This is a genomic window from Streptomyces sp. NPDC047315 (assembly GCF_040643215.1).
Classification (GTDB): Bacteria; Actinomycetota; Actinomycetes; order Streptomycetales; family Streptomycetaceae; genus Streptomyces.
Window position 1 is genome coordinate 55,610 of the sequence record NZ_JBEYTZ010000010.1, and the last position, 210,330, is coordinate 265,939.

A 210,330-nucleotide genomic window follows, 5' to 3' on the forward strand; every position below is an offset into this window, starting at 1 on the left:
GCGGGCCCGACCGCCGTACGCTGGAGTCATGTACGCACGGCGGCGTCGTGCCTATTTCCTGCTCATGGGCGGGTGCATCTTCCTCTTCGTCTCCGCCTGGGCGTTCGTGCGCCTGTGGTCCGTGCCGGCCGCGATCGCCATGTGCGTGGTCGCCATGGTCATCCCGCCGATCGCCGCGATCGTGGCGAACCGACGGGGACCGGACGACCGCTGGTGGGACGACCCCTCCGGCGATCCCGAGTCCGACGAGTGGTGGGACGAACTCGACGGCAAGCGCCGCCATTGAGCCGGCGGTAACGGTACGGGTCAGTACACGAGCGCCTTCGCGCCGTCGGCCATGACCTCGCTGACGAAGACCTGCGCCCCCGCGATCCGTACGCCCGCGAGCACGTCCCGCTCCGTGATGTCGCGGCGTGCCGCGCACTGGGTGCACAAGGTGATCTGTCCCGCCGCCTGGATCGACGCGATGAGGTCGGGCAGCGGTGCGGCGTGCGGCAGGTCGAACTCGGCGGCCCGCCCCGGCAGCGCGAACCACGCGGATTCGCCGGTCAGCCACAGGGACACCTCGACGCCGCTGGCGGCGGCGACGGCGGCCACCGTGAACGCCTGCGAGCAGCGCTCCGGCGCATCGGCTCCGGCAGTTACCTTGATCACGAGCTTTTCGGCCATTCCCGAACTGTAATCCCCGTGCGCACAACCCCCGCCCTCCGGTAGAAGTCTGCTCGGAGCAGGCGTCCACGGCCACGGCCACACGGCCGCGACCGTGTTGAACCGCCGCCGCATTCCTTTTCGTATTCCGTACGTACCGGTCTCATTGGGGGGACTTCGGGCATTGGAGCACCAGAACAAATCTGAACTTGAACCACCGGCAGCACCTGAGCCACCAGAGGCGGAGGCGGAGGCAGACGCGGGGGAGTCGGCCGGGCGTCCGGCCGTACGACGTCGGCCGCGCGGCGCCACCGCCGTCCTGCTCGCGGTCGCGTCCGTCGTCGGCGTGGTCGGCGGCACGGCCGTCGGCTACGGCGTCCAGGCCGAGCGCGAACCGACGCCGCTGCCCGCCCTGAGCCAGCCCGGCCTGGCGTACCCGGCGAAGCCGCTGCCCGCGAACCAGCGTCCGAAGCCCCTCACCGCCGCCGAGGACAACCGGGTCAAGACGGAGGGCGACCTGCGCAAGCTTCTGCTGCCGAAGCCTGCGGGGGCGCGGAGCATCGACGCCGAGTGGCTCGACGACGGCGAGATGGACCTCCGGCTGTACACCCGCTGGTTCGAGGACCCGCAGAACATCCTCCAGTCGCTGACGGCGCAGGACATGCGGCGCGGCGCCGGCGCCCGCTGGACCAAGGGCGACCGTACGTGGGCGGTCAACCTCGTCCAGTTCCCGGACTACGAGCGCGGGGCGGCGTTCGTCAGCGACCACGTCTACTACATGCCCGAATACACCGGGGGCGACAAGGGCGAGCCGCTGCCGAACACCGAGCGGGGCCTGACGTTCGTCTACAAGGTCCAGAAGAAGGCCGGCTACAAGCCGCTGTACGAAACCCGGGCGCTCTTCCAGCGCGGCACGATCATGGCCGACATCCAGTTGTACGACTCCAAGCCGATCAGCCGGCAAGAGATCCGCACCCTGGCCCAGCAGCAGTGGGAGCGCCTGTGAAGCCCCTGATGAGCCGGGTCGTCCTGCCGGCGGCGCTGGCGCTCGCGGTCACGGCCGCCGGCGCGACGTACGTCAAGAACGCGGCGTCCGGTGCCGACCGGTCCCCGGCGACGAAGACCTGGGCGCAGGGCCCGGTGGACCCCGTCGACGACCCGGCCGGCGACCCCGCCCGGGGGCGCGCCGCCACGCCCCTCAGCAAGCAGCTCCTGCCGGTGCCCAACCTCTACAAGCTCGGCCCGGACCAACGGAATCACGGCAGCAACGACGGCGAACTCAGCGGTGCGCGCGCCACCGAACGGTTGAAGAGGGCGGGCGCCGAGGGCATGACCCGAAGCGAACGCCGGAAATCCGACAGGGCCGTGGACGGGCTGGAGGTGGAGGGCATCGCCTGGCGCACGTACGCCAGCTCGCAGTTCACCCACGTCGTCGAGGTCGACCTGCTGCGGCTGAAGGACCCGGAGAAGGCCCGGCTCATGTTCCTCATCCAGGCCGGGGTCTTCGCGAAGCTGAAGAACCCGGAGGGGCCGAAGGTCGAGGGCCACGAGCGCAGCTCGATCTGCTTCGCCGACAAGCCCGAGAAGAAGAACGACCTGCGGGAGTACTTCTGCACGGGGTACGCGGCCGGGACCAACATGACCGTGCGGGTGTACGGGAGCGCGAAGCTGTCCGCGTCCGACGTCGGCGACTTCGTCAAGCAGCAGATGGACCGCATCACGTCGCCGGAGGAGGCCGTATGACCGGGCCCCAGCCCGCACCGGGGGCTCCGCATCCGATTCCCCCGCAGCCGACCGAACCTCCTGCCGCCCCGGCGCCGCCCGCCGCCCCGCGGGACCGTGCGGCGCTGCGGGCCGCCGGCCGCTGGAGCGCCGCCGTGCTGCTCTGCCTGGGCCTCGGCGCCGGCACGGCGTACGGCATCGGCTCGATGGAGCGCGAGGACGTCCCCGGGCTCGCCACCGAGGACGACGGCCGCTGGACGTATCCGAAGCTGTCGCTGCCCGCGCTCCCCGAGGGCAGCCCGCGCCCCTTCAGCCAGCAGAGCGAGGCCGGCATCCACCACGCCGACCTGCGCCGACTGCTGCTGCCGGCGCCCGAGGGCGCACGCCAGGACCCGAAGCTGAACGGCGGCTGGACGACCCAGGACCGGTACGTCTCCGAGTACGCCGAGGAGGCCCACCCCAAGATCAGGCTCACGCTCGGCGAGTACGCCGTACGGCACGTGGCGGCCCGCGGCTGGACCATGCCGGACGGCACGTCCACACGGATCTACCTGCTCCGGTTCGGCAGCGCGGACGAGGCGGGCCGGTTCGCCTCCACCGGGCTGAACGCCCTGGAGAACTCGATCCCCGGCCAGCCCCTGAAGAGCGCGCCGACCGTCGAGGAGGACACGGCGTGGGACACCAGGGGCGGCATGCCCGGGGTCTCCGCGTACCCCTTCCTGGAGCCCGGGGACGGCGGCGCCACGCACACCCGGCAGGCGTACGTCCACGCGGGCGACACGCTCGCGCTGGTCGTGCAGGAGAAGAAGGGCGGGGCCGCGGCCGTGCCCTTCCACCAGACGCTCGCGCTCCAGAGCCAGCTCCTGAGCTGATGCGCGTACGCCCCGCGCCACCCCCTGCGCACCGCTGACGCGCCCCCGCAGGGGCGACCGGGCCCCAACCCATTAGGCTGGGGCCCGGTCCGCATTCCGTCCGGACGTTGTTCCGTCCGAACCCGTACGAGGAGCACTCCGTGCTTATTGCCTTCTTCGAGGCCCTGCTGGTGCTGGTCTGCATCGGTGTCGTCGCGTTCTCCGTGCTGGCCGTGAAGAAGCTGTACCAGGGTCAGCGCTGACCCTCCGGACCGCACCCGCAAGCCCGTCCGTCGCGCCGGCACCACGACCGGCACCCACTGACAGAAGCTGCTCATGATCGAGATCCCGTCCGACCTGAACCCGGACCTCGTCCCCCTCGCCTTCCTCCTCGGCACTTGGGAGGGCGCCGGCGTCTCCGACTTCCCCGGCGCCGAGAAGTGCAACTTCGGTCAGTCGGTCACCTTCAGCCACGACGGCCGGGACTTCATCGAGTACTCCTCCCACTCCTGGGTCCTGGACGCCGAAGGCAAGCAGGTCAAGCCGCTGGAGAGCGAGCACGGCTACTGGCGCATCGACAAGGACCGCCAGATCGAGGTCGTGATGGTGCGCGACCAGGGCATCGTCGAGGTCTGGTACGGCCAGCTCGCGGACCAGAAGCCGCAGATCGACCTGGCGACGGACGCCGTCGCGCGCACCGCCGCTTCCGGGCCGTACAGCGGCGGCAAGCGGCTGTACGGATACGTGAAGGGCGACCTGATGTGGGTGGGCGAGAAGGCCACCCCGGAGGTGCCCCTGCGGCCGTACATGTCGGCGCAGCTCAGAAAGACCGTCACGCCCGAGCAGGTCGCGGACTGGGCGAAGAACCTCGGCGACCTCCCGGACGACGGCATCGCCTTCTTCAAGTAGGCGCTCGTCCGGTGGGCAGCCGGCCGCGCCTCCCTACACTGGGAGGCGTGGTGACCACCGACTGGCAGAGCGACCTGCGCAAGCGCGGCTACCGACTGACCCCGCAGCGTCAGCTGGTGCTGGAGGCCGTCGACGCCCTGGAGCACGCGACGCCCGACGACATCCTCTGCGAGGTCCGCAAGACGGCGTCGGGCGTGAACATCTCCACCGTGTACCGCACGCTGGAGCTGTTGGAGGAGCTGGGACTGGTCTCCCACGCCCACCTCGGGCACGGCGCGCCCACCTACCACCTGGCCGACCGGCACCACCACATCCACCTGGTGTGCCGGGACTGCACGGCCGTCATCGAGGCGGACGTCGAGATCGCCGCGCCTTTCATCGAGACGCTGCGGCAGACGTTCGGCTTCGACACCGACATGAAGCACTTCGCCATCTTCGGGCGCTGCGAGCGGTGCGCGGCGCAGCAGGACTCCGCGCAGCGGGATTCTGCCCAGCGGGATTCCTCGCAGCAGGAGTCCGCCCAGCAGTAGTCCGTGCGGCAGCCGTAGGCTTTCTCCATGGCCACTGTGAAGAGCCCGAAGCGTCCGCTGAGCCCGCTGCTGTCCCGTCCCGGTGCCGTCCCGGCCGAAGGCGTCGACGAAGGCGTGGCCGCGCACTACGGCGACATCTTCCGGGAACAGAGCGCGCTGGCCGACGGCTCCGGCCTCGTCGACCTCTCGCACCGCGGCGTCGTCGCCGTCACCGGATCCGACCGGCTGAGCTGGCTGCACCTGCTGGTCACCCAGCACGTCAGCGACCTGCCCGTCGGGCAGGCGACGGAGGCGCTGATCCTCACCGCGAACGGGCACATCGAGCACGCGCTCTCGCTCGTCGACGACGGCGAGACGGTCTGGGCGCACGTCGAGCCCGGCACCCAGGACGAACTCGTCGCCTATCTGGAGTCGATGAAGTTCTTCTACCGGGTGGAGGTCGCGGACCGCACCGACGACTTCGCCGTGGTGCACCTGCCGGCCGGGTCGATCGCGCCCGTGCCCGAGGGCGTGGCGGTGCGCGAGGTGCCGTACGGCCGGGACCTCTTCCTGCCGCGCGCCGAACTGGAGCCGTACGCGGAGCAGCACGGGCCGCTCGCCGGGATCCTGGCGTACGAGGCGCTGCGCGTCGAGGCGCACCGGCCCCGGCTGGGCTTCGAGACCGACCACCGGACGATCCCGCACGAGCTGGGCCTCATCGGCTCCGCGGTCCACCTCCAGAAGGGCTGCTACCGGGGTCAGGAGACGGTGGCCCGGGTGCAGAACCTGGGCAAGCCGCCGCGTCGGCTGGTCTTCCTGCACCTCGACGGCAGTGAGGTGCACCTGCCGGGTCCCGGCACGCCGATCCGACTCGCGGCGGACGGCGAGGAGGGGCGGCAGCTGGGCTTCGTGACGAGTTCGGCGCGCCACTACGAGCTGGGGCCGATCGCGCTGGCGCTGGTGAAGCGGAACGTTCCGCTGGACGCGGAGCTGTTGGCCGGCACGACGGCGGCGGCGCAGGAGCCGGTGGTCGAGCCGTAGCCCGCGAGCCGCGCTCCGCGCGCCGGCACCTGACGTACCCGCCGTGTCCCTGCGGGCGCGCGGTGGTTGTTCGCGCAGTTCCTCCCCCAGCGCCCCTGTCATCCCGCCGTGTCCCTGCGGGAGCCTTTGTCCCGAGCAACCCGCCACGGGCCGCACGTGGCGACGGGCTCGGGGGGCTCACACCTCCAGCAGCACCGTGAACGGGCCCTGGTTCGTGAGGGAGACGCGCATGGTCGCGCCGAAGCGGCCCGTTTCCACCCGTGCGCCCAGCGCCCGCAGGCGGGTCACCACCTCGTCGACCAACGGCTCCGCCACCTCGCCCGGCGCCGCCGCGTTCCACGTGGGGCGCCGGCCCTTGCGGGCGTCTCCGTACAGGGTGAACTGGGAGATCACCAGCAGCGGCGCACCCACGTCCGAGCAGGACTTCTCGCCCTCAAGGACCCGCAGTGACCACAGCTTGCGGGCGAGCCGCTCCGCCTGCTCCGCGGTGTCCTCGTGGGTCACCCCGACCAGGACGCACAGCCCCTCGCCGACGATCTCCCCGACCGTGTGCGCCCCGGACTCGTCCGTCACGGTGACGCTCGCACCGTCCACCCTCTGCACCACTGCACGCATACCGCCCAACCTATCGAGGCTGAACGGGTGCAGAGCGCCTGCGTCGAATGGTTCCGGAATGGCACCATTCACCAAGGCGGTGCGGCCCCCGGCCCAGCCCCCCGGTTTCCGGGGGCCCGGGGAGTCCCCCGCGCCGGTCGAGGGGACGGACACACGGACATGAGCACTTCGGGCACCAGGCAGACGACGGTCAACCCCGCCCGTCCGCCGCACCAGCGCACGGGGCAGGCGCCGTCCCGGGCCGTCGACCACCTCGCCGACCACTTCGCCGACCTCCCGCAGTACGAGCTGCCCGCCCTGCGCCTGCCCGAGCTGCGGGCCCTGCGCCGCCAGTCGCAGCAGGACGAGGCCGACCTCAGCTACGTGCGCCGGCTGCTCCAGGGCCGCATCGACATCCTCCGGGCCGACCTGGCCCGGCGCACGGACCCCGACCCCGACCCCGGCCCCGAAGCGGACGCGGCGTCCGCAGCGCCCGGCGGGCCGGAGGCCGCGCCCGGGGAGCGGGAGGCGGCGGCCTTCGTCGAACGGCTGTCGGGGATCCTGGCCGACACGCCCTCCAGCCACCGGACGTCCGCCCGGCACGTGACGGTGTCCACGCCGCACAGCGAGGAGTACCGACTGCTGGCCGCGAAGATGCTCGCCGACGTGGAGCTGTCGGACCCGGCCGCCCGTACGGACGACGAGCTGCACGCGGCGATGGGCCGGCTGGTCCGCTACGAGCAGCAGGTCTCCCGCCGCCGGCACGTGTTGCAGCGCACGGCCGACGATTGCAGCGCGGAGATCGCCCGCAGGTACCGTGAAGGAGAAGCACAAGTAGACGACCTGCTGACCTGAAGATCCTTCCGGAGGCGGGTTCCCGCGCTGGAGGGCCTCCCCCACATGACCGCCGCCGAGTCGAGCAGCAGCACCACCAACCCCGCGATATCCCCCCGCCCCCCGAGGCCGGTGGCGCCGATCGCCTCGATGGAGGCCGGGGCCGTGTCCCCGGTGCTCGCCGAAGTCGTACGGTCCGGTTTCGTCGAGGGCCGGCACCGCGGGTCCCTGGTCCTGCTGGCCGCCGACGGCGGGGTGGAGCTGGCCCTCGGCGACGTGACCGCCCCCGTCTTCCCGCGCTCCAGCAACAAGCCGATGCAGGCCGTGGCGGTGCTGCGGGCCGGGCTCGACCTGGCGGGGGAGCGGCTGGCCCTGACCGCAGCCAGCCACTCCGGCGAGGACTTCCACCTGGAGCTGGTGCGCACCCTGCTCGCCGAGCACGGCATCCGGCCCGACGAGCTCCAGACCCCGCCCGACCTGCCGCTGGACCCGACGGAGGCGGAGGCGTACCTGGCCGCCGGCCGCACCCGCGATCCGATCACCATGAACTGCTCCGGCAAGCACGCGGCGATGCTCGCGGCCTGTGCGCTCAACGGCTGGGACCGTACGACGTACCTCGCCCCGGACCACCCCCTCCAGCAGCTCGTCCACGAGGCCGTCGAAGAGGCGTCGGGCGAGCGGGTCGCGGCCGTCGGCACCGACGGCTGCGGCGCCCCGCTGATGGCGATCGGCCTCACCGGTCTGGCGCGCGCCTTCCGCTCTCTCGTCCTCGCCGACGCCGGCACGCCCGGGCGGCGGGTCGCGGACGCGATGCGCGCCCACCCCGAGTACGTGGCCGGCACCCGCCGCCCCGACACCTGGCTGATGCGCGAGGTGCCCGGCGCTCTCTCCAAGATGGGCGCCGAAGCGGTGCAGGCGGTGGCGCTGCCCGACGGCCGCGCCCTCGCCTTCAAGATCGACGACGGCGCGGGCCGGGCGCTCGGCCCGGTGCTCGGCCGGGCGCTTGAGCTGCTGGGAGTGCACGGGCCCGTCGTGGACCGCATCCGCCGGGCGCCGCTGCTGGGCGGCGGCGTCGAGGTCGGCGAAATTGGTGCGACTTTCTGACCGACAACTGCCTAGCGTGGGTGGTATGACCTCCTCCACCCTCCCCTCCCCCCGCCCCGGTGACCTCGACGTCCGCAAGATCGACCCCGCCTCCGAGTACCCCGACTGGCTGCGCGCCGTCGGCGTCGGCTTCCAGCACTCCCCTTCGCTGGCGGACGGGGAGGTGGAGGGGCGCACCGAGGGGGTGGACCTGTCGCGCGCGGTGGGCGCCTTCGACCGCGGCCGGATCGTGGCCACGTACCGCACCTTCGAGCAGTACCTGACGGTCGTCGGCGGCGCCGCGGTGCGGTCGAACGCGGTCACCAACGTCACCGTCACATCCACCCACCGCCGCCGCGGCCTCCTCAGCCGGATGATGGGCGAGGACCTGGCGGCGGCGAAGGAGCGCGGCGACGCCCTGTCGACGCTGATCTCCGCCGAGTACCCGATCTACGGCCGGTTCGGGTACGGGCCCGCCACCTGGGTCACCGAGTGGGCCGTGAACGTGGCGCGCGCCGGTGTCGACCGCCGCTGGTCGGGCCCGACCGACGGCGGCCGGATCGACCTGGTGCCCGTGGAGGAGGTCCGCAAGATCGGCCCCGAGCTGCACGCCCGGTTCGCCGCCGGCCAGCCGGGCGCGGTCAGCCGCAACGAGCGCTGGTGGCGGATGAACACCGGCGAGATCCGGGTCCCGAGCCAGCCGTGGACCGAGCCCTACTACGTCGTGTACCGGTCGGCGTCCGGCGAGGTCGAGGGGCTGGCTTCGTACGCCAACGACCGCAAGTGGGACGAGGGCAAGCAGCCCGACAACACGGTGACGGTGGAGGACCTGATCGCGGTCACCCCGGCGGCGGAGCGCGCCCTGTGGCAGTACCTCTGCTCGTTGGACTGGGTCACCACGCTGCGCACCGGCCGGCGCGCCCCCGACGACCTGCTGCCGCTGCTGCTGGCGGACCCGCGCGCGGCCCGGACGGTGGCGCACGCGGACTTCCTGTGGGTGCGGCTGCTGGACGTCGCGCGGGCGCTTGAGGCCCGGACGTACGACACCTCCGCGACCCTGGTCCTGGACGTGCGGGACGCCGCGGGCCTGGCGAACGGCCGCTTCCGGCTGGAGGTCGCCCCGGACGGGGCGAGCTGCGTCCCGAGCACCGGCTCGCCGGACCTCACCTTGGACGTACGGGAGCTGGGCGCGTGCTACCTCGGTGACGCCTCCGTGGTGCAGCGGGCCGCGCTCGGCACGGTCCAGGAGGAGCGCGCGGGGGCGGCGGCCCTGGCGGACCGGGTGTTCCGCACGGCCCGGCGCCCGTGGTGCCCGGACGTGTTCTGACGCCTGGCGGGCTCGCCCCCGTGGTCCAGCGGGCCGAGTGCCCTATTTCGTACGGGCGCGGAAGAGCGCTCCGGACGCCGCCACCGCCACCGCCAGGATTCCCGCGCACCACGCCAGCGCCGTCCAGGGCGCGCTGCCGGCGGGCTCGGCGAGGAGCAGCGCGCGCAGCGACTCGATGAGCGGGGTGATCGGCTGGTGGTCGGCGAAGCCGTGGAGCCAGTCGGGCATCGAGTCGATCGGGACGAAGGCGCTGCTCGGGTAGGGCAGGAAGGTCATGAAGAAGGTGAAGCCGCTGGCCGCCTCCGGGGTGCGGGCGAGCAGGCCGATCGCGGCGGAGAACCACGAGATGGCGATCAGGAAGGTCACCAGTAGGCCGAGGGCGGCGAGCCAGCCGGTGGCCGAGGCGTCGGGGCGGAAGCCGATGAGCAGGGCGACGCCGAGGACGACCGCGGTGGCGGCGAGGTTGCGCAGCACGCTGGCGGCGACGTGGCCGGCGAGCACGGCGCCGCCGCCGATGTCGAGCGAGCGGAAGCGGTCCATGATGCCGCCCTGCATGTCGTCGGAGACGGCGACGGCGGTGTTGGCGGCGCCGAAGCAGGCGCAGACGACGAGGACGCCGGGGACGACGTAGGTGACGTACTCCGGGGCGTCGGTCTGGATCGCGCCGCCGAAGAAGTAGACGAAGACGATCATCAGCATCACCGGCAGGGCGATGGCGGTGATGACGGCGTCGACGTTGCGCCGGCTGATGCGGATGGCGCGGCCGGCCATGGTCGTGGCGCGGACGAGGGCGTCAGACATGCGAGGGCTCCTTGCCCGGGGCGTTGTTCGGGCGGGCGCTCTTGTTGGTGCCGGTGTTGGTGTCGGTGCGGGCTTCGGTGCCGGTGAGGGCGAAGAAGACGTCGTCGAGGGTGGCTTCGTGCAGGGCGAAGCGGATGACGTCGGTGCGGTCCGGGTCCGCCAGGTCGAGCAGGGCGCGGACGGATTCCGCGGTGCCGTCGGTCGGCAGGGACATCGTGAGGTCCTGCGGCGACTGGTGGGCCGGCGCGCCCTCGTGGGCCGGCAGCCGGTGCGCGGTGCGCACGAAGGCGGCGGCGTCGGCGAGGACCAGTTCGAGGCGGTGGCCGCCGACCCGGGCCTTCAACTGCTGCGCGGTGCCGTCGGCCACGATCCGGCCGCCGTCGACCAGGGCGATGCGGTGCGCGAGGCGGTCGGCCTCCTCCAGGTACTGGGTGGTGAGGAAGACCGTCGTACCGCCCGCGGACAACTCCCGCACCACCGTCCACAGCTCCGCGCGGCTGCGCGGGTCGAGCCCGGTCGTCGGCTCGTCGAGGAAGACCACCTCGGGGTCGCCGACGAGGGAGGCGGCGAGGTCGAGCCGGCGGCGCATCCCTCCGGAGTAGGTGTCGGTGAGGCGGCCGGCCGCACGGGTGAGGTCGAAGCGTTCGAGGAGCGCGGCGGTGCTGCGGGCGGCTGCAGGGCGCGACAGGCCGCGCAACCGGGCCATCATCCGCAGGTTCTCCGCGCCGGTCTGCTTCTGGTCGACCGCGGCGAACTGGCCGGTGAGGCTGATGGCGCGGCGGACCTTCGAGCGCTCGGTGGCCACGTCGTGGCCGGCGACCCGGGCGGTCCCGGCGTCCGCGGCGGTGAGCGTGGTGAGGATGCGCACGGTCGTCGTCTTGCCCGCGCCGTTGGGGCCGAGCAGGGCGAAGACCGTGCCCCGGGCGACCTCCAGGTCCACTCCGTCGAGGACGGTGAGGTCTCCGTACCTCTTGGCCAGACCGGTGGCTGCGATGGCCGGTGATGTCTCCATGGCGCACTCCCTTCTGCGTATGGCATACGCGCTACTGCGTAAGGGTTACGCATTACTAGGATGGGCGTCAAGCGGGGCCGGGCGGCGCAGCGCCGACGGGCCGACCGGGCGGCACGAGAGGGCGGACGGTGAGGGCGAGTGACGAACGACGGTGAGGGCGAGTGACGGGCGACGGCGCGGGTGCGGGTACGGGTACGGGTCGCGACGGTGCGGGTGCGGGTCGCGACGGTGCGGGTCGCGGCGACGGCACCGCGCTGCCCGCCAGCGTCGAGGCCGCGTGGGGCCTGCGCGAACGCCCCTCCAAGGGCCCCAAGCCCGGCATCGGCGTGGACCGGATCGTCTCCGCGGCCGTCGACGTCGCGGCGGCGGAGGGGCTCGGCGCGGTCTCCATGGGGCGGGTGGCCAAGGAGTTGGGCGTCTCGACGATGTCGCTCTACCGGTACGTGGCGGCCAAGAGCGATCTGTATCTGCTGATGCAGGAGGTGGCGGTGGGGCCGCCGCCCCCGCCGCCCCCGCCCGGCGCCGAATGGCGCGGGGCGATCACCGCCTGGGCCGTCGCGCAGCGCGAACGCCTCCGGGGCAACCCGTGGGTCCTCCAGATCCCGATCTCGGGGCCGCCGGCCACGCCGCACTCGGTCGCCTGGTGGGAGCGCGGTCTGGTGGCGCTGGAGTCGACCGGGCTCGACGACGGGGACCGGCTCTCGGTGATCATGCTGATCAACGGCTTCGTCCGGCACGAGGCGATGGTCGCGGTCGACCTGGGGCTGGCGGTCGCGAACTCCGGCGGGGACCCGGAGGCGTTCATGCGGCGGTACGTCGCGACGCTGGAGCGACTGGCCGATCCGGAGCGGCACCCGTCGGTGACGCGGCTGTTGAGGTCCGGGATGTTCCTGGAGGACGACGATCCGGACTACGACTTCAAGTTCGGCCTGGGGCGGATCCTGGACGGGGTCGAGGAGCTGATGCGCCAGCGGGGCGTGACGGCGGCGGACCAGCGGCCGAAGGGCGAGCGGGAGCAGGGCGAGCGGGAGAAGGAGGGGCGGGCGTGAACGAGCAGGCTTCTGCCGGCGACGTCGAGCGTGACGCGGCTTCCGCCGGGCACGGGCGCTCCGGCGGGCTGCGCGAGCGCAAGAAGGAACGTACCCGCCGCGCCCTCTCCGACGCCGCGATCGCGCTCTTCCTCGCGAAGGGGTTCGACGCCGTCTCCGTCGCCGAGGTCGCCGCCGCCGCCGACGTGTCGAAGCCGACCCTGTTCCGGTACTTCCCGACGAAGGAGGACCTGGCGCTGCACCGGTTCGCCGACCACGAGGGCGAGGCGGCGCGCGTGGTGGCCGACCGGCCGCCGGGCGTCGTGCCGCTGGACGCGCTGCGCCGGCACGTCCTCGACGGGCTGGACCGCTTCGACCCGGTCACCGGCGTCAGCGACGCGCCGCAGGTGCTGGCGTATCTGCGACTGCTGTACGGGACGCCGAGCCTGGTCGCCCGAATGTACGCCTACCAGGCCCGCGACGAGGAGGCGCTGGCCGGAGCGCTGGGCGGCGGGACGGCGGGGCGGCTGGCCGCGGGGCAGATCGTGGCCGTGTTGCGGATCCTCGCCGAGGAGAACTGGCGGCGGATCGAGGCAGGGGAGAGCGCCGCCGATGTGCGTCCGGGCGCACGGGCCTCCGTTGACCTGGCCTTCGATCAACTCGCCGTCGGGTTGGGCGCGCTCGTGGCTGGCGCGGAGGTTTCCTGAATCCCCCCGAGGGGATTTCGTTACTGGGGCAAAAAAGAGACTGGGTTGCATTATGCTGGATGGCATGACGCAGCCCGACGACGTACTCAACCGAGCGCTGGAGCGCGAGCGCGCCCATCACGACGCCTGCCGCGCCGCCCTGCGCGCCATGGTCGACGACGCGGCGCAGCAGGTCGTCATCGGGGAGCACGCCTTCGCCTCCGGCGCCGACGCTGAGGTGCTGGGCCGTCAGTTGCGCAGCCGCGCAAAGGAGATGCGCGAGGAGCCGGCGGGCCCGCTCTTCTTCGGCCGTCTCGACTTCACCTCCGACGCCAGCGCGGGGGAGCACCGGGCGCAGCGCTATCACGTCGGCCGCCGCCGCATCACCGGGCGGACGCGCCCGGTCGCCGGACCGACCGCGGGCTCCGACCCCGGTGCGCTGCCGCCGCCGCTGGTCATCGACTGGCGCGCGCCCGTCTCCCGCGCCTTCTACCAGGCCACCGCCCGGGACCCGCAGGGCGTCGCGGTGCGCCGCCGCTTCGGCTGGGCGCCCTTCAGCGAGGGCGAATCCGACGATCTGACCGGCTTCGAGGACGAGCACCTGCACGCCGCGCCGACGTCGAAGCCGATGCACACGACAGACGCGCCCGGCGCACCTGGCACCCCTGGTGCGGCCCGTGCGGCGGGCACGACCAGCGCGATCGTGGCGGACGAGATCGAGCGGCCCCGTGTCGGCCCGATGCGCGACATCGCCGCCACCATCCAGCCCGACCAGGACGACCTGGTCCGCTCCCCGCTCGCCGACTCCCTGTGCGTCCAGGGCGCCCCCGGCACCGGGAAGACCGCGGTCGGCCTGCACCGCGCCGCCTACCTCCTCTACACCCACCCCCAGCGCGTCAGCCGCGGCGGGCTGCTGGTCCTCGGACCCAACCGCGCCTTCCTCTCGTACATCGCACAGGTGCTGCCCGCGCTCGGGGAGAGCGGGGTGCGCCAGTCGACCGTGGAGGAGGAGGTCGCGCGCCACGAGGTCCGGGCCGACGACGCCCCGGCCGCAGCAGCCGTGAAGCACGACGCCCGCATGGCGGACGTGCTGCGCCGCGCGCTGTACGCCCGGGTCGCCGTCCCCGCAGACGCCGGTGCCGACACGGACGCCGACGCTGACGCCCCGCTCACGGTGCCCGAAGGCTCGTACCGCTGGCGGGTGCCCGCTGCCGACCTGGCGCGGATCGTGGCCGAGGTGCGGGCCGAAGCGCCGCCGTACGCCGTCGGGCGCGAGCGGGTCCGCGCCCGCGTCGTACGCCACCTCCAGATCCAGGCGGAGCGCCGCGCCGACCCCAAGAGCGCGTCGTGGACGCAGCGGATCGGGCGGTCCAGGCCGGTGGCCGCCTTCCTGGACGCGGTCTGGCCGAAGGTCACGCCGGAGGAGGTGTTGGCCGCATTCCTGGCCGACCCGGTGGACCCCGCGCTGACCGCCGCCGAGCAGGACGCCGTCCGCTGGCACAGACCGCCGCGCTCGTACCGCACCGCCCGCTGGAGCCGGGCCGACCTCGTCCTCCTCGACGAGATCGCCGGACTCGTCGAACGCCCCGCGGGATACGGCCACATCGTCGTTGACGAAGCCCAGGACCTCTCGCCGATGCAGTGCCGCGCCGTCGCCCGCCGCGCGGACTTCGGCTCGCTGACCGTCCTCGGCGACCTCGCCCAGGGCACCACCCCCTGGGCGGCCCGCACCTGGCCCGAACAGCTCGCCCACCTCGGCAAGGCGGACGCCGCCGTCGTCCCGCTGACGACCGGCTTCCGGGTGCCGGCGGCGGTGGTCGAGCTGGCGAACGGGCTCCTCGCCTCCCTCGACGTCGACGTGCCCGCGGGCCGTTCGCTGCGCGCCGACGGCGAGTTGACGGTCCGGCGCGTCGATGACCTGGCGGCGGCGACGGTCGACGCGGTGCGGACCGCGCTCGGCCGCGAGGGCTCGATCGGCGTCATCGCTGACGGGCCCACCACCCCGCTGCTGCGGGCCGCGCTCACGGCCGCGGGCATCGAAGCCGCCGACCTCGCCGATGCCTCCGAGGGGGCGGCGCTCGCCGCGCGGGTGACCGTCCTGCCCGCGGCCCTGGCCAAGGGCCTGGAGTACGACCACGTCGTCGTCGCCGAGCCCGCGGCCATCGCGGCGGCGGAGGAGCGCGGACTGCACCGGCTGTACGTGGTGTTGACCCGTGCCGTCGCCCGGCTGGCCGTGCTGCACGTCCAGCCGCTGCCGCCCGCGCTGACGAGTCCTCCGCTCCCTGCCTCCCGCGCGCCCCTTCCTTCGGCGCGTCCTACGTGACGGGCACGGACGCGTTCACCCGGTGCAGGTGCACGATGACGTCGAAGCTCCGCCCCAGCGAGACGTCCTGCGTCGCCGGTCCGTTCGACCCCGGGACGACGAACGTCTGCCGGGCGCCTTGGAGCCACGGCCCGGCCGCGGGGTCGGGCGCCACCCGCCGCAGATCGACGTAGTAGTCCCGCAGCCCCACCGTGTCGAGGGTGTGCTCGTTGCTGCCGGGCGTGGCGGGCCCGGTGTCGAACACCTCGTACTTCTGTGTGGCCAGGTTCATCGCGCGGTACTCGCCGCTGTGGATCGTCGTGCCGCCCGCCAGGTACCGGTCCCCGATCAACTCCCGGAAGACCGCGCGCCCTCCATCACCGGGTACGACGCCGGGTCGGACGACTCGTAGCCGAGGTGCGCGTTGTGCGCGGAGACCAGGATCCGGTCGCCGGTCTGCCGCTGCCACCACACCGTTTTCTCGGCCATCGCGCGGTCGCGGTGCCGGTGGTGCTCCGCCACCTGCTTCGGGTCGTCGAAGTCGTACGAGAAGAGCGCCGTCATCTGGGCGATCACCCGGGCCTCCTGGAGCACCCAGGGGTCGACGCCGCCCGCCTGTTCCAGCGCCCGGTACGCAGCCCGCGCGTCCCGGTCGTACGCCTTGCGCTCGGCGATCGGCGCCTCCGACAGGTGCTTCATCCGCTCGCCCGTCGAGGCGGGCAGCGCGAGCAGCCCGGCGTAGCGCTGACGCAACTCGGGCGCGAGGGCCGGCCGGTGCTCCTCCGCCCAGCGCAGGACCCGGTCGTACTGGGAGCGGTTCACGTCGGCGATGTCGTTGCCCATGACGCGGACCCGCTCGCCGGGCGCGGCCGTGCGGTTGTGCTCCCGCATCCAGGTGAAGAGCGCAAGGAACTCCTCGTTGTTCCAGTCCTCGAAGGAGAATTGGAACTCCTCGCGCATGATCTGCCGCAGGTCGCCCTCGCCCCGGGTGACGTACGCGTCGAGCCGCGCCCCCGCGGACCAGGACGTCTCCAGCGAGAAGACCCGGAAGCCGTCCCGCTGCACCAGGTGCCGGAACACCCGCTCCTTGAGCCGGAACAGCTCCTTCGACCTGTGGGTGGCCTCGCCGAGGCCGACGACGGTGGCGCCCTTCGCCATCCGGGACAGGGCGGCGAGGTCGGCGGACGCGCCGCCCGGCTCCGTCGTGCGCAGCGGATGGGCGCGCCGCTCGATCCCGGCGACCACGGCCCGCTCGGAGGCGTCGGCGACGCCGGCGGCAGGCGCGGGCGCGGGGGCGGCGAGCGCCGGGGCCGCCGTGCCGATCGGGGCGAGCAGTGCGAGACCGATCGACCGGCGCGCTGCTGCCGTCCTCCGCGTCGCCCGTACCCACAAAAAGGAGGCACCTTTGCCACCGTGCGCTAAATCCTGCGCATGCCGGTGGTGGCGGTTCTGGTGGCGGACGGGGTCCCCGGCCGCGGCGCCTACCGCGATCCGCTGCCGCCGGCCGTACGGACGTCGGCCCCACCGTGGAGTGGCTGGAGGCCAACCTCCACCGGCCGCTCACCCTCCACGACGTCGCCGCGCACGCCCGGGTCAGCGTCAGCAGCCTGACGCGCCGCTTCCGCGCGCAGACCGGGCAACCGCCGCTCCAGTACCTGCTCGGCGCGCGGCTGCACCAGGCGTTGGCTGCTGCTGGAGAACACCGAGACCGCGAACGAGCAGATCGCGGCCCGCACGGGCTTCGGCTCGCCGGCCGACCTCCGCCACCACTTCCAGCGCCGCACGGGGGTCAGCCCGCGCGCCTACCGGGCCGCGAGCCGCTCCATGACCGGCCTGTTCGCCAAGCCGACCGAGGAGGCCCCGTAAGCCACTGCTAGGTCCAGCGGCACACGCGCGTGGAGCTCTACCGCGGCTGGGTGAATCGGAGCAGGTTGCCCGCCGGGTCGCGGAAAGCGCAGTCCCGAACGCCGTACGGCTGGTCGATCGGCTCCTGCACCACCTCGCCGCCCGCCGCGCGGATCTGCTCGAACGTCGCGTCGCAGTCGGGCGTCCGGAAGATCACGCCGCGCAGCAGCCCCTTCGCCATCAGCTCGGCCACGGCCTGCCGGTCGTCCGGGGAGGCGTTCGGGTCCGCGAGCGGCGGCTCCAGGACGATCTCCACGTCCGGCTGGGAGGGCGAGCCGAGGGTCACCCAGCGCATCCCCTCGAACCCCACGTCGTTGCGGACCTCCAGCCCGAGGGCGTCCCGGTAGAAGCCGAGGGCCTTGTCGTGGTCGTCGACGGCGATGAAGCACTGTCCAATCTTGATGTCCATGTCCGTCACGCTACGGACCGGCGGAAGGTTTCGCTTCTCCGTTCCTGACCGGTCGGGTGTAGATCTTGGCGAGGCATGCGGGGATGTCCGCGCCGTCCCCGTGGTCCCGGGCCCGGTAGGCGCTCGGGCTCTCCCCGACCAGCTCGGTGAAGCGCGAGCTGAACGACCCCAGCGACGTACACCCCACCTCCATGCAGACCTCCGTCACCGACAGGTCACCGCGCCGCAGCAGCGCCTTGGCCCGCTCGATGCGACGGGTCATGAGGTAGTTGTACGGAGTGTCGCCGAAGGCGGCGCGGAAGCTGCGCGAGAAGTGCCCGGGCGACATCAGGGCGCCGCGCGCCAGCGCGGGCACGTCCAGCGGTTTCGCGTAGTCGCGGTCCATCCGGTCGCGGGCCTTGCGCAGCCGGACGAGGTCGGGGATGGGCACTCGGGACACACCCAGCACGTTACCCACTGCTCAGCCGGTGTGCAGAACCCGGAAGCGGTCCGGTGCCGTCGGGTCGCGGTCGACGACCTGGAGCGGGGGCCGGTCCCACTGCCACACGCCCGTGCCCGGCCGGCGGGAGAACGCGATCCGCCCGCGGGTGCCGTCGACGGCGACGTCCGGCCAGGGCGCCCCGGTGCGCAGCGCCTCCGCGAGCACGGCGATCGTGTCGTACCCCTCGAAGGCGACGAACGAGGGCGCCGCGGCCAGCCGCTCGCGCAGCGCCGCCTCGACGCGTGCGCCGAGCGGGCCGTGGCGTTCGGGCAGGTAGCGCAGGAACGGGACCGCGGCGCCTTCGGCGCCCAGCAGCGCCGCCCACTCGGCGAACTCCGGCTGTCCGGCCGGGGCGCCGATCAGCACCCCGGTCAGGCGCGCGTCGCGGCGGACGGCCCGCACGAGCGGCACCGCCGGCTCCGGGTGGCCGACGAGGAGGAGCACGGCCGTCGCACGGCTCTCGACGAGCGCGTCGCACACCGCCGCGGGGGAGAGCGCACCGGCGTCGAGTTCGACGACGCCGCCGCCGCGCGGCGCGAGGCGATCTCGCAGGATGCGCGTTCCGGCGGCCCAGTAGACGCTGGACTGGGCCGCCACGGCGATGCGGCGGTGGCCCGCGTCGAGGAGGAAGTCCGCGTAGGTCCGCCAGCCGCGGGACTGCGCCGGGGCCAGGCGCGCGACCCACTCCGTCGGCCCGTCGGTGAGCGCGTCGAGCACCGCCGACGAGCAGAGGAACGGCAACCCGAGGGCGTCGGCCCTGGCGGCGGCGGCGCGCGCGACGACGCTGTGGTACTCACCCGAGACGGCGGCCACGCCCAGCCCGGCCAGTTCGTCCACGGCCGCCGCGGCCCGCTGCGGATCGGCGGCGGTGTCGCGTACGACCAGTTCGAGCGGCCGTCCACCGACCCCGCCGACCCCACCTACCCCGCCGGCGTCGTTGACGTCCCGTACGCCCAGTTCGAGCCCGGCGAGCAGGTGCCGCCCCGCCTCGACCCAGCCGGGCCGGGTCAGCGGCACGAGAGCGCCGATCCGTACGGACGCGTCCAACTCGTCCCGCTGCGGCGGGCGCACCTTGGTGACCATGCGGGTCATTGCACCCACCGCGATCGCAGCCGGCAACCGAATATCCCCCGCCGTCCTTCCCCCGCCGCTGAGGTCCGCACGGAGCCGTGCCACCGTCAACGCCGGCACGTCCCACGTGGCTTGCGTTTCCCCACCCCGTCGAGCGGGGTTGGATACGGTGACCGGGTGTCTGCCACCAACGAACATGCCCAGCGGATCATCGCGGACCGCTACCTGCTGGGTGCCCGTGTCGGCAAGGGTGGCATGGGCACCGTGTGGCGCGGAACGGACCGGCTCCTGCAACGCACCGTCGCGGTCAAGGAGGTCCCCCTTCAGGCCACGGGCGAGGAAGGCGCGGTACGGCAGCGGCGGGCCGTGCGGGAGGCGCGGGCCATCGCGCAGATCTCCCACCACAACGTGGTGGACATCCACGACCTCGTCCACGAGGACGACCGCCTGTGGCTGGTGATGGAGCTCGTCGACGGCCCCTCCCTGGCCGACCACGTCGCAGCCGCCGGCCCGCTGACGCCGACCCGGGCCGCCGAGATCGGACTCCAGGTGCTCTCCGCGCTGGACGCGGTGCACGCCGTCGGCGTACTGCACCGCGACGTCAAGCCGGCCAACGTCCTGCTGCGCGCCGACGGCAGCGCCGTCCTCTGCGACTTCGGGATCGCCGCGCTGGCGGGCACGGAGTCCCTCACCGCATCCGGCCGAGTGATCGGTTCGCTGCCGTTCCTGGCTCCGGAGCGGCTCAAGGACGGGCCCGTCGGGCCGGCCAGCGACCTGTTCTCCCTGGGCTGCACCCTGTCCGCGCTGCTGACGGGCCGATCGCCGTTCACCCGCCCGGAAGCCGTCGGCGTGCTGCATGCCGTGGCGCACGAGCGGCCGGAGATCCCGCCGAACGCGGGGCCGCTGCGGAGCCTGCTCGACGCCCTGCTGCGCAAGGACCCCGCCCAACGGCCGTCCTCCGCCGAAGCCGCCCGGGCGCTCCGGGCCGTGGCGGCCGACGGCCCGGGCCGGACGGCCTTGCTGCCCCTTCGCCGCCGCCCCGCGCTCCGCCGCGGGGCCCTGTCGGCCGCGCTCCTCCTCGTCGCCGCGGTCGTCACGGGAGCCCTGGTGGACCGCCTCGGCGACGACGACTCGTCGTCCGGGGCCTCCGCGGGGGACGCGAAGCCGTCCGCCGGGGCGCGGGAGTCCGAGTCCGCACCGGTCTCCTCGGGGCCCCCGACCCGGGTGGACGCGGCGCTGACCTACCCGTCCAACCCGGCCACCGGCGGTGCCGTGATCCGGTGGCTGTTCTCCGACGACGACCACGTCGAGGTCGACGCCCCCGGCAAGGAGGGCCCCTTCCACGGGAAACTGACCGCGGCATCCCCGACACGGGATTACTGGCCCGCCTTCGACGGCCTGCCGGGCTTCCACGACCGCATCGACGCGGTGTTCCCCGTCCCGAAGCTCGGGGACGAGTACTGGGTGTTCTCCGGTGCCCAGTACGTCCGGATCCGCATCGACGAAGAGCTCAACGACGAACTGGTGGAGGGGCCGAAGCCGCTCAAGGACTGGTCGGAAGCCTTCGGCAACCAGGCCGACTTCCTCGACGGCATCGACGCCGTGATGCCCACCCCCGACGACCCCGCCCAGTTCTGGGTGTTCGCCGGGGACCGCTACATCCGTGCCGAGCTGAACAAGAGCACGGCGGGCGGCGAACTGATCCAGGGTCCGTCATCGCTCGACTCCTGGGGCACCTTCGCCGAGCACAAGGACTTCTCCGACCAGATCAACGCGGTGGTCGAAGTCCCGGACCAGACGAACGAGTACTGGGTGCTGTCCGAGGCCCGCTACATGAAGATCCGCGTGGCCAACGACAACGACAGCTACGCCGACTCGGTCGTGGAGCCGCCCAAATCGCTTCCCAACTGGGACGACCTCGGCAGCTGAGGAGGCGCCGGCCGCGAAGGCCCATGGGCGTCCCTACACCCGCAGTTCCACGACGTCGGCGACCACGCAGCTGATGTTGTCGGGGCCGCCGGAGCCGTTGGCGAGCGCGACGAGTTCGCGGACCGCGCGTGCGGGTGCGTCGACGTCGGAGAGCACCCCGTGGATCTCGTCGTCCGGCACGACGGTCGACAGGCCGTCGGAGCAGAGCAGGTAGCGGTCCTGCCGCCGGGCGTCGTGCAGACGCACGTCGGTGGTGCCGTCGGCCCCTCGGCCCAGCGCCCGGGCCAGCAGGGACCGCTGCGGGTGGGACTCGGCCTCCGCCGCGGTGATGCGGCCCTCGTCGACCATCGACTGCACCACGGTGTGGTCGTGGGTGATCTGGAACAGCTCACCGTCGCGCAGGAGGTAGCCGCGGGAGTCGCCGATGTGGACGAGCGCCAGTTGCGAGCCGGTCCAGAGCATCGCGGTGAGCGTGGTGCCGGCCTCGTCGGCGACTCCCGGGGCTTCCACGACGGCCTGCCGCGCCTCTTCGACGGCGTCCGCGAGGAGGTTGAGGAGATCGCCCGTCGGGACGCCGTCGGTTTCGAGGCGCTTGAGCGCGTCGACGGCGGCGGCGCTCGCCGGCGCTCCTGCGCTGCCGTAGCCGTCGGCGACCGCGAGCAGACGGGACCCCGCGTAGGCGGTGTCCTGGTTCTGCTCGCGGACCAGACCGGCGTCGGAGAGCGCCGCGTAACGGATGCCCAGGGGATGGGGGGTCTGCGGGGTCTGCGGGGTCTGCGGGGTCTTCGGGTTCGAAGGCATGGTCGGTTCCTTCCCTGACAGATGTCCGACGAGGAAGGAGGCGAGGTCCCGCCGCGCGGCGGTGTCGGCCTCGACCCGGTCCCAGTACGCGCGCACCTCGCGCGCCGCCTCGCCCGCCTCCAGCGCGCAGACGTGCTGGACGCGGGCCAGCGGCATCCCCAGGTGCCGGAGCCACCGGACCAGCCGGGCCCCCTCCAACTGCTCCGGGTCGTACAGGCGGTAGCCCGTCACCGGGTCGACGCGGGCGGGTGTCAGCAGACCGAGTTCGTCGTAGAGCCGCAGCGCCTTCGGCGACAGCCGGGACGCCTTCGCGAACGCCCCGATGGTCAACAACCCCATGCCCGTCCCTCCTCGTACCGAGCAAGCCGCCCGGCCCTGTCGATGCTGTGGGCTCCCCCAGGGTGAAGGTCAACTGTCCGTTCCCAAAAGATCTGAATCGAGGAGGTGTCTCTGACCTGGGCCTTGTCAGTTCTGCTGGGACGGGTTGGAAGCCGGGCGGCCCAGTGGCGTCACCAGCAACAGTGATCGTCCCAGGGAGTCGGTCCAGCGAAAGAGGGGGTCGTTGGAGAAGGCGTGGGAACGGAGCTTCTCGCGGAGAGTGGGGACGTTCAGCCGGTGCTCGGCCGCTGTGTAGACGGAGTCGATGGTGCGCCGGTGCTGGCTGAGGCTCGTCCATCGGCCAGGTTGCCGTAGTGCCCGCCAGGCAGGATCGGCCAGCATGCCCAGCAGCGTGACGAACTCTGGATAGGTGGCGATGTACTCCCGCTCATCGACGCGTCGCCTGATGGTGTTCCCGTAGATGGCTTCCTTTGAAGGAAGCTGGGCGAGGCGGTCGTTCCAGCGTGAGAGCAGATGAAGTTGCTTCTTGTTCAGGAGCCGTGAGCGGACCAAGTGCTGCGCTTCCTTCGTCGCTGCTTCCAGGGTGTCGGGGAAGCGACGGGCGATCCGTCGGTGTCGGTGCTCAGCGGTACCGAGCTCTGGGAGGTGACCGACGCGGTAGTGGCGGTTGCCGTCTACCCAGATGCCGTGTCGGCGGCAGAGCTGGAGATCTGCGGGGCGATGGGCGAGGACTGGCCCGGTGATCCCACGGCGGTGCATGCAGTGTGAGCAGGCGATGTAGAGATGCCGACGATAACGGACCACATGACCTGTGGTGCGCGCCTCAACCCGGGCGATCGCTGGTAGCAGCATCCGGAGGGTCTCGGGCGTAAGGCCCGTCAGGATGGCCAGCCGTGGCAGAACCATCGGCGTCCAGCGCCAAAGCGTGTCCGTCCGCTCACCACGCCCCCGCCCGCGACACCAGCGTCGTGTCCGTCAGTGGCTTGGCCAGGTCCGCTCGGAGCCGCCCCGCCCAGAGCAGGTGGAACACCGCTGGTAGCACCGCAATCGGGTCACCCAACAGTGACGCCTGGCCCACCAGCGGTGAGGGCACCGAGAACACCGCCATCAGCCGCTCGGCCATCCCCGCGGTGGTCGCATGCCGAGGGTGTCGATACCCCGCCAGCCAGCGGACATTGGCCATCCGGACCGGGTCCACCATCCCGACCACCCGGTAGCCCCAGCCCACCGCTTCACATGCCAGCCGCGTCACGGCGAACTTGGCGGCCGACCGCTCTGAGGTTCCCCCGGTGTGTGGGAGGTGTTGACTAGCTGGTCAGGGCGGGTTGGGGTGGTTTCAGGTTCACTGGTTCGGTGGCTGACTGGTGGAGGTTTCCCAGGCCACGACCCGGCGGGAGAACGCGTCGCGGATCGCGGACAGCCACAGCGGGCCCTCCTCGGTCGCGATCATGGTCAGGTCGGTGACCCGCAGCCGGTTCGGCCCGTTCGCGGTGAAGTCGCGTCTGACCAGGTTCAGTGCCTGGTGGGTCGCCCTCGGGAGCTCTGGAACGACGACTGGCCGGAGTGGGAGTCTCTCGACTACGTCGCCATGGAGGCGTACGGACTACTCACCCGCGCGGATGACGACTGCGGCGACGCATTCCATGAAGCCGTCGAAGCCGAGCAGGGCGCTGTAGGCGGCAATCCAGGGCCGCGCGGCGAGCAGTGGGACGTGCGATGCGAAGACGAGGCGATGCGCAGACTGCCTAGGCTGAGCGCGATGTTTCCCCTCCGGCCACTGGCTCGGTAGGCGTGAAAGCTCAAGGGATCAGGCCGAGGCTTCGGGGGTGTCGACAGACAGGCGATGCCACGCGTGGCCGCAACCGTCGGAGCAGAAGCGCACTCGTCGGCGTTCGTCGGCGACGGCCAGCACCGCGATCAGTAGCCGGAATGACTTGAGGCGCTCGTCGTGCGGGGTGAGACTGGCGATCTTCCCGAGTTGCTGGTCGATCCGCCCTCGTGCGATCAGAACTGCCGGTGTGTGCGTGGCGCGAAGTCCGGCGCGTCGGATACTTTCCGGGCCGTCCTCGGCGGTGGCGCGGGCCTGAATGCAGAAATGTGACAGGAGACGCAGGGTGTTGGACTGCTCTTCAGTGGAGAGGCTCTCGAACCACTCGATGCCCTGTGACATCGGCCGAAGCTCTTGTGCGAGCTCGTTCAGAATGATGTACGGATCAGCCATTCGCACACCCCCGTTGCGCTCAGATCGCCGTTGTCCATGGTGCTGCGATGTGGAAAGCCCCGAACCCGCCCTCACCGCTTCGGATCTGCACGTGGTGATGTGCTGTGCGATGTGCACCTTTACCTGTACGCCATGCTGAGCTGCACTGTTGATGGGGAGTCGAACCCCCGCGTTGCTCTTCACGCGCCAGGAGTGGGCTGGAAGACCGCCAGCCCTCGGTGTGTGCACGCCTCCGAAGCGGCTACCTGCTCCACATCGTCTCCGCCTGCTGGACTACTCAGTCCAGCAGATCCACCTCCCAGTTCGTGCGCTGGATCCGCACATCGACCTCGCGGATCTCCCGCGCGAGGACATCTGCCTGACCGCGCAGTTCCGCGACCGGAAGCGCGGAAAGCATCATCAGCTCGGACCGGAGTTGCCGGCCGTATCCCCGTTCGCTGCTACCCGCCGCCGCGTCCGCCGCCGCGGTGACCATGGAGTGACGCAACCGCAGGACATCCCGGTGTGCGAGGGCATCGGTGAGCGTGCCGTCGGGACCCATCTCCACGGTGGCGTTGGTCCGGTTGATCCGCCGGATCAACGTTTCCAGGGCGCTCAGCACCTCACCGGCCTCAGCCAACAACTGGGCGGCATCCTCGGCGGGTGTCTCCCCCTCCTGGTACCGCGCACTGCTGACGACGCGCGCTCGCAACTGTTCTACGCGGCGCGTCGCCTCCGCACGTTCTGCCAGTGCCTCGGCAAGCTTCACCGTCTCCACTTCCCCCTCCGTGAACTCGCACGAGTATACGAGTGAGAACCAGCTCACATGCACTTGGATTTTGACGCACAGGAGCCCTGACCAGGCACTGGAGCGAGAGCGGGCGGTCGCTCAGGGCGCTACGTAAGAGAATCCGACAGCACGAACGAGAACGAGTGGGAATGCGCGAGTTTCAGAGAGGCAGGGCAACAGGACGGCTGGCTTCGCCGGGACTCCGCCAAGTCGTTCGCCAGAAGCGCTGGCACTCGCCACGTCTACTGAGAACGGACATCAACCAAGAGCACCGGCCGGTGTGCGGCGAGTGGCGTGGCACACTATTGCAAGCACTTGCTTGCAATAGTTAGCACCCGGGTGCACGATCGAGGCATGGCATCGCTCAACGTCGGCAACCTCGGGGAGTACCTGCGCGAGCAGCGGCGCAACGCCCAGCTCTCGTTGCGGCAGCTCGCCGATGCCGCCGGGGTGTCCAATCCGTATCTGAGTCAGATCGAGCGCGGGCTGCGCAAGCCGAGCGCGGAGGTGTTGCAGCAGGTCGCGAAGGCGCTGCGGATCTCCGCCGAGACGCTGTACGTGCGCGCCGGGATCCTGGACGAGCGGGACCGGGACGAGCTGGAGACCAGGGCGGTCATCACGGCCGACCCCTCCATAAACGAGCGGCAGAAGGCCGTACTGCTCCAGATCTACGAGTCCTTCCGCAAGGAGAACGGGTTCGAGGTCCCGGAGGGCCCGCATGCCGCCGACCCAGCCGCGACGGACACCACCACCGACTGAACGCGTCCGGGAGGACCACCACATGTCCATCACCGATGACCTGCGCGAACTGCGCAAGAACCTCAGCGACCCCACGCCCCTCTACTTCGCCGCCGGCACCGCCGACCTCGCCGTGCAGCAGGCCCGCAAGGTGCCCGCGCTGCTGGAGCAGATCGCCGCCGACGCGCCGGGGCGCTTCGAGGGGCTGCGCAACGACCTGAACGACCTGCGCAACACCGACCCCAAGGTCGTCCAGGACAAGGTCGCCGACCAGGCCAAGGAGGCCCAGGCCACCGTCCAGGCGAAGTTCACCGACGTGATCGGCGGGTTCGACACCGATCTGAAGAAGCTCGGGGAGACCGCGCAGGACCTGGCGCTGCGCGGGGTCGGCGTCGCCGCCGAGTACGCGGTGAAGGCCCGCGAGACCTACGAGCGGGTCGCCGAGCACGGCGAGCAGACCGTACGGACCTGGCGCGGCGAGGCCGCGGAGGAGATCACCGAGATCGCGGTCGCCGTCGAGCCCGAGCCGGTCGCCCGGCCGAAGGCGCAGCCGCGGACCCAGCAGGCCAGGGCCACCGCGCCGAAGGCCGACGCGAAGGCGGACGCGAGGGTCGACGCGAAGGCCGCGCCGAAGACCGCGACCAAGGCGGAGCCGAAGGCCGAGGCCAAGGTCCAGGCCAAGGTCCAGACGGAGCCCAAGGCCGCGCCCAAGCCGGCAGCGCGGAAGACCACCCCGGCGCCGCGCCGGGCGCCCGCCGCGCGCAAGCCCGCGGCGCCGAAGAAGACCACCCCGCCCGCGAAGGAGAAGTAGGAGCGCGGAGCGACAGGGGTGTAGTCAGGGGTGTAGTCAAGAGCGGGCCGGGCACCTTTGAGGCGTCCGGTTCGTTCTCCGTTCGCGCCAGGTAACGTTGCTGGCGAGGGCGCTCCCATCCACAGACCTAGGCGGTGCCACCAGCATGTTGCGCGAAAGCTTTGAGACCTCTCTTTCGTATTTCCTCTTCCTGCTCTTCACGGGTACGTCGGTGGTCGCGCTCATCATGGCCGCCCTGGCCCGCGAGGACGCCTACCGGGCGGCCGACAAGAAGACCAAGCCCTTCTGGCTGATCATCCTGGGCGTCACCGTCCTGGTGAACCTGCTGATTCCGATCCTCTTCCTGTCGATCATCGGCCTGATCGCCACGATCGTCTTCTTCGTGGACGTGCGCCCGGCGCTGCGGCAGGTCACGGGCGGCGGCAAGCGCCGCGGCGGCTCCAGCAGCGACGGTCCGTACGGGCCGTACAACGGCGGTAGGTAGCGGCCACCGGCGCCCCGCGGGCCCCGCTCACCGCCCGGAGCCCGCTCGGGCCCTGCCCGCTGCACGCAGGCTCGCCCGGAGCCCGCTCGGGCGCCCTGCTCGGACAGCCCCTCAGCCCCTGCTCAGCAGCAGGACGGCCATGTCGTCGGTCAGCTCGCCGCCGTTCAGCTTGCGCACCCGGGCCACCGCCGACTCCAGCAGCGCCTCGCCCTCCAGCCCGGCGGAGAGCTGTCGCGTGATCATCCGTTGCAGCCCCTCCTGGCCGAGCCGCTGCTTCTCGCCCGGTCCCGTACGGCCTTCGATCAGCCCGTCCGTGTACATCATCAGGGACCACGCACCGCCCAGCTCGACCTGACGGCGCGGCCAGCGGGCCCGCGGCAGCAGCCCGAGCGCCGGGCTCCCGCTCTGGTACGGCAGGAGCTGCGTCGCCTGGCTGCCACGGATGAGCAACGGCGCCGGGTGACCCGCCAGGCACACCCCGGCGCGGCGCCCGTCCGGCGCGATGTCGACCGTGCAGAGCGTCGCGAAGATCTCCTCGCTCTCCCGTTCGTGCTCCAGGACCCGCTGGAGCGTGGCGAGCAGCTCGTCACCGCAGAGCCCGGCGAAGGTCAGGGCCCGCCAGGCGATCCGCAGCTCCACTCCGAGTGCGGCCTCGTCCGGGCCGTGGCCGCAGACGTCGCCGATCATCGCGTGGACCGTGCCGTCGGGGGTGCGGACGGTGTCGTAGAAGTCGCCGCCGAGCAGCGCGCGGGAGCGGCCGGGGCGGTAGCGCGCGGCGAAGCGCAGGTCCGCCCCCTCCAGGAGGGGGGTGGGCAGCAGTCCGCGCTCCAGCCGGGAGTTCTCCTCGGCCCGCAGCCGGGACTCGGCGAGCTTCATCTGCGCGGTGTCGGCGCGCTTGCGCTCCACGGCGTAGCGCACCGTACGGCTCAGCAGCCGTCCGTCGAGCTCGTCCCGGAAGAGGTGGTCCTGTGCCCCCAGCCGTACGGCCTCGGCGGCGCGGGGCGCGTCGGTGGAGGTGGTCAGTGCGAGGACGGCCTGCCGGGTGGCGATCCGCAGGACGTGCCGGAGGGTGTCGAGCCCGTCGTCCCCGCCCTGGACGCCGGGTCCCGATCCGGGTCCCGAGCCGGAACCCGTGGCGAGCGCGAGGTCGAGCAGGACGCAGTGCACGTCGTCGGTGAGGAGGCGCTCGGCCTCGGTGAGGTTGCGGGCGGTGCGGATGCGCACGCGCGTGGCGGTGCCGCCCGCGGACTCGGTCAGCTCGGGGACGGTGAAGGTGCCCGTGGGGTCGTCCTCGATCACGAGGAGCGTGAGGTCTCCGTCGGAGAGCCCGCTGCTGGCGGGCGCGTCCGGCGTGCCGCCGGCGGACGCCGCGGCGGCGCTGTCCTCCGAGACGGAGGCGTTCCTCTGTCGCGGTACGGGTACGGGCATGGGTCGGTTTCCTTTCCCTCCCCCGAGGGCGTGACGGGAGGCGCCGATCGACGACCTGCCAGACCGGGACCATAGCGGTAGCCGTGGCGGGAGCGGAATGGCAATCGGGGCGCAGTGGGGCCCATTGGCCCGGTACGGGACGGCAGTTGGCGGTCCGGTCATGACGAACATCACGCCGTCGCCACGGAGGGTGATCCACCGCCACGCCCCGCCATGTGCACCGCCCGCGCGACCCCGTGCGACACCGTGCCGAAACACGCGCCGCCCCAGCGCCCGGCCGGCGGACGCCGCTGCGCCCCTGGCCGCTCAGGGGCGCCCGCGGGCCTCCCGCCGCAGGTCGGCCCCGCCGCGGGTCGGCAGCTCGGGCCCGAGGTCGTGTCCGCAATGCCCCGCGCGCGTTCCTGCGTCTCTGGACGTAGCTGCCGTTTCCCTTGGGGAGCGTTGGTCTCCACTGGCCGGTGGTGGGCCTGTCGCGCAGTTCCTCCCCCTACGCCCAGGGGCGTGGGGGACCCCCACCTGTGCCCTGCGGGCCTGGGGGGACCCCGAGCGCCCCAAACACCTCCATCTCCAGCCCGCAGGCGAATGACGGGGGCAGCGAAACAGGTGGCGCTGGGGGTCCCCCCAGGCCCTCTGGGGCCGAGGGGGCGGAACTGCGCGAACAGCCACAGACGGGCTGCAGACGCCATGACCGCACACGCACCATGGCGCAAGCGCGCCAGCCAAGGCGCGGCACTGTCGCACGGGGCCGCCCCGGGCCCGGGCGTCAGTCGCTGTCGCGGCCGTCAGCCGCCCGGGCGGACCACGCCGAGGATCTTGTTCGCGCCCGCGCCGGTGATCGTCACCGTGCGGCCGGGGCGGGGGGAGTGCACTATCGCGCCGTCGCCGATGTACATCCCCACGTGGCTCGCGTCCGCGTGGTAAATGATCAGGTCGCCCGGCTGCATGTCCTCGATGTCCACCTTGGGTAGCTGTCGCCACTGCTCCTGCGAGGTGCGGGGGACGGTGATCCCGGCTGCCTCCCACGCCTTCGACGTCAGCCCCGAGCAGTCGTACGAGCCCGGGCCCTCCGCGCCCCACTCGTATGGCTTGCCCACCTGCGCCGTGGCGAACGCAACCGCCTTCTTGCCCTGCTCGGTGGCGGTGGCGGTGCCCTTGACGCTCTTGAGGGCGCCGGATGCCAGCCAGGAAGCCTGTGCGCGCTGTGCCGCTTCCTGTTCGAGCACGAGGAGCCGCTCCTTCTCCTCCTTCTCCAGCCGGGCCTCGATCTTCTCCGCCGCGGAGATCTTCGCGGCTATCTCCTTGCGGGCCCCGGCCTGCTTGAGGCGGTTCTCCTCCAGCTTGCGCCACTGGGTGCTGGCGTCGCGCGCGTACGAGTCCAGCTCCTGCTGGGTCTGCTCCATCTCCCGCAGCAGGTCCTTCGTCGCCTTCTGGCCCTGCCGGAACCGGCTCGCGCCGTCGAGGAAGAGCTGGGGGTCGCTGGTGAGCAACAGCTGGGCCTCGGGCGGCAGCCCGCCGCCCCGGTACTGCGCGCGGGCGGTGGCGCCGGCCCGCTCCTTGAGGTCCTCGACGCGATCCTGTGCCTTCGCCGCCTCCTGACCGAGCTTGACGATCTCGGTCGACTGGCGCTGCACCTGCTCCTCGGCGAGGTTGTACGCGTCCGTCGCGGAGACCGCCTGGTGATACAGGCCCTCGATCTCCAGCCTTATCTGCTCCAGGGTCTTCTGCGGCTGGGCACCGCCCGGCGGCGCGGGCTCGGCGGGCGCTGCTGGCGCCGCCGGAGCGGCCAGAGCAGCGGGCGCGGCTAGTGCGGCTGGCGCGGCGAAGGCCGTCCCCGGCGCGGCCAGCGCGGTCACGGCGCAGACCAGAGCGATCGCCGCGGCGACACAGTGACGTCGCTTCACGATTCCCCCTCTTCCAGCTCCCCAGAAAACTGATTTACCGTCAGTAACTTCTCATCGCTTCGGCGATGGTGCCACGGTGGACGCCAAAGAGACAGGGTCGTACGGAAGACCGCCCGAGCAGCCACGGGCCGACCGAACCGCCCTCGCGCCGCCCGCGCGCCGCTCCCTGCGCCGCCCCCTGGATCTCGTGCGCCTCCCCGCACCCCCTCGCCCTCCACCCCCAGTGACGAGCGAATCGCACTCCGCGTTCCCGCTCGTACGTACGTTCACTCTTGTGGGGGGCACGCCGGAGCCGCCGAGGGCGCGCCGGGCCTCACTCGGATCCCTCGGACCCCGCGCCGAGCCTCAGTCGGACCCGTTGGGCGCGAGCGCCGCCCACGCCACCGTGATCTCGCCCTGCCGCCAGCGCCGCCGGTCGTCCACCACCGGCCAGTCCCGCGCCAACTCCCGCACCGTCGTGATCCAGCGCTGTCGGGCGCCCAGCGACGCGTACGGCGCGGCCGACGCCCACGCGCGGTCGAAGTCCCGCAGGAAGCGGTGCACCGGCTCGCCGGGCACATTGCGGTGGATGAGCGCCTTCGGAAGGCGTTCCGCCAGGTCGGATGGCCGGTCCAGGGAGCCGAGCCGGGTCGCGAAGGTGACCGTCCGCGGTCCCGAGGGCCCGAGCGCGACCCAGACGTGCCGCCGCCCGATCTCGTCGCACGTCCCCTCGACCAGCAGCCCGTCCGGCGCGAGCCGTCCGCACAGCCGCGCCCACACGGCCGCGACCTCGTCCTCCTCGTACTGGCGCAGCACGTTCGCGGCCCGGATCAGCATCGGTGCCGTGTCCACGGGCACCTCGAAGCCGCCGTGCCGGAAGGTCAGCCCGTCCTCTTCGTACGGCCCGGCCGCCGCGACCCGCGCCGGGTCGATCTCGATGCCGACGACCTCGCAGCGCGCGTCGGCGCCGGCGCGCAGCCGCCGCAGCAGTTCGACGGCGGTCCAGGGGGCGGCGCCGTATCCGAGGTCCACGGCCAGCGGGCGCGCGGCGGCGCGCAGCGCGCGCCCGTGGACGGCCGCGATCCAGCGGTCCATCCGGCGCAGCCGGTTCGGATTCGTCGTCCCGCGGGTGGCGGTGCCGACGGGACGGGAGCTCATGCATCGAGGGTAAGCGCGCCCGGCGCCGCCCCCGCCGTCTGCCGGGGCCTCGCCTGCCGCCGCCCCCCTCGCATGTCGGAGTCCCCGCCTGCCGCCGCCCCCGCGAAGGGTTCCGCGAAAAGGACCCGCGCCGCCCCCGGCGCGCCCGCGCCCCGCGCCCCAGGGGTACCCGACCGTGCCCACCCGGTCACGATTTGGCAAAGTGGCGTGCGAAGGGAAATGGAGGGGCCCGCTCCACTGTTGTGCGGTGGCGGAGGACCGAGCGCGTCCGCCGTTCGCCATGCCCGGAACGAGGAGGGTCTTCGCGTGAGCCAGTACGTCTCCCGCATCTCCACCGGTTTGGCCCCCCGACTCAGACTGCCCGGCACGCACCGCAGACCGCGCCGCGTCGCGATGCTCAGCGTCCACACCTCGCCGCTCCACCAGCCCGGCACGGGCGACGCGGGCGGCATGAACGTCTACATCGTCGAGCTGGCCAAACGGCTCGCGGCGATCAACATCGAGGTCGAGATCTTCACCCGGGCGACCGCCGGTGGCCTGCCCGACTCCGTGGAGCTGGCGCCGGGGGTCCTCGTACGGCACGTGGACGCCGGCCCGTACGAAGGGCTCGCCAAAGAGGACCTGCCCGGCCAGCTCTGCGCGTTCACGCACGGCGTGATGCGGGCGTGGGCCCGCCAGCGCCCCGGCCACTACGACCTCGTCCACTCCCACTACTGGCTCTCCGGCCACGTCGGCTGGCTCGCCGCCGAGCGCTGGCGCGTCCCCCTCGTCCACGCCATGCACACCATGGCCAAGGTCAAGAACGCCGCGCTCGCCGAAGGCGACACGCCCGAGCCGCCCTCGCGGGTCATCGGCGAGACCCAGATCGTGAACGCCGCCGACCGGCTGATCGCGAACACGCCGGAGGAGGCGGGGGAGCTGGTCCGCTTCTACGACGCCGACCCGGACAGGGTCGCAGTCGTCTACCCGGGGGTGAACCTGGACCGGTTCCGCCCGACGACGGCCGTCGTCGACGCCGCGTCCGGCACAGGCGGGACAGCCGGCACGGGCGGGACAGCCGACGGACCCGCGTCCGCCGTCGCCGACGCGATCGCCGCCCGCGACCGCCTCGGCGTCCCCCGCGACGCCTTCGTCCCCCTCTTCGCCGGCCGCATCCAGCCCCTCAAGGCCCCCGACGTCCTCCTGCGCGCCGTGGCGATCCTGCTGGAGCGCGCCCCCGCCCTCCGTTCCCTGCTGTACGTCCCCGTAGTCGGCGGCCCCAGCGGCAGCGGCCTCGCCAAGCCCGAGGGCCTGCAGAAGCTGGCCGCCCGCCTCGGCCTCGCCGACGTCGTCCACTTCCACCCGCCCGTCGGCCAGGACCTGCTCGCCGACTGGTTCCGCGCCGCGTCGGTGCTGGTCATGCCCTCGTACAGCGAGTCCTTCGGCCTCGTCGCGATCGAGGCGCAGGCCACCGGCACCCCGGTGGTGGCCGCGGCCGTCGGCGGACTGCCCGTCGCCGTCCAGGACGGCCGCACCGGCTTCCTCGTCCAGGGCCACGACCCCGTCGACTACGCGGACGGACTCCAACGGCTGCTGGAAGACCCGGCGCTGGCCGCCCGGATGGGCGCTGCGGCGGCCCGGCACGCCCAGTCCTTCGGCTGGGACGCCTCCGCGGCGGCCACGGCGGACGTGTACGCGTCGGCCATGGCCGAACACCGCCGACGGGTACGCTCGCACCATGTCTGACGTACCCGAGCCCGCCCCCGCCGCCGTCATCGAGCAGACGCTGCGCGCCGCCGAGCTGGAGTGGGAGAGCCCGGAGCCCGGCTCGTACGTCGTGACGCTCCCCGGCACCCGCAAGCTCGCCACGACGGTCGCGCTGCGCGTCGGCGAGCACTCCCTGTCCGTGAACGCTTTCGTGATCCGCCACCCCGACGAGAACGACGCCGCCGTGCACCGCTGGCTGCTGGAGCGGAACCTGAAGCTGTACGGGGTGAGTTACGCGATCGACCCGCTCGGCGACATCTATCTCACCGGCCGGCTGCCGCTCGCCGTGATCACGCCGGAGGAGCTGGACCGGCTGCTGGGGTCGGTCCTTGAGGCGTCGGACGGGGCGTTCAACACCCTGCTGGAGCTCGGCTTCGCCAGTGCGATCCGCAAGGAGTACGAGTGGCGGGTGTCGCGCGGTGAGTCCACGCGGAATCTCGATGCGTTCACCCATCTGACCAAACGCCCCTGACGTCTGACCGTACGTCCCTGACGACGCAGACCCCTTCCCGCGCCCGCCGCTGTCGTGGCATGCTCACGGCTGACGTCAACATGAACTGCGTTCACATCCGTGGAAAGACGGAAGGGCGGGCGGGCTCATGGACACCACCCCCGGCAACGGCCCCGACAGGGGCATCAGCAACGGCATCGGTAGACGTACGGTCCTCGGCGCGGCGACGGCCGTAGCGGCTGCGGCGGTGACGGGCGCCGGGCCGGCAGCCCCGGCCGCCGCGCACGCGCACCGGGAGTCCCCCTTGTGGCGGGAGTTCCGGCGCAACCCCTACGACCACCCCCAGATCCCGTACGTCGGACGCGCCGGCAGCCGCAGCCGCCGCCGCGTCCCCGCCCGCCGCATCAACGTCCTCGACCTCGGCGCCCGCCCCGACGGCTCCGCCGACGCGGCCCCGGCCATCAACCGCGCCGTCGCCGACCTCGGCCGCCGCGGCGGCGGCACGGTCCACCTCCCGCCCGGCACGTACCGCATCGACGACGTCATCCGCATCGGCCACGACAAGGTCGTCCTCAAGGGCGCCGGCAGCACCCGCACCACGCTGCACGCCACCCGTCACCTCACCGAGATCATCGGCCCGTACGGCAGCCGGTACGGCGGCGACAAGTCGTCCTGGTCCTGGGCCGGCGGGCTCATCTGGCTCTGCCCCGAGGCCCGTTGGACGAGCCTGACCGACGCCATCAAGAAGAAGGACTGGCCCTTCGAAGGCTGGACGGGCAACAAGCGCGACGAGTGGCGCACCCTGGCCAGACTGCGCCCCGCCCGCCGCGGCGACTGGACCGTCACCGCGGACGCGGACGCGGACGCGGACGCTGGCGCGGACCACGCCCGCGACCTGCGCCCCGGCCGGCTCGTCCTGCTGCGCATCGCCGACGACGCCGACCACACCCTGCTTGAACACATGGCGGGCGGCGGCCCGGGCCCCGAGGCGTACCACTGGGCCGACAAGACCAAGTTGACCAGCTACGTCCCGTACGAATGGCCGGTGCGCATCACCAGCGTCCGCCGCGCCGGCCGACTCGCCCGCCTCACCCTGGAACGCCCGCTTCCGCTGGACCTGCGCCCCGAGTGGGACCCCCGCCTCGTCACCCCCGTCACCCCGCTCACGGACAGCGGCGTCGAGGGCCTGACCCTGGAGGCCGTGCAGACCCCGCAGGCCCCGCACCTGCTCGACAAGGGCTTCAACGGCGTCACCTTCCAGTGCGCGTACGACTGTTGGGCCGACGACGTCGCCGTCCGCCACGTCGACAACGGCTTCGGCCTGGTCGCCGCCTCCGCCTGCACCCTCAGCCGCACCCGCGTCGAGGGCCGCGGCTCCCACCACCCGTACTTCTGCCGCGAAGGCGCCCACGACAACCTGGTCGAGGACTTCACGATCGCGGACCGCACGGTCCCCGCCCCGCCCGGCACCCAACTCCACGGCATCAACGTGGAGGGCCTGTCCAGCTACAACGTCTGGTCCCGCGGCCTGATGGAGATGGGCACCTTCGACACCCACCGCGGCATGCCCTTCGCCAACGTCCGCACCGAGATCACCGTCACCAACAACGGCCGCCACGGCGGCGACGCGAGCGCCGGCCCCCTCTACGGCGCGCGCTTCACCCACTGGAACGTCACCGTCACCAACGAACGCGCGGGCCTCATCAAACTCGACGCCATCGCCCCCTACAGCGCGACGGTCGCGATCTCCCGCGTCCGCGAGTTCGACCAGATCGACGTCCCGGACTTCGCCGCCCCCCTCCACACCCGCCTGGAGGCGTACGGCACCCCCACCGCGATCCACCCCCGCAACCTCCACCAGGCCCAACGGGCCTTGTGACCCCTCCCCTTCTCCGGGCGGACCTTGAGCCCCCGGAGAGGGGGAGCGTTGTCCACGGCCGGCTGTCAGTGGTGTGCCCTAGGGTCGAACCATGACTGCGAGCACTGAAGGGGCCGACGTGATCGAGCCGGGGGAGGTCCGTACGCGCGCGGAGATCCGCCCCGTCCTCGGGGGAAACCCGCAGGGTGGCATCTGCCCCTCCGGCGCCCACGTGTCGCTGTACTCGGACCCGGACGTCGGCGAGCAGCACGGTTACTACGACGGCTGGCTGGCCGAAGAGGACGAGCAGGGCCCGATCTTCGAGTACACGGGCGCCGGGAAGAGCGGCGACCAGACTTTCGACGGTCAGGTCGGAGCGGGAAACCGCGCCGTCCTTCACCACATGCAGCAGAAGAGGATGCTGCACCTCTTCACCTGCGTGGGCAAGGTGCCCAAGAGCAAGACCAAGTTGCACCGTTATTTGGGCGCCTTCGTCGTCGACCCCGTCGAGCCTTACGTGTGGCGGAGGGGCCACGGCGAGGATGGCCGGGAGCGAAACGCCATCGTGTTCCGGCTGCGCCCTGCAGAGGACCATCTGGCGCCGGCCGCACGGGACATGATCCCCCCGGCCGACGAGACCTCCGCGGAGTTCGTGCCGTTCGTCGCCACGGGCGCCTCCTTCCAGGCGGACCCGGCGACGAGCGGTGCCCTTCCGCTGCCGAAGCAGGGCAGCCGTAAGAAGCGCTCGGCATCGCGGGCGCCGGCTCCCAACGCGGAGACCAGCGGTGCGTTCGTCGACTCCGAGACCTTCCGCACCACGATGAGCCTGCGCGCGGCCACGACCGCGACCGTGGCGATGCGCCGCGAAGCTGAGTTGACGCAGTCGTTCAAGTCGCTCCTGGACGGCGCCGGACATCGGACCGGCGCCTTTCAGATCAAGGTGAAGGGGCTGACCTCGACGCTGCGGACCGATCTGTACGACGCGACGACACACGTCCTGTACGAGGCGAAGGGCTCCAGCACCCGGGAGGACATCCGGATGGCCATCGGACAGCTCCTGGACTACGCCCGCTACGTCACGACGCCGGAGCACGTAGGAGAGCCCCGGTGCGTCATCCTGCTCACCGACGCTCCACCGCCCGACATGTACTCCCTGTTCGACCGGCACCACATTGGGGTGGTGTACCGCTCAGACGACGGTCGATTCGTCGGCGACGCAATACCGGGAGCGGGCGATGAGGGCCTTTCTTCGGTGCCGTCCTAGGGACCGTCAGATGGTCCACCGCCTGGTGGTCTTCCCCAAGGGCGTGGAGCGGGAGTAGGGGATGAGGTCGAGCGGATTCATCCAGGCGTCGGAGAAGTGGATGTTGAGGTGCAGCGCCAAGGAGAGCAGGATGTCCTGCTCGGGCAGCGCGTCGACCTGAAAGAGCGCTGCACCGGCCTGCGGTGACCTGAAGAACGCACGGGTCCGTGCGTCGCCCCACTGGAGGTGCCCCTTGCCGATGACCCACACGCTGTCCGGCCACTCCACGGGATTCCGGGTGCGGCACCAGTCGACGAGATGGTTGCCGAGGGTTTCGAGCTGGAGCCCGTCGAAGCCGACGACCATCCCGGACGTCGGGAAGTAGGGGTGCTTCGTGCCGTACGCCGTGGTGGTGCGCTGGATGGTGCCGGCGATGGGCCGGTACGCGGTCTTCGGCAGCGCGCGCATCCTGCTGATCTTGCCGCAGGCGTCAACGAGCTGCGCCTTGTCGAGCTTGGTCTTCACCTCGACGGTGCCGTACACGCACTCGTTGGGGATGATCCGATAGCCGTTGAGGGTGGTGAAGGGGGGTGTGTGGCGATCTATGAGCACGATGTCGCACTGCGGTGAGACGGCGCCGTTCTCGGCGATGACCTCGACGTTGTGAAGGGCCTCGACATGAGCCGGGAGGTATCCGGCGAGGAACTCCTGAATGAGGACCTCACGGGACGTCCCGGCTTCCCCGTTGTGCTGGAAGTTCTTGGACTGTTCGAAGTCCGCGCGCATCTTCTGCGCCACCGAGCTGAGGATCTTGCCGAGTTTCTGTTGGGCCATCTCGGCATTCTAGGAAGGGACTTGTGCAGCCAAGCCCCCTCCCCACGGGGAACCCGCAGGGAGGGGGCTTGGCCGGTGCTGCTTACTTCTTCTTGCCCTGGTTCTTCACGGCCTCGATCGCCGCCGCCGCCGCAGTCGGGTCGAGGTACTTGCCGCCCGGGGTCACGGGCTTGAAGTCCGCGTCGAGTTCGTACGCCAGCGGGATGCCCGTGGGGATGTTCAGGCCCGCGATGTCCGCGTCCGAGATGCCGTCGAGGTGCTTGACCAGCGCGCGGAGCGAGTTGCCGTGGGCCGCGATCAGGACCGTGCGGCCGGCGAGGAGGTCCGGGACGATGCCGTCGTACCAGTACGGCAGCATCCGGTCGACGACGTCCTTCAGGCACTCGGTGCGCGGGCGCGCCTCGGACGGGATCGTCGCGTAGCGCGGGTCGTCGCTCTGGGAGAACTCCGTGCCGTCCTCAAGCGGCGGCGGGGGGGTGTCGTACGAGCGGCGCCAGAGCATGAACTGCTCCTCGCCGAACTCCGCGAGCGTCTGCGCCTTGTCCTTGCCCTGGAGCGCGCCGTAGTGCCGCTCGTTGAGGCGCCAGGAGCGGTGGACCGGGATCCAGTGGCGGTCCGCGGCCTCCAGGGCGAGCTGGGCGGTGCGGATGGCGCGCTTCTGGAGGGAAGTGTGGAGCACGTCGGGCAGCAGCCCCGCGTCCTTCAACAGCTCACCGCCGCGGACCGCCTCCTTCTCGCCCTTCTCGGTGAGGTTGACGTCCACCCAGCCGGTGAACAGGTTCTTCGCGTTCCACTCGCTCTCGCCGTGGCGGAGGAGGATCAGCTTGTACGGTGCGTCGGCCATGCGTACGAGCGTAATGGACCCCGGGCCGCGGCTCCGCTCCGGGACGTTCCACGGGGGAGACCGGGACGTTTGACGGGAGCCGTCAAATGACTGGTCGCCGAGCCCCGGTCTATGTAACGTGCACATGTATTCAGTGACACTTACACGGGTGGGGGACGGATGTCGGTAGTGGGAGGGCGCGCCGCGGCGGTCAGACGGGCCGTGCGGGCGGGCGTCTCGGGGATGCCCCGGGACTTCTGGTGGCTGTGGACGAGCACGTTGGTGAACCGGCTCGGGGCGTTCGTCTCCACGTTCCTGGTGCTGTACCTGACGAACGAGAAGGGGCACTCCGCCGCGTACGCCGGCCTCGTCGTCTCCCTCTACGGACTCGGCGGCATCGTCTCCTCCCTCGCCGGCGGCGTGATGGCCGACCGGCTCGGCCGCCGGCCCACCCTCCTCATCGCGCAGTCGTCCACCGCGGTCTCCGTCGCCGTGCTCGGCTTCGTGCAGCACCCGGTCGCGATCGCCGCCGTCGCCTGCGTCGTGGGCGCGGCGACCACCGCGTCCAGGCCCGCCGTGCAGGCGATGATGGCGGACATCGTGCCGCCCGAGGACCGCGTCCGCGCCTTCGCCCTCAACTACTGGGCCATCAACCTCGGCTTCGCGATCTCCGCCGTCGCCGCCGGCTTCATCGCCGAGTACAGCTACCTCATCGGCTTCCTGGGCGAGGCCGTGATGACGATGGCCTGCGCGATCCTGATCTTCGTCAAGCTGCCGGAGTCCCGGCCGGAGCGGACGGCCGACGGCGGCGCGGGCGCGGCGGCGGACGCCGAGGTCAGCCTGCGGACGGTGCTGCGCGACGGGCGCTTCATGGGCGTCGTCGGACTGTCGTTCCTGATCGCGCTGGTCTTCATGCAGGGGCACACGGGTGTGCCGCTCGCCATGGGCGCCGACGGGATGTCCCCCGCCGACTTCGGCCTGGTGATGGCCCTGAACGGACTGCTCATCGTCGTCCTCCAGATCCCCATCACGCACCTGATCGAGCACCGCGACCCGCGTCGGCTGCTGGTCGTCTCGTCCCTGCTCGTCGGGTACGGCTTCGGGCTCACCGCCTTCGCCGGCTCGATCGGCTTCTACGCGCTGACCGTCCTCATCTGGACCCTCGCGGAGATCGTGAACGCGCCCACGCAGACGGGTCTGGTGGTGCGGCTGTCGCCGGTGCACGGCCGCGGGCGCTACCAGGGCGTGTTCAGCGTGACCTGGCCCGTCGCCACGCTGATCGCGCCGCTGATGGCCGGCACGATGATCGACCGGCTGGGGGAGCAGTGGCTGTGGGCGACGTGCGCCGTGCTGGGGACCGTCGCGGGGCTGGGGTACTGGCTGCTGATGCGGAACCTGCCGGCGGCCGAGTACGTACGAAGCAAGGACGAGCACGTACGCGGCGAGGACGAGCCCGCACCGGCCCCCGCACCGGCCCCCGCACCGGCCCCCGCACCGGCCCCCGCACCGGCCACCGTAGCGGCCCCCGTACTGGCAGCCCCCGTCCCGGCCGCCGTGGAACCGCAGCCCACCGACGCCGCCGTACAGCAGAAGTCGACGGCCTGACACCCGTACGGCCCGTACCTCGTACCTCGTACCCCGTACCCCGTGCTCAGTACGACGGAGGGCCCGCCGGTCACCTGACCGGCGGGCCCTCCGCGTACGCGCACGCCCGAGGCGCGCGCCTCGCACTCAGCCGCAACCGCCGCCGCACTGGCACGGCGACCCCGACTGGCAGCCGCAGCCGCAGCCCGAGCCGCAGCCGCACGCGCCGAGCAGCGGCAGACGCAGCACCTCGGTGGTCACTTCGACGGATCGTTCCTGCTGGGGTTCCGGAGTGGGGGACTCAGCCATGTGTTCCTCCTCATCGACAGACCTCGTCGGCGAACCGGGGGCATCGGCGGACCCGGGGCCCGCCCGCGCACGACGTGCGCCACGTACCGCCCCTCGGCCAATTCCACGCCCACCGCGGCCGGCGCATCAACAGCGCGTCGAGGCACTCGCACCGGCCGTGTCCGATTCGCGCGCCGGGGCCGGAGCGAACACCGTCCCCCGGGGTCCCGCAGGCCCCTCACACCCCCTTACGCCCCCTCCACCTGCGTCACCGGCTGGATCTCGTCCGCGTGCTCACCCGTCACCAGGTACACCACGCGCTTCGCCACCGACACCGCGTGGTCGGCGAACCGCTCGTAGTAGCGGCCCAGCAGCGTCACGTCGACCGCCGTCTCGATGCCGTGCTTCCACCGGTCGTCCATCAGGTGCTGGAACAGCGTGCGGTGCAGCAGGTCCATCTCGTCGTCGTCCGTCTCCAGCTGCAGCGCCAGGTCGACGTCCTTGGTGATGATCACCTCGCCCGCCTTCGCCATCAGGCGCTGCGCGAGCTGGCCCATCTCCAGGATCGTGGCCTGCAGGTCCCGCGGCACCGGCGACTCGGGGAAGCGCAGCCGGGCCAGCTTCGCCACGTGCTGCGCAAGGTCACCCGAGCGCTCCAGGTCCGCGCTCATCCGCAGCGAGGTCACCACGATCCGCAGATCGGTCGCGACCGGCTGCTGCCGCGCCAGCAGGGCGATGGCCCGCGCCTCCAGGTCGTGCTGGAGGTCGTCGACCTTCTGGTCGGCGGCGATCACGGTCTCGGCCAGCTTCAGATCCGCGTCGAGCATCGCCGTCGTGGCGCGCCCTATCGCCGATCCGACGAGTCTGGCCATGTCGACCAGGCCCTCGCCGATCGAGTCGAGTTCCTCGTGGTACGCGTCCCGCATGGAGTTCCCTCTCTACAGTGAACGGGGTCCGGGTGGGGCTCTCGGACCCCCACGCTCCCACGTTCCGCGGCGAAGGCGTCGTGCCCCGCCATCCCAAATGAACCGACCCCGTCCCCTCGGTGAACTCTGGGCGACGAGTCCCGGCGGAAACGCGATCGACGGGGACCACCGTCCGGACCGTGCCTAATCTGGATGCATGGACGTGAACGCGGCGGTCGCCGCAGCGGCGGCGATCGCCGGTCTGCTGACCGGTGTATTTGCCGTGCTCGCGTTCCGCTGGAGCGAGCGCGAGCAGCGCAGGCCCACCAGGTCCTCGCTGCACACCGACGCCGTGCTGCCGCCCGGAGTGGACACGGTGCTCTCCGTGCTGCGCTCGTCGGCGGTCGTCCTGGACGAGGCCGACGCGGTGGTCAAGGCGAGCTCGGCGGCGTACGCGCTGGGACTGGTACGTGGCGGAAAACTGACGGTGGACGCCATGCTCCAGATGGCCCGCGACACCCGCCGCGACGGCGAGATACGCCAGGTCGAGCTGGACCTGCCGCGCCGGGGCGCCGGACGCGGCGAGGCCCTCGCGGTCTCCGCCCGTGTCGCCCCGCTCGGCTCCCGCCTCGTACTGCTGCTGGTCGAGGACCTGACGGAGGCCCGGCGCATCGAAGCCGTCCGCCGGGACTTCGTCGCCAACGTCAGCCACGAGCTGAAGACCCCCGTCGGCGCGCTCTCGCTGCTCTCCGAAGCGGTCATGGACGCCTCCGACGACCCCGAGGCGGTCTCCCGCTTCGCGGGGCGCATGCAGATCGAGGCGACGCGGCTGAGCAGCCTCGTCCAGGAGCTGATCGACCTCTCGCGCGTGCAGTACGACCACCCCCTCCAGGACCCGGAGCCGGTCCGGGTGGACGAACTGGTCGCCGAGGCCATCGACCGCTCGCGGCAGCCCGCCACCGCCAAGAACATCACCATGGCATCGGGCGGCACCGCGGGGCTCTACATCTGGGGACACCGGGGCCAGCTCGCCGCCGCCCTCGGCAACCTCGTCGAGAACGCCGTCAACTACTCACCGGCCCGCACCAGGGTCGGCATCTCCGCCCGCCGCGTACCCGCGCAGGGCGGCAGCATGATCGAGATCGCCGTCACCGACCAGGGCATCGGCATCTCCGAAAGGGACCGCGAGCGGGTCTTCGAACGCTTCTACCGCGTCGATCCCGCCCGCTCGCGCGCCACCGGGGGCACCGGCCTCGGCCTGGCGATCGTCAAGCACGTGGCCGCCTCGCACGGCGGGGAGGTCACGGTGTGGAGCTCCGAGGGTCAGGGCTCCACCTTCACCCTGCGGCTTCCGGAAGCGGGCGCCACGCGGGACCGATCCCCCACCGGCACGACCGCCGGCTCACCCACCGGCCCGGATCTCGCCGCCGACTTGGACGACGTCGACGACCGGCCCACCCCAACCGATCCGAACACCGAGATCCCAGCCCCGGAGGTCCTTCCGTGACCCGAGTGCTCGTCGTCGAGGATGAGGAATCATTCAGCGACGCCCTGTCCTACATGCTCCGCAAAGAGGGCTTCGAGGTCGCCGTGGCGACCACCGGGCCCGAAGGACTCGACGAGTTCGAGCGCAACGGCGCCGACCTCGTCCTGCTCGACCTGATGCTGCCCGGGCTCCCCGGCACGGAGGTCTGCCGCCAGCTGCGTGGCCGCTCGAACGTCCCCGTCATCATGGTGACCGCGAAGGACAGCGAGATCGACAAGGTCGTGGGCCTGGAGATAGGAGCGGACGACTACGTCACCAAGCCCTTCTCCTCCCGGGAGCTGGTCGCCCGGATCCGCGCGGTGCTGCGCCGCCGCGGGGAGCCGGAGGAGGTCGCACCGGCGGCGTTGGAGGCCGGGCCGGTGCGGATGGACGTCGACCGGCACGTGGTCACCGTCTCCGGCGGCAAGATCGACCTGCCGCTGAAGGAGTTCGACCTCCTGGAGATGCTGTTGCGCAACGCGGGCCGGGTGCTGACCCGGATGCAGCTGATCGACCGCGTCTGGGGCGCCGACTACGTCGGGGACACCAAGACCCTGGACGTGCACGTCAAGCGGCTGCGCGCCAAGATCGAGCCGGACCCGGGCGCCCCGCGCTACCTGGTCACGGTCCGGGGCCTCGGCTACAAGTTCGAGCCGTAAGCCGCGGACGTACGCCGTCCTACGCGGTCGTACGCACGGAACGACGAGGGCGCCCCACCGGATGACCGGTGGGGCGCCCTCGTTCGCGTCGTACGGAGCAGGGGAGGGGCTCAGCCCGCGGGGGTCTCCGAGCCCTGCTCGGACCCGGTGCCGTTCTCGTTGCCGCCCTGGTTGTCGCCCGTGCCGTTCTCGTTCCCGGCCGGGGCGCCGTCCTGCCCGTCGGGCTGGCCCGGCTGGTCCTGAGTCTTCTGCTCGTCCTTCTTCGCCGGGTCCTGGCCCTCGCTGCCCGGCTCGCCGGACGGCTTCGGGGCGGCCGGCGCCGGCGGCTGCCCGCTCGGGCCGAACTTCGCGTACTCGGCGGTCGCCGGCACGACGAACGCCTCCAGCTTCACGTCGCCGGTCTTGCTCAGCTTGAAGACGACGTCCTGGACGCCGCCGATCTTCTTCGTCAGCGCCTCGCCGTTGTCGATGGCCCCGGACGCGTTGCCCTTGCCGCCGATGATGACGGAGCCCAGCGCCGGCACGGTGATCTTGCCCGAGCCGTCGGCGGCGGTGAGCTTCACGGTGCCCGCGCCGTCCGGCAGGGTGATCGAGTCGAGGGTCTGGTCGTCCTGACCCTTGTTGAAGACCGTCGCCGAGACGGCCGCGGGCCCGGACTCCCCGGCCTTCGGCTGGGTGATCACGGTGACGTTCTGGATGCTGATGCTGTCGACGGTCGCCGCCGCGTTGTCCGGCTTGACCCCGAGGGTCTGCGCGTTGTTGCCGGCGCCACACGCGGTGAGCGCGGTGAGCGACAGCGCGACGGCGGTCACGGCGAGGGCACCGCGTCGAAGGCGAGTAGCGCCCCCGGACGGAGTAAGGGGGAGGCTCACGGCGGCGGCATCTCCTTGCACGTACGGATCCGACTGGTGGACGGTCCTGCTCGGTCCTGCACGACCCCGCTGGTGCCGGGCCGGCGACTGAACCGGCGCAATAGCGGCCGGGACCGCGTCAGTTCGCAGTACCGGCCGGGCCAGGTCAGTCGGCCTCAGATTACAGAGCCCTTGCTTCGGGCTCGCACCCGACCCGCCCCTTACGGGCCCTTCGCCCCGTGCGCCGCCCTTCGCGCCGCCGCGCACGCCCCTTCGTGCGCGCCCGCCGTGGAGGTGCCCGCCGTGGAGGTGTTCGCGCCATCGACGTTCGATTCGAAGTGACGTTTCGCGCGGTGTTCACATAAGCGTGATGATCAATGGTGATCAATTCCCCGGAGATGCGCCCCGAGATCCGCATTGATTACCGGGGGCCAAACCGAGCCAATCGAAGATCAATTCCCGATTCTCGACGGACGTCCGTCCGTACGGGTGACCGATGCCCGAACGGAGTACGGGAAGTTCACCGTCAAGAACCAGGCAAATCGGGACGTTCAGCCACCTCGGGGGGCGTCCCGCCTGGTGTGGCGGGTGGGTTTCCGGCCGTCCGTACAGCGGCTCCGACCTGCGAATACCCCGTTCCGCAAGCCGCCCGCAGCACGTTCCCGGCGCTGTTGTCAAGCCCCGAGATATGCCCTGACCTGCGAAAACGCCATTCAGAAGAAGCCGTATCCGTGTTACCCTGGATAGCCACGGAAGGGGTACCTGTCACATGACGTTCAAGGTTGGCGACACCGTGGTCTATCCCCATCACGGGGCCGCGCTGATCGAGGCCATCGAAACTCGCCAGATCAAAGGCGTGGACAAGACCTACTTGGTGCTCAAGGTCGCCCAGGGTGACCTGACGGTTCGCGTGCCGGCGGACAATGCGGAGTTCGTGGGCGTACGCGACGTGGTTGGTCAGGACGGGCTCGACCGGGTCTTCGAGGTGCTCCGCGCACCGTACGCCGAAGAGCCGACGAACTGGTCCCGTCGCTACAAGGCAAATCTCGAAAAGCTCGCCTCCGGCGATGTCATCAAGGTCGCCGAAGTGGTGCGTGACCTGTGGCGTCGTGAGCGCGAGCGCGGACTGTCCGCGGGTGAGAAGCGCATGCTCGCGAAGGCCCGCCAGATCCTGGTGAGCGAACTCGCCCTCGCGGAGAACACCAACGAAGACAAGGCCGAGGCGCTGCTCGACGAAGTCCTCGCGTCCTGACGCGTCCGCGCTGCCCGCTCCGCCGACCTCCCCGATCCGAGACCCCATCCGATCCTGACCGATTTCCGGTCCGGCCCGGCTGACCCCGATCGAACCGGTCTTCACGTCCTTCCGGCTGCTCCGGAAGCTCGTACGGACGTGGACAGCAGGCCGCACACACGACTGCCGCGGTGCCCGTTGACATGATGTGATCCCCTTTTGATCACTGACCTGTTGCCGGGCACTGCGGCATGTTCGTCTACTGTCACAGGGAACGTGCCCCAGTGGTGTGCCGGGCCCGGGCGGCTGGCGCAGACCATCGTCACGGAAGGGTCCGTCAAGGCGTCGCGCCCGGCACGCTCTGGCCATACCCATGTCGGCCGAGGAAACAAACCTGCCGGAGTGCAACCGATGTCAGACGAATCGCTCACGCCCCGCACCGCAGCGGTGATCCCGGCCGCCGGCCGGGGCGTGCGGCTCGGTCCCGGCGCCCCCAAGGCGCTGCGTACGCTCAGCGGCACGCCCATGCTCGTGCACGCCGTACGGGCCATGGCGGCGTCCAACGCCGTCTCCCTCGTCGTGGTCGTGGCCCCGCCCGACGACGCCCAGGGCGTGAAGACGCTCCTGGCCGACCTCGCGCTGCCGGAGCGCACCGAGGTCGCGGTCGTCCCCGGCGGGGAGACGCGCCAGGAGTCCGTGCGCCTCGGGCTCGCGGCCGTGCCCGAGGACGTCACCGTCGTACTCGTTCACGACGCCGCCCGCCCGCTGGTGCCGGTCGACACGGTGGACGCCGTGATCGAGGCCGTACGGGACGGGGCGCCCGCCGTCGTCCCGGCGCTGCCGCTCGCGGACACCGTCAAGGAGGTCGAGCCGCGGGAGAAGGGCGAGCCGGAGCCGGTCGTCGCCACCCCCGAGCGGGCCCGGCTGCGCGCCGTGCAGACCCCGCAGGGCTTCGACCGCGCCACCCTGCTGCGCGCGCACACCGCCGTCGCCGCCGAAGGCGAGGGCGCCACCGACTGCGCCGGCATGGTCGAACGGCTCGGCGAGCCGGTCGTGGTCGTGCCCGGCCACGAGGAGGCGTTCAAGGTGACCCGTCCCCTCGACCTCGTACTCGCCGAGGCCGTGCTCGCCCGCAGGAGGGCCAACGATGGCTTCTGACCCGACCCCGACCCCGATCGTGACCCCGACCCCGCCCGCGTCACCGCTGCTGCCCCTGGTCGGCATCGGCACGGACGTCCACGCCTTCGAGCCCGGCCGCGAGCTGTGGTGCGCCGGACTGCTGTGGGAGGGCGAGAGCGCCGGGCTCGCCGGGCACTCCGACGGCGACGTGGCCGCCCACGCCGCCTGCGACGCCCTCTTCTCCGCCGCCGGAGTCGGCGACCTCGGCGCCCACTTCGGCACCGACCGCCCCGAGTGGTCCGGGGCCTCCGGCGTCACGCTGCTGACCGAGGCGGCCCGGATCGTGCGCGCCGAGGGCTTCGCCATCGGCAACGTCGCGATCCAAGTCATCGGCGTCCGCCCGAAGATCGGCAAGCGGCGGTCGGAGGCGCAGAAGGCGCTCGGCGCGGCGGTCGGCGCGCCGGTGTCCGTCTCGGGCACGACGACGGACGGGCTCGGACTGACGGGCCGTGCCGAAGGGCTGGCGGCGATCGCGACCGCGGTGGTGTTTCGCACCGGAGCGTGAGCGCCGGGCGGACCGGCCGACGGACGCGAGGCTGACGGGTGTTCACGCAGCGGCAATGGACGGACAGAAATATCCCGCGGTGTGGCGTGGTTCACGTGGCGGGTACGGGTAACCGACGTACCCCCATTCACTTCCCATCGTGACCAGGAAGGCATCCCCCATGTCGGCTCAGTCTGCTCAGCTCTCGGAGAAGCTCAAGGAACTGCTCGACGGCCCCGTGTTCGTGAACATCGCCACCATCCAGCCCGACGGCAGCCCCCAGGTGTCACCGGTGTGGGTGAAGCGGGACGGCGACGACCTGCTGGTCTCGACGACGGTCGGCCGCCAGAAGGAGAAGAACCTCCGCCGCGACCCCCGGATCACGGTCGTCGTCCAGCCCTTCGACGCCCCCTACACGTACGCCGAGATCCGCGGCAGCGTCGAGCTGACCACCGAGGGCGGCCAGGAGCTCATCGACGAGCTGGCGGTGAAGTACACCGGCAAGACCTACGCGGACTTCAACCCGTCGTCCGCCGACGACGCGCCCCGGGTGGTCGTCCGCATCACCCCGCGCAAGGTGGTCGGCTCGATCTGACCCTCCGCGCCCCGGCGTCCGCCCCCGCCCGGGACGGAGGCCGGGGCGCCACCCGGCGATAGGCGTCCGTAACCGGTCGGGGCGCCGTGCACCGCCGTGCGCCCACTACCCTGGGGGGGTGACTATTCGCCTGTACGACACCAGCGCCCGGCAGATCCGTGACTTCACCCCGCTCACGCCGGGCTGCGTCTCGATCTACCTCTGTGGTGCGACCGTGCAGGCCGCCCCGCACATCGGACACATCAGGTCCGGCCTGAACTTCGACATCATGCGCCGCTGGTTCGCCTACCGCGGCTACGACGTCACTTTCGTCCGCAACGTGACCGACATCGACGACAAGATCATCCGGAAGTCGGCGGACCAGGGCCGCCCCTGGTGGTCCATCGGCTACGAGAACGAGCGCGCGTTCAACGCGGGCTACGACGCACTCGGCTGCCTGCCCCCCACCTACGAACCCCGCGCCACGGGCCACGTGCCCGAGATGATCGAGATGATGCGCGGTCTGATCGAGCGCGGCCACGCGTACGCCGCCGAGGGGAACGTCTACTTCGACGTGCGTTCCTACCCGGACTACCTCAGCCTCTCCCACCAGGACATCGACGAGCTGCGCCAGCCGTCGGGCGAGGGCGAGACCGGCAAGCGCGACCCGCGCGACTTCGCGCTGTGGAAGGCCACCAAGCCCGGCGAGCCCGACTGGGACACCCCGTGGGGCCGCGGTCGCCCCGGCTGGCACCTGGAGTGCTCCGCCATGGCGCACAAGTACCTGGGCGAGGTCTTCGACATCCACGGCGGCGGGATCGACCTGATCTTCCCGCACCACGAGAACGAGATCGCCCAGGCCAAGGCGTACGGCGACGAGTTCGCCCGCTACTGGGTGCACAACGCCTGGGTCACCCTGGCCGGCGAGAAGATGTCCAAGTCCCTCGGGAACTCGGTCCTCGTCTCCGAGATGGTGCAGCGCTGGAAGCCCATCGTGCTGCGCTACTACCTGGGCACCCCGCACTACCGCTCCATGATCGAGTACAGCGAGGCCGCGCTGGACGAGGCGTCCGCCGCCTTCGGCCGGATCACCGGCTTCCTGACCCGGGTGTGCGAGAAGGCGGGCACCGCCATCGAGCCCGCGCCCGAGGTCCCGCCGGCCTTCGCCGAGGCCATGGACGACGACCTGGGCGTCCCGCAGGCCCTCAGCGTCATCCACACCACCGTCCGCCAGGGCAATTCGGCGCTCGCCGCGGACGACAAGGAGACCGCGATCGCCCGCGCCGCCGAGGTGCGCGCGATGCTCGGCGTCCTCGGGCTCGACCCGCTGGACGCGCAGTGGGCCGGGGAGGCCGAGGACAGCGAGGACCTGCACGGCGCGGTCGACACCCTGGTGCGGATGGTGCTCCAGCAGCGGGAGGCGGCCCGCGCCCGCAAGGACTGGGCCACCGCGGACGGGATCCGCGACCAGCTCCAGCAGTCCGGCCTGGTCATCGAGGACGGCCCGGACGGGCCCCGGTGGACGCTCGGCCAGCGCTGAGTCGTCGCAGGTGAGGTGCCGCTCGCAGGCGCGAGCGGCACACTTGCGTACGTACGCTTGACAGAGACCGTAGACAGTTTTTTTAGCAGCAGCAGAAGAAGCAGGAAGCAGACAGCCATGGCCGGGAACAGCCAGCGCAGGAACCGCCGCACGTCCAACAAGAAGGGCGCGCAGGTCGGCAGCGGTGGCAAGCGTCGCCGCGGCCTGGAGGGCAAGGGCCCCACTCCGCCCGCCTCCGCCCGAAAGGGCCACGTCAAGAACCGCGTCGCCAATGCCAAGGCCAAGCAGCAGTCCGGCCAGCGCAGGCCGGTCGCCCGGCGCGGCGGCAAGGGCACGTCCGAGATGGTCGTGGGCCGCAACCCGGTCTTCGAGGCGCTGCGCGACGGAGTGCCCGCGGCCACGCTGTACGTCCAGCAGTTCATCGACAACGACGAGCGGGTCCGCGAGGCCATCCACCTGGCCACCGCCCGGGGCAACCTCCACATCATGGAGGCCCCGCGCCCCGAGCTGGACCGGATGACGAACGGGCTGAACCACCAGGGGCTGGTGCTCCAGGTCCCGCCGTACGAGTACGCGCACCCCGAGGACCTGGCCGCAGCCGCCTTCGACGACGGCGAGGACCCGCTGATCGTCGCGCTCGACGGGGTCACCGACCCGCGCAACCTCGGCGCCGTCGTCCGTTCGGTCTCCGCCTTCGGCGGCCACGGCGTGGTCGTGCCGGAGCGCCGGGCCGCGGGCATGACCGCCGGCGCCTGGAAGACCTCGGCGGGCACCGCGGCCCGCACCCCGGTCGCCCGGGCCACCAACCTCACCCGCGCCCTGGAGTCGTACCAGAAGGCCGGGCTGACGGTCGTCGGGCTCGCGGCCGACGGCGAGCACGACGTCAGCGAGCTCGACGCGCTCGAAGGCCCGGTGGTCATCGTCATCGGCAGCGAGGGCAAGGGGCTGTCCCGGCTGGTCGGCGAGACGTGCGACTTCCTCGTGCGGATCCCGATGCCGGGCGGCGCGGAGTCGCTGAACGCGGGCGTCGCGGCCGGCGTCGTGCTGTACGAGGCGGCCAAGCGCCGCGCCTGACCGGAGCGGAGTCGCCCAGGACCGCGCTTGACCGGAGCGGTCCAAGGCCGCGCTTGAGCGGAGTGGTCCAGGACCGCGTCTGACCGGGGCGGTCCGACAAAGGCCGCCAGCCGGCCGTTCCTGATCGGGTGATGCTGCGACACGCCCGGCGCGGCGCGCTTGCGCCGGGCGTCGCAGACCGTCCACGACGCTCTCACCTGGGCTTGACGGGCCTCGGACACATAAGGGGCGTCAGGGCAGTGTCCTAACGCGATGTCACTCGGTTAGATGAGTGTGGACACCAGAAAGCCCGGGCCCGGGTTCGACGATCAGCCTGCACTGAGCATGGTGAAGGTGCACTCCGACCCCGCGCAGGTCATCGTGAACCACGCCAGCTTCCGGGTGCAGCTCGCCCCGAGCACCCGCCCCCGACCCCGCCCCGCGCGCCCCGCGCCGGGCGCCGCCCGCGGCCCCGCCGCCCGGCGGCGCACCCCCGTGGTGTGGAGCGGCCGGTCGGCGCCCGGTGACACCGCCGCCTCCGGGCTGCTGCAGGCCGTGCGCGACACCGCCGCCGCCACGACGGCCCTGCCCGCAGCCGCGGCCACCGCGACCGCGACGGTCGAGCGCGGCGGGTACCACGGCGACGGCCACGCCGGTACGACGACCCAGGTCATCCCGCGCGTCGAGGCCGACGTCGACACCGCGCCCACCCCGCTGCTGCCCCCGATGCGCCAGGCCGTCGGCGCGTACGACGCCCGTCCCCCGTACCACGGGGACGACGACGCGGACGACGCGTACGGGCCGGACACGGAAGAGCTGGACGAGACGGTCACCGCCGGCCGCCCCCAGCGCCACGGCAACGACGCGGTCCGGCACGCGTACTATCCGGGCCGTCGGATGCACCTCGGCGTGGTGCTGCTGCCGCTGCGGGTCTTCCTCGGCTTCATCTCCATCTACGCCGGCATGGGCAAGCTCTGCGACCCCGTGTACTTCGACGGCGGCGAGCGCGGCTCGATGGTGAAGTGGCTCAACTCCCTGCACCCCTGGGCGCTGGCCGAGCCGCTGCGGGACTTCGCGCTCTCCCACCCCGTCGGCGCGGGGCTGACCGTCGCGTTCCTCCAGGTCGTCGTCGGCGTGTTGACGGTCCTGGGCCTGTGGCAGCGGATCGCCGCCGGCGTCGGGGTGCTGCTGTCGGCGGCGCTGCTGCTCACGGTGAGCTGGAAGACCGTGCCCGCGTACGACGCCCCGGACATCATCTACCTGGCCGCCTGGTCCCCACTGATCATCGCCGGTGCGCCGGTGTACTCGATCGACGGCCACCTGGCGAGCGAGGCGTGGCGCCGGCTCGGGCCGCGTTCGGAGCTGTGGGAGCTGCGCCGGCGCGTGCTGCGGCGCGGCGGTCTGGTGGCGGCCGTGGTCGTCGGGCTGACGCTGCTGATCGGCTCGGTGCTCGGCGGGGCGGTGCGCTCCACCGAGATGGTCACCGTCCCGGGCCCGAACCAGGACCCGACGAACCACCTGCCGGGCTCGCCGCTGCCGCAGGACCGGCCGTCCGGCGGGCGCACCTCCGCGGGGCCGACCGGCGGGAGCGAGAAGCCCTCGCCGTCCGCGAGCCGCAGCGAGGAGCCGAAGGAGAAGGCGTCCCCGACGGCGGGGACGAGCAGCCCGGCGCGGGAGTCGGGGCAGACGGCGCAGCAGCCGAGCCAGACGCAGGGCACGACGGGCCGTCAGGAGGCGCCGCGCTCGGCGCCCGAGGCGCCGCCGGCGGCCTCGTCGGGCCCGTCGTCCGCGGGCGGCGGAAGCGGGGGTTCGAGCAGCGGCGGCTCGTCCGGCGGAAGTTCGGACGGCGGGTCGTCCGGCGGCGGGTCCACGGGCGGCGGCGGCAGCTCGGGCGGTGGCAAGGTCATCGGCGGACTGCTGGGCTGAGTCCGTTCGTTCGTCCGTTCGTTCAAGTACGCCTCCGGGGCGCTCACTTCGACGTGAGCGCCCCGGAGGCGTATGTGTGCCGGATGCTCGACGGAGCGTCAGGAGCCCTGGCCGGCGAGCTCCTTCGCCGCCTCGGTGAGGTCCTTCGCCGTGTCGATGGCGCGCCAGTACGCGCCCTGTGGCAGCGGGAAGCCCGCCAGCCGGCGCTCTCGGGCCAGCCCGGGGAAGGTGGTGCGCTCGTGGTCGCCGACGGTCGGCAGCAGCTCGCTGAAGGCTGCGGAGAAGACGTACACGCCCGCGTTGATGAGGAACGGCGACGGCGGGGCTTCGATGAAGTCCGTGATGTGCCCGAAGGCGTCCGTCTCGACGGCGCCCCAGGGGATCCGGGGGCGGGCGAGGGCGAGGGTCGCGGTGGCGTCGCGCTCGGTGTGGAACGCGGCCATGTCGCGCAGCGAGAACCGGGTCCAGATGTCGCCGTTGGTGGCGTACCAGGGCTGGTCCGGGTGGGGCAGATGGGCGGCTGCGTACTTGAGTCCGCCGCCGCGGCCGAGCGGTTCGGTCTCGATGACGGTGGTGACCTTGACCGGCAGGTCGGCCGAGTCCAGCCACTTCTGGAGGACTTCGGCGAGGTGGCCGCAGGAGACGACGACGTCGGTGACTCCCTCGGCGGCCAGCCAGGACAGCTGATGGCCGATGATCGGGGTCCCGGTTCCGGGGATCTCGACCATCGGCTTCGGGCGGTCGTCGGTGTACGGGCGCAGCCGCGACCCCTGGCCGCCCGCCAGGATCACGGCCTGGGTCGGATACGTGGGCATATGCATGCCCAGAACGATATGCGGCGCACCGCGTGGCGGAAGGGGGTGGGCGGCACGGCGTTCCGAAGCCGAGCGTCAGCTGCCCTGCGTCTGCTGGACGACGCCGGAGGCGAAGGAGGTGTCGCAGACCGGCTTGGAGTACGTCTGGGCGCGGGTGGGCCCGAGGCGGTCGACGGCGGCGCGGCCGAGGGCGCGGGCGATCGACATGCAGTGCCGGGCGAGGGAGGGCCGTGCCTCGACCTCGCGCTGGAGCCGGGTGAGGGCGACGCCCGGGTCCTTCTCCTGGAGTTCGGCGAGGAGCTTGTCGCGCAGTACGTCCTGCGCGGGCCGCGGCTCGGCGCGCACGGAGACGTTCTGGGAGGACGCGGTGAGCATCTGGGAGTCACCGGGCTGCCCGGCCCAGGGGACGCTGGTGACCGCGAGGGTTCCGGAGAGCACCAGGACGACGGGCAGGACGAGGGCGAGGGAGCGGCCGATGCGGCGTGCTGAGTGGGTCACGCGAGGAGCGTAGCGGCCGGTGATGATTTGGCGACATTTAGTCACCCTCGCGGGGGATCGTTCTGGGAAGCCTTTCGAATTGGCCGTTGACGCAAGACGGCCAAAGCGCGCGAAACGGCCCCGGGTCGGGGGACCCGGGGCCGTTTCGCGCGCAGTGTTTCGCGCGCAGTGTGTGGACGTCAGTCCGTGAGGCGCTCGCCGGTCGAGGTGGCGAAGACGTGGATCTCACCGGGCCGCGGCACGACGTGCAGCTTCGCGCCCTTCTCCGGCACGGAGCGCCCGCCGACGCGGACGACCAGGTCCTTGTCCTCGCCGCCGACGCTGGCGGAGCCGTACACGAAGCCGTCGGAGCCCAGCTCCTCGACGACGTTCACGAGCACGGCGAGGCCGGCCGGGGCGTCCTCGCTGTCCTTGGTGAGGGACTTGGCGGCGGCGCCGTTGTGCTCGACGACGTCGAAGTGCTCGGGGCGGACGCCGACGGTGACGGTGGTGTCACCGCGGTCGGCGGCGGCGGTGAGCGCCTCGCGGGAGACCGGGACGACGCTGTTGCCGAACTTCACGCCGCCGTCGGTGATCGGGACCTCGACGAGGTTCATCGCGGGGGAGCCGATGAAGCCGGCGACGAAGAGGTTCGCGGGCTTGTCGTACATGTTCCGCGGCGAGTCGACCTGCTGGAGCAGCCCGTCCTTGAGCACGGCGACGCGGTCGCCCATGGTCAGGGCCTCGGTCTGGTCGTGCGTGACGTACACCGTGGTGATGCCCAGGCGCCGCTGGAGCGAGGCGATCTGGGTACGGGTGGACACGCGGAGCTTGGCGTCGAGGTTGGACAGCGGCTCGTCCATGAGGAACACCTGCGGCTCCCGGACGATCGCGCGCCCCATCGCGACGCGCTGGCGCTGACCGCCGGAGAGCGCCTTGGGCTTGCGCCCCAGGTACTCGGTGAGGTCGAGGATCTTCGCGGCCTCTTCGACCTTCGCGCGGATCTCGCTCTTGTTGACCCCGGCGATCTTGAGCGCGAAGCCCATGTTGTCGGCGACGGTCATGTGCGGGTACAGCGCGTAGTTCTGGAACACCATGGCGATGTCCCGGTCCTTGGGCGGCAGGTGCGTCACGTCCCGCTCACCGATGCGGATCGCTCCGCCGTTGACGTCTTCGAGCCCCGCGAGCATGCGCAACGAGGTGGACTTGCCACAGCCGGAGGGCCCGACGAGGACGAGGAACTCGCCGTCCGCGATCTCGATCTCAAGCTGGTCAACGGCGGGCTTGGTGCCGCCCGGGTAGATGCGGGTGGCCTTGTCGAACGTGACGGTTGCCATGGTGGCCTGTCCCTTCACCGGCAGGAACGTGCCGGACGATCCGAGTAAAGGATTGGTGTAGTCCACTGCTGCGGACTGCTCGTGACGCTACCTGGCGTTCATCGTTCTGTCAGTAGCGGTAGGGGAACGAAAATCCGCGGCGGGGGCGGATGGGGGTGCGGTTACACTGCTGGGGCTGCCTCCTTAGCTCAGCTGGCCAGAGCAACGCACTTGTAATGCGTAGGTCGTCGGTTCGAATCCGACAGGGGGCTCTTTTCATGCCCAGGTCAGGACGAGGTTCTGGCCTGGGCTTTTTGCTGCTGTCGTAGGTGGTGTGCGCTTCAGGGGGCGTGGCCACCGGGGGGACGGGCGGGGGGTGGTTGGGGTGGGCGGGCGAAGCCGGTTCGGTAGGCGAGGGCGACGAGTTGGGCTCGGTGGTGGGCGCCGAGTTTGTGCATGATGCGCTGGACGAAGGTGCGGACGGTCAGGGGGCTGACGTACAGGCGCTCGGCGATCTCGTCGTTGGTGAGCCCTTCTGCCGTGCAGAGCAGGACTTCCTGTTCGCGGGGGGTGAGGTTGTCCATCTCGCGGGGGGTGGCATGGGGGCGGTCGGGGCTGGAGGCGGTGAGGTAGCGGGTGACCACGGCGTGGGTGGCGAGCGGGGAGAGCACCATGTCGCCGGCCGCGACGGTGCGGATGGCGGCGAGGAACTCGGCGGGGCCGACGCCCTTGCCGAGGAAGCCGTTGACGCCCGCGCGCAGGGCCCGGGTGATGTAGTCGTCCGTTTCGAAGGTGGTCAGGATCAGGATGCGGGTGCCGGACAGCCGGGGGTCGGCGGTGATCTGCGCGGCGGCGGACAGCCCGTCCTGGTGGGGCATGCGGACGTCCATGACGACGACGTCCGGTGCGGTGGCGCGGGTCAGCCGTACGGCCTGGTCGCCGTCGGCCGCGGTGGCGATGACCGCAAGGTCGTCGGTGGCGTCGATGAGGACCTGGAAGGTCGCGGCGAGGAGTGCCTGGTCGTCGGCGAGCAGCACGCGGATGGTCACGGGGTGTCCTTGTCGTGGGCGTGCGGGTGGCCTGCCGGGGGGCACGCGAGGGTGGGGAGCTCGGCCCGCACCTCGAATCCGGTGTCGTCGCGGGGGTGGGCGTGCAGGTGTCCGCCGACTGCGTGGGCCCGCTCGCGCATGCCGATGAGGCCGTATCCGGCGGCGCCGCGGACCTGTGGGGGCGGGCCGTTGTCGGTGACCGTCAAGGTCAGCAGGGCGTCGGTGTAGTGCAGGCGGACGGTGGCCGTGGTGGTCAGGGCGTGCTTGGAGACGTTGGTGAGCGCTTCTTGCGCGATGCGGTAGGCGGTGAGGTCGACACCGGGTGACAGCGGCTGCGCGGTGCCGTCCTGGGTGAGGGCGACGGTGAGGCCGACCTGGTCGAACGAGGCGATCAGAGCCGGCAGCCGCGCCAGTCCGGGGGCGGGCTCCCGCGCGGGGCCGTGGGGTTCGTCGCGTTCCCGCAGCAGGCCCACGGTCGATCTGAGTTCGCCCAGCGCCGAGTCGAGGGTGGCGGTGAGGTTGTGCATGACCTGCTGCGCCGAGTCGGGCCGGCTGGCCAGCAGGTAGTCGGCGGTGGCGGCCTGAGCGTGGGCGAGCGTGATGTGGTGGGCCACGACGTCGTGCAGTTCGCGGGCGATGCGCATCCGTTCGGCGCCCACGCGCCGACGGGCCTCTTCCTCGCGGGTGCGCATCGCCATCTCCGCGCGTGCTTCCACCGCGGTGACGTAGTCGCGGCGGCTGCGCAGGGAGTCGGCCACGGCCGGGGCGACGAAGGTGAAGGCGGCCAGTCCCACTTGTTCGGGCCGTAGTTGCGGGCCGCCCGGCGGCCACAGGGCGGAGGCGGCCAGCAGGGTCAGGGCGGAGGCGGCGGTGTAGCGGGCGGCGGTGCGGCTGTCGGTGTGCCAGGCCAGTGAGGCGAGCGCCGCCATGACGGGGCCGGTGAGGGCGGAGCCGAACTCGTACCCGAAGACGGGGCCCATGGCGCCGAGGACGGCGGTGCACGCGGTGGTGGTGAGCACGGTCAGCCGCGGGCGGCTGCGGCGCGCCAGCAGCGCCGCGCAGGCCAGGGCGACGACGACCGCGGCGGCCGGCGGCGGCCAGCGCACGATGCGGGGTGGCTGGGCCATCGAGGTGGCGAGCAGCGCGATGGCGCACAGGGCGCCGGCCGTCACGGCGTCGAAGCCGCGGGGGTGGCGGTGGGCCCACGACCGGATGTCGGCGAGCACGCGCCCTCCTTCACGAGTGTGCTGGCGGTTGTCGTCTGCGGCTGGGTGGGGCGGGCTCCCGCGCATGCGGGGAGCCCCGGGGCCCGCGGATCGGCGGGCGTCCCGGGGCCGGGGCGGGTCAGGCGTTCACCGACTCCTCCCGCGACGAGGCGGCGGCCGGAGCGGGGTGCTCGGTGGCGAGGGCGCGGGTGAGCCTTTCGCCTTCGACGTCCAGGTCGGGGAGCAGCCGGTCCAGCCACCCGGGCAGGCGCCACGCTGCGTGCCCCAGGAGCGCGAGCGCGGCCGGGACGATGGTCATGCGGACGACGAACGCGTCGAAGAGGACGGCGGCGGCCAGTCCCAGTCCCAGCATCTTGATCATGGAGTCGGCCATGCCGATGAAACCGGCGAAGACGGCGATCATGATGACGGCGGCGGCCACGACGACGCGGGCGCTGTGACGGAATCCGGTGACGACGGCCTGCGTGGGGGACTCTCCGTGGACGTGGGCCTCGCGGATGCGGGTCACGAGGAAGACCTCGTAGTCCATGGCCAGGCCGAAGACCACACCAATCAGGAAGATCGGCATCATGCTCATCACCGGTCCGGTCTGGGCGACGCCGAACAGGTCGGCGAGCCATCCCCACTGGAAGACCGCGACGATCACGCCGAAGGCCGCGGCGACCGAGAGCAGGAAGCCGAGGGCCGCCTTGAGCGGGACGAGGACCGAGCGGAACACGAGCATCAGAAGCAGGACGGCGAGTCCCACCACCACCGTGAGGTAGGGGACGAGGGCCGCGGTGACCTTGTTGGAGACGTCGATGTTCATCGCGGTCTGGCCGGTCACCCACATGGAGGCGCCGGACGTGGCCTTCAGGTCGGTGGCCTCGGAGCGGATCGTCCTGACGAGGTCTTTGGTGGCGCTGGCGCTGGGGCCGGTGCTGGGCACGGCGCTGATGATCGCGGTGTCGCCCGCCTCGTTGAAGGTGGCCGGTGAGACGTCCACGACGCCGTCGGTGGCGGTCAGGGCCGTGCGGGCCTGCGCGACCGCGGCCTTCGCGTCGTCGGCGCCCCTGGTGTCGACGACGATGGTCAGGGGTCCGTTGAAGCCGGGTCCGAAGCCTTCGGCGAGCGCGTCGTAGGCGCGGCGCTGCGTGGTGGAGGTGGGCTGCGCCTCGTCACCGGGCAGGGTGAGTTGGAGATCCAGTGCCGGGACGGCGACGGCGCCGAGGCCCGCCACGCTCAGCAGCAGCGTGGCCAGGGGCCGGCGGACGACGAAGCGGGCCCACCGGCTTCCCGCGGGCTCCTTCCCGGACTCCTTCCCGGGCTTCTTCCTGGACTCCGGCCCGGACTCTTTCCCGGGCGCGGGCGCGGGCACGGCCGAAGGCGCGGTCGAGGGCGCGGTGGCGGTGCGGCGCTGGGCGCGCGGCAGGACGGCCTGGGGAAAGAACCCGACCAGGGCCGGCAGCAGCGTCAGGGCGACGAGTACGGCGATGACGACGGTTCCGGCGGCGGCCAGCCCCATGTCGGTCAGCATCGGCACGCCCGCCACGGACAGCCCGGCAAGCGCGATGACGACGGTGGCGCCGGCGAAGACGACGGCGGATCCGGCGGTGCCCACCGCCCGGCCCGCGGCCTCTTCCGGCGCGTGTCCCCCGGCCCGTTCCGCGCGGTAGCGGGAGACGATGAACAGGGCGTAGTCGATGCCCACGGCCAGGCCCAGCATCAGGGCCAGGGTGATCGTCGTGGTGGACATGCCCGCGGCGACGATGACGCAGACCCCGGCGCCCAGCCCGATGAGCGCGGTGATCAGGGGAAGTCCGGCGGCGACCATCGCACGGAAGGTGATGAACAGCACGAGCGCGGCGACGGCGATGCCGATCAGTTCGGTGACGCCGCCGAGTTCGGGTCCGCCGTCGACGACGGAGCCTCCGACTTCCACGGTCAGGCCCGCCGCGCGGCCGTCCTCGACCGCGTCCATCAGCGCGGCGGACGTGGCCTCGCTCAGCTCGTCGCTGGAGACGGAGTAGGTGACGGTCGCGAACGCGGTCGTGGCGTCCTCGCTGACGGCGTTCGGAGCGAAGGGGGGCGAGGCGTCCTCCACCTGCGAGCCGCGCGCGATGGTGTCCACGACCTTCTCGACGGCCGCCCGGTTCTCGCGGGCGGTCACCTTCTGCCCGTCGGGCGCGGCGAAGACGATGCGTGCGTCCGCGCCCTCCGCGTTGTCCCCGGGGAAGCGCTCGTCGAGCAGGTCGAACGCCTTTTGCGACTCGGTGCCCGGGATGGAGAACCCGTCCTCCTCGGCGGTCGGGGCGCTGAGCGCGGCGAAGGAGCAGGCCGCCAGGACCGCCACCCACAGGAGAACGAAGTAGCGGCGCTGCCGGAAGGACATCCGGCCCAGCCGATAGAGCAAGGAAGCCATGACGAGGCGCTCCAGTCGAAGAGGAGAAGGACGGTGCCGCGGTCCGACCGTGCGCGTCGCTGGCGCAGGCGGTCCGCGGTCTCGGCTCCATCGTTGGCAACCCCGGCCGCCGCGTCGTCCCGCTCCTGCAGACACCCGCCCGTACTGCAGGTGCAGTACCGGTGTGGCGAAGCCCCATCCCCGAGGTGCAGGGCGGCTGGTCGCGGATGTTGCTGTCGGAGGCGATGCACGGCACGACCGCTCGACCGCCTCGATGCCCTGCCCTGCCCTTGCCCTGCCCTGCGATGCCGCCGCAGGCGACGAGGGCCTGTAGCGAACGCTTCGCGAACTTGTCCGGCATGTCCGACCACCCCGGAATCTATCGGTGATTGGTTCTTTTCGAGATTCTTCTATCGTCGATAGATTGTCAACGTGACCAAGATGAACCGTCGGACCGTCGTCGCGGAGGCGTTGGATCTGCTGGACGAGGTGGGCCTGGACACCGTCAGCACTCGGCGGCTGGCCAAGCGCCTCGGCGTCGAGCAGCCGTCGCTCTACTACCACTTCGCGACCAAGAGGGACCTCCTCGGGGCCATGGCCGAGGCGGCGATGGCCCCGCACGCCGACGCGCCGCTGCCGTCCCCCGGGGACGACTGGCGCGAGTGGTTCCTGGAGAACTCCCGCAGCTTCCGTCGCACGCTGCTGATGCGACGTGACGGCGCCCGGCTGCACGCCGGCAGCACGCCGACCGCTGACCTGGACCGGATCCGCAGCAAGATGGCCTTCCTGGTCGCCTCCGGCGTGCCCGAACGGGACGCGCAGATGGCGATGTTGGCCGCCAGTCGCTTCACCGTCGGCTGCGTGCTGGAGGAGCAGGCGGACGCGGACTCGCCGGACGGCGAAGACCTGCCGGACGGCGTCCCCGTACTCGATCAGGAAGAGGCGTTCGAGGCGGGCCTCGCGCTCATCCTCGGCGGCCTCGAACGGCACGCCGCAGCCGGCGCGCTGCCCGTCGGGTAGAGCCGTGAGATCGAGGTGACGGCCCCGGCGGCGCAGGGCACCGCAATCGACGGGTGCGATCGCTCCCCCAAGCGGTCGAGCCTGTTGGGCCGGCCTTCTTTGCTCGGTCCTGCTCCTCCTTGCTCGGGGCGCCGGGCAGGAGCAGGCTGGAAAGTAGGCGGTGGTGCGATTCCACCGGCTGCCTCGGAGGTGAGGCGGATGATGTATTGGGATGGCGGCGGCTGGGCCTGGATGGCCTTCATGCCGCTGGTGTGGATCGTCCTGGTCGGCCTCGTCGTGTGGGCGGCGGTACGCCTTGCGAACCGTCCCGACGGGCGTTCGCAGGAGCCGCCGCAGTGGGACAACCAGCAGTGGCAGGGCCCGCAGAACCCACAGGGCCCGCAGAACCCACAGGGCCCGCAGAACCCACAGGGCTCGCAGGGCTCGCAGATGTGGCCCCCGCCGAGTGCGCCCCCGCACCGGGAGACGCCGGAGGACATCTTGGACCGGCGGTTCGCCGCGGGGGAGATGGACGCCGACGCGTACAGCGAGGCACGACGGCGGCTCGCCGCGCATCGTACGAGGCCGCCGGAGGGCTGATCCGGCCTCGGCAGCTCGGTTCCTGTCCTTTCCGTCACCTCTTCCCTTGGGCTGAGCGCGATCAGTGCGGGTATCGGGAGACTCCGACAGTTTTTCTTGTCTTGACAAAAATTATTGTCGGAGTGATTCTTGAGGGGTGCTGGACGTTGCTGTGATCGAAGAAGCTGCCGCCGCCGAGGCTTCCCTGGACCCCGTGAGGTCCCGGATCCTCGCCGCCCTCGCCGAGCCCGGGTCGGCCGCCGCCCTGGCGGGTCGGCTGGGGCTGCCCCGGCAGAAGGTCAACTACCACCTGAAGGCGCTGGAACGGCACGGGCTGGTCGAGCTGGCCGAGGAGCGGCGGAAGGGGAACGTCACCGAGCGGGTGTACCGCGCGACCGCCGCGTCGTACGTCATCTCGCCGAGCGCCCTCGCCGCCGTCAGCCCGGACCCGTCCCGGGCCCCCGACCAGCTCTCCGCGCGCTGGCTGCTGGCGCTGGGCGCCCGGCTGGTGCAGGAGGTCGGGTCGTTGCTGACCGGTGGGGCCCGGGCGCGGCGACGGGTCGCCACGTTCGGGATCGACGCCGAGGTGCGGTTCGCCTCCGCTGCGGACCGGGCGGAGTTCGCCGACGAACTGGCCCGGACCGTGACGGCGCTGGTCGGCCGGTACCACGACGAGCACGCTCCCGGGGGCCGCAGCCACCGGGTCGTCGTCGGGCTGCACCAGATCCCCACCACGACCCACGAGACAGCATCCGAAGAACGACGGGAAGACTGAGCGATGACGCATCCGTTCGAGATCGAGCTGGAGACCACCCTGCCGGCCAGTCCGCAGGAGGTCTGGGACGCGATCGCGACCGGGCCCGGCCTCGACTCCTGGTTCATGGGGCGCAACGAGGTCGAGCCGTGCGAGGGCGGCGCCTTCGTCATGGAGACCGGCGGCCACCGCGAGGAAGCGGTGATCACCGCCTACGAACCGGGCAAGCGCTTCGCAACCCGCACGCCCACCGCCGAGGACGGCCGGTTCATGGCCGTCGAGTACCTGATCGAGGGGCGGGACGGCGGCAGCACCGTGCTCCGCCTCGTCCACAGCGGGATGCTCGGGGACGACTGGCAGGACGAGTACGACGCGCTGCGCGCCGGCTGGCCCTTCCACCTCCACACCCTCCGCGAGTACTTGACGCACTTCGCCGGGCGCACCGGCGTCCCCGTCTTCGCCGTGGCGCCCCCGGGGGAGCGGCCGGTGCAGGAGGTCAGGGCGGCGCTCAACCGCGCGCTGTCGCTGCCGGCCGGGGTCGAGTCGGGCGCGCGGGTGCACGTCGAGCCCGCCGGACTGCCGCTGATGGACGGCGAAGTGGTCTGGGCGGAGGAGGGACGCATCGAGGTGCGCACCGGCGACGGGCTCTACACCTTCCACGTCTTCCCGGGCGTGGTGCTGATGTTCCACCACCTCTTCGGCGCGGACGGCGCAGCCGACGCCGAAGCCGCCTGGCGGAGCTGGCTGGCCCGGCTCGTCGGCTGACGGCGGCACCGCTCCCCGCAGCGACGCGAACGTACACGTGACAACCAAGACAGCGAGGAACCCTTCATGCGCACCCTGATCAGCACCGCCTTCATCTCGCTCGACGGCGTCGTGGAGGCCCCCGGCGGAGAGCCCGGCTACCGGAACGCCGGCTGGACCTTCAAGGACGTCGAGTTCGTCCCCGAGGCGTTCGGCATCAAGGGCGCCGAGCAGCAGGAGGCCACCGCGGTCCTGCTGGGCCGGGTCAGCTACCAGGCGTTCAGCCCGGTGTGGCCGGACATGGCGGAGTTCGCCGACTACAAGGACATGCCGAAGTACGTCGTCTCCACCACCCTCACCGAGGAGGACCTCGTCTCGAACTGGGGCGAGACCACGATCCTGCGCTCGGTGGAGGAGGTCGCGGCGCTGAAGGAGACCGAGGGCGGCCCGATCATCGTCCACGGCAGCGCCTCCCTGAACCGCGCCCTCTCCGACGCGGGCCTGATCGACCGCTACCACCTGCTCGTCTTCCCGCTCCTGCTCGGCGCCGGCAAGCGGCTGTTCAGCACCGCGGACCGGGACACCCAGAAGCTGAAGCTGGTCGAGCAGGAGGCGTACGCGAACGGGCTCCAGAAGCAGGTCTTCGAGGTCGTTCGCTAATTGCGGGCGCTCGCGGCGATCCCGCCGGCCCCGGCCCCAGCCCCGGTCTCCTGCCCCTGTTCCTGCCCCTGTTCCTGTTCCTGCTCCGGTTCGGGCGTCGGGATCGCCGTCGCCCACGCGGCCATGGCGTCGAGCACGGTCCGCAGCTCCCGCCCGAAGGGCGTCAGCTCGTACACCACGCGCGGCGGGATCTCGGCGTGCACCGTGCGGGTGACGATGCCGTGGGCCTCGAAGCGGCGCAGCCTGCTGGTGAGGGTGTGCGGGCTGATGCCCGGCAGGGCGTCGCGGAGTTCGCCGAAGCGCTGCGGGCCGCGCAGCAGCTCCCGGACGACGAGCGTGGCCCAGGGGCCGTCGAGCAAGGTGAGGAAGCGGGCGACCCCGCACGTGGGCAGGGGGGTGGTCATGGTGCGATGGTACGCCATTAGTGCAGTTGATGTAACTGGTGCATCGTATGCACCATTAGCTTCATGAGCTATGTGATCCACGGCGCCAGGGGCGCCCAGGGAGCCCCCGTCCTCGCGGCCCTCGTCGCCTCCGGCGCATCGGTGACGGCGGTGTCGCGCGGCGCCGGAGGCGTCCCGGAAGGCGTTCCCGACGGCGTGCGCGTCGTCGCCGCCGACTACGCGTCCGTCGATGCGCTGTCCCGTGCTTACGAAGGGGCCGACGGCGTCTTCGTCCATCTGCCGCTGGGCGCGCCTGACGACCGGCTGGCCTTTGCCCGTAACGTCGTCGCCGCGGTCGACCGGGCCCGCCCGGCCCGCGTCGTCGTCTCCACCAGCGGCGCCTTCACCGACGTCACGGCCGCCGCCGGCGGAGTGCCGGCGGACCCCGCGGTCATGCACCTGATCGAGGGGGTGCGGCACAGCAGTGTGTCGTACGCGGTGGTCGCGCCCCGGCTGTTCCTGGAGAACCTCCTCCTGCCGCCGGTCGTCGGCGGCGCCCGGGAGGAAGGCGTCCTGCGCTACCCGCTGGCGGCCGGGCTGCCCGTCTCCTGGTCTTCGCACCTGGACGTCGCCGACGTCGCCGCCGCGCTGCTGCGGCGTACGGACGTCGTCGGCACCGTCGCCGTCGGGCAGTACCCGGCCGTGACCGGACCGCAGCTCGCCGAGGCGTTCGGGGACCGCTTCGGGCGGGACGTGTCGTACGAGGGGATCGTCCCCGACGTCTTCGCCGGGCTGATCGCGCCGCTGCTCGGCGCGGCCACCGCGGCGGGCGTCGCGGACCTCTACCGGGCCATCGGCACGCTCCCGGACCATGCGATCACCCCCGAGGACTCCGCCCAGGAGCTACTGGGCCTCACTCCGCGGACCACCGGTGAGTGGCTGGCCGACCTGGGCCTGTGACACGTCGGGACCGACGGGGCAGGAGCCCTGAGCAGGGGGCCTCACCCCGGGCGGGGCGTCGGGGCGGGAGCGGTGCGGGTGGCCTCCGCCGGCATCGCGGCGAGCCTCGCCCGCACCCATGCGTCGGCCGCCAGCTCCGGCGGCAACCGGGTGGATCCGTCGATCAGCGCTCCCGACAGCTGCTCCGCCGTCAGGCCCTGGCTGTCGCGCAGATCCGCCCCGTCGAGCAGCGCGCCGAGCAGTGACGCGCCGGTGAGGTGCGCGCCCCGCAGGTCCGCCCCGGACAGCACCGCTTCGTCCAGCTTCGCCGAGACGAGGAGACAGCCCCGCATGTCCGCGTCGGTGAAGATCGCGTTGGTCAGATCCACTCCGCGGAACGCGGAACTCCGTAGATCCGCCCAGGTGAAGAAGGCCGACCGGAACGAGGGCTGCGCATCGAACTCGAAGTCCCTGAGGTAGATGCCGGGCAGCGTCACGTGCCGCAGGTCGAGCCGGAACGGCTCGGGGCGGCCGGGGCGCACGGCGAGGATGCGCAGCGCCGCGTCGACGTCCGCGGCGGGCTGGACGCCGAAGTCGGGCAGGGGCCGGCCGCTTGAGCGCGGCTGGTCGAAGCGGGCGGGGAAGTCGGCCGGGGGGAGTGCCGCGTGCTGCCGTCCGACGTTGTTCCTCTTCGTGCATGATCGACCACGAGGTCCGGATCGCGATCCTGCGCATCATCAACGACCCCAAGACCGGCAAGGCCGTGCACGCCGCCGCGCAGAAGGCCATGAACGGCACCATCGCCGACCAGCGGCGCTTCCTGGAGACGGGGCGGGCGGCGGCCCAGTTCGAGGACGACAAGGTGGCGGTGTTCCGCATCCTCGCGGACCCGAAGGTCGAGCCCGCGGTGAAGGCCGCGGCGGAGCGGGCCCTCGCCACCAACACGCCCGAGGCGCTGCGGTACTTCCTGGAGCGCGGTCAGTACGAGGTGTGAGCCGCAGGTCCCGACCAACTCAGGTCCCGACCAACTCAGATCCTGACCGACTCAGGTCCTACCGTCCCGAGATCCGGTCCGCCAGTCGGGCCACCCGGTCCGTCTCCGTGGAGTGCGCCGTCGACTCCCGGCGGTCCGCGCCGCGGTACGCCGCGTACATCGCCTGCACGCCCAGCCAGCGCAGCGGCTCCGGCTCCCACTTGCGCACCTCGTGCCCCACCCACGGCAGTCCGGTCAGCTCCGTCGCCCCGCCCTGCCCCGAGTCCTGTTGGATCAGGTCGCGCAGGGTGCGGGCGGCCAGGTTGGCGGTGGTGACGCCGGAGCCGACGTAGCCGCCCGCCCAGCCCAGGCCCGTCGAGCGGTCCAGGGTGACCGTGGCGCACCAGTCGCGGGGCACGCCGAGCACGCCGGACCAGGCGTGGTCGATGCGGGTGCCGGCCAGGGTGGGGAAGAAGCGGACCAGGACGTCGCGCAGGGCGGCGACGGTCTCCGGCTGCGTGCGGCCGTCGTTGTCGGTGCGGGAGCCGTAGCGGTACGGCACGCCCCGGCCGCCGATGGCGATCCGGTCGTCCGCGGTGCGCTGCGCGTACACGTACGCGTGGGCTAGGTCGCCGAGCGTCTCCCGGCCGTCCCAGCCGATGGCCTCCCACGCGGACGGTGCCAGCGGCTCGGTGACGACCATCGACGAGTTCATCGGCAGCCAGGTGCGGCGCTGGCCCTTGATGCCGGCGGTGAAGCCCTCGGTGCAGCGCAGTACGTACGGGGCGCGGACCGTGCCGTACGGGGTCACGGCGTGCTTGGGGCGGATCTCGGTGACGGGCGTGGACTCGTGGATGGTGACGCCGAGCGCCTCGACGGCCGCCGCGAGCCCCTTCACCAGCTTCGCCGGGTCCAGGCGCGCGCCGTGCGGCGTCCAGGTGGCGGCGACGGCGCCGGCGATCCGGATGCGCTCGGCGGTCTCCCGGGCGCCCAGCAGCACCCGGTCGTGTTCGCCGAAGGCGACTTCGACGGAGTGGTACGCGGTGAGCCGGGCGCGCTGGGCGGGGGAGCGGGCGACTTCGAGGACGCCGCCCCGGTGGACGTCGGCTTCGATGCCCTCGTCCGCGGCGACCGCGATGACCTCGGCGACCGATTCGTTCATGGCCTGCTGGAGGCGGACGGCGGCCTCGTGGCCGTGCAGCTTGGCGTAGCGGTCGCGGCCGGCGATGCCGTTGTAGAGCCAGCCCCCGTTGCGGCCGGAGGCGCCGTAGCCGCAGAAGGAGGCTTCGAGGACGGTGATGTTCAGGAAGGGGACGGCCTTCTTGAGGTAGTACGCCGTCCACAGGCCGGTGTAGCCGCCGCCGACGATGCAGACGTCCGCCGTGGCGTCGCCGGGCAGCGGCTCGCGGGGCGCGGGGAGCCCGCTGCGCGCGTACCAGAACGAAATGCCGCCGTTGACGGTGCTCGTGGTGGTGCTCATGTCGTTCCTGCTCACTGGCCGGGTGCGATGCGGGTACGCACGAGACTATGCGGCCGGGGCGGGGCTGGAAATGCCGGAATTCGTTGTGTGCTTCCTGCCTAGGATCGGGCCATGATCGAGGTTCCCCAAGCACTCGTGGACACGCACGCCGCGCACGGCGGAGCGGCCTCCCGGGCCTTCATCGAAGGGCTTCCGGCCCGCGCCGCCGAACTCCTGGAGCAGTGGGAGCTGCGGCGCACGGGAGCGCCGATGCACGGTCTGGTCTCGCTCGTGCTGCCCGTCGTACGCGCCGACGGCACGGAATCCGTACTGAAGATCGGGCCGGTGGACGAGGAGACGGAGGGGGAGCCGGACGCCCTGCGGACGTGGAACGGCGCCGGTGCCGTACGGCTGCTGGAGCACGACCCGGCGACGGGCGCGCTGCTGCTGGAGGGCTTGGACGCCACCCGCCACCTGTCCGCAGTGCCCGACGTGCGGCAGGCCGTGCAGGTGATCGCCGAGCTGCTGGCCCGGCTCTCGGCCGGGCCCGCGCCCGCAGGGATGCGGCGGCTGGGCGACGTCACGGCCGCGATGCTGGCGCAGGTGCCGGACGCGGCGCGGCGCCTCGGCGACGGGGACGAGCGGCGGCTGCTGCTCGACTGCGCGGCGGCGGTGCGGGAGGTCGCGGGCGAGCCGGGCGACCGGCTGCTCCACTGGGACCTGCACTACGACAACGTGCTCGCCGCCGAGCGCGAGCCGTGGCTGGCGATCGATCCGAAGCCGCTCGCCGGCGACCCCGGGTTCGAGCTGCTGCCGGCGCTGACGAACCGTTACGACCCCGATCCGGCGGCCACGGTGTGGCGGTTCGACCTGATGGCCGAGGTGTTGGGGCTGGACCGGGAGCGGGCCAGGGCGTGGACGCTCGGGCGGTCGTTGCAGTGCTTCCTGTGGGACGTCGCGGACGACGGGGCGGAGGAACTGCCGCAGGAGCCGGCGGAGATCGCGCTCGCGCTGCTGGCGGCGCGGCCGTGACGCTCTGCGCGGCCGTGACGCCTTGCACGGTCATGAGGTCCTGCGCGGCCGTGACGCCTTGCGCGGTCGTGACGCTCTGCGCGGTCTTGAGGCTCTGAGCAGGGTGGGTCCGCGGCCGTGCTCTCTGGCGTGAGCCCTTGGCTCCGTCGCATGCTGTGACCATGATTCGTACCGCACGGCCCGCCGACGTCCCCGACATCCACCGCATGATTCGGGAGCTCGCCGAGCACCAGGGCTATCTGTCCGAGGTCCGCGCCACCGAAGAGCAGGTCCGCGAGGCGCTGTTCGGTCCGGCGCCGGCCGCGTACGCGCACGTCGCCGTCGCCGATGACGGCGCGGTCGTCGGCTTCGCGCTGTGGTTCCTCACCTTCTCCACCTGGCGCGGGGTGCACGGCATCTATCTGGAGGACCTGTACGTGTCGCCGGAGCAGCGCGGCGGGGGGTACGGGAAGGCGCTGCTGGTCGAGTTGGCGCGGATCTGCGCGGAGCGCGGGTACGAGCGGCTGGAGTGGTCGGTGCTGGACAAGATGACCGAATCGATCGCCTTCTACCGTTCGCTCGGGGCGTGGCCGATGGAGGACAGCCATGTGTTCCGGGTGACGGACGGGGACTTGGCGAAGCTCGCCGCGGGTTGAGCCGCGGGCTGAGGACGTGGGCTGAGGACGTGGGCGGAGCCCGCGAGTTGAGGACGTCTTCCCCGGGCCGTACGCGAGGTACGTAGGAGCTGGCGGGGAGGTACGGGGCGGGGCGGTCGATCCCCCGTGGCCGACCGCCCCGCCCCCCTCTCGCTCAGCGCCAGCGGATCGGATTTTGTTTCCGCCGGCGCCGCGCGTCAGGGGATGAGCACCACTTTGCCCATGGTCCTCCGGTTTTCCAGCGCGTGGTGCGCCCGTGCCGCGTCGGCCAGCGGGAAGCGCTGGACGCCGGGGCGCAGCCGGCCGGTGGTGAGTTCGGCGAGGGCGCGGTCCTCCAGGGTGCGCACGTTCCCGTTCACCGGCGCGAGCATCATCGGGCCGTCGAGGACGTTCGTCGACGTGATGCCGCGCTCCGCCAACTCCTCCTCGGGGAAGGTGAGCGGTCCGCCGCCTTGCAGGCCCTCGTTGGCCCAGCCGTAGACGAGGTGGTGGCCGCCCTTGCCGAGCAGGTCGACGGCGGTGCGCGCGGTGCCGCCGCCGACCGCGTCGAAGACGACGGTGGCGCGGTTGCCGCCCAGGTGGTCGCGGACCTCGTCGGCCCAGTCGTCGTTCAGGTAGTCGACCGCGAGGTCGGCGCCGTTGGCGAGGACGCGGGTGACCTTGTTCGGGCCGCCGGCGAGGCCGACGACGGTGGCGCCGGCGTTCTTCGCGTACTGCACCAGCAGGGTGCCGATGCCGCCCGCCGCCGCGGTGACCAGGGCGACGGCGTCCGGGCCGAGGTCCGCGAACTGGAGGATGCCCATCGTCGTGCGGCCCGTGCCGATCATGGCGACGGCCTCGGCGGGGTCGACGCCGTCGGGGAGCTCCTGGAGCCGTTCGGCCCCGGTGACGACGAGTTCGGCGTATCCGCCGGGCACCATCCCGATGTGTGCGACGACCGGGCGGCCGAGCCACTTCGCTTCGACGCCCTCGCCGAGCGAGACGACGGTGCCGGCGACCTCGCGGCCGGGGATGGTGGGCAGCGGCACGGGCTCCGGGTAGGGGCCCGTGCCGCCGGCGCGCAGCGCGGTGTCCAGCAGGTGCACCCCGGCCGCGGCGACGGCGATCCGCACCTGGCCGGGGCCGGGGACCGGGTCGTCGACGCGCTCGTACGTCAGGTTCTCGGCGGGACCGTAGGCGTGGAGGCGGACGGCGTACATGGGTATCCCCCTTGGGGCTGGGCGCTGGCGTCTGCGTACGACCATCACTCTTCAACCTCAAGGAAGCTTGAGGTCAAGGGGTTCCGTGGATTGGGTTCGTGAGGTGGGGGAGGTGCCGGAGGAGGGGGAGGTGCCGGAGGAGGGGGAGGTGCTGCGCAGTGCGCGCAGTGCGAGCCCGGCCGCCTCCAGGCCGCTGTGGAAGGCGACTTCGCCCAGCAGCCCGGGCGCCGCGACCTGGTCGCCGGCGAGGAAGACCCCGTCGCCCCGGTCGATCGCGGGCCGGTCCCGCCAGGTGGTGCCGGGCAGGTCGAGCGCGCCCGTACGGTCCTGCGCGAGCGCGTCGCGCCGCCACGCCACCCGCTCGCGCCAGCCGGGGCACCCCAGGTCGAACAGCTCCTCCGCGCGGGCCGAGCCGTCCGCCTTCGACTCGCCGGGGGCGATGGGGACCTGGGCCTGGACGAGGGAGTGCCCGGCGGGGGCGAGCGCGGACGAGGTCGCCGAGAACCGCTCCACCCAGCCCGGGGCGTCCAGGTCGGAGACGATGAACGCGTCCCGGCGCCCGCGCCGGCGGTTCGCCAGACCCAGGTCGACCAGGGTCGTACGGCCGCCGGTCCAGCGCAGCGAGTCGTCGCCCAGCAGCGTGCGGGCCGCGGCGAGCGAGGTGGCGACGATCACCGGTCCGCGGGCTGCCGGCAGCGCGTCCACGCGGGCCGAGGTCTCGATGCGTACGCCCGCCTCCCGCGCCCGGCGGGCCATCCGCTCGATCGCCTGCCCCCAGCCGCCCCGCAGGTAGCGCGCGCCGGGCGGCACCGCGACGACCCGCCGCAGCCGCTCCTGCACGAACGCGGCGGAGAGCGACCCGGGGTCGTGGTGGAAGGCGACGACCCCGATGAAGTTCGCCGCGGCCCGGGCCGACTCCGCCCCGGCGACCCCGGTGGCCCAGGTCAGGAAGTCCACGTCCACGGGCGCCTTGCGCAGGTCGGTACGGGCCAGCCGCACCAGCCCGCGCGGCGGCAGGGCGCGCGCGGCGCCGCTCCGGCGGAACCGGAACGTGACGGCGTCCCGCAACGGGATGCGCCCGACGGGCCCGATCAGGTCGCGCCGGCGCAGCCAGTCCCACATGGGGCCGGTGTAGAAGACGTGCGGCCCTTCGTTGGCCAGGTACGGCCCGTCGGTGGTGCGGCCCCGGCCGCCCAGGGCGTGGTGGGCCTCGTAGAGGGTGACCTGCGCGCCGGCCTCGGCGGCGGCGAGGGCGGCGGTGAGTCCGGCGACTCCGCCGCCGACGACGGTGATGTGCATGGCTGGTGGTCCTTCCCCTTGGTGCGCGCTGGTGGTGCGTGCTGTCACCAAGGGGACGGATGCAGGGCCGCGGAATGTGACACGCCGCGCTCCGTGCGTGGTCAGACGCGGGGGAAGCGGGCCTGGAGGTCCCAGACCACCGGGTTGTCGGCGAGCCCTTCGTGCAGGTCGGTCAGGTCCGCGACGAGGTCGTGCAGGAAGTCGCGGGCCTCGCGCCGCAGCGCGGTGTGCGCGAAGGACAACGGTCGCTCCTCGCCCGGCACCCAGTCCGCGGACACCTCCACGAACCCGAACCGCCGCCGGAACAGCATCCGGTCCGTCGACTCCGTGAAGTCCAGCTCGGCGTGCTGGGGCCGCGCCGCGCGGCTGCCGAGCGGGTCCCGGTCCAGCTCCTCCACGACGTCGCACAGCGCCCAGGCGAAGTCGAGCACCGGCACCCATCCCCAGGCTGTGGACAACTCCCGGTCGGCGTCGGTGTCGGCGAGGTACACGTCTCCGCAGAAGAGGTCGTGGCGGAGGGTGTGGGTGTCGGCGCGACGGTAGTCCGTCTGCGGAGGGTCCGGAAAGCGGCGCGATAGCGAATACCCGATGTCAAGCACCCTGGGATGGTGCCATGCCCCTGCGAGTGCGTGCGCCTTGCCCAGGGCCACCCCGCCGCTGCCCTGCGGGCCGCGCTGGCCTCTGCGGCCCGGTGGTGGGTTGCTCGCGCAGTTCCCCGCGCCCCTGTTTCGCTGCCCCCGATGATCACCTGCGGGCCATCTGTGGTCCCTGCACTTGCCGGCCACCGCAGGCGTATTAGGGGCGGGGGGAACTGCGCGAGCAACCACTTACCGGGCCGCAGGGACCCATGCTCCCGCATGGGAATGGCGGGTGTGTCAGGGGCGCGGGGAACTGCGCGACAAGCCCACCACCGGGCCGCGGAGACCGATGCTCCCGCGAGGGAACGGCGGTCAGGTCAGGTGGCGCTGGGGGGGCGCGCAACCCACCACCAGCCCGCAGGCGGAACGCAACCCGCAGGGAACGGCGCCCCCGCCCGCCTACGGCAACAAGCGGGTTTCTTTGGCGACAGCCACCGCACCCGCCCTCGTGTCCACCCCCAACTTCGCGTAGATCCTCCCCAGGTGCGTCTTCACCGTCGCCTCGCTGATGAACAGCGCCCGCGCGATCTCCCGATTGCCCAGCCCCCGCGCCAGCTGCCCCAGGATGTCCGTCTCCCGTTCCGTCAGGGACGGACGGCCCGCGCCGCGCATGCGGTCCATCACGCGCGTGGCGACCGGCGCCGACAGCGCCGTACGCCCCTGCGCCGCCGAGTGGATCGCGGTGAACAGCTCCTCCGGGCGCTCCGCCTTCAGCAGGTAGCCCGTCGCGCCCGCCTCGATCGCCCGGGTGATGTCCGCGTCCGTGTCGTACGTCGTGAGCACCAGCACGTGCACGTCGTGCGCAGCGTCCGCGTTGGACGCGGCGATCCGGCGCGTCGCCTCCACACCGTCGATGCCCGGGCCGAGCTGGAGGTCCATCAGCACCACGTCCGGCGCCAGCTTCGCCGCCATCGCCACCGCCTCCTCGCCGCTGCCGGCCTCGCCCACCACCTCGATGTCGGGCGCGCTGCCCAGCAGCGCGAGCAGCCCGGCGCGCACGACGGCGTGGTCGTCGCAGAGCAGGATGCGCACAGGGCTCGGACCGGGACTCGTCATGGCTGCTCCAGGGGGATCGCGGCGGACACGACCGTACCTTCGCCGGCCGCTGACTCGATGGTGAGGGACCCGCCGAGCTGCCCCACCCGCGCCCGCATCGCCGCGATGCCGTGGCCCCGGACCCCGGGCGGCACGTCGACGTCGGAGGTGCCGAACCCGCGTCCGTCGTCCGCGACGTCCAGGACGACCTGGTCGTCCAGGTGGCTGAGGGTGAGCGTGGCGCGGGAGGCGTCGGCGTGCTCCCGTACGTTCGCCAGCGCGCCCTGCGCGATCCGCAGCAGCGCCGACTGGACCCGTACGGGCAATGGCACCGGCACCCCGTCCACGTGGCAGCGCACCCGCAGCGCGTCCGACGACTCGCGCGCGGCGAGCGCGTGCAGCGCCTGCGCGAGCCCGCCGCCGGCCGCGAGGTCCGCCGGGGCCAGGTCGTGCACGAAGCGGCGGGCTTCGGCGAGGCTGCGCTCCGCGATGGCCTCGGCCGTACGGACGTGGCCGCGCGCGGTCGTCGCGTCGCTGTCCCAGGTCCGCTCCGCGGCCTGGAGCAGCATCTGCTGGCTCGACAGGCTCTGCGCGAGCGTGTCGTGGATCTCCATCGACAGCCGCTGCCGCTCGGCGAGCGTCCCCTCGCGACGCTCCGTCGCGGCCAGCTCGCGCCGGGTCCGGATCAGGTCGTCCACCAGCGCCTGGAGGCGTTCGGCCTGCCGGCGCATGTGCAGGAAGACGCCGGTCGCGAGCGCGGCGACGGTCGGCGGCAGGAGGAAGAGGTTGGGGTCGAGGCCGTGGCGCAGTTGCCACTCCGCGTACACGACGAGCGCGCTCAGGACGGCGACGAGCGCGATCGCCGCGCCGGTCGGCAGCGTCCGCAGTGCGGTGTAGATCAGCGGTACGGCACACCACGCGAAGCTCGGCGCGAGCAGCACGATGACCACCCAGCACCCGACGACCAGCCCGAAGCGCACCAGCTCGGCGCGGTCGGTGCGGCCGGGGACGCGCGCGGTGAGCCAGGGGCCGGCGAGCTGGAGCAGCGCGAGCGCGGTGCTCAGCGAGATGACCCACGGCAGGCGCGGGCTGCCCGGGTGGTTGAGCACGAACCGCAGCAGCGCGCCGGCGAGCAGTGTCAGGAACGTGACGTTCATCAGCACGTCGAGCCAGCGGTCGTCGCGCCGTGCGCCGCGGTCGGCATCCGAGCTGCGGCGCGTGCCGGCGTCCGCGGTGGTGTGTTCGTTCATGTCCGTGTCCGTCGTCGTTCTCCCGGCGCGGGCGCGCGCATCGTCGGTCGTGCGTGCCGTCGGCCGTGGTGTCTCCCGGCCCGCCTTCCCCGCATCGTGACCCGGCGCGACCGCCCCCGCATCAGCCGATCGGTCGACCCGCGCCTCATCCATCATGCACGCGCCGAGCAGCCGGTACGCCGACGGCCGCACCCCGGTCCCGGCCGAAGAATCGAAGGCAGACCGAGGCACACGGCCATCACGGCCCGCCCGCCCCGCCCTCCGCACGCCACCACCACTGCAACCCAGGAGCTTGAGGACCATGAAGAAGATGTCGACCCGCGCCCGCGTCATCACCGGTGCCGTCGCCGCCGCCGCGCTCAGCGCCGGCACGTTCGGCGCGGTCTCCGCCAGCGCCTCCGCGCCCGCCGCCGAGTCGCGCGCCGCGGTGAAGGCCGACGCCCACAACCGCAACCTCCAGCAGACCACCCACCTGACGGTCGACGCCGCCACCAAGGCCGCGCAGGCCACCCTGGACGCGGCGGAGAAGGCCGGCCAGCGCGTCACGGTCGCCGTCGTCGACCGCAACGGCAACACCATCGTCACGCTGCGCGGCGACGGCGCGGGCCCGCAGTCGTACGAGTCGGCGGAGAAGAAGGCGTTCACCGCGGTGTCCTGGAACGCCCCCACCTCCGAGCTGGTCAAGCGGCTGGAGAGCACCCCGAACCTGAAGGACATCCCCGGCACCCTCTTCCTCGGCGGCGGCGCGCCGGTCCAGGCCAAGGGCGCCCCGATCGCGGGCATCGGCGTCGCGGGCGCGCCGAGCGGTGCGCAGGACGAGGAGTTCGCGAAGGCGGGCGTCGCGGCGCTGTCCCGCTGACCTCACGTCGGACGGGCCGCCGCGGGAGCGTGTCGTTCCCGCGGCGGCCCGTCGGCGTGCTCGGTGGTGCTCCGCCGTGCGCTCCGCGGTGCGTTCCGCCGCGAGCTCCGCGGTGCTCCCTACGATCGCCCCATGCGCCGACTGCCTCGGTTCCTCGTCCCTCTGGTTCCCCTGGCGCTCCTGGTCGGCTGCACCGACGGCGGCGTTTCGGGCGGCGTTTCGGGCACACCGGGCGCGGCCGGCCTGCGGGACCCGCTCTTCCCCCGCCTCGGGAACGGCGGCTACGACGTGCGCCACTACCGGCTCACCCTGGAGTACGACCCGTCCGCCGACCGCCTCTCCGGCTCCGCCGAGATCCTCGCCGACGCCACCCAGGACCTGAGCGCCTTCAACCTCGACCTGCACGGCATGGAGGTGGCGGACGTCACCGTCGACGGCGCGCCCGCCGCCGCCAACCGGGCCGGCGACGAGCTGACCGTACGGCCCCGGGACGAGCTGCGCCGCGGCGCCCCGTTCCGTACGGTCGTGCGTTACGCCGGCACCCCGCGCACCATCACCGACCGCGACGGCGCGGAGGAGGGCTGGCTGCGGACGGCCGCGGGCGGCGTGCTCGCCCTGGGCCAGCCGGCCGGCTCCATGGCGTGGTTCCCCGGCAACCACCACCCCAGCGACAAGGCGACGTACGACGTCGCCGTCACCGTGCCCCGGGACCTGGCCGCGCTGTCCAACGGCGAGTTGGTGCGCGAGACGACGAAGGGAGCCGCGCGGACGTCCGTGTGGCGGTCGACCGCGCCGATGGCGTCGTACCTCGCGACCCTGGTGATCGGCCCGTACGGGACGACGAACGGCCGCACCCGCGACGGGCTGCCGGTGCTGAGCGCCGCGGACCCGACGGTGGCGGCGCGCACCGCGGCCGTCGCGGGCCGCGTCGCGGAGGTGACGGAGTGGGCCGCCGGCCGCTTCGGCCCGTACCCCTTCTCGTCGGTCGGCGCGATCGCCGTACGGGACGGCGCGGCCGGGTACGCGCTGGAGACCCAGAACCGCCCGGTGATCCCGGCCGGCATGTTCGACCTGCGGACCCTCGTCCATGAACTGGCACACCAGTGGTACGGGAACTCGGTGACCCCGGCCAACTGGCGGGACATGTGGCTGAGCGAGGGCTTCGCGACGTACGCGGAGTGGCTGTGGGCGGAGGACCGCGAGGGCACCCCCGCGGACGATTCCTTCGCGGAGGCGTACGAGACGGATGCGAACTGGGCCTTCCCGCCGGCCGCCCCGCCGTCGGCGGAGCACGTCTCGGACGCGCCGGTGTACGGGCGGGGCGCGATGGTGCTGCACCAGGTGCGGCGGGAGGTGGGCGAGGAGAAGTTCCTCGCGCTGCTGAAGGGCTGGCCCGAGCGGCACCGGCACGGGAACGCGTCGACGCGGGACTTCACGTCGTACGCGGAGGAGGTGTCGGGGCGGGACCTGGGGAAGGTGTGGAAGGTGTGGCTGTACGGGACGGGGGGCCGCCCGAGGTGACGGGCCGCCCCCCTGCCCCGTGGGTTCTCGTCGTCAGATCCTCAGATCCTCAGGTCCTCAGAGGTTGACGCCGAAGTCGCGGGCGATGCCCTCAAGGCCGGCGGCGTACCCCTGGCCGACGGCGCGGAACTTCCACTCGGCGCCGTTGCGGTACAGCTCGCCGAAGACCATCGCGGTCTCGACGGCCGCGTCCTCGCTCAGGTCGTAGCGGGCGATCTCGGCGCCGCCGGCCTGGTTGACGATGCGGATGTACGCGTTGCGGACCTGGCCGAAGTTCTGCGAGCGGGAGACCGCGTCGTAGATCGAGACCGGGAAGACGATCTTGTCGACGTCGGCGGGCAGGCCGGCGAGGTTGACGTTGATCTGCTCGTCGTCGCCGCCGCCCTCGCCGGTGCGGTTGTCACCGGTGTGGACGATGGTCTGGTCCGGGGTGGCGCGGTTGTTGAAGAAGACGAAGTGCGCGTCGGAGGCGACCTTGCCGGCGGCGTTCACGCCGATCGCGGAGGCGTCCAGGTCGAAGTCGGTGCCCGTGGTGGTGCGGACGTCCCAACCGAGGCCAACCGTGACGGCGGTGAGGCCCGGCGCCTCCTTGGTGAGCGAGACGTTGCCGCCCTTGGTCAGGCTTACTGCCATTGGGACATCCCCTTAGTGTGCGCGTCTGTGTTCGCGTGTGCGGGCCGGTGGATCCGACCCCTACGGACCGAAACTACCGTCATCCCTTCATAACGTTGCCGGTGCGGTCGTGGGTTCCGGCGAATTCCAGGTGACGCGCGGCGGTCGGCCGGGGGACCATGGACCCATGCCCGGTCCCTACGTCATACGCGGCTCGGTCTCCCTCCCGGAGGCCGAGCTGATGTGGCGTTTCTCCCGCTCCTCGGGCCCCGGCGGCCAACACGTCAACACCAGCGACTCCCAGGTCGAACTCCGCTTCGACCTCGCCTCGACGACGTCCCTCCCCGAGGTCTGGAAGACGCGCGCCCTGGACCGCCTGTCGTCCCGCCTGGTCGACGGCGTCCTCTCCGTCCGCGCCTCGGAACACCGCTCCCAGTGGCGCAACCGCGAAACGGCAGCGACACGCCTGGCCGCCCTCCTCGCGGAAGCGACCGCACCCCCACCGAAGCAACGCCGCCCGACGCGCATCCCGCGGGGCATCAACGAGCGCCGCTTGAGGGAGAAGAAGCAGCGCTCGGAGAGGAAGCGGGGGAGGTCGGGGCGGGACTGGGGGTGACCCCGCGGGTGCGGGGACTACCTGCTCGGGCGCTCCACCCGCGGCATGTGAGAGGGACCACCCCCGCATGCGCGGGGACTACAGGCGCCGACCTGCGACTTCACATGCGGAGACCCTGGTTTTTACCCACTTCCCAAGAATGCGACAAACTGGACTCCTCAGCCCGCTCTCCTGAACACAGAACCTAGCGCACGGCCCGGGCGTCATCGCCTGCTCCAGCTCCCGACCCGTACGCCGTAGTCACGTACGCCATCAATGGCGCACCCAGCATCGGATTCCGCCCGCACCGGGTCGGCGCCGGCCGCGATGCGGCGCATGACCTCCACCTGCCAGGGCCGGGGCAAGAAGGCGATGCGATGGACGAGTTCGGGGCCGTCGATCGTGCGGAGGTCGGCGTAATCGGGTGGCGGTGGCCGCTCCCCGGCTGCGGCGTGCTTGGTCGCCTCGGCGAGGACGTCGCCGAGCGCGGCCGGGCCCGGCAGGAGGCGCCGTCGGTGGCGCTGCATCTGCCGTAGCACGGCCGCTCGCCAGACGACGGGCAGCGCGGCGTACTGCCGTAATGACTCGACGGCGCACGCCACGTCACCGTCCCGCGCCGGATCGGCCTCGGGCCACTGCTCGGCCCGCCCGGGCTCGCAGCGCACGGCGAAGTGCGCGACGTCGACGCAGAGCGCGACGATCTGCGGCCGGTACTCCTCGACCCCGGTACTGAGCGGCCACGCCCTACTGATCCGACGCCCGTCGGCGAGGCACCAGTGCAGCGCGGCACGCTCGTGGTCGGGCAGCGTCTCCCAGACACCGGACGTCGTGAGCGCGTCCCACACCATGACGGGCGCGTCCCCGGCGAGCCCGGCGATGGTGGCCCAGTCGCGCAGCCGCCAGCACGCGAGGACGTCCAAAGCGGTACGTACGGCAGCTAATCTTGATCCCGGGGATTGTTCATCGTTCACGAATTCAAGCCCATTTCTGTTTGTGTGGCCGCGGTGGCTGAGGGGCCGCAACTGTCGGCGGATTCTTCCTGTCCGCCGGCTCCACCCAGTTCACAGCGTTGGGATCTTCCCGGATTACGGGACAGCCCTTAGCCCTCCCGCCTGACGACTCGTTCGCGAAAACCAACGCTGGGTGCCGACTTTGCGGGAAGTGACGGCGAAGTCGTCATCCTTCTCGGGGCGTTCAGTTCGCTATCGTCGAGATTCGGGAGAAGAGGGGGCGACGAACAACTGTGCGCAACGATGCGTTAGCTGCTCACATGACCGCACTGGGGTGGTCTCCCGCCCGCTTGGCACGTGCGGTCAACTCCGTTCTGGGGCCCGATTACGTCGCCCGGACCACCGTGACCGATTGGGTCGCCAAGGGACGTGTTCCTCGCGACCCGTTGCCCACCATCACCGCCCACGTGCTCAGCGAAGCACTCGGCCGCCCCATCGCGCTCGTTGACCTGTGGGGCCCGGGCGTACGCCCCTCCACCTCCTGGGTGCGCGCGGACGACGGTCTGCTACCGCCCGCCGCGCCCGGCGCTACCGTGGAAGCAGCTACTCAGTGGGTTATCCACGATGGGGGCGACATGGAGCGCAGGACATTTCTGGCCGTCAGCGGCGCGGCACTCACGAGCACGGGCCTCAGTTCGATCCCCACACGGGCAAGTGCCGAGCCGACCAAGCCCATTCGCGGCCCGGCCGTTACGGAAGCCGTTGTCGACGTGATCGCCGCCACCGTCGATGCGGTTCGGCAACTTGACGACGCCGCGGGGGGCAACCGGTCTTCTCTCCACCATGCCCACCGGCAATTCACCCTGGTCGCCGAGTACGTGCGCAACGGTCGTTTCACGACAACTGCCGTCCGTGATCGGGCGATCAATTTGTGGGGGCAACTGGCGCAAACCGCGGGGTGGATGGCCATGGATGCCGGATTGCACGGTCTGGCGCAGCGCTATTTCAGCACCGGACTGGCTGCCGCCCACGATTCCGGTGATCCTGCATTAGCCTCCCACCTTCACGGGTGCCTCACCTACCAGGCCGTCACCTTGGGCCGCTTCCGCGACGCCGTCAGTCTGGCGAACGCTGGCATCGACGCCGCATCAGCCGCACCGCCCGCCGCACGAGCCCTCGCCGCCGCCCGTCATGCACACGCGCACGCCGCTCTCGGCGACGTTCATGGAATGCGGCAGTCGACCGAAGAGGCGCATCGCCACCTGGACCACACCGAAGCGCTTGAGAGCCGACCTCCCTGGCTGTACTGGCTCACCGACCTCAACGTCGTTACCGGCCAGACCCTCATCACCGCCGCCTTCGCGGAGGCGCCGGGGGCTCCGCGCCTCTTGGACGAAGCCGACCCGCTGATCACCCCCTGGTTGGGTACCCACGCCGAGCGCACCGAGGACCGGGACGCCCTTCTTCACGGGGCGTGGCTCGCCCGCTCTTACCTCCGGCGGCACGACCTCGAACAGACGATCGCCACGGCCGACTCGCTGGTGCAGTACGCGTCCACCGTCCGCTCCAGACAGGTCGAAGCGGCCCTCCGCGGCCTCGAACTCGATCTGGCCCAGCGCCCGGATCTTCGTCATCACCAGAAGGCCCTCGACCTACGAAAGCGTCTCAAGACCGTTGCCTTCCCAGAGTGAATGTGCCAGCGATCGGAGGGCTGGGGAACTGAACGTGGAACCGTGACAATTTCCCTGCGAGTCATCAAGGAGATCCAATATGGAAATCGCGACTCAGCCATGGGGGGTGAGGCGCCTTGCGCCGTACCCGACCAGTGTTGCACTGCCCTTCGCCCGAGCCGAAATCGATCCTGAAACGCAGGCGGCAGTTTATTTTGATGCGTCTGGGCGGCGCGTTGACATGGGGGAGGGCGGCAAGCACGGCACGAACAGGGCCACAGCGTCCCAGACTGCGACCGGGGCCGACGGTGGTGGTCCGCAACCGCCGAAGCCGGCGGACACGGACGCACTCGAAGACCACGTACCGGACTGACATGCCGGACTCGCCAACGGTCCTCGTGATCACCTCGCTGGAGGATGTCACAACGGATCTAGTGCTGAACGAGCTGTACGGCCGGGGTGTTCCGGTCGTACGGCTTGACCCGGCGGTGGACTTTCCCGATCTCGCGAGCATCAGCGCGCAGATCGAAGGAGCACGGCTTGCAGGCGATCTGACCACTCCGACCAGACGTCTGGACCTTTCTGCGGTGCGATCCGTCTACTGGCGTCGCCCGTCCCCCTACGGAGACACGAGTCGAGTCACCTCGCCAGAGCAAAAGTTCGCCGTTGAGCAGTGCCGAGCCGGCTATACGGGGATCTTGACGGCACTGCCCGCGCTGCACGTCAACGACCTCTTCCGGAACCGTGCTGCTGACTACAAACCTGCTCAGCTCACGACCGCGGCCCGATGCGGGTTCACGGTACCCAAGAGCATCGTGACGAACGCCCCTGCTGAAGCAAGGAAGTTCGTTGCCGCACACGGGGCCGTCATCTACAAACCTGTGCACGGCGTGCACTTGACCGACGAGAAGGGGCGGAGCCGGACTGTTTGGACCAGTCTCGTTGGTGTCCATGAACTCGACGACTCCATCGCGCTGTGTCCTCACCTGTTCCAGACTTGAGTACCCAAAGTCGCTGGCATCCGCCTCGCCGCGGTTGGCGACCACATGTTCGCCACGCGAATCGACAAAGAAGGCGACCATCTGGACTGGCGCTATGACCAACGGTTGATCACCTTTTCCCCGGTTCCGATACTTCCAGCGATCCGTGCATCGGTTCGGTCCTACCTTCATGCGTTCGATTTGGTGTTCGGGGCATTCGACTTCGCCCTCGACACCGCCGGCAGATGGTGGTTCCTCGAATGCAACCCCAACGGCCAGTGGGCATTCGTTGATCGACCCACCACACAGGCCATCGCGACAGCGCTCGCTGACACCCTCCAGAAGGGCACCACCGCATGACCACGTCCACCGCCGCCAGGGCTCTGCGCCGACAGCTCGTCCAGCACCTCGTGGACGAAGACGTCCTGCACGATCCCGAGGTGCGGCGCGCCGGCGAGACCGTCCCTCGGGAAGTCTTCCTGGGCCCCGCGATCTACCGGCCCAGCCCGCCGCCGGGTGTCACCGTGTGGACGCCCACCCGTCGCGTCGACACACCGTTGGACGAGTGGCTACGGCTCACGTACGAGAACACGACCTGGGTGACGCAACTCGACGGCGTCCTGGCGGAGGAAGCGACCAGTCCAGTGACCGGCGGCACCCCGACGTCCTCTTCCACACTGCCCGGGCTCGTCCTGTGGATGATCGAGCAGGCCGGCATCACCGCAGGAAAGCGCGTACTCGTCATCGGTGCCGGCACGGGTCTGTCGACCGCGTACATCTGCGAGGTCGCGGGCCAAGGCAACACCACCGCGGTCGAGACCGACCCCGTCGCCGCGGAGCGTGCCCGCAAGGCGCTCGCCGAGGCCGGATACGGTCCGAACCTGATCACCGGGGACGGGCTGCTCGGATACGCGGCGGGCGCGCCGTACGACGTCGTGATCGCGTTCTGCTCCATGCGGCACGTTCCCTACGGGCTGCTGCGGCAGGTGAGGGAAGGCGGGACCCTGCTCGTCACGCTCGCAGGGTGGGGGTTCGGCCACGGTCTGGTACGTCTCACCGCTGACGCGACCGGCGGAGCCGAGGGCCGGTTCCTGCCCGGCTACACCTCGTTCATGATGGCCCGTCCTCACGACCGTCCGCCCCACGGACCCGTGGAACTGCTCCCCGGCGACGAGCGTCCGAGCCGGATCGACCCCGCCTCGGTGGACGACTGGTCCGCCCGCTTCGTCGCCCAACTCGCCACCCCCTCCGCCGAACGGCTCGGCGTGGGTGCCGAACAGATCCTGCTGGACGTCGCCACGGGATCACAGGCCCGCACCCGACCGGACGGGAACGGAGGATGGACCGTCACGGAACGCGGCCCGCTGCGGCTCTGGAGCGCCGTTGAGGACGCCATTGCCACGTGGCAGCGCGCCGGCGCTCCGCACCTGTCGTCGTTCGGCATCACGATCAAGCAGGACGCCCAACGGGTCTGGATCGGGACCGCGGAGGGGCCGGGGTGGAACCTGCCTGTTTAGCAGTGCGCGTGGTGGGCCCCTCGTGGAGACGAGCGCGCCCAGTCCTGCCGCTCCGCGTCGATCACGGGACCTACCCCCGCATGCGCGGGGACAAGGTCAACCTGATCTGCGACCACCCGGTTACTCATCGGCCGAGTAGAGCAGTTCGATGACCCGCTCCTCGTACCGGAGGCGGGCCGGGGAGAAGTCGTACGGCATCTTGCCGATGGCGTCCATCGCGCTCATCCGCGACTCGCCTTCCTCCTCGTCGGTGGGCTCGTCCTCCTGGTCCAGGAGGGCGTCCAGGGACTCGTCCACGCCGGACTCGTCGGCGGCGGCTGTCAGGGCCGTCTCGTGGGCGCACCGTTGGGCGGCCAGGTCTTCGATGCGGGGGTCGTCGGGGGACACGGTGTCGTCCAGGGCCGTCTCGGCTTCGGTCAGGCGGTCTTCCTCGGCGCGTAGTTCGGGGTGGGTGGCCAGGGTGATGAACCGGGTGGCCTGGGCGGCGGCGCCCAGGGGGCCGAAGATGCGCTCGGTGACCAGGAGGGCGTCGAGGTCGGTGGAGCGCAGGGCTCCGGGGGGCAGGTCGAGCAGGCGGCTGCTGACCAGTGGTGAGAGCAGGCCCAGGGGGCTGCCCACCTCGCGGAGGCGGTGCACGGTCGCCCGTTGGGCTTCGATGGCGGCTGCCCTGGAGGCGAGGGAGTCCTCCAGCCGGGCCAGGGACTGCTCGATGCCGGTGGCGCCCTCGAAGCCGGCCCGGATGTCGTCCAGGGAAACACCCGCATCGGTCATCTTGCGGATCCACAGCAGGCGGATCATGTCGTCGTATCCGTAGCGGCGGCGGTCGTCACTGCCGCGTTCCGGCTCGGGGAGGAGTCCGATGGCGTGGTAGTGGCGGATGGCGCGGGGGGTGGTCCCGGCGAACGCGGCGGCATCGCCGATCTTGACCCGGCGGGGAATCGCAGGAAGGGGCATGCGGGGGAACCTCTCGACGTCGTGCTCGCCGCCCACTGGACCACATGCCGCTACGACACGTGCAAGCCGTGCTGCCGTGGGCGCGCCCGGCACCCCGCGCTGCCGGATCACCGTTGTCAGTGCCGGGTGGCAGGCTGCGCCCATGAGTTACGACCTTGCTGTCTGGGAAGGCGAGCGGCCCGCGGATGACGCCGCCGCGGGTCAGCGCTTCGACGAGCTGTACGAGGAGTACGTCGCCGCGGACGGGCCCGACGTTCCGCCGACGAAGCAGATCGCGGCCTTCGTCGCCGCGCTGTTGGAGCGGTGGCCCGACCTCACCGAAGACGAGGACGACGTCTCGCCGTGGTCGAGCGGACCGCTCATCGACGAGGCGAGCGGCCCGCTGATCTACTTCCCGATCCGCTGGAGCATGGTGGAGGAGGCGTCCGTCCACATAGCGGGGGTGGCGTCGTCGATGGGCCTCAACTGCTATGACCCGCAGGGGCAGTGCCTCTGGCCCGCGATGCGGTGATGCTGCGTACGGGGGCTCGCGGGGCGTGGGCGTCATGTTGCTGAACCGCTTGGATCGACCATACTGAAAGAGGTATGCGACCAGGGCGCCAGCCGCTGCATGCGACGAAAAGCGGCCCCTCGATCGAGTCGAATCGGTGCAGCTCTCCCTTGCAGTGGTTGAGGCCACGACTGCGAAGGAGTTCACGCCATGGCCGACATCTTCTTCGGCAACCCGGACAATCCCATCGTGCCGAGTTCGGCGATCATCCACGAATCCGATTCGTTCCAAGTCCAGTGGAGCGCGGTCAACCGCAGCGGCGTCGACGTCGGCGCCTTCACGGACCGGCTCGTCGTCACGAGCATCCCGGAAGGCTGCCCCGGCAGTGACGACGCCGAACATCCGGTGGTCTTCGACCGCACCTTTGACGAGCCGGCACTGGGGCCCGGCCAAGAAGCTCCGTTGCAGAACCCGACCGTAGGCCCCTTCGCGGCGGGTGCCTACCGGCTGACGGTGACGCTCGCCAACGACACCGGAGCTGGAGACTCAACGTTCAACTGCATCGACATCCAACCTGCTTAGGAGCGGATGCTCAGGAGCGGATGAGGTGGGTGGGTTTCGGACGGCGCGGGCCCCCACCTGCCAGAACCTAGCGCCCTCGCCCCGCGCCCGCATCAGACGATCGGATGACACCGGCGTCCCCCACAGCGACGCCCGCGCCGTCCGTGCGAGGCGGCATCGTGGAGGTAGTGACGGGGCACGAGTAAGCCGCCCCGTTGCGCACCACGCGAGGGAGCCGCCGATGAACGCCAGCAAGGCCAGCAAGGCCAGCAACGCCAGTAGCGCCAGGAACGACAACACCGCACTGCTCGACGCCGCCAAGCGCGGTGACGCAACGGCCGCACGGGCCGCGATCGACGCGGGTGCCGACGTCGAGGCGCGGGATCAGGACCTGCGGACGCCGTTGCTGCTCGCCGCGCTCGGGGACCACGTCGAAGTCGCGCGGGCGCTCGTCGCCGCCGGGGGCGATCCGAACGCGCAGGACGCCCGGCACGACAGTGCGTGGCTGGTCACGGGGGTGACCGGGAGCGTCGCGATGATGCGGGTGCTGTTGCCCGCCGGGCCCGACGTGACCCTGCGCAACAGGTTCGGCGGGGTCTCCGTCATTCCCGCCAGCGAACGCGGACACGTCGCGTACGTCCGCGCCGTCGTCAGCGAGACCGACATCGACGTCAACCACGTCAACGACCTCGGCTGGACCGCGCTCCTGGAGGCCGTACTGCTCGGGGACGGCGGGGCGGCGCACCAGCAGGTCGTGAAGATCCTGCTCGCCGCGGGCGCACGGCCCGACCTGGCCGACGCCGACGGGGTCACCCCGCTCCAGCACGCCCACCGCCGCGGCTTCGCCGAGATCGTCGCGCTGTTGAAGGACGCACAGTGAGGGCGCGCCGCAACGTCATCGCGGGCGTCGCGCTGCTCGTCGTCGTACTCGGCGGGTGCAGCGCCTCGGAAAGTGCCACGAAAAGTGCCTCGAAAAGTGCTTCGGAAAGTGCCTCTGAAAGCGGCGACAAGCCGGAGAAGGCCACCGCCGCGCCCACCGCCGCACCCCTGCCCTCCACCACCCCCACCCCCTCCGGCTCCCTCATCGTCGCCGACTTCGGCGCGGACACCGTCACCTTCATCGACCCCGCCCGCGGCCCGTTCGCGTCCGTGAAGGTCGGGACCGCTCCGTACGGGCTCGCCGTCGGCGCCGACGGGCGCGCCTGGGTCGCCACGGCCGAGGGCGTCGCGATCGTCGACACCCGCACCCGCACGAACCTGGGGCGCGTCCCGTACCGCACCGAGACCGGGCCGGTCACGGACGGCGAGTACCGCGGCGGCGGGATGGGCATCGCGCTGGCGCCCGACGGGAAGCGGGCGTATGTGGGTGTCAACGTGCCGGACGGGAATGGCACGTTGGAGGTCATCTCCACCGAGACCAGGCAGGTCGTCGACACCGTGCCCGTCGGGCGGCGGCCCTTCGACGTGGACGTGTCGCGGGACGGCGCCGAGGTGTACGCCACGAACCACGACTCCTTCGACGTGACCGCGGTCGACGCCCGCACCCTGGACGCCCGCCGCCACGAGGTCGCGCCGTACGGCACCGAAGGCGGGCTCGGGTCCTGGCTGAAGCCGCACTACGCGGCCGTACGGGAGGACGGACGGCTGCTGCTGCCCTTCGAGGGCGAGCGGCTGGCCGTGCTCGACCCGCGGACCGGACAGGTGGAGATCGAAGAGATGACCGCCAACACCCACCAGCACGGCGCCGCGCTCACGCCCGACGGCACGTTGCTGGTCGTCGGCACCGGGCCGATCGGCTCGGACGACGAGGACCCGTCGCTGACGATCCGTACGAAGGACGGAACGGAACGGGTCGTTCCGCTCGACGGGCCGCACGAGGACGTCGCGGTCTCGAAGGACGGGCGCACGGCGTACGTCACCGGCGGCTTCACCAGGTCCGGCTACTGGGACGGGATCACCGTCGTGGACGTCGCGACGGGCGAGACCCGCCGACTTGAGGGTGGCGAACGGCCTTTGGGCGCGGCGGTGCTCTAACTCGGCGTTGCTCTAACGCGGCAGCGCCCCGGCGGGACGGTGGTCTGAGGGCCGTCCCGGACCGGATCGGCGGATCGGTCTACCGAGGCGGTGCTGCGACGACGTGGTCGATCGCCGCGTCCACGCCGACCGTGACGTGGGTCGGGCGGAACGACTCCTGGCTCCAGGCGCGTCCGTTCGACACCCACACGCTGCCCAGCCCGAGCGCGTGCGCGCCGGCGATGTCGGCGTCTGCCGAGTCCCCGACGACCCACGCGCCATCGAGGGGGAGACCGACGGTCGCCGCAGCCGCCCGGAAGATCTCGGGCGCGGGCTTCTTGTGGCCCACCGCCTCGGAGACCACCCACCCCTGCACCAGCCGGTCCAGACCGGTGTTGCGGATCTTGGCCTCCTGCTGGGGCGTCCTGCCGTTGGTGACGATCACGCACGACCAACCGTCGGCGTGCGCCCGGGCCAGGGCTTCGCGGGTGGGGCCGAGCAGGGCGACGCGGTCGGCCGCACCGTTGTCGAGCAGGGCTTCGACGGGGACGGTCAGCGAAGGGCCGTACCGGAGGACCATCGCCGCGGCGACGTCCGCCCGCGGGGTGTAGCCGTTGGCGTCGAGGTCCGCGACCCACGCGAGGTCGGCCGCGGGCAGGTCGTGCGCGGCCAGGAACTCCGCGACGGCGTCGGCGAAGGCGGCGTCGCGGTCGACGAGGGTGTTGTCGAGGTCCAGCATCAGCAACGGCATGCGCGTCAGTAGACCACGCACCAGGGGCCGCCCGTGGGCCGGTTGGCACTGCGCCCAGGGGCACCGGTACGCCCGTTGGCACTGCGCCCCGGGCCACCCGTACGCCCGTTGAACGGGTCCCGGGCGCGTACCCCCGCTCTCAGCCCAACCGTCGGTAACGGCCCCGGAAGTACATCAGCGGACCGCCCTCCGCGCTCGGCAGGTCGACGCCCAGCACGCGGCCGATCACCAGCGTGTGGTCGCCCGCCACCACCCGCTGCTCGGTGCGGCATTCGAGCGTCGCGAGCGCCCCGCCCACCAGGGGCGCGCCCGAGACGGTGCCGCGGCGGTACGGGATGTCCTCGAAGAGCAGACGGTCGCTCAGGCGGCCCTTCATCGCGAAGCGTCCGGCGATGTGGCGCTGGCTCTCCGCGAGCACGGAGACCGCCCACAGCGGCTGCTCGGCCAGCAGGTCGTCCATGCGCGAGCCGTTGCGCAGGCTGACCATCACCAGCGGTGGGTCGAGGGAGACCGAGACGAACGCGGTGGCCGTCATGCCGGCGTCCTCGCCGTGCGGGCCGGCGTCCTCGTCGAAGGCGGTCACCAGGACCACTCCCGCGGAGAGCCGGGACATGGCAGCGCGGAAATCGTCGTTGCTCACCCCCTCAGCATGGGGGATGGCGGAGGCGGGGTGGGGACCGGAAGCGGAGGTCGTCTGCAGCACACCGGAACGCTAACCGGACGAATCCCCGCGCCGCATCGGGCCCCGGGCGCTGCCTTGGTCCTAGGACCTCAGACCCAGGGCCCGCGCCGCCCGCGGCCCGTGGGAGCTTGCGCGCCCTCGCCGTACGCCCCTGCCCGCGCCCGAGTGCCCGTCCTGCCGTACGCCCCGTACGCGCTCGCCCGCCCGTCCCGCCGTGCGCCCGCGCACTCCTCCAAACCGACGCCGTACCGCCTCCACACCGCCCCTACGGCCCCGCACGCATGCCCGATTTGCTAAGAGAAATCGCTGGTGAAGACCCAGTGGACGACGCCGCGCGTGCACGGAATGCCCATCTTCTCATGTGACTTGAGTCACAGAGGGCGCTATTTGTTGACCCTGTGTACCGAGTAGACAGCTCGCTGTGATTCAGTGGCCGGGAAACCGCGCACGGACCGAGCGCGAAACACGACCGTGAGAAGACCGCACAAGAAGGCCGAAGAGATACCTGGAGTCTGCTGTCGAGGTCTCGGGGAGAGCGAGCATGGAGACCGAGTCGGAGCCCTACGTCCGTCTTGCGACCCTGCGGCAGCTGCACAAGGTGGTCGCGGACCTCAACACCGCGCGTAGCCTCGCCGACACCCTGCAAGCCGTTGCCGACGGCATCGTGAAGGGCCTCGGATACGAGCTCGCCTGCGTCAACCTCGTCCGGGCCGACGGCGACCTGGTCGTCGCCGCGTTCGCCGGTAGCGCCGCCGCCGAAGCCCTGATCACCGGACGCGTGGGCCCCCGGGCCTCCTGGGAGCGCCGGCTGTCCATGGGTGAGGCGTGGGGCGAGCTGCGGTTCATCCCGCACACCGAGGGCTGGGTCCTGATCGAGGACGACGTGCCGCAGTGGCACACCGACGGCCCCGAGCCCCGTTTCGAGGACGAGTGGCACCCCCGGGACCGGCTCTACGCGCCCATGTACGGCTCCGGCGGCGGCCGGGAACTGCTCGGCGTCATCTCCGTCGACCGACCGCGCAACGGCCGGCGCCCCGGCCCGTGGGGGCAGGAGGCGCTCCAGATGTACGCCTCCCAGGCGGGCATCGCGATCAGCAACGCGCGACTGCGAGCAAACATGCAAAGGGCGCTCGTCCGGTTGGAGCGCGAGCAGCAGGCGCTGCGCGCCAGCGAGGAGTCCTTCCGGCAGGCGTTCGAGTACGCGCCCAGCGGCATGGCCATCGCCGAGATGGGCGGCGACCAGCACGGCCGGCTGCTGCGCACCAACGACGCGCTGTGCCGGCTGCTGGGCCGCCCCGCATCCGCGATGCGCCGCTACTCCTTCGCCGACCTGGTGCACCCCGAGGACGTGGGGACCCTGCTGCGGACCTCCGCCGAGGGCGGCCGGGCCGAGATCCGGCTGGGGCGGCGGGACGGCACGTACGTCTGGGTCTCGCTGCGCAACTCCGTCGTCGCCGACACCGCCGACGGGCCCCGCTTCCTGCTCACCCACGTCGAGGACATCGAGGACCGCAAGCGCCACGAGCTGGCGCTGGCCCACCGCGCCTCGCACGACGCCCTCACCGGGCTGCCCAACAGCGCCGAGCTGCGGGCCCGGCTCAGCGCCCGGCTGTGCGAGCGCCCGCAGACGGCGCGCGGCACGGCCGCGGCGGAGGCGTACGACTCGTACGAGGCGTACGAGTACGACGCCGAGACCGAGGCGATCTTCCGCCCCGACGGGTACTCCTTCGGACACCCCGGCAACCCCTACGACCACCACGTGCACGTCGTCGCGCCGTACGAAGAGGGCGCGGCGGGCGCGGCGGGCGGGAACGAGCCCAACGACGCCGGCGACGACGGCACCAAGGGCCTCGCGGTCCTCTTCTGCGACCTGGACGGCTTCAAGTCCATCAACGACCGGTTCGGCCACCAGACCGGTGACGCGGTGCTGGTCGAGGTCGCGCGCCGGCTCACGACGGGCGTGCGCGACGGTGACACCGTCGCCCGGCTCGGCGGTGACGAGTTCGTCGTCCTCGCCGACGGCCTGGGCGCGGCGGACGCCGCCGACCTCGCGGTCCGGCTGCGCAGCGCGATCGTCCTGCCGATCCGGGTGGGGGGTCGCGGAGTCCGCGTCGGCGCCAGCTTCGGCATCGGCTGGGCGAGCTGCGGAATGACCGTGGACGAGGTGCTGACCTCGGCCGACGAGCGGATGTACGTGGAGAAGCGGTCCCGCTCGAAGGTGCACCGGAGGGCGGGTTGAACCGACCGGCGGCGTCCGGGCGTCCCCCCGAGTGCCCCCGGGGACCCGTTCGGCCGTTACCCAGCGCCCGTACGCTCTTGTGGGTATACCGGTGCGGCGGCGTCCGGTGGGGCGCTCGGAGCCCTGCCGATCACGTGCAACACCGGACCAATCGGTTACTCCGAACCGGGTAGGCTCGCCCGCGTCGGCGTGCCGCCGACGACATGGTGAGGAGTGACAGGGATGACGGCCGCGAACAACGGCGGTAACACGCCGAACAACGGCAGCACGCCCGAAGACGACGACCCGTTCGGCTACCTCTACGAGGACGGACAGGCCGCGGGCGCCACTCGGCCCGGTCAGGGCCGCGGCTACGGCTACCCGGGTCCGGCCACCCAGCCCGGCGTTCCCCGTACCTCGTACAACCAGGTACGGGCCGTCGGCGAGCGCCAGTTCGGTGGCCACGCGCACGGCGGCCAGGGCCACGGCTACGGCTACCCGCCGCCGCAGCAGGGCCAGTTCCCGCCGCAGCAGGCGTACGGGCAGCCCACCGCGCAGTACGCCGCCCCCGAGACGTACCCCGGCGGCGCCCCTGCCCGCCCGGGTGCGCCGCAGGGCGCAGGCGCGAACGGCGGCGGCCGTGGACCGAACACCAAGGCGCTGCTGATCGGGGCCATCGCGGTGGTCGCCGTGGTCGTCATCGGCATCAGCGTCGCGCTGCTCACCAAGGACGACGACAAGGCGGACAAGGCGGGCGGAGGCCAGCCCACCACCAGCGCCGGCACCGGCGACTCGGTGAAGCCGAGCGACGACGCACCGGCCGAGGACCCGAAGGACGACAAGCCGAAGCCGCTGCCCAAGCAGGACGCGGTGACGCTGAAGCTGGGCGGGGACGCCAAGGTCGGCAGCGAGATCAAGGGCGCGAAGGGCCCCGGCGGGTCGTACGTGACCTTCGGCGCGGTCGGCAGCTCGGCGAGCTGGTCGGTGGACGTGCCGGCGGCCGGCGAGTACACCATGTCCCTCACGTACAGCGTGCCGGGGAAGGACGCCAAGACGACGCTGACGCTCAACGACGACGCGCCCCGCGGCATCAACATGTCGAACTTCGCGAAGGCCGAGGAGGGCGACTGGGAGCGTTGGACGCGCACCTTCGTGTACGTCAACCTCAAGGAAGGCAAGAACGACCTGAAGATCTCCTGCGAGCAGAGCGACCAGTGCGAGGTGCTGCTCGACCAGGTGTGGTTGAAGGCGGGCAAGGAGCGCTGACCGAGCGCCGCAACTGACGTGTGAAGGGCCCCGCGCACCGCGCGGGGCCCTTCTTCGCGATCCGTCGGGTCAGGCGATCCGTCGGGTCAGGCCGGCAACAGCGCCAGGAACTCCGCCACCGTCGTCGCCATCGCCTCCCGCGCCGGCGCCAGGTACTTGCGCGGGTCCACCACGTCCGGGCGGGCCGTCAGCTCCGCCCGGACCGCGGCCGTGAACGCGGTGTTCAGCGCCGTGCCGACGTTGATCTTCACCATGCCCGCGGCGATCGCCGCGCGGATCTCGTCGTCCGGGACGCCCGACGAGCCGTGCAGCACCAACGGCACCGGCACGGAAGCGCGCAGACGGTGGATCAGCTCGTGGTCGAGCGCGGCCGTGCGCTCGGTCATCGCGTGGGACGAGCCGACCGCGACGGCCAGCGCGTCCACCCCGGTCGCCGCCACGTACGCCGCGGCCTCGGCCGGGTCCGTACGCACCCCGGGGGCGTGCGCGTCCAGCGGCGGTTCGCCGTCCTTGCCGCCGACGCGGCCCAACTCGGCCTCCACCCACAGCCCGTGCCGGTGGCCGAAGTCGACGAGCTCCGCGGTGCGGGCGACGTTCTGTCCGTACGGCAGCTTGGACGCGTCCACCATCACCGAGCCGAAGCCGGCCGCCGGTGCGGCCTCCACCAGGGCGGGGGAGACGACGTGGTCGAGGTGGAGGCCGAGCCGGGCGCCGGACGCGCGGGCGACGGCGGCGGTCGCGGCGGCGACGGGGGCGAGCCGGCCGCCGTGGAAGGCCACCGCGTTCTCCGATATCTGGAGGATGGCCGGCCGGCCGGCACGCTCGGCGCCCGCCGCGATGGCCTCCGCGTGTTCCAGCGTGATCACGTTGAACGCGGCGACGCCGCTGCCGGCCGCCACCGCCTCGTCGACGAGTTCCCGGGTGCTGACGAGTGGCATCCTCACCTACCGATTCAAGGGATGGGACGGATAGAAGGTCCTAGGGCCTGTCGGCAAAGTCCGGCGTGGCCCGTCCGGCTGTGTTGCTGTCCTGGCAGGCGCGGTGGCGCCGTGGTGCGTGTGCGGTCGTGGCGTTTGCGGCCCGTCTGTGGCTTGTCGCGCAGTTCCGCCCCCTATGCCCAGAGGGCGTGGGGGGACTCCCAGCGCCACCTGTTTCGCTGCCCCCGTCGCCTACCTGGGGGACGCAGGGTTTTAGGGGCGCGGGGAACTGCGCGACAAGCCCACCACCGGCCAGCGGAGACCAACGCTCCCGCAGGGAGACGGCGGCTACGTCCAAGGCGCAGGGGTGCGCGCCGGACTTTGCGGACACGGCCTAGCCGCTCGGAGGGCGTTCGGTGACCGTGATGCGCGGCAGGAGCTGTTCGTACGCCGCGGCGTCGAACTCGCCCGCGGCCGGGGCCAGCACCGTCGCCGCCGACAGGGCGACCGCGCGGGCCACCCGCTCCGGCCACGGCACGCCGTCGACCAGGCCGGCGAGCAGCGCGGCCACGGTGGAGTCGCCCGCTCCGGTCGGGTTGCCGCGCACCGGCGCGGGGGTCCTGGCGTGCCAGTTGCCCTCGGGCGTGGCGGCGAGCAGCCCCTCGGGGCCGAGGGACGCGGCGACGGCGTGCGCCCCGCGGCGCCGGGCGCTCAGCGCGGCGCGCAGCGGCTCGCGCGCGCCGGTGAGCTGCGCCAACTCGTCCACGTTCGGCTTGACGAGGTCGGGGCGGGCCGCGATGCCGCGGCGCAACGGTTCGCCACTGGTGTCCAGCAGGACGGGCACGCCGGCGGTGCGGGCGGCGCGGACCAGTTCCGCGTACGCGCCGACGTGGATGCCGGGCGGCAGGCTGCCGCAGATCGCGACGGCGTCGGCGTCCCGCAGCAGCGCGCCGTACGCGTCGAGGAAGCGGGCCCACTCGTCGGCGGTGACGGCCGGCCCGGGCTCGTTGAGCTGGGTGGTGTCGCCGGTGGCCGCGTCGATGACGGCGAGGGTGCGCCGGGTGGTGCCGGCGATGGGGACCAGCGCGTCGTGCGGGGCGAGCGGCGCCAGCAGCTCGCGCAGAACCGTTCCGGTCGGTCCGCCGACGAAGCCGGTGACGACGGTCTCGTGGCCGAGCGCGGCCAGCACCCGGGCGACGTTCACGCCCTTGCCGCCGGGGCGCTCGCGCACCTCCGTGACGCGGTGCACGGCGTGCGGGACGAGGGCTGGGACCCGGTAGGAGACGTCGAGCGCGGCGTTGAGCGTGACGGTGAGCATCACCATCCGCGCCACCACCCCCTCATCAGCGTGCTCGTCGGCTCGGTACGTCGAGGTACGTCGAGGTCGTCCGGTCCGCCGCGCGGGCGCTCCGAACGGTTCTGATCATGCCAAACGGCGCGCGGTTGGCCCACCCCCCGGACGGGCCCGTGCGCTGTTCGGTGGTGAAATCGCCCTGTTTGGGCTCGACGATCTGTTTGGGCTCGTTATTTGGGCTCGACGATCCAGGTTCCCTGGCGCATGACGCCCTTGAGCGCGAACTCCTCGTCCAGCACCACCAGGTCGGCGTCCTTGCCGGGCTCCAGCGAGCCGACCCGGTCGTAGAGGCCGAGCAGCTTCGCCGGGTTCACGGAGATCGCCTGGACGATGTCCTGGACGGGGATGCGGTCCACGGTGGCCGCGCGCTGGAAGGCGGTGTCGAGGGTGAGGGTGGAGCCGGCGATCGCGCCGCCCTCGACGAGCCGCGCCACGCCGTCGGTGACGTCGACCGCGAGCGGGCCGAGCTGGTAGACGCCGTCGCCGAAGCCGGCCGCGTCCATCGCGTCGGTGATGAAGGCGACGCGGCGCGGGCCCGCGCGGTGGAAGGCGAGTTCGAGCGCCGCCGGGTGCAGGTGCGTGCCGTCGTTGATCAGCTCGACGGTGACGCGCTCGTCCTCCAGCAGCGCCGGGATCGGGCCGGGCGCGCGGTGGCCGAGCGGCGGCATCGCGTTGAACAGGTGCGTGGCGACGGTCGCGCCGGCGTCGACGGCCTGGACGGTCTGCTCGTACGTGGCGTCCGTGTGGCCGATCGCGGCGATCACGCCGCGTTCCGCGAGCAGCCGCACCGACTCGATGCCGCCGGGCAGTTCGGTGGCGAGGGTCATCATCTTCGCGGTGCCGCGCGCCGCGTCGATCAGCTTGCGGACCTCGGTCGGGTCGGGGTGGCGCAGCAGCTCCTCGCTGTGCGCGCCCTTGCGGCAGGGCGAGATGAAGGGGCCCTCGAAGTGGATGCCGGCGATGTCGCCCTGCTCGACGATCTCCGCGAGTTCGCCGGCGCGGCGGACCAGGAAATCGATGTCGGCGGTGACGAGGGAGGCGACCAGGGTGGTGGTGCCGTGCTCGCGGTGGGTCCGTACGCCGTGCAGCACCTCGGTGGCGGTGCCGCCGGTGAAGGACGCGCCGCCGCCGCCGTGGTTGTGCAGGTCGACGAAGCCGGGGACGACCCAGTGCCCGGTCAGATCGCGTACGGGGGTGCCCTCCGGCGCGGGGCCGGGGCCGACGGCGGCGATGGAGGTGCCCTCGACGATCACGGTCCCGTTCTCGACGGTGCCGCCGGGCAGGACCACACGGGCCCCGGTGAGGGTCGTGCTGTCGGCGCGAGCGGCGCCCGCTGCGCTGGTTGCGAGTGCGGCGCGTGCGGCCATTACGCGGTTACCTCCGAGTCGGTGGCGATCAGATCCCAGGCGAGCAGACCGGCGCCCAGGCACGCTGCGGTGTCTCCGAGGGCGGCCGGGACGATGGCGGGCAGCTTCTGGAACGTGACGCGCTCTTCGACCGCGGCCCGCAGCGGTGTGAACAACGTTTCCCCGGCCTCGGCGAGCCCGCCACCGATGATCAGGGTGCGGGGGTCCAGCAGGGTGAGCGCGGTCACGAGGCCGGCGGCGAGGGCGTCCACCGCGTCCCGCCAGACCGCGACCGCCCGCGGGTCGCCCGATTCGACGGCCTTGGCGCAGTCGGCGGCGTCCGCGTACGGGTCGCCGCTGGCCTCGGCCCAGGCACGTGTCACTGCGGACGCCGACGCCAAGGTCTCCAGGCAGCCGCGCTGTCCGCAGCCGCAGTCGGGTCCGTCGGGGCGGACGACGACGTGGCCGATCTCGCCCGCGTAGCCGTGCGCGCCGGCCTCTATGGTGCCGGCGATGCCGATGGCGCCCGCGATCCCGGTCCCGAGCGGGACGAAGAGGAAGCGGTCGTGGCCGCGTCCGGCGCCGATCCGGCCCTCGGCGAGACCGCCCGTGCGCACGTCGTGGCCGAGTGCCACGGGGATGCCGCGCAGTCGGCGGCTGACCATGCTGCGCATCGGGACGTCACGCCAGCCGAGGTTGGCCGAGTAGACGGCGATCCCGTTCTCGGAGTCGATGATTCCGGGCACGGCGACGCCGGCGGCGAGGGCGCTCTGGCCGAAGCTGCGCACGCCGTAGTCCCGTAGCTCCTCGGCGAAGTCGAGGATGGACTGCACGACGGCGTCGGCTCCGCGCTCGCGCCCCGTGGCGCGTCTGTCCTCGTGCAGGAGCGTGCCGTCCACCCCGACGAGGGCGGCTTTCATGCCGGTGCCGCCCACATCGAGGGCGATGACGTGTCTCACGCGGACAGTCTGGCGGCTACCTGGCGACAGGTCTAGTCCACTACCCCTAATTGTTGCGCAGACATACAAATCGATAAGAGGGGTTGTGTAGGGAAAAGTTCCTTTTGCTTTCGCGACTCCCCACGGACCCTTCACACGGGCCCTTCGTGCGGGGCGGCCTCAGTGGGCGTGGGCCAGCCGGAGCAGTTCGGGTACGCCCTCGGCGTCCCGGTGCGGTGCGAACCCCGGCAGCAGATCGCGCACCAGCGCACCGCAGCGCGGCGCCCCTATGCGCTCGGCCAGCGCCAGCGACTCCTTCGCGGCCCGCGCGGCGTGCTCCACCTCGCCGGTGTGCAGCAGGCTGCGGGCCTCGGAGGTCAGGAAGACCGCGCGCGTCTTGGACCGCGCGGCCGGCAGCAGCGTCATCCCCTCGCGGATCAGCCGCCGCGCCTCCTGGCCGCGCCCCAGGTCCATCAGGCACTGCCCCGAGTCCACCAGCAGGTCGGCCGGCGACATCCAGGCGCACCAGGCCGGCGCCGGCTCCAGCGCGGCCGTGCCCAACTCCCGTTCGGCCGCCGCCAGCGCCCGGTGGCACCCCCGGGGCTCGCGCAGCGCGGCCAGCGCCCGGGCCAGCCGCAGGTGGAGCAGCGCCCGCGCCGCCGGGTGCCGGGCCCGCGGCACCGCGCTCTGCAGGATGTCCACGGCCGTGGCCGGGTCCTTCAACCAGGTGGCCTGGTACGCCAGGTCGCTGAGCACCCCCGCCCCGAGGTCCCGGTCGCCCGAGGCGTAAGCGCTGTGCAGGGCGCCGTGCCAGAAGCGGCTCGCGGCGGCGTGCCGGTCCTGGTCGAACCGGTGCCACCCCACGGTCTGGGACAGCCGCGCCGCCAGCGCGTGCAGCCGCCGCCCCGCCGTCCGCCCGTAACGACCGTGCTCGATCAGATCGGTGACGGTCGTCAGATGGGCGTCCAGCAGCGCGCGGGTGTGCTGCCGCTGCTCGGTGACCAGCTCGGTCAGGTGCTCCCCGGTGGCCTCCAGCAGGCCGACGAGCTCCGCCCCGACGGTCTTGCCCTCCAGGGCCGGGATCGCCGCCGCGTGCGGCTCGGACCCCGCCCACTGCTGGGCGAGCCCGGTGAGGCCGGTGGTGCTGTACGTCAGGAACGCGCGTCGGTCCATGGCAGCTCGCAGGGCCTCTCGGAGAGCGGGCACGGGACTGTGCGGTCCGAGCGGGAGCGGATCGTCCCGGCCCGGCAGCCAGTGGGGCCAGTCGAAGGACTCGACGAGCCCCCGGTCGATCTCGAACACTTCGGCGAGCAGTGCCTGGGAGTCGGCGTCGGGAACGGCGCGGTAGTTCTCCCACTTCCAGATGCGCTGCCGCTCCACCCCGGACCGCAACCCGCGCCGCAGCGCCGCGCGCCGGACCTCCCGCGCGAGTTCGGGCTGGCTCCAGCCCCGTGCGGTCCGTGCATGGGCCAGTGGGTGGCGGATCGGGTCGTCCACGGCGTCGTCCCATCGTCCAGCGTCCCCGGCAGCGTAGGGGCGAATCCTCCGGGACTACAGCGGGACTACGGCCAACTCCCTGACAGCGCGGGGCCGCAGGGGGTGGACTGACGTCCACGACCGAAGTGATGGGGGGAGCAGTACGTGCTGAACGGCGATGGCGCAGGCAGCGGCTTAGTACCGGGGCACATGCCCGGGGCGAGATGGATCGGGGGTGTCGGATGACCCCCGCCCGAGCCCTGCACGCGACGGACTTCTGGCGGGAGATGGAGAAGGTGACCGCGGGCGCCGCGATGCGCGTCGACCGCCCCAAGGGCAGCCGCCACCCCCGCTTCCCCCACTGGATCTACCCCCTGGACCACGGCTATCTGGAGGGTACCCACGGCGGCGACGTGGAGGGCGTCGACGTCTGGATCGGTACGGGCCGGGTCGAGGTGACCGCCCTGGTCGTGACGGTCGACCCGCACCGGAACAGGGCAGAGGTACAGCTCCTGCTGGGCTGCACCCCGGCCGAGATCGCGGCGGTGGAGGACTTCTACCACCGGTGCCCGCAGACCGCGCTGGTGATCCCGCACCCGACCAAGGGCCGGGCCAACGACGACTGGTAGGCGTACGGGCGACGGGCCCGCGCGCTCGCGCGTTCGCGCCGCCCGTACGAGGGTCCGCGATGGCCGGATCTCATCGGTGGGCCCGTCGGACACGCCGTGGAGCCGGGGGAGTCCCTGCTCGGCCGGGCGGCAGAATCGCGGGATTCGCCGGATCTGGGCGAAACTTCAGGGTCGTTGTGTCGGAGCCGCCGGGGCGGGCGGCCGGGGCGACGGGAGCGACGGGGAAGGCCGGTGCCGCGCCGACGCGCCGGCGCCGCCCGCCTCGTACCGGACCGGGGCACCCGACGCGCACCGCCCCGCTGCGGGCCGTGGCGCCGGCAACCGCCCCGGGCTGTGTCCGCCACGGCCCGCGCCGGCAACCGCTGCGGGCTGTGGCGCCGGCAACCGCCCCGGCCCGTGTACCAGTCAGCCGAGGATCACGCTGCGCGTGAGGTTCCGCGGCCGGTCCGGGTCGTACCCCTTCGCCTCCGCGATCGCCACCGCCAGCCGCTGCGCCCGCACCAGGTCCGCCAGCGGGTCGCACGGCGCGTTGGCGACCAGCACGCCGCCGACCTGCGCCACGTCCACCGCCAGCCCCTCCGGCAGTTCGCCGAAGGCCCACGCCACCCGACCGGGCCCGGTCACGGCGATCGGCCCGTGCCGGTACTCCATCGCCGGATACGCCTCCGTCCACGCCCCGGCCGCCTCCCGCATCTTCAGCGCCGCCTCCAGCGCGAGGCCGTAGGTCCAGCCCCGCCCGAGGAACGTCCACTGCTCCGCCGCGAGCACCGCCTCCGGTAGCGGCTCGGTCAGCGCCAGCTCGGCGTCCACGGCGGCGTCGGCGACCGACTTCAGGCCCGGCACGACGTCGGGCCCGGCCCCGAGCCCCGCGCGCAGGAACGCCAGCGCGGTCGTCGCGAACCGGGTCTGCACCACGGACTCCTCGTCCGCCCAGTCGAGCACGGCCACCGCGTCCGCCGCGGCCATCACCGGGGTCTTCGGGTCCGCGGTCAGCGCCAGCGTCGCGACGCCGCGCCCCTTCAGCGCATCGAGCAGCTCCAGCACCTCCGTCGTGGTGCCGGACCGGGTGATCGCGACGACCCGGTCGTACGAGCGGCCGAGCGGGAACTCGGAGGAGGCGAACGCGTCCGTCTCGCCCTGCCCCGCGGCCTCCCGCAGCGCGGCGTACGCGATGGCCATGAACCAGGACGTGCCGCAGCCGGTCACGGCCACTCGCTCGCCGGGCCGCGGCAGCCCGTCGAAGTCGGCGGCGGCCTCCGCCGCCCGGCGCCAGGAGGCCGGCTGGGTCGCTATCTCGGTGGCGGTGCGGGACGGACGGGACGTACGGGACATGCGTCGGGCTCCTCGCGCGTGTGGACCACTTCGTACCGGGACGTGCTTAGCAGGCGGCCGACCGCCCCGGCAACGGTGGCTGCGGCGGGCCCGCGCCCACGAGCCCGCCCCGGCCACCAGAAATCGTCGGAAGTCGACGGAAGTCGACGGAAGTCGTTGGAGTCGTATGAAGTCGCAGGAAGTCGTGGGAACTCAAGGGAAGACAGGGGGAGCTCGCGGAAGTCGGGTGAAGTCGGCTGATCTCGTGGGAAGTGTGGGGAAGTCGCGGAGGCCCGGAAAGCTGATCGAGAGAAATCGAAAGAAGTTGCAGAAGTGAGACCCAGTGGCGTAGACCTCTGCATCCCCATGGTGAAAAATCGCTCGTCGATCCGGGCGGTGTCAGGCGTCTCGGGGGTTCGGGGGTTCGGCGACCCCGGGAGCTTTCGGGGTTCCGGAGGACGGCGGCCAGGTCGCAAGCGCGCGACGCGCCCACCGGGCGCCGCAGGCCCGCGCGCCACGCATACGGCTCAGCCGCCCGACCCGGCCGCTCCCGGGGGCGGCTCGCCGGTGACCAAGTGGGGAACCGCTGTGCAACGGCACCTCTTCGGACTGACCGCCACCCTCGTCGCCCTGTCCCTGGCGACGGCGCTCACGGGCTGCTCGTCGGACGAACCGTCCGACGTCACCCTCCAGCTCGTCGCCGCCGACTACGACGTCGACGGCGGCCAGAGCAGCAAGGAGTACTGGAACGGGCTCGTCTCGGCCTTCGAGGCCGAGAACCCGAAGATCAAGGTCGAGGTGCGCATCGAGCCCTGGACCGACGTGGACCGCACGGTCCGGGAGTTGGTGGAGGCGGGGAAGGCGCCGGACGTGGCGCAGGTCGGCGCGTACGCGGACTACGCGGCCGACGACAAGCTGTACCCCGCGGACGACGTGCTCTCGCTGACCACCCAGGCGAACTTCCTCCCCCCGCTGCGGGACGCCGGCGAGCAGCGCCGCGTCCAGTACGGCATGCCCTTCGTGGCCTCCACCCGGCTCCTGTTCTACAACAAGAAGCTGTTCGAACAGGCCGGCGTCGAGCGGCCCCCGCGGACCTGGGAGGAGCTGCGGGCCGCGGCGAAGCAGCTCAAGGACGACACGGACGTGAAGTACCCCTATGCGCTGCCGCTCGGCCCCGAGGAGGCGCAGGCCGAGACGATGCTGTGGATGCTCGGCGGCGACGACGGCGGCTCGGGGTACACCCAGACGGGCGGGACGTACGCCATCAACTCCGAGGCGCACGTCGAGACCTTCTCCTGGCTGAAGTCCAACCTGGTGGAGCCCGGTCTGACCGGGCCGGTCGCGCCCGGGAAGCTGAACCGCAAGGACGCGTTCGCGGCGTTCGCCAAGGGCGACGTGGGGATGCTGAACGGTCATCCGTCCCTGATCAAGACCGCGGAGGCGGCCGGGATCGAACTGGGGATGGTGGCGGTGCCGGGCCGCGTGGGCAAGCCCAAGACCACCATGGGCGTCGCCGACTGGATCATGGGCTTCAAGCAGAACGGCAACCGCGCCGAGATCCGCACCTTCCTCGACTTCGTCTTCGACGACGCGAACGTCCTCGCCTTCGCCGGGCAGAACAACCTGCTGCCGGTGACGACCACGGCGAGCCACGCGATGTCGGAGGACCCGAAGTACGCCAAGCTGAGCGGCTTCCTGGCGGAGCTGCCGAACTCGGTGCTGCCGCCCGTCAACAAGACGTCGTGGGCGTCCGTCAGCACCACCGTCAAGCAGACGATCGGGCAGGCCGTCACACCGGAGGGCAACCCGGAACAGGTGCTGGACGCGATAGCCCACGAGGCGTCGAAGGCGGAAGCGAAGGAAGAGGAGTAGGCCGGGCGCTGGTCCGCATCGGCAAAGTCCCGCGCGGTCCCGTGCAGCAGTGCCGCGCCTTGGCTGGCGCGCTTGCGCCGTGAGTGGCTTGGCGATCGTGGCGACCTCGGCCCGGTGGGGGTTGTTCGCGCAGTTCCTCCCCCCGTGCCCGCAGGGCACGGGGGACCCCCAGCGCCCCAAACCCCCTGCCCCCAGCCCGCAGACAAGTGACGGGGGCAGCGAAACAGGGGCGCGGGGAACTGCGCGACAAGCCCACCACCGGCCAGTGGAGACCAACGCTCCCGCAGGGAAGCGGCGGCTACGTCCAAAGGCGCAGAGGCGCGTGCGGGACTTTGCGGACAAGACCCAGGGTCCGTCGGGGCGCGGGCGCGGGCACGGGGCTACGGGCCGCGGCGTTATGTTGGACCGTATGACCGAGGCCGAGGAACCCGCTGCCGAGGGCCCCGGGCCCACCGGGCGCCCCGCCGCGCCGCGGCGCCGCGGCGCCCTGACCGATCGCGACCGCGCAGTCCTCGCGGTGGAGGCCCGTTCCTGGCCCGGCCCCGGCGCCAAGGAACGAGCCGTCCGCGAGGAGCTGGGCATGTCGCCGGTCCGTTACTACCAGCTCGTCAACGCGCTGCTCGACGACGAGCTGGCGCTGGCGCACGACCCGGTGACCGTCAACCGCCTCCGCCGGGTCAGAGACGAGAAACGCGCGCGCCGATAGGGTCGACGCCATGGGCAGCTCTCCGTACTCCCCGGACGCGTCACACACCCCCGAACCCGCCGAGCGCGGCCCCGGCGGTTCACCCGGCGCCAGCCCCGATCCCAGCCCCGGCCCTGGCCCCGGCGTCGCGCTGACGGAGCCTTCGACGCCCGCCGGCCGCGACGGGCTCGCCGCGCTGCTGGCCCGCCCCGAGAAGGCCGTCGTCGCCCTTGACTTCGACGGCACGCTCGCCGAGATCGTCGCCGACCCCGAGCAGGCCCGCGCCCACCCCGGCACGGTGCCCGCGCTCACCCGGCTCGCGCCCAAGGTGGGGCACGTCGCCGTCATCACCGGCCGCCCCGCCGGGGTGGCCGTGCGCTACGGGGGCTTCGCCGGCGTCGACGCCCTCGCCCACCTCGTCGTACTCGGCCACTACGGCTCCGAGCGCTGGGACGCGGTCACCAGCACGGTCCACGCCCCCGCCCCGCACCCGGGCGTCAGCGCCGTACGCGCCGAACTCCCCGGCTACCTCGACCGCTTCGGCGCCTGGCAGGGCACCTGGATCGAGGAGAAGGGGCAGGCCGTCGCCGTCCACACGCGCCGCGCCACCGACCCGCAGGCCGCCTTCGACTCCCTGCGCGAGCCCCTCGCCACCCTCGCCGCCCGCCACGGCCTGGTCCTGGAACCGGGCCGGATGGTCCTGGAACTGCGCCCGCCCGGCATGGACAAGGGCGTTGCCCTGGCCGAGTACGTACGGGAGGTCGGCGCCGAGTCCGTCCTGTACGCCGGTGACGACCTGGGCGACCTGCCCGCGTACGCCGCGGTCGAGAAGCTGCGCTCGGACGGATTGGCGGGCCTGCTGGTGTGCAGCGGCAGCACGGAGGTCACGGAACTCGCCGACCGCGCCGACCTCCTGCTCCCCGGCCCGGCGGCGGTCGTCGCCTTCCTCTCCGCCCTCGCCGAAGCGCTCTAGGACCTCAGGTCCTGTGCGCAATGTCCCGCTGCCTCGGCAGGCGCAGTAGCGCCGTACCCCGGCAGGCAGTGACGGCGGCTACGTCCCGCGGCGCAAGGGTGCGTGGCTCACGCTTGGGTCAGTGCCTCCAACTGGTCCAGGAACCACCGCCGCGGCGGAAGCGCCGTCGCCGCGGTGGCGAGGCGCTCCGTGCGCTCCGTGCGCTCCGCGTCCGGCAGTGACAGCGCCTCGTGGAGCGCCTCCGCGGTGCCCGTGATGTCGTACGGATTGACCGTCACCGCGTCCGCGCCCAGCTCCTCGTACGCCCCCGCCTCCCGCGACAGCACCAGCGCGCAGCCCTCGTCCGAGACGACGGGGATCTCCTTGGCGACCAGGTTCATCCCGTCGCGGATGGGGTTGACGAGGGCGACGTCCGCGAGCCGGTACGCGGCCAGGGAGCGGGCGAAGTCGTCCTTCACGTGCAGCACGACCGGCGTCCAGCCCGCCGTCCTGAACTCGTCGTTGACCGCGTCGGCGACGCGCTGCACCTCGGCCGTGTAGTCCCGGTAGACGGCGAGGTCCTGGCGGGAGGGGTAGGCGAAGGCGACGTGCACCACGCGCTCGCGCCACTCGGGGCGGGTCGCCAGCAGGTGCCGGAAGGCCAGCAGGCCGCGCACGATGTTCTTCGACAGCTCCGTGCGGTCCACCCGGACGATCGTCCGGCGGTCCGGTCCGCCGATCTGCTCGCGCAGCGCGACCATGCGCTCCGCGACGTCCGGCCGGTGCGCCCGCTCGCGCAGGAAGTCCGCGTCGGCCCCGAGGCCGTGCACCCCGATCCGGGTGTCCTTCAGCGCGTCGGGGCCCAGCACCTCCGTACAGCACGCGGTGAACGCGTCCGCCCAGCGGTGGGTCAGGAAGCACGTGCGGTCGGCGCCGAGGAGGCCGCGCAACAGCTGTTCGGCGATGTCGTCGGGCAGCAGGCGGAAGTAGTCCACCGGGGCCCAGGGGGTGTGCGAGAAGTGCCCGATGCGCAGGTCGGGCCGGCGCTCCCGGAGCATCCCCGGCACCAGCGCGAGGTGATAGTCCTGCACGAGCACCGCGGCGCCCTCGGCGGCCCGCTCGGCGAGCGCGTCGGCGAAGGCGCGGTTGTACTCCTCGTAGGAGCGCCACTGGCGGCGGAACTCCTCGTCGAACACGGGCTCCAGCGGCGTCTGGTACAGCATGTGGTGGACGAACCACAGCACTGAGTTCGCGATGCCGTTGTACGCGTCGGAATGCACGGCGGGGGAGATGTCGAGCATCAGGACCCCCTCCTCGCCGACCCCGCGCCGCACCGCCTCGCGGTCGCCGTCGCCGAGGGCGGAGCAGACCCAGAGGGAGTCCTCGCGCGCGCCGATCGCGGACAGCCCGGAGACCACCCCGCCGCCGCCGCGCTTGGCGTCCAGGCCGCCGTCGTCGCGCACGGCGTACGACACGGGCCCGCGGTTGGACGCGACCAGGGTCCGGGCGCTGGACGGGTTGGCGGAAGGTTCGGCAGCCATGTGGCAGAACTTAGCCCGCAGCCCCGGTCGGCAAACGCACATACGGTCGAGTGGCGTCTTGTCGCCGGTGGGGTTTCAGCCGGGTGCCCTCCCTGCGGCGGGGCGCGCTCCGGGCCGGGTGCCACCCCTGCGGCGGGGCGGACTCCGGCCGGGTGCTCAGCTTCGGCGGGCCGGCCCCGGGCCCGGGCTACCCCTTCGGCGGGGTGCGTCGGGCCCGGGTCGCCGCGAAGGCCACCGCGCACGCCGCGGCCAGCGCCACCGCCAGTCCGCCCAGCAGCCACAGCCGCGCTCCGGAGAGCGCGGGCGGCGGCGCGGCGCCGGCGACGGCGGCCACGACGAGGACCAGCAGGGCCAGCAGCCCGGTGAGTCGCAGGGCCCGTCGATGTCGGAGCGGTCGGGGCAGCGCGGGCCCCCGCCGCCGGGGTGTCAGCCGTGAGGTCAGCTGCGGTGTCACACGTTGCTCAGTCGCATACACATATAGGATTTTCAGCTATATATCGGCCACTATGCCGCACGACGCGCCGCGTACTCGGCGATCTCCCGCATCGGTGGACGCTCCTCCGTGTCCACGGGGTGCGTCCGGGGTACGAAGCCGTCCTCGCCCCGCTCGAACTGCGTCAGCGCGGGCCGCACCAAGTGTCCGCGGGACAGCCGGAGTTGCGCGGTGCGATAGATCGCCGCCGCCATCCGGCCCAGCGCCTGCCCGTCCTGGTGGCGGTGCTTGCGGGTGCCCACGTCGACCTGCGCGAGGGCGTCGAGCCCCACCGTGTGCAGCGCGTCGACGAGCAGGCCCAGCTCCACTCCGTAACCGACGGGGAAGGGGAGCCGCTCCAGCAGCGAGCGCCTGGCCGCGTACTCGCCGCCCAGCGGCTGGACGAAGCCGGCGAGCTGCGGCCAGTGCAGATTGAGCAGCGGACGCGCCACCAGCTCCGTGACACGACCGCCCTGACCTGCTGTTTCGCCCAACGGTCGGTCGTACATCGCCTTCACGAACTGCACCTGCGGATCGGTCAGCAGCGGGCCGACGATCCCGGAGACGAAGTCCGCGGAGAAGTCCCGCAGATCGGCGTCCACGAAGCAGACGACGTCACCGCGCGTGACCATCAGGGAGCGCCACAGCACCTCGCCCTTGCCCGGCAGGGCGGGGATCCGCGGCAGGATCTCGTCCCGGTGGACCACCCGCGCACCCGCCGCCGCGGCCACCTCGCCCGTACGGTCCGTGGACCCGGAGTCCACCACCACCAACTCGTCGACGAGCGGCACCCGCTCCATCAGCTCCCGGCGGATCACGGCGACGATCTCGCCGACGGTGGCCTCCTCGTCGAGGGCGGGCAGCACCACGCTGACCGTCGTCCCCCGCTTGGCCGCGAGCAGGGCGCCCAGCGGACGGTCCGCCGCCGACCAGGAACGTGTCGCCAGCCACCGCTCCACCTCATCGAGCACGTGCCCCCAACTCCTCCGTCCGTGCGGTCCGCCGCCCAGCCCTCCGGCGCCCGCTGTGACCCATCTCGCGGTTCGGACGACTATCTCAACCGCCCGGACCTTCGGTTACAGTCTTGAACAACGCGGATGGCCATCGCATGTCGGGGTCCCCGCGCCGAACGGCCCCACCGTTGAACGTTCCGATCGCCTCGTTCGATCTGTTCGACCCCGCCGTTCACAATCGAATACCGCTCATCCAGAGGGGCAGAGGGATACGGCCCGTTGAAGCCCCGGCAACCCTCCAGCCGGTCTCCGTCGTGCGGCGCACCATCAGCGCCGCAGCGTCGCGAGGCTCCCGGCTTGGGAAGGTGCCAAATCCGTCTCATGGCGAAACGCGCCATGAGGAAGATGAGGAGAAAGGGCCTCGCCTCCATGGCTGTGCAGACCGCCGCAAGCACCGCAACCACCCCCGACCTCGGCCCCGCCGCAGCGCTCTCCTGTCGCGAGTGCGGCGAGCGCTTCCCGCTCGGCCCGATCTTCGCCTGTGCCGCCTGCTTCGGCCCGCTGGAGATCGCGTACGACCTGCCCGCCGGCGACCCGGAGGAGCTGCGCAAGCGCATCGAGGCCGGCCCCGCCAACATCTGGCGCTACGCACCCCTGCTGCCCGTCCCCGCGGACGTCGCCGACAAGCCGAACGTGAACCCCGGCTTCACCAAGCTCGTCAAGGCCGACCGGCTCGCCGCCGAGCTCGGCGTCACCGGCGGGCTGTACGTCAAGGACGACTCCGGCAACCCGACGCACTCCTTCAAGGACCGCGTGGTCGCCATCGCCGTCGAGGCCGCCCGCGCCTTCGGCTTCACCACCCTCTCCTGCTCCTCCACCGGCAACCTCGCCGGCGCGGTGGGCGCCGCCGCGGCCCGCGCCGGGCTGCGCTCCTGCGTCTTCATCCCGTCCGACCTGGAGCAGGGCAAGGTCGTCATGGCCGCGGTCTACGGCGGCGACCTCGTCGGCATCGAGGGCACCTACGACGACGTGAACCGCTTCTGCTCCGAGCTGATCGGCGACCCGATCGGCGAGGGCTGGGGCTTCGTGAACGTCAACCTCCGCCCGTACTACGCCGAGGGCTCCAAGACCCTGGCGTACGAGATCTGCGAGCAGCTCGGCTGGCGCATCCCGGACCAGATCGTCGTCCCCGTCGCCTCCGGCTCCCAGCTCACCAAGATCGACAAGGGGCTCCAGGAGCTGATCAAGCTGGGCCTGGTCGAGGACCGCCCGTACCGGATCATCGCCGCGCAGGCCGAGGGCTGCTCCCCGGTGTCCGCCGCGTTCAAGGCGGGTCACGACGTCGTGCGGCCGGTCAAGCCCGACACCATCGTGAAGTCGCTCGCCATCGGCAACCCGGCCGACGGGCCCTACGTCCTGGACATCGCCCGGCGCACCGGGGGCGTGGTCGAGGACGTCACCGACGAGCAGGTCGTCGAGGCGATCAAGCTGCTCGCCCGCACGGAGGGGATCTTCGCGGAGACCGCGGGCGGCGTGACCGTCGGCGTCACGAAGAAGTTGCTGGAGTCGGGCGTCCTGGACCCGTCGCTCACCACCGTGGTCCTCAACACCGGCGACGGGCTCAAGACGCTGGACGCGGTCGCCGAGACCACCGGTCCGTCGGCGACGATCCGGCCGAGCCTGGACGCGTTCCGCGCCGCCGGCCTGGCTAGCTGACCCCAGGTCCCGGCAGCCCCGTCCCGGCAGCCCCTCCGTTCCCTACGACCGCCCCGTACCGCCCCGTACCGGCTTCGTACCGGCCCCGAAAGAGGCACCCATGAGCGTCAACGTCCGCATCCCGACCATCCTGCGCACCTACACCGGCGGTCAGGCCGAGGTGCCCGCCGAGGGCGCGACCCTCGCCGAGGTCATCGCCGACCTGGAGAAGAACCACACGGGGATCGCCGCCCGCGTCCTGGACGACCAGGGCAAGCTGCGCCGCTTCGTCAACGTGTACGTCAACGACGACGACGTCCGCTTCGAGCAGGGCCTGGAGACCGCGACGCCGGACGGCGCCGGCATCTCGATCATCCCCGCGGTCGCCGGCGGCTGAGCCCCGGGCTCCGGCCCGGCGCGGGTGATGCCGGCCGGCGCGGCCGGCATCACCCAGAGTCAGCCGCATTACCCGCCGCATTACCCTGAGTCAGCTGCATTGCCCCCTCCGTGAGACATCCGGAGGGGGCAATTCTGCATGGTTGAGCACGCTACAGTTGGGGAACGCCCCTTCGCCGACCGCTCTCGCCCACGTATCGAATTGCGCCCGGGCTCGATAAGAAGCAGCCAATGTGTGGCGTACTTGTGTCGCTTAAGTTCCTTTTGTCCGGCCTGGTTTGCCCCGGAATTGCGGTAATCCAACCTAATTACCCGATCGTAGGTTCCAGGAATTCTCGTCCGATTGACCTGTTGCAGAGGGCAGTTGGGCAGATACATTCAGCCGCGGTCGACGCGTTCCGGCGCACTCCAGTGAGCGGGTAGGGGTCTGACCCGGGTCCGCGAGGTGCGGTCCTGTGCAAGGGCCAGTAATAGGGGAGTTGGGCATGGCTCAGGGCACCGTCAAGTGGTTCAACGCGGAGAAGGGGTACGGCTTCATCGCGGTCGACGGTGGTGCGGACGTATTCGTCCACTACAGCGCGATCCAGATGGACGGCTACCGCACCCTGGAGGAGGGTCAGCGGGTCGAATTCGAGATCTCGCAGGGGCAGAAGGGCCCGCAGGCCGACATGGTGAAGATTTCGGCCTGAGTCCCGCTCCGGCGTACTCACGCACTTGAAGGGCCTCGCACCCCGGTTGGGGTGCGAGGCCCTTCTGTGTGCTGCCCGGCCCGCTTCTTGCGCGCACCCGGCCTGCGTTTGCCCGACCTGCCGGATCGTCCCCTGGGTGCCCCGTCGGGTATCCCGCGGTGTTCCTCGGCCGGCCCCGCGTCCCGCGCTCCTTCCAGCGCGGCCGGTTCCCTCCGTCGCGGGGGTCGGGGGAGGGTCGGACGCTTGCACTCTCGGGTGGCGAGTGCTAATCATTGGCGTTAGCACTCTCCGGGTGAGAGTGACAACGAAGGGCCGGGTCGGTGAGGCCCGCTCGCCGTGTGGCGCATGGAGCCACTGGTGCGGGCAGGCCGTCCGTCGCGGGCGCCAGCGCGGTCCGTAGAGCTTCCCACCCAGTCCGTGGAGGACACTTCACATGGCAAAGATCATCGCGTTCGACGAGGAGGCACGGCGCGGTCTCGAGCGCGGGATGAACCAGCTCGCTGACGCCGTCAAGGTCACCCTTGGCCCCAAGGGTCGCAACGTCGTCCTTGAGAAGAAGTGGGGCGCCCCCACGATCACCAACGATGGCGTGTCCATCGCCAAGGAGATCGAGCTCGAGGACCCGTACGAGAAGATCGGCGCCGAGCTGGTCAAGGAAGTCGCCAAGAAGACGGACGACGTCGCCGGCGACGGTACGACCACCGCCACGGTTCTGGCCCAGGCCCTGGTCCGCGAGGGGCTGCGCAACGTCGCGGCCGGCGCCAACCCGATGGCCCTCAAGCGCGGCATCGAGAAGGCCGTCGAGGCCGTCTCCGCCGCCCTGCTTGAGCAGGCCAAGGACGTGGAGACCAAGGAGCAGATCGCCTCCACCGCCTCCATCTCCGCCGCCGACACCCAGATCGGCGAGCTGATCGCCGAGGCCATGGACAAGGTCGGCAAGGAAGGCGTCATCACGGTCGAGGAGTCCCAGACCTTCGGTCTGGAGCTGGAGCTCACCGAGGGCATGCGCTTCGACAAGGGCTACATCTCGGCGTACTTCGCGACCGACATGGAGCGCATGGAGGCCGTCCTCGACGACCCCTACATCCTCGTCGTCAACTCCAAGATCTCCTCGGTCAAGGACCTGCTCCCGCTCCTGGAGAAGGTCATGCAGTCCGGCAAGGCGCTGCTGATCATCGCCGAGGACGTCGAGGCCGAGGCCCTGTCCACGCTGATCGTCAACAAGATCCGCGGCACCTTCAAGTCCGTCGCCGTCAAGGCTCCGGGCTTCGGCGACCGCCGCAAGGCGATGCTGAACGACATCGCCATCCTCACCGGCGGCACGGTCATCTCCGAGGAGGTCGGCCTCAAGCTGGAGAACGCGGGCCTCGACCTGCTCGGTCGCGCCCGCAAGGTCGTCATCACCAAGGACGAGACGACCATCGTCGACGGCGCCGGTGACAGCGACCAGGTCGCCGGTCGGGTCAACCAGATCCGCGCCGAGATCGAGAACTCCGACTCGGACTACGACCGCGAGAAGCTCCAGGAGCGCCTCGCGAAGCTGGCCGGCGGCGTGGCCGTCATCAAGGCCGGCGCCGCGACCGAGGTGGAGCTCAAGGAGCGCAAGCACCGCATCGAGGACGCCGTTCGCAACGCGAAGGCCGCAGTCGAGGAGGGCATCGTCGCCGGTGGTGGCGTTGCGCTGCTGCAGGCGTCCGCCGTCTTCGACAAGCTGGAGCTCGACGGCGACGAGGCCACCGGTGCCAACGCCGTCAAGCTGGCCCTGGAGGCCCCGCTCAAGCAGATCGCCGTCAACGGCGGTCTTGAGGGCGGCGTCGTGGTCGAGAAGGTGCGCAACCTGACCCCGGGTCACGGTCTGAACGCCGCGACCGGCGAGTACGTCGACATGATCGCCGAGGGCATCCTCGACCCGGCGAAGGTCACGCGTTCCGCGCTGCAGAACGCCGCGTCGATCGCCGCGCTGTTCCTGACCACCGAGGCCGTCATCGCCGACAAGCCGGAGAAGGCCGCTGCGGCTGCTCCGGGCGGCATGCCGGGCGGTGACATGGACTTCTGATCCCGGGGGAAGCATCTCCAGGATCGGCAGGGCCGGTTACGTACGAAGGGCGGCACCCCACTCCCAGGGGGTGCCGCCCTTCGGCGTGCCCGGCCTTTTCGCGTGCCTGGTCTTTCCGCCCGCTCGACGTTTCCGCGTGCTTGGCGTTTCCGTATCCCCTGGTCCTTCGCCCTCCCGGTGCTTCGCTTCCCGTCGCTTCGCTCACGGCCCTTTGATGACCCGGAGTCGGCCCCTGACGCGGACCCCGAGTCGAGCCCGAGTCGAGCCCTGAGGTCGGCCCTTATTCGCCCCTGAGTCGTATGAAATTGCAGGGGCGGTGGAGGGGGCGGCGAAGCGGCTGATAATCGACCCCTGAGGATGGCGGAATTCAACTGCGCCCGCAGAATGATCCGGAAGTCGGGGAGATAAGACCGCAGGCTTACTCGGCTACCGCTCGCCGGGTGATTCGCAAAGGGGTCCCGTCGGGCCAAGGTCGTAGGTGTCCAGATAGCCGAGCGGGAGGACCCTTCCGTGTTGGTACGACGCCTTGTTCCCGTGCTCGCGGCAGGTCTCGCGGCGAGTGCGCTCGCGGTCCTGACCCCCGCGGTAGCGGTGGCGGCACCGCAGTCACGCCCGCCGTCGCAGGCCGCTTCGCCGTCGGGCCTCGCGTGGCAGCGGTGCGGAGCTGACACCCCCGCGGACTTCGAGTGCACCACGGTCAAGGTGCCGTTGGACTACCGGGCGCCGGGCGGCAAGAAGATTGACGTCGCCGTCTCCCGGATCAGGACCGCGGACCCGGCCAAGCGGCGTGGCGTGCTGCTCTTCAATCCCGGTGGTCCCGGCGGCCCGGGCCTCGGCATGCCGCCGGAGTTCCGCGACGCCCTGCCGCGCTCCGTGCTGGACCGCTTCGACCTCGTCGGCTTCGACCCCCGGGGCGTGGGCGAGAGCACCCCGCTCGCCTGCGGGCTCTCCGACGAGGAGAAGCTGTGGCCGCGGCCTTACGTCCCGGGCGCCTTCGCGGTCGACGTGGCCCGCGCCCGTGGCACCGCGGACAAGTGCAGGGCTGAGCACGGCGCCGATCTGAAGCACTTCACGACGCGCAACACGGCGCGGGACATGGACGCGATCCGGGCCGCGCTCGGCGAGCCCAAGCTGTCGTACGTCGGCTACTCCTACGGCACGTATCTGGGCGCGGTGTACGCGCAGTTGTTCCCCCAGCGGGCGGACCGGATCGTGCTGGACAGCGCCGTCGATCCCGCGCTGGCCTGGCGCGAGACGTTCCGTCACTGGGGCCCCGACGCGGAGAAGGCGTTCGAGCGGTGGACGCGGTGGGCGGCCGGGCGTCATGCGCAGTACGGGCTCGGGGCGACGCCGCGTGCGGTCTCCAAGACGTTCTGGGACCTGGTCGCCCAGGCCGACCGGACCCCCGTCACCGTCGGCAGCCGCAAGGTGTCCGGCGTCGAGATACGCGACGAGATGCGTCCCTCCGTCTACGAGGTCCGGCACGCCAGCGAGTTGGTCGCGATGCTGAAGGAGGCGGCTGCCGGGAAGCCGGTGCCGGACGTGCCGGCGGATCCGCCCATGAGTGACAACGAAGCGTCCTTGCAGTTCGCGATCGTGTGCGGCGACGTTTCGTGGCCGAAGGACCCGCGGACCTACCGCAAGGACGCGCTGCGGGACGGCGCCCGCTTCCCGCTGTACGGGGACTTCGCCTCCCACATCAACCCGTGCGCGTTCTGGGACCGCCCGGCCGAGCGCGTCACCGTCGTGGACAACCGCGTCCCGGCCCTGATCGTGCAGAACGAGTGGGACTCGCAGACCCCGCTGGCGACGGCGCGGGGCATGCAACGGGCGATGAAGGGGGCGCGGATGGTCACGGTCGACGAGGGCGAGGGCCACGGCGTGTACCTCTTCGGCAGCGCCTGCGCCAGCGACGTGACGTCGGAGTACCTGGCCACGGGGCGGCTCCCGGCGAAGGACGTGACGTGCCGGGCCGAGCCGGGTGCCCGGCGCGCGGCTCCGGTGGACCTGCCGAAGGTGGGGGTGCTCATAGGCGCGGGCGCGGCTCGCTGAGCCGACCGTGCCCGCTGGACCGCGACCGTCGGGCCGTGACTGCCGGGCCGCGCCCAGCGGGCCGACCGCCCGGGCCGGCTACCCCCGGCCGGCTGGCCCTCTCAGGGCCCGGCTGGCTCCCCGGCCCGGCTGACCCTCGGCTGGATCGCTCCCTTGATCGCCGGGCCGGCGTGACTGACCGGCCCGGTCCCGGGGCGGCCGTACGATCCCCGTCCCTCGTACGGCCGTCCCACCCTCGACTGCCGGCCGCCCTCCTCCGGTTGGCCGGTGTCCCAGCGCGCCCCGGACCGACCGCCGGTGCGCGCCACGAGACGAACGGAAGGAACGACCTTCGTGCAAGCCAGAAGACTGGTCCCCGTGCTTGCGGTGGGCGTGCTCGCGCCGCTGGCCCCCGCGGTGGCCGTGGCCGCGCCCGTACCCCCGGCCGCATCCGCCGCGTTGGCCCCGGCCGGCGGTGCTCAGCAGCCGGTGTGGCAGCAGTGCGCCACCGACCCCGCGCCCGACTACCGGTGCGCCACGATCAAGGTGCCGTTGGACTACGGGGCGCCGGGCGGCAAGCAGATCGACGTCGCGATCTCCCGGTTGAGCGCAGCGGACCCGGCCAAGCGGCGCGGGGTGCTGCTGTTCAACCCCGGCGGCCCCGGTGGCAACGGCCTCGACATGCCCCTGATGATGCGGGAGTTGCTGCCGCAGTCCGTCAAGGACCGGTACGACCTGATCGGTTTCGATCCCCGCGGCGTCGGGCAGAGCGCCCCCGTGCGCTGTGGGCTGACCGATGAAGACCTTGATCTGGAACGCCCCTTCAAGGAGCGGACGTTCGCCCGGGACACCGCGCTCGCGCGCTCCTTCGCGGACAAGTGCCGGGCCAAGCACGGCGCCGACCTGAAGCACATCACCACCCGCAACACCGCGCGGGACATGGACGCGATCCGCACGGCGCTCGGCGAGAAGAAGATCAACTTCTTCGGCTACTCCTACGGCACGTATCTGGGCGCGGTCTACACCCAGCTGTTCCCGCACCGCGCCGACCGCTTCGTGCTGGACAGCGCGGTGGACCCCAAGCGGGCCTGGCGGGCGGACTTCCGGCTCTGGGCGCCGGAGACGGAGAAGGCGTTCGAGCGGTGGACGCGGTGGGCCGCCGGGCGCCATGCGCAGCACGGCCTGGGTTCGACGCCGCGTGCGGTCTCCAAGACGTTCTGGGACCTGGTCGCCCGGGCGAACCGCGCCCCCATCAAGGTCGGTACGACTCCCCTGGACGGCGACGACATCCGGGCCAGGATGCGCGCCGGCTTCTTCCAGCCGAGCGTGGCGACGGAGAGCGTGCAGATCCTGCGGGACGCCGTGGCCGGGAAGCCCACCCCGGAGCTGCCCGGCATGCAGTTGGACGAAGGGTTCGCCTCCGCGCTGTGGGCCGTGAGCTGCGGCGACGCCCCGTGGCCGAAGGACCCGCGGACGTACCGCAAGGACGCCCGGCGGGACGCCGCCCGCTTCCCGCTGTACGGGGACTTCGCCTCCCACATCAACCCGTGCGCGTTCTGGGACGACAACGTCGAGCCCGCCACCGTCGTGGACAACCGGGTCGGCGCGCTCATCGTGCACAACGAGTGGGACTCGCAGACCCCGCTGCCCGACGGTGTCGGACTGCGCGAGGACATGAAGGGGGCGCGGATGGTCTTCGTCGACGAGGGCGAGGGCCACGGGGTCTACGGTTCGGGCACCAGCAGCTGCGCCGAGGCCCTGACGAACACCTACCTCCTCACGGGCCGCCTCCCGGCGAAGGACACGACCTGCACCCCGGATCCGGCGGGTGCGCACGAGCGGCGGCACCACACCGAGTTGCCGTTCCTCAGCTCCACGGCGCGCGTCGCCCCCGGCGCGACGTCCGCTCGATGACGCATGCGCGCCTCTGAGCATGCCCGTACGTACGAGAAAGGACAGCACGTGCAGTCAAGACGTATCGCTCCCGTCCTCGCGGTGAGCGTCCTGGCGACCCTGGCCCCCGCGGTGGCCGTCGCCGCCCCTGCGAACGCCGCGCCGGCGAACTCGACGAACTCGACGAACTCGACGAACGCCGCGGCGCAGCCGCTGACGTGGCAGCGGTGTGGCGCCGACACCCCCGCGGCCTTCGAGTGCGCCACGATCAAGGTGCCGTTGGACTACCGGGCGCCGGGCGGCAAGAAGATTGAGGTCGCGATATCCCGGACGAAGGCCACCGACCCGAAGAAGCGGCGCGGCGTGCTGCTCTTCAACCCGGGCGGGCCCGGGGGCTCCGGCGTCGGAGACCCGATGGTGTGGGGCGGGATGCTGCCGCAGTCCGTGAAGGACCAGTACGACCTGATCGGCTTCGACCCGCGGGGCGTCGGCAAGAGCACCCCCGTCGAGTGCGGTACCGCACCGCAGGAGCGACGGGTCCTGCTGCCGTACTCGGAGGCGACGTTCGACTCGTCCGTGGCGTGGGCGCGCACGTTCGCGGACAAGTGCCGGGCGAAGTACGGCGCCGATCTGAAGCACTTCACCACCCGCAACACGGCGCGGGACATGGACGCGATCCGGGCCGCGCTCGGCGAGAAGAAGATCAGCTATGTGGGCGTCTCGTACGGCACGTACCTGGGCGCCGTGTACACCCAGATGTTCCCGCACCGTTCGGACCGCATCGTGCTGGACAGCTCGGTCGACCCGAGCAAGGCGTGGCGGGGCACGCTGCGCGCCTGGGCCACCGGCGCGGAGCCGGCGTACGACCGCTGGACGCGTTGGACGGCGCAGCACCACGCGAAGTACGGCCTGGGGGCGACGCCGGAGGCGGTCGACAAGAGCTTCTGGGACCTCGTCGCCCGGGCGGACCGCGAGCCCATCAGGGTCGGTGACGAAGTCCTCGACGGCCCCGTGCTCCGCGAGACGATGCGCCGGGCGTTCTTCCACCGTGCCCTGGGCGCGGAGATCCTCGTCATGGTGAAGAAGGCCGCAGCCGGCGAGCCGGTCGAGCCGCCGCCGTCGTACGTCGTCCAGGACAACGAGATGTCGCTCTTCCAGACGATCGTCTGCGGCGACGCGTCCTGGCCGCGCGACCTGGCCACCTACCGCCGCGACGCGGCCCGCGACGCCGCGCGCTTCCCGATCTACGGCGACTTCGGCTCCAACGTCACGGCGTGCGCGTTCTGGGACGACCCCGTCGAGCCGGCGACGAAGGTCAACAACCGGGTCGGCGCGCTGATGCTCCAGGCGGAGTGGGACTCGCAGACCCCGCTGCAGGAGGCGAAGGGGATGCACCGGGCGATGAAGGGTTCCCGGATGGTCACGGTCGACGAGGGCGAGACGCACGGCGTGTACCTCGAAGGCGTGAGCAGCTGCGCGGACGCGGTGGCGACGGCGTATCTGACGACGGGCAAGCTCCCGGCGAAGGACGTGACGTGCGCGGCGAACCCGACCCCGCCGCCGTCGTCCTCCCAGCTTCCGGAGACCGCGGACCCGCGCAAGCGCCTCCCGCTCCAAGGCGGCTTCTGACACCCGCCCCCCGGGCCTTCCTGCCCTGACGGGCCTCACTCATAGCGCGCGCGTGGGCGGGCGCGGGCGGTGACCAGCAGGCTTTGTTGGTCGCCGCCCGCTCTGCCGGTCGCCCGGTCGCCCGTCAGCTCCCGGTCATCGGGGTTCCGCGCTGCTCTGCTCCGTCACCCACTCCAGATACGCCTCCGACCCGTCGTCCACCGGGAGCACGATCCACTCCGGCACGTCGTACGAATGCGCCGCCGACACCCATGCCGTGAGCTCCGGCAGCCGGGACCGGGTCGTCTTGTACGAGATGCGCCACTCGCGGTCCGTCTGGACCTCGCCCTGCCAGCGGTAGAACGCCTTGATGGGGGGATCGACGTGGGCACACGCCGCGAGGCGGGCGTCCACCGCTCCGTGGGCCAGGGCTTCGGCCTTGTCCTCGGCGTCGACGGTGGTCTGGGCGATCACGATCTCCGTGGTCACGGGCGCACTCCTCCTTCGGGGAGGTGAGCTTATCCAGGCCCTGTTTCCGTGCTTCCTGCCTCACGGAGGCCCGGAGGCCCGGAGGCCCGGAGGCCCGGAGGCCCGAGGCTGGAGGCCCGGCGCACCCATGAGAAGTCCCCTCATCTCGGCACGGAGTTCTCATCTCTCTTGATCCGGGCGCGCGTTCCTCCCTAGCTTCGCAAGTGCGGTGGACTCCGAGACGTTCACGTTGTGCGGCGCAGTGTTGCAACACTCCCCACGAAGGAGCGTCGTTGAGCACACTCATCACACCGAGGGCGGGCCGGAGCGCCGTCGCCCTTCTCGTCGCCGTCGCCCTGTGGGCGGGGGTGCTGGTGGGCGGGGCGACGCCCGCGTACGCCGTGCCCGCGGCCACGAACGTGCGGGCCGCCGCCGTCACCGATCGGACCGTGACCGTGGCCTGGGACGCGCCCGTACCCGGCACCGACGTCGTCGGGTACCGGGTGCTGCGCGACGGGCACGACGTCGGACGGACCCAGCCGGGCGTGCTGACCTTCACCGACCGGGGGCTGAACGTGGCCACCGAGTACCGCTACTCGGTCGTCGCGGAAGCCCCGCCCGGACAGAACCAGTACGAGAGCCTGCCGGGGTAATCCGTACCGGCGGCACCGTTCCGCCGCCGCCCGCGCACCCCGTCAAGATGGGTGTATTCCACGAGGTCGGCGGGCACGAACGCGGGTTCCACGTACGGGACCTGGTCACCAGCGGGACGGCGGGCAGGCTCAGCCATCTGACGTACGCGTACGGGGCGGTGCGCGACGGGCGGTGCGCGGTCGGGGACGCGTACGAGTCGTTGGAGCGCGCCCACGCGGCCGAGGAGAGCGTCGACGGGCGCGCGGACAGCTGGGACCAGCCGTTGCGGGGACACCTGAACCAGTTGCGGAAGTTGAAGGAGCGGCAGCCGGGGCTGGAGGTCCTGTGGTCCTTCGGCGGGCCCGCGTACAGCGGGGGCGCCACCAGCGGGTTCGCGCAGGCGCTCCAGGACCCGGCCGGGTTCGCCGGACTACTTCACCTCCACCGATCCCAACCGCAAACACCGCACCGCCCCGCACGCCGTCCTCCAGGACGAGAGCTGGGACGGGTCCTTCGACAACAGCGCCCACCTCCATCTGCGCGAACTCACCGCCCGGCCGGTGCACCCCAACAAGCTGGTCCTCGGGGTGCCCACGCACGCCTGGGGCTGGGAGGGCGTGCGCGGGCACCCCGAGCCGCCGAGCCCGGCCAACGGGCCGGCGCCGGGGACGTACGAGTTCGGGCGGGAGGACTACCGGCTGATCAAGACCCGCTGCCCGCACCCCGTCGCGTTCTCCGGGACCGCGTATGCGCACTGCGGCAACGAGTGGTGGACGTACGACACCCCGACGTCCGTCGCCACCAAGGCGGCGTACGCGAAGAGTTACGGGCTCGGCGGGCTGTACCTGTCCAACCTGCGGGGGGACACCCCCGACGGGGAACTGGCGGGCGCGCTCGCCCGAGGGCTGGGGTAGTCCGGGCGGCCGGGGGTCGAGCGGCCGGGGGTCGAGCGGGGCGGAAATGCGGATGCGGGGCCCACACGGCTCACGCAGACTCGTTGGCATGAGCAACAACAGCAACAACAGCGGCAACATCGAACGGATCAACCCCGACGAACTCCACTCGACCCCCGGCTACCACCACATCACCGTCGTCCAGGCGGGCCGTACCGCCTATCTCTCGGGGCAGTGCCCCCTCGACACCTCCGGCGAAGTCGTCGCCGAGGGCGATCTGGACGGCCAGATCGATCAGGTCGCGGCCAATGCGCTGACGGCCCTGCGCGCGGTGGGGGCGGGGCCGGAGCACGTCGTGCGTTCGGTGATCTACGTGGTGAGCACCGACGAGAAGGTGCTGGCGAAGGCGTGGGACCGGCTGAACGGCTCGGGCATCGCGACCGCCTTCTCCACCGCGAGCACCCTCCTCGGCGTGGCCCAACTCGGCTACCCCGGGCAGCTGATCGAGGTCGACCTCACCGCAGCGCTCCCTGAGTGACCTGCGCGCTTGAGCGACGTTCGTTGACTGAAGTGTCAACGAACGGGTGACGCGGCACCCCGCTGAAGTGGGAGATCGTCACTCTCGACGGGGGAACCACGGGGGAACCACGGGGGAACCACGGGGGAAAACGGGGGAGACAACGGGAGGGTCGCATGGAAACACGGGTGGCAGCGGGCTGGAAGGTGATCGGCGTACTCGGCGCGGCATGGGGATGCTGCGACGGGGACGCCATGGGAAGCGAGCACCTGCTCGCGGGGATCACCGGCACCAAGGGGGAAGCCCGCGCCGCCCTCGCGGCCGAGTCCGTGACCAAGGCGTCCGCCCTGGCCGTCCTTCGAGACCGGGACGGCCGGGTGGACGCCTGGAGGGGCGACGACGGCGCGGGGGACAGCATCTCGTCGGCCGACGTCCTGGGGGAGGACGGCGAACGCCGACGGATGCTGACCGGCGCCGGACACCGCGCCTTCGAGCACGCCATGGCGCAGGCACGGAGGACGGGCGCGTCGAAGCTCACGCCCGAGGACCTGCTGCGGGGGCTGTTGGCGGACGGCGACAGCCGGTGCGCCGAGGTGCTGGCGCTGTGCGGGACGACGGCGGACGCCGTACGGGCCCGGCTCGATGCCGGAGCCGGAGCCGGAGCCGAATCCGGGGCCGGGTCCAGGGCCGCGGGGGCGGTCGGTGGCGACGACCTCCCGGCCGGGCTCGACCCCCGGCTGCGCCCGACCCGGGACGCGCTGCTGGGGCGCCGCCCGTACCCCATGTCGTTCTTGCGGCGCTGGCTGGGCGGCGGGGTGAACTGGGCGACGGACCCCACCGCTTGGATCCGGCAGGAGACGCAGGCGCAGGCGCGGTTGCTCGGGCAGGACCACGTCGGCACCGAGCACGTCCTGTTGGCGGTGCTCGCCACCCACGAGGTGGCCCGCGCCCATCCGCACATGCTGGCGGAGCGCGCGCCGGAGCCGGACGACCGCTACCGCGGGGGAGAGCGGCTGGCGGCCCTCGGCATCGACTACGCCGGCGTCCGCCGGGCCCTGGACGCCGACGACGTACTGGGCGGGGACGCCCGGACCGCGGCGGAGTACGTGGACGCGGCGGTAACCGATCGGGGAACCGGCCCGCTGGTGGAGTCCCTGCTGCTGGAGGGGACGCGGGCGCTGCGCCTCGTCCAGCGGATGCAGGGTGCGGCTCCCCGGTAGGGCGACGCAGGACGACGTGGAACTACGCAGGACGACGTATGACGACCACCGTCCACGAGGGTGGCGCTGGTGAGAGCGGTCCCGTCGGTGTGCGCGAGGTGACCGACCGCTCCGGTCCCCCGTGCGGGGAAGCCAACTGACGTGGCCAGGCGGAGGCCGTCGCGTCGCGCGTACGTCGGGACGCGACGCGACGGCCGACGTGCCTCGGGTTTCACGGTGCGCCGGCATGCCGACGGAGCTGTACTACGAGTTCACCGTGGTCGACGCGGTCCCCGAGGACAGCCTGCTGGCCCGGGAGGACTCGTTCGGGCCCGTCGTCACGATCATCACCGGCCGCGACGAGGACGATTTGCTGCGGATCGCCAACGACGACGCACTCGGCCTCCAGGGCGTGGTCTTCACCACCAGCAGGAAGTCCGCGTTCCGCTTCGTCGAGGAGCTTCAGGTCGGGCAGGTGATCGTGAACGAGACGAACAACTGGTGGGACGTCAACATGCCGTTCGGCGGCGCCGGTGGACGCGGGACGGGCTGGGGCCGCATCGGCGGCAAGTGGACGCTGCTGGACATGACGGACACCAGGACGGGCGTCATCAGCCTGTGAGGGGCTGGGGCGCGGGTTCCGCCTCGGGCGTCGGAGCCGGGGCTGGCGTCGGTGCCGGGTCCGGGTCCGGGTCCGGCGTCGGCTCCGGGACCTGTGTCGGCTCCGGGACCGGTTTGGCCTCGGGCGCCGGTGCTCGGTCCGGTCCGGCGTACTGGGCCAGCAGCTCCCTGGTGAAGCCGAACCAGTACGTGGCGGCGAAGCCCACCGCGTATCCGACGAACAGTCCGCCCGCGTACACGACGAGGGTCGTCAGCGGGCCGTGGTCGCCGCGCAGCAGCGGGAACAGCGCCCAGCCGGACGGGCCGATCGCCGTCGAGCCGACCCGGTCGCCGAGCATCGAGAACAGCCCGACGAAACCGCCGCCGAACGCACCCCCGAAGCAGGCCGTCACGAACGGCCGCCCCAGCGGCAGGGTGACTCCGTAGATCAGCGGCTCGCCGACCCCGAGCAGCCCGGCCGGCAGCGCGGAGCGGATCGTGGCGCGCACCTCGGTGTGGCGCCGCAGCCTGGCGTACACGGCCACCGCCGCGCCGACCTGCCCCGCGCCCGCCATCGCCAGGATCGGCAGCAGCACGGTCGCGCCCTGCTGCTCGATGAGCGTGGCGTGGATCGGGATCAGCGCCTGGTGCAGCCCCACCATCACCAGCGGCAGGAACAGTCCGCCGAGCACGAAGCCCGCGGCCACCCCGCCGTAGTCGAGCAGCGCGGTGGCGGCGGCACCGAGCGCGGCGGCGGCCTCGCCGGCGGCGTACATCAACCCGTAGACGGTGACGAGGCCGGTGAAGAGCACCGTGACCGCGGGGGTGAGCAGTACGTCGAGCGCGTCCGGCACGCGTCCGCGGCACCAGCGCTCCACGGCCACCGCGAGCAGCGCGGCGGCGAGCGCGCCGAGCACCCCGCCCTGGCCGGGCACCACCTCCTGCCCGAACGCGTCGACCTTCGCCACGCCGGGGAAGACGACGACGGCGGCGACGGCGCCGCCGAGGACGGGGGTGCCGCCGAACTCCTTCGCCGTGTTGTAGCCGACGAAGACGGCGATCAGCGCCATGAACCCGCCGGAGACGGCGGCGATGGCGGGGGTGAGGCCGGGCAGCAGCCGGAAGTTGACGAGCAGTCCGCCGAGGCCGGCGACGACGCCGCAGCCGATGAGGGCGGGGATGAGGGGCACGAAGATGCTGCCGATGCGGCGTAGGAGCGGCTTGGTGGGGGCGGGTGTGGGTGTGGGTGTGGGTGTGAGGAGGTTCTCGAACGCTTCGGTGACCCGTACGACGACTCCAGGCCCGTAGACGACCTGGTACGAGGTCCCGTCCTCGACGACGCCGAGGACGCCGGGCAGGGCGGTGATTGCTTCGTGCCGTACGGCGGCGCGGTCGAGGAGGGTGAGGCGCAGGCGGGTCATGCAGTGGGAGACGTCGAGGACGTTTCCGGAGCCGCCGATGTGTTCGAGCAGCGCGGTTGCGCTGGCGCTTGGGGCTGGGGCCGGGTCCTGGTGCTGTTCGCCCATGCGCGGATGTGTATCCCCGGCGCAGCGGATCCTCCCGCGCCCCGAACCCACCTCAGCCAAGCGGCGCAAACCCCCGGCGCCCGGTGAGCCACCCGCGCAATTCCGCGCGCCCCTGGACCTCTCGCCGCTTCCCTGCGGGAGCGTTGGTCTCCGCGGCCAGCCACAGACGGCCCGCAGGCAAACCATGAGGGAAGCAAGTCAGGGGCGCGGGGAACTGCGCGAACAACCCACCACCGGCCCGCGGAGACCAACGCACCCCGCAGGGGCACGGTGGCAAGGTCAATCGCGCCGGCACCCCGCAGGGGCGCGGCGGCAAGGTCAAGAACACCCGCATCCCGCAGGGGAAAGCTCAGGGGGCCGCGCGCAAGGCTGCGCGGAGGTGGCCCTGCGCCTCCGTCAGCAGACGGCTCGCCGTCACCGCGTCGACTTCCGCCAGGATCGTCAGGATCGCCGGCTTCACCTCCCCCTCCGTCGCCTTCAACGCCGCCTCCACCTCCTCCTCACCCGCACCCGTCGCGTACGCGACGATCCTCCGCGAGCGCGCCCGCAGCTTCTCGTTCGAGGCGCGCAGGTCGACCATCAGGTTCCCGTACGTCTTCCCGAGGCGGATCATCGTGATCGTCGAGATCATGTTGAGGACCAGCTTCTGCGCCGTGCCCGCCTTCAGCCGCGTCGAGCCGCTGAGCAGCTCGGGGCCGACGACGACCTCGACGCCGTGTTCCGCCGCCGCCGCGAGCGGGCTGTTCTCGTTGCAGGACAGGCCCACGGTGAGCGCGCCCCGGCTGCGGGCGTAGCGGACCGCGCCGACGGCGTAGGGGGTGCGGCCGGACGCGGAGACGCCGACGACGGTGTCGTCCGCACCGACCCCGAGCCCCGCCAGGTCGGACGCGGCCAGCTCGCCGCTGTCCTCCGCGCCCTCCACCGCGTTGACGAACGCCGAAGGCCCGCCCGCGATCAACCCCACCACCTGCGACGGATCCGTGTTGAAGGTGGGCGGACACTCGCTCGCGTCGAGGACGCCGAGGCGCCCGGCCGTGCCCGCGCCCGCGTAGATCAGCCGGCCGCCGCGCGCCATCCGCTCCGCTGCGGCGTCGATCGCCGCGGCGATCGCGGGCAGGTGTTGTGCGACCGCGCCGGGCACGCTGCGGTCCTCGGAGTTCATGAGGTGGGCGATGTCGAGTGTCGGCAGCCGGTCGACGTCCGCGAGGTCCGGCCGGAACGCCTCCGTGGTGAGCGTTTCGAGTTCGGCGCGGAGGTCCCCGTGGACGGGCGAGGTGGAGGTCATGTGCTTCCTATCGGTCAAAACGGCCCTTAGGCCCTGTCTCACGGATCTTGCTGGGCTCGCGCAGCCTGATCCGTGAGACAGGCCCTAGCGGGTGGTGCTACGGGGGGAATGCCGGTGCGCCAGGGCCTCGTAGGAGGCGGCGAGCGCCGGGGCCGCGGTCTCGTACGTCCGTTGGGCCACGCCGATGAACAGGCAGTCGACGACGAGGAGCTGGCCCGTGCGGGACGACATCGCCGCCGGGCGCAGCTCGCTCTCGCGGGCGGACGAGGTGGTCAGTACGTGGTCGGCGTACTGGGACACCGGCCCGTCCGGGCGGCCGGTGATCGCCACCGTGGTCGCGCCCCGCTCGAAGGCGGTGCGCAACGGCTCGATGACGTCGCCGGTGGAGCCGGAGTGGGTGATGGCGATCGCGACGTCACCGGCGCGCAACTGCACGGCGTTGGTGACGGCGAGGTGCGGGTCGGCGTGCGCGTGGGCGATCAGCCCGATGCGCAGCAGCTTCTGCGCCAGGTCCATGCCGACGAGGGAGGACGCCCCCACGCCGTAGATGTCGATGCGGCGGGCGGTCGCGGCGGCGACGACCGCGGCGGAGAGCTGCGCGGTGTCCAGGCCGGCGGCGGTGTCGGCCAGGGTCTGCTGTTCGTCGTAGGCGAGTTTGGCGACCACGTCCGAGATGGGGTCGTCGACGGCGATGTCCGCGGTGACGCTGGGCGCCCGGCCGGACTGCTGGTGCGCGGCGAGTCCGGCGAGGGCGAGTCGCAGGTCGCGGTAGCCCGGGTAGCCGAGGAGCCGCGCGGTGCGCACGACGGTCGCCTCGCTGGTGCCGGTGCGTTCGGCGAGACCGGTCACCGTCAGCGCGGCGCAGCCCGCGGGGTCGTCGGCGACGGCCTCGGCGACCCGCTGCATGGAGCGGGTCATGGACGGGGTGAGCGTCCTGACCTTGGCGGCGAGGGCGGCGGGTGCGGGCGGAGTGTCGCTGACGGCGGCCCCCTTGTTGAAAATTTCCTTCACTGGGTTAGCCATGGTATGAAAGCTATTTTCGTACCATGGCACAGGTCAAGACCCCCTTGGTGTGGATCGGGCGCGGTGTGTTCGGAACTGACCCGTGCGGGACAATGGCGGCATGAATCCAGCGGACCCGTCCGGGGCTTCCCCCGGGGCTTCCTCCGGGCCCCCTTCCGGCCCGGGCGCAGAGCAGGCCCTGCACGCCGCCCGCGCCCTGATCCTGGCCGACCTCGCGGCGCGCGACGTGGCGGACGCGGAGGTCGTCTCGCTGGTGGAGGAGTCGGTCGCGCACCGCCGTTGGTGGGTGGAGCAGTGGCCGGAGGGCGCGGCGTACGTCACCGGGCTCGTCGCCCAGGACGTCCAGGACGCCCTGCTGGAACGGCACGGCCGCTGGCCCCTGTGCCCGGTCTGCGACTCGGGCGACCCGCACGCCCTCGGGGTCGAGCCCGAGCTGGGCACGGACCCGCGCTGGGTGTGCGAGCAGGCGGGCGTGGTCGTGGCCCGCGTCGGCTCGCTGGGGAGCGGCGCGGCTGGGAACGCGGGTGGCGGCGAGGGCGGGAGCCCCGGCGTCGGATGACCCTCTACATCGATCCGCCGGACTGGCCCGGCCACGGCCTGCTCTGGTCCCACCTCGTCAGCGACGTCTCGTACGAGGAACTGCACGCCTTCGCCGCGTCGATCGGCTGCCCGCGCCGCGCCTTCGAACGCGACCACTACGACGTTCCGGCGCACCGCTACGCCGCCGCGGTCGCGGCGGGCGCGGTGCAGGTGCCGAGCCGTGAGGTGGTCAGGATCCTGACGGCGGCGGGCCTGCGGAGACGCAAGACGCGCCCTGCGTTTTAGGTGTTTTAGGTGTTTTGGGTGGCTTGGGCGTGCTCCGTGGCCGGCTGGGGCGCGACGGCCGTCTTCGGGGACGACGCCACCACGCGGGTCGCACCGTGCAGCCGCATCGAGACGGCCACCAGCGCCACCGCGACCACCAGCATCGCCGCGCCCGCCCAGGCCGTGGCCCCGTAGCCGAAGTCGGCGTCGATGACGACGCCGCCGAGCGCGGGCCCGCCGGTGTTGCCCAGGTTGAACGCGGACGTGGCGGTGGCGCCAGCGAGCGTCGGGGCGGCGCCCGCGACGTTGAAGATCCGGGCGTTGAGCGCCGGGCCGGTGTAGAACGCGGACACCCCGAGCAGGAACGCGACGGTGACCACCACCGCCGGCACGGTGTCGAAGAGCGCCAGCACCGTCAGGAAGACCGTGGACGCCGCGATGCCGCTGAGCAGCACCCCGAACATGTGCGCGTCCGCGATCCGGCCGCCGATCGCCGTACCGATCAGCGCACCGAGGCCGAACAGCGCCAGCACCCACGGCACCCAGCCCTCGGCGATCCCGGCGGAGTCCGTGATCAGCGGCGCGAGGTACGAGAAGGCGCAGAACACGCCGCCGCCGGCGAGCGCGGTCGCGGCGACCGCGAGCCACACGTGCCGGTCGCGATAGATCGACAGCTCCCGCTTCAGCTCCGGCCGCTGCGCGGGCGGCGGGATGCGGGGGACCAGGGTCACCACGCCGACCAGCGCGACCGCGGAGGCGAGGGCAACCGCCCAGAACGCCGCGCGCCAGCCCCAGTGGTCGCCGAGGAAGGCGCCCGCGGGCACCCCGAGGACGTTCGCGATGGACAGACCGCCGAGCATCACGGCCATGGCGCGGGCCCGCGAGTTCACCGGCACCATCGCGATCGACACCGCCGCGCCGAGCGCCCAGAAGCCGGCGCACGCGAGGGCGCTGATCACGCGCGACGCGAACAGCACCTCGTAGGTGGGCGCGATCGCCCCCGCGATCTGGCCGACGCCGAACACCGAGATCAGGGCGATCAGGGTGGCCTTGCGCGGCAGCCGGAGCGTGGCGACGGCGAGCAGGGGGGCGCCCACGACCATGCCGATCGCGAAGGCGGATATCAGGAGGCCGGCCTGGGGGATGGAGACGCCCATGTCGTCCGCGATGGGGGGTAGCAGCCCGGAGAGCATGAACTCGCTGGTGCCGAGGGCGAAGACGGAGAGGCCGAGGACGTATACGGCGAGGGGCATGCGGGTGGGGTGGGCGGGCGGCGCGGATTCGGGCATGACGGCTCCAACCGCGCGGACCCTTCCCAACATTCCCCTGCGGAGCGCTGACGCGATGACCTTGCCGCCGTTTCCCTGTGGGATGCGCTGGCCTCTGCGGGCCGTCTGTGGCTGGTCGCGCAGTTCCTCGCGCCCCCCCAAAAAAGACCTCGCTGTCGCCCGGTCAGCGCGGTAGGTCACCCACAGCCCTGCAGTTGGGCGACGGGGGCAGCGAATCAGGGGCGCGGGGAACTGCGCGACAAGCCCACCACTGGGCCGCGGAGAACAACCCACCCCGCAGGGTTACGGCGAGAGGTCCAGGGGCGTGAGGAACTGCGCGAGTGGGGGGGCTACGTCAGGGAAGCGAGTTCTGACGTCAGGTTGGCGCGGGCCGGGCGTTCCCACGCTCGCGTGCCGTGCGGGGTGTGGAACAGGCGGTCCAGGGACAGCAGCCGCCGCAGCACCTCCGCCCGGCCCCGCCGAAACGCCGCGTCCGGGACGAAGCCGTACTCCTCCCGCACCGCCCCCGCATACGCGGCGTACGCGTCCCGCGGCGCCGCCAGCACCGCGAGGTCCGCGTCGCACAGCACCGCCCCGTTCGCGTCGTCCGGCGCGGGCGCGTGCGTCACGGTCAGCCGCACCAGGCGGGCCACCTCCGCCACCGCGCCCCGCGCCAGCCCCGCCTCGGCCAGGGCGCGTTCCGCCAGCCGGGCCGAGCGCTCCTCGTTCTCGGAGCGCTCGGGGTCGTACACCGCGTCGTGGAACCACGCGGCGAGGCGGACCAGGTCGGGCGCGTCGGCGTACCCGGCGAGGTCGTCGACGTGCGCCAGGACCGCCGCCAGGTGCGCCGTCGTGTGGTAGCGGCGCTGCGGCTCCGCCCAGCGGGCCAGCAGGTTCGCCGCGTACGGCAGCGGATCGGGTCCGGGCGCGTCCGCGCCGCGCGCCGCGACGAGGGTGCGCACCCAGCGGGCCCGCAGGTCTTCGATCACGTCCATGCCGGGACCGTACGACCCGGTACCCCGTCCGTACCAGGGGCTGGAGGCGCGGGCGCACTTTGAGGTTGGGTGGAGGCATGGACTCCGTACGCGACCCCGAACTGCCCGGCCTGCTCCTCCGCACCGAGCGGGACGACCTGATCCCGCTGCTGCGCGCCCTGCCCGACGAGGACTTCACGATCCGGACGTGCTGTCCCGGCTGGACGGTGCGCCACGTCGTCGCCCACTGCGCCACCGCCCTCAACCGGGTGGTGGAGCAGCGCTACGAGAAGGGCGTGTTCACTCCCGAGGCGAACGAACGCGACATCGCCGATGTCGCCGAGCTCTCCCACCAACAGGTCGTGGACGCCTTGGAGCGCGGGATGACCGACGCGGGGCCGGTCATCGCCGAGGCCGTGCACGGCAAGCTGGACGCGGTCGCGCTCGGCGAGTGGGTGCACGCCGGTGACCTGCGGGAGGCGCTGGGCGAGCCGGCGGCGTACGAGGGGGCCGGGTTGCCGTACGCGCTGCGGCTGCTCGCCTCGCTGACCCGGGCCCGGCGCACGCAGCCGCTGCTGGCCCGGCTGGAGGGCCACGACGCGCCGCTGGTGCTGGGCGCCGACAGCCCCGAGCCCGCGACGTACACCGGCGCAGCGACGACGCTGATCCGGCTGATCGCGGGCCGTCCGCTGACCGGGACCCGGTACGAGCTGACGGGGGCGACCGAGGCGGACCTGATCGTCTTCACCTGAGCCGACAAAAGGGCCCTTATGCCCGTTCTGTCCTTTGGGGGGACACTGGAAGGCGAGACACCGACGGGTGCCGCCTCACACGAAGGCAGACGGAGGCAGACGGAGGCAGACATGCTCGGAATCATCTTCTTCGGACTCGTCCTGGTGGCCTTGTTGTGCGCCGCCATGTGGTGGGACGGCCGCCGCCGTGCCGCCTTGGTCACGCCCCGCCCGGAGGAGCAGCCGCACAAGCCCGACCGCCCCGCCCACGTGGAGGAGATCCGCGAGGCGGACGAGGACGCGTTCCCGCACGACGGCGGACGTCTGCTCCCGTACAACATGCACCCCCACAGCAGCCACAGCACCGGCAAGGGCCGCGAGGAACGGCCCAAGCACGGGCCGAACGCCCACAGCGGGTCCTTCGGCAGCGGCGGCCTCGGCGGCTGACGAAGACCGCTGCACGGCAGAGCGCGGAATCGCGAAGGGGCCCGGGCGCTTGAAGCGCCCGGGCCCCTCCTCCTGCCCCCTTACCCGGGGTGGTCCTGTCACCCGTCGGCTACCGCCCGCTCACCGCGCGGCCTTGAAGCCCCGCAGCCGCAGGCTGTTCCCGACCACGAAGACCGAGGAGAACGCCATCGCCGCACCCGCGATCATCGGGCTCAGCAGCCCCATCGCGGCCAGCGGCAGCGCCGCCACGTTGTAGGCGAAGGCCCAGAACAGGTTGGTCCGGATCGTGCCGAGCGTCCGTCGGGCCAGCCGGATCGCGTCCGCCGCCGCCCGCAGGTCGCCCCGCACCAGCGTCAGGTCGCTGGCCTCGATCGCCGCGTCCGTGCCGGTGCCCATCGCCAGCCCGAGGTCGGCCTGGGCGAGCGCCGCAGCGTCGTTCACGCCGTCGCCGACCATGGCCACGCTGCGGCCCTCGGCCTGGAGGCGCTTGACGACGTCGACCTTGTCCTCCGGCATGACCTCGGCGATGACCTCGTCGATGCCGACCTCCTTGGCCACCGCCTTCGCGACGGCCTCGTTGTCGCCGGTGAGCAGGATCGGGGTGAGCCCCAGTCCGCGGAGCCGGGTGATCGCCTCGGCGCTGGTCTCCTTCACCGCGTCGGCGACCTCCAGGACCGCGCGGGCCTCGCCGTCCCAGGCGACCGCGATGGCCGTACGACCCGCGGCCTCCGCCGCGTCCTTCGCCGCCTTCAGCTCCTCGGGGAGCCGGATCTCCCACTCGGCGAGCAGCTTCTCGCGGCCGACGAGGACGGCGTGGCCCTCGACGATGCCCTGGACGCCGAGTCCGGGGATGTTGGCGAAGTCCTCCGGCGTGGGGAGCGCGCCGACCTTCTCGATCGCGCCGGTGGCGACGGCCTGGGCGATCGGGTGCTCGGAGGCGTTCTCCAGCGAGCCCGCCAGCCGCAGCACCTCGGCCTCGTCGGTCGAGGCGGCGGGGTGCACGCCGAGCAGGGTCATCTTGCCGGTGGTGACGGTGCCGGTCTTGTCCAGGACGACGGTGTCGACCTTGCGGGTGGTCTCCAGGACCTCGGGGCCCTTGATCAGGATGCCGAGCTGCGCGCCGCGGCCCGTGCCGACCATGAGCGCGGTCGGCGTGGCGAGCCCGAGTGCGCAGGGGCAGGCGATGATCAGTACGGCCACCGCCGCCGTGAAGGCCGCGGCCCAGCCCTCGCCGAGCGTCAGCCAGGTGATCAGGGTGCCGATGGCCAGCAGGATCACGATCGGGACGAAGACGCCGGAGATCCTGTCGGCCAGCCGCTGGGCCGCCGCCTTGCCGTTCTGCGCGTCCTCGACGAGCTGTGCCATCCGGGCGAGCTGGGTGTCGGAGCCGACCCGGGTGGCCTTCACGACCAGCCGGCCGCCCGCGTTCAGGGTTGCGCCGGTGACGCCGTCGCCGGGGGCGACCTCGACGGGCACGGACTCGCCGGTGAGCATCGAGGCGTCCACGGCGGACGAGCCCTCGACCACGACGCCGTCGGTGGCGATCTTCTCGCCGGGGCGGACCAGGAACGTGTCGCCGACCTTCAGCTCGGCGGTCGGTACGCGGACCTCCTCGCCGTCCCGCAGGACGGTGACCTCCTTGGCGCCCAGCTCCATCAGGGCGCGCAGCGCGGCACCGGCCTTGCGCTTGGAACGGGCCTCGAAGTAGCGCCCGGCCAGGATGAAGGCGGTGACGCCGGCCGCGGCCTCCAGGTAGATGTTGGACGAGCCGTCGCTGCGCTCGATCGTCAGCTCGAAGGGGTGGGTCATGCCGGGCATTCCGGCGTGGCCCCAGAACAGTGCGTAGATGGACCACAGGAACGCGGCGATGGTGCCGACCGAGATCAGGGTGTCCATGGTGGCCGCGCCGTGCCGGGCGTTCTTCCAGGCGGCCCGGTGGAAGGGCCAGCCCGCGTAGACCACGACGGGGGCGGCGAGGGTGAGCGAGAGCCACTGCCAGTACTGGAACTGGAGCGCCGGGATCATCGCCATCGCGATGACCGGGACGGCGAGGACGAGCGCGGTGATCAGCCGCTCGCGCAGCGTCTTCAGCTCGGCGTCGTCCTCCTCGGCTTCCTCGGAGCCTTCCGCGTCAGTGCCGGATCCGGACGACGTCGCCGCGGCGTCGCGCTTGGGCTTCGGCGGGGCGGCGGTGTAGCCGGTCGCCTCGACGGTGCCGATCAGGTCCTTGACGCTGACGTCCTCGCTGAAGGTGACCTTCGCCTTCTCCGTGGCGTAGTTGACGGTCGCCTCGACGCCCTCCATGCGGTTGAGCTTCTTCTCGATGCGAGCCGCGCAGGAGGCGCACGTCATGCCGCCGATCGCGAGTTCCACCTCTTGGTGGGTGGCCGTGTGCGCCATGGTTCCTCCCTGCTCCGCTGCTTAATACCCCTAGAGGGTATCCCTTCCAGGACCCATGTATACCCCCCCTGGGTATAAAACGCAAGGCCGGATCCCTCCTTCGGGCCGCTGTTTCCACGCCACTCCCATCGGCCCGCTGATGCATCCGTGCTGCCCGCGGACTAGGCTGATAGCAATGGACTAGACCTCTCGGCCACACCCGGCCCGGCGGCCTAGCCGAAGCCGTCACCGGGTCGCAGCCGTCTCTCCAGGAGGAATGGGTACACATGAGTAACCGTGCGCTTCTGGAGGTGATCGCCCTGGACGCCGAGGACGCGATCGCGGCCCAGGCGGGAGGGGCGGACCGGCTGGAGCTGGTCACGGACATGGCGGCGGACGGACTGACGCCGTCCCGGGAGACCTTCGCCAGCATCCGCGCCGCCGTCGACGTCCCCCTCAGAGTGATGCTGCGGCTCACCGACGGCTTCTCGGCGGGCACGCACGACGACGTGGAGGCGCTGGTGCGCGCCGCGGCCGGGCTGCGCGAGGAGGGCGCGGACGAGTTCGTCTTCGGCTTCCTCGACGACGAGGGCCATCCGGATCTGGTCACCGTCGAACGGCTGCTCGCGGTGATCTCCGGCTGCTCCTGGACCTTCCACCGGGCGATCGACAACGCCGCCGACCGGGACGCGCTGCGCAAGCAGCTCGCGGACCTGCCGGGCCTCGACACGTATCTGACCGCCGGCTCGGCCCGCGGCGTCGACGACGGACTGCCCACCCTGCTCGCCGAGGCCGGCCGGCGCTCCGAGCCGGGTTACGAGGCGCGGCTGCTGGTCGGCGGCGGCCTGCGGCTGGACCACCTGCCGGCGCTGCGCGCCGCCGGGCTCGACGGCTTCCACATCGGCGGCGCGGCCCGGCCGCACGGCTGGTCGGGGCCGGTGAGCGCGGACGCGGTGCGCGAGTGGCGCGAGGCGATCGACGCGTAGCGCGTACGTCACGTACGGCGTGCGGTGCCGAGAACGCGGACGGCCGCTCCCTCAAGGCGAGGGAGCGGCCGTCGTGTTGTGCGGCTACGAACGGGGGCGGGGCGTCAGCGCACGTCGACGTAGTCGCCCTGGGCGGTCGCGGCGCCCGAGGTGGCGTTGCCGAAGTACCGGAAGCGCCAGTAGCCGTCCTGTGACGCCTTGAAGTGGATCTGCACCACGCCGTTCTTGTCGGTCTTCAGGTTCGGCGTGTGCAGGCGGTACTTGTCCGAGCCGGCCGGGCGGAACTCCAACTCCACGTACTGGTTCGCGTGGGCCCCGTGGCCGAGGCTGTCGAAGTTCGCCCGGGTCAGCTTGCCCGAGATCGTGAGGGTCTTGTTCTTCGTCACCGGCTCCGGCGACGCGTTCACCGTTATCTTGGTCGCCCGCTTGATGTTCATCGTGGTGACGTGCCGCTCCACGGCGACCGGGGAGCTGCCCTGGATGTTGGCGATGATCTTCCACTGGCCGGCGTTGTGGTTGCCGAGCTGGACCTTCGGGTCGACCGTGAAGACCGCCGTGCACTTCTTGGTGGTGTCCGGGCCGGTGCAGGTGGTCTTGCCGTTCGCCCAGCCCGACGCCGTGGCGGAGCTGGCGCCGAAGTAGGCGTGCGTGCCGAGCCGCTTGACCCGCTTGGGGTCGGTGACGGTGAAGGTCACGGTGAAGCTCGCCGGCGCGTTGGCCTGGACGATCAGGCTCTTGCCGCCGTTGGCGACGCCGCTGTGCACCTTCTGCGGGCCGTCGGGCGCCCCCTGCGCCTGGGCGCTGGGGACGGCGACGGCCGCCAGGGCGAGCGCGCTGCCGAGTGCGGCAACGGACGTACGGATACGCATGGTGATCCCCCCACGGGATGACGAGCTTCCGGGCGTGCGCGGGCACGTGCGCGGACACGGCACGAGCAGGGCATCAGGAAGCGGCTTGTCAGATCTTCATCGGATATGCGCCGAGAGTGGAGTTGTGGTGCAGTTGCTCACTCTCGTCCGTGGAGACGCCGAAGCTCTCAGGGCGGTTTCACATCACACGGAAATCTTTTCGACCGGCTTAAGGGAACACGTAATAGCAGGTGGGAGGGGGTGCGGCAGGGTTTCGACGGGTGCCGCACCCCCGTGACGCGACTGCCGGGGCGGGCTCAGCGCACGTCGACGAAGTCGGGCGTCGACGCGGCTCGCTGCACTCCGTCGCGCCCGTAGTAGTCGTAGCGGAACGTGCCGTCGCGGTACGCCCTCAGGTCGACCCTGACGTTGCCGCGGCGGTCGGTCGCCTTGGTGGCGAGCCAGGTGTAGTAGGGCTCGTCGGTGCGGCGGAACCCGAGGTGCACGTTCTGGCCCCCGTATCCGACGTAGCTGCGGGCGTTCCAGTGTGAGCGGGTCAGGGTGCCGTACACGGTGATGATGCGGCCGTTGCGCACGGGTTCGGGCGTGGCGTTGATCGTGAGCCGGGTCGTGTGCTCGATGGAGACCTCGGCGCCGATGCCCGACACCGTCGTACTGCCGGTGGCCCCGACGCGGACGCGCCAGGACCCGGCTGAGCCTTCGCGCAGGTTGCGCCCCGGATCGGCGGTGAAGTACGAGGTGCAGGTCACGTCGTGGCGCGGGCCGCGGCACGTGGTCTTCGTGGCCGAGAGTCTGGCCTTCCCGTTGTGTGCGGAAGCGGCGACGCGCTTCACCCCGGAGCCCGAGTCCGTCACGCGGTAGGTGACGGTGAAGGACTTCGCACCGGTGCCCACGCCCACGTGCGGGTAGACGCTACTGGCGTGGATCTGCGTCCGTCCGGGCGACGGCGCGGCCTGGGCGGGCGCGGTGCCGTGGGCGATCGAGGTCAGGGCCAGCGCGCCGCCGACGGCGGCCACGGCGGCGCGGGTGGGCTTTCGCATGGTGTTCCCCCTGGTCGATGAGTGTGTGCCGGGCGGGCTCAGCGCCGTACGTCGACGTAGTCGCCGTAGCTGATGGCGATGTCGGTGGTGAAGTCGCTGTTGTACGAGTAGCGGAAGAACCGGTCGTCCTTCGCCGTGATCCGGGCCTTCAGGAGGCCCTTGGCGTCGGTGGCCACCGTGGCGATCCGGCCGTAGTGCGCTCGGTCGGGCTCGCGTTCGGACAGCACGACCGGCACGCGCGCGTACCCGGTGTACGTGTTGGTGTCCCAGTTCGCCCGGGTGAAGCTGCCGTTGACGGTGATGGTCCGGCCGCGCTTCGCCGGCTCGGGCGTGGCGTTGATCGCCATCTTCGCCGCGCGCTTGAGCATGAAGTGACCGGCGGTCTTCTGGACGTGGTCGGTGCCCGCGGCCCACACCTGGACGCCCCACTTCCCGGCGTGGACGTTGGCGAGCGGGCCGCGCGGGTCGAAGACGAACGTCGCGGTGCAGTACTGCTCGAAGGCCGAACCCGTGCACTTGGTCTTGGCCGGGTGCCACCACCGCTGCGCCTCGGTGGGGGACGTGCCCTGGAAGAGCCGGGCGCCGAGCCTTTCGACGAGCACCGGGTCGCTGGCCCAGAAGTTCACGGTGAGGGTGTTCGGCGTGGTGGTGCCGACGATGACGCGATTGGCTGGCGGGTAGCCGCCGTCGACCCTGGTGGTCGGCGGCTGCGTCCGGTGCTGCGGGGCGTCGGCCTGCGCCCCGGGGACGGCGAGCGCGGTGAGGGCCAGTGCGCCGCCGGCAGCGGACGCGGCGACACGGGTACGTAAGCGATTGCGCATGGATTCCCCCAGTTCGGGCGGAGTGCGAAAAGTGTCGTACGTGTCTGTGCAGACAAGGGGGCCGGGGGAATGGTTGTACGGTTCGCGACCCACCGGGCCGGCCGGTCGCGAAATGCGCGGTCGGCGGCCCGGGGTAGAGGTTTCGTCAGCCCAACTGGACTGGCAGGGGCTGATGGTGAAGGACCGTCAATCCGGATACGGCACGGGTCAGCGCCACGTACAGCCGGCGCAGCCCGGTGCGCTCGTCGGGCTCGCCGGCGACGATCGACGCCGGGTCGTCCAGCACCACGTAGTCGTACTCCAGGCCCTTCGCGAGGGACGCGGGCACCAGCGTCAGCCGGGACTCGGCAGTGGTCTCCGTGCCCGGGTCGAGGTGGGGCAGGCCGGCGGCGGTCAGCGCCGCGGCGATCGCCGGCACCCGGGCGTCCGCGGCGATCAGCCCGATCGAACCCTCCTGTTGGAGGGCGGTGCGGCAGGCCGCGACGACGGCTGAGGAGTCCGGTCCGGTCGCGTCGGCCACTGCGCCGCCGGCCGCTCCGTCGGCCACTGCGCCGTCGACCGGGTGCACCGCCAGCGAGCCGGGCGACTCGCGGACGGCGGAGACCGGCGTCAGGCCGGGGGACATGTGGGGGAGCAGCCGGGAGGCGTACGCGATGACGTCGCGCGGCACTCGGAAGCCGGCCGTCAGCTCCTCGACCACCGCGTCCGGCTTGCCGAGGTGGGCCAGGGCCTCCCGCCAACTGGCGGTGGCCCACGGCGTCGTGCCCTGCGCCAGGTCGCCCAGCACGGTCGCCGACCCCGTCGAGCAGCGCCGCCCGACGGCCCGGTACTGCATGGGGGAGAGGTCCTGCGCCTCGTCGAGCACCACGTGGCCCAGCGAGTGCGTGCGCTGCACCAGGTCCGTCGCCTCGTCGATCAACACCGCGTCCGCGGCGGACCACTTCGCCGACCGCACGCTGCGCGCCGGCTTCGCCCACAGGACGCTGCGCTGCTCGTCGGCGGTGAGGAGCCCGTCGGCGTGGGCGGCGAGGAAGTCCTGGTCGGACAGGAGCCGCAGCACCAGCTTCGCCGGGTCCACCGGGGGCCAGATCGCCTTGACGGCCGCCTTCACGGCGGGATTGCGGGCCACCGCGTCCTGCACCCGGTCGTCGGGGGCCTCGCCCGACTGCTCCATGCGGACCAGGACGGCGTGCGCGATCCGCTGCGGCAACGCGTCGTGCGCTGCGCCGTAGCGGATGTCCCGCGCCAGCAACTCGGTGACGATCTCCTGGAGTTCGTACGCCGGGATCCGCCAGCGGCGCGAGCCGCGGACGACGACCACCGGCTCGGCGGGCGGCGTCACATGCGAGCGGACGGCCCGGCGCAGCACCTCCGCCATGCGGGCGTCGCCCTTCACGACGGCCGCGGCGGCGTCGTCCGCGCCCCGCACCTCGACGTGCGCCACCAGGTCGTCGACGGTCGCCTGCTTGACCTCCAACTCGCCGAGCGCCGGCAGCACCTGCTCGATGTAGCGCAGGAAGGAACGGTTCGGCCCGATGACGAGGGTGCCGGTGCGGGCCAGCCGCTCCCGGTGCGCGTACAGCAGGAAGGCGACCCGGTGCAGGCCCACGGCCGTCTTCCCGGTGCCCGGGCCGCCCTGGACGCAGACCGTGCCGGACAGTCCGGAGCGGACGATCTCGTCCTGCTCTGGCTGGATGGTGGCCACGATGTCCCGCATGGGCCCGACGCGGGGGCGCTCGATCTCCTGTTGGAGCAGCTTGCTGGTGCGGGGGCGGTCTGATGCCGGGGCGTACGGATCGGGGCCGGACGCCAGGTGCTCGTCCTCGTACGCGGTGAGGTCGCCGGCCGTGTAGCCGAAGCGGCGGCGCAGCCCGACGCCCTGCGGGTCGGTGCGGGAGGCCCGGTAGAACGGCTGGGAGACCGGGGCGCGCCAGTCCACCACCATCGGGTCGCCGACGGCGTCGTGCACGTGGCGGCGGCCGATGTAGAAGGCGTGGTCGCGGTGGTCGCCCTCCTCGTAGTCGAGGCGGCCGAAGAAGAGCGGGGTGTGCGCGAGGTCGGCCAGCTCCTTGATCCGCAGCTCGGTGCGCGCCTCCAGGGCCTGCTTGTTGACCCAGTTCGCCGTGACGTCGCCGATGTCGAGGGCCTCCACCTCTTCGCGCATCTTGCGCAGCGCGGCGCGCGAGGACGTGAGGTGGGCGCGCTCGCGGGCGAGCGGGTCGGCGTCGGCGCTGGTTGAGGGGGTGTGTGCGGGCACGGCGGGCCTCCGGCGGGGGTGTGGTGGGAGCGGTGCGGCTGGAGACCGCCGGTTTCCGTCCGGGCGGTGGCGCTCCACGGAGGGAGGCGGGCAAGGCGGAGCAGTTTACTCAGCGGCCCGGGCGGCGGCGAACGGGTTTTCGTGGGACGGGCGGGGCGGGGGTGCGGCGGGTGGGCGTGTCGGGCAGGGCGGGTGGAGCGGGTTGACCATCCTGAGGATGAGGTGGGTAGTGCGGGGGAACGACTTCGGTAGGACGAGAGGGGGCCCGGCCCTCCTCCGGAAGTGCCGTCCCCTAAGGGAAACCCTTATGCCTGGAGTCGTAGGAAAGTCGAGGGGAGGTTACTCCGTGCGACCGATGTACTGGGCCGCGGGGAAAAGCATCATAGAGATATGAGCACAGCGACTTTCACCCCAGCAGCAGCCAAGGTTCCCGGCCCCCGGCACCACGGTGCCACGGCGACGGGCGCTCCGCACTCCCCGCACCACATGGGAAATGCGATGCGCGCGGTCAAGGTGTTCGCGTCGACGATATTCTCCGTCGCGGTCCTCGGGGAGTACGCGGAGGAGGCGGGCGTCCGCCGCCGCTGAGCGTTTATCGCCGATCTCGTATTGCCCCTTCCCGTATCGGCGACCCCGTATCGGCGACCCGGCATTGCCGGTCCCGGTCCGCTGAGTACGCGTACTCAACGAGAGTGAGCGCCCCGACGGAGGCGCCGCGCCCGTGCCTGCGGCTTTGATGATCCGTATGACGTCGCCGCAGCACCCCGCCCCCAAGAGCCCGGTAGTCCCGGCAGTCCCGGCAGTCACCGACGCCCCCGACGCGACCACCACCGACGCCACCCTCGACGACGTACCGGCCGCGGCCCCCGTAGCACCGGTAGCGCCCGTAGCCCCCTTGCCGTCCGCACCGACCGCGGCGCCCGCTCGGCTGATGGCCGGGGTGGGCATGCTCTTCCTCTTCGGCTCGCTCGTGCTGTGCGCCGCCATGTCCCTGGGCAATGCCTACGGGGGCGACGGCGTGGCCGGCCCGATCGCCTCCGCCGCGTACTGGGGCCTGCTGATCGGCGGCTTCGCCGGAGTGGTCGTCCTGGTCAGCCCGGTCGAGACGATGACGAACGCGACGCGTGCCTGGATCGTCGGCATCCAGTACGCACTGGCCTGCGCCGCGCCCGTCCTCGTCATGATCGACGGCTGACGGCTGACAGCTCACCTCTGATGGCTGACGGCCGACTGCTGCCGGCCCCCGGCCGTCAGCGCAGCAGCTCGTCCGCGTCCACGATCCGGTAGGCGTACCCCTGCTCCGCCAGGAAGCGCTGGCGGTGCGCCGCGAAGTCCTGGTCGATGGTGTCGCGGGCGACGACGGAGTAGAAGCGGGCCTCGTGCCCGTCCGCCTTCGGCCGCAGCACCCGCCCGAGCCGCTGGGCCTCCTCCTGGCGCGAGCCGAAGGTGCCCGACACCTGGATGGCGACGGTCGCCTCCGGCAGGTCGATCGAGAAGTTCGCCACCTTCGACACCACCAGTACGGAGATCTCGCCCTGCCGGAAGGCGTCGAACAGCTTCTCCCGCTGGGCGTTCGACGTCTCGCCCTTGATGACCGGGGCGTTCAGGTGCTCGCCCAGCTCGTCGAGCTGGTCGATGTACTGCCCGATGACCAGCGTCTGCTCCCCGCGGTGCTTGGCCACCAGCGCTTCCGTCACCTTCCGCTTGGTCGCCGTGGTCGCGCAGAAGCGGTACTTCTCCTCCGTCTCGGCGGTGGCGTACGCCAGGCGCTCCGAGTCGGTCAGATTGACCCGCACCTCCACGCAGTCCGCCGGGGCGATGTACCCCTGGGCCTCGATCTCCTTCCACGGAGCGTCGAAGCGCTTCGGCCCGATCAGCGAGAACACGTCCGACTCCCGGCCGTCCTCCCGCACCAGGGTCGCGGTCAGCCCCAGCCGACGCCGTGCCTGGAGGTCCGCGGTGAACTTGAACACGGGCGCCGGCAGCAGGTGCACCTCGTCGTAGAGGATCAGCCCCCAGTCCCGGGAGTCGAACAGCTCCAGGTGCGGATAGACGCCCTTCCGCTTGGTCGTCAGCACCTGGTAGGTGGCGATGGTGACCGGCCGGATCTCCTTCTTCGTCCCGCTGTACTCACCGATCTCGTCCTCGGTCAGCGAGGTGCGCTTCACCAGCTCGTGCTTCCACTGCCGGGCGGAGACGGTGTTGGTCACCAGGATCAGCGTGGTCGCCTTCGCCTGCGCCATCGCGCCCGCGCCGACGAGGGTCTTCCCCGCGCCGCAGGGCAGCACCACGACGCCGGAGCCGCCGTGCCAGAACCCCTCCACGGCCTGCTTCTGGTACGGCCGCAGCGCCCAGCCCGACTCGTCGAGCTCGATGGGGTGGGCCTCCCCGTCCACGTATCCCGCGTGGTCCTCGGCCGGCCAGCCCAGCTTCAGCAGCGTCTGCTTGATCTGCCCCCGCTCGGAGGGGTGCACCGCGACGGTGTCGGCGTCGATCCGCGCCCCCACCAGCGGCTGGACCTTCTTCGAGCGCAGGATCTCCTCCAGCACCGGCCGGTCCGTGGTCGTCAGGACCAGCCCGTGGGCGGGGTGCTTGCTCAGCGTCAACCGTCCGTAACGGTCCATGGTCTCGGCGACGTCCACCAGCAGCGCGTGCGGCACCGGATAGCGGCTGTGCTCCACCAACGCGTCCACGACCTGCTCGGCGTCGTGCCCGGCGGCCCGGGCGTTCCACAGCCCCAGCGGCGTGACGCGATAGGTGTGGATGTGCTCCGGCGCCCGCTCCAGCTCGGCGAAGGGCGCGATGGCGCGACGACAGGCGTCGGCCCGCTCGTGGTCGACCTCCAGCAGGAGGGTCTTGTCGCTCTGGACGATGAGGGGTCCGTTCACTCTCCACCCTTCTCGATCGGATGGCTCCGAGGAACCAAACCTCCAGTGTGCCCGACTCCGGGGGAAACGTGGAGCGCCGATCAGGACGACGCCGCTCGACCCGCCGCCCGACCCGGCGGGTGCCGGGTCACCGGGTCTATCACCGAGTATCACGCGCCTTCGAAGCGCTGTCCGGCGGCCGTACCAGCCGAGGCCGGCGCCGGGTGTCCACCGACCGGTGGACTGCACCCCGAAAAACCCCGCGCGCCGGCATCCGATCGCACCTTTCACGCCACTTTCCCCATGCATGCAATTGGCCACGAAATTCCTTTCTCGATCATCTCGCGGTGATGTCCGAACGGGAGGCATTGCGCTCCGGATTTTGTCGGCCGCATGCTGATCCGCGTCGAAAATCCGCAGTGGAAAGGCAATCGGAAAGGAAGCAATGAGAAGTCGATTACGGATCGGTGTGCTCGCCGCGACGGCGGCCGGCGCCCTCGCCCTCACCGCCGCACCGGCCAGCGCGGCGACCACGCCCTGGCAGTCTCCGCCGCCGCTGGCCGGCTTGGTCTGCGGGGCAACGCAGGCCCATGCCGGCTCTCCCGGGATCTCCTTCAAACCGTGCATCGGCAGCGACGCCGGCGGCGCTCGGGCGATGCTCCTCGTGACCAACGGGTCCGGTGGCCCGGTGACGGCTTCGGCCCAGGTCCGCACCGCGTGGGGGAGCAACGCGGACTGCCCCGCCACCTCGTTGCGCTCCGGCCAGGTGCGGAGCTGTCACGGCGACGCCGTCCCGGCCGCCCAGCCGCAACTGCCCAGCGGGACCCTGACGGTCAACGGCATTACGGACCACTTCTGACCCAGGTCGCTTCGTCCAGCTCAGCGCCACACCTCCCCGCGCCCGCGTGGGAGGTCCCACGGAGTGGAAGGCATTTCCCGTGCGTTTGAAAGCCCTCGCAATCGCCGGCGCCGCAGCAGGCGCCCTCGCCCTGACCGCGTCACCGGCCAGCGCCAACCCCATTCCGACCGTCAACTGGAAGCCGGTCAACACGACCCCTGACTGGAGTTGCTCCGCCTACCAGCCCCACTCCGCAAACTCGGGCGTCAAGTTCAAGACGTGTCATGTGCTGAACCGGTTCGGCGACGGTCAGACCGTGCTCGTCGTGCAGAACTCAACTGCCGCGAAGGTCTACATCTCAGGCACGATCCGTTCCAACTACGGCAGCAACGTGGACTGTGAGTACAGCGCCATGGGGGCAGGTGGTACGGCCGGGTGCTACGCCCCCACCGTCCGCGACGTCAGCCCTCCGATGATTAGCGACGTGCGGTTGTTCCTCCACTGAGAACGGGGCGCCGCCGCTGTCCCCCGGCGGCGGCGCCTTCTCGTTGTCGGGCCCGGGGGTTGTCCCCACCTTCCGGGCTGCCACTGCCCGGTGGATCGAGTCGGGCGTCAGCGCCATGGTGGCCGCCCGGTCGGCGAAGCCAAGATCGACACATGGCAAAGAATCAACTACGCAGCGCTGCACGGGCTGTTGCGGCCGGCTCGCTCGCCCTGGCGGGCGTCGGCGGTCTCGCCGCACCGGCCGCGGCCGACGCAGGCACGAGCACCCAAACGCAGGCCATCGCAGGGGCGGGGACGGAGCGCGCGCGGGGTGCGCTCGTGTCGTACGAGCTGCGGCACACCTTCACGCGGGCGCAGGTCACCGACGCCCTCGCCCCGCACGTGGCGACCGACCAGGTGCGGCACGGCGTGTCCACGTACCTCGTGAAGTACCGGACGGTCGACCACCGGGGCGCGCCCGTCGTGGCCAGCCAGCTCGTCGCCCTGCCCGACAACGGCGACCGGTCCCTGCCGGTCGTGTCCTGGCTGCACGGCACGACCGTCACCAAGACCCACGTGGCCAGCGCCCGCACCGACACCAACGACCACCGCGCCGCACTGCTCTTCGCCTCGACCGGACGCGCCGTCTCCGCGCCCGACTACGTCGGCCTCGGCAAGGACAGCCCGGGCCGGCACCCCTACGGGGACCCCCGCTCCACGGTCGCCGCCGGCGTCGACGGACTGCGCTCGGCGCGCGTCGCCGCACGGGATCTCGGCCGGCGCCTGGAGCGGGACGTCCAGGTCAGCGGGTTCTCGCAGGGCGGCCCCGCGACGATGTTGATGGGCCGTGCGCTCCAGCAGGAGGGCGCCGACCGGTACTTCCGGCTCGGCGCGCTCGCCCCCGTCGGCGGCCCCTTCGACCTCAGCGCGTTCGAGAAGGCCGCAGCCGACGACGCGGTGGAGAAGTCCGGGCTCTACCTCGGCTACTTCGTCACCGCGTGGAACTGGATGTACGGCGGGCTGTACGACTCCCCGAGCGAGGCTTTCAAGGCGCCGTACGACGCCGTCGTCGAGGAGCTGTTCAACGGCGCTTACGAACCGCAGGAGATCCTCGCGAAGCTCCCGCCGGCCTCCCGCGACCTGTTCACCCCGCAGTTCTTGGAGAAGGTGCGCAACCCCACGGGAGAGTTGGCCCGCCGCCTGCGCCCGCTGGACACCACCTGCGACTGGCGCCCCGAGGTCCCGGTGCGGATATTCCACGCCGCGGGTGACAAGGACGTCGACTTCGCGCACGCCCGGCACTGCGGGGCGCAACTGACGGCGAACGGCGCCGCGTACGAGCTGACGGACCTCGGTCAGTACGACCACAACGGCTCGGTGCGCCGGGCCCTGCCCGAGATCGTGCGCTTCTTCGACGCGGCGACGGGCCGGCCGTAGGCCCGTAGCCCGCATGTCCACGGGGTCCACGGGGCCGTGGGCCCGTACGTCCAGTGTCCCGCCGCCGCGTCGAGCGCCCCGCCACCCGCTACGTCGCGCGCGGCAGGGCCTTGGGCTCCGGCTCCGGCCGGCGCTCGTGCGGGGTGCGCTGGCGGGGCACGAAGACCAGGTGCTGGTGGCCGCGGCGCAGGTCGAGCTTGAGGCGGACGTTGCTCGCACGGGTGAGCATCACGCCCACGCCCAGCGCCGCCAGCAGGGAGACCAGGCCGCCGGCCGCGAAGCCGATGCGCGGGCCGTACGCGTCGGTGATCCACCCCACCAGGGGCGCGCCGAGCGGGGTGCCGCCCACGAAGACCATCATGAACAGGCTCATCACCCGGCCCCGGACGGCGGGGTCGGTGGCCATCTGGATGCTGGAGTTCGCCGTCACGTTCACGGTGAGGCCGAACGTGCCGATCGGGACCAGCAGCGCCGCGAAGAGCCAGAAGGACGGGGCGAACGCGGCGACGACTTCCAGGGCGCCGAAGAGGACCGCGGCGCCCACGAGTATCCGCATCCCCGAGGCCCCGCGGCGGGCCGCGAGCAGGGCGCCGGCGAGCGAGCCGATCGCCATCAGGGTGTTCAGCAGGCCGTACGTCTCGGCGCCCGAGTGGTACACCTCGTCGACGAAGGCGGAGAGCCAGATGGGGAAGTTGAAGCCGAAGGTGCCGATGAAGCCGACGAGGACGATCGGCCAGATCAGCTCGGGGTGCGCGGAGACGTACCGCAGCCCCTCGCGCAACTGGCCCTTGCCGCGCGGCGCCCGGACGGACTTGTGCAGCTCGCCGGTGCGCATCATCAGCAGGCCGACGATGGGTGCGATGAACGACAGGCCGTTGAAGAGGAAGGCGTAGCCGCTGCCGACCGCGGTGATCAGCACGCCGGCGACGGCGGGGCCGACGAGCCGGGCGGACTGGAAGTTCGCGGAGTTCAGGCTGACCGCGTTGGCGAGCTGGTCCGGGCCGACCATCTCGTTGACGAAGGTCTGCCGGGCCGGGTTGTCGACGACGGTCACGAGGCCGAGCAGGAAGGCCGTGAGGTACACGTGCCAGACCTCGACCTGGCCGGTCAGGGTGAGCGCGGCTAGTGCGAGGCCGGTGAGGGCCATCGCCGACTGGGTGCCCAGCAGCAGGGGCCGCTTGGGGAGCCGGTCGGCGAGCACTCCGCCGTACAGCCCGAAGAGCAGCATCGGCAGGAACTGCAGCGCCACCGTGATGCCGACCGCGGAGGCGGAGCCGGTGAGGGTGAGCACCAGCCAGTCCTGGGCGATGCGCTGCATCCAGGTGCCGGTGTTGGAGACGACCTGGCCTATCGCGAAGAGCCGGTAGTTGCGGATCTTCAGCGAGCTGAACATGGTGGTAGGGGCAGGTGCGGGGGCGGAATCTGTTCCGGGTCCCGTACGCAAAGTCGGTCGCCTCCTCGGCTTTGGTCCTATAGGTGCGCGAGCTTCTCCAGGACCGGGGCTGCGGCGCGCAGCTTCGCCCACTCGTCCTCGTCCAGGCCCTCGGCGAGGGCGGTCAGCCAGGCGTTCCGCTTGCGGCGGCTCTCTTCGAGCATGGCTTCGGCCTGCTCGGTCTGGCTGACGACCTTCTGGCGGCGGTCGTCCGGGTGCGGCTCCAGCCGGACCAGTCCTTTGGCCTCCAGCAGCGCGACGATCCGGGTCATGGACGGCGGCTGCACGTGCTCCTTGCGCGCCAGCTCGCCGGGGGTGGCCGAGCCACAGCGGGCGAGGGTGCCGAGCACCGACATCTCGGTGGGGCTCAGCGACTCGTCGACGCGCTGGTGCTTCAGCCGGCGGCCCAGCCGCATCACGGCCGAGCGCAGTGCGTTCACAGCGGCTTCGTCGGGGTCGGGGGCGTCCTCGGGGGAGTCGCCGGACCGACCGCCGTGGGACAGGTCAGACATGTTTGTTAGCTTAACTCATTACTCTGTCTAAATACCAGTCGGTTTCAGCGGTCGCCCCACAGCCGCCCCGCAGGCGTCCCGTGGGCAGCGCCGGGCGGTTGTCCGACGAAACCCACAATCACCCGTATGAGTGATACGTAGCCGGAAAGTGACGCACCGGCCGCGGGCGGGCGGCGACGCTGACCGCATGGGATCGGGATCGACTGTGTTGAGCCTGCGGATGGACGGCGACCTGCTCGAACGTGTTCGCCAGCACGCCGCGAAAAGGGGAATGAGCGTCCAGGACTACGTGGTCCGGACGCTCATTCGGGACGACTTCGACGAGCGCTTCAAAGCGGCCGTCGAGGAGACGGAGGAGTTCTACCGCTAGGGACGCCCTGGCTGAAGGGGGGCGGGGCCGGGCTACTTCGCCAGGCCCAGCGCCGGCATCGCGTAGTAGAAGACGAAGACCGCCGACACCGCGTACATCGCGATCGGCACCTCCCGGCCGCGCCCGACCGCCAGCCGCAGCACGCAGAAGGTGATGAAGCCGATGCCGATGCCGTTGGTGATCGAGTACGTGAACGGCATCATCACCATCGCGAGGAACGCCGGCACGGAGACCGTGAAGTCGCTCCAGTCGATGTCCTTGATGGAGCCCGCCAGGATCAGGAAGCCGACCGCGAGCAGCGCGGGCGTCGCGGCCTGCGAGGGCACCATCGTGGCCAGCGGCGTCAGGAAGAGCGCCAGGCCGAACAGACCGCCGGTGACCACCGACGCCAGACCGGTGCGGGCGCCCTCGCCGACGCCGGCCGTGGACTCCACGAAGCAGGTCGTCGCCGAGGACGAGGTGGCGCCGCCGGAGGCGACCGCGATGCCGTCCACGAACAGCACCTTGTTGATGCCGGGCAGGTTGCCGTCCTTGTCCAGCAGCTTGGCCTCGTCGCCGACGCCCAGGATCGTGCCCATCGCGTCGAAGAAGCAGGACAGCAGCACGGTGAAGACGAACAGCGTGCCGGTGAGCAGTCCGACCTTCTCGAAGCCGCCGAACAGGCTGACCTCGCCCACCAGCCCGAAGTCCGGCGTGGAGATCGGATTGCCCGGCCACTTCGGCGTCGTCAGACCCCACGACGGGACCTTCGCGACGGCCTCGATGATCATCGCGATGATCGTCATCACGACGATCGAGATCAGGATCGCGCCGGGCACCTTGCGGATGATCAGCACGAGGGTGAGCAGCGCGCCGAGGACGAAGACCAGGACCGGCCAGCCGTCGAGGTGGCCGCCGGCGCCCAGGGTCAGCGGCACGGTGGTGTTGGCGGCGTCCGGGATGCGGGAGACGAAGCCGGAGTCCACCAGGCCGATCAGCATGATGAACAGGCCGATGCCGATCGCGATGCCCTTGCGCAAGCTGCGCGGCACTGCGCTCATCACCCGTTCCCGCAGGCCGGTCGCGACCAGCAGCATCACCACGAAGCCGGCGAGGACGACCATGCCCATCGCGTCCGGCCAGCTCATCTTGGGCGCGAGTTGCAGGGCGACGACCGTGTTCACGCCGAGGCCGGCCGCGAGCGCGATCGGGACGTTGCCGATGACGCCCATCAGCAGCGTGGAGAAGGCCGCGGTCAGCACGGTGGCGGTGACCAGCTGACCGGGGTCGAGCTGGTTGCCGTACATGTCCTTCGCGCTGCCGAGGATGATCGGGTTCAGCACGATGATGTACGCCATCGCGAAGAAGGTGGCGAAGCCGCCGCGGATCTCGCGCGGCAGGGACGAGCCCCGCTCGGAGATGCGGAAGTACCGGTCGAGGTTGCCGAGCGGGCCCTTCGGCTGGTGCTGGGGAGCGGCAACGGATGCCGAGGGGGTCATGCGGTCCTCTTCGGGGTCTTCGGGCCTTCAGGGGGCGGCTTTTGTGTATCGGCCTTTGTGGATTCATACGAATGAATCCAGCCAGCAGCAAACCGTTTCAGTATGAACATATGAAGCCTTGAACGCTATCTCCGCGCGTAGACCCCTGGTGTCGCAAGGGATCCGCCGCCGCCCGGGACCCTGCGGGCGGCCGGCGTCCGCCGCCTACACTGAGCACATGGCGAAGTGGACCCCCCGGCACGAGGCACCCGAGCCCCTTGAAGGGCCGGTCGTCGCCACCATCACCATCGGGACGATCATCTGGTTCGCCCTCTTCCTGGTGCAGATCCCCTTCTACAGCTGGTTCGCCGACCGCGACCTGATGTGGTGGGTGTGGACCTGTCTCGCCGGCGGCGGGCTCGGACTCATCGGCGTCTGGTACGTCCGCAAGCGGGACGCCGCGATCAAGCGCGCCGAGGCCGCGGCCCGGGACGGCTCGGAGCGGGACGGCTCCGGTGCCCCGGGTGCCGCGGATGGCGTGAACGACACCGACGCGTAGTGCCACGGGACGATTCGGGTCCTCCCGTGGTCTGATCATCCGCAGCTCCGAAGGGTGCCGGCCGCGTCCCGGCCGTACCGTACGGAACATGACCCAGTCGGCGAGGATGGACACGGACGGCCCCGACGGCTCCCGCGGCACCGGGCCACGACGACCGGACCCCGAACCGGGGTCGGACGAGGGGACCGGGTCAGGGTCGGGTCCGGGTCCGGGCCCGCGACCGGACGCCGCCGGCGCGCGACGGCCCGCCATCGACGCGGGCGCCGAACTCGACCCCGTACACCCCGTGCCGCCGCCCGCGCCCGCCCCGGCGGTCGGACTCACCTCCGCCCAGGTCGCCGAGCGCGTCGCCCGCGGCGAGGTCAACGACGTACCCGTCCGCTCGTCCCGCTCCACCGTCGACATCGTCCGCGGCAACGTCTTCACCCGCTTCAACGCGATCATCGGCGTGCTGTGGGTGATCATGCTGATCGTCGCGCCCATCCAGGACAGCCTCTTCGGTTTCGTCATCATCGCCAACACCGGCATCGGCATCATCCAGGAACTGCGGGCGAAGAAGACCCTCGACGGGCTCGCGGTCATCGGCGAGGCGAAGCCGACCGTACGGCGCGACGGGCGGCCCACCGCGGTCTCCACCTCCGAGATCGTCCTCGGCGACCTCGTCGAACTCGGCCCCGGCGACAAGGTCGTGGTGGACGGCCGGGTCGTCGAGGTCGACGGCCTGGAGGTCGACGAGTCCCTGCTCACCGGCGAGGCCGACCCCGTGCTCAAGCGCCCCGGCGACCAGGTCATGTCCGGCAGCTTCGTCGTCGCCGGCGGCGGCGCGTTCACCGCGACCAAGGTCGGCCGCGAGGCGTACGCCGCCCAGCTCGCCGAGGAGGCGTCCCGCTTCACCCTCGTCCACTCCGAACTGCGCAGCGGCATCAGCACCATCCTGAAGTACGTCACCTGGATGATGGTCCCGACCGCGATCGGCCTGATCGTCAGCCAGCTCGTGGTCAAGAACGCCGATCTGAAGGACTCCATCGCCCGGACCGTCGGCGGCATCGTGCCGATGATCCCCGAGGGCCTGGTCCTGCTGACCTCCGTCGCCTTCGCGATCGGCGTGATCCGGCTCGGCCGCAAGCAGTGCCTGGTGCAGGAACTGCCGGCGATCGAGGGCCTGGCCCGGGTCGACGTCGTCTGCCTCGACAAGACCGGCACGCTCACCGAGGGCGGCATGGACGTGACGGAGGTACGGCCGCTGGGCGGCGCGGACGACGCGTACGTGCGCCGCGTCCTCGGCGCGATCGGCGCGTCCGACCCGCGCCCCAACGCGTCCCTGAAGGCCATCGTCGAAGCGCACCCCGAGCCCGCGCCCGACGCCGACGGGACCGGCCGCTGGCGCACCCTGGAGGCGCTGCCGTTCTCCTCCGCCCGCAAGTACAGCGGCGCGCGCTTCGAGGAGGACGGCGCGGGCCGCACCTCCACCTGGCTGCTGGGCGCGCCCGACGTCCTGCTGCCCGCGGACGACCCGGCGCTCACCGAGATCGAGCACCTGAACGAGCAGGGGCTACGGGTCCTGCTGCTGGCCCGCGCCGACGCGCTGGAGGACGTCGCGGGCGCCCGAGCCACCGCGCTGGTCGTCCTGGAGCAGCGACTGCGGCCCGACGCCTCCGACACGCTCGCGTACTTCGCGGACCAGGACGTCGCCGCGAAGGTGATCTCCGGGGACAACGCGGTCTCCGTCGGCGCGGTCGCCGCGAAGCTCGGCCTGCCCGGCGCGGAGCACACGGTGGACGCGCGCACCATGCCGGCCGACCGCGACGAGATGGCGCAGGCGCTGGACGACGGCGCGGTCTTCGGGCGCGTCACCCCGCAGCAGAAGCGGGACATGGTCGGCGCGCTCCAGTCCCGCGGGCACACGGTCGCCATGACCGGCGACGGCGTCAACGACGTCCTCGCGCTCAAGGACGCGGACATCGGCGTCTCCATGGGCTCCGGCTCGGAGGCGACCCGCGCGGTCGCCCAGATCGTCCTGCTGAACAACAGCTTCGCCACGCTGCCGTCGGTCGTCGCGGAGGGCCGCCGGGTGATCGGCAACATCACGCGGGTGGCGACCCTCTTCCTCACGAAGACGGTCTACTCCGTGCTGCTGGCGATCCTCGTCGTCATCAGCCAGGTCGAGTACCCCTTCCTGCCGCGGCACCTGACGCTGCTGGCGACGCTGACGATCGGCGTGCCGGCGTTCTTCCTGGCGCTGGCGCCCAACAAGGAACGCGCGAAGCCGCACTTCGTGCAGCGGGTGATGCGGTACGCGATCCCCTCCGGCGTGATCGCGGCGGCGGCCACCTTCACCACGTACCTGCTGGCCCGCTCGTACTACACCGGCCCCGACGCGCTCGACGCGGAGACCAGCGCGGCGACGCTGACGCTGTTCCTGGTCGCCCTCTGGGTCCTGGCGATCATCGCCCGCCCGTACACGTGGTGGCGGCTGCTGCTGGTGGTGACGATGGGGGCGGGGTTCCTGATCGTGCTCGTCGTGCCGTGGCTCCAGGAGTTCTTCGCGCTGAAGCTGGTCGGGACGACGATGCCGTGGACGGCGGTGGGGGTCGCGGTGGCGGCGTCTGCGGTGCTGGAACTGACCTGGCGCGCGGTCTCCCACCGCGACCCCTCCTAGCCCCCGCGCTTACCCTGCGGCCCGCGACGCGAGACCTCCCCGCCGTTCCCCGAGCGGCCTGCGCTGGTCTCCGCGCCCTAGTGGTGGGTTGCTCGCGCAGTTCCGCCCCCTGCCCGCAGGGGGGCTAGCTCGGGGAGTTCGTCGGTTGGCGGGGGACGCCCACACCCGCCCCCACCCGCAACCGCAGCAGATCGTCGCCCCAGTCGTCCAGCACCGCCCCGTGCCCCCACCCCCTCGCCAACGGCTCCAGCTCCGTGAACAGGCGGCGGATCGCCACGGGCGCCGACGGGGTCAGGACCTCCGCCAGCAGGGGGAGCAGGTGGTCGTGCGACCACTCCGGGCGGCTCAGCGGATGGTGCCGCAGCTCCCACGACAGGTACTTGTTGTACGGGCGCACCCGGTTGTGCAGGGCGAAGACGTACGTCAGGAAGTACGGCACCGCCTCCGCCGCGTCCAGGCCCGCCGCCAGCACCTGGCCGTCCCGCGCGCTCTTCACGCACCGGTACGCGCTGTTCAAGAACGCGTCCAGGAAGCCGGGCGCCAGCGCAGCCGCCTCCTCGCGCGTCAGGGCGCCCTTCGCCGCGACCAGCTCCCCGATGAGGCCGTCCGCGGTGTCCTTGACGACCTTGGCGTGGGCGAAGGCGTATCGGTTCCACTCGGTGCCCGAGCCGGCCAGCGCGTGGGTGCGGAACTCGGCCAGCGGCAGGACCACCACGTCCAGCAGGGCGTCCCGCCGGGACAGCGCCGTGAGCGGGCCGGCGCCGTCCTCGACAACGAGGTACACGTCGTAGTCGGAGCGGTCGGTCGCGACACCGTCACGGGCCCGGGAGCCGCTGAGCACGAGCCCGAGGACCCGGCGGTCCCGACGCACCCGGTTCAGGAGTGCGGCGTACTCCTCTGCGGCGGAGGTTGTAGGGGTCACCGGTCCAGCCCACCACGCCTCGCCGCCCGTTCCAACCCGTTTTCACCCACCAAACATGCGCAGGATTCCGCGCAGGAGTCCGCACGGGCGCACGCACGACCACCCGCACGCGCTCCCGCGCAGCAGCCCGCACGGGCAGCCGCACGCACCACCCGCACGGGCCCGCGGCACGGGCGCCCGGGCCTCACGCGCCCGGGTCGAACCAGCGGTCCCGGGCCAGCTCCTCCGTCCGCGACGGGTCCTCCAGCAGCGCGGCCACCTCGAAGCGCCGCGGCCACTGGCCCGCCGCCCACGCCAGCCCCGCCGCGACGCCCTCGACCGTCGCCGCGTGCACCACCCCGTCGGACGTACGGCGCCAGTCCAGTTCGACGCCGCCGGCGACCAGCTCCTCGTGCTCGACGTACGCGTCGGGCGTCGCCGGGCCCAGCAGGACCCGCACCGAGTCGGGGACCTCGTGCTCCTCGCCCGCCGACGTCACCTCCGCGGTGACCGCCTCGCTCAGCCGGCGCACCTGGAACAGCTCCGCCAGGTCCGCCGCGCGCTCGGGGGAGACCGGCAGCAGCGGCAGGCCGCCCGAGAGCGGGATCAGGTCCGGCGCGTCGGCGACCACCGCGTCCGCCGCGTCCACCACCCGCACCTCGCCGTCCACCACGGCCCGCACCGCGTCCGGCAGCGTGACCTGCTCCGGGTCGAGGTCCGCGAGCGCCGTGTAGAGCCCGTGCAGCTGGGCCGGGCGCACCGGGCGCTCCGCGTCCGCGAGCCGCCCCAGCAGCTCCGCCGCCCCGCCCGGCTCGTCGAGCAGCGCGGCGACCGAGGTGCGCACCCCGAGCGCCCGCAGCACCTGCGCGTCGTCGAAGCCGGAGGCGTCCACGGACTCGTACAACCCGTCCAGCAGCGGATCGCCGCCGGCCGCCCGCAGCCCCGCGGGGCGCCGGCCGTCGAGCACGGGGTGGTCGCGCAGCCACCACGCGGTGTACGGCCGCACGGTCTGCGTGGTCCCGTCCGGCAGCAGCACGCGCACGGGCTGGGTGAGCGCGTCCCGCAGCGGCGGCTGGGCGAGCAGCGCCAGCGCCTGCGGCCACCGGTCGTCGTCGACCAGGTCCAGGTCCCGTACGGCCACCAGCTCCGTCGCCACCGGCGGCACCGGCCCCTCGGGGAGCCGGTCCAACACGTCCTCGCACCACACGTCGACCGCGTCCAGCAGGCCCGGGTCGTCCGGCTCCGCGTAGTCGCCGTCGCGCGGCTCCAACTCGTCCGGGTCGAGGACGACGTCCGCGGCGCGCACGAGGGCGAAGTTCGTCAGCACCCCGCAGGCGGCGAGCGCCCGCCCGTCCCAGCGCTCGGCCAGCTCGGCGTCGCAGAACGCCAGGTCGCCCTCGCGCATCACCGAGGCGAACGGGCTGCCCGGCAGCACCAGCTCACCCGCCGGCGACAGCTCGCCGTCCTCGTCGGGCAGCGCCAGCGCCCCCAGCCACGGCTCGTCGCCCGGCTCCAACTCGGCGTCGCGCACCAGCGCCAGCACCGTGTCCGCCAGCTCCTCGGCGTCCAGCGCCGCGGGCGCGTCCTCGTCCCAGATCTCACCCGCCTCCAGCGAACCGGCGACCGCGGTGCGCACCTGCGGGGTCGTCAGGACGGCGCGCGGCGTCGCGGGCAGCGCGCCCAGCTTCTCCAACAGCGGGTGCGCGGCGTCCTCGTGGGCGACCTTCAGCCCGAGCCGGGCGAGCTGCTCGTGGGTCCCGGCGCGGCCGTCCGGCAGCGGGAGCAGGATCTGCCGCGGCCCGATCACGGTGCGGCCGTCCGCGAGCGGCACCGGGAGGCCGGTGAGCCGGTCCGGGTCGACGCCGGCGAGGCTCTCGTACAGCCGCCACCACCAGCCCGGCTCCCGCTCCAGCCCGGCCAGCCGGTCGACCGCCTCCGTCAGCGGGACCCGGGCGACGCCGAGGGTGCGCAGCTCGGTGCGGCGCTCAAGCCCGGCGGGCAGCAGCGTCGGCAACACCTCCGCCAGCACCCGTACGGTCTCCAGGCCCGCGCCCTCCACCACCTCGGCCTCCATCGGCCGCAGCGCCCCGGAGCGCTCGGCGGCCGGCAGGCCGGTGTCCTCCTCCACGCCCGTCCTGGGCGCGGCGGGCTCCAGGAACGCGACGCGCGGCAGCCGCCGCAGGACCGCGGCGCGCAGCGCCCCGTCCAACTCGCCCTTGCCGAGCGGGCCCGGCACCAGGTCCACCGTGCCCGTCGACAGCGGCTCCCAGCCGCCGAGGAGCGTCGCGTACGCATCGGCGGCGCGCTCCACCACGAAGTCGGTGAGCGGCCCGGGCGCGGGGTGCCGACGGGTGGTGTCCAGCGGCAACGAAGCGATCAGCAGCGCCGGTACGCCCAGCGGCTCGTCCGTCGGCGTCGGCGCGTGCACGACGGGCGCGGTCGCCGGCCGCTCCGGCGCGCCGTCGCCGTTCACGGGGACCGCCCACGTCACGCTCCAGTACGGCCGCAGCCGCTCCTCGACCGGACGGTCCTTCAGCAGCGCGGCGTCCAGCGCGCCGCCGTCGCTGACGGTGCGCCAGCGGCGGGCGCCGTTGCCGTGCGCGCTGTTGCTGTCGCTGTCCAGGATGCGTACGTACGGGCCGTCCGTCTCGCGCCGCAGGGTCCGTACGCCGTCGGGCGTGTCGACGACGACCTCCGCGAGGCCGGGAAGCGTGAGGAGCAGGGCGTCGTCGATCGAGCGCAGCAGGTGCTCGACGAGGTCGACGGCGGCGCCGTCGCGCAGCGGCAGCACCACGACGGTGTCGTACCCGTCGGGCGCGGTGCCCTCGGCGGGGAGCGGGAGACGCAGCGTCGGCACGTGCCCGTCGCGCCGCCGCAGCTCCTCGGCGAGGCCGGGGCTCGGCTGCGCCTGCGCGACCTCCTGCGCGAGGGCGCGCGCCTCCGCGAGCGACCAGCGGACGGCGCCGTGCCGCCCGACCACCGCGGGCTCGTCGCTGACCGCGAGCACCGCGGCGAACCCGACGCCGAACCGGCCGACGCCCTGGTCGTCGCGCTTCGCCGATGCGCGCAGGGTGCTCAGGGACTCGACGCCGGTCGCGTCGAGCGGGGCGCCGGTGTTCGCCACGGCGAGGGTGTTCTCACGGAGCGTCAGCCGCAGCCGGCCGGGGGAGCCGGTGCGGGCGGCGGCGTCCGCGGCGTTCTGCGCCAGCTCGATGACGAGGCGGTCGCGGTAGCCGCCGAGTACGAGGTCCTCCTCGGCGTTGGCGTCCTCCCGGAACCGCGCGGGGCTCGCCGCCCAGGCGTCCAACACGCCGCGCCGCAGGCGTGCGGTGCCGAACGGATCGGCGGCTTCGGAGGGACTGACGACGCTCACGGTGTGGCTCCGCTCTGTCTGTTCTGCGTTTCACTGTCACCTGCGCGCCGAAGGTACCGCGTCCCCCCGGGCGGCCCCGCCCGCCCTTCGCCCTGCGGCGGGCTTGCCACACAGTTCCCCGCCGTTCCCCTGCGGGCCGCGCTGATCTCTGCGGGCCGTCTGTGGCTGTTCGCGCAGTTCCTCGCGCCCCTGACTACCCCGCCGTTTCCCTGCGGAAGGTCTGGTCTCTGCGGCCCGGTGGTGGGCTGTTCGCGCAGTTCCCCGCGCCCCTAATTGCCTCGCCCTTCGGGCGTAGGCATGGCCCTGAGCCCCGCCCGCCCGCAAGGCATGGGGCCCCAGCGCCCCAAAACCTTCGCCCCCAGCTTGCAGTCAAAAGGCGGCGGCAGCACATCAGGGGCGCGGGGAACTGCGCGAACAGCCCACCACCGGGCCGCAGAGACCAAACTTCCCGCAGGGAAACGGCGGGAAGGGGCGCTGGGTCCCCCGTGCCCGTAGGGCACAGGTGGGGGTCCCCCCACGCCCCTGGGCGTAGGGGGCGGAACTGCGCGAGCAACCACCCGCGGCCCGCAGGGGAACGGCGGGGGCCACGAGCGCCAGCGCAGCGCAGGGCTACGAGTGGCCCAGGTCCTCGTCCGGCGGGGCGCCGACGTGGGCGGGCTCCTCGCCGAGGGGGAACTCATCCGCGGCCATCGAGTCCAGCACCGGCGGCGCCGGCTGCGGCGCCTTCGGCATCACAGCCGCCTCCGAATGCCCCCCGCACCCGTACGACAACGACACCACGTGCCCGTCCGCCGGCGAGAACTCGTTCGCGCAGATCCCGAACGCCTGCGACAGCGACCCCGCGATCGGCACCAGGAACCCGCAGGTCACGCAGGACGCCGGCGCGGCCTGCGCCATCGGGGTCTTCGCCCCGAAGGACTCGTCCCAGCGGTCCGCCGCGGTGTGCAGGCCGTACCGGGACAGCACCCGCGCCCGGCGCATGCCGAGCTCCTCCGCGAGGGACGCGAGGTCGCCGCGGCCGTTGGGGAAGGTGTCCGCGGGCCGCCGGTCGGTCAGCTCCGCGTCCTCCTCCTCGACGCGCTCCGCGAGGTCGTGCGTGGTCCCGGCGAGCGCGGAGTTCGGCGGCGGGGCGTCCTCGCCGGAGTAGCCGGGCTCCAGCCGCAGGTCCTCCGCCTCCGTGGGCAGCAGGTCCCCCGGCCCCAGGTCACCCGGGCGCAGGCGCTCGCTCCACGGCACCCACTCGGGCGCCAGCAGCGCATCGGGGCCGGGCAGTAGTACGGACTCGTCGAGGGTGACCAACTTCGCGCGCGAGGCGCGGGCCACGGTCACGGCCCACCGCCAGCCGCGGTAGCCCGGCTCCTTGCACTCGAAGAAGTGCGTGACGACGCGATCCCCCTCCGATACGAGGGAGACGTGCTCGCCCACCACACCTGGCGCCGCGACCTCCTCCGCGGCTGCCCTGGCGAGATCTACCGCCTCGGCGCACAGACGGTCGGGGGTACGGCTTCGCGTCGTCGCAGCACTCACAGGTCTCGCTTCTCTCCTACGCCGTCTCACGGGTGCCGCCGACCGACCGATGCGTGGGGTACGGGCCGCGGGCGGAGCGGACCAGGGGGCCGCATCGACGTCCGCGCCCGGACCGGTCGTCCCGGGCACACCTCTGTGTCATCCATTCTGCGGGATGGCGAAGAGGCGCGCGGCCGAGAACATTCGCCGGTGGCGCGCTACGCACGCTACCTCCTTCGCAGCGCCCCGCCCACCTGCGCGCCCCAACCGGGAGCTAACAACCCCGCATCACCCGCCGTCGCGCCGGTCCTTCGGGCAGTATGGCGTGGTGGCCGCAGCCAGTTCGTCGGACGACGGGTCCGGGGCGCTCACCCGAGCGTGCCGGGCGGTGGGGCGCGCACTGCACCTGCCGTTCAGCGGCACGGCGCGGTCCATCCGCAAGGCGACGCACGCACAGGGCGCCGGCGAGTCGGGCCTCGGCCGGCTGATTGAGCTGCACGCGGTGAACGGCGCCGGCGACGTCATGATCACCGTCGCCCTCGCGTCGACGGTCTTCTTCTCCGTGCCCACGGACGAGGCACGCGGCCGGGTCACCCTCTACCTGGCGATCACCCTCGCGCCGTTCGCGCTGCTCGCGCCGGTGATCGGCCCGCTGCTGGACCGGATCCCGCACGGCCGGCGGGCCGCGATGGCCACGGCGATGCTGGTCCGGGCCGCGCTGGCGCTGGTGCTGTCGGCGGCGGTGGTGACGGGGTCGCTGGAGCTGTATCCGGCCGCGCTGGGGGTGCTGGTGGCCTCCAAGGCGTACGGCGTGGTCCGCAGCGCGGTCGTACCGCGACTGCTGCCGCCGCGGTTCTCCCTCGTCAAGGCGAACTCGCGGGTCACGCTCGCCGGGCTGCTGGCGACCGGCGTGGCGGCGCCCGTCGCCGCGGGGCTGCACCAGATCGGCCCGGCGTGGACGCTGTACGGGGCGTGCGCGCTGTTCCTGCTCGGGGCGTTCTGGGCGCTGCGGCTGCCGCAGCGGGTGGACTCCGCGAAGGGCGAGACGAACGTGCGGGTGCTCACCCACGGCGGGAAGCGGCCCAGCCTGCGGACGGTCGGCCCGTCGGTGATCCACGGCCTGCAGGCGAACGCGGCGCTGCGCTGCCTTTCCGGGTTCCTCATCTTCTTCCTGGCGTTCCTGCTGCGGGAGCATCCGCTGGCGGGCCAGAGCGAGGCGATGTCGATGGCGATCGTGGGTGTGGCGGCCGGGGCGGGCAACGCGCTGGGGACGGTCGTGGGCGCGTGGCTGAAGGCGCGCGGCCCGGAGGCGATCATCGCGACGGTGCTGGGGGTGGTCCTGACGGCCGCGGTGCTGGCGGCGGTGTTCTTCGGCGCGGGGATGGTCGCCGTGCTGGCGGCGACGGCGGGGCTGTGCCAGGCGCTGGCGAAGCTGTCGCTGGACGCGCTGATCCAGCGGGACGTGCCGGAGGAGGTGCGGACGTCGGCGTTCGCCCGCTCGGAGACGTTGCTGCAGATGGCGTGGGTGGTGGGGGGTGCGGTGGGGATACTGCTGCCGTTGAACGGGGTGCTGGGGATGGCCGTCGCGGCGGGCATCGTCTGCGCGGGCTCCCTCGCCTCCACCCGCGGCCTCCTATCGGCCGCCCGCCGCGGCCCCCACCCCCACCCCCGCGTGGCCTAACCCCCGGCCCTCCGACGCCCTCGCCGTTCCCCCGCGGGAGCTCTGGTCCCTGCGGGTGCATTGTGGCTTGTCGCGCAGTTCCGCCCCCCGTTCCCGCAGGGCACAGGGGGCGGAACTGTGCGAACAGCCACGGACGGGCCGCGGAGATCAGTCCTCCCGCAGGGAAACGGCGGGGTTTTCAGGGGCGCGAGGAACTGCGCGAAACAGCAACAGACGGGTCGCGCACAGTGCGCCCCGGACGCGCACCCCGCACCCCGCCCGGAGGGCCACCGTGGCGACGGAGGGCGACGCGCGGGGGCCCCGGCGCAGGCCGGGGGACACGGGAAGATAGCCTTCCCGCATGACCGTTGCGTTCTTGTCCGGCAAGCGTCGCCGGGCCGTTGCCAGCATCGGCGCCGTCAGCGCCGGGCTCCTCGTCCTCTCCGCCTGCGAAAAGCCGACGCCGGTCGCGACCGTCACGGTCGGGACGGAGTCCGTCACCTCGGAGGCCGCCTGCTACAACGACGGCAAGGAGATCAAGGAGTCCGAGCTCCAGGACTGCCTGAACAAGAAGGAAGGCGAGACCGTCAAGGTGTCGCCGGACGAGCTGATCCGCTTCGGCGTGGACCCGGCGATCGCCGACAACGGCTGGTCGCTGTTCATCGACGGCAAGCCCGTCGAGCAGGAGCCGTACACCAAGACGTACCGCTCCCTCGTCGGCAGCTCCTTCTTCGCCGAGAGCACCGACTCCACGAAGATCCAGATCGTCGAGTCCAAGAAGGGCAAGATCATCGGCATCTGGACCTTCACCCTGAAGAAGTCCTGACGTCCGGGGGCGGGCCGTGCGCGTACTCGTCGTGACCGCCGTGGCGCCGGAGGCCGAGGCCGTCGACGCCGCGGACGTCGGTGCCCGCGCCCGTGGCAACGGAACCGTCGACGTGATCGTCGGCGGCGTCGGCCCCGCCTCCGCCGCCGCCCGCGCCGCCACCGCCCTCAGCCGCGCCCCCGTCCCGTACGACCTCGTGGTCAGCGCCGGGATCGGGGGCGGTTTTGTGCCGCACGCACCGGTCGGCTCGCTCGTCGTCGCGGACGCGATCGTCGCCGCGGACCTGGGCGCGCAGACGCCGGACGGCGGCTGGCTCCCCGTCGACGAGCTGGGCTTCGGCCGGGCGACGCACCTGCCGCCCGCGGGGCTCGCCCGCCGTGCCGCGCAGGCCGCGGGCGCCCTGTGCGCGCCGGTGCTGACGGTCTCGACGGTCACCGGAACGGCCGCCCGCGCGACCGAGTTGACCGCGCGTCACCCGCGCGCCGCGGCCGAGGCGATGGAGGGCTTCGGCGTGGCGGAGGCCGCGGCGGCGCACTCGCTGCCCGTCCTGGAGGTCCGGGCGATCTCGAACCCGGTCGGGCCGCGGGACCGCTCCGCCTGGCGCATCAAGGACGCGCTGACCGCCCTGACGGACGGCTTCCGACAGCTCAGCCCCGTCTTCTCCGAGCCCTCCGAGCCCTCCGAGGAGCCGAAGTGACCGGCACCCAAGCCCCCGCCGCGCGCAGCGACCGCACCGACCGCATCGACATCGCGTACTCGCCCTGCCCGAACGACACCTTCGTCTTCGACGCCCTGGCCCACGGCCGGGTGCCCGGCGCGCCCGCGCTGGACGTCACCTTCGCGGACATCGACGTCACCAACGGGATGGCGGAGCGCGGCGAGGGCACGGTGTTGAAGGTGTCGTACGCGGTGCTGCCGTGGATCCTCGACGAGTACGCCCTGCTGCCCTGCGGCGGCGCGCTCGGCCGCGGCTGCGGACCGCTGGTGCTCACCCGGGACGCCGAGGGCTCCGCCGCCGACCTCGCGGGCCGTACGGTCGCGGTGCCGAGCGAACGGTCCACGGCGTACCTGCTGTTCCGGCTGTGGGCGGCGACCGAGGTGCCGGGCGGGGTCGGCGAGGTGGTCGTGCTGCCGTTCCACGAGATCATGCCGGCGGTGCGGGACGGCCGGGTGGACGCCGGACTGGTGATCCACGAGGCGCGGTTCACGTACCAGGAGTACGGACTGCACCGGCTCGCCGACATGGGCGAGCACTGGGAGTCGACGACCGGGCTGCCGATCCCGCTGGGCGCGATCGTCGCGAAGCGGTCACTGGGCGCCGAACGGCTGCGGCTGCTCGCGGAGTCCGTCCGGGCGTCGGTGCGGATGGCCTGGGACGACCCGGAGGTCTCGCGTCCGTACGTACGGGAGCACGCGCAGGAGATGGACCCGTCGGTGGCGGACCGGCACATCGGGCTCTACGTGAACGAGTTCACCGCGAACCTGGGGCCCGACGGGTACGCGGCGGTGCGCGGCTTGCTCACGCGCGCGGCGGCCGAAGGGCTCGTGCCGGCGCTCGCGCCGGGCGCGCTCGACTTCGTCTGAGCGCCCGAGTGCTTCCGTACCTGCACTCCCTGAAGCGCCGAACCTCCCGTAAAGCACCTGAAGCACCTAAAGCGCCGAACGGCCGAAGGGCCTCGCACCGCCCCTCGGCCGGGATGCGCTCTGTGGCGCCGGGACCGTCACACGTCCAGTTGGTCCGCCACCGCCCGCAGCATGCCCGCGATCTTCGAGCCCTGCGCCTTGTCGGGGTAACGCCCGCGCTCCAACTGCTGGGTGACGTTCTCCAGGAGGGTGGTGAGGTCCTGCACGATGGACGCCAGTTCGTCCGGCTTGCGGCGCTGGGCCGCGGCGACGGACGGGGTGGGGTCCAGGACCGTGACGGACAGGGCCTGGTCGCCGCGCTGACCGGCGACGACACCGAACTCGACGCGCTGACCGGGCTTGAGCACGTCGACCCCGTCGGGCAGCACTGACGAGTGGACGAAGACGTCGCCGCCGTCGTCGCGGGAGAGAAAGCCGAAGCCCTTCTCGCTGTTGAACCATTTGACCTTGCCGGTGGGCACGTCTGTCCTCGTCCTCGTACTCGTTGGGGCGCTTCGTCGGGCGCTGATGCGCCGAAAACGGCTCTGGATAGCAGTGCAGCGGGTCGACCGACCCGCTCCGACTCCAAGGCTAATGGTCCAGGGGCTGGTGACAAGACGTCGCCGAACGGTTCCTACTCGCAGGGAACTACCCTGGCTGGATGACTGCTACTCCTTCCGCGCCGGGTGACGGGCTGGTCCGGGTCGGTGCCATCGTCTTCATCGTCGGCGCAGTGGCCACGCTCGTCACGCTGGCCCCGCTGTTCCTGGGCACCGAACCGTTCCCGCCGGTGGCGTACGGGGTGTGCATGTTGATGGGCGTCGGCTTCGCGATCGCGGGCGCGGGGGTACTCCGTTCGGTCGCGGCCCAGCGGCGGGCGGCCAAATCGGTGATGCCGCAATCATCCGGGATGTCCTGACGTTTCGGGGCCCGCGCGGGGCGCGTTACGCCTCCCGCGCGCCCGGCACGCGCCGGTTCGTGAGGTGGTCGCGTAGCCAGTCGGGGAAGGCGAGCAGGTCCTCAAGGATCACATCCGCCCCGGCTTCTCGCAGGTCAGCAGGGCTGCACGGGCCGGTGGGCACGGCGACGGAGAGCGCGCCGGCGGTGTGCGCACCGCGTACGTCCCCGATGTGGTCGCCCACGTAGACGCTTGCGCCGTACTCGCGCAGCGCTTCCGCCTTGCCCTCGGCCCACAGCCAGCCGATCACCGCGTCCGGCGCGATGTCGAGGTGCTCCAGGTGGAGCTTGGCGTTCGGCTCGTGCTTGGCGGTGACGACGATGGCCCGGCCGCCGTTCTCCCGCACGGCGCGCACCGCTTCCCGCGCGCCGGGGAGCGCCAGGGTGGGCTCGATCGCATACGTCGGGTAGATCTCGCGGTACCGATCACCCATGGCCGGAATTCGATCATCGGGGAACCAGTGCGCGAGCTCTTGTTCCAGCGGCGGCCCCAGTCGGGTGGCCGCGAGGTCGGCGTCGATCCACACTCCGGTCTCCGCGGAGAGGGCCCGGTAGGCCGCCCGGATGCCGGGTCGGGAGTCGATCAGCGTCATGTCCAGGTCGAAGCCCACGGTGAAGGGTGCAGGCGGAACAGCCGTGGGGGCGGGTGCCGGGCGGGGCGCGGTCCCCGGGCGCTTCGCCTCCCGGGGCGCGGTCCCTCGGTGCGTCGTCTCCTGGTGTGCGGCCATGGGGCCATTGTGCCCGTCGTTGTGTCGTACACGCTCTCTCGTACACTCAGCTAAGCCTTACCTATCCTTTTCAGTCACGCTTTACCTCTCAACTTCGCTTCTCAACTTCACTTCTCGACTTCGCTTCTCAACGTCACTCCTCGACTTCCTCGATTGGTCGCCATGTCAGCCAGACGCGCGCTTGCGGCCCGCCGCATCGGCTGGACGGCGGCGGCCGTCACTGCCCTGCTGGTCGCGGTGCTCCTCAGCCTCGGAGTGGGGGCGCGCACCATCCCGCCCTCGGCCGTCTTCGAGGCGCTGTTCCAGGACGGGGGCGGCGCGGACGCCCAAGTCGTCCGGGAGCTCCGGGTCCCCCGTACCCTCATCGGCCTGATGGTCGGCGCGGCGCTCGCCCTTGCCGGAACGGTCCTGCAAGGGCTCACCCGCAACCCCATCGCCGACCCCGGGATCCTCGGCATCAGCCAGGGGGCGTCCGTCGCCGTCGTCCTCGCGATCGCGTACGCCGGCGTGCACACCCTCACCGGATACGTCTGGTTCGCCTTCGCGGGCGCGGCGGTGGCGTCCGTCGCGGTGTACGCGATCGCCTCCAGCGGCCGGGGCGGCGCGACGCCCGTGAAGCTGGCGCTCGGCGGCGCCGCGATCAACGCCCTGCTCGCCTCCGTCACCAACGGCGTCCTCACCACCAAGGCCGCGGCGCTCGACGAGTACCGCTTCTGGCAGGTGGGTTCGCTGGCCGGGCGGGAGCAGGAGGTCGTCCAACAGGTCTGGCCGTTCCTGCTGCTGGGCGTGGTGCTGCTGGTCTACGTGGCACGCGGGCTGGACGCGCTCGCGCTCGGCGACGACGTGGCGAAGGGCCTCGGGCAGAACGTGGCGACGGTACGGGTCGTGGGCGGGATCGCCGCGACCGTGCTGACCGGCGTCGCGGTCGCCGCGGCCGGCCCGATCGCCTTCGTCGGCCTCGCCGTGCCGCACATCGCCCGCGCCGTCGTCGGCGGCGACCACCGGTGGCTGCTGCCGATGGCGGCGCTGATCGGGCCGGTGATGCTGCTGGTGGCGGACGTGGTCGGACGCGTGGTGTTCCCGCCCGGGGAGGTGCCGGCCGGGGTGACGACGGCGCTGATCGGGGTGCCGTTCCTGGTGGTGCTGCTGCGTCGGAAGAAGGTGGTGGCGGCGTGAGTACGCAGCTGCGCGGTGGGGCCGTACGGCCCGCCGGATACGGGGTGCTCCGCTCCTCCCGGGGCCGCGGCAGCGTGCTGGTGCACCGGCGCAGCGTCGTCGTCGCCGGCGCGCTCGCCGTCCTCCTCGCCGCGGTCTGCGTGGCGTACCTCTCCGTCGGCGAGAGCTTCGTGCCGCCGGCCGAGGTCGTGCGGGTGCTGCTCGGCGAGGAGACCCCTAACGAACTCGTCGTCGGCACGCTGCGGCTGCCGCGCCTGGTGACCGGGTTGCTGGTGGGCGCGGCGTTCGGGATCGCGGGCGCGCTGATCCAGACCGTGGCGCGCAATCCGCTCGCGTCCCCCGACGTCATCGGCATCAGCCAGGGCGCGAGCGTCGTCACGGTGGCCGCGATGACCTTCGGCGTCACCTCGTACACCCTGCTGCCGTACCTCTCCGTCGCCGGCGGGATCGCGGCGGCGGCGCTGGTGTACGTCTTCGCCTGGCGCGGCGGGCTGCACGCGGCGCGCTTCGTGCTGATCGGCATCGGGTTCGCGATCGCGCTGCGCTCGCTGACGACGCTGTTCATGACGAAGGGGGACTACCTCGTCGCCCAGCAGGCGCAGATCTGGATGACCGGCTCGCTCAACGGGCGCGGCTGGGACGAACTCGCGCCGCTGGCCTGGACGCTGCTGGTGCTCGCGCCCGCGATCGTCTGGGCGGCCCGCGCCCAGCGGACCGTCGCGCTGGACGACGACACCGCCACCGCGCTCGGCGTACGGCTCGGCCGGGTGCGGCTGGGGCTGGTGGCGCTCGGGGTGCTGCTGGCGTCCATGGCGACGGGCACGGCGGGGCCCGTCGACTTCGTGGCGCTGCTCGCGCCGCAGATCGCCCGCCGGCTGACGCGCACCGCGCAGTTGCCGTTGCTGAGTTCGGCGCTGACAGGCGCGGTGATCGTGGTCCTCGCGGACCTGTTGGCGCGTCGGCTCTTCTCGCCGACGGAGTTGGCCGTCGGCGTGCTCACGGCCGCCGTCGGCGCGCCGTATCTGATCTGGCTCATCATGCGGAGCCGTACCACCGGAGGGAAGGCGTGAGCCGACTGACCGCGCGCGGGCTGACGCTCGCGTACGAGGACCGCACCGTGGTCCACGAGCTGGACCTGGCGATCCCGGACGGCGCCGTGACCGTGATCGTGGGCCCCAACGCCTGCGGCAAGTCCACGACGCTGCGGGCGCTGGGCCGGCTGCTGAAGCCGAAGGGCGGCTCGGTGCTGCTGGACGGCCAGGACCTGGCCGGGCTGCCGACGAAGAAGATCGCGCAGCGGGTGGGGGTGCTGCCGCAGTCGCCGGTCGCGCCGGAGGCGATCACCGTCGGGGACCTGGTGTCCCGGGGCCGGCAGCCGCACCAGGCGTGGTGGCGGCAGTGGTCGGAGGAGGACGAGCGGGCGGTCACGGACGCGATGGCCCGCACTGACGTCACCGCGCTCGCGGACCGTCCCGTCGACGAGCTCTCCGGCGGGCAGCGGCAGCGGGTGTGGATCGCGATGGCGCTGGCCCAGGAGACGGAACTGCTGCTCCTGGACGAGCCGACGACGTTCCTGGACATCGCGCACCAGGTGGAGGTGTTGGACCTGGTGCGCCGCCTCAACCACGAGCGCGGCCGTACGGTCGTCGCGGTCCTGCACGACCTCAACCAGGCGGCGCGCTACGCGGACCACCTGGTCGCGATGAAGTCGGGCCGCGTGGTGGCGGAGGGCGCGCCGGCCGAGGTGGTCACGGCGGAGCTGGTCCGGGAGGTCTTCGGCCTGGAGTCGGTGGTGGTGCCGGACCCGGTGACGGGGTCGCCGCTGGTGGTGCCGGGGGCGCCGTACGGCTCGAAGGTGTCGGACGGGTCGAAGGTGTCGGACGGGTCGAAGGTGCCGGATCCGCGCTGAGGTGTTTCCGGGCTAGGACTTCGCGATCCGTATCAGGGTCTGCTGCCCGTTCGCGACGAGTGTGCGCTGCTCGCCCCGTACGGCGTACGCCTCCAGCGTGCACACGGTCAGCGTGCGCCCGGCCTTCAGCACGGTCCCGATCGCCTCGATGTGGTCGCCGACGGCCGGCGCGAGCAGGTTGATCTTGTACTCGACGGTGAGGACTTCGGTGTCCTCGGGGAAGAGCGTGTAGGCGGCGTACCCGCCGGCGCTGTCCGCGACGGCGCTGGTGGCCCCGGCGTGGACGTACCCGTTCTGCTGGGTGACCTCCGGCCGGCTGGGCAGCACGATGTGCACGCGCCCGGGCGCGACGTGCGCGAGGCGCGCGCCGAGGTGGGCCATGAGCCCCTGGCGCTCGAAGCTGGCCCGGATGCGCTTGTCGAGGTCGAGGTCGAGGTCGAGGTCAGGGCCGGGGTCGAGCGGTTCGTGGTGCGTCTGGTGTGCCACGGGCTCTCCTTCGCGGGGCGTCACAGGTCCGGCAGTACGTCGGTGAAGAAGGAGTGGTCCCCCGGGAACGTCGGCCGCAACTCCATGAACTCCTCGGCGGTGACCCAGCGGACCTCGCTGACCTCACCCGGGTCGAGGGCCAACTCCCCGCCCTCGATCGCGGCGGTCCACCAGTGCAGGACGAAGTCGCCGTCGTCGGTGGCGCTCTCCCACACCTTCGCCAGCGGAGCCACCCGCAGCCCGAGCTCCTCCTGCACCTCGCGCACCAGCGCGTCCTGTTGCCGCTCGCCCGCCTCGATCGTGCCGGCTGGCGGCGCCCAGTGGCCGGGTTGCCGCGCTTGCGGGCCCCGCAGGATCACCAGGATCCGGCCGGCCTCTTGGAGGACGGCCACCACGGCTTCCCGCTTGACTCCGGTCTTTTCCATGACATGGACACTATCTACGCGTAGGTCTGCCGAGCACCATCACGGCGTGTTGGCCCGCGCCGGCCGGTGCTCGCCTGTGAGGGCGGCTAGAAGAGGTAGGCGCAGGTGCCCTGTGCGACGTTCTTGAGGATGGTGCGCAGCCACGGGCTGCGTACGGCCGGCAGCCGGACCAGGGTGTGCTGGAACGTTTCCCGGTCGGCCCAGAACGAGTGGTTGGGGAGCAGGGGGAGCGGGTCGTCGCGGAGGACGTCCCGGGGCAGGCGGCCGGACGCGGGAACCGGCAAGTACGGCCGGGGGGAGACCAGCCACAGCCACACCCCCAGCGGCAGCGGCACGAGGTACGCCGCTGCGGTCGGGCTGGCGGGGGCCCAGGTCTGACCCGTCTGGGGATGGATCGGTACGAGGAGGATGTCGACGCCCGCGTCCGGGGATGGCTGTCCCGGTCCGGCCAGGACGGCGCGGCGCTCGGGGGCGTCGGCGGGTAGCAGGTCGTCGAGCGCGCGTTGGAAGACGTCCGCGGTCAGACCGGCCGGGACCTCCACCCGCTGCCCTCGGGAGGCGACGAGCAGATGGGCGAGCGCCTTGCCGGCCGCGGCCTCCCACTGCGGACTCCACGACCAGTAGTGGCCCGGCCCCGACCGCCCTCCCCATGTGCCGATCGGCTCGAACGGGGGCGTTCGCTCTCCCCGCTCCGCCAGCTCCGCCCAGGAGAGCGGCGTTGCGTGGACCCCCTCAACGGGGACTCGGTGCACGGCGTCCGGGCTGAGCCGCACCGCCTGCCAGAGCGAACAGTCGTCGATCCTGGTCGCCACGGGCAGGTCGCACGCCAGACAGGCCATGTTGGGCCCGTCGGCTCCGTCGAGGCCGCAGCAGGCACCGCCGCGCTTCTCGGGCACCAGCCGGGTTCCACGGACGTCGCCGGGCGCGATGACGACCTCCCCGGTCGGGTTGTCGGACAGGGCGCGGACCGGCGCGTAAATGCCGCGTGCCTCCGCCTCACCCGGGTCGATCTCGTCCCACATCCGCCACGGCCCGCCCCAGGGGTCCGGGTCCACGGCGAACGTCCCTGACTGCATGAGCACTGGAAGCTGGGCCCCGTTCCCGTACTTCTGACGGGCGTGGACTGGCAGGGCGACCTGGGACAGCGGGCTGGTCAACTCGGCACCGCAGCCCGTACACACGAAAACGAACAAATATCCTCCGTCGGGGAATTAGGCGCATCCTCGCAGTTCGGCGGCGCCGAGCCGACCTGTTTTCCCGGAGGTTGCTTTGAGTCAGTACTACGAAATGGGCGACGAGACCCTGTGGAACCCGTCCAACGGAGCCTCCCGGCTGTTCATGAGCCAAGTGAGCGTCTACCAGACCGAACTGGGACTGCCGTCCGGCATCGGCCCCATGCAGGAAGACGAATGTCAGATCGACCCCGTCGTATTCAAAGAGTTCGTCGACGCCCTGCTCGCGTGGCACAGAAGCACGAGGCACGCGGTCGTGGCGTCGCTGTCCGAGGGCTTCGTTGCCACCGTGCTGGCCCTGGCGGATCGGGCGGACATTGAGGTGTCGGCGGCCCTAACTCCCTCTGAGGGGGCGTGGGCAGCCGCCCTCCAGGACAAGTCGCACGAGCTGAGCCGCATCATGGCGGCCTGAGCCTGAGGGCCCGGCGAAGTCGTCGGATACCAGAAGGTGATGCCCTACGAGGCCAGGCTGCTCGCTCGGATCAGCCCGTGCATACCAGCAGGCCGCCGAGGCAGGTGATCTCGAACGCACCGTCCCGGTCGATGCGGTCCGCGACGATGTGGCGTGCCCGCTCCACGGTGGTCTCGAACGGCACTCCTTGCTGACCTGCCCATGCTCGGTACGAGTTCATGTGGGCGATCACCGGATCTGGCGTTGTCACCCTGATGGTGCCCGGCAGCTCGACCACCGTGACGTCGGAGAAGGCGGTACGGAGCAGGTCGGGTGCCTTCTCCAGGGAGAACCGTGCGCTGAGCGAGAGGCGCTCCGGCCCTTCGTCCACGCCGAGCACGTCGCCTGCGGCGCGCCGCCACAGCCGGTCGAGTTCGGCCTTGTCACGGGCGCCGTTCGTCGAGGCGATCAGGAGCCCGCCGCCGGTCAGGACTCGGCGCAGTTCGGCGACAGCGCTCGGGATGTCCGCGACGTGGTACAGCATGTGCAGCGCGAGCGCCGCGTCCGCGCTCTCGGTGCGCAGGGGCAGGCGGACGGCGTCCGCGACGGCCACCGGCTGAGGTAGGCCCTTGAGAATGCCGGGGGACACGTCGAGCCCCAACAAGTCCAGGTCGGGCCGCTCCTGAGCCAGGCGCGCGAGGAACCTGCCGTTCCCGCAGCCCACGTCGACCACGGTGCCGCGGACGTCGCGCAGGAGGTCGGTGACCATCGCGGGCAGGTCGTAACGCGGGTACTGCCACTGGTAGAGGGACTGGCGGGCGGCGAGGTCGTGCGCGGTCTTGTAGGCGCTCCCGGCCAGGAGGGAGCGGTCGGTGATGCCGGTGGAGTCCTTCACGTCACGCCTTGAGCGCCACGACCTCGGCGAGGCGAGGTGCCAGTTGCTGGACGGCGCGGGTCTTCTCGAAGGGCTTCAGGCGGTGGCGCATCGTCTCGAAGTGCTCGTCGCCGCGTGCGGACGAAAGGTGCTCGTAGTCCGCAAGGAAGCGCGTCCACGCGTCGCACGCGGCGTCCACGTGGCCGTGTTCGAGGTGGCGTTGGGCGAGGACGGCGTGGAAGTGGGCCCGGCCTTGGCGCTCGTGGGCGGGTTGCACCCTGATCGCCTGCTGCGACGCGCTGATCGAGCCGGGAAGGTCCTTGCCCTCGTACAGCACATGGGCCACGTGGAAGGAGTACGCGGCCCGGTCGTACCCGCCGATCGACTCGCGTCGGTCGTCGGCCTTCAACAGGGCCGACTCCGTCGCGGCCAGCAGCCGGCGGGCGCGGCGGTGGTCGCCCACCATCGAAGCGGCGTGGGCCTGTTGGCCCGTGAGGAACGCCCGGAGCCGCGGCCCGGCCTGGGGCGCCGCCTCGGCCGCGGAGTCCGCGAGCTGGAGCGCCCGGGTGCCGTACCCGAGGTGGGAAGCCTGGAGGCTCATGCCCCGCAGGGTGCGGCAGTACGTCAGGTGGTCGCCCGCCCGGGCCGCCAGCTTCAGCGCCTTGACGTAGTAGTCCTGCGCGGTGCCGTGCTCCCGTTCGTACATCGCCATCCAGCCCGTCAGGTACACCAGGTCCGACGCGGCCGACCACATGTCCTTGCGCACCGCGCTGCTGGCCTCCGCCCGTAGCCACGGGACGACCGTGTTGACCAGGAACGCCGCGGCCATCGGGCGGGCGTGGGCGCCGCCGAGTTCGTCGAGGATGTCGGCGATCCGGTCCGTCATCGTGCGCACCGCCGCGACTTGGGCGGCGCCGATGCGTACGGCCCCGGGTACCGAGGGCGGCGCCTTGGTGGCGTGCGAGGCGGCGGCGGAATCGGCGAAGAGCGGCACCGCCAATGCCGCGGAGAACAGACCTGCTGCGGCGACGACGCCACGGCGCGACGGATCCATGTCGGCCCTTCCGAGATCGGCGACTTCTTCCACGGTGTCGACGCCCGGCGCAACAGATCGCGTTCATGGGCCCTCGTGCTCCGAGCGCGCTCCTTCACCGTACCGCTGTGCTCAACCCTGTACATGCGGCTGGAGCTTGACGCCCGACAGCTTCGCCAGCCGCAGCAGCGTCGGATTGCTCCTGAGGTGCAGAGACGAGACGACGCGTAGGACTTCCCGGCCCATCGGGTTCAGCTTCGCCATTTGCGGGGCCGCTTCGTACGCCGCGCTCAGACTCTCCAAGGCGCCGTCGCGGTCGCCGACGTCGAGGCGGGCGCGGGCGATGTTGATGCGAGTGGCGGCGACCCGCGTGGGGGTCAGGCCGGTCAGGGCGGCGTCGATGTCATCGGCGATAAGGAGGGCGTCGCGGGGCATGCCCAGGTCGAGCCGGGTCGCCAGGACGTGCGTCGCGGTGTTCTTGGTGCCGAAGAGCATGCTGTGGCGGTTCCATTCGGCGCCCAACTCCTCTGCGACCTGCCACGCGGAGGCGATGTGGCGTTCGGCTTCCCGCCGGCCCTCCATCTTGTCGCCGACGCGCCCGGCGAGCGTCATTCCGCGGAGGTTGAGCACGCCGACGGCGAAGGCGCGTTCCGGACCGGAGAGTGCGGCCTCGGCGTCCACGATGGCGCGGTCCACCAGGGCGAGCCCGCCTTCGTAGTCCCCGCCGTTCAGATACGCCCCCGCCCGGTCGCGCGCCGCGACCGCGCCCCCGAGCGGATTCGCCTTCTGCTCCACGGCCCACCGCTGCCGGGTGACCGCCAACTCGGCCATGTCCATCCAGCGGTGGCGGGCGGCGACCCAGTACACGGCGCTGTACACCTCGGCGAGCGCCATCCAAGCGTCGGCGGTGTTCACCGCGTACGCGTGCGTCGTTGCTTGCCGCAGCAGCCCGGGCAACTGCTTGAGCAGTGCCCGTACCTCGAAGCCGTCCCGGTACCGCCCGACCCTCGCCACCTCGGCGGCGATCTGCTGTGCGACCGCCGGTTGCCCGTCCGGTGCGTCGTAGTCCCTGAGCGCCGAGCGCAGGTGGGACAGCGACTGCTCGTCGTCGCGGAGTACGGGCGCTCTCCCCAGCACCTCCGCGACGGTCAACCCCATCGCCTTGGCCAAGGCGGCGGCGGTTGCGTGCGTCAGCGTGCGGTCGCCCACCTCGACCTTGGACAGCAGGGAGAGGGAGACGTTCGCCTTCCTTGCGAGCTTGACCTGAGACCACCCACGCGCATTTCGCAGCGCGGCCACGTTCGCCCCAGGCGGCCGTTCACCGGTGCTCATGAGTCTTAGTCTGCCCCAAGAAGTCCCCTTCGATCCGGCAAACGCAGTCGAGCGAGGTGTCCGGGGTCCTGATGTGCATGAGACGTGCAAGGTGCGCTGGACGCCGATGCGTTCACTGGATGTAAACAGGAGACGTCCCGGCTCTCCTGGGAAGTGGACGACAGGGGTCGTGGTGAACGGATCAGAGACCGCGCAGGCCGATGCGCTGCACGCGGTACGGCACGCGCTGGACGCGCTCGGGTGCTGGCGGCTGCGGGAGTGGGCCGAGACGGCGCGGGTCGCCGGGGAAGCGCCGGTGCTCGTGTGGGACGCGCTCAAGGAGACGGGTGCCTGGGGTGAGTTAGCCGAGCACGACCGCGCCGGGCTGCACTGGTGCCTCGCCGACGGGCACCGGATCAGCATGGGGTGGCCGCTGAGCGTCAGCGCGGAGGAGTACCGGGGGCCGATCACCGCGCTCTGCTCCGACGTGGCGTACTTCGCGAGCCGCTGCGACCCCGCGGGCGAGGTCGCCTGGTGGCCCGAGGCCGACGGGGAACGGAGCGATCACGGCTCGCGGGCCGTGGAGTTGTTGCGGCGGTACGAGAAGCTGCCCGTCCTCTGGCGGGCGGCCGTGCTGCGGCGGGTGCACAGCACCCGGAGGCCCGTGCTGATCGCGGGGCCGCCGATGCACCGTTCGTACCCGTCGTTCGTCGAAGTCCTGGACTGGGCCGCCGACCGGGCGGAGCGCGGGGTCGCGCCGCCCGAGCCGGACTATCAGGAACTGCGCACGGTCGACGGGCCCGAACTCGTCAAGCGGATCGGTGAACTGCCCGAGGGGTGGCAGGTCGAGGCGGTGCGGCGGGTCGCCGCGGGCGGGGAACCCGTGGCCGTCGAGTCCGGGGCCCGCAACGCGATCGGCACCGTACGCAGCTACGGAGTGCTGGCGGGTGGCGCGGAGGGGGACGCTGCTTCCCTGTGTCCCTGATGAAGAAGCCCGCCACAGGCGCCGTGCCGTTGTGCAGCAACTCGCCGCGGAGGGGGTGGGTACGGGGGCGAGTGCGAGGTCGGATGCACGGACGACGACATCGGCGACGAGCGCGGGAGCATCGGAACCAGTCGACCGCAGGCGGCCCGGAGCTGGGGCGGGGCCTGCCCGGCAAGGTCCGCCGGGCAGGCCCCTGGCCAGGGGTGGGATCAGCGCTTGAGCGTGAACGTGAAGTCGCCGGAGAGCTTTCCGCTCAGCCGGACTGCCGAAACGAGACTTCCCTCCCCGATCAGTCTTTCGACCTCGGCCCGCGAGAGACCGCAGGCTTCGGCGATCAGGCGCACCGGCCGGACGGGGATCCGCGCCGCGAAGCGCACCGAGACGTCGATCACCGCACGGTCCAGGTGGTCCGATCCGCGGGTGTCGAGGCGCCAGGCGCCGGTCCAGTCGAGGGCGATGCGATTGCGGCGCCGTACGACCGGGTCCTGGAGCAACTCGGCTGCGAGGCCGGAGTCGTTCTCGTGCATCCGGTCCAGCAGCTCGGGCCGTACCGAGCGCACGTTCACCCGCTCCAGGACCGTGAGCTTTGCCGTGTCCCCGCAAGCGGTGCAGAGCACGAGGAGCCAGACGTCGAGGAGCTTGTGGTTTGCGTTGACGCGAAATTTGCCGTTCGCCCGGAAGCGGTCCGACGCGCACGCGTGGCAACGGCGGACGACGGTCGGCAGGCAGGTGGGCATGACCACCCATTCATGGAGCACAGAAGTACACCGGTTTCAGTGAGAAGTCCGCAGCAAAGAGCAGCGCGGCGCAGCAGCGCGACGCGCGACAGGTCAGCTCTCGGGAGGTCTCACACGGTGTACAACGGCACGTCCTTGCCTAGACGACTCGGTTTGACGGCACGGTAACGGCGCACGGCGGTGCCGCCCCACTGGTTTTCGAGCGCCGCACCGCCGGTGCGGTCAGCCCGGGTGCGGTGCGTTGACCTTGGCCACGGGCTGGCCCGGAAGCCCTGACCATCCGTAAGGCAGGCCCTAGGCCCGGCGCGCTCGCCAGACCAGATACAGCGCGGAGGCGAGCGCCGCGGCGCGGACGACCCATGGGCCGGTCGTTGCGATCGCGTCGCCCATCGCGTCTTCGGGCAGGGCCTCGCCCCAGCGGCCGGTGGAGCGGCCCCAGAGCCACACCAGGCCCGCGGTGACCGCTGTTGCGGGGAGGCCGATGACGGCGACCTTCCGTTCCGTGACGGTGAGCTTTCGGGAGGCGTACGCGCACAGCCAGCCGAGACCGAGGGCGAACCAGGAGGTGAACAGGGCGCCGCCGATCAGGAGGAGGGCGGCGAGCAGGAGGAAGGGGTTGCCGAGGCCGGGGGCGGGGGCGGGGGGCTCGTCGTCGGCGGGGCGGCGGCGCAGTCGGGACAGCAGGCCGGGGCGCTGCTGCTCCTCGGTCGCGGCGTCGTCCTCCGCGGCCTCTTCTTCGGTCTCCTCGTCGGCGGCTTCCGGGTCGTCGTCCTTGCGCGGCGGTCGCAGTATCTCCGGGATCTCGACCCCGCCCGTGAAGCCCGCGATCCGTTCGCCCGCGCCGTACGGCTCGGGTTTGACGCTCCACCAGTCGACGTCGGAGTCGGGGCCGGCGGACGGGCCGAGTTCGTCGAGGCCGGCGAGGTGCGGCGGCAGGCCCTGGCGCGGGGGCGCGGGCGGGGCGGGGGGCGCGGCGGGCGAGGTCGGGCGGTCCTTGCGGGGGTTGGGGATCAGCTTGCGCAGGCGCTGGCCGGGGAGGGAGACGCGCGGCTGCTCGGACGCGGCCGAAGGCGCAGAAGTCGCAGAAGACGTCGAAGGGACGGACGGGGACGGCGCGGCCGGGCGCGCCGCGGGCCTCCTCGGGGCGTCCGACGCCGCGTCCACGACCTCCGTCGGCGTGCCGAGCTTGCCGAGGATGCGCCGTACGGACGCGGGGCTGTCCCCGCCCGCGCCCGCCCGCTGCCGGTCGATCTCCCCGCGCAGCGACGACACCAGCTCCATCCGTGCTCCGGACGGCAGTTGACGCTGCTGGGCCAGGTCGCCGACCCGGCTCAAGTAGTCGTAGACGAGCTGGTCGCTCTCGATCCCCACGGACGGTTCCCCTCGGACGCTCCCCTTACCCTGCACCGACGTTAGCGCGGCGCCGGCGCCGCAGCGACTACCGTGGGGCGGATGGGGACCACGCCCGAAGCCACGCCCGGATCGCCTCAAGATCCGCCTGACGGATCACCCAACTGTTCGCCCGACGGATCACCTGAAGGTTCGCCTGCCGGTGCGCCTGATGGCCCGTCCGACGCTCCGTCCTACGGCACACCCGCCCGCGCGCCCGCCCCGAGCGGCCCGCGCACCCTCGCCGACGCCCTGCGCACCCGCGGCGACGACGAACTCGCCGCGCTGCTGCGCACCCGCCCCGACCTGCTGAACCCCGTGCCCGGCGACCTCACGCAGCTCGCGACCCGGGCCGCCACCCGCGCCTCGGTCGTGCGGGCGCTCGACCGGCTGGACCGGTTCGCGCTCCAGACCGCGGAGGCGCTGGCCGTCGCGTCCGAGCCCACCTCGTACGACACCCTCCGCACCCTGCTGACCGGCGACGACGCGGCCGGCGACCCCGACGGCGAGATCACCGCCGCGCTGCCCGGCGCGCTCGGCGCGTTGCGCACCCAGGCCCTGGTGTGGGGCGGTGACGACCGGCTGCGGCTGGTGCGCACCGCCCGCGAACTGCTCACCCCGTCCCCCAGCCGGCCGTCCCCGACCGGCCTCGGGCCCACCGCCGCAGAAGCCACGGCCGGGATGTCGCCGGGCCGGCTCCAGGAGGTCGTCACGGCGGCCGGGCTGCCGTCCACCCACGACCCGGTGTCCGCCGTCGCCGCGCTGACGTCGCTCTTCACGGACCGCACGCGCATGGCGGCGCTCCTCGACACGGCGCCGCCGGGGGCGCTGTCGGTGCTCGACCGGTTGGTGTGGGGACCGCCGTACGGCGAGGTCACCGCCGACCCTGCGCCCCCGGTGCGCTGGCTGCGCGACCGCGGGCTGCTGCTGCCCGCCTCCCCGCGCACGCTCGTCCTGCCGCGCGAGGTCGCGCTGCACCTGCGGGCGGGCCGGGCGCACCGCTCGCCCGAGCCGCTGCCGCCCGAGGTGCGGCCCGCGGTCTCCGCGCTCGCCGCCCGTCCACAGGTTGTGGACAACACGGCGGCGGGCCAGGCCCTGACCGCGCTGTCGACCGTGGAGGACCTGCTCCAGGACTGGCACGAAGGCGGCCCGCAGGTGCTGCGCGCCGGCGGGCTCTCCGTACGGGACCTCAAGCGCACGGCGGTCGCGCTGGACGCCAGCGAGCCGATGGCCGCGTTCTGGGTGGAGTTGGCGTACGTGGCGGGGCTGCTGGCCTCCGACGGCGAGGCCGACGAGGCGTACGCCCCCACGCCCGCCTACGACGACTGGCTGGAGCTGCCCGCGGCGGACCGTTGGGCCGTGCTGGCCGCGGCGTGGCTCACCTCGACCCGTACGTCCGGACTCGTCGGCGACGTCGACGCCAAGGGGCGCACGCTGGCGGCGCTCGGGCCCGGCATCGACCGCGCCGTGGCGCCGGAAGTGCGCCGGCGCGTGCTCACGCTGCTGGGCGCGCTGCCCGAGGCGCAGGCGCCCGACCCGGAAACGCTGCTGGCCCGGCTGCGGTGGGAGCGCCCGTTGCGCGGCCCGGAAGGTGCGCCGGGGCCAGCGGGCTCGGTGGGCTCGGTGGGACCTGCGGGACTCGCGGGTCCTGCGGGGGCGACGGGCGGGATGGACCTCCGGGCCAGGGTCGCGATCTGGACATTGGCGGAGGCGGAGTCCCTGGGCGTGACGGGCCGCGGCGCGCTCGCCTCCCACGCCAGGGCGCTGCTCGCGGCGCTCCGGCCGGCAGGGGAACTTGCAGCGGAAGACGGAGTAGCCGGCGACGGCGCACGCGACGGCGCCGGGGGCGTGGGTGCGGCGGTGCGCGCCGCCGCGGACGCCCTGGCGCCGCTGCTGCCCGCGCCCCTGGACCACGTCCTGCTCCAGGCCGACCTCACCGCCGTCGCCCCCGGCCCCCTTGAGCGCCCGCTCGCCGAGACGCTGGCGGTGCTCGCGGACGTGGAGTCCAAGGGCGGGGCGACGGTGTACCGCTTCACGCCCGGCTCGGTGCGCCGCGCGCTGGACGCCGGCCGGACCGCGGCCGAACTGCACGCCCTGCTGGCCGCCCACTCCCGCACCCCGGTGCCGCAGCCGCTGAGCTATCTGATCGACGACGTGGCCCGCCGCCACGGCCATCTGCGGATCGGCGCGGCATCGGCGTACGTCCGCTGCGACGACGACGCCATGCTCGACGAGATCCTCGCGGACAAGCGCTCGGCGGGGCTGCGGCTGCGCCGGCTGGCCCCGACGGTCGTGGCGTCCAGCGCGGATCCGGCGACGCTGCTGACCGGACTGCGGTCGATGGGGTACGCCCCGGCGGCCGAGTCCGCCGAGGGCGACGTCCTGATCGCCCGCGCCCACGCCCGCCGCACTCCGCCGCGCACGCCCCCGGCGCCGCAGTCCGACGGCCTGCCCGTACCGGACGGCAGGCTGCTGGCCGCGGCGGTGAAGGCGATCAAGGCGGGCGACCTGGCGGCCACGGTGGCGCGCAAGCCGGCGCACGAGCCGGGGAGCGAGCCGGCGCCCACGCCGGCACAGGGCCCCGGGCAGGGGCAGGGGAGGGGTGAACTGCCGCGTACCAGCGCAGCGGAGACCTTGGCCACCGTCCAGGCGGCGGCGATGACGGGTGCCGCGGTGTGGATCGGCTACGTCAACGCGGACGGCGCCGCCAGCCAGCGTGTGATCGCCCCGGTACGGGTCGAGGGCGGCTTCGTCACCGGCTACGACCACACCGCCGACGCGGTCCGCACCTATCCGCTGCACCGGATCACGGGCGTCGCGGAACTGGCGGAGGACTGACCAGACCCGGACCCGGACCCGGACCCGGGAGCGGGAGCGGGCGAGGCACTGGGGCCAGGGCAAGGGAAGGCGCCGCCGTCGGGGGCAACGGCGGCGCCGGTCTGGTTTCGCGTCATTGTGTGGTTGCCGAACGTCATTGCGCAATGAGGCCATAGATTTTCCGGCTCATCACTGCGCGATGGGAAGGCTTTTCCCGTTGCATTGCCGGTGCGGAATTTCGATATCGAATTCATTCGGTGATGGATGGCTCGCGCAGGCATTGAGTGGTACGGGAGCCGGCAACGGTGGTCGGCGGTGATAATCGGGCGATGAGACTCTTCGTCGCCGTCGTGCCGCCCGCGCCGCAACTCGACGAATTGGGCGCCGCGGTGGCGCGCCTCAGAAAGCTGCCCGGAGCGGACGGGCTGCGGTGGACAGGGCGCGGCGGATGGCACTACACCCTGGCTTTCTGCGGCACGGTGTCGGAGGACGTCCTGCCCGAGTTCTCGGAGCGGCTGGGGCGGGCCGCGGGGCGCACCGGAGCGTTCCCGCTGTCGATCAGCGGCGGCGGGCACTTCGGGAACGGCGTGCTGTGGGCGGGCGCCGCGGGCGGCACCGAAGAGCTGCGGCGGCTCGCGGCCCGGGCGGACGCGGCGGCCCGGCGGAGCGGTATCCCGATGGAGGAGCCGCGGCGCTTCACCCCGCACCTCACGCTCGCCCGTGCCCGCCGCCGCGCCGCGGGCCCGACGGCCGACGCCAAGAGCGGCGCGCCGCTCGGCACGTATGCGGACGTGCTGCGCGACTTCGCCGGCACCCCGTGGCGGGTGTCGGAGTTCGTCCTGTTCCGCAGCCATCTGCCGGCCGGCGGGACCCCCGGCGCCGAGCCCCGCTACGAGACCTTGGCCACCTGGCCCCTGGGGGACGCGGGCCGGCTCGAACAGGCGCGTTAACCTCGTGGTGTGAAGACCAAGACCAGGAACCGGATCATGGCCGGTGCGCTCGTGCTGATGTTCGCGATCATTGCGGTGGCGTCCGTGCTCGGCCTGTAGCCCCGAGCAGGCCCAAGGCCCGGACTCCGGGCCAGACCCGGGCCCGGACCCCGAACCGGACGCCTCCGCTAGCCGGACGCCCCCGCCAACCGCCCGTCACCGGACGCAGCACGTCACCAGGCGTACGTCACCGGGTGATACGTCACCAGGCGAACGCCTCCGGCGCCGGACCGACCGGCGGGAAGATCTCCTCCAGCGCCGTCAGCACCTCGTCGCCCAACGTCAACTCGGCCGCCCTTAGCGCGCCCGTCAGCTGCTCCGCCGTCCGCGGCCCCACGATCGGCCCGGTCACCCCGGGACGGGTCAGCAGCCAGGCCAGCGCGACCTCGCCCGGCGCCAGCCCGTGCTTGTCCAGCAGGTCCTCGTACGCCTGGATCCGCTCCCGCACCCCCGGCAGCGCCAGCGTCTCCGCGCCGAGGCCGCTGCCGCGCCGCGTGCCGTAGCCGTCCTTCTTCAAGATCCCGCCGAGCAGCCCGCCGTGCAGCGGCGACCAGGGGATGACCCCGAGGCCGTACTCCTGCGCGGCCGGGATGACCTCCATCTCGGCGCGCCGCTCGAAGAGGTTGTAGATGCACTGTTCGCTCACCAGGCCGAGGGAGCCCCTGCGGCGTGCGGCCTCGTTCGTCTGGGCGATCTTCCAGCCGGGGAAGTTGGACGAGCCGGCGTAGAGGATCTTGCCCTGCTGGACCAGGGTGTCGAGCGCCTGCCAGATCTCGTCGACCGGGGTGTTCCGGTCCACGTGGTGGAACTGGTACAGGTCGATGCGATCGGTCTGGAGCCGCTTGAGGCTGGCGTCGACCGCGCGTCGGACGTTGTACGCGGAGAGCTTGTCGTGGTTGGGCCACTGGGTGCCGTTCGCCCCCACGTGGCCGTACACCTTCGTCGCGAGCACGATCTTGTCGCGTCGCCGCTCGCCGCCCCGGGAGAGCCAGTTGCCGATGATCGTCTCGGTGCGGCCCCGGTGCTCGGGACCGCCGTAGGTGTTGGAGGTGTCGAAGAAGTTGACGCCGGCTTCGAGCGCGGCGTCCATGATCGCGTGGCTGTGCGTTTCGTCGGTGTGCGGCCCGAAGTTCATCGTCCCGAGGACGATGCGGCTGACCTTGAGTCCGGTACGTCCCAGCTGCGTGTACTCCATGGGTGCATAGCCAACTGTGTGGAGCGGGCCGTAGGCAAGACGTATTTACCCTTGCCAGCCCGGTCAATTGCGATGGAACGCCCGACGGAAGACATGTCGCAGGTCTGCTACACAAGAGTGGTCGTCGGTTGACGAATCAGGTCGAATCTCGTCATCCTGGCTCGGCCGCGCAGCCATTGCGTGTTTGACGTCACATCAGGGCGGGGGAACCGGCGGAGTCCGGATGCGCTCTGACTGCCTGACCACCACAGAGGATTCGTCCACATGCCCGAGATCTCCATTGTCGTTCCGTGTTTCAACGAGAGCGAGGTGATCGAGACCTTCCACACCACGCTTGTCACCACGCTGGAGTCGGCCCTGACCACGGCCGCGTCCACCGACTCGGCCGAGCCCGGCGCCAAGTCCGGTGCAAAGTCCGGTGCCACGGCCGCATCCGGCGACGTGAACGACGCACCGACCGACAGCCCGACCGACAGCCCTGCCGGCGTACGAACCAGCGCACCTGCCGGCGTACGAACCGGCGTGCGAACCGGCGCACCTGCCGGCGGCCCGACCCGTGCGCCGTCCGCCGCCCGCGCGAGCTTCGAGATCTGCTACGTCGACGACGGCAGCGCCGACGGCACCCGTGACCTGCTGCGCAAGCTCGCCGACTCCGACCCGCGCGCCCGCTACACCTCCTTCAGCCGCAACTTCGGCAAGGAGTCCGCGATGCTCGCCGGACTGCGCATGGCGCACGGCGACGCCGTCGTCATCATGGACGCCGACCTCCAGCACCCGCCGTCCCTCGTGCCCCGGATGCTGGAGCTGCACCGGCACGGTTATGACCAGGTGATCGCCCAACGCGACCGCGCCGGCGAAGGCGTGCTCCGCACCGCGCTCAGCCAGGCGTACTACCGGCTGGTGCGCCGCTTCATGGACGTCGAGGTCATCGACGGCGCCGGTGACTTCCGACTGCTGTCCCGGCGCGCGGTGGACGCCCTGCTCACGCTCCCCGAGAGCAACCGCTTCTCCAAGGGGCTGTTCTCCTGGATCGGCTTCGACACCGTCACCTTCGACTACCGGAACCAGCAGCGCGCGGCCGGCAGTTCGAAGTGGGGCGGGCGCCGACTGCTGAACTACGGCATCGACGGACTGCTCTCCTTCAACAGCCGCCCGCTGCGGTTGGCCATCCACGCCGGGCTGTGGCTGGTGCTCTCCGCGCTCGCGTACGCCGCGTGGATCGTCGTCAACGTCATCGTCAGCGGTGTCGACACCCCCGGTTACGCCACCCTCATCGCCGCGATGGTCGGCCTCGGCGGCATCCAGATCGCCACGCTCGGCGTGATCGGGGAGTATGTGGGGCGGATCTACCACGAGTCGAAGCGGCGACCGCACTACGTGGTCCGGGAGACGGACCTGACCGGCGGGCCGCCCGGCTCCGTGCCCGACTCGCCGGACTCCCTGACCGGCCCCCTGCTGGAGGCCGCGAGCGCCCGGCCCCGCCCCCTGCACGAGAGGCAGCCCTGACGATGAGCGTCGACGCGTCCGCGAACGCGGCGGACGAGGCAGCGCGGAAGGCGAACGCGGCCCGTGGCGAGGCGGGTGACGACCCGGCGCCCGGCGCCGGCCCCGAGCGGCCCGCGATCTGGCCCCTCGCGCTCGCCGCGCTGCCGCTCGGACTGCTCGCCCTCGCCATGTGGTTCGGCCGGCACGTGCGGCCCAGCGCCGACGAGTGGTGCTTCCTGCCGCAGGTCCGCGAGGACGGCATGTGGGGCCTGGTCCACACCTTCTACTTCACCGACAACGGCCGCCTCGCCAACGGCATCCTGGTCGGCGCGTACACGAAGTTCCCCGTCGCCGGCCACCAGTGGTACGGCCTGGTCAGCGGGGCGCTGATGCTGGTGCTGCTGTGGGCGGTGGTCGCGCAGGTGCTGGCCAGGGCGGGGCAGCGGGTGCCGCGCGGGGTGCCGCTGCTGGTCGCGGCGATGATCAGCGCGGTGTTCCTGTTCGCCACGCCCAACACGTACAAGACGTTCTACTGGCCGGCCGCGTCCGTCTCGCACACCCTCGCGCCGGTGCTCGCGGTCGCCGCCGCCGTGCCGCTGCTGCGCGCGCACGACCGGCGCAGCCGCGTCGCCGCGCTCGCGGTCGTCGTCCTCGCCGGCGTCTTCATGGGCACCCTCTCCGAAGAGGCGTCCGTGGTGGCGCTGGTGGTGCTCTCCTGCGCGGTCGTCTTCGCCGGGCTGTTCTTCGTGGAGCGGGTGCGCCGCTTCGTCCGGATCTGGTCCCTGGCGGGCATGGCCGGCATCGCCGTCGGCACCCTGGTGCTCTTCACCTCTCCGGGCTCGCGCAACCGCCGCAACCGCTTCGACGCGGAGAGCACGTCGATGCTCGCGCCGGAGTCCCTGGAGGGCGCCCTGCGCGGATACGTCCGCATCCTCGGCACGGTCTTCGGCACCTGGCAGTACGTGGGCGCGGTCGCCGCCGGCGTCATCATCGGGCTGCTGGCCCGGCGCCGTTCGGGCACCTCGCGGGTGCTGCTGCCGGCCCGCCCGCTGCCGCTGCTCGGGCTGGGCGCCGCGGCGTTCCTGGCCGCGGGCTACCTGTGCACGGTGATCACGTACCCGGTGTTCGGCCCGCGGGTCGTCACCACGGAGCGCACCTGGAACGACTACCTGCTGATGTACGTGTTCCTGCTGGTGGCCGCGGGCGCGTTCCTGGGCCGCTGGCTGCGGTTGCGGCTGGAGCGGGGCGCCTCGGAGGCCGGGCGCCGGCCGGCGCTCGCGCTGACCGCGGTCGCCGCGGCGGTCTGCGCGGTCACCGTCGCGGGCCTCACTGCGCCGCTGCTCGACCTGGGCCGCGACATGCGCACCCGGGCCGAGCTGTGGGACCGTCAGGACGCGTATCTCCGGGACGGGGCGGCGCGCGGCGAGACGGAGATGCCGTACACCCCGACGAAGGTCGGCCGCATGCTGGAGCCCTTCGGCGCCAACGGCACGAAGCTCTGGCCCGGGCAGTGCGTCGCCGAGTGGTACGACCTGGACAAGGTCACCTACTCGAAGCACTTCCAGGCACCGTAGCCACCCGCTGGTCCCGCGTTCGCGTGTGTCTTTGGACGGAGCTGCCGTAGTCCTGCGGGGCGCGTTGGTCCCTGCGGCCCGCCTGTGGTTGTTCGCGCAGTTCCCCGCGCCCCTAAAACCCTCGTCCGTCTGCGGCCCGGTGGTGGGTTGTTCGCGCAGTTCATCCCCCTGTGCCCTACGGGCACGGGAGACCCCTCAGCGCCCCTGTTTCGCTGCCCCGTCACTCGCCTGCGGCTGGGGCGCTGGTCTTTAGGGGCGCGGGGAACTGCGCGACAAGCCCACCACCCGGCCGGTAGAAACCAACGCATCCCGCAGGGAAACGGCGGTGGTGTCAGGGGCTCGCCCAGGAGTACGGGGCGCCCAGGCCCCACGCCTGGTGCAGGGTCGTTGCGAAGGTCGCGGCTAGTCTTTGTTCGCCCGTGGGGCCGGGGTGGGTGCCGTCGTACGTGTCGACGTCGAGGTCGTAACCGTCCGGCGGGGACGCCAGCAGCAGCGGCGACGCCGGCTCGTCCAGGTCCGCCACCGCCTTCGCCAGCAGCTCGTTGAAGCGAGCGCACTCCGCCGCGAAGGGCGCGTCCGTGCGGGCGCGGACGTTCGGGATCACCGGCAGCAGCACCATCCGCAGCCGCGGCGCCGCGGCCCGTGCCCCGGCCACGAAGCGGCGCACGTTGACCGCGGTCTGCGCGCTGTCGGTGTAGAAGCCGAGGTCTATCAGGCCCAGCGAGACCAGCAGGACGTCCGGTCGGTGCTCGGCGACGGCCGCCCCGACGACGGGCGCGAAGTGCAGCCAGCCCTCGCCCCAGCCCGCGAGGTGGCGGCGCGCATCCGCGGGGAAGGCGGGGTCGGCGTACGCGGTGGACACCGGCGCGTCGGCCGCCGGCTCGTACAACCCGCTGCGCGGCCCCACGATCTCGGGCGGCTCGGGGAAGGATGAGGAGCTCAGGTGCTGCCACATCCGGTAGCGCCAGGTGTAGTCGCCGGCGCGTCCGATGGTCATGGAGTCGCCGACGAACATAAAACGCATGGGGGTCATGATGTCCGAAGCCGCAGGTGGGACGCGATGTGAGAACGACCACGACCACGACCACGGCGCCGGCGTCGAGGTCGGCGGTGCGATCCGGGTGAGCCGGCTGGACCTGGGGCACTTCATCAGGCCGGCCGCCGAGACGGGCACCGGCCACCCGCGCGCCGAGCCCGTCTTCGCCCATCTCGTACGCCATCCGCGCGGGTTCCTGCTCTTCGACTCCGGCATCGGCGCGGGCGACGCGGAGGCCGATGCGCACTACCGGCCGCACCGCAGGTCGCTGCCGGCCGCGCTGGCGGCGGAGGGCGTGGCCGTCGAAGAGATCGCGATGGTGGTGAACTGCCACCTCCACTTCGACCACCTGGGCGGCAACCCGCTCTTCCCGGGCGTCCCGATCGTCGTCCAACGTACGGAACTGGCCACCGCCCGCGCCGGCGACCACACCATCGACGCGCTCGTGGACTTCCCGGGCGCGGTGTACGAGGAGGTCGACGGCGAGGTCGAGCCGTGGCCGGGGCTGCGGATCGTGCCGACGCCGGGCCACACGCCCGGTCACCAGTCGCTGTGGGTGGAGCGTCCGGGCGGCGGCTCGGTGCTGCTGGCGGGGCAGGCGTACGACTTCGCCTCCGAGTACGCCGCGGCGGAGCTGGCGCGCCGGGTCGTGGCCGAGGGCCTGGCGCCGCCGCTGCCGCCGTACCGCCCCTGGCTGGACCGGATCGCCCGGCTCGCGCCCCGCACCGTGTGCTTCGCCCACGACGCGGCCGTGTACGTCCCGCCGCCGGGCGGCGCGCCGCGTGCGCTTCGCCCATGACACGGCTGTGTACCAGGGCGGCGGCGCAGCCGTCTGACGCGGGCCCCGCCCCGCGCGGGATGGCAGGCTTGGTGCATGCGTTCGCTTCCGTACGTCGCCGGTGCCGCCGCCCTCGCGCTCTGCGTGCTGCCGGCCGCCTCCCCGGCCCTCGCCGCCGAGCCCGACTCCGAGTTCACCTTCCAGGACTCCCGGATCACGGAGTCCAGCGGGCTCGCGGCCAGCCGGGCGCACCCCGGCGTCTACTGGACGCACAACGACCAGGACGAGCCGCGGGTGTTCGCGGTGGACTCGCGGACGGGCAAGACGGTCGCGACGGTGACGCTGAAGGGCGTGGGCAAGCCGCGGGACATGGAGGCGATCTCCGTGGGCGCCGACGGGAAGGTGTACGTCGGCGACATCGGGGACAACCGCAACGGCACGTGGGACCACGTGTGGATCTACACCTTCCCCGAGCCGGCCGAGCTGCGGGACACCACCGTGCGCGCCACCCAGTACACGGTGCAGTACGAGGACGGGCCGCGGGACGCGGAAGCGCTGATGGTGCACCCCAAGACCGGGCGGGTGTACATCGCGTCGAAGAACGGGGAGGGCGGCGGGCTCTACGAGGGCCCGCACCCGCTGCGCGCCAAGGGCACCAACGTCTTCAAGAAGATCGGCGAGGTGCCGTGGGTGACGGACGGCTCGTTCTCGCCCGACGGGACGCGGCTGGTGCTGCGCTCGTACTTCTCCGCGCGGGGCTACGAGTGGGGGTCGGACGGCCGCCTCGGCGCCGACTACCGGGTGAAGGCGCCGGTGCAGCAGCAGTCCGAGGGCGTCTCGTACACCGCGGACGGCAAGGGGCTGATGTTCAGCTCCGAGGGCGAGCGCGCCGAGGTGCGGAAGGTGAAGGTCGAGGGCGGCGGGGACGACGGCAAGGCGTCGAAGGGCGGCGGTGCGGCGGCGGGCGACGACGCCGACGAGGGCAAGGTGCCGGCCAAGGCGGCGTACGGCGTGGTCGTGCTGGGGCTGGCGGCCCTGCTGTTCTTCGGCGTACGACGCCTGTTCAGGCGGGGCTGACGGGGCCGGCAGGGCTGACGGGACCGGCGGCACCGGCAGGGCTGACGGCGCGGGCGCGCGTCACGCCGCGCTCGGCGGCCCTTCCGTCCGCCGCGCCACCGTCGCGTCCAGGCCGTCGAGCAGCAGCGCCAGGCCGAACTCGAAGTGGTCGAACTCCTCGCTGAAGGTGTCGTCGTCCATCGTCGCCATCATCGGGTAGTCCCCGCTCTTCATCGCGCGCTCCAGGAACGGCCGTTGCGCCGTCCAGAACTCGTCGTGCCCCAGGCCGGTCTCTTCGACGGCGTCGTTCGCGTCGGCGTCCATCCGCACGATGCCGGTGACCAGGCTCTGCACGGAGATGATCACCGAGATCTTCTCGGCGTCGCGCAGTTGGAGGCCCTGGAGGCCGGTCAGTGCGGCCTCCAGGCTGCGCAGGGCGCTGGGGCCGAGGACGGTGCGCGCCTGGTTCACCCGCAGCAGCCAGGGGTGCTTCAGGTAGAGGTCGCGATAGCCGCGGGCCACGCTCTCGACGGCCGCGCGCCAGTCGGTGACCGCGCCGTCGGACGACGGTTCCCCGGTCTCGGGCGCACTGACCCGGTCGAGCATCAGGTCCAGCAGTTCGGCCTTGCCGGGGACGTAGCGGTACAGGGACATCGTGCCGGTGCCCAGCTCGGAGGCGATCCGGCGCATGGAGACCGCGGCGATGCCGTCCGAGTCCGCGACGGCGATGGCGGCGGCCACGATCGTGTCGAGCGCGAGTCCCGGTTTGGGGCCGCGGCTGGGTCGCTCCGCCGTGCCCCACAAGAGCTCCAGGCTGCGGGCGATGTCACCGCTGCCGCTCGTCTCGGTCGTCATGTCCGTCACTTTATTCCTCCTGTCGTTCCTGCCGGTCCCGGCCCCTGGGTAGCCGTGCGTTTTAAAACTGGGTACAACGTACTCTTTTTCGGGTACGCTGTACGCACTGGTGGGGATCCGCTTCTGCACCAGGAGGAACCTGGAGGGACACGTGATGGGAAACGGCGGGCGCGACCGGAGCGCCGCGCGCAGCGAGTACTCGGTCGTCGCCGAGTCCGTCGACAAGAAGTACGGACAGAAGCGCGCCCTGGACGGCCTGGACCTCACGGTTCGCAAGGGCACCGTGCACGGTCTGCTGGGGCCCAACGGCGCCGGCAAGACCACCGCGGTCCGGGTGCTGGCCACGCTGCTCAAGTTCGACGCCGGACGCGCCGAGGTCGCCGGCCTCGACGTGGCCCGCGACCCCCGCGGCGTACGCCGCCGCATCGGGCTGACCGGGCAGTACGCGGCCGTGGACGAGGTGATGTCCGGCCGGCAGAACCTGGAGATGTTCGGCCGCCTCTTCCACCTCGACGGCAGGCGGGCCGCGCGCCGCGCCACCGAACTGCTGGAGCAGTTCGACCTGGCGGACGCGGCGGACAAGTCCGCCGGCAAGTACAGCGGCGGCATGCGCCGGCGCCTGGACCTGGCGTCGTCGATGATCCTGGCGCCCGAGGTGCTCTTCCTCGACGAGCCGACGACCGGGCTCGACCCGCGCGGCCGTGGCGAGGTCTGGCAGGCCGTGCGGGACCTGGTGGCCGGCGGCACGACCGTGCTGCTCACCACCCAGTACCTGGAGGAGGCCGACAAGCTCGCCTCCCGCATCACCGTCATCGACAACGGCCGGGCGATCGCCGACGACACCCCCGACGGGCTGAAGTCCACCGTCGGCGGCGACCGCATCGAAGTCGTCGTCGCCGACGCGGACGGGCTGGACGCCGCCTGGAAGGCGGTCGCCAGGGTCGCCACCGGCGTCCCCGAGATGGACCGGCAGGAACTGCGCGTCCACGCCGCCGTCGCGGACCGGGTAGCCGCCCTGACCGACGTGGCGCGCACCCTCCAGGACGAGGGCGTCGCCGTGGAGGACCTCGGGCTGCGCAGGCCGAGCCTGGACGACGTCTTCATGCGGCTGACGGGCCACCGCACCGGTGACGAGCAGGACCAGCCGAACCAGCAGAAGAAGAAGGAGGTGGCCGCGGCATGAGCGCCACGACCGTCAAGACCGTCAAGGCCGGCGCTGCCGTCGACGTCGAACGGGTCGATCTGACCGTGCACGCCGACGGGCGCGAGCGCCGCGCCTACTGGGCCGTCGTGGACTGCTGGAGCGTGGTGCGCCGGGGGTTCTTCAACTACCAGCGCCAGCCGCTCGCCATCGTCTGGCAGCTGGGCTTCCCGATCCTGTCCGTCCTGCTGTACGCGTACGTCTTCGGCGGCGCGATGAAGTCACCGGGCGGCGACTACCGCGACTACCTGATGCCGGGCATGTTCGTGATGACCATGGCCTTCGGCTTCATGGGCACCGCGATGACCGTCGTCGTCGACGCGAACAAGGGCGTCATCGACCGCTTCCGCTCCATGCCGATGTCGCCGTCCGCGGTGGTCTCCGGCCGCGGGGTCACCGACCTCTTCGTCGCCGCCGCCGAGTTGACGATCCTCGCCCTCACCGCGCTGCTCATCGGTTGGCGTTCGGACGGCGGCTTCCTGGGCACCCTCAGCGCCTTCGGACTGCTGATGCTGCTGCGCTTCGCGCTGATCTGGGTCGGCGTGTGGCTCGGGCTGATGCTGCCGAACCAGGAGGCCGCCGGCGGGCTGTACGCGGTCGTCTTCCCGCTCACCATGGTCTCCAGCATCTTCGTCCCGCCGTCCTCCATGCCGGACTGGCTGGGCACGGTCGCGGCGTGGAACCCGATCTCGTCGACCGCCGGCGCCACCCGCGAACTGTTCGGGAACCCGGTCGCCAGCGACGGGAGCTGGATCCAGGAGAACGCGGTCCTGATGGCGACGGTCTGGCCGCTGGCGATCACCGCGATCTTCCTGCCGCTGGCGGTGCGCCGCTTCCAGCGACTCAGCCGGTGAGAGTCCTGCGTCGGCAGCCGCGGTCTCGCCGTGCGGCCGGCGAGGTTCGGCGTCTGCGGCCCGTCTGTGGCTTGTCGCGCAGTTCCGCCCCCTACGCCCAGAGGGCGTGGGGGGACCCCCAGCGCCCAAAACCTCCTGCCCCGCCCCGCAGAAGACCGACGGGAGCAGCACATCAGGGGCGCTGGGGGCGGAACTGCGCGACAAGCCCACCACCGGGCCGCGGAGACCGACGCTCCCGCAGGCATACGGCGGCTACGTCAAGAGGGCGCAGGGAAGCGCGCAGGGCCTTCCGGTGAAGCCCCGCACGCGCGGAGGGGCCCACCAAGTGGTGGGCCCCTTCGCACTCACGTACGCGACGCGCTGCTCAGAGGCGTTCGATGACGTAGTCCACGCACGCCGTCAGCGCCTCGACGTCCGCCGGGTCGATCGCCGGGAACATCGCCACGCGCAGCTGGTTGCGCCCCAGCTTGCGGTACGGCTCGGTGTCCACGACGCCGTTGGCGCGCAGCGCCTTGGCGACCGCCGCCGCGTCCACGTCGTCGGAGAAGTCGATCGTGCCGATGACCTGCGAGCGCTTCGCCGGGTCGGTGACGAACGGGTCCGCGTACTTGGACGCCTCGGCCCAGCCGTACAGGGCGCTCGCGGAGGCGGCGGTGCGGCCCGTCGCGAAGGCCAGGCCGCCCTGTCCGTTCAACCACTTCAGCTGCTCGTTCAGCAGGAAGAGGGTGGCCAGCGCGGGGGTGTTGTACGTCTGGTTCTTCAGCGAGTTGTCGATCGCGGTCGGCAGGCTGAAGAACTCCGGCACGTGGCGCCCGGAGGCGTGCACCCGGGCCGCGCGCTCCAGCGCGGCGGGGGAGAACAGGCCGAGCCACAGCCCGCCGTCGGCGGCGAAGGACTTCTGCGGCGCGAAGTAGTAGACGTCCGACTCGGCGACGTCGACCGGCAGGCCGCCGGCGCCCGAGGTGGCGTCGACCAGCACCAGCGCGCCCTCGTCCGCGCCCGCGACGCGCTTGATCGGCGCGGCGACGCCGGTGGAGGTCTCGTTGTGGGTGAGCGCGTAGACGTCCACGCCGGCCTCGGCCCGGGGGTCCGGGTGGGTGCCCGGGTCGGAGGAGATCACGGTGGGCTCGTCCAGCCACGGCGCCAGCTTGGCGGCCTTGGCGAACTTGGAGGAGAACTCGCCGAACGACAGGTGCTGGGACTTGCGCTCGATCAGTCCGTGCGTCGCGATGTCCCAGAAGGCGGTGGAGCCGCCGTTGCCCAGGATCACCTCGTAGCCCTCGGGGAGCTGGAACAGCTCGCGCACTCCCTGGCGCACCTCGCCGACCAGGTTCTTCACCGGAGCCTGGCGATGGGAGGTGCCGAGCAGGGACGTGCCGGTGGCGGCGAGGGCGTCGACCGCCTCCTTCCGCACCTTGGAGGGGCCCGCACCGAAACGGCCGTCGGCGGGCTTGATGTCAGCGGGAATCTGGATCTCAGCCACGTATGTGAGCGTATCGGGTCGAGGAGGGCGGCCGTCCAAGCGGTCCGGCGGCTGAGACGCCGCAGCCCCGGGGCCCGCGGCCCCCAGTCCCCGGGCCTCAGTCCTTGCAGTCCTCCTGCCGCAGGGACAGCGCGTGCAGGTGCTCCACCAGCGCGATCAGGACGAACTTGCTGGACGAGTGGTCGCGGGCGTCGAACTCCATCAGCGGCACGTTCGGGTCCAGCGCCAGCGCCTGCCGGATCTGGGCGTCCGTGTGGAAGGGTCCGCCGAAGTCGTTCACGGCGACGATGAACGGGATGCCGTGGTGCTCCAGCCGGTCCAGCGCGTACCAGGCGTCCGGCAGCCGCCGGCTGTCGACCAGCAGCACCGCGCCGATCGTCCCTGCCAGCAGCCGGTCCCACAGGAACCAGAACCGCTCCTGGCCGGGCGCGCCGAAGAGGTAGAGGACCGCGCGGTCGTCGACCGTGATCCGGCCGAAGTCGAACGCGACCGTCGTGGCGCTCTTGCGCGAGGTGACGCGGGAGGGGTCGTCGAGGGCGCGGCCCTCGCTGCTCATGACCTCTTCCGTGTGCATGGGGCGGATCTCGCTGACGGAGCGGACCATCGTCGTCTTGCCGACCCCGAAGCCGCCGACCACGACGATCTTCAGGGCCTGCGCCGCCTCCGCGGGCCGGACGGCCGGTGCGCCGCGAGTCATCGGTTGTGGGCGGTGCCGGTCATCGAGTGTTGCCTTCCGAGGGGTGGCGGGGGCAGAACTGGAGCCGAGAATTCCTGATCAAGTTCTCGTCACTATAGGAGAGTTGACGATCACTTTGGGCGCTTCCCCCGGGCTTTGCCAAGGGTCCAAGGACTCTAATGGCCCGGACGGGGGCGTTTTCCCGTCGCGGCGGCGGTTTCCCGGCGGTGTGACGAGCGCGACGTGGGCATGCTGAGACGTATGGCCGAGCCACGCACGTACGAGCGGGACACCAGAGGCGTGAGGAGCGAGCGGGGTGAGTGACGCGTACAGGAGTCGGGGCGGCGGAGCGGGCGCGGAGCTGCGCGCCGAGCTGGGTGCGGCGCTGCGTTCGGCCGTCCGCGGCGGGGTGGACCTCTCGACCACCGCACGCGCCCTGACCACGATGGACGCCTCGAACTACCGCCGGGTGCCGCTGGGCGTCGTCGCCCCGCTGGACGCCGCGGACGTGGCCGCGGCGCTGGATGTGTGCCGCTCCCACGGGGTCCCGGTGGTCGCCCGCGGCGGGGGTACGTCGATCGCCGGGCAGGCCACCGGCACGGGAGTCGTACTCGACTTCGGCCGACACATGAACGCGGTCGTGGACGTGGACGTGGACGCGCGCACGGCGGTGGTGCAGCCGGGGGTCGTCCTGGACGTGCTGCGGGACGCGGTCGCCCCGCACGGCCTCACCTTCGGCCCCGACCCCTCCACGCACGCGCGCTGCACCATCGGCGGCATGATCGGCAACAACGCGTGCGGCTCGCACTCGGTGGCCTGGGGCACGACCGCGGACAACGTCCGAGAGCTGTCGGTGGTGACGTACGAGGGCGTACGGCTGCGGCTCGGCCAGGGCTGGCCCGACGGCGACCCCGGCGACCCCGGCGCTCTCGGCCAGGGCCGGCTCCACGGCGAGCCCGGGGCCGATCCGCGGGCCCGCGCCCTCCTGGCCGCGACGCGCGACCTCGTCACGGCCCACCTCGCCCTGCTGCGCACCGGATACCCGACCGGGCTGCCCCGCCGCATCTCCGGATACGCGGTCGACGCGCTCCTCCCGGAGAACGGCGTCGACCTCGCCCGCGCCTTCTGCGGCACCGAAGGCACCCTCGGCGTGCTGACCGAGGCCACCGTCCGGCTCGTCGAAGCCCCCCGCGCCCGCGCCCTCGCCGTGCTCGGCTACGTCGACGAGACCGCGGCTGCCGATGCCGCCGCCGGGCTGCTGCCCCACGCCCCGCTCACCGTCGAGGGCATGGCCGACGACCTCGTACCGCCCGGTCACGGCCTGCCCCGCGGCCGGGCGTGGCTGTTCGTGGAGACCGGCGGCGACACCCCGACCGAAGCCCGGGCGCGCGCCGAAGCGATCGCGCGCGCCGCCGGGGCGCTGGATGCGGCGGTGGTGACGGACGCGGCCCGGATGCGGGCGCTGTGGCGGGTGCGGGAGGACGCGGCCGGCACCGCGACCCGCACCCCCGACGGCGCCGAGGCGTGGCCCGGCTGGGAGGACTGCGCGGTGCCGCCGGCCCGACTCGGCGCGTACCTACGGGACTTCCGCGCCCTCCTGGCCGACCACGGCCTGCACGGCACCCCGTACGGCCACTTCGGCGACGGCTGCATCCACGTCCGCATCGACGCGGACCTGATCACGGACGCCGGCGTACGGGCCTACCGCCGCTTCTCCGAGGACGTCGCGGCGCTCGTCGTCGCGCACGGCGGCTCCCTGTCGGGCGAACACGGCGACGGCCAGGCCCGCGCGGAGCTGCTGCCGCGGATGTACGGGCCGGAACTCGTCGCGCTCTTCGAACGGTTCAAGGACCTGTGGGACCCGGCCGGCGGGCTGAACCCCGGGATGCTGGTGCGGCCCGCGCCGCTCGACGCGAACCTGCGCTTCGCCGTCCTGCCGAAGGAGCCCGTCGACGTCGTCTTCGGATATCCGCACGACGGCGGGGACTTCGCCGCCGCGGTGCGCCGCTGCGTCGGGGTCGCCAAGTGCCGGGAGACGACGCCCGGGCCCGGGGTGATGTGCCCGTCCTTCCGCGTCACCGGCGAGGAGGAGCACTCCACCCGCGGCCGGGCCCGGCTGCTGCACGAGATGCTCGCCGGCGAGGTCGTCCGCGACGGCTGGCGCTCGACCGAGGTGCGGGACGCGCTCGACCTGTGCCTGTCGTGCAAGGGCTGCCGCAGCGACTGCCCGGTGGGCGTCGACATGGCCACGTACAAGGCGGAGTTCCTGCACCACCACTACCGGGGCCGGCTGCGGCCGGCCGCGCACTACGCGCTGGGCCGGCTGCCGCAGTGGCTGCGCGCCGCGGCCCCGCTGGCACCCGCCGTCAACGCGCTCGCGCGGGTGCGCCCGCTCGCGGCGCTCGCGAAGCGCGCCGCGGGGATCGCGCCCCGGCGCGCGCTCCCCGCGCTCGCGCCGGTCACCTTCCGCCGCTGGGCGCGCGGCCGGCTCGCCGGCGGCGAACGCATGGCGGTGCTGTGGCCCGACACGTTCACGGAACACCTGTCTCCGCAGGTGGGCCGGGCGGCGGCCCGGGTGCTGGGAGCGGCCGGGCTCGGGACCGTACTGCCGCCGGACCGGGTGTGCTGCGGCCTGACGTACGTCACCACGGGCCAACTGGACCGGGCCCGCAAGGTGCTGCGCCGCACCCTGGACACCATGGCGCCGCTCCTCACCGCCGACCCGCCGCTCCCGATCGTCGTCCTGGAGCCGAGCTGCGCCGCGGCCCTCCGCACCGACCTGCCCGAACTGCTGCCGGACGACCCACGCGCCGCCCGCCTCGCCGCCGCGGTGCGCACCTTCGCGGAGACGCTGGAGGAGTACGCGCCCGACTGGTCCCCACCGGCAGTCGGCCGGGACGCCGTCGGCCAGACCCACTGCCACCAGCACGCCGTCCTCGGCGACGCCGCCGACCGCCGCCTGCGCGCCCGCGCCGGCCTGCGCGGCGAGCTGAGCGGCGGCTGCTGCGGCCTCGCGGGCAACTTCGGCTTCGAACGCGGCCACTGGGAGGTGTCGGTGGCGTGCGCGGAGGAACAACTCCTGCCGTCCGTACGGTCCGCGCCCCCGGCCACGGAACTCCTGGCGGACGGCTACTCCTGCCGCACCCAACTGGCCCAGCTCACCGGCCGCCGCGCCCGGCACTTGGCGGAGGTGCTGGCGCAGGCGCTGCCGGACGACCCGCGGGAGGGCTGACGCGCCTGCCTCTCTGGGGTCAGCCGGTCCGCGGCTTCAGCAACGGCGCGGACCGGATGCCGAACTCCCGCTTCAGCGCGGACAGCGCCGCCTGGTAGCCGGACATGCCGTGGACACCGGGGCCGGGCGGGGTGGAGGAAGAGCAGAGGTACACGCGGCGCAGCGGAGTGGTGTACGGGTCCAGCCGCAGGGTCGGCCGGGCCAGGGCCTGCCGCAGGCCCATCGCCCCGCCCGCGATGTCCCCGCCGACGTAGTTCGCGTTGTACTCCTCAAGTTCGGCCGCGCTCGTGCCGCGGGCGGCCACCACGGTGTCCGCGAACCCCGGCGCGTACCGCTCCAGTTGTTCGGTGACCAGATGGACGGGATCGGCGGGGTCGCCGTTCGGCACGTGCGCGTAGGCCCACAGGGGGCGGAAGCCGCCCCGGGCCCGCCCGGGGTCGGCGGCGGTCGGGTCGACCACGAGGACGAACGGCCGGTCGGCGCTGGTGCCGCGGGAGACCAGGCCCTCGCTGCGCACGACGTCCCGGCGGGCGCCGCCGAGGTGCACCGTACCGGCGCGGCCCACGGCGGGGTCGGTCCACGGAACGGGGTCGGAGACCAGGAAGTCGACCTTCGCCGCTCCGGGGCCGTACCGGAAGGAGCGCAGCCGCCTTCGGTACCCGGGCGGGAGGACGGCGCCGGCGACGGCGAGGAACTCCTTGGGGCCGACGTCCAGCAGCACTGCGCGCGCCCGCCGCACGTCGCGGATGTCCGTCACCCGCTGTCCGGTGAAGACCCGTCCGCCGTGCGCCGTCAGGTCGGCGACCAGCGCGTCCGCGATCCGGGCGCTGCCGCCCCGCACCACGGGCCAGCCCGTGTCGGCGTGGGCCAGGTGCCCGAGGAGGAGGGCGACCGCGGCCGACGTGGGGGTGGGGACGGGGCCGATCACATGGGCGGCCACCCCGGTGAGGAGGGCGGCGGCCTCCTCACCGGCGAACTGCCGCGGCGCCGTCAGGGCCGTCCCGTGGGCGAGGACCCGGCGCAGGAGGAGTAGGGGCGCCGCGGGGTCGCGGGGGAGCCGTCGCTGCTCGGACAGGAGGAGGTCGACGACGCTTCGGCTGTGGGTGACCAGCGGTGCCATCAACGCGTGCCAGCGCCGCCCGTCGGCGCCCAGGGCGGCGCAGGTGGCCGCCAGGCTGCGGTACGCCAGTGCGGCACGGCCGGTGGGGAGCGGGTGCGCGTAGCTGATCTCCGGCGCGAGGAGCTCCACCCCCCGGGCGGGGAGGTCGAACTCCCGGAAGAACCGGGATGCGCCGGCCATGGGGTGCACCGCGGCGCAGACGTCGTGCACCACGTCGTCCCGGAAGAGGGCCTTCGACCGCAGCCCTCCGCCGGCGTCGGGCGCGGTCTCGTACACGTCGACGCTCAGACCGGCGCGGGCCATCGTGGTGGCCGCTGCGAGGCCGTTCGGCCCGCTGCCCACCACGACGACGTCGGGCGGCCCGTTCCGGGGCGTCACCGTCCCCCGTCGTCGTGCTGCGCGGGGGGCTGCGGGGGGTCGTTGGGTATGACGACCCGCACCCGTCCGGATTCGAGGTCGATCTCCCGGTTGGGCGGTGCGCCGGCGTCGGTGTCGTCACGGAGCACCAGCCGGCGGCCCTTCTCCTCGTTGACGTGCCGGTGGGTGGGGGAGAAGAGGGTGTGGAGTTCGCCCATGATGCCGGCGCTCGACGCCGCGCCGATGCCGGCCTTCGCGCGCCGCCAGTAGATCCAGTGCCGCCGCTCCATCCACAGCAGGGCCTGGTCGGCCAGGAATAAGGCCAGGACCACGCCCACTGTCACGACGAAGATCTTCATCGTTCACCACCACATCCGTCTAGTGATCCGACGGAGGGCGGGGGCCCGTCAACCGGTAGACCGACAGGTACGTGTCCGACGTGCGGTCGAACGCGGACTCCTGCCAGCCGCCCCAACGCTCGACCAGCGTGAAGCCCTCCGCCTTCGCCATCATGTCGAGCTCTGCAGGCCAACAGTAACGGCTGACCTCGGGGAAGGTCAGCACCCGCCCGTCGGTGACCAGCGTCCGCAGGAAGTGCAGGGTCTGGGTGACGGGGTCGTTCTGGATCGAGTCGATCAGCAGCTTGTTGGAGCTGAGGACCGAGGACTGGGTGTGCTTCCCGGTCAGGCGGTGGTACGAGCTGGGCTCGTACGCCTCCACGACGAGGAGCCCGTCCGTGCACAGGTGTTGGGCCGCCCTGCGCAGCACGGTGCACTGGAGGTCCTGGGTCGGCATCATGAGCAGGGTGTTGTTGGCCAGCAGGCACAGGTCGAACCCGGTGCCGACCACGTCGCGCGTGAAGTCGGCCTGGTGCACCTGGACGAGGCCCGCCGGGTCCTTCGCCCGCAGGGCCGTCAGCATGGTCGGCGCCGCGTCCACGCCGTGCACCTCGTACCCGTGCTCCGCCAGCGGGACGGCCACCCGCCCGGTGCCCGCGCCGAATTCGACGACGCGGGCGCCGTCCGCCAGCCGCTTGCGCAGGAAGGCGACGATGTCGGGCACTTCGACGGTCGGGTACAGCAGGTCGTGGATGTCCACGGCGTGGTCGCCGTAGACGGCCGGATCAAACGTGGACGGCATGCGGCTCCCTACCGAGGTCGTGGACGTCCGAGGCGAAGAACAGCAACGGGTCCGCCTCCTCCTGCTCGTCGTACCCGGGCCCGTTGGCCAGCAGGAACTGGGTGCCGCGGGCTTGCGGGTGGTGTTCGCAGTGGTGGGTGACGTAGGAGAGCAGCACCAGGTACGGGACGGTCACCTGGAGCTTGCGCAGCTCCTGCTCGCGCCGCGCGTACGCCTTCATCTCCTCGGTGACGTCGAAGATGACCTTCTCCCGGCGCCGGTTGGGGTGCCACAGCATGTGCGAGGTGCGCCGCTCCTCGACGACCTCCACCTCGCGCCAGTCCGTCATCTCACCGCCTGCCAGCTCGTCGCGGTACAGGAGGTGGCAGTCGTGCATCGCCGGCTGCGGTCCGAAGAAGCGCCAGTTGGGGATGAGCGCGTTCAAGGGGTCCAGGCGGCGGTTTATCTTGGCGCCCTTCTGGAGCTGTTCCAACAGGGTCAGCGACAGCCACGTCGAGAGGGCTCCGTAGAGCGCGACGCGACGGGCGAGGGTCAGCCACCGATCGGGGTTCATCGAGACTCCTTGTCTGAGAGGTCCACGGCCCACCGGACGGCTTCGGTCACCGTGACCGCGTGCGCCGCGCGCATGACGACGGACTCGTGGCTGGCCTCGTCGACCTGGGTGTGCCGGTGGCGGTTCGACAGCGCGGCCAACTCCCCCTGGAGGTCGCGGTGGACGGGGTCGCGGCGCACGGTCTCGCCGGCGGTGACCACGGCCACGGGCTTCGGCGCGACGGACGTGAGCGAGCGCGCCGATTCGCTCCAGGCCGTCTCCACCTGCTGGGCCTCCCGGTAGGCGCCGAGCCAGGGCCCCGGTAGGTCGAGCAGGGCGGCGGTCGCCGCACCGGCCCCGTCGGGCAGGCTGCTGGTCTCGCTGACCTGGGTGACGCTGCCGTGCAGGCCGAGCATCGCCTTGCCGACGTGCGTCAGGAGCCGTTGTCTGATCCAGGGCATGCCGGTCCGTTGGACCTCGGAGCGGGCCCACTGGTCGGGGTGGGAGGAGTCGACGAACACCAGACCGGCCACGAGGTCGGGGTGGCGGGCGGTGAAGGCGCGGATCAGGAGGCCGCCGACGGAGTGGCCGACCAGGACGTAGGGGGCCGGCAGCCGCAGCGCGTGCAGCAACTCCCGCAGCGAAGTCGTGTACGCGTCGATGTCGGCGCCGCCGCGGTTCGGCGGCGTCCAGCCGGTGCCGGCACGGTCGTACGCGAGGTAGGAGGTGTCCGGCCCGAGTGCGTCGATGACCCACTTCCACTCGGTCGCCGAGCACACCAGCGCGTTCTCGAACACCACGGTGGGGCCGTCCGGCGCCCCGTGCTGCCACAGCGCGTGGAACCGCCGCCCCCCGGGGAGGCCGACCAGGCTTCCGTACGGCCCAGGGCGGCTCCCCAGGCGTAGCGCCGCCCGCACGCCCGCTCCCGCGGCCACGACGCCGGCACCGACGAGGCCGGCGGCGGCCAGCCGGCCGACGGCGGGGGCGTCGGCCCGTCCTCGGTTCATGACCGACCGACTCATGACCGGCCGACTCGTCACCGACCGGCTCATGACCGGCCGGCGCGCGGAAGGGCGGCGCGCAGTCGGCCGCGGGCGAAGTCGACCGCCGGATAGGTCGCGGTGAAGGCCCAGAGGAACCTGTTCAGGCCCATGTACCTGCCGTTCGCCAGATGGAACACGACGCCGGCGGCGAAGCACGCCCGGGCGGCGCGCGGCGGCAGCACCAGGACGACGGGGAAGGCCGTCTCCGCCACGATGACGGACCACGCCATGGCCTTGGCGAGCGCCGGGCGGCCCTGCACCAGGGAGAACAGGTCCCGGTCGCCGTACGTCTTGGTCCGCAGCACGCCCGTGATCGCGTCGCCGCTGCGCCACGTCGGGGACGTCAGCTTGACCAGACCCGAGGTCGAGTAGGCGAGTGCGCTCTGCAGGGCCAGTGAACACAGGACGGCCGTGCGGTCGCCTTTGGTGTTGCCCGGGAACTTGTCCAACAGGGCGGTGGTGAAGTTCACCGTGGAGAGGTGGTCCGAGCCGTCCATCCCGAGCCCGCCGTTCCGGATGTGGCCGGTGATGCCGGTGGACGCCAACACGGCCAGCAGCAAGGTCCGTTCGGTGTGCCCCGGCCGGCCGAGCAACAGGCGCGCCCCGGCGGCGAGCCTGACGGCCGCCATCGCTTCGTCGCGCGGCAGGACCGCCTCCCCGAGCCGGCGCCCCCTGCCCTGGTTGAGTCTGCGCAGCCGGACCCTGGTGATGCCCCACGGCAGGGTGCTCTCGCGCGAACGGTCTCCCCTGGCACTCAGCTGTTCCAGGGAACTGATCACCGCGCACACCGCGGTCATGCGCTCCACGGTGCGCCAGGCGTCGTCCACTCCGGCGGGTTCGGCCTCCAGGAGGCGGGAGAGCCCACGCCCCAGCTTGCTGATCACGTTCACCGGTACACGTCACCCACTTCGTCGCTGCGCCCGGCAACCGGGCTCTCGGTGTCCTTCACTTCGGTGACCGCCGCGGCGAGGCCGCGGGCCCACCGCTCGTCGACCAGCGCCCTTCGCAGCGGGCCGGACAGCGGCCCCGACCGCGCCGCCGTTGCGTAGCCGGCCTGGCTCAGCCGGCTCACGACGGCCACGGCGACTCCCGTCCGGCCGTCGCTCCAGCGGGTGTTCACGGCCGTGCTCAAGATCCCCGGGAAGATGCCGTCCTTGGCTCCACTCCCGACGAGGCCCGGTACGCCGAGCCGTGGGGTCTGCATCTCCAAGAAGCGCTGCGCCAACTGCTTCGGCTCCTCGGCGCGCACCGCGCCCCGCGCGACGGTCGTCATCAGGTCGGCGATCTGGCGGGCCGTCGCGGCCGGGCCGCCGGCGGCCCAGTGCGCCTGGCGTTCGTAGGCGGTCGGTGCCGCCGCGACCGGGACGCGGTGCGCGGCCCGTACGCGGAACGACTCGTCGGTGGCGTAGCGCTGCCTGAGCTCGTCGCCGAGACGGCGCCGCTCCGCCGGGCCGACGCCCTCCAACGGTGCGTCGGTCACCAGCAGCAGGAGCTCGCCGAGTACGGACCGCAGGTCGGCTTCCGGCCATCCGTAGCGGGCGCCGATGCGGACGATGCGGGAAGGGCCCAGGAGGTCGTGGAGGCAGTCGGCCGCGCTGTTGTCGCTGAAGCCGATCATGGCCTTCGCCAACTGGACCGCGGGAACGGACCCCTGCGGGTCGGCGGCCCGCTCGCCTTCGTGCCGGATGCCGAACGCGTCGAAGGAGCGCGCCCGGGCGCCACCGTCCGTACCGGGCAGGTGGTTGAGGTCCCAGGAGGCCAGGGAAAAGGGGTCGCGAATCCCTATGCGTCCCTCGGCCACCTCTTCCGCGAAGGCCACCAGATGAAGGAGTTTCACGGTTGACGCTATGGGTCTGCGGAGTTGGGAGCCATGGGTGATGAAATTCCCCCGACCATCATCGAAGTAGAGCGAGACGTCACCCGGCGATTCCTGGATGCAGGAAAGCCAGGTGTCGTTTATGGAATGACGGGAATCATTGGATGTCAAGGCGGTCTTCTGTGCGGTAGAAGGCAGGATGAAAGGTGCGAAGGGAGGCGCGATGGACGGCGCGGCGGAAGGCCGTGTTCGCGGCGGCGCGGGGAGCCGGCCTCCGTCCCTCTCCGCGGCCGAAGCCATGGAAAGGGACGGAGTGTCTAACCGGACGTCAGGGTGTTCGACCGGTCGTCAGGGCAGCTCAGACGGCGATCAGGGACTGAGCGGCCTCGGTGAGGTCGTCGACGTTGCTGCCGGCCCGCTCCACGGCCTCGGGCAGCGGCGCGTCACCGTGCGCCGAAACGCCGCCGAACAGGGCACCGGTGGCCGGCGTGGCCGTCGCCGCGCCGAAGAGGCCGACGCAGATGACCGTGGTCGGGGTGGCCAGGACGGGCATTCCGTCCGGAGCGGTGAGCACTCCCCGGACGTCCGTGCCGACCTTGCTGTTGGCGGCGCTCAGGACGATGGACTTACTCAATGTCTTCTCCCTCTTGCGTCGAATCGATGGCGCAGCGGGAATCCGCATCGCCAAAACGAACCACAATGGATGCTGATCAGCTTTTGAAGCGGTTCTGGCCCGATTGATTGCGGGCTTACATGAAAGCTACATCCATGCCTTCGGCGGGCTCAACGTCGGCTTTTGGTCAGAGGGGTTGATAACTCGTTCGGGGCGGCGTGATGGCCGCCTCGGTGCCCTATTTGCCACCGATTGCACCACTGTTGGAATGCTTCATTCCTGTGCTGTTCCCGGGTATCCCGCTGTGATCAGCTTGGTGGCCTGCGCAATCGGGTTTTCCCGGAAAAGGGCTTCGCTGATTCGTTGTTTAGTTTCTCGGCGCGGCGGGCAGTGCGCCGGCTTCACCTTCTTTGGGCGGTTTCCCGCCGGCGCCGAGTGGCCGGACTCGTGCCGTCGCCACTGCCCATGCGCCACCCGCGCCCGCAGCAATTCCCGCCCGCCTCACTCCGCGCCCGTCACCTCGCGCGCCAGCGTCACCAGGGCCCGAACCGCCGGGTGGCTCGGTGGGGTGCGGTGGACCAGGTGGACGGGGACCGCGGGGGTGTCGGGGAGCGGGCGGTAGACCACGTCGGGGTGGGGGTGCAGCTCCGCCGTCGAGGAGACCGAGACGCCCGAGCCGCGGCCCGCCGCGATCGCCGCGAGCCAGTCGTCCGTGTTGCTCACGGTGACCGTCGCCGCCGGGCGGGCGTGGGCCGGCCACAGGTCGAGGCCGGTGATGCCGGAGACGGTGTTCAGCAGGACCGGGCCGGTCGCCAGGTCGGCCAGGGTGAGGCGGGGGAGCGCGGCCAGCGGGCCGTCCGCCGTCACCGCGGCCACCCTCGGCTCCTCGTAGAGGTCGACGACCACCCCGTCCGGGACCGCCACCGGACCGCGCACCACCGCCACGTCGACCGCTCCGCGCCCGAGGCCCGCGAGGCGTTCGTCGAAGCGGAGGAGTTCGAGCGGGGTGTCCGGGTGCACCTGCTCCCAGCGCCGCAGCAGGGTGGTGGTGTACGGGCCGAGCGCCGACCAGGCGTGGCCCAGCCGCAGCGGGCGGCCCGGCAGCCGGTCCGTGTCCACCGCGTCGTCGAACGCGGCGACGGCCGCCGCCGCGCGGTCCCGGAAGACCCGGCCCTCCGCGGTGAGGGTGACGTGGTGCGTGGAGCGGTCCATCAGCCGTACGCCCAGGTGCTTCTCCAGCGCGGCCAGCGAGCGCGAGACCGCGGGCTGCGTGATGTGCAGCCGGGCGGCGGCCCTGGTCATGCTGGACTCTTCCGCGATGGCCAGGAAGCAGCGGAGATGACGCAGCTCGATGCTCATGCGTCCCGAGCATAACCGCAGCGCAATTAGCATTTTACGGCGCAACACGCGGCCACTAGCGTGGATCGGGACGGTCATGTCGCAAGCTCGGTGGCGCAGAAGGTTCGGAGGTCCGGCGGTGGACGAGGCAGGGAAGCAGTCGGCAGGGCGTGCGGTCGCAGGCGTCGTCGCCCCGGAGACCGCGGTCCCGGACACCACGGTTCCGGACACCACCACTCCCCGCCGGACCGGCGCCCTCGGCCCCGTCGGGCTCGTCGTCGGCGGCGTGGTGTCCGTCCAGTTCGGCGCGGCCGTCGCCGTCATGCTGATGGACCGCGCCGGCTCCATCGGCGTCGTCACCCTCCGCCTCGTCCTCGCCGCGGTCGTGATGCTGGCCGTCTGCCGCCCCCGGGTGCGCGGCTACTCCCGCGCCGACTGGGGCACGGTCATCGCCTTCGGCTCCGCCATGGCCGCGATGAACCTGCTCTTCTACCAGGCACTCGACCGCATCCCCCTCGGCCCTGCGGTCACCCTCGAATTCCTCGGCCCGCTCGCGCTCTCCGTGATCGTCTCCCGCCGCCTGGTGAACCTCCTGTGGGCCGGCCTCGCGCTCCTCGGCGTCTTCCTGCTCAGCGGCATGCTCAGCGGCGACGGCTTCGACCGCCTCGACCCGGTCGGCGCGCTCTTCGCGCTGGCCGCGGGCGCGATGTGGGCCGCGTACATCGTCTTCAGCGGTCGCACCGGCCGCCGCTTCCCGCAGGCCGACGGTCTCGCCCTCGCCTTCGCCGTCGGCGCGCTGCTCAGCCTGCCGCTGGGCATCGCCCAGTCCGGCACGGCGCTGATCGACCCGCAGATCCTGCTGCTCGGCCTCGCGGTCGCGCTGCTCTCCTCCGTACTCCCCTACACCCTCGAACTCCTCGCCCTGCGCCGCCTCCCCTCCGCCACCTTCGCGGTCCTGATGAGCCTGGAGCCCGCGGTGGCGGCCTTCGCCGGCTTCCTGCTGCTGCACCAGGCGCTGTCCCTGGCGGACGCGGTCGCGATCGCCCTGGTGATGGCGGCGAGCGTGGGAGCGGTCCGTACGCAGGTCGCGGCGACGAAGTCGCCGTAGTCAGCCGTAGTCAGCCGTAGTCAGGAGACAGCGGCGGCGTGCAGGGCGTCGGCGAGTTCGGCGGGTGCTGACAGCATCGGCCAGTGCCCGGTGGGCAGGTCGAAGCGCCGCCACGGCGCCTGGTTGAGGAAGTCCAGCATCGGCACCCCCGCATCCAGCAGGCCCGTGAAGTCAAGACAGGCGATCAGGACGCGGTCCACGTCGGGGCCGGGCTCGGCCGGGCCGGAAAGGCGCTGCGTGTACGGGCCGAAGGGCTGCGGAGTGGCCCGCGCGTACAGGACCTCCCGCTGGTCCTCGCCGATGCCGTCGAGGCTGCCGGACCGGCCCAACACCTCGAAGGGCGGGATCGGCAGCCGCCAGCCGTCGCCGTGGGCCGCGACCTGCTGACGCATCTCGTCCGCCGCCTCCGCCGGCACGAGGTCGAGCAGGCACATGCCCTCGGAGAACGGGGCGCTGTCCACGTAGACCACCCGCTCCAGCCGGTCCCCGAGGCGCCCGGCCGCCCCGCTGACGGGGAGGGCCCCGTAGCTGTGCGCGACGAGGGTGACGTCGCGCAGGTCGTTGCCCTCGACGAACTCGACGACGTCCGCGATGTGCGTCTCCAGGTCCGTCTGTGGCCCGCCCTCCTGCGCGCGCTCGGCCAGGCCGGTCAGCGTCAGCGGCAGCGCCGTGTGGCCGTGCCCCCGCAGGGCGCGGGCGGTGTCTTCCCAGGCCCACGCGCCGAGCCAGGCGCCGGGAACGAGGACGAAGGTGGCCATGTGATCTCCCTGAAGTGCGCGAACTGAGGTGTTGAGGGGAGCGTAAAGTCAATACAGGACAGAATCGGCCCTGAAATGTCGAAGGACCCGTGTCGCATCCCCTGACCCGCGTACTGACCCTGCTGGAACTGCTCCAGTCGAGCCCCGTGCTCACCGGGGCCGAGCTGGCCGACCGGCTGGACACTGATGTCCGTACGGTCCGCCGGTACGTCGCCCACCTGCGCGAACTGGGCATCCCCGTGCAGGCCGAGCGTGGCCGCCACGGCGGCTATCGACTGGCCCGCGGCTACCGGATGCCGCCCCTGGTACTCACCAACGACGAGGCCCTCGCCGTCGTCCTCGGGCTCCTCGCGGCCGAACGCCTCGGGATGGGAACGACCGTGCTGGCCGGCGCGGGCGCCCGGGCCAAGATCGAGCGGGTGCTTCCGAACGCCCTTCGGGAACCGCTCACCGCCATGCGCGAGACCCTGTCCTTCACCGCGAACGCCGTGAGCGCGCAGGCGCCCGAGAGCGGCGTGCTGCTGGCCCTGGCCCTGGCCTCCCGCGCCAGGACGACCGTCGGCATCAGCTACCGGTCGTGGCGGCAGGAGCGGACCGACCGCGACGTCGACCCTTACGGAGTGGTGTTCCACACCGGCCGCTGGTACGCCGTCGGCCACGACCACCTCCGCGACGACCTGCGAATCTTCCGCATCGACCGCATCGACCGCATCGCCTCCGTCGTGCCCCGCGCGAAGGCGTTCACCGTCCCCGACGGCTTCGACCCCGTCGCCTACCTCACCTCGACCCTCGCCGAGGGGTCCTACCGGTGGCACGTCGAAGTGACCGTCCACGGCCCCCTCGACGAGATCGCCCGCACCCTGCCGAGCCCGGCGATCACCCTCACCGCCCAACCCGTAGGCGTCCGGCTGCAAGCCCACGCGGACTGCCTCGACGGCATGGCACGCCTGCTCGCCTCGCTTGAGTGGCCCTTCACCGTCCACCGCCCGGATGAACTGCGGCAGGCCCTGAGAGATCTGGCGGCCCGGCTCACCGCGGCGGCCGAACGCCCGCCGGGGGAACTGCCGCGGTGAATGAGAAGGTGCCTCCGGGCACGCGGGCTTGTCGTCGGCGTTTGGCCCGCAGAAACGTTGTCGGCAGTCAGCGGACGCGAGGGCTGGCGGTGCAGCAGGTGTCGGCGGTGGTGTCGGGTCCGGCGGTGGTGTCGGGTGCGGTGGCCGGGTTCTTGTCCAGATGGTCGGCGTCGGCCTTGACGACGTACACCTCCCAGGGCTCCTTGCCGGGGCCGGTCACCCAGACCTTGTCCTGGAGGGCGTAGCAGCAGGAGGTGTCGTTCTCGGCGAAGGTGGCGAGGCCGGCGTCCTTGAGGCGGGTGGTGGCGGCGGTGACGTCGTCGGTGGTGGTGACCTCGACGCCGAGGTGGTCCAGGCGGGTGTCCTGTCCCGGTTCGCCCTCGATGAGGACGAGCTTGAGCGGCGGGGTGGTGATGGCGAAGTTGGCGTAGCCGGGGCGGCGCTTGGCGGGTTCGACGCCGAACAGCTTGGAGTAGAAGGCCACCGACGCTTCGAGGTCGGCGACGTTGAGGGCGAGCTGGACACGGGACATGACGCGTCTCCCAAGGGCTTGTATCGATGTTCATCAATGTCTCGCCTTCGAGCTTGCACCTTGCATCGAAGAACGTCAACATAGAAGCATGTCGAATCAAGAGCTTGTGGTGATCGGCCAGGACCCTGCCGCCGGGGTGGAGGGCTGCTGTCCGGGGCTGCTGTCGGCGCCGCTGGACGAGGAGCAGGCGGTCGTGCTGGCGAAGGTGTTCAAGGCGCTGGGGGACCCGGTGCGGCTGAGGCTGTTGTCGATGATCGCCTCCCGCGCGGGCGGGGAGGTCTGCGTATGCGATCTGACCCCGGCGTTCGACCTGTCCCAGCCGACGATCTCCCACCATCTGAAGCTGCTGCGGGAGGCCGGACTGATCGCTTCCGAGCGGCGCGGGACGTGGGTGTACTACCGGCTGCTGCCGGAGGCCACCGACCGCCTCGCGGGCATCCTCACCCGGCCCGGCGGCGAACCCCTCCCCGCGACCGGCGCGGCGTGCGGCCCCGCCGGGGCCGACGCGTGAGCGCCACCGCTTCGGCCGCAGGGGGGATGGCGGGGCGGCTGTCGTTCCTCGACCGCTACCTCGCGCTGTGGATTCTGACGGCGATGGCCGCGGGGCTTGGTCTCGGCCGTCTCGTCCCGGGTCTGGGGGACGTGCTCGCGGGGGTGACGGTGGCGGGGGTGTCGCTGCCGATCGCGCTCGGGCTGCTGGTGATGATGTACCCGGTGCTGGCGAAGGTCCGCTACGACCGGCTGGAGACCGTCACCCGCGACCGGCCCCTGTTGGTCTGGTCGCTGGTGCTGAACTGGGTGATCGGTCCGGCGTTGATGTTCGCGCTGGCGTGGATCTTCCTGCCGGACCTGCCCGAGTACCGCACTGGGCTGATCATCGTCGGGCTCGCCCGCTGCATCGCCATGGTCATCATCTGGAACGACCTCGCCCGCGGCGACCGGGAGGCAGCCGCCGTCCTCGTCGCTCTCAACTCCGTCTTCCAGGTCCTGGCGTTCGGGCTGCTGGGCTGGTTCTACCTCGACCTGCTGCCCGGCTGGCTCGGCCTGGCCACCACCGGCCTCTCCATCTCCGTCTGGGAGATCGCGGGCAGCGTCCTGTTCTTCCTCGGCGTCCCCCTCGCCGCCGGGTACCTCACCCGCCTCATCGGCGAGAAGGCCCGGGGCCGCGACTGGTACGAAACGAAGCTGATCCCCCGGATCGGACCGTTCGCCCTCTACGGACTGCTGTTCACCATCGTGATCCTCTTCGCCCTCCAAGGCGACGCCATCACCTCCCAGCCCCTCGACGTCGCCCGCATCGCCCTGCCCCTGCTCGTGTACTTCGCCCTCATGTGGGCCGGGTCCATGGCCATCGGTCGCGCGGCCGGGCTCGACTACCCGCGCGCGACGACGCTGGCGTTCACCGCTGCCGGGAACAACTTCGAACTCGCCATCGCGGTCGCCATCGCCACCTTCGGCGCCACCAGCGGCCAGGCCCTCGCCGGAGTCGTCGGCCCCCTCATCGAGGTCCCCGTCCTCATCGCCCTCGTCCACGTCGCACTCAGGGCCCGCCGCCACTTCCCCACCACCGTCCCGGCCGCCGGGACCACATCAGAGAGCCCCGCCCGTGCCTGAGCGCGTACCCACCCGGCCCACCGTGCTGTTCGTCTGCGTCCACAACGCCGGACGCTCCCAGATGGCCGCCGCCTTCCTCACCCGCCTTGCCGGCGACCGGGTCGAGGTCCGTTCCGCCGGCTCCGAACCCACGGACAAGCTCAACCCCGTCGTCGTTGAGGCCATGGCCGAGAAGGGCATCGACCTCGCCGGGCTCACTCCGAAGCTCCTCACCGTCGACGCCGTCCGCGCGTCCGACGTGGTCATCACCATGGGCTGCGGCGACACCTGCCCCGTCTTCCCCGGTAAGACCTACCTCGACTGGACCCTCGACGACCCCGCCGGACAGGACATCGACGCAGTCCGGCTGATCCGGGAGGGCATCGAACACCGTGTCCGCACCCTCATCGCCGACCTCGGCATCACGGCGGTGTGACCCACGGTCGGCCCAGGCGCGGCGCCGCAACCGATCGCCTCGCGCGACCTGCGTCGCACAGCGCGATCTTCATGACCCAAGTCGGCCCCAGAAGATGGGGATATGCCTTCCTACGGTTTTGCTGTGGCAGGCCCTCCGAGCCCGGACCGTGCCTCCGCGAGGGCCTCGCATCTTCGGTCGTCCGCCGTACGGGCTCCTTCGGTCCGCCAGATGATCCAATGGGAGGGGGCTACGATCTGGCGATCTCTTGCCGGAGCTGGTGAGTGAAGCGACGCAGAAGGTCCAGCGTCTCTCGGAACTCAGCCCTGCGATCGTCCCTGCCGTCGGTGGGCCGGGTGTTCCAGACCCGACGCGCGAGGGCGTCGGCCAGATCGACGGTGTCACTGGCGCAGAGCAGGTAGAGGGCTGAGCGTGCTTCCTGCATCTGGTTCGCCAACTCGTTGGCGCCGGGGCCGTCGTCGCCCAGCCGTGCTTCCTTCAGGTGGTCCAGCAGTTGAACTACGGCCGTGTTGAAGCCGATTCCGGCTTTGAGCTTCTGTTCCCGGATCCACATGCGGTCCTGTCGGCGCGCGGTGAACCACGAACCGAACACCACGCCTATGAGGCCGATAGCGGCCCCGATGGCCACGGCCAGGATGTTCTCCACGGTCAGCCCCCCGACATCGGCAACGCCAGGCTACAGACGCCGTTGAGCCGCTGCGCTCAATGAGCGCGGTCGCACGCGGTCGCCTCCGGCCCGCGGAGGCCGTCGCGACGGGATGAACTACGTGAGCGTGAGCGGGCAGCCCAGCGTCGGCATGGTGCGGTTTGGGGCGCAGCACACCAGGGCCAGGGACAGGAACACGGGTCGTTCGAGGTAGAAGCCGTGGGACAGGTCGCCGCCCAAGGACAGTCGCTCGGCGGCGGAGCCGACCAGTATCGCCAGCCGCGTGCCGTCGCGATCCGCCGGACAGGCGTACCGGGGCGCGTACTCGACGAGCCGTTCCCCGAGCCATTCCGCTGCCTCCTTCGGCTCGTACCAGGTGCCCCGCACCAGCTTGCCGGGCTTGATGAGCCAGTACGACGTCTCCAGCGGAGGGAGGTCCACGACGGGGAACTCCGCCGCCACGTCCCTGTACCGCTGGAGCAGCTCCGGCTTGCCGCTCGCCGGGGGCGGGTCCGGGTGCGGAGGTCGCCTCAGCGCTTCGTCGTCGAACGATTGCTTCGTGCCGATCCACAGGTACGCGTGGTGGTGCACCTTGTCGTTCCCCTTCTGGCGGGTGGGGAGGGACCGACCCAGCCCAAGGAGGGGCTGGAGCCGGTCGGAGAGTGGGGGAGGTCAGACAGAGAGGCCGAACCGGGTGGGGTCGATCCCGGCGGCTTTCAGTTCGGACGTGGTGAACCGCAACGGATCCGCGCCGGGGCGCTTGCTGTCGCCCAGCGCCCACGCATCGGTGCCGATCCGCAAGAGGGTCACGCACGATTCGCCGTCGGGGTGCGTGTTGCCGCCGCAGGCCCTGCTGAATGCGGCGGAGTCGGCGAGAGGGATGTCGTACAGGTCGTTCATGATGGAGCCCTCCTGCTCGTATGACAGCCAAGGTGGACTGCGGGAGCCGCCTCGGTTGGATTTGGTGGTTGAGTCCACCATTAGGCAGCAGGAGAAGTGACGGAAGAGCTAGTCGCGTTGACGCATGAATTCCTCTGACGCGTCCTCCAGGAAGGTCGTTACAGCACCACCTGTGAGTGCGTGTGACCAGAACAGGTCAAAGAGATTGAGGTGTTGGGCGATGTCTCGGGGGTCGCGCAGGACGACTTCGCCGGAGAATAGTTCCACTGTCACGAGTCGGTCGTCATAGATCACGAAAATGTTCATCGGAGTGCCAGGGACATGAACACCTTGTGGCACTATCCCGATCTCGACATTGGGCTTCGTGTTGACCGCAGCCATGTGCGCGCACTGCGCCGCCATCGTCGCGGGGCTCGCGCGACCCCACTTCACAGCCTGTTCGGTCAGCAGGAACCAGAAGGTGCGCGACGCGTCGTCCAGGACAGCCTGGCGGTCCATGCGTGCCTGGACGATCCTGGCCACGTCTCTCGCTGGATCGCTGGTCACCGTGGGGGACAGCGTCTCCACGGCGTACTCGCGGACGTGCAGCAGGCCGGTGGGGATGGCGGGCAGAAAGTGCCGCATCACGCGCGAGGAGGACTCCAGAGCTTTCAGCTCGGCTTGTTTGTGGTAGAGCCCGACACGCGCGTACGCACGCCAGGACGCATAATCCACATTGGCCCTGCGAGCAAGTCGAAGAAGCTCCTCGGCAACGTCGTCAGGAACGGAAAGCGCTTTGAGGATGCGTTCGACGTCCATCACCGTGGGGAGCGCGCGGCCGGTTTCGATCCGACTGATCTTGGTTTGGCTCATGTTGCAACGAATCGCCAGGCGTTCACCACTGAGGCCGGCAGCGCGACGGAGACCCCGGAGGGCCTCCGCCAGATCTTTCCGTTCTTTTGCTTGCTTCTCAGGTTCAATGGGCACTGAACGGTACGGCACCTTCCAGGGAGAGGTCCCGCCATGCGAGGTACTGGCCGATGTCCGGTTCCTGGATCAGTTCCCGATTGATCTGAGTGCCGTCGGCCCGGTAGTTGAGGTGTACGACCGTCGACTCGTCGAACAGCCAGAAGTCCTGTTCCGGGAGCCCGGGGTTCGGCCGGTCGGTCAGGTCGACCAGTTGGTAGTCCTCCCCGGCTTCGACGTTGCCGGGGATGCACCACTCGAACAGGTACCGGCTGTACGGCGTTAGCGGCCGGCGCACGATCTTCGCTCGGGTCATCGTCCGCCCGGCCGCCGCGTGCTCCCTGATCGTCCGGTGCCACGCCCCGTTGAAGCCCTCCGGCTTCTCCGCTCCGGCGAGGAAGTCGCGGACCGTCTCCGCCTCGGTGGGCATGGTGTACGTCTGGTGCACTTCGAGCCGGAACGCGGAACGCGTGAAGTCGCGGAAGTACGACTGCCACTCGTCGCCGTCCAGCAGCACGGGACTAGAGCCATCCACGGGCACGGGCCGCCTCCTTGAGAACGCCTTCCGGCACCAACACGACCGATTCGCCCTCCGGCGTCGGGTGGGTCACGTCGTACCCCTGTACTGCCAACACACCGGGGTCCGTCGTGGCGTACACCGTGGGGCAGTCGCCGTGACCGCACTTGTCGTCGCCACCACTCCCGCACGGCCCGCCGGCAATGATCCGCAGTTCGTCCACTGAGTCTCCTTCCGACCGAATGCCCAGCAAGCTACGGACGGTCATACCCCGTCACAAGGACGGCTCGCGGTCTAGTCACGTAGTCGCATAGAACCGTCCTGACTTCGCGCGGGTTGCCGCCCACCCACCACGCCGTCGGCACCAGGCCAAGGCTCGGGACCCTGCCTCCACCCTGGATCTGAGCCCTTTGCACCATCGGATTGAATGGGCAGGGTCGTGTGCTGCGGCTGCGGCTGCGGTCAAGAGCAGGGGGATGCGTTGTCGCCGTTCATCCAACTCGTCGGGCTCGTGGCGCTCCCGATGATGCTCACCCTGGGCATCACCTTGGCCGTTCTTGGACTGCACGGTCTGCTACTCGGCCGCATGCCGGGCGACTGGCTCCAGCAGCGAGTGCGGCGGCCCAGGATCTGGGGAGCGGGCGCCCTGCTGATGCTGGTCAGCTGGAACCTGGACTCGCCATCGCTTCTCGTCGTGGGAATCGGCCTGGTCGTCCTGGGACATGTCGCGAAGCCAGCCCGGTAGGGCGTGCCTTACGACTCCTCTTCTGTTTCGTGGTGGGTGAGGGGGAAGTGGGTGGGTGGTGGTGGGTCGGGGAGTATGCCGTATTGGTGGTCGACGGTGGTTCGTTCGGTGTGTGCGGCGGTGGTCATTTCTTCGTCGGTGGCTTCGAGGTCGCGGTAGCCGTCGTCCATGGCGAGTCCGATGAAGTGGGTGAACGCGGCGCGTGGGGTGAC

207 protein-coding genes, 1 tRNA gene, 4 pseudogenes and 1 riboswitch are annotated in these 210,330 nt (G+C 72.1%); of the genes and pseudogenes, 111 read left to right on the forward strand and 101 right to left on the reverse strand.

Features of this window, described 5'->3' with window-relative positions:
* Window positions 1–28 precede the first annotated feature (28 nt).
* Entirely contained in the window at window positions 29–286 is a 258-nt protein-coding gene (locus ABZ842_RS13770) for a DUF3099 domain-containing protein (RefSeq protein ID WP_361536512.1), read from the forward strand.
* 20 nt (window positions 287–306) lie between these two features.
* Here the strand turns inward: ABZ842_RS13770 and ABZ842_RS13775 are convergent, their stop codons facing one another.
* On the reverse strand, window positions 307–669 hold the full coding sequence (locus ABZ842_RS13775; protein ID WP_361536514.1) for a DsrE family protein: 363 nt from the start codon (window positions 667–669) through the stop codon (window positions 307–309).
* Between the two features lie 163 nt (window positions 670–832).
* Between ABZ842_RS13775 and ABZ842_RS13780 the strand changes: the two genes are divergently transcribed.
* The 6 genes from ABZ842_RS13780 to ABZ842_RS13805 all read left to right on the forward strand — a co-directional run bounded on the left by ABZ842_RS13780 (window position 833) and on the right by ABZ842_RS13805 (window position 5,680).
* Entirely contained in the window at window positions 833–1,654 is an 822-nt protein-coding gene (locus tag ABZ842_RS13780) for a hypothetical protein (protein ID WP_361536516.1), read from the forward strand.
* An 8-nt stretch (window positions 1,655–1,662) separates the two neighbouring features.
* Complete coding sequence (locus ABZ842_RS13785; RefSeq protein ID WP_361536518.1) at window positions 1,663–2,391, forward strand: hypothetical protein; 729 nt, start codon at window positions 1,663–1,665, stop codon at window positions 2,389–2,391.
* Complete coding sequence (locus ABZ842_RS13790) at window positions 2,388–3,242, forward strand: hypothetical protein (protein WP_361536520.1); 855 nt, start codon at window positions 2,388–2,390, stop codon at window positions 3,240–3,242. Before ABZ842_RS13785 ends, ABZ842_RS13790 begins: the two co-directional genes overlap by 4 nt.
* 315 nt (window positions 3,243–3,557) lie before the next feature.
* Window positions 3,558–4,130 carry an FABP family protein gene (locus ABZ842_RS13795; protein WP_361536522.1) on the forward strand — a complete coding sequence of 191 codons (573 nt, stop codon included), beginning with the start codon at window positions 3,558–3,560 and terminating at the stop codon, window positions 4,128–4,130.
* A 47-nt stretch (window positions 4,131–4,177) separates the two neighbouring features.
* On the forward strand, window positions 4,178–4,660 hold the full coding sequence (locus tag ABZ842_RS13800) for a Fur family transcriptional regulator (protein WP_361536524.1): 483 nt from the start codon (window positions 4,178–4,180) through the stop codon (window positions 4,658–4,660).
* A gap of 27 nt (window positions 4,661–4,687) precedes the next feature.
* The gene (locus ABZ842_RS13805; RefSeq protein ID WP_361536526.1) at window positions 4,688–5,680 is read left to right on the forward strand and encodes a folate-binding protein; all 993 of its coding nucleotides are present in this window, start codon (window positions 4,688–4,690) and stop codon (window positions 5,678–5,680) included.
* A gap of 177 nt (window positions 5,681–5,857) precedes the next feature.
* Here the strand turns inward: ABZ842_RS13805 and dtd are convergent, their stop codons facing one another.
* A complete protein-coding gene (gene dtd, locus ABZ842_RS13810; protein ID WP_361536528.1) occupies window positions 5,858–6,295 on the reverse strand; it encodes a D-aminoacyl-tRNA deacylase in 438 nt (145 codons plus the stop codon).
* Between the two features lie 159 nt (window positions 6,296–6,454).
* Between dtd and ABZ842_RS13815 the strand changes: the two genes are divergently transcribed.
* The 3 genes from ABZ842_RS13815 to ABZ842_RS13825 all read left to right on the forward strand — a co-directional run bounded on the left by ABZ842_RS13815 (window position 6,455) and on the right by ABZ842_RS13825 (window position 9,518).
* The gene (locus ABZ842_RS13815; protein WP_361536530.1) at window positions 6,455–7,129 is read left to right on the forward strand and encodes a hypothetical protein; all 675 of its coding nucleotides are present in this window, start codon (window positions 6,455–6,457) and stop codon (window positions 7,127–7,129) included.
* A gap of 129 nt (window positions 7,130–7,258) precedes the next feature.
* Window positions 7,259–8,212, forward strand: a complete 954-nt coding sequence (locus ABZ842_RS13820; RefSeq protein ID WP_361536896.1) for an asparaginase — start codon at window positions 7,259–7,261, stop codon at window positions 8,210–8,212.
* A 25-nt stretch (window positions 8,213–8,237) separates the two neighbouring features.
* On the forward strand, window positions 8,238–9,518 hold the full coding sequence (locus ABZ842_RS13825) for a GNAT family N-acetyltransferase (protein ID WP_361536532.1): 1,281 nt from the start codon (window positions 8,238–8,240) through the stop codon (window positions 9,516–9,518).
* 42 nt (window positions 9,519–9,560) lie between these two features.
* Here ABZ842_RS13825 and ABZ842_RS13830 read toward each other — a convergent pair whose 3' ends face one another.
* Entirely contained in the window at window positions 9,561–10,319 is a 759-nt protein-coding gene (locus ABZ842_RS13830; protein WP_361536534.1) for an ABC transporter permease, read from the reverse strand.
* Window positions 10,312–11,331, reverse strand: coding sequence for an ATP-binding cassette domain-containing protein (locus tag ABZ842_RS13835; protein WP_361536536.1), 1,020 nt, complete (start codon window positions 11,329–11,331; stop codon window positions 10,312–10,314). Before ABZ842_RS13835 ends, ABZ842_RS13830 begins: the two co-directional genes overlap by 8 nt.
* Window positions 11,332–11,492: 161 nt before the next feature.
* On the opposite strand from ABZ842_RS13835, the gene ABZ842_RS13840 reads away from it, so the two are divergent.
* From ABZ842_RS13840 to ABZ842_RS13850, 3 genes are all read left to right on the forward strand, one after another.
* Window positions 11,493–12,380, forward strand: a complete 888-nt coding sequence (locus ABZ842_RS13840) for a TetR/AcrR family transcriptional regulator C-terminal domain-containing protein (protein WP_361536538.1) — start codon at window positions 11,493–11,495, stop codon at window positions 12,378–12,380.
* Between the two features lie 68 nt (window positions 12,381–12,448).
* Window positions 12,449–13,066, forward strand: coding sequence for a TetR family transcriptional regulator (locus ABZ842_RS13845; protein ID WP_361536898.1), 618 nt, complete (start codon window positions 12,449–12,451; stop codon window positions 13,064–13,066).
* A gap of 64 nt (window positions 13,067–13,130) precedes the next feature.
* The gene (locus tag ABZ842_RS13850) at window positions 13,131–15,368 is read left to right on the forward strand and encodes an AAA family ATPase (protein ID WP_361536540.1); all 2,238 of its coding nucleotides are present in this window, start codon (window positions 13,131–13,133) and stop codon (window positions 15,366–15,368) included.
* On the opposite strand, the gene ABZ842_RS13855 is transcribed toward ABZ842_RS13850, so the two are convergent.
* Window positions 15,361–15,699 carry an erythromycin esterase family protein gene (locus ABZ842_RS13855; protein ID WP_361536542.1) on the reverse strand — a complete coding sequence of 113 codons (339 nt, stop codon included), beginning with the start codon at window positions 15,697–15,699 and terminating at the stop codon, window positions 15,361–15,363. The two genes, ABZ842_RS13850 and ABZ842_RS13855, sit on opposite strands and share 8 nt — an antisense overlap.
* Window positions 15,696–16,739, reverse strand: coding sequence for an erythromycin esterase family protein (locus ABZ842_RS13860; RefSeq protein ID WP_361536544.1), 1,044 nt, complete (start codon window positions 16,737–16,739; stop codon window positions 15,696–15,698). The genes ABZ842_RS13855 and ABZ842_RS13860 overlap by 4 nt, the downstream gene beginning before the upstream one ends.
* 134 nt (window positions 16,740–16,873) lie before the next feature.
* Here ABZ842_RS13860 and ABZ842_RS13865 point away from each other — a divergent pair.
* Both ABZ842_RS13865 and ABZ842_RS13870 read left to right on the forward strand, forming a co-directional pair.
* Window positions 16,874–16,948 (forward strand): annotated as a pseudogene (locus ABZ842_RS13865) (hypothetical protein); the annotation flags it as partial.
* Window positions 16,949–17,069: 121 nt separating this feature from the next.
* Window positions 17,070–17,213 carry a hypothetical protein gene (locus tag ABZ842_RS13870; RefSeq protein ID WP_361536900.1) on the forward strand — a complete coding sequence of 48 codons (144 nt, stop codon included), beginning with the start codon at window positions 17,070–17,072 and terminating at the stop codon, window positions 17,211–17,213.
* 37 nt (window positions 17,214–17,250) lie between these two features.
* Here the strand turns inward: ABZ842_RS13870 and ABZ842_RS13875 are convergent, their stop codons facing one another.
* From ABZ842_RS13875 to ABZ842_RS13885, 3 genes are read right to left on the reverse strand one after another with little or no spacing between them, the layout of a single operon-like run.
* Window positions 17,251–17,661, reverse strand: a complete 411-nt coding sequence (locus tag ABZ842_RS13875; protein WP_361536546.1) for a VOC family protein — start codon at window positions 17,659–17,661, stop codon at window positions 17,251–17,253.
* Between the two features lie 10 nt (window positions 17,662–17,671).
* Window positions 17,672–18,091: a helix-turn-helix transcriptional regulator gene (locus tag ABZ842_RS13880; RefSeq protein WP_361536902.1), complete on the reverse strand. Its 420-nt coding sequence runs from the start codon at window positions 18,089–18,091 to the stop codon at window positions 17,672–17,674.
* A gap of 30 nt (window positions 18,092–18,121) precedes the next feature.
* Window positions 18,122–19,234 carry an ABC transporter substrate-binding protein gene (locus ABZ842_RS13885; protein WP_361536548.1) on the reverse strand — a complete coding sequence of 371 codons (1,113 nt, stop codon included), beginning with the start codon at window positions 19,232–19,234 and terminating at the stop codon, window positions 18,122–18,124.
* A 156-nt stretch (window positions 19,235–19,390) separates the two neighbouring features.
* Here ABZ842_RS13885 and ABZ842_RS13890 point away from each other — a divergent pair, with 156 nt between their 5' ends.
* Window positions 19,391–21,142 carry a protein kinase gene (locus ABZ842_RS13890; RefSeq protein WP_361536550.1) on the forward strand — a complete coding sequence of 584 codons (1,752 nt, stop codon included), beginning with the start codon at window positions 19,391–19,393 and terminating at the stop codon, window positions 21,140–21,142.
* Between the two features lie 33 nt (window positions 21,143–21,175).
* Here ABZ842_RS13890 and ABZ842_RS13895 read toward each other — a convergent pair whose 3' ends face one another.
* The 5 genes and pseudogenes from ABZ842_RS13895 to ABZ842_RS13915 all read right to left on the reverse strand — a co-directional run bounded on the left by ABZ842_RS13895 (window position 21,176) and on the right by ABZ842_RS13915 (window position 25,251).
* Window positions 21,176–22,282, reverse strand: a complete 1,107-nt coding sequence (locus ABZ842_RS13895; RefSeq protein WP_361536552.1) for a MerR family transcriptional regulator — start codon at window positions 22,280–22,282, stop codon at window positions 21,176–21,178.
* Between the two features lie 126 nt (window positions 22,283–22,408).
* Window positions 22,409–23,188: a hypothetical protein gene (locus ABZ842_RS13900; protein ID WP_361536554.1), complete on the reverse strand. Its 780-nt coding sequence runs from the start codon at window positions 23,186–23,188 to the stop codon at window positions 22,409–22,411.
* Between the two features lie 31 nt (window positions 23,189–23,219).
* Window positions 23,220–23,552: pseudogene (locus ABZ842_RS13905) on the reverse strand (TnsA-like heteromeric transposase endonuclease subunit); the annotation flags it as partial.
* A 537-nt stretch (window positions 23,553–24,089) separates the two neighbouring features.
* Window positions 24,090–24,503 carry a DUF5958 family protein gene (locus ABZ842_RS13910; protein ID WP_361536556.1) on the reverse strand — a complete coding sequence of 138 codons (414 nt, stop codon included), beginning with the start codon at window positions 24,501–24,503 and terminating at the stop codon, window positions 24,090–24,092.
* Between the two features lie 277 nt (window positions 24,504–24,780).
* Entirely contained in the window at window positions 24,781–25,251 is a 471-nt protein-coding gene (locus ABZ842_RS13915) for a DIP1984 family protein (protein WP_361536904.1), read from the reverse strand.
* 375 nt (window positions 25,252–25,626) lie between these two features.
* Here ABZ842_RS13915 and ABZ842_RS13920 point away from each other — a divergent pair, with 375 nt between their 5' ends.
* The 3 genes from ABZ842_RS13920 (at window position 25,627) to ABZ842_RS13930 (ending at window position 27,305) form a co-directional block, all read left to right on the forward strand.
* Window positions 25,627–26,031, forward strand: a complete 405-nt coding sequence (locus ABZ842_RS13920) for a helix-turn-helix transcriptional regulator (RefSeq protein ID WP_361536558.1) — start codon at window positions 25,627–25,629, stop codon at window positions 26,029–26,031.
* A 22-nt stretch (window positions 26,032–26,053) separates the two neighbouring features.
* Window positions 26,054–26,821 carry a hypothetical protein gene (locus ABZ842_RS13925; RefSeq protein ID WP_361536560.1) on the forward strand — a complete coding sequence of 256 codons (768 nt, stop codon included), beginning with the start codon at window positions 26,054–26,056 and terminating at the stop codon, window positions 26,819–26,821.
* A 145-nt stretch (window positions 26,822–26,966) separates the two neighbouring features.
* Window positions 26,967–27,305, forward strand: a complete 339-nt coding sequence (locus tag ABZ842_RS13930) for a DUF2516 family protein (RefSeq protein WP_361536562.1) — start codon at window positions 26,967–26,969, stop codon at window positions 27,303–27,305.
* A gap of 111 nt (window positions 27,306–27,416) precedes the next feature.
* Here the strand turns inward: ABZ842_RS13930 and ABZ842_RS13935 are convergent, their stop codons facing one another.
* The 3 genes from ABZ842_RS13935 to ABZ842_RS13945 all read right to left on the reverse strand — a co-directional run bounded on the left by ABZ842_RS13935 (window position 27,417) and on the right by ABZ842_RS13945 (window position 31,771).
* Window positions 27,417–28,733 (reverse strand): fused response regulator/phosphatase, encoded by a 1,317-nt coding sequence (locus ABZ842_RS13935; RefSeq protein WP_361536564.1) that lies wholly within the window; start codon window positions 28,731–28,733, stop codon window positions 27,417–27,419.
* A 782-nt stretch (window positions 28,734–29,515) separates the two neighbouring features.
* The gene (locus tag ABZ842_RS13940; protein ID WP_361536566.1) at window positions 29,516–30,634 is read right to left on the reverse strand and encodes an NlpC/P60 family protein; all 1,119 of its coding nucleotides are present in this window, start codon (window positions 30,632–30,634) and stop codon (window positions 29,516–29,518) included.
* 345 nt (window positions 30,635–30,979) lie between these two features.
* Complete coding sequence (locus ABZ842_RS13945; protein ID WP_361536568.1) at window positions 30,980–31,771, reverse strand: class I SAM-dependent methyltransferase; 792 nt, start codon at window positions 31,769–31,771, stop codon at window positions 30,980–30,982.
* A 306-nt stretch (window positions 31,772–32,077) separates the two neighbouring features.
* Here ABZ842_RS13945 and ABZ842_RS13950 point away from each other — a divergent pair, with 306 nt between their 5' ends.
* From ABZ842_RS13950 to ABZ842_RS13965, 4 genes are all read left to right on the forward strand, one after another.
* Window positions 32,078–33,496 carry a glycosyltransferase gene (locus tag ABZ842_RS13950; RefSeq protein ID WP_361536570.1) on the forward strand — a complete coding sequence of 473 codons (1,419 nt, stop codon included), beginning with the start codon at window positions 32,078–32,080 and terminating at the stop codon, window positions 33,494–33,496.
* Window positions 33,489–33,989, forward strand: coding sequence for a YbjN domain-containing protein (locus ABZ842_RS13955; RefSeq protein ID WP_361536572.1), 501 nt, complete (start codon window positions 33,489–33,491; stop codon window positions 33,987–33,989). Before ABZ842_RS13950 ends, ABZ842_RS13955 begins: the two co-directional genes overlap by 8 nt.
* A 127-nt stretch (window positions 33,990–34,116) precedes the next feature.
* Entirely contained in the window at window positions 34,117–35,847 is a 1,731-nt protein-coding gene (locus ABZ842_RS13960) for a glycosyl hydrolase family 28-related protein (RefSeq protein ID WP_361536574.1), read from the forward strand.
* Between the two features lie 91 nt (window positions 35,848–35,938).
* Window positions 35,939–37,090, forward strand: a complete 1,152-nt coding sequence (locus tag ABZ842_RS13965) for a hypothetical protein (RefSeq protein ID WP_361536576.1) — start codon at window positions 35,939–35,941, stop codon at window positions 37,088–37,090.
* A gap of 6 nt (window positions 37,091–37,096) precedes the next feature.
* Here ABZ842_RS13965 and ABZ842_RS13970 read toward each other — a convergent pair whose 3' ends face one another.
* Both ABZ842_RS13970 and ABZ842_RS13975 read right to left on the reverse strand, forming a co-directional pair.
* Entirely contained in the window at window positions 37,097–37,903 is an 807-nt protein-coding gene (locus tag ABZ842_RS13970; RefSeq protein ID WP_361536578.1) for a DUF6602 domain-containing protein, read from the reverse strand.
* 82 nt (window positions 37,904–37,985) lie between these two features.
* Window positions 37,986–38,747 carry a phosphoglyceromutase gene (locus ABZ842_RS13975; protein WP_361536580.1) on the reverse strand — a complete coding sequence of 254 codons (762 nt, stop codon included), beginning with the start codon at window positions 38,745–38,747 and terminating at the stop codon, window positions 37,986–37,988.
* Window positions 38,748–38,906: 159 nt separating this feature from the next.
* Here ABZ842_RS13975 and ABZ842_RS13980 point away from each other — a divergent pair, with 159 nt between their 5' ends.
* Window positions 38,907–40,331, forward strand: a complete 1,425-nt coding sequence (locus tag ABZ842_RS13980; protein WP_361536582.1) for an MFS transporter — start codon at window positions 38,907–38,909, stop codon at window positions 40,329–40,331.
* A gap of 126 nt (window positions 40,332–40,457) precedes the next feature.
* On the opposite strand, the gene ABZ842_RS13985 is transcribed toward ABZ842_RS13980, so the two are convergent.
* Both ABZ842_RS13985 and phoU read right to left on the reverse strand, forming a co-directional pair.
* The gene (locus ABZ842_RS13985) at window positions 40,458–40,619 is read right to left on the reverse strand and encodes a hypothetical protein (protein ID WP_361536584.1); all 162 of its coding nucleotides are present in this window, start codon (window positions 40,617–40,619) and stop codon (window positions 40,458–40,460) included.
* 227 nt (window positions 40,620–40,846) lie between these two features.
* Window positions 40,847–41,524: a phosphate signaling complex protein PhoU gene (phoU, locus tag ABZ842_RS13990; protein ID WP_361536586.1), complete on the reverse strand. Its 678-nt coding sequence runs from the start codon at window positions 41,522–41,524 to the stop codon at window positions 40,847–40,849.
* A 196-nt stretch (window positions 41,525–41,720) separates the two neighbouring features.
* Between phoU and ABZ842_RS13995 the strand changes: the two genes are divergently transcribed.
* Window positions 41,721–43,010 (forward strand): ATP-binding protein, encoded by a 1,290-nt coding sequence (locus tag ABZ842_RS13995; RefSeq protein ID WP_361536588.1) that lies wholly within the window; start codon window positions 41,721–41,723, stop codon window positions 43,008–43,010.
* Window positions 43,007–43,687, forward strand: coding sequence for a response regulator transcription factor (locus ABZ842_RS14000; protein WP_361536590.1), 681 nt, complete (start codon window positions 43,007–43,009; stop codon window positions 43,685–43,687). The genes ABZ842_RS13995 and ABZ842_RS14000 overlap by 4 nt, the downstream gene beginning before the upstream one ends.
* A 110-nt stretch (window positions 43,688–43,797) precedes the next feature.
* Here ABZ842_RS14000 and ABZ842_RS14005 read toward each other — a convergent pair whose 3' ends face one another.
* Entirely contained in the window at window positions 43,798–44,499 is a 702-nt protein-coding gene (locus tag ABZ842_RS14005) for a hypothetical protein (RefSeq protein WP_361536592.1), read from the reverse strand.
* A gap of 808 nt (window positions 44,500–45,307) precedes the next feature.
* Between ABZ842_RS14005 and ABZ842_RS14010 the strand changes: the two genes are divergently transcribed.
* The 7 genes from ABZ842_RS14010 to ABZ842_RS14040 all read left to right on the forward strand — a co-directional run bounded on the left by ABZ842_RS14010 (window position 45,308) and on the right by ABZ842_RS14040 (window position 52,525).
* Window positions 45,308–45,790 carry a CarD family transcriptional regulator gene (locus ABZ842_RS14010; RefSeq protein ID WP_003953493.1) on the forward strand — a complete coding sequence of 161 codons (483 nt, stop codon included), beginning with the start codon at window positions 45,308–45,310 and terminating at the stop codon, window positions 45,788–45,790.
* Between the two features lie 390 nt (window positions 45,791–46,180).
* Window positions 46,181–46,927, forward strand: a complete 747-nt coding sequence (ispD, locus tag ABZ842_RS14015) for a 2-C-methyl-D-erythritol 4-phosphate cytidylyltransferase (protein WP_361536594.1) — start codon at window positions 46,181–46,183, stop codon at window positions 46,925–46,927.
* Window positions 46,917–47,453, forward strand: coding sequence for a 2-C-methyl-D-erythritol 2,4-cyclodiphosphate synthase (gene ispF, locus ABZ842_RS14020; protein ID WP_361536596.1), 537 nt, complete (start codon window positions 46,917–46,919; stop codon window positions 47,451–47,453). Before ispD ends, ispF begins: the two co-directional genes overlap by 11 nt.
* A 160-nt stretch (window positions 47,454–47,613) precedes the next feature.
* On the forward strand, window positions 47,614–48,027 hold the full coding sequence (locus tag ABZ842_RS14025; RefSeq protein ID WP_361536598.1) for a PPOX class F420-dependent oxidoreductase: 414 nt from the start codon (window positions 47,614–47,616) through the stop codon (window positions 48,025–48,027).
* Window positions 48,028–48,145: 118 nt separating this feature from the next.
* Entirely contained in the window at window positions 48,146–49,546 is a 1,401-nt protein-coding gene (cysS, locus tag ABZ842_RS14030; protein ID WP_361536600.1) for a cysteine--tRNA ligase, read from the forward strand.
* Window positions 49,547–49,663: 117 nt separating this feature from the next.
* The gene (gene rlmB / locus ABZ842_RS14035) at window positions 49,664–50,620 is read left to right on the forward strand and encodes a 23S rRNA (guanosine(2251)-2'-O)-methyltransferase RlmB (protein ID WP_361536602.1); all 957 of its coding nucleotides are present in this window, start codon (window positions 49,664–49,666) and stop codon (window positions 50,618–50,620) included.
* 267 nt (window positions 50,621–50,887) lie between these two features.
* The gene (locus ABZ842_RS14040; protein WP_361536604.1) at window positions 50,888–52,525 is read left to right on the forward strand and encodes a DoxX family membrane protein; all 1,638 of its coding nucleotides are present in this window, start codon (window positions 50,888–50,890) and stop codon (window positions 52,523–52,525) included.
* A 98-nt stretch (window positions 52,526–52,623) separates the two neighbouring features.
* Here the strand turns inward: ABZ842_RS14040 and ABZ842_RS14045 are convergent, their stop codons facing one another.
* The 3 genes from ABZ842_RS14045 to ugpC form a co-directional block, all read right to left on the reverse strand.
* Window positions 52,624–53,340 carry a nucleotidyltransferase family protein gene (locus ABZ842_RS14045; protein ID WP_361536906.1) on the reverse strand — a complete coding sequence of 239 codons (717 nt, stop codon included), beginning with the start codon at window positions 53,338–53,340 and terminating at the stop codon, window positions 52,624–52,626.
* Between the two features lie 75 nt (window positions 53,341–53,415).
* Window positions 53,416–53,838, reverse strand: coding sequence for a hypothetical protein (locus tag ABZ842_RS14050; RefSeq protein WP_361536606.1), 423 nt, complete (start codon window positions 53,836–53,838; stop codon window positions 53,416–53,418).
* A 179-nt stretch (window positions 53,839–54,017) separates the two neighbouring features.
* On the reverse strand, window positions 54,018–55,154 hold the full coding sequence (gene ugpC, locus ABZ842_RS14055; protein WP_361536608.1) for a sn-glycerol-3-phosphate ABC transporter ATP-binding protein UgpC: 1,137 nt from the start codon (window positions 55,152–55,154) through the stop codon (window positions 54,018–54,020).
* Between the two features lie 177 nt (window positions 55,155–55,331).
* Here ugpC and ABZ842_RS14060 point away from each other — a divergent pair.
* Window positions 55,332–55,405 (forward strand) — tRNA-Thr (locus tag ABZ842_RS14060).
* Between the two features lie 69 nt (window positions 55,406–55,474).
* Here ABZ842_RS14060 and ABZ842_RS14065 read toward each other — a convergent pair.
* The 3 genes from ABZ842_RS14065 to ABZ842_RS14075 form a co-directional block, all read right to left on the reverse strand.
* Window positions 55,475–56,182, reverse strand: coding sequence for a response regulator transcription factor (locus tag ABZ842_RS14065; protein WP_361536610.1), 708 nt, complete (start codon window positions 56,180–56,182; stop codon window positions 55,475–55,477).
* Window positions 56,179–57,408, reverse strand: coding sequence for a sensor histidine kinase (locus tag ABZ842_RS14070; protein ID WP_361536612.1), 1,230 nt, complete (start codon window positions 57,406–57,408; stop codon window positions 56,179–56,181). The genes ABZ842_RS14065 and ABZ842_RS14070 overlap by 4 nt, the downstream gene beginning before the upstream one ends.
* Window positions 57,409–57,526: 118 nt before the next feature.
* Window positions 57,527–59,809 (reverse strand): MMPL family transporter, encoded by a 2,283-nt coding sequence (locus ABZ842_RS14075; RefSeq protein ID WP_361536614.1) that lies wholly within the window; start codon window positions 59,807–59,809, stop codon window positions 57,527–57,529.
* Window positions 59,810–60,229: 420 nt separating this feature from the next.
* Here ABZ842_RS14075 and ABZ842_RS14080 point away from each other — a divergent pair, with 420 nt between their 5' ends.
* The 5 genes from ABZ842_RS14080 to ABZ842_RS14100 all read left to right on the forward strand — a co-directional run bounded on the left by ABZ842_RS14080 (window position 60,230) and on the right by ABZ842_RS14100 (window position 63,524).
* Complete coding sequence (locus tag ABZ842_RS14080; protein WP_361536908.1) at window positions 60,230–60,808, forward strand: TetR/AcrR family transcriptional regulator C-terminal domain-containing protein; 579 nt, start codon at window positions 60,230–60,232, stop codon at window positions 60,806–60,808.
* Between the two features lie 198 nt (window positions 60,809–61,006).
* Complete coding sequence (locus ABZ842_RS14085; protein WP_361536616.1) at window positions 61,007–61,387, forward strand: hypothetical protein; 381 nt, start codon at window positions 61,007–61,009, stop codon at window positions 61,385–61,387.
* Window positions 61,388–61,523: 136 nt separating this feature from the next.
* Complete coding sequence (locus tag ABZ842_RS14090; RefSeq protein WP_361536618.1) at window positions 61,524–62,141, forward strand: helix-turn-helix domain-containing protein; 618 nt, start codon at window positions 61,524–61,526, stop codon at window positions 62,139–62,141.
* 3 nt (window positions 62,142–62,144) lie between these two features.
* Window positions 62,145–62,885: an SRPBCC domain-containing protein gene (locus ABZ842_RS14095; protein ID WP_361536620.1), complete on the forward strand. Its 741-nt coding sequence runs from the start codon at window positions 62,145–62,147 to the stop codon at window positions 62,883–62,885.
* 66 nt (window positions 62,886–62,951) lie between these two features.
* Window positions 62,952–63,524, forward strand: coding sequence for a dihydrofolate reductase family protein (locus ABZ842_RS14100; RefSeq protein ID WP_361536622.1), 573 nt, complete (start codon window positions 62,952–62,954; stop codon window positions 63,522–63,524).
* Here the strand turns inward: ABZ842_RS14100 and ABZ842_RS14105 are convergent.
* Entirely contained in the window at window positions 63,521–63,928 is a 408-nt protein-coding gene (locus ABZ842_RS14105) for a helix-turn-helix domain-containing protein (protein WP_361536624.1), read from the reverse strand. The two genes, ABZ842_RS14100 and ABZ842_RS14105, sit on opposite strands and share 4 nt — an antisense overlap.
* A gap of 63 nt (window positions 63,929–63,991) precedes the next feature.
* Here ABZ842_RS14105 and ABZ842_RS14110 point away from each other — a divergent pair, with 63 nt between their 5' ends.
* The gene (locus tag ABZ842_RS14110; protein ID WP_361536626.1) at window positions 63,992–64,867 is read left to right on the forward strand and encodes an NmrA family NAD(P)-binding protein; all 876 of its coding nucleotides are present in this window, start codon (window positions 63,992–63,994) and stop codon (window positions 64,865–64,867) included.
* Between the two features lie 41 nt (window positions 64,868–64,908).
* Here ABZ842_RS14110 and ABZ842_RS14115 read toward each other — a convergent pair whose 3' ends face one another.
* A complete protein-coding gene (locus tag ABZ842_RS14115) occupies window positions 64,909–65,388 on the reverse strand; it encodes a pentapeptide repeat-containing protein (protein ID WP_361536628.1) in 480 nt (159 codons plus the stop codon).
* Between the two features lie 155 nt (window positions 65,389–65,543).
* Here ABZ842_RS14115 and ABZ842_RS14120 point away from each other — a divergent pair, with 155 nt between their 5' ends.
* Window positions 65,544–65,840 (forward strand): ALF repeat-containing protein, encoded by a 297-nt coding sequence (locus ABZ842_RS14120; RefSeq protein WP_361536630.1) that lies wholly within the window; start codon window positions 65,544–65,546, stop codon window positions 65,838–65,840.
* A gap of 58 nt (window positions 65,841–65,898) precedes the next feature.
* On the opposite strand, the gene ABZ842_RS14125 is transcribed toward ABZ842_RS14120, so the two are convergent.
* Window positions 65,899–67,299, reverse strand: coding sequence for an FAD-dependent oxidoreductase (locus ABZ842_RS14125; protein WP_361536632.1), 1,401 nt, complete (start codon window positions 67,297–67,299; stop codon window positions 65,899–65,901).
* A gap of 111 nt (window positions 67,300–67,410) precedes the next feature.
* On the opposite strand from ABZ842_RS14125, the gene ABZ842_RS14130 reads away from it, so the two are divergent.
* A complete protein-coding gene (locus tag ABZ842_RS14130; RefSeq protein WP_361536634.1) occupies window positions 67,411–68,310 on the forward strand; it encodes an aminoglycoside phosphotransferase family protein in 900 nt (299 codons plus the stop codon).
* A gap of 161 nt (window positions 68,311–68,471) precedes the next feature.
* A complete protein-coding gene (locus ABZ842_RS14135) occupies window positions 68,472–68,945 on the forward strand; it encodes a GNAT family N-acetyltransferase (RefSeq protein WP_361536636.1) in 474 nt (157 codons plus the stop codon).
* 197 nt (window positions 68,946–69,142) lie between these two features.
* On the opposite strand, the gene ABZ842_RS14140 is transcribed toward ABZ842_RS14135, so the two are convergent.
* From ABZ842_RS14140 to ABZ842_RS14160, 5 genes are all read right to left on the reverse strand, one after another.
* Complete coding sequence (locus tag ABZ842_RS14140) at window positions 69,143–70,144, reverse strand: zinc-binding dehydrogenase (RefSeq protein ID WP_361536638.1); 1,002 nt, start codon at window positions 70,142–70,144, stop codon at window positions 69,143–69,145.
* Between the two features lie 57 nt (window positions 70,145–70,201).
* Window positions 70,202–71,443, reverse strand: a complete 1,242-nt coding sequence (locus tag ABZ842_RS14145) for an NAD(P)-binding protein (RefSeq protein WP_361536640.1) — start codon at window positions 71,441–71,443, stop codon at window positions 70,202–70,204.
* Between the two features lie 101 nt (window positions 71,444–71,544).
* Window positions 71,545–72,042, reverse strand: a complete 498-nt coding sequence (locus ABZ842_RS14150) for a hypothetical protein (protein ID WP_361536642.1) — start codon at window positions 72,040–72,042, stop codon at window positions 71,545–71,547.
* A 438-nt stretch (window positions 72,043–72,480) separates the two neighbouring features.
* Window positions 72,481–73,137 (reverse strand): response regulator transcription factor, encoded by a 657-nt coding sequence (locus ABZ842_RS14155; protein WP_361536644.1) that lies wholly within the window; start codon window positions 73,135–73,137, stop codon window positions 72,481–72,483.
* A complete protein-coding gene (locus tag ABZ842_RS14160) occupies window positions 73,134–74,273 on the reverse strand; it encodes a sensor histidine kinase (RefSeq protein WP_361536910.1) in 1,140 nt (379 codons plus the stop codon). The genes ABZ842_RS14155 and ABZ842_RS14160 overlap by 4 nt, the downstream gene beginning before the upstream one ends.
* Before the next feature lie 394 nt (window positions 74,274–74,667).
* On the opposite strand from ABZ842_RS14160, the gene ABZ842_RS14165 reads away from it, so the two are divergent.
* Both ABZ842_RS14165 and ABZ842_RS14170 read left to right on the forward strand, forming a co-directional pair.
* Window positions 74,668–75,225, forward strand: a complete 558-nt coding sequence (locus ABZ842_RS14165; protein ID WP_361536646.1) for a heme-binding protein — start codon at window positions 74,668–74,670, stop codon at window positions 75,223–75,225.
* 132 nt (window positions 75,226–75,357) lie between these two features.
* On the forward strand, window positions 75,358–76,746 hold the full coding sequence (locus tag ABZ842_RS14170; protein ID WP_361536648.1) for a M1 family metallopeptidase: 1,389 nt from the start codon (window positions 75,358–75,360) through the stop codon (window positions 76,744–76,746).
* Window positions 76,747–76,803: 57 nt separating this feature from the next.
* Here the strand turns inward: ABZ842_RS14170 and ABZ842_RS14175 are convergent, their stop codons facing one another.
* A complete protein-coding gene (locus ABZ842_RS14175) occupies window positions 76,804–77,379 on the reverse strand; it encodes a TerD family protein (protein WP_361536650.1) in 576 nt (191 codons plus the stop codon).
* A 166-nt stretch (window positions 77,380–77,545) separates the two neighbouring features.
* On the opposite strand from ABZ842_RS14175, the gene arfB reads away from it, so the two are divergent.
* A complete protein-coding gene (arfB, locus tag ABZ842_RS14180) occupies window positions 77,546–77,974 on the forward strand; it encodes an alternative ribosome rescue aminoacyl-tRNA hydrolase ArfB (RefSeq protein ID WP_361536652.1) in 429 nt (142 codons plus the stop codon).
* 203 nt (window positions 77,975–78,177) lie between these two features.
* Here the strand turns inward: arfB and ABZ842_RS14185 are convergent, their stop codons facing one another.
* Entirely contained in the window at window positions 78,178–78,873 is a 696-nt protein-coding gene (locus ABZ842_RS14185; RefSeq protein WP_361536655.1) for a hypothetical protein, read from the reverse strand.
* 350 nt (window positions 78,874–79,223) lie between these two features.
* On the opposite strand from ABZ842_RS14185, the gene ABZ842_RS14190 reads away from it, so the two are divergent.
* The 5 genes from ABZ842_RS14190 to tgmC all read left to right on the forward strand — a co-directional run bounded on the left by ABZ842_RS14190 (window position 79,224) and on the right by tgmC (window position 83,070).
* Window positions 79,224–80,594, forward strand: coding sequence for a hypothetical protein (locus tag ABZ842_RS14190; protein WP_361536657.1), 1,371 nt, complete (start codon window positions 79,224–79,226; stop codon window positions 80,592–80,594).
* A gap of 79 nt (window positions 80,595–80,673) precedes the next feature.
* Window positions 80,674–80,946, forward strand: coding sequence for a putative ATP-grasp-modified RiPP (tgmA, locus tag ABZ842_RS14195; protein ID WP_361536659.1), 273 nt, complete (start codon window positions 80,674–80,676; stop codon window positions 80,944–80,946).
* A gap of 1 nt (window position 80,947) precedes the next feature.
* Entirely contained in the window at window positions 80,948–81,574 is a 627-nt protein-coding gene (locus ABZ842_RS14200) for an MvdC/MvdD family ATP grasp protein (RefSeq protein ID WP_361536661.1), read from the forward strand.
* A gap of 45 nt (window positions 81,575–81,619) precedes the next feature.
* Window positions 81,620–81,913, forward strand: a complete 294-nt coding sequence (locus ABZ842_RS14205; protein WP_361536663.1) for a hypothetical protein — start codon at window positions 81,620–81,622, stop codon at window positions 81,911–81,913.
* Complete coding sequence (gene tgmC, locus ABZ842_RS14210; RefSeq protein ID WP_361536665.1) at window positions 81,910–83,070, forward strand: ATP-grasp peptide maturase system methyltransferase; 1,161 nt, start codon at window positions 81,910–81,912, stop codon at window positions 83,068–83,070. Before ABZ842_RS14205 ends, tgmC begins: the two co-directional genes overlap by 4 nt.
* Before the next feature lie 120 nt (window positions 83,071–83,190).
* Here tgmC and ABZ842_RS14215 read toward each other — a convergent pair whose 3' ends face one another.
* Complete coding sequence (locus tag ABZ842_RS14215; RefSeq protein WP_361536667.1) at window positions 83,191–84,024, reverse strand: MerR family transcriptional regulator; 834 nt, start codon at window positions 84,022–84,024, stop codon at window positions 83,191–83,193.
* Window positions 84,025–84,166: 142 nt separating this feature from the next.
* Between ABZ842_RS14215 and ABZ842_RS14220 the strand changes: the two genes are divergently transcribed.
* The 4 genes from ABZ842_RS14220 to ABZ842_RS14235 all read left to right on the forward strand — a co-directional run bounded on the left by ABZ842_RS14220 (window position 84,167) and on the right by ABZ842_RS14235 (window position 87,109).
* The gene (locus tag ABZ842_RS14220) at window positions 84,167–84,535 is read left to right on the forward strand and encodes a hypothetical protein (RefSeq protein ID WP_361536669.1); all 369 of its coding nucleotides are present in this window, start codon (window positions 84,167–84,169) and stop codon (window positions 84,533–84,535) included.
* Window positions 84,536–84,724: 189 nt separating this feature from the next.
* On the forward strand, window positions 84,725–85,096 hold the full coding sequence (locus tag ABZ842_RS14225; RefSeq protein WP_361536671.1) for a hypothetical protein: 372 nt from the start codon (window positions 84,725–84,727) through the stop codon (window positions 85,094–85,096).
* A gap of 220 nt (window positions 85,097–85,316) precedes the next feature.
* Complete coding sequence (locus tag ABZ842_RS14230) at window positions 85,317–85,955, forward strand: ankyrin repeat domain-containing protein (RefSeq protein WP_361536673.1); 639 nt, start codon at window positions 85,317–85,319, stop codon at window positions 85,953–85,955.
* Window positions 85,952–87,109, forward strand: a complete 1,158-nt coding sequence (locus ABZ842_RS14235) for a YncE family protein (RefSeq protein ID WP_361536676.1) — start codon at window positions 85,952–85,954, stop codon at window positions 87,107–87,109. Before ABZ842_RS14230 ends, ABZ842_RS14235 begins: the two co-directional genes overlap by 4 nt.
* A 79-nt stretch (window positions 87,110–87,188) precedes the next feature.
* On the opposite strand, the gene ABZ842_RS14240 is transcribed toward ABZ842_RS14235, so the two are convergent.
* Together ABZ842_RS14240 and ABZ842_RS14245 are read right to left on the reverse strand one after the other, a co-directional pair.
* Complete coding sequence (locus ABZ842_RS14240) at window positions 87,189–87,839, reverse strand: HAD family hydrolase (RefSeq protein WP_361536678.1); 651 nt, start codon at window positions 87,837–87,839, stop codon at window positions 87,189–87,191.
* Between the two features lie 139 nt (window positions 87,840–87,978).
* Window positions 87,979–88,452, reverse strand: a complete 474-nt coding sequence (locus ABZ842_RS14245) for a flavin reductase family protein (RefSeq protein WP_361536912.1) — start codon at window positions 88,450–88,452, stop codon at window positions 87,979–87,981.
* Between the two features lie 610 nt (window positions 88,453–89,062).
* Here ABZ842_RS14245 and cdgB point away from each other — a divergent pair.
* Complete coding sequence (cdgB, locus tag ABZ842_RS14250; protein ID WP_361536680.1) at window positions 89,063–90,760, forward strand: diguanylate cyclase CdgB; 1,698 nt, start codon at window positions 89,063–89,065, stop codon at window positions 90,758–90,760.
* Window positions 90,761–90,982: 222 nt separating this feature from the next.
* Window positions 90,983–92,005, forward strand: a complete 1,023-nt coding sequence (locus tag ABZ842_RS14255) for a carbohydrate-binding protein (RefSeq protein ID WP_361536682.1) — start codon at window positions 90,983–90,985, stop codon at window positions 92,003–92,005.
* Between the two features lie 86 nt (window positions 92,006–92,091).
* Here ABZ842_RS14255 and ABZ842_RS14260 read toward each other — a convergent pair whose 3' ends face one another.
* The 5 genes from ABZ842_RS14260 to ABZ842_RS14280 all read right to left on the reverse strand — a co-directional run bounded on the left by ABZ842_RS14260 (window position 92,092) and on the right by ABZ842_RS14280 (window position 98,057).
* Window positions 92,092–92,943, reverse strand: coding sequence for a class II fructose-bisphosphate aldolase (locus ABZ842_RS14260; RefSeq protein WP_361536914.1), 852 nt, complete (start codon window positions 92,941–92,943; stop codon window positions 92,092–92,094).
* Window positions 92,944–93,316: 373 nt separating this feature from the next.
* Complete coding sequence (locus ABZ842_RS14265) at window positions 93,317–94,243, reverse strand: 1-phosphofructokinase family hexose kinase (protein WP_361536916.1); 927 nt, start codon at window positions 94,241–94,243, stop codon at window positions 93,317–93,319.
* A gap of 203 nt (window positions 94,244–94,446) precedes the next feature.
* Window positions 94,447–95,643, reverse strand: coding sequence for an N-acetylglucosamine-6-phosphate deacetylase (nagA, locus tag ABZ842_RS14270; RefSeq protein ID WP_361536684.1), 1,197 nt, complete (start codon window positions 95,641–95,643; stop codon window positions 94,447–94,449).
* Window positions 95,643–96,581, reverse strand: a complete 939-nt coding sequence (locus ABZ842_RS14275; protein ID WP_361536686.1) for an ROK family protein — start codon at window positions 96,579–96,581, stop codon at window positions 95,643–95,645. Before ABZ842_RS14275 ends, nagA begins: the two co-directional genes overlap by 1 nt.
* A 159-nt stretch (window positions 96,582–96,740) precedes the next feature.
* Window positions 96,741–98,057, reverse strand: coding sequence for a helix-turn-helix transcriptional regulator (locus tag ABZ842_RS14280; RefSeq protein WP_361536688.1), 1,317 nt, complete (start codon window positions 98,055–98,057; stop codon window positions 96,741–96,743).
* 221 nt (window positions 98,058–98,278) lie between these two features.
* Between ABZ842_RS14280 and ABZ842_RS14285 the strand changes: the two genes are divergently transcribed.
* Window positions 98,279–98,665 (forward strand): hypothetical protein, encoded by a 387-nt coding sequence (locus tag ABZ842_RS14285; RefSeq protein ID WP_361536690.1) that lies wholly within the window; start codon window positions 98,279–98,281, stop codon window positions 98,663–98,665.
* A 405-nt stretch (window positions 98,666–99,070) separates the two neighbouring features.
* Here the strand turns inward: ABZ842_RS14285 and ABZ842_RS14290 are convergent, their stop codons facing one another.
* On the reverse strand, window positions 99,071–99,997 hold the full coding sequence (locus tag ABZ842_RS14290; protein ID WP_361536692.1) for an SIS domain-containing protein: 927 nt from the start codon (window positions 99,995–99,997) through the stop codon (window positions 99,071–99,073).
* 567 nt (window positions 99,998–100,564) lie between these two features.
* Here ABZ842_RS14290 and ABZ842_RS14295 point away from each other — a divergent pair.
* The 3 genes from ABZ842_RS14295 to otsB all read left to right on the forward strand — a co-directional run bounded on the left by ABZ842_RS14295 (window position 100,565) and on the right by otsB (window position 103,506).
* Window positions 100,565–101,848, forward strand: coding sequence for an extracellular solute-binding protein (locus ABZ842_RS14295; RefSeq protein WP_361536694.1), 1,284 nt, complete (start codon window positions 100,565–100,567; stop codon window positions 101,846–101,848).
* A 409-nt stretch (window positions 101,849–102,257) separates the two neighbouring features.
* Entirely contained in the window at window positions 102,258–102,554 is a 297-nt protein-coding gene (locus tag ABZ842_RS14300) for a DUF3263 domain-containing protein (protein WP_361536696.1), read from the forward strand.
* Between the two features lie 10 nt (window positions 102,555–102,564).
* Window positions 102,565–103,506: a trehalose-phosphatase gene (gene otsB, locus ABZ842_RS14305; RefSeq protein ID WP_361536698.1), complete on the forward strand. Its 942-nt coding sequence runs from the start codon at window positions 102,565–102,567 to the stop codon at window positions 103,504–103,506.
* Window positions 103,507–103,613: 107 nt separating this feature from the next.
* On the opposite strand, the gene ABZ842_RS14310 is transcribed toward otsB, so the two are convergent.
* The 3 genes from ABZ842_RS14310 to ABZ842_RS14320 form a co-directional block, all read right to left on the reverse strand.
* Window positions 103,614–105,026, reverse strand: a complete 1,413-nt coding sequence (locus ABZ842_RS14310) for a trehalose-6-phosphate synthase (protein WP_361536700.1) — start codon at window positions 105,024–105,026, stop codon at window positions 103,614–103,616.
* Window positions 105,027–105,213: 187 nt separating this feature from the next.
* Entirely contained in the window at window positions 105,214–105,480 is a 267-nt protein-coding gene (locus ABZ842_RS14315; RefSeq protein ID WP_361536702.1) for a hypothetical protein, read from the reverse strand.
* A gap of 50 nt (window positions 105,481–105,530) precedes the next feature.
* Window positions 105,531–106,469 (reverse strand): glucosyl-3-phosphoglycerate synthase, encoded by a 939-nt coding sequence (locus tag ABZ842_RS14320; RefSeq protein ID WP_361536704.1) that lies wholly within the window; start codon window positions 106,467–106,469, stop codon window positions 105,531–105,533.
* 228 nt (window positions 106,470–106,697) lie between these two features.
* A riboswitch (SAM riboswitch) is annotated at window positions 106,698–106,863 on the forward strand.
* Between the two features lie 17 nt (window positions 106,864–106,880).
* Here ABZ842_RS14320 and thrC point away from each other — a divergent pair.
* The 7 genes from thrC to ABZ842_RS14355 all read left to right on the forward strand — a co-directional run bounded on the left by thrC (window position 106,881) and on the right by ABZ842_RS14355 (window position 116,840).
* The gene (thrC, locus tag ABZ842_RS14325) at window positions 106,881–108,167 is read left to right on the forward strand and encodes a threonine synthase (RefSeq protein ID WP_361536706.1); all 1,287 of its coding nucleotides are present in this window, start codon (window positions 106,881–106,883) and stop codon (window positions 108,165–108,167) included.
* A gap of 100 nt (window positions 108,168–108,267) precedes the next feature.
* Window positions 108,268–108,543, forward strand: coding sequence for a MoaD/ThiS family protein (locus tag ABZ842_RS14330; RefSeq protein WP_361536708.1), 276 nt, complete (start codon window positions 108,268–108,270; stop codon window positions 108,541–108,543).
* Between the two features lie 484 nt (window positions 108,544–109,027).
* Window positions 109,028–109,231: a cold-shock protein gene (locus tag ABZ842_RS14335; protein ID WP_361536710.1), complete on the forward strand. Its 204-nt coding sequence runs from the start codon at window positions 109,028–109,030 to the stop codon at window positions 109,229–109,231.
* 433 nt (window positions 109,232–109,664) lie between these two features.
* A complete protein-coding gene (groL, locus tag ABZ842_RS14340; RefSeq protein WP_361536712.1) occupies window positions 109,665–111,287 on the forward strand; it encodes a chaperonin GroEL in 1,623 nt (540 codons plus the stop codon).
* 510 nt (window positions 111,288–111,797) lie between these two features.
* A complete protein-coding gene (locus tag ABZ842_RS14345; protein WP_361536714.1) occupies window positions 111,798–113,339 on the forward strand; it encodes an alpha/beta hydrolase in 1,542 nt (513 codons plus the stop codon).
* 333 nt (window positions 113,340–113,672) lie between these two features.
* Window positions 113,673–115,232, forward strand: coding sequence for an alpha/beta fold hydrolase (locus tag ABZ842_RS14350; RefSeq protein WP_361536716.1), 1,560 nt, complete (start codon window positions 113,673–113,675; stop codon window positions 115,230–115,232).
* Window positions 115,233–115,280: 48 nt separating this feature from the next.
* A complete protein-coding gene (locus tag ABZ842_RS14355) occupies window positions 115,281–116,840 on the forward strand; it encodes an alpha/beta hydrolase (protein WP_361536718.1) in 1,560 nt (519 codons plus the stop codon).
* Between the two features lie 135 nt (window positions 116,841–116,975).
* On the opposite strand, the gene cutA is transcribed toward ABZ842_RS14355, so the two are convergent.
* On the reverse strand, window positions 116,976–117,308 hold the full coding sequence (gene cutA, locus ABZ842_RS14360) for a divalent-cation tolerance protein CutA (RefSeq protein WP_361536720.1): 333 nt from the start codon (window positions 117,306–117,308) through the stop codon (window positions 116,976–116,978).
* 272 nt (window positions 117,309–117,580) lie between these two features.
* Here cutA and ABZ842_RS14365 point away from each other — a divergent pair, with 272 nt between their 5' ends.
* The 5 genes and pseudogenes from ABZ842_RS14365 to ABZ842_RS14385 all read left to right on the forward strand — a co-directional run bounded on the left by ABZ842_RS14365 (window position 117,581) and on the right by ABZ842_RS14385 (window position 121,151).
* Window positions 117,581–117,940, forward strand: coding sequence for a fibronectin type III domain-containing protein (locus ABZ842_RS14365; protein WP_361536722.1), 360 nt, complete (start codon window positions 117,581–117,583; stop codon window positions 117,938–117,940).
* Between the two features lie 489 nt (window positions 117,941–118,429).
* Window positions 118,430–118,834: pseudogene (locus ABZ842_RS14370) on the forward strand (glycoside hydrolase family 18 protein); the annotation flags it as partial.
* An 88-nt stretch (window positions 118,835–118,922) separates the two neighbouring features.
* Window positions 118,923–119,351, forward strand: coding sequence for a RidA family protein (locus ABZ842_RS14375; RefSeq protein ID WP_361536724.1), 429 nt, complete (start codon window positions 118,923–118,925; stop codon window positions 119,349–119,351).
* 155 nt (window positions 119,352–119,506) lie between these two features.
* Window positions 119,507–120,550 (forward strand): Clp protease N-terminal domain-containing protein, encoded by a 1,044-nt coding sequence (locus ABZ842_RS14380; protein ID WP_361536726.1) that lies wholly within the window; start codon window positions 119,507–119,509, stop codon window positions 120,548–120,550.
* Between the two features lie 226 nt (window positions 120,551–120,776).
* Window positions 120,777–121,151, forward strand: a complete 375-nt coding sequence (locus ABZ842_RS14385; protein WP_361536728.1) for an aldehyde dehydrogenase family protein — start codon at window positions 120,777–120,779, stop codon at window positions 121,149–121,151.
* On the opposite strand, the gene ABZ842_RS14390 is transcribed toward ABZ842_RS14385, so the two are convergent.
* From ABZ842_RS14390 to ABZ842_RS14400, 3 genes are all read right to left on the reverse strand, one after another.
* On the reverse strand, window positions 121,141–122,655 hold the full coding sequence (locus ABZ842_RS14390) for a PTS transporter subunit EIIC (RefSeq protein WP_361536730.1): 1,515 nt from the start codon (window positions 122,653–122,655) through the stop codon (window positions 121,141–121,143). The genes ABZ842_RS14385 and ABZ842_RS14390 overlap by 11 nt on opposite strands.
* 349 nt (window positions 122,656–123,004) lie before the next feature.
* Window positions 123,005–123,940, reverse strand: a complete 936-nt coding sequence (gene murQ / locus ABZ842_RS14395) for an N-acetylmuramic acid 6-phosphate etherase (RefSeq protein ID WP_361536732.1) — start codon at window positions 123,938–123,940, stop codon at window positions 123,005–123,007.
* An 84-nt stretch (window positions 123,941–124,024) separates the two neighbouring features.
* Complete coding sequence (locus ABZ842_RS14400; RefSeq protein WP_361536734.1) at window positions 124,025–124,963, reverse strand: MurR/RpiR family transcriptional regulator; 939 nt, start codon at window positions 124,961–124,963, stop codon at window positions 124,025–124,027.
* Between the two features lie 100 nt (window positions 124,964–125,063).
* Here ABZ842_RS14400 and ABZ842_RS14405 point away from each other — a divergent pair, with 100 nt between their 5' ends.
* Together ABZ842_RS14405 and ABZ842_RS14410 are read left to right on the forward strand one after the other, a co-directional pair.
* The gene (locus ABZ842_RS14405) at window positions 125,064–125,522 is read left to right on the forward strand and encodes a hypothetical protein (protein WP_361536736.1); all 459 of its coding nucleotides are present in this window, start codon (window positions 125,064–125,066) and stop codon (window positions 125,520–125,522) included.
* Entirely contained in the window at window positions 125,519–125,788 is a 270-nt protein-coding gene (locus ABZ842_RS14410) for a DUF4031 domain-containing protein (RefSeq protein WP_361536738.1), read from the forward strand. Before ABZ842_RS14405 ends, ABZ842_RS14410 begins: the two co-directional genes overlap by 4 nt.
* A gap of 5 nt (window positions 125,789–125,793) precedes the next feature.
* Here ABZ842_RS14410 and ABZ842_RS14415 read toward each other — a convergent pair whose 3' ends face one another.
* A complete protein-coding gene (locus ABZ842_RS14415) occupies window positions 125,794–127,020 on the reverse strand; it encodes a Cmx/CmrA family chloramphenicol efflux MFS transporter (RefSeq protein WP_361536918.1) in 1,227 nt (408 codons plus the stop codon).
* Window positions 127,021–127,385: 365 nt separating this feature from the next.
* Window positions 127,386–128,030: a hypothetical protein gene (locus tag ABZ842_RS14420; protein ID WP_361536740.1), complete on the reverse strand. Its 645-nt coding sequence runs from the start codon at window positions 128,028–128,030 to the stop codon at window positions 127,386–127,388.
* A 77-nt stretch (window positions 128,031–128,107) separates the two neighbouring features.
* Between ABZ842_RS14420 and ABZ842_RS14425 the strand changes: the two genes are divergently transcribed.
* Both ABZ842_RS14425 and ABZ842_RS14430 read left to right on the forward strand, forming a co-directional pair.
* Window positions 128,108–128,761: a maleylpyruvate isomerase family mycothiol-dependent enzyme gene (locus tag ABZ842_RS14425; protein WP_361536742.1), complete on the forward strand. Its 654-nt coding sequence runs from the start codon at window positions 128,108–128,110 to the stop codon at window positions 128,759–128,761.
* A gap of 111 nt (window positions 128,762–128,872) precedes the next feature.
* Window positions 128,873–129,187 carry a DUF6479 family protein gene (locus tag ABZ842_RS14430; RefSeq protein WP_361536744.1) on the forward strand — a complete coding sequence of 105 codons (315 nt, stop codon included), beginning with the start codon at window positions 128,873–128,875 and terminating at the stop codon, window positions 129,185–129,187.
* Window positions 129,188–129,307: 120 nt separating this feature from the next.
* Here ABZ842_RS14430 and ABZ842_RS14435 read toward each other — a convergent pair whose 3' ends face one another.
* Window positions 129,308–131,587 (reverse strand): heavy metal translocating P-type ATPase, encoded by a 2,280-nt coding sequence (locus ABZ842_RS14435; protein ID WP_361536746.1) that lies wholly within the window; start codon window positions 131,585–131,587, stop codon window positions 129,308–129,310.
* Between the two features lie 266 nt (window positions 131,588–131,853).
* Between ABZ842_RS14435 and ABZ842_RS14440 the strand changes: the two genes are divergently transcribed.
* Window positions 131,854–132,552: a copper homeostasis protein CutC gene (locus ABZ842_RS14440; protein ID WP_361536748.1), complete on the forward strand. Its 699-nt coding sequence runs from the start codon at window positions 131,854–131,856 to the stop codon at window positions 132,550–132,552.
* Between the two features lie 104 nt (window positions 132,553–132,656).
* Here ABZ842_RS14440 and ABZ842_RS14445 read toward each other — a convergent pair whose 3' ends face one another.
* The 4 genes from ABZ842_RS14445 to ABZ842_RS14460 form a co-directional block, all read right to left on the reverse strand.
* On the reverse strand, window positions 132,657–133,421 hold the full coding sequence (locus ABZ842_RS14445) for a calcium-binding protein (protein WP_361536750.1): 765 nt from the start codon (window positions 133,419–133,421) through the stop codon (window positions 132,657–132,659).
* A gap of 296 nt (window positions 133,422–133,717) precedes the next feature.
* Window positions 133,718–134,461 (reverse strand): hypothetical protein, encoded by a 744-nt coding sequence (locus ABZ842_RS14450; RefSeq protein WP_361536752.1) that lies wholly within the window; start codon window positions 134,459–134,461, stop codon window positions 133,718–133,720.
* A 38-nt stretch (window positions 134,462–134,499) separates the two neighbouring features.
* Entirely contained in the window at window positions 134,500–135,282 is a 783-nt protein-coding gene (locus tag ABZ842_RS14455) for a hypothetical protein (protein WP_361536754.1), read from the reverse strand.
* 145 nt (window positions 135,283–135,427) lie between these two features.
* Complete coding sequence (locus tag ABZ842_RS14460) at window positions 135,428–137,446, reverse strand: AAA family ATPase (RefSeq protein WP_361536920.1); 2,019 nt, start codon at window positions 137,444–137,446, stop codon at window positions 135,428–135,430.
* Between the two features lie 483 nt (window positions 137,447–137,929).
* On the opposite strand from ABZ842_RS14460, the gene ABZ842_RS14465 reads away from it, so the two are divergent.
* Together ABZ842_RS14465 and ABZ842_RS14470 are read left to right on the forward strand one after the other, a co-directional pair.
* The gene (locus ABZ842_RS14465) at window positions 137,930–138,127 is read left to right on the forward strand and encodes a hypothetical protein (protein ID WP_361536756.1); all 198 of its coding nucleotides are present in this window, start codon (window positions 137,930–137,932) and stop codon (window positions 138,125–138,127) included.
* Window positions 138,128–138,284: 157 nt separating this feature from the next.
* A complete protein-coding gene (locus ABZ842_RS14470) occupies window positions 138,285–138,734 on the forward strand; it encodes a hypothetical protein (RefSeq protein ID WP_361536758.1) in 450 nt (149 codons plus the stop codon).
* A gap of 55 nt (window positions 138,735–138,789) precedes the next feature.
* On the opposite strand, the gene ABZ842_RS14475 is transcribed toward ABZ842_RS14470, so the two are convergent.
* Entirely contained in the window at window positions 138,790–140,427 is a 1,638-nt protein-coding gene (locus ABZ842_RS14475) for a DNA repair helicase XPB (protein ID WP_361536760.1), read from the reverse strand.
* Between the two features lie 424 nt (window positions 140,428–140,851).
* Between ABZ842_RS14475 and ABZ842_RS14480 the strand changes: the two genes are divergently transcribed.
* The 3 genes from ABZ842_RS14480 to ABZ842_RS14490 all read left to right on the forward strand — a co-directional run bounded on the left by ABZ842_RS14480 (window position 140,852) and on the right by ABZ842_RS14490 (window position 143,164).
* Window positions 140,852–141,265 carry a hypothetical protein gene (locus ABZ842_RS14480; protein ID WP_361536762.1) on the forward strand — a complete coding sequence of 138 codons (414 nt, stop codon included), beginning with the start codon at window positions 140,852–140,854 and terminating at the stop codon, window positions 141,263–141,265.
* A gap of 79 nt (window positions 141,266–141,344) precedes the next feature.
* Entirely contained in the window at window positions 141,345–141,749 is a 405-nt protein-coding gene (locus ABZ842_RS14485; protein WP_361536764.1) for a hypothetical protein, read from the forward strand.
* Between the two features lie 152 nt (window positions 141,750–141,901).
* Window positions 141,902–143,164, forward strand: coding sequence for a hypothetical protein (locus tag ABZ842_RS14490; RefSeq protein WP_361536766.1), 1,263 nt, complete (start codon window positions 141,902–141,904; stop codon window positions 143,162–143,164).
* An 88-nt stretch (window positions 143,165–143,252) separates the two neighbouring features.
* On the opposite strand, the gene ABZ842_RS14495 is transcribed toward ABZ842_RS14490, so the two are convergent.
* Both ABZ842_RS14495 and ABZ842_RS14500 read right to left on the reverse strand, forming a co-directional pair.
* Window positions 143,253–144,608, reverse strand: a complete 1,356-nt coding sequence (locus ABZ842_RS14495; protein WP_361536768.1) for an MFS transporter — start codon at window positions 144,606–144,608, stop codon at window positions 143,253–143,255.
* A 26-nt stretch (window positions 144,609–144,634) separates the two neighbouring features.
* On the reverse strand, window positions 144,635–145,012 hold the full coding sequence (locus ABZ842_RS14500) for a MarR family transcriptional regulator (protein WP_361536922.1): 378 nt from the start codon (window positions 145,010–145,012) through the stop codon (window positions 144,635–144,637).
* Window positions 145,013–145,295: 283 nt separating this feature from the next.
* Between ABZ842_RS14500 and ABZ842_RS14505 the strand changes: the two genes are divergently transcribed.
* Window positions 145,296–145,478, forward strand: coding sequence for a ribbon-helix-helix protein, CopG family (locus tag ABZ842_RS14505; RefSeq protein WP_361536770.1), 183 nt, complete (start codon window positions 145,296–145,298; stop codon window positions 145,476–145,478).
* A gap of 32 nt (window positions 145,479–145,510) precedes the next feature.
* On the opposite strand, the gene ABZ842_RS14510 is transcribed toward ABZ842_RS14505, so the two are convergent.
* On the reverse strand, window positions 145,511–146,956 hold the full coding sequence (locus tag ABZ842_RS14510) for an NCS2 family permease (protein WP_361536772.1): 1,446 nt from the start codon (window positions 146,954–146,956) through the stop codon (window positions 145,511–145,513).
* Between the two features lie 217 nt (window positions 146,957–147,173).
* Between ABZ842_RS14510 and ABZ842_RS14515 the strand changes: the two genes are divergently transcribed.
* Both ABZ842_RS14515 and ABZ842_RS14520 read left to right on the forward strand, forming a co-directional pair.
* On the forward strand, window positions 147,174–147,494 hold the full coding sequence (locus ABZ842_RS14515; RefSeq protein ID WP_361536774.1) for a DUF2530 domain-containing protein: 321 nt from the start codon (window positions 147,174–147,176) through the stop codon (window positions 147,492–147,494).
* Window positions 147,495–147,582: 88 nt separating this feature from the next.
* Window positions 147,583–150,153: an HAD-IC family P-type ATPase gene (locus tag ABZ842_RS14520; protein ID WP_361536776.1), complete on the forward strand. Its 2,571-nt coding sequence runs from the start codon at window positions 147,583–147,585 to the stop codon at window positions 150,151–150,153.
* A gap of 124 nt (window positions 150,154–150,277) precedes the next feature.
* Here ABZ842_RS14520 and ABZ842_RS14525 read toward each other — a convergent pair whose 3' ends face one another.
* The 3 genes from ABZ842_RS14525 to ABZ842_RS14535 form a co-directional block, all read right to left on the reverse strand.
* Entirely contained in the window at window positions 150,278–151,075 is a 798-nt protein-coding gene (locus ABZ842_RS14525) for a hypothetical protein (protein WP_361536778.1), read from the reverse strand.
* A 184-nt stretch (window positions 151,076–151,259) separates the two neighbouring features.
* Window positions 151,260–154,427 (reverse strand): molecular chaperone Hsp90, encoded by a 3,168-nt coding sequence (locus ABZ842_RS14530; RefSeq protein ID WP_361536780.1) that lies wholly within the window; start codon window positions 154,425–154,427, stop codon window positions 151,260–151,262.
* A gap of 609 nt (window positions 154,428–155,036) precedes the next feature.
* Window positions 155,037–155,954 carry a DUF3027 domain-containing protein gene (locus ABZ842_RS14535; protein WP_361536782.1) on the reverse strand — a complete coding sequence of 306 codons (918 nt, stop codon included), beginning with the start codon at window positions 155,952–155,954 and terminating at the stop codon, window positions 155,037–155,039.
* A gap of 307 nt (window positions 155,955–156,261) precedes the next feature.
* Here ABZ842_RS14535 and ABZ842_RS14540 point away from each other — a divergent pair, with 307 nt between their 5' ends.
* From ABZ842_RS14540 to ABZ842_RS14555, 4 genes are all read left to right on the forward strand, one after another.
* Entirely contained in the window at window positions 156,262–157,614 is a 1,353-nt protein-coding gene (locus ABZ842_RS14540; protein ID WP_361536784.1) for an MFS transporter, read from the forward strand.
* Window positions 157,615–157,954: 340 nt separating this feature from the next.
* A complete protein-coding gene (locus ABZ842_RS14545) occupies window positions 157,955–158,419 on the forward strand; it encodes a DUF2771 domain-containing protein (protein ID WP_361536786.1) in 465 nt (154 codons plus the stop codon).
* A 16-nt stretch (window positions 158,420–158,435) separates the two neighbouring features.
* A complete protein-coding gene (locus ABZ842_RS14550) occupies window positions 158,436–159,116 on the forward strand; it encodes a futalosine hydrolase (RefSeq protein WP_361536788.1) in 681 nt (226 codons plus the stop codon).
* Entirely contained in the window at window positions 159,113–160,003 is an 891-nt protein-coding gene (locus tag ABZ842_RS14555) for a 1,4-dihydroxy-6-naphthoate synthase (RefSeq protein ID WP_361536790.1), read from the forward strand. The genes ABZ842_RS14550 and ABZ842_RS14555 overlap by 4 nt, the downstream gene beginning before the upstream one ends.
* A gap of 137 nt (window positions 160,004–160,140) precedes the next feature.
* Here ABZ842_RS14555 and ABZ842_RS14560 read toward each other — a convergent pair whose 3' ends face one another.
* A complete protein-coding gene (locus ABZ842_RS14560; protein ID WP_361536792.1) occupies window positions 160,141–160,524 on the reverse strand; it encodes a cold-shock protein in 384 nt (127 codons plus the stop codon).
* A 179-nt stretch (window positions 160,525–160,703) separates the two neighbouring features.
* Here ABZ842_RS14560 and ABZ842_RS14565 point away from each other — a divergent pair, with 179 nt between their 5' ends.
* Window positions 160,704–160,961, forward strand: coding sequence for a hypothetical protein (locus ABZ842_RS14565; protein ID WP_361536794.1), 258 nt, complete (start codon window positions 160,704–160,706; stop codon window positions 160,959–160,961).
* Window positions 160,962–160,986: 25 nt separating this feature from the next.
* Here ABZ842_RS14565 and ABZ842_RS14570 read toward each other — a convergent pair whose 3' ends face one another.
* Window positions 160,987–161,727, reverse strand: coding sequence for an HAD family hydrolase (locus tag ABZ842_RS14570; RefSeq protein ID WP_361536796.1), 741 nt, complete (start codon window positions 161,725–161,727; stop codon window positions 160,987–160,989).
* A 162-nt stretch (window positions 161,728–161,889) separates the two neighbouring features.
* On the opposite strand from ABZ842_RS14570, the gene ABZ842_RS14575 reads away from it, so the two are divergent.
* The 3 genes from ABZ842_RS14575 to ABZ842_RS14585 are packed head-to-tail and all read left to right on the forward strand — an operon-like array spanning window position 161,890 to window position 164,812.
* Window positions 161,890–162,903 (forward strand): iron ABC transporter permease, encoded by a 1,014-nt coding sequence (locus tag ABZ842_RS14575; protein WP_361536798.1) that lies wholly within the window; start codon window positions 161,890–161,892, stop codon window positions 162,901–162,903.
* Entirely contained in the window at window positions 162,900–163,973 is a 1,074-nt protein-coding gene (locus ABZ842_RS14580; protein WP_361536800.1) for an iron chelate uptake ABC transporter family permease subunit, read from the forward strand. The genes ABZ842_RS14575 and ABZ842_RS14580 overlap by 4 nt, the downstream gene beginning before the upstream one ends.
* The gene (locus ABZ842_RS14585) at window positions 163,970–164,812 is read left to right on the forward strand and encodes an ABC transporter ATP-binding protein (RefSeq protein WP_361536802.1); all 843 of its coding nucleotides are present in this window, start codon (window positions 163,970–163,972) and stop codon (window positions 164,810–164,812) included. Before ABZ842_RS14580 ends, ABZ842_RS14585 begins: the two co-directional genes overlap by 4 nt.
* Window positions 164,813–164,824: 12 nt before the next feature.
* Here the strand turns inward: ABZ842_RS14585 and ABZ842_RS14590 are convergent, their stop codons facing one another.
* From ABZ842_RS14590 to ABZ842_RS14600, 3 genes are all read right to left on the reverse strand, one after another.
* Window positions 164,825–165,193: a PaaI family thioesterase gene (locus ABZ842_RS14590; protein WP_361536924.1), complete on the reverse strand. Its 369-nt coding sequence runs from the start codon at window positions 165,191–165,193 to the stop codon at window positions 164,825–164,827.
* Between the two features lie 125 nt (window positions 165,194–165,318).
* Window positions 165,319–165,723, reverse strand: a complete 405-nt coding sequence (locus ABZ842_RS14595; RefSeq protein ID WP_361536804.1) for an NUDIX hydrolase — start codon at window positions 165,721–165,723, stop codon at window positions 165,319–165,321.
* Window positions 165,724–165,809: 86 nt separating this feature from the next.
* Entirely contained in the window at window positions 165,810–166,916 is a 1,107-nt protein-coding gene (locus tag ABZ842_RS14600) for a hypothetical protein (RefSeq protein ID WP_361536806.1), read from the reverse strand.
* A 76-nt stretch (window positions 166,917–166,992) separates the two neighbouring features.
* Here ABZ842_RS14600 and ABZ842_RS14605 point away from each other — a divergent pair, with 76 nt between their 5' ends.
* The gene (locus tag ABZ842_RS14605) at window positions 166,993–167,367 is read left to right on the forward strand and encodes a DUF6086 family protein (protein ID WP_361536808.1); all 375 of its coding nucleotides are present in this window, start codon (window positions 166,993–166,995) and stop codon (window positions 167,365–167,367) included.
* Between the two features lie 70 nt (window positions 167,368–167,437).
* Here the strand turns inward: ABZ842_RS14605 and ABZ842_RS14610 are convergent, their stop codons facing one another.
* The 3 genes and pseudogenes from ABZ842_RS14610 to ABZ842_RS14620 all read right to left on the reverse strand — a co-directional run bounded on the left by ABZ842_RS14610 (window position 167,438) and on the right by ABZ842_RS14620 (window position 170,585).
* Window positions 167,438–168,241 carry a class I SAM-dependent methyltransferase gene (locus tag ABZ842_RS14610; RefSeq protein ID WP_361536810.1) on the reverse strand — a complete coding sequence of 268 codons (804 nt, stop codon included), beginning with the start codon at window positions 168,239–168,241 and terminating at the stop codon, window positions 167,438–167,440.
* Window position 168,242: 1 nt separating this feature from the next.
* Window positions 168,243–169,316, reverse strand: a pseudogene (locus ABZ842_RS14615) (hypothetical protein); the annotation flags it as partial.
* Window positions 169,317–169,385: 69 nt separating this feature from the next.
* A complete protein-coding gene (locus ABZ842_RS14620; protein ID WP_361536812.1) occupies window positions 169,386–170,585 on the reverse strand; it encodes a helix-turn-helix transcriptional regulator in 1,200 nt (399 codons plus the stop codon).
* Window positions 170,586–170,757: 172 nt separating this feature from the next.
* Between ABZ842_RS14620 and ABZ842_RS14625 the strand changes: the two genes are divergently transcribed.
* On the forward strand, window positions 170,758–171,549 hold the full coding sequence (locus ABZ842_RS14625) for a hypothetical protein (RefSeq protein ID WP_361536814.1): 792 nt from the start codon (window positions 170,758–170,760) through the stop codon (window positions 171,547–171,549).
* A gap of 209 nt (window positions 171,550–171,758) precedes the next feature.
* Here the strand turns inward: ABZ842_RS14625 and ABZ842_RS14630 are convergent, their stop codons facing one another.
* Window positions 171,759–172,307 (reverse strand): DUF1062 domain-containing protein, encoded by a 549-nt coding sequence (locus ABZ842_RS14630; RefSeq protein WP_361536816.1) that lies wholly within the window; start codon window positions 172,305–172,307, stop codon window positions 171,759–171,761.
* Between the two features lie 273 nt (window positions 172,308–172,580).
* Window positions 172,581–173,657, reverse strand: coding sequence for a hypothetical protein (locus tag ABZ842_RS14635; protein ID WP_361536818.1), 1,077 nt, complete (start codon window positions 173,655–173,657; stop codon window positions 172,581–172,583).
* Between the two features lie 81 nt (window positions 173,658–173,738).
* On the opposite strand from ABZ842_RS14635, the gene ABZ842_RS14640 reads away from it, so the two are divergent.
* On the forward strand, window positions 173,739–176,513 hold the full coding sequence (locus tag ABZ842_RS14640) for a helicase-associated domain-containing protein (protein WP_361536820.1): 2,775 nt from the start codon (window positions 173,739–173,741) through the stop codon (window positions 176,511–176,513).
* Between the two features lie 308 nt (window positions 176,514–176,821).
* Window positions 176,822–177,442 carry an RNA 2',3'-cyclic phosphodiesterase gene (gene thpR, locus ABZ842_RS14645; protein WP_361536822.1) on the forward strand — a complete coding sequence of 207 codons (621 nt, stop codon included), beginning with the start codon at window positions 176,822–176,824 and terminating at the stop codon, window positions 177,440–177,442.
* Window positions 177,443–177,683: 241 nt separating this feature from the next.
* On the opposite strand, the gene ABZ842_RS14650 is transcribed toward thpR, so the two are convergent.
* Window positions 177,684–178,676, reverse strand: a complete 993-nt coding sequence (locus ABZ842_RS14650; protein ID WP_361536824.1) for an aldo/keto reductase — start codon at window positions 178,674–178,676, stop codon at window positions 177,684–177,686.
* A gap of 264 nt (window positions 178,677–178,940) precedes the next feature.
* Here ABZ842_RS14650 and ABZ842_RS14655 point away from each other — a divergent pair, with 264 nt between their 5' ends.
* Entirely contained in the window at window positions 178,941–180,182 is a 1,242-nt protein-coding gene (locus ABZ842_RS14655; protein WP_361536826.1) for a glycosyltransferase, read from the forward strand.
* 2 nt (window positions 180,183–180,184) lie between these two features.
* A complete protein-coding gene (locus ABZ842_RS14660) occupies window positions 180,185–181,735 on the forward strand; it encodes a DUF6056 family protein (protein WP_361536828.1) in 1,551 nt (516 codons plus the stop codon).
* A 331-nt stretch (window positions 181,736–182,066) separates the two neighbouring features.
* On the opposite strand, the gene ABZ842_RS14665 is transcribed toward ABZ842_RS14660, so the two are convergent.
* On the reverse strand, window positions 182,067–182,759 hold the full coding sequence (locus ABZ842_RS14665; protein ID WP_361536830.1) for a GDSL-type esterase/lipase family protein: 693 nt from the start codon (window positions 182,757–182,759) through the stop codon (window positions 182,067–182,069).
* Here ABZ842_RS14665 and ABZ842_RS14670 point away from each other — a divergent pair.
* Both ABZ842_RS14670 and ABZ842_RS14675 read left to right on the forward strand, forming a co-directional pair.
* Window positions 182,758–183,570: an N-acyl homoserine lactonase family protein gene (locus tag ABZ842_RS14670; protein ID WP_361536832.1), complete on the forward strand. Its 813-nt coding sequence runs from the start codon at window positions 182,758–182,760 to the stop codon at window positions 183,568–183,570. The two genes, ABZ842_RS14665 and ABZ842_RS14670, sit on opposite strands and share 2 nt — an antisense overlap.
* Before the next feature lie 75 nt (window positions 183,571–183,645).
* Window positions 183,646–184,626 carry a WD40 repeat domain-containing protein gene (locus ABZ842_RS14675; RefSeq protein WP_361536834.1) on the forward strand — a complete coding sequence of 327 codons (981 nt, stop codon included), beginning with the start codon at window positions 183,646–183,648 and terminating at the stop codon, window positions 184,624–184,626.
* A gap of 60 nt (window positions 184,627–184,686) precedes the next feature.
* On the opposite strand, the gene ABZ842_RS14680 is transcribed toward ABZ842_RS14675, so the two are convergent.
* Entirely contained in the window at window positions 184,687–185,460 is a 774-nt protein-coding gene (locus ABZ842_RS14680; protein ID WP_361536836.1) for a TetR/AcrR family transcriptional regulator, read from the reverse strand.
* Between the two features lie 154 nt (window positions 185,461–185,614).
* On the opposite strand from ABZ842_RS14680, the gene ABZ842_RS14685 reads away from it, so the two are divergent.
* Complete coding sequence (locus tag ABZ842_RS14685; protein ID WP_361536838.1) at window positions 185,615–186,643, forward strand: ATP-binding cassette domain-containing protein; 1,029 nt, start codon at window positions 185,615–185,617, stop codon at window positions 186,641–186,643.
* Window positions 186,640–187,515, forward strand: coding sequence for an ABC transporter permease (locus ABZ842_RS14690; protein WP_361536840.1), 876 nt, complete (start codon window positions 186,640–186,642; stop codon window positions 187,513–187,515). Before ABZ842_RS14685 ends, ABZ842_RS14690 begins: the two co-directional genes overlap by 4 nt.
* A 364-nt stretch (window positions 187,516–187,879) precedes the next feature.
* Here the strand turns inward: ABZ842_RS14690 and serC are convergent, their stop codons facing one another.
* Window positions 187,880–188,998, reverse strand: coding sequence for a phosphoserine transaminase (gene serC / locus ABZ842_RS14695; protein ID WP_361536842.1), 1,119 nt, complete (start codon window positions 188,996–188,998; stop codon window positions 187,880–187,882).
* 97 nt (window positions 188,999–189,095) lie between these two features.
* Window positions 189,096–189,695 (reverse strand): ATP/GTP-binding protein, encoded by a 600-nt coding sequence (locus ABZ842_RS14700; protein ID WP_361536844.1) that lies wholly within the window; start codon window positions 189,693–189,695, stop codon window positions 189,096–189,098.
* Window positions 189,696–190,119: 424 nt separating this feature from the next.
* Between ABZ842_RS14700 and ABZ842_RS14705 the strand changes: the two genes are divergently transcribed.
* On the forward strand, window positions 190,120–192,906 hold the full coding sequence (locus ABZ842_RS14705; RefSeq protein WP_361536926.1) for an FAD-binding and (Fe-S)-binding domain-containing protein: 2,787 nt from the start codon (window positions 190,120–190,122) through the stop codon (window positions 192,904–192,906).
* 19 nt (window positions 192,907–192,925) lie between these two features.
* Here ABZ842_RS14705 and ABZ842_RS14710 read toward each other — a convergent pair whose 3' ends face one another.
* From ABZ842_RS14710 to ABZ842_RS14750, 9 genes are all read right to left on the reverse strand, one after another.
* The gene (locus tag ABZ842_RS14710) at window positions 192,926–194,404 is read right to left on the reverse strand and encodes an NAD(P)/FAD-dependent oxidoreductase (protein ID WP_361536846.1); all 1,479 of its coding nucleotides are present in this window, start codon (window positions 194,402–194,404) and stop codon (window positions 192,926–192,928) included.
* Entirely contained in the window at window positions 194,401–194,742 is a 342-nt protein-coding gene (locus ABZ842_RS14715) for a DUF6191 domain-containing protein (protein ID WP_361536848.1), read from the reverse strand. Before ABZ842_RS14715 ends, ABZ842_RS14710 begins: the two co-directional genes overlap by 4 nt.
* A gap of 19 nt (window positions 194,743–194,761) precedes the next feature.
* A complete protein-coding gene (locus ABZ842_RS14720) occupies window positions 194,762–195,523 on the reverse strand; it encodes a class I SAM-dependent methyltransferase (protein WP_361536850.1) in 762 nt (253 codons plus the stop codon).
* Complete coding sequence (locus tag ABZ842_RS14725; protein ID WP_361536852.1) at window positions 195,507–196,076, reverse strand: hypothetical protein; 570 nt, start codon at window positions 196,074–196,076, stop codon at window positions 195,507–195,509. Before ABZ842_RS14725 ends, ABZ842_RS14720 begins: the two co-directional genes overlap by 17 nt.
* A complete protein-coding gene (locus ABZ842_RS14730) occupies window positions 196,073–197,062 on the reverse strand; it encodes an alpha/beta hydrolase (protein WP_361536854.1) in 990 nt (329 codons plus the stop codon). Before ABZ842_RS14730 ends, ABZ842_RS14725 begins: the two co-directional genes overlap by 4 nt.
* Before the next feature lie 41 nt (window positions 197,063–197,103).
* Window positions 197,104–197,988, reverse strand: coding sequence for a hypothetical protein (locus ABZ842_RS14735; protein ID WP_361536856.1), 885 nt, complete (start codon window positions 197,986–197,988; stop codon window positions 197,104–197,106).
* A complete protein-coding gene (locus ABZ842_RS14740; protein WP_361536858.1) occupies window positions 197,985–199,214 on the reverse strand; it encodes a serine hydrolase in 1,230 nt (409 codons plus the stop codon). Before ABZ842_RS14740 ends, ABZ842_RS14735 begins: the two co-directional genes overlap by 4 nt.
* 58 nt (window positions 199,215–199,272) lie before the next feature.
* On the reverse strand, window positions 199,273–199,548 hold the full coding sequence (locus ABZ842_RS14745; RefSeq protein WP_361536860.1) for a hypothetical protein: 276 nt from the start codon (window positions 199,546–199,548) through the stop codon (window positions 199,273–199,275).
* Between the two features lie 480 nt (window positions 199,549–200,028).
* Window positions 200,029–200,886 (reverse strand): LysR family transcriptional regulator, encoded by an 858-nt coding sequence (locus ABZ842_RS14750; RefSeq protein WP_361536862.1) that lies wholly within the window; start codon window positions 200,884–200,886, stop codon window positions 200,029–200,031.
* 118 nt (window positions 200,887–201,004) lie between these two features.
* Between ABZ842_RS14750 and ABZ842_RS14755 the strand changes: the two genes are divergently transcribed.
* The gene (locus ABZ842_RS14755) at window positions 201,005–201,973 is read left to right on the forward strand and encodes an EamA family transporter (RefSeq protein WP_361536864.1); all 969 of its coding nucleotides are present in this window, start codon (window positions 201,005–201,007) and stop codon (window positions 201,971–201,973) included.
* A 20-nt stretch (window positions 201,974–201,993) separates the two neighbouring features.
* Here the strand turns inward: ABZ842_RS14755 and ABZ842_RS14760 are convergent, their stop codons facing one another.
* Window positions 201,994–202,731 carry an alpha/beta hydrolase gene (locus ABZ842_RS14760; protein WP_361536866.1) on the reverse strand — a complete coding sequence of 246 codons (738 nt, stop codon included), beginning with the start codon at window positions 202,729–202,731 and terminating at the stop codon, window positions 201,994–201,996.
* A gap of 89 nt (window positions 202,732–202,820) precedes the next feature.
* On the opposite strand from ABZ842_RS14760, the gene ABZ842_RS14765 reads away from it, so the two are divergent.
* Window positions 202,821–203,804: a YafY family protein gene (locus ABZ842_RS14765; protein ID WP_361536868.1), complete on the forward strand. Its 984-nt coding sequence runs from the start codon at window positions 202,821–202,823 to the stop codon at window positions 203,802–203,804.
* Between the two features lie 67 nt (window positions 203,805–203,871).
* Here ABZ842_RS14765 and ABZ842_RS14770 read toward each other — a convergent pair whose 3' ends face one another.
* The gene (locus ABZ842_RS14770) at window positions 203,872–204,336 is read right to left on the reverse strand and encodes an ArsI/CadI family heavy metal resistance metalloenzyme (protein WP_361536870.1); all 465 of its coding nucleotides are present in this window, start codon (window positions 204,334–204,336) and stop codon (window positions 203,872–203,874) included.
* 88 nt (window positions 204,337–204,424) lie between these two features.
* Between ABZ842_RS14770 and ABZ842_RS14775 the strand changes: the two genes are divergently transcribed.
* From ABZ842_RS14775 to ABZ842_RS14785, 3 genes are all read left to right on the forward strand, one after another.
* Window positions 204,425–204,847, forward strand: coding sequence for a metalloregulator ArsR/SmtB family transcription factor (locus ABZ842_RS14775; RefSeq protein ID WP_361536872.1), 423 nt, complete (start codon window positions 204,425–204,427; stop codon window positions 204,845–204,847).
* A gap of 26 nt (window positions 204,848–204,873) precedes the next feature.
* Window positions 204,874–205,950, forward strand: coding sequence for an ACR3 family arsenite efflux transporter (arsB, locus tag ABZ842_RS14780; protein ID WP_361536928.1), 1,077 nt, complete (start codon window positions 204,874–204,876; stop codon window positions 205,948–205,950).
* A gap of 61 nt (window positions 205,951–206,011) precedes the next feature.
* Complete coding sequence (locus ABZ842_RS14785; protein WP_361536930.1) at window positions 206,012–206,365, forward strand: arsenate reductase ArsC; 354 nt, start codon at window positions 206,012–206,014, stop codon at window positions 206,363–206,365.
* A gap of 229 nt (window positions 206,366–206,594) precedes the next feature.
* On the opposite strand, the gene ABZ842_RS14790 is transcribed toward ABZ842_RS14785, so the two are convergent.
* The 6 genes from ABZ842_RS14790 to ABZ842_RS14815 form a co-directional block, all read right to left on the reverse strand.
* Window positions 206,595–207,011, reverse strand: a complete 417-nt coding sequence (locus ABZ842_RS14790; protein WP_361536874.1) for a hypothetical protein — start codon at window positions 207,009–207,011, stop codon at window positions 206,595–206,597.
* Window positions 207,012–207,128: 117 nt separating this feature from the next.
* The gene (locus ABZ842_RS14795; protein WP_361536876.1) at window positions 207,129–207,602 is read right to left on the reverse strand and encodes a hypothetical protein; all 474 of its coding nucleotides are present in this window, start codon (window positions 207,600–207,602) and stop codon (window positions 207,129–207,131) included.
* 81 nt (window positions 207,603–207,683) lie between these two features.
* Window positions 207,684–207,911, reverse strand: a complete 228-nt coding sequence (locus ABZ842_RS14800; protein WP_361536878.1) for a DUF397 domain-containing protein — start codon at window positions 207,909–207,911, stop codon at window positions 207,684–207,686.
* Between the two features lie 108 nt (window positions 207,912–208,019).
* Window positions 208,020–208,877, reverse strand: coding sequence for a helix-turn-helix transcriptional regulator (locus ABZ842_RS14805; RefSeq protein WP_361536880.1), 858 nt, complete (start codon window positions 208,875–208,877; stop codon window positions 208,020–208,022).
* Entirely contained in the window at window positions 208,867–209,373 is a 507-nt protein-coding gene (locus ABZ842_RS14810) for a DUF6879 family protein (protein WP_361536932.1), read from the reverse strand. Before ABZ842_RS14810 ends, ABZ842_RS14805 begins: the two co-directional genes overlap by 11 nt.
* Before the next feature lie 4 nt (window positions 209,374–209,377).
* Window positions 209,378–209,581 carry a hypothetical protein gene (locus ABZ842_RS14815; protein WP_361536934.1) on the reverse strand — a complete coding sequence of 68 codons (204 nt, stop codon included), beginning with the start codon at window positions 209,579–209,581 and terminating at the stop codon, window positions 209,378–209,380.
* A 273-nt stretch (window positions 209,582–209,854) separates the two neighbouring features.
* Between ABZ842_RS14815 and ABZ842_RS14820 the strand changes: the two genes are divergently transcribed.
* Window positions 209,855–210,118 (forward strand): hypothetical protein, encoded by a 264-nt coding sequence (locus ABZ842_RS14820; protein WP_361536882.1) that lies wholly within the window; start codon window positions 209,855–209,857, stop codon window positions 210,116–210,118.
* Window positions 210,119–210,126: 8 nt separating this feature from the next.
* Here ABZ842_RS14820 and ABZ842_RS14825 read toward each other — a convergent pair.
* Window positions 210,127–210,330, reverse strand: a 204-nt coding sequence (locus tag ABZ842_RS14825) for a hypothetical protein (RefSeq protein ID WP_361536884.1), incomplete at its 5' end; no start/stop codon positions are given.

What these genes read in the sequence shown, in the direction of transcription:
- thrC (WP_361536706.1), top strand. Translation starts at nt 106,881, where the DNA reads ATGGCTGTGCAGACCGCCGCAAGCACCGCAACCACCCCCGACCTCGGC.
- ABZ842_RS14700 (WP_361536844.1), bottom strand. Translation starts at nt 189,695, where the DNA reads ATGACTCGCGGCGCACCGGCCGTCCGGCCCGCGGAGGCGGCGCAGGCC.
- ABZ842_RS13985 (WP_361536584.1), bottom strand. Translation starts at nt 40,619, where the DNA reads ATGGCTGAGTCCCCCACTCCGGAACCCCAGCAGGAACGATCCGTCGAA.
- ABZ842_RS14095 (WP_361536620.1), top strand. Translation starts at nt 62,145, where the DNA reads ATGACGCATCCGTTCGAGATCGAGCTGGAGACCACCCTGCCGGCCAGT.
- ABZ842_RS14760 (WP_361536866.1), bottom strand. Translation starts at nt 202,731, where the DNA reads ATGGCCACCTTCGTCCTCGTTCCCGGCGCCTGGCTCGGCGCGTGGGCC.
- ABZ842_RS14520 (WP_361536776.1), top strand. Translation starts at nt 147,583, where the DNA reads ATGACCCAGTCGGCGAGGATGGACACGGACGGCCCCGACGGCTCCCGC.
- ABZ842_RS14720 (WP_361536850.1), bottom strand. Translation starts at nt 195,523, where the DNA reads ATGCCGTCCACGTTTGATCCGGCCGTCTACGGCGACCACGCCGTGGAC.
- ABZ842_RS14385 (WP_361536728.1), top strand. Translation starts at nt 120,777, where the DNA reads ATGCCGACGGAGCTGTACTACGAGTTCACCGTGGTCGACGCGGTCCCC.
- ABZ842_RS14685 (WP_361536838.1), top strand. Translation starts at nt 185,615, where the DNA reads ATGGGAAACGGCGGGCGCGACCGGAGCGCCGCGCGCAGCGAGTACTCG.
- ABZ842_RS14130 (WP_361536634.1), top strand. Translation starts at nt 67,411, where the DNA reads ATGATCGAGGTTCCCCAAGCACTCGTGGACACGCACGCCGCGCACGGC.
- ABZ842_RS14145 (WP_361536640.1), bottom strand. Translation starts at nt 71,443, where the DNA reads ATGCACATCACCGTCGTCGGCGGCGGAGTCGCCGGACTCACCGCCGCC.
- ABZ842_RS14405 (WP_361536736.1), top strand. Translation starts at nt 125,064, where the DNA reads ATGAATCCAGCGGACCCGTCCGGGGCTTCCCCCGGGGCTTCCTCCGGG.
- ABZ842_RS13930 (WP_361536562.1), top strand. Translation starts at nt 26,967, where the DNA reads ATGTTGCGCGAAAGCTTTGAGACCTCTCTTTCGTATTTCCTCTTCCTG.
- ABZ842_RS14725 (WP_361536852.1), bottom strand. Translation starts at nt 196,076, where the DNA reads ATGAACCCCGATCGGTGGCTGACCCTCGCCCGTCGCGTCGCGCTCTAC.
- otsB (WP_361536698.1), top strand. Translation starts at nt 102,565, where the DNA reads ATGGGCAGCTCTCCGTACTCCCCGGACGCGTCACACACCCCCGAACCC.
- ABZ842_RS14080 (WP_361536908.1), top strand. Translation starts at nt 60,230, where the DNA reads ATGAACCGTCGGACCGTCGTCGCGGAGGCGTTGGATCTGCTGGACGAG.
- ABZ842_RS14045 (WP_361536906.1), bottom strand. Translation starts at nt 53,340, where the DNA reads ATGCCCACGTATCCGACCCAGGCCGTGATCCTGGCGGGCGGCCAGGGG.
- ABZ842_RS14290 (WP_361536692.1), bottom strand. Translation starts at nt 99,997, where the DNA reads ATGTCCCGTACGTCCCGTCCGTCCCGCACCGCCACCGAGATAGCGACC.
- ABZ842_RS14515 (WP_361536774.1), top strand. Translation starts at nt 147,174, where the DNA reads ATGGCGAAGTGGACCCCCCGGCACGAGGCACCCGAGCCCCTTGAAGGG.
- ABZ842_RS14420 (WP_361536740.1), bottom strand. Translation starts at nt 128,030, where the DNA reads ATGGACGTGATCGAAGACCTGCGGGCCCGCTGGGTGCGCACCCTCGTC.
- ABZ842_RS13995 (WP_361536588.1), top strand. Translation starts at nt 41,721, where the DNA reads ATGGACGTGAACGCGGCGGTCGCCGCAGCGGCGGCGATCGCCGGTCTG.
- cdgB (WP_361536680.1), top strand. Translation starts at nt 89,063, where the DNA reads ATGGAGACCGAGTCGGAGCCCTACGTCCGTCTTGCGACCCTGCGGCAG.
- ABZ842_RS14175 (WP_361536650.1), bottom strand. Translation starts at nt 77,379, where the DNA reads ATGGCAGTAAGCCTGACCAAGGGCGGCAACGTCTCGCTCACCAAGGAG.
- ABZ842_RS14410 (WP_361536738.1), top strand. Translation starts at nt 125,519, where the DNA reads ATGACCCTCTACATCGATCCGCCGGACTGGCCCGGCCACGGCCTGCTC.
- ABZ842_RS14690 (WP_361536840.1), top strand. Translation starts at nt 186,640, where the DNA reads ATGAGCGCCACGACCGTCAAGACCGTCAAGGCCGGCGCTGCCGTCGAC.
- ABZ842_RS14730 (WP_361536854.1), bottom strand. Translation starts at nt 197,062, where the DNA reads ATGAACCGAGGACGGGCCGACGCCCCCGCCGTCGGCCGGCTGGCCGCC.
- ABZ842_RS13975 (WP_361536580.1), bottom strand. Translation starts at nt 38,747, where the DNA reads ATGGCCGACGCACCGTACAAGCTGATCCTCCTCCGCCACGGCGAGAGC.
- ABZ842_RS14505 (WP_361536770.1), top strand. Translation starts at nt 145,296, where the DNA reads ATGGGATCGGGATCGACTGTGTTGAGCCTGCGGATGGACGGCGACCTG.
- ABZ842_RS14570 (WP_361536796.1), bottom strand. Translation starts at nt 161,727, where the DNA reads ATGGCCGCACACCAGGAGACGACGCACCGAGGGACCGCGCCCCGGGAG.
- ABZ842_RS13790 (WP_361536520.1), top strand. Translation starts at nt 2,388, where the DNA reads ATGACCGGGCCCCAGCCCGCACCGGGGGCTCCGCATCCGATTCCCCCG.
- ABZ842_RS13900 (WP_361536554.1), bottom strand. Translation starts at nt 23,188, where the DNA reads ATGGTTCTGCCACGGCTGGCCATCCTGACGGGCCTTACGCCCGAGACC.
- ABZ842_RS14415 (WP_361536918.1), bottom strand. Translation starts at nt 127,020, where the DNA reads ATGCCCCTCGCCGTATACGTCCTCGGCCTCTCCGTCTTCGCCCTCGGC.
- ABZ842_RS13910 (WP_361536556.1), bottom strand. Translation starts at nt 24,503, where the DNA reads ATGGCTGATCCGTACATCATTCTGAACGAGCTCGCACAAGAGCTTCGG.
- ABZ842_RS14770 (WP_361536870.1), bottom strand. Translation starts at nt 204,336, where the DNA reads ATGTCCCGTGTCCAGCTCGCCCTCAACGTCGCCGACCTCGAAGCGTCG.
- ABZ842_RS14170 (WP_361536648.1), top strand. Translation starts at nt 75,358, where the DNA reads ATGCGCCGACTGCCTCGGTTCCTCGTCCCTCTGGTTCCCCTGGCGCTC.
- ABZ842_RS14025 (WP_361536598.1), top strand. Translation starts at nt 47,614, where the DNA reads ATGTCGGCTCAGTCTGCTCAGCTCTCGGAGAAGCTCAAGGAACTGCTC.
- ABZ842_RS13825 (WP_361536532.1), top strand. Translation starts at nt 8,238, where the DNA reads ATGACCTCCTCCACCCTCCCCTCCCCCCGCCCCGGTGACCTCGACGTC.
- ABZ842_RS14310 (WP_361536700.1), bottom strand. Translation starts at nt 105,026, where the DNA reads ATGGCTGCCGAACCTTCCGCCAACCCGTCCAGCGCCCGGACCCTGGTC.
- ABZ842_RS14445 (WP_361536750.1), bottom strand. Translation starts at nt 133,421, where the DNA reads ATGCGTATCCGTACGTCCGTTGCCGCACTCGGCAGCGCGCTCGCCCTG.
- ABZ842_RS14455 (WP_361536754.1), bottom strand. Translation starts at nt 135,282, where the DNA reads ATGCGCAATCGCTTACGTACCCGTGTCGCCGCGTCCGCTGCCGGCGGC.
- ABZ842_RS13795 (WP_361536522.1), top strand. Translation starts at nt 3,558, where the DNA reads ATGATCGAGATCCCGTCCGACCTGAACCCGGACCTCGTCCCCCTCGCC.
- thpR (WP_361536822.1), top strand. Translation starts at nt 176,822, where the DNA reads ATGAGACTCTTCGTCGCCGTCGTGCCGCCCGCGCCGCAACTCGACGAA.
- ABZ842_RS14715 (WP_361536848.1), bottom strand. Translation starts at nt 194,742, where the DNA reads ATGAAGATCTTCGTCGTGACAGTGGGCGTGGTCCTGGCCTTATTCCTG.
- tgmA (WP_361536659.1), top strand. Translation starts at nt 80,674, where the DNA reads ATGGAAATCGCGACTCAGCCATGGGGGGTGAGGCGCCTTGCGCCGTAC.
- ABZ842_RS14470 (WP_361536758.1), top strand. Translation starts at nt 138,285, where the DNA reads ATGACGTCGCCGCAGCACCCCGCCCCCAAGAGCCCGGTAGTCCCGGCA.
- ABZ842_RS14680 (WP_361536836.1), bottom strand. Translation starts at nt 185,460, where the DNA reads ATGACGACCGAGACGAGCGGCAGCGGTGACATCGCCCGCAGCCTGGAG.
- ABZ842_RS14590 (WP_361536924.1), bottom strand. Translation starts at nt 165,193, where the DNA reads ATGGCCCACCTCGGCGCGCGCCTCGCGCACGTCGCGCCCGGGCGCGTG.
- ABZ842_RS14225 (WP_361536671.1), top strand. Translation starts at nt 84,725, where the DNA reads ATGGCCGACATCTTCTTCGGCAACCCGGACAATCCCATCGTGCCGAGT.
- ABZ842_RS14140 (WP_361536638.1), bottom strand. Translation starts at nt 70,144, where the DNA reads ATGTACGCCGTCCGCCTCCACGCCTACGGTCCCGCCGAGAACCTGACG.
- ABZ842_RS14400 (WP_361536734.1), bottom strand. Translation starts at nt 124,963, where the DNA reads ATGGCTAACCCAGTGAAGGAAATTTTCAACAAGGGGGCCGCCGTCAGC.
- ABZ842_RS14655 (WP_361536826.1), top strand. Translation starts at nt 178,941, where the DNA reads ATGCCCGAGATCTCCATTGTCGTTCCGTGTTTCAACGAGAGCGAGGTG.
- ABZ842_RS14255 (WP_361536682.1), top strand. Translation starts at nt 90,983, where the DNA reads ATGACGGCCGCGAACAACGGCGGTAACACGCCGAACAACGGCAGCACG.
- ABZ842_RS14510 (WP_361536772.1), bottom strand. Translation starts at nt 146,956, where the DNA reads ATGACCCCCTCGGCATCCGTTGCCGCTCCCCAGCACCAGCCGAAGGGC.
- ABZ842_RS13820 (WP_361536896.1), top strand. Translation starts at nt 7,259, where the DNA reads ATGGAGGCCGGGGCCGTGTCCCCGGTGCTCGCCGAAGTCGTACGGTCC.
- nagA (WP_361536684.1), bottom strand. Translation starts at nt 95,643, where the DNA reads ATGGCCGCACGCGCCGCACTCGCAACCAGCGCAGCGGGCGCCGCTCGC.
- ABZ842_RS13970 (WP_361536578.1), bottom strand. Translation starts at nt 37,903, where the DNA reads ATGGCCCAACAGAAACTCGGCAAGATCCTCAGCTCGGTGGCGCAGAAG.
- ABZ842_RS14775 (WP_361536872.1), top strand. Translation starts at nt 204,425, where the DNA reads ATGTCGAATCAAGAGCTTGTGGTGATCGGCCAGGACCCTGCCGCCGGG.
- ABZ842_RS14565 (WP_361536794.1), top strand. Translation starts at nt 160,704, where the DNA reads ATGACTGCTACTCCTTCCGCGCCGGGTGACGGGCTGGTCCGGGTCGGT.
- ABZ842_RS14125 (WP_361536632.1), bottom strand. Translation starts at nt 67,299, where the DNA reads ATGAGCACCACCACGAGCACCGTCAACGGCGGCATTTCGTTCTGGTAC.
- ABZ842_RS14450 (WP_361536752.1), bottom strand. Translation starts at nt 134,461, where the DNA reads ATGCGAAAGCCCACCCGCGCCGCCGTGGCCGCCGTCGGCGGCGCGCTG.
- ABZ842_RS13965 (WP_361536576.1), top strand. Translation starts at nt 35,939, where the DNA reads ATGACTGCGAGCACTGAAGGGGCCGACGTGATCGAGCCGGGGGAGGTC.
- ABZ842_RS14425 (WP_361536742.1), top strand. Translation starts at nt 128,108, where the DNA reads ATGGACTCCGTACGCGACCCCGAACTGCCCGGCCTGCTCCTCCGCACC.
- ABZ842_RS14650 (WP_361536824.1), bottom strand. Translation starts at nt 178,676, where the DNA reads ATGGAGTACACGCAGCTGGGACGTACCGGACTCAAGGTCAGCCGCATC.
- ABZ842_RS14230 (WP_361536673.1), top strand. Translation starts at nt 85,317, where the DNA reads ATGAACGCCAGCAAGGCCAGCAAGGCCAGCAACGCCAGTAGCGCCAGG.
- ABZ842_RS14705 (WP_361536926.1), top strand. Translation starts at nt 190,120, where the DNA reads ATGGACGCCTCGAACTACCGCCGGGTGCCGCTGGGCGTCGTCGCCCCG.
- ABZ842_RS14160 (WP_361536910.1), bottom strand. Translation starts at nt 74,273, where the DNA reads ATGAACGTCACGTTCCTGACACTGCTCGCCGGCGCGCTGCTGCGGTTC.
- ABZ842_RS13875 (WP_361536546.1), bottom strand. Translation starts at nt 17,661, where the DNA reads ATGGACATCAAGATTGGACAGTGCTTCATCGCCGTCGACGACCACGAC.
- ABZ842_RS13775 (WP_361536514.1), bottom strand. Translation starts at nt 669, where the DNA reads ATGGCCGAAAAGCTCGTGATCAAGGTAACTGCCGGAGCCGATGCGCCG.
- ABZ842_RS13895 (WP_361536552.1), bottom strand. Translation starts at nt 22,282, where the DNA reads ATGGGGTTGTTGACCATCGGGGCGTTCGCGAAGGCGTCCCGGCTGTCG.
- ABZ842_RS14220 (WP_361536669.1), top strand. Translation starts at nt 84,167, where the DNA reads ATGAGTTACGACCTTGCTGTCTGGGAAGGCGAGCGGCCCGCGGATGAC.
- ABZ842_RS14575 (WP_361536798.1), top strand. Translation starts at nt 161,890, where the DNA reads ATGTCAGCCAGACGCGCGCTTGCGGCCCGCCGCATCGGCTGGACGGCG.
- ABZ842_RS14670 (WP_361536832.1), top strand. Translation starts at nt 182,758, where the DNA reads ATGGGGGTCATGATGTCCGAAGCCGCAGGTGGGACGCGATGTGAGAAC.
- ispD (WP_361536594.1), top strand. Translation starts at nt 46,181, where the DNA reads ATGTCAGACGAATCGCTCACGCCCCGCACCGCAGCGGTGATCCCGGCC.
- ABZ842_RS14300 (WP_361536696.1), top strand. Translation starts at nt 102,258, where the DNA reads ATGACCGAGGCCGAGGAACCCGCTGCCGAGGGCCCCGGGCCCACCGGG.
- ABZ842_RS14440 (WP_361536748.1), top strand. Translation starts at nt 131,854, where the DNA reads ATGAGTAACCGTGCGCTTCTGGAGGTGATCGCCCTGGACGCCGAGGAC.
- ABZ842_RS14330 (WP_361536708.1), top strand. Translation starts at nt 108,268, where the DNA reads ATGAGCGTCAACGTCCGCATCCCGACCATCCTGCGCACCTACACCGGC.
- ABZ842_RS14010 (WP_003953493.1), top strand. Translation starts at nt 45,308, where the DNA reads ATGACGTTCAAGGTTGGCGACACCGTGGTCTATCCCCATCACGGGGCC.
- ABZ842_RS13850 (WP_361536540.1), top strand. Translation starts at nt 13,131, where the DNA reads ATGACGCAGCCCGACGACGTACTCAACCGAGCGCTGGAGCGCGAGCGC.
- ABZ842_RS14105 (WP_361536624.1), bottom strand. Translation starts at nt 63,928, where the DNA reads ATGACCACCCCCCTGCCCACGTGCGGGGTCGCCCGCTTCCTCACCTTG.
- ABZ842_RS14190 (WP_361536657.1), top strand. Translation starts at nt 79,224, where the DNA reads ATGACCGCACTGGGGTGGTCTCCCGCCCGCTTGGCACGTGCGGTCAAC.
- ABZ842_RS14245 (WP_361536912.1), bottom strand. Translation starts at nt 88,452, where the DNA reads ATGTCCCGGCTCTCCGCGGGAGTGGTCCTGGTGACCGCCTTCGACGAG.
- ABZ842_RS14500 (WP_361536922.1), bottom strand. Translation starts at nt 145,012, where the DNA reads ATGCGGCTGGGCCGCCGGCTGAAGCACCAGCGCGTCGACGAGTCGCTG.
- ABZ842_RS14640 (WP_361536820.1), top strand. Translation starts at nt 173,739, where the DNA reads ATGGGGACCACGCCCGAAGCCACGCCCGGATCGCCTCAAGATCCGCCT.
- ABZ842_RS13960 (WP_361536574.1), top strand. Translation starts at nt 34,117, where the DNA reads ATGGACACCACCCCCGGCAACGGCCCCGACAGGGGCATCAGCAACGGC.
- rlmB (WP_361536602.1), top strand. Translation starts at nt 49,664, where the DNA reads ATGGCCGGGAACAGCCAGCGCAGGAACCGCCGCACGTCCAACAAGAAG.
- ABZ842_RS14260 (WP_361536914.1), bottom strand. Translation starts at nt 92,943, where the DNA reads ATGCCACTCGTCAGCACCCGGGAACTCGTCGACGAGGCGGTGGCGGCC.
- ABZ842_RS14165 (WP_361536646.1), top strand. Translation starts at nt 74,668, where the DNA reads ATGAAGAAGATGTCGACCCGCGCCCGCGTCATCACCGGTGCCGTCGCC.
- ABZ842_RS14430 (WP_361536744.1), top strand. Translation starts at nt 128,873, where the DNA reads ATGCTCGGAATCATCTTCTTCGGACTCGTCCTGGTGGCCTTGTTGTGC.
- ABZ842_RS13770 (WP_361536512.1), top strand. Translation starts at nt 29, where the DNA reads ATGTACGCACGGCGGCGTCGTGCCTATTTCCTGCTCATGGGCGGGTGC.
- ABZ842_RS14215 (WP_361536667.1), bottom strand. Translation starts at nt 84,024, where the DNA reads ATGCCCCTTCCTGCGATTCCCCGCCGGGTCAAGATCGGCGATGCCGCC.
- ABZ842_RS14100 (WP_361536622.1), top strand. Translation starts at nt 62,952, where the DNA reads ATGCGCACCCTGATCAGCACCGCCTTCATCTCGCTCGACGGCGTCGTG.
- ugpC (WP_361536608.1), bottom strand. Translation starts at nt 55,154, where the DNA reads ATGGCAACCGTCACGTTCGACAAGGCCACCCGCATCTACCCGGGCGGC.
- ABZ842_RS13980 (WP_361536582.1), top strand. Translation starts at nt 38,907, where the DNA reads ATGTCGGTAGTGGGAGGGCGCGCCGCGGCGGTCAGACGGGCCGTGCGG.
- ABZ842_RS14285 (WP_361536690.1), top strand. Translation starts at nt 98,279, where the DNA reads ATGACCCCCGCCCGAGCCCTGCACGCGACGGACTTCTGGCGGGAGATG.
- ABZ842_RS14665 (WP_361536830.1), bottom strand. Translation starts at nt 182,759, where the DNA reads ATGCGTTTTATGTTCGTCGGCGACTCCATGACCATCGGACGCGCCGGC.
- dtd (WP_361536528.1), bottom strand. Translation starts at nt 6,295, where the DNA reads ATGCGTGCAGTGGTGCAGAGGGTGGACGGTGCGAGCGTCACCGTGACG.
- ABZ842_RS14135 (WP_361536636.1), top strand. Translation starts at nt 68,472, where the DNA reads ATGATTCGTACCGCACGGCCCGCCGACGTCCCCGACATCCACCGCATG.
- ABZ842_RS13815 (WP_361536530.1), top strand. Translation starts at nt 6,455, where the DNA reads ATGAGCACTTCGGGCACCAGGCAGACGACGGTCAACCCCGCCCGTCCG.
- ABZ842_RS13955 (WP_361536572.1), top strand. Translation starts at nt 33,489, where the DNA reads ATGTCTGACGTACCCGAGCCCGCCCCCGCCGCCGTCATCGAGCAGACG.
- ABZ842_RS13830 (WP_361536534.1), bottom strand. Translation starts at nt 10,319, where the DNA reads ATGTCTGACGCCCTCGTCCGCGCCACGACCATGGCCGGCCGCGCCATC.
- ABZ842_RS14435 (WP_361536746.1), bottom strand. Translation starts at nt 131,587, where the DNA reads ATGGCGCACACGGCCACCCACCAAGAGGTGGAACTCGCGATCGGCGGC.
- ABZ842_RS13835 (WP_361536536.1), bottom strand. Translation starts at nt 11,331, where the DNA reads ATGGAGACATCACCGGCCATCGCAGCCACCGGTCTGGCCAAGAGGTAC.
- ABZ842_RS14800 (WP_361536878.1), bottom strand. Translation starts at nt 207,911, where the DNA reads ATGAACGACCTGTACGACATCCCTCTCGCCGACTCCGCCGCATTCAGC.
- ABZ842_RS14335 (WP_361536710.1), top strand. Translation starts at nt 109,028, where the DNA reads ATGGCTCAGGGCACCGTCAAGTGGTTCAACGCGGAGAAGGGGTACGGC.
- ABZ842_RS14085 (WP_361536616.1), top strand. Translation starts at nt 61,007, where the DNA reads ATGATGTATTGGGATGGCGGCGGCTGGGCCTGGATGGCCTTCATGCCG.
- ABZ842_RS13945 (WP_361536568.1), bottom strand. Translation starts at nt 31,771, where the DNA reads ATGAGCTCCCGTCCCGTCGGCACCGCCACCCGCGGGACGACGAATCCG.
- ABZ842_RS13935 (WP_361536564.1), bottom strand. Translation starts at nt 28,733, where the DNA reads ATGCCCGTACCCGTACCGCGACAGAGGAACGCCTCCGTCTCGGAGGAC.
- ABZ842_RS14750 (WP_361536862.1), bottom strand. Translation starts at nt 200,886, where the DNA reads ATGAGCATCGAGCTGCGTCATCTCCGCTGCTTCCTGGCCATCGCGGAA.
- ABZ842_RS13885 (WP_361536548.1), bottom strand. Translation starts at nt 19,234, where the DNA reads ATGACCCGCATGGTCACCAAGGTGCGCCCGCCGCAGCGGGACGAGTTG.
- ABZ842_RS14460 (WP_361536920.1), bottom strand. Translation starts at nt 137,446, where the DNA reads ATGCGCGAAGAGGTGGAGGCCCTCGACATCGGCGACGTCACGGCGAAC.
- ABZ842_RS14205 (WP_361536663.1), top strand. Translation starts at nt 81,620, where the DNA reads ATGTTCGCCACGCGAATCGACAAAGAAGGCGACCATCTGGACTGGCGC.
- ABZ842_RS14075 (WP_361536614.1), bottom strand. Translation starts at nt 59,809, where the DNA reads ATGGCTTCCTTGCTCTATCGGCTGGGCCGGATGTCCTTCCGGCAGCGC.
- ABZ842_RS14040 (WP_361536604.1), top strand. Translation starts at nt 50,888, where the DNA reads ATGAGTGTGGACACCAGAAAGCCCGGGCCCGGGTTCGACGATCAGCCT.
- ABZ842_RS14240 (WP_361536678.1), bottom strand. Translation starts at nt 87,839, where the DNA reads ATGCCGTTGCTGATGCTGGACCTCGACAACACCCTCGTCGACCGCGAC.
- ABZ842_RS14740 (WP_361536858.1), bottom strand. Translation starts at nt 199,214, where the DNA reads ATGGCTTCGGCCGCGGAGAGGGACGGAGGCCGGCTCCCCGCGCCGCCG.
- ABZ842_RS14120 (WP_361536630.1), top strand. Translation starts at nt 65,544, where the DNA reads ATGATCGACCACGAGGTCCGGATCGCGATCCTGCGCATCATCAACGAC.
- murQ (WP_361536732.1), bottom strand. Translation starts at nt 123,940, where the DNA reads ATGACCTCCACCTCGCCCGTCCACGGGGACCTCCGCGCCGAACTCGAA.
- ABZ842_RS14375 (WP_361536724.1), top strand. Translation starts at nt 118,923, where the DNA reads ATGAGCAACAACAGCAACAACAGCGGCAACATCGAACGGATCAACCCC.
- ABZ842_RS14660 (WP_361536828.1), top strand. Translation starts at nt 180,185, where the DNA reads ATGAGCGTCGACGCGTCCGCGAACGCGGCGGACGAGGCAGCGCGGAAG.
- ABZ842_RS14620 (WP_361536812.1), bottom strand. Translation starts at nt 170,585, where the DNA reads ATGAGCACCGGTGAACGGCCGCCTGGGGCGAACGTGGCCGCGCTGCGA.
- ABZ842_RS13805 (WP_361536526.1), top strand. Translation starts at nt 4,688, where the DNA reads ATGGCCACTGTGAAGAGCCCGAAGCGTCCGCTGAGCCCGCTGCTGTCC.
- ABZ842_RS13920 (WP_361536558.1), top strand. Translation starts at nt 25,627, where the DNA reads ATGGCATCGCTCAACGTCGGCAACCTCGGGGAGTACCTGCGCGAGCAG.
- ABZ842_RS13925 (WP_361536560.1), top strand. Translation starts at nt 26,054, where the DNA reads ATGTCCATCACCGATGACCTGCGCGAACTGCGCAAGAACCTCAGCGAC.
- tgmC (WP_361536665.1), top strand. Translation starts at nt 81,910, where the DNA reads ATGACCACGTCCACCGCCGCCAGGGCTCTGCGCCGACAGCTCGTCCAG.
- groL (WP_361536712.1), top strand. Translation starts at nt 109,665, where the DNA reads ATGGCAAAGATCATCGCGTTCGACGAGGAGGCACGGCGCGGTCTCGAG.
- ABZ842_RS14390 (WP_361536730.1), bottom strand. Translation starts at nt 122,655, where the DNA reads ATGGGCGAACAGCACCAGGACCCGGCCCCAGCCCCAAGCGCCAGCGCA.
- ispF (WP_361536596.1), top strand. Translation starts at nt 46,917, where the DNA reads ATGGCTTCTGACCCGACCCCGACCCCGATCGTGACCCCGACCCCGCCC.
- ABZ842_RS14380 (WP_361536726.1), top strand. Translation starts at nt 119,507, where the DNA reads ATGGAAACACGGGTGGCAGCGGGCTGGAAGGTGATCGGCGTACTCGGC.
- ABZ842_RS14545 (WP_361536786.1), top strand. Translation starts at nt 157,955, where the DNA reads ATGACCGTTGCGTTCTTGTCCGGCAAGCGTCGCCGGGCCGTTGCCAGC.
- ABZ842_RS13785 (WP_361536518.1), top strand. Translation starts at nt 1,663, where the DNA reads ATGAGCCGGGTCGTCCTGCCGGCGGCGCTGGCGCTCGCGGTCACGGCC.
- ABZ842_RS14200 (WP_361536661.1), top strand. Translation starts at nt 80,948, where the DNA reads ATGCCGGACTCGCCAACGGTCCTCGTGATCACCTCGCTGGAGGATGTC.
- ABZ842_RS14490 (WP_361536766.1), top strand. Translation starts at nt 141,902, where the DNA reads ATGGCAAAGAATCAACTACGCAGCGCTGCACGGGCTGTTGCGGCCGGC.
- ABZ842_RS14675 (WP_361536834.1), top strand. Translation starts at nt 183,646, where the DNA reads ATGCGTTCGCTTCCGTACGTCGCCGGTGCCGCCGCCCTCGCGCTCTGC.
- arfB (WP_361536652.1), top strand. Translation starts at nt 77,546, where the DNA reads ATGCCCGGTCCCTACGTCATACGCGGCTCGGTCTCCCTCCCGGAGGCC.
- ABZ842_RS14465 (WP_361536756.1), top strand. Translation starts at nt 137,930, where the DNA reads ATGAGCACAGCGACTTTCACCCCAGCAGCAGCCAAGGTTCCCGGCCCC.
- ABZ842_RS14480 (WP_361536762.1), top strand. Translation starts at nt 140,852, where the DNA reads ATGAGAAGTCGATTACGGATCGGTGTGCTCGCCGCGACGGCGGCCGGC.
- phoU (WP_361536586.1), bottom strand. Translation starts at nt 41,524, where the DNA reads ATGCGGGACGCGTACCACGAGGAACTCGACTCGATCGGCGAGGGCCTG.
- ABZ842_RS14155 (WP_361536644.1), bottom strand. Translation starts at nt 73,137, where the DNA reads ATGACGAGTCCCGGTCCGAGCCCTGTGCGCATCCTGCTCTGCGACGAC.
- ABZ842_RS14110 (WP_361536626.1), top strand. Translation starts at nt 63,992, where the DNA reads ATGAGCTATGTGATCCACGGCGCCAGGGGCGCCCAGGGAGCCCCCGTC.
- ABZ842_RS14785 (WP_361536930.1), top strand. Translation starts at nt 206,012, where the DNA reads ATGGCCGCCGCCTTCCTCACCCGCCTTGCCGGCGACCGGGTCGAGGTC.
- ABZ842_RS14595 (WP_361536804.1), bottom strand. Translation starts at nt 165,723, where the DNA reads ATGGAAAAGACCGGAGTCAAGCGGGAAGCCGTGGTGGCCGTCCTCCAA.
- arsB (WP_361536928.1), top strand. Translation starts at nt 204,874, where the DNA reads ATGGCGGGGCGGCTGTCGTTCCTCGACCGCTACCTCGCGCTGTGGATT.